At 64.4% G+C, this 230686-nt stretch carries 199 protein-coding genes and 1 pseudogene (2 of these 200 only partly in view); 100 read left to right on the forward strand and 100 right to left on the reverse strand.

Going from position 1 to position 230686, the window contains the following annotated elements; genetic code table 11:
* Positions 1-376: the 5' portion of a response regulator transcription factor gene (locus tag AC56LW_RS09550; RefSeq protein ID WP_499571953.1), read on the reverse strand. It extends 257 nt beyond the left edge of the window; the window shows 376 of its 633 coding nt (coding positions 1-376); the start codon lies at positions 374-376; the stop codon falls past the left edge of the window.
* Between the two features lie 54 nt (positions 377-430).
* The gene (locus AC56LW_RS09555) at positions 431-2122 is read right to left on the reverse strand and encodes a sensor histidine kinase (protein WP_499633788.1); all 1692 of its coding nucleotides are present in this window, start codon (positions 2120-2122) and stop codon (positions 431-433) included.
* A gap of 255 nt (positions 2123-2377) precedes the next feature.
* On the opposite strand from AC56LW_RS09555, the gene AC56LW_RS09560 reads away from it, so the two are divergent.
* From AC56LW_RS09560 to AC56LW_RS09580, 5 genes are all read left to right on the forward strand, one after another.
* Positions 2378-4180, forward strand: coding sequence for an amidohydrolase (locus AC56LW_RS09560; protein ID WP_499633790.1), 1803 nt, complete (start codon positions 2378-2380; stop codon positions 4178-4180).
* Positions 4181-4259: 79 nt separating this feature from the next.
* Positions 4260-4643, forward strand: coding sequence for an OsmC family protein (locus tag AC56LW_RS09565; RefSeq protein WP_499633792.1), 384 nt, complete (start codon positions 4260-4262; stop codon positions 4641-4643).
* Positions 4644-5108: 465 nt separating this feature from the next.
* Positions 5109-6392, forward strand: a complete 1284-nt coding sequence (locus AC56LW_RS09570; RefSeq protein ID WP_499634435.1) for an MFS transporter — start codon at positions 5109-5111, stop codon at positions 6390-6392.
* Positions 6393-6418: 26 nt separating this feature from the next.
* Positions 6419-7804: a NarK family nitrate/nitrite MFS transporter gene (locus tag AC56LW_RS09575; RefSeq protein WP_499633794.1), complete on the forward strand. Its 1386-nt coding sequence runs from the start codon at positions 6419-6421 to the stop codon at positions 7802-7804.
* Between the two features lie 186 nt (positions 7805-7990).
* A complete protein-coding gene (locus tag AC56LW_RS09580; RefSeq protein ID WP_499633796.1) occupies positions 7991-8713 on the forward strand; it encodes a carbonic anhydrase in 723 nt (240 codons plus the stop codon).
* A gap of 61 nt (positions 8714-8774) precedes the next feature.
* Here the strand turns inward: AC56LW_RS09580 and AC56LW_RS09585 are convergent, their stop codons facing one another.
* Complete coding sequence (locus AC56LW_RS09585) at positions 8775-9161, reverse strand: hypothetical protein (RefSeq protein WP_499633798.1); 387 nt, start codon at positions 9159-9161, stop codon at positions 8775-8777.
* Positions 9162-9461: 300 nt separating this feature from the next.
* Between AC56LW_RS09585 and AC56LW_RS09590 the strand changes: the two genes are divergently transcribed.
* From AC56LW_RS09590 to AC56LW_RS09630, 9 genes are all read left to right on the forward strand, one after another.
* Positions 9462-13157 carry a nitrate reductase subunit alpha gene (locus AC56LW_RS09590; protein ID WP_499633800.1) on the forward strand — a complete coding sequence of 1232 codons (3696 nt, stop codon included), beginning with the start codon at positions 9462-9464 and terminating at the stop codon, positions 13155-13157.
* 25 nt (positions 13158-13182) lie between these two features.
* Positions 13183-14742, forward strand: a complete 1560-nt coding sequence (gene narH, locus AC56LW_RS09595; RefSeq protein WP_499633801.1) for a nitrate reductase subunit beta — start codon at positions 13183-13185, stop codon at positions 14740-14742.
* Positions 14739-15389, forward strand: coding sequence for a nitrate reductase molybdenum cofactor assembly chaperone (gene narJ, locus AC56LW_RS09600; RefSeq protein WP_499633803.1), 651 nt, complete (start codon positions 14739-14741; stop codon positions 15387-15389). The genes narH and narJ overlap by 4 nt, the downstream gene beginning before the upstream one ends.
* A gap of 10 nt (positions 15390-15399) precedes the next feature.
* Positions 15400-16083, forward strand: a complete 684-nt coding sequence (gene narI / locus AC56LW_RS09605; protein WP_499633805.1) for a respiratory nitrate reductase subunit gamma — start codon at positions 15400-15402, stop codon at positions 16081-16083.
* Positions 16084-16114: 31 nt separating this feature from the next.
* The gene (locus AC56LW_RS09610) at positions 16115-16861 is read left to right on the forward strand and encodes a peptidylprolyl isomerase (RefSeq protein WP_499633807.1); all 747 of its coding nucleotides are present in this window, start codon (positions 16115-16117) and stop codon (positions 16859-16861) included.
* Between the two features lie 143 nt (positions 16862-17004).
* Complete coding sequence (locus tag AC56LW_RS09615; protein WP_499633809.1) at positions 17005-18945, forward strand: type IV pili methyl-accepting chemotaxis transducer N-terminal domain-containing protein; 1941 nt, start codon at positions 17005-17007, stop codon at positions 18943-18945.
* Between the two features lie 22 nt (positions 18946-18967).
* The gene (locus AC56LW_RS09620; RefSeq protein WP_499633811.1) at positions 18968-19648 is read left to right on the forward strand and encodes a response regulator; all 681 of its coding nucleotides are present in this window, start codon (positions 18968-18970) and stop codon (positions 19646-19648) included.
* A 72-nt stretch (positions 19649-19720) separates the two neighbouring features.
* Positions 19721-20650: a DnaJ C-terminal domain-containing protein gene (locus AC56LW_RS09625; protein WP_499633813.1), complete on the forward strand. Its 930-nt coding sequence runs from the start codon at positions 19721-19723 to the stop codon at positions 20648-20650.
* 12 nt (positions 20651-20662) lie between these two features.
* Positions 20663-21028, forward strand: coding sequence for a chaperone modulator CbpM (locus tag AC56LW_RS09630; RefSeq protein WP_499633815.1), 366 nt, complete (start codon positions 20663-20665; stop codon positions 21026-21028).
* Positions 21029-21170: 142 nt separating this feature from the next.
* Here the strand turns inward: AC56LW_RS09630 and AC56LW_RS09635 are convergent, their stop codons facing one another.
* Positions 21171-22037, reverse strand: coding sequence for a hypothetical protein (locus tag AC56LW_RS09635; protein ID WP_499633817.1), 867 nt, complete (start codon positions 22035-22037; stop codon positions 21171-21173).
* Positions 22038-22253: 216 nt separating this feature from the next.
* On the opposite strand from AC56LW_RS09635, the gene AC56LW_RS09640 reads away from it, so the two are divergent.
* The 3 genes from AC56LW_RS09640 to AC56LW_RS09650 all read left to right on the forward strand — a co-directional run bounded on the left by AC56LW_RS09640 (position 22254) and on the right by AC56LW_RS09650 (position 23987).
* Positions 22254-22721, forward strand: coding sequence for a hypothetical protein (locus AC56LW_RS09640; RefSeq protein ID WP_499633819.1), 468 nt, complete (start codon positions 22254-22256; stop codon positions 22719-22721).
* A 67-nt stretch (positions 22722-22788) separates the two neighbouring features.
* Positions 22789-23403: a 2-hydroxychromene-2-carboxylate isomerase gene (locus AC56LW_RS09645; RefSeq protein WP_499633821.1), complete on the forward strand. Its 615-nt coding sequence runs from the start codon at positions 22789-22791 to the stop codon at positions 23401-23403.
* A 305-nt stretch (positions 23404-23708) separates the two neighbouring features.
* Entirely contained in the window at positions 23709-23987 is a 279-nt protein-coding gene (locus AC56LW_RS09650; RefSeq protein WP_499633823.1) for a hypothetical protein, read from the forward strand.
* 209 nt (positions 23988-24196) lie between these two features.
* Here AC56LW_RS09650 and AC56LW_RS09655 read toward each other — a convergent pair whose 3' ends face one another.
* Positions 24197-25363 (reverse strand): tyrosine-type recombinase/integrase, encoded by a 1167-nt coding sequence (locus tag AC56LW_RS09655; RefSeq protein ID WP_499633825.1) that lies wholly within the window; start codon positions 25361-25363, stop codon positions 24197-24199.
* Between the two features lie 197 nt (positions 25364-25560).
* Between AC56LW_RS09655 and AC56LW_RS09660 the strand changes: the two genes are divergently transcribed.
* A complete protein-coding gene (locus AC56LW_RS09660; RefSeq protein ID WP_499633827.1) occupies positions 25561-25959 on the forward strand; it encodes a hypothetical protein in 399 nt (132 codons plus the stop codon).
* A 75-nt stretch (positions 25960-26034) separates the two neighbouring features.
* Here AC56LW_RS09660 and pnuC read toward each other — a convergent pair whose 3' ends face one another.
* Positions 26035-26649: a nicotinamide riboside transporter PnuC gene (pnuC, locus tag AC56LW_RS09665; RefSeq protein ID WP_499633829.1), complete on the reverse strand. Its 615-nt coding sequence runs from the start codon at positions 26647-26649 to the stop codon at positions 26035-26037.
* A 105-nt stretch (positions 26650-26754) separates the two neighbouring features.
* Positions 26755-27249 carry a pyridoxamine 5'-phosphate oxidase family protein gene (locus AC56LW_RS09670; RefSeq protein WP_332532058.1) on the reverse strand — a complete coding sequence of 165 codons (495 nt, stop codon included), beginning with the start codon at positions 27247-27249 and terminating at the stop codon, positions 26755-26757.
* 173 nt (positions 27250-27422) lie between these two features.
* Here AC56LW_RS09670 and nadB point away from each other — a divergent pair, with 173 nt between their 5' ends.
* Genes nadB through AC56LW_RS09685 form a run of 3 tightly spaced genes read left to right on the forward strand, consistent with a single transcriptional unit; the run spans position 27423 to position 30819 of the window.
* Entirely contained in the window at positions 27423-29033 is a 1611-nt protein-coding gene (nadB, locus tag AC56LW_RS09675) for an L-aspartate oxidase (RefSeq protein WP_499633832.1), read from the forward strand.
* Between the two features lies 1 nt (position 29034).
* Complete coding sequence (locus tag AC56LW_RS09680; protein WP_332532056.1) at positions 29035-29934, forward strand: DMT family transporter; 900 nt, start codon at positions 29035-29037, stop codon at positions 29932-29934.
* Positions 29935-29961: 27 nt separating this feature from the next.
* The gene (locus AC56LW_RS09685) at positions 29962-30819 is read left to right on the forward strand and encodes an NAD-dependent protein deacetylase (RefSeq protein WP_499633834.1); all 858 of its coding nucleotides are present in this window, start codon (positions 29962-29964) and stop codon (positions 30817-30819) included.
* Positions 30820-30822: 3 nt separating this feature from the next.
* Here AC56LW_RS09685 and AC56LW_RS09690 read toward each other — a convergent pair whose 3' ends face one another.
* From AC56LW_RS09690 to queE, 8 genes are all read right to left on the reverse strand, one after another.
* Positions 30823-31143: a hypothetical protein gene (locus AC56LW_RS09690; protein WP_183552409.1), complete on the reverse strand. Its 321-nt coding sequence runs from the start codon at positions 31141-31143 to the stop codon at positions 30823-30825.
* A gap of 28 nt (positions 31144-31171) precedes the next feature.
* The gene (gene nadC, locus AC56LW_RS09695; RefSeq protein ID WP_499633836.1) at positions 31172-32035 is read right to left on the reverse strand and encodes a carboxylating nicotinate-nucleotide diphosphorylase; all 864 of its coding nucleotides are present in this window, start codon (positions 32033-32035) and stop codon (positions 31172-31174) included.
* The gene (nadA, locus tag AC56LW_RS09700) at positions 32032-33165 is read right to left on the reverse strand and encodes a quinolinate synthase NadA (RefSeq protein WP_499633838.1); all 1134 of its coding nucleotides are present in this window, start codon (positions 33163-33165) and stop codon (positions 32032-32034) included. The genes nadC and nadA overlap by 4 nt, the downstream gene beginning before the upstream one ends.
* 60 nt (positions 33166-33225) lie before the next feature.
* Positions 33226-34827, reverse strand: coding sequence for an ABC-F family ATPase (locus tag AC56LW_RS09705; RefSeq protein WP_183552413.1), 1602 nt, complete (start codon positions 34825-34827; stop codon positions 33226-33228).
* A 116-nt stretch (positions 34828-34943) separates the two neighbouring features.
* A complete protein-coding gene (gene ldcA, locus AC56LW_RS09710) occupies positions 34944-35861 on the reverse strand; it encodes a muramoyltetrapeptide carboxypeptidase (RefSeq protein ID WP_499633840.1) in 918 nt (305 codons plus the stop codon).
* 89 nt (positions 35862-35950) lie between these two features.
* Positions 35951-36469 (reverse strand): tRNA adenosine(34) deaminase TadA, encoded by a 519-nt coding sequence (gene tadA / locus AC56LW_RS09715; protein ID WP_499633842.1) that lies wholly within the window; start codon positions 36467-36469, stop codon positions 35951-35953.
* Positions 36462-36908, reverse strand: coding sequence for a 6-carboxytetrahydropterin synthase QueD (gene queD / locus AC56LW_RS09720; protein WP_183552419.1), 447 nt, complete (start codon positions 36906-36908; stop codon positions 36462-36464). The genes tadA and queD overlap by 8 nt, the downstream gene beginning before the upstream one ends.
* Before the next feature lie 42 nt (positions 36909-36950).
* A complete protein-coding gene (queE, locus tag AC56LW_RS09725) occupies positions 36951-37586 on the reverse strand; it encodes a 7-carboxy-7-deazaguanine synthase (RefSeq protein WP_332532050.1) in 636 nt (211 codons plus the stop codon).
* Between the two features lie 172 nt (positions 37587-37758).
* On the opposite strand from queE, the gene AC56LW_RS09730 reads away from it, so the two are divergent.
* A complete protein-coding gene (locus AC56LW_RS09730) occupies positions 37759-38709 on the forward strand; it encodes a histidine kinase (RefSeq protein WP_499633844.1) in 951 nt (316 codons plus the stop codon).
* Positions 38710-38881: 172 nt separating this feature from the next.
* Positions 38882-39874 (forward strand): sensor domain-containing diguanylate cyclase, encoded by a 993-nt coding sequence (locus AC56LW_RS09735; protein ID WP_499633846.1) that lies wholly within the window; start codon positions 38882-38884, stop codon positions 39872-39874.
* Between the two features lie 93 nt (positions 39875-39967).
* Here the strand turns inward: AC56LW_RS09735 and AC56LW_RS09740 are convergent, their stop codons facing one another.
* From AC56LW_RS09740 to AC56LW_RS09750, 3 genes are all read right to left on the reverse strand, one after another.
* A complete protein-coding gene (locus AC56LW_RS09740) occupies positions 39968-41704 on the reverse strand; it encodes a hypothetical protein (protein ID WP_499633847.1) in 1737 nt (578 codons plus the stop codon).
* A gap of 142 nt (positions 41705-41846) precedes the next feature.
* Entirely contained in the window at positions 41847-42122 is a 276-nt protein-coding gene (locus AC56LW_RS09745) for a hypothetical protein (RefSeq protein ID WP_499633849.1), read from the reverse strand.
* Positions 42123-42134: 12 nt separating this feature from the next.
* Complete coding sequence (locus tag AC56LW_RS09750; protein ID WP_332532046.1) at positions 42135-42923, reverse strand: DNA/RNA non-specific endonuclease; 789 nt, start codon at positions 42921-42923, stop codon at positions 42135-42137.
* A gap of 195 nt (positions 42924-43118) precedes the next feature.
* On the opposite strand from AC56LW_RS09750, the gene AC56LW_RS09755 reads away from it, so the two are divergent.
* Positions 43119-43379 (forward strand): hypothetical protein, encoded by a 261-nt coding sequence (locus AC56LW_RS09755; protein WP_499633852.1) that lies wholly within the window; start codon positions 43119-43121, stop codon positions 43377-43379.
* Between the two features lie 122 nt (positions 43380-43501).
* Positions 43502-45847, forward strand: coding sequence for a PAS domain-containing hybrid sensor histidine kinase/response regulator (locus tag AC56LW_RS09760; protein ID WP_499633854.1), 2346 nt, complete (start codon positions 43502-43504; stop codon positions 45845-45847).
* Positions 45848-45924: 77 nt separating this feature from the next.
* On the opposite strand, the gene AC56LW_RS09765 is transcribed toward AC56LW_RS09760, so the two are convergent.
* On the reverse strand, positions 45925-47103 hold the full coding sequence (locus tag AC56LW_RS09765) for a glycosyltransferase (protein ID WP_499633856.1): 1179 nt from the start codon (positions 47101-47103) through the stop codon (positions 45925-45927).
* Positions 47104-47538: 435 nt separating this feature from the next.
* Positions 47539-48747, reverse strand: a complete 1209-nt coding sequence (locus tag AC56LW_RS09770; RefSeq protein WP_499633858.1) for a hypothetical protein — start codon at positions 48745-48747, stop codon at positions 47539-47541.
* A 142-nt stretch (positions 48748-48889) separates the two neighbouring features.
* Here AC56LW_RS09770 and AC56LW_RS09775 point away from each other — a divergent pair, with 142 nt between their 5' ends.
* The gene (locus AC56LW_RS09775) at positions 48890-50182 is read left to right on the forward strand and encodes an NCS2 family permease (RefSeq protein ID WP_499633860.1); all 1293 of its coding nucleotides are present in this window, start codon (positions 48890-48892) and stop codon (positions 50180-50182) included.
* A gap of 167 nt (positions 50183-50349) precedes the next feature.
* Positions 50350-51153 (forward strand): DUF481 domain-containing protein, encoded by an 804-nt coding sequence (locus AC56LW_RS09780; RefSeq protein WP_499633862.1) that lies wholly within the window; start codon positions 50350-50352, stop codon positions 51151-51153.
* A gap of 4 nt (positions 51154-51157) precedes the next feature.
* On the opposite strand, the gene AC56LW_RS09785 is transcribed toward AC56LW_RS09780, so the two are convergent.
* From AC56LW_RS09785 to AC56LW_RS09795, 3 genes are read right to left on the reverse strand one after another with little or no spacing between them, the layout of a single operon-like run.
* Positions 51158-51634 (reverse strand): GNAT family N-acetyltransferase, encoded by a 477-nt coding sequence (locus AC56LW_RS09785; protein WP_499633864.1) that lies wholly within the window; start codon positions 51632-51634, stop codon positions 51158-51160.
* A complete protein-coding gene (locus tag AC56LW_RS09790; protein WP_332532038.1) occupies positions 51631-52911 on the reverse strand; it encodes an MFS transporter in 1281 nt (426 codons plus the stop codon). Before AC56LW_RS09790 ends, AC56LW_RS09785 begins: the two co-directional genes overlap by 4 nt.
* Positions 52908-53228 (reverse strand): thioredoxin family protein, encoded by a 321-nt coding sequence (locus tag AC56LW_RS09795; protein ID WP_499633866.1) that lies wholly within the window; start codon positions 53226-53228, stop codon positions 52908-52910. Before AC56LW_RS09795 ends, AC56LW_RS09790 begins: the two co-directional genes overlap by 4 nt.
* A gap of 230 nt (positions 53229-53458) precedes the next feature.
* Here AC56LW_RS09795 and AC56LW_RS09800 point away from each other — a divergent pair, with 230 nt between their 5' ends.
* Both AC56LW_RS09800 and AC56LW_RS09805 read left to right on the forward strand, forming a co-directional pair.
* Positions 53459-54298 (forward strand): glucose 1-dehydrogenase, encoded by an 840-nt coding sequence (locus AC56LW_RS09800; RefSeq protein WP_499633868.1) that lies wholly within the window; start codon positions 53459-53461, stop codon positions 54296-54298.
* A gap of 166 nt (positions 54299-54464) precedes the next feature.
* On the forward strand, positions 54465-56255 hold the full coding sequence (locus AC56LW_RS09805) for an ATP-binding protein (protein ID WP_499633870.1): 1791 nt from the start codon (positions 54465-54467) through the stop codon (positions 56253-56255).
* Here the strand turns inward: AC56LW_RS09805 and AC56LW_RS09810 are convergent.
* Positions 56245-56730 (reverse strand): META domain-containing protein, encoded by a 486-nt coding sequence (locus tag AC56LW_RS09810; protein ID WP_499633872.1) that lies wholly within the window; start codon positions 56728-56730, stop codon positions 56245-56247. The genes AC56LW_RS09805 and AC56LW_RS09810 overlap by 11 nt on opposite strands.
* Positions 56731-56858: 128 nt before the next feature.
* On the opposite strand from AC56LW_RS09810, the gene AC56LW_RS09815 reads away from it, so the two are divergent.
* A complete protein-coding gene (locus tag AC56LW_RS09815) occupies positions 56859-57428 on the forward strand; it encodes a M23 family metallopeptidase (RefSeq protein ID WP_499633874.1) in 570 nt (189 codons plus the stop codon).
* Here AC56LW_RS09815 and AC56LW_RS09820 read toward each other — a convergent pair.
* Complete coding sequence (locus tag AC56LW_RS09820) at positions 57394-59871, reverse strand: penicillin-binding protein 1A (protein WP_499633876.1); 2478 nt, start codon at positions 59869-59871, stop codon at positions 57394-57396. The genes AC56LW_RS09815 and AC56LW_RS09820 overlap by 35 nt on opposite strands.
* A gap of 167 nt (positions 59872-60038) precedes the next feature.
* On the opposite strand from AC56LW_RS09820, the gene AC56LW_RS09825 reads away from it, so the two are divergent.
* Positions 60039-61007 (forward strand): IS1595 family transposase, encoded by a 969-nt coding sequence (locus AC56LW_RS09825; protein ID WP_499633878.1) that lies wholly within the window; start codon positions 60039-60041, stop codon positions 61005-61007.
* 26 nt (positions 61008-61033) lie between these two features.
* Here AC56LW_RS09825 and AC56LW_RS09830 read toward each other — a convergent pair whose 3' ends face one another.
* On the reverse strand, positions 61034-63772 hold the full coding sequence (locus tag AC56LW_RS09830; protein WP_499633880.1) for a bifunctional diguanylate cyclase/phosphodiesterase: 2739 nt from the start codon (positions 63770-63772) through the stop codon (positions 61034-61036).
* Positions 63773-63973: 201 nt separating this feature from the next.
* On the opposite strand from AC56LW_RS09830, the gene AC56LW_RS09835 reads away from it, so the two are divergent.
* The 4 genes from AC56LW_RS09835 to AC56LW_RS09850 all read left to right on the forward strand — a co-directional run bounded on the left by AC56LW_RS09835 (position 63974) and on the right by AC56LW_RS09850 (position 67789).
* Complete coding sequence (locus tag AC56LW_RS09835) at positions 63974-64474, forward strand: MarR family winged helix-turn-helix transcriptional regulator (RefSeq protein WP_499633882.1); 501 nt, start codon at positions 63974-63976, stop codon at positions 64472-64474.
* A 216-nt stretch (positions 64475-64690) separates the two neighbouring features.
* Complete coding sequence (locus tag AC56LW_RS09840) at positions 64691-65452, forward strand: ZIP family metal transporter (RefSeq protein WP_332532028.1); 762 nt, start codon at positions 64691-64693, stop codon at positions 65450-65452.
* An 82-nt stretch (positions 65453-65534) separates the two neighbouring features.
* Positions 65535-67112 (forward strand): ATP-binding response regulator, encoded by a 1578-nt coding sequence (locus tag AC56LW_RS09845; RefSeq protein ID WP_499633884.1) that lies wholly within the window; start codon positions 65535-65537, stop codon positions 67110-67112.
* Between the two features lie 152 nt (positions 67113-67264).
* Entirely contained in the window at positions 67265-67789 is a 525-nt protein-coding gene (locus tag AC56LW_RS09850; RefSeq protein WP_499633886.1) for a PEP-CTERM sorting domain-containing protein, read from the forward strand.
* A gap of 39 nt (positions 67790-67828) precedes the next feature.
* Here AC56LW_RS09850 and AC56LW_RS09855 read toward each other — a convergent pair whose 3' ends face one another.
* The 8 genes from AC56LW_RS09855 to cyoA are packed head-to-tail and all read right to left on the reverse strand — an operon-like array spanning position 67829 to position 75047.
* Positions 67829-68254 (reverse strand): c-type cytochrome, encoded by a 426-nt coding sequence (locus tag AC56LW_RS09855; protein WP_499633887.1) that lies wholly within the window; start codon positions 68252-68254, stop codon positions 67829-67831.
* A 2-nt stretch (positions 68255-68256) separates the two neighbouring features.
* A complete protein-coding gene (locus AC56LW_RS09860) occupies positions 68257-68796 on the reverse strand; it encodes a response regulator transcription factor (protein WP_332532024.1) in 540 nt (179 codons plus the stop codon).
* Positions 68783-70132, reverse strand: a complete 1350-nt coding sequence (locus tag AC56LW_RS09865) for an ATP-binding protein (protein WP_332532023.1) — start codon at positions 70130-70132, stop codon at positions 68783-68785. The genes AC56LW_RS09860 and AC56LW_RS09865 overlap by 14 nt, the downstream gene beginning before the upstream one ends.
* A 51-nt stretch (positions 70133-70183) precedes the next feature.
* On the reverse strand, positions 70184-71011 hold the full coding sequence (locus tag AC56LW_RS09870; RefSeq protein WP_499633888.1) for an SURF1 family protein: 828 nt from the start codon (positions 71009-71011) through the stop codon (positions 70184-70186).
* 2 nt (positions 71012-71013) lie between these two features.
* On the reverse strand, positions 71014-71400 hold the full coding sequence (gene cyoD / locus AC56LW_RS09875) for a cytochrome o ubiquinol oxidase subunit IV (protein WP_332532021.1): 387 nt from the start codon (positions 71398-71400) through the stop codon (positions 71014-71016).
* Entirely contained in the window at positions 71397-72035 is a 639-nt protein-coding gene (gene cyoC, locus AC56LW_RS09880; RefSeq protein ID WP_332532020.1) for a cytochrome o ubiquinol oxidase subunit III, read from the reverse strand. Before cyoC ends, cyoD begins: the two co-directional genes overlap by 4 nt.
* Positions 72028-74037 carry a cytochrome o ubiquinol oxidase subunit I gene (cyoB, locus tag AC56LW_RS09885; protein WP_482898815.1) on the reverse strand — a complete coding sequence of 670 codons (2010 nt, stop codon included), beginning with the start codon at positions 74035-74037 and terminating at the stop codon, positions 72028-72030. The genes cyoC and cyoB overlap by 8 nt, the downstream gene beginning before the upstream one ends.
* A 2-nt stretch (positions 74038-74039) precedes the next feature.
* Complete coding sequence (cyoA, locus tag AC56LW_RS09890) at positions 74040-75047, reverse strand: ubiquinol oxidase subunit II (RefSeq protein WP_183552478.1); 1008 nt, start codon at positions 75045-75047, stop codon at positions 74040-74042.
* Positions 75048-75209: 162 nt separating this feature from the next.
* On the opposite strand from cyoA, the gene AC56LW_RS09895 reads away from it, so the two are divergent.
* The 3 genes from AC56LW_RS09895 (at position 75210) to AC56LW_RS09905 (ending at position 80640) form a co-directional block, all read left to right on the forward strand.
* Entirely contained in the window at positions 75210-76550 is a 1341-nt protein-coding gene (locus tag AC56LW_RS09895) for an MFS transporter (RefSeq protein ID WP_332532018.1), read from the forward strand.
* 344 nt (positions 76551-76894) lie between these two features.
* Positions 76895-77734: a phosphate/phosphite/phosphonate ABC transporter substrate-binding protein gene (locus AC56LW_RS09900; protein ID WP_499633889.1), complete on the forward strand. Its 840-nt coding sequence runs from the start codon at positions 76895-76897 to the stop codon at positions 77732-77734.
* 11 nt (positions 77735-77745) lie between these two features.
* Entirely contained in the window at positions 77746-80640 is a 2895-nt protein-coding gene (locus AC56LW_RS09905) for a sensor domain-containing protein (RefSeq protein ID WP_499633890.1), read from the forward strand.
* A gap of 24 nt (positions 80641-80664) precedes the next feature.
* Here the strand turns inward: AC56LW_RS09905 and AC56LW_RS09910 are convergent, their stop codons facing one another.
* Positions 80665-81573 (reverse strand): ZIP family metal transporter, encoded by a 909-nt coding sequence (locus AC56LW_RS09910; RefSeq protein WP_499633891.1) that lies wholly within the window; start codon positions 81571-81573, stop codon positions 80665-80667.
* Between the two features lie 76 nt (positions 81574-81649).
* Positions 81650-82654, reverse strand: coding sequence for a manganese catalase family protein (locus AC56LW_RS09915; protein WP_499633893.1), 1005 nt, complete (start codon positions 82652-82654; stop codon positions 81650-81652).
* A 345-nt stretch (positions 82655-82999) separates the two neighbouring features.
* On the opposite strand from AC56LW_RS09915, the gene AC56LW_RS09920 reads away from it, so the two are divergent.
* Entirely contained in the window at positions 83000-83563 is a 564-nt protein-coding gene (locus AC56LW_RS09920) for a hemerythrin domain-containing protein (protein WP_499633894.1), read from the forward strand.
* 71 nt (positions 83564-83634) lie between these two features.
* On the opposite strand, the gene AC56LW_RS09925 is transcribed toward AC56LW_RS09920, so the two are convergent.
* From AC56LW_RS09925 to AC56LW_RS09945, 5 genes are all read right to left on the reverse strand, one after another.
* Positions 83635-84663, reverse strand: coding sequence for a patatin-like phospholipase family protein (locus AC56LW_RS09925; RefSeq protein ID WP_499633895.1), 1029 nt, complete (start codon positions 84661-84663; stop codon positions 83635-83637).
* Positions 84664-84733: 70 nt separating this feature from the next.
* Positions 84734-85471 carry an LrgB family protein gene (locus AC56LW_RS09930; RefSeq protein ID WP_499633897.1) on the reverse strand — a complete coding sequence of 246 codons (738 nt, stop codon included), beginning with the start codon at positions 85469-85471 and terminating at the stop codon, positions 84734-84736.
* The gene (locus tag AC56LW_RS09935) at positions 85464-85820 is read right to left on the reverse strand and encodes a CidA/LrgA family protein (RefSeq protein WP_332532013.1); all 357 of its coding nucleotides are present in this window, start codon (positions 85818-85820) and stop codon (positions 85464-85466) included. The genes AC56LW_RS09930 and AC56LW_RS09935 overlap by 8 nt, the downstream gene beginning before the upstream one ends.
* A 66-nt stretch (positions 85821-85886) precedes the next feature.
* Positions 85887-86996 carry a 4-hydroxyphenylpyruvate dioxygenase gene (gene hppD, locus AC56LW_RS09940; RefSeq protein WP_332532012.1) on the reverse strand — a complete coding sequence of 370 codons (1110 nt, stop codon included), beginning with the start codon at positions 86994-86996 and terminating at the stop codon, positions 85887-85889.
* Between the two features lie 34 nt (positions 86997-87030).
* Positions 87031-87936, reverse strand: a complete 906-nt coding sequence (locus AC56LW_RS09945) for a LysR family transcriptional regulator (protein ID WP_499633899.1) — start codon at positions 87934-87936, stop codon at positions 87031-87033.
* 171 nt (positions 87937-88107) lie between these two features.
* On the opposite strand from AC56LW_RS09945, the gene hmgA reads away from it, so the two are divergent.
* On the forward strand, positions 88108-89403 hold the full coding sequence (gene hmgA, locus AC56LW_RS09950) for a homogentisate 1,2-dioxygenase (RefSeq protein WP_499633901.1): 1296 nt from the start codon (positions 88108-88110) through the stop codon (positions 89401-89403).
* A 17-nt stretch (positions 89404-89420) separates the two neighbouring features.
* On the opposite strand, the gene AC56LW_RS09955 is transcribed toward hmgA, so the two are convergent.
* Entirely contained in the window at positions 89421-89732 is a 312-nt protein-coding gene (locus AC56LW_RS09955; protein WP_332532009.1) for a hypothetical protein, read from the reverse strand.
* 39 nt (positions 89733-89771) lie between these two features.
* On the opposite strand from AC56LW_RS09955, the gene AC56LW_RS09960 reads away from it, so the two are divergent.
* Positions 89772-91175: an aminotransferase-like domain-containing protein gene (locus AC56LW_RS09960; RefSeq protein WP_499633903.1), complete on the forward strand. Its 1404-nt coding sequence runs from the start codon at positions 89772-89774 to the stop codon at positions 91173-91175.
* Here the strand turns inward: AC56LW_RS09960 and AC56LW_RS09965 are convergent.
* Entirely contained in the window at positions 91172-92914 is a 1743-nt protein-coding gene (locus tag AC56LW_RS09965; RefSeq protein WP_499633905.1) for a methyl-accepting chemotaxis protein, read from the reverse strand. The genes AC56LW_RS09960 and AC56LW_RS09965 overlap by 4 nt on opposite strands.
* Before the next feature lie 282 nt (positions 92915-93196).
* Between AC56LW_RS09965 and AC56LW_RS09970 the strand changes: the two genes are divergently transcribed.
* The 5 genes from AC56LW_RS09970 to AC56LW_RS09990 all read left to right on the forward strand — a co-directional run bounded on the left by AC56LW_RS09970 (position 93197) and on the right by AC56LW_RS09990 (position 98607).
* Positions 93197-94522, forward strand: coding sequence for a hemolysin family protein (locus AC56LW_RS09970; RefSeq protein ID WP_499633907.1), 1326 nt, complete (start codon positions 93197-93199; stop codon positions 94520-94522).
* Positions 94523-94541: 19 nt separating this feature from the next.
* The gene (locus tag AC56LW_RS09975) at positions 94542-95360 is read left to right on the forward strand and encodes a TlpA family protein disulfide reductase (protein ID WP_499633909.1); all 819 of its coding nucleotides are present in this window, start codon (positions 94542-94544) and stop codon (positions 95358-95360) included.
* Positions 95361-95403: 43 nt separating this feature from the next.
* Positions 95404-96105 carry an MBL fold metallo-hydrolase gene (locus tag AC56LW_RS09980; RefSeq protein ID WP_499633911.1) on the forward strand — a complete coding sequence of 234 codons (702 nt, stop codon included), beginning with the start codon at positions 95404-95406 and terminating at the stop codon, positions 96103-96105.
* Between the two features lie 322 nt (positions 96106-96427).
* Positions 96428-97783 carry an amino acid permease gene (locus tag AC56LW_RS09985; RefSeq protein WP_499633913.1) on the forward strand — a complete coding sequence of 452 codons (1356 nt, stop codon included), beginning with the start codon at positions 96428-96430 and terminating at the stop codon, positions 97781-97783.
* Between the two features lie 164 nt (positions 97784-97947).
* Positions 97948-98607, forward strand: a complete 660-nt coding sequence (locus AC56LW_RS09990; protein WP_499633915.1) for an OmpW family outer membrane protein — start codon at positions 97948-97950, stop codon at positions 98605-98607.
* 144 nt (positions 98608-98751) lie between these two features.
* Here the strand turns inward: AC56LW_RS09990 and AC56LW_RS09995 are convergent, their stop codons facing one another.
* The gene (locus tag AC56LW_RS09995; protein WP_499633917.1) at positions 98752-99309 is read right to left on the reverse strand and encodes a DinB family protein; all 558 of its coding nucleotides are present in this window, start codon (positions 99307-99309) and stop codon (positions 98752-98754) included.
* Between the two features lie 243 nt (positions 99310-99552).
* Between AC56LW_RS09995 and AC56LW_RS10000 the strand changes: the two genes are divergently transcribed.
* From AC56LW_RS10000 to lpdA, 4 genes are read left to right on the forward strand one after another with little or no spacing between them, the layout of a single operon-like run.
* Complete coding sequence (locus tag AC56LW_RS10000) at positions 99553-100785, forward strand: 3-methyl-2-oxobutanoate dehydrogenase (2-methylpropanoyl-transferring) subunit alpha (protein ID WP_332532000.1); 1233 nt, start codon at positions 99553-99555, stop codon at positions 100783-100785.
* A 2-nt stretch (positions 100786-100787) separates the two neighbouring features.
* On the forward strand, positions 100788-101834 hold the full coding sequence (locus tag AC56LW_RS10005) for an alpha-ketoacid dehydrogenase subunit beta (RefSeq protein ID WP_229424618.1): 1047 nt from the start codon (positions 100788-100790) through the stop codon (positions 101832-101834).
* A gap of 2 nt (positions 101835-101836) precedes the next feature.
* Entirely contained in the window at positions 101837-103186 is a 1350-nt protein-coding gene (locus tag AC56LW_RS10010; RefSeq protein ID WP_499633918.1) for a dihydrolipoamide acetyltransferase family protein, read from the forward strand.
* Positions 103187-104593 carry a dihydrolipoyl dehydrogenase gene (gene lpdA, locus AC56LW_RS10015; protein WP_499633920.1) on the forward strand — a complete coding sequence of 469 codons (1407 nt, stop codon included), beginning with the start codon at positions 103187-103189 and terminating at the stop codon, positions 104591-104593.
* 65 nt (positions 104594-104658) lie between these two features.
* Here lpdA and AC56LW_RS10020 read toward each other — a convergent pair whose 3' ends face one another.
* The 3 genes from AC56LW_RS10020 to AC56LW_RS10030 all read right to left on the reverse strand — a co-directional run bounded on the left by AC56LW_RS10020 (position 104659) and on the right by AC56LW_RS10030 (position 106329).
* Entirely contained in the window at positions 104659-105294 is a 636-nt protein-coding gene (locus AC56LW_RS10020; RefSeq protein WP_499633922.1) for a TetR/AcrR family transcriptional regulator, read from the reverse strand.
* A 382-nt stretch (positions 105295-105676) separates the two neighbouring features.
* Positions 105677-106027: a hypothetical protein gene (locus AC56LW_RS10025; RefSeq protein ID WP_499633923.1), complete on the reverse strand. Its 351-nt coding sequence runs from the start codon at positions 106025-106027 to the stop codon at positions 105677-105679.
* Positions 106028-106134: 107 nt separating this feature from the next.
* Entirely contained in the window at positions 106135-106329 is a 195-nt protein-coding gene (locus AC56LW_RS10030) for a hypothetical protein (protein ID WP_499633925.1), read from the reverse strand.
* Between AC56LW_RS10030 and AC56LW_RS10035 the strand changes: the two are divergent.
* Positions 106328-107749: pseudogene (locus tag AC56LW_RS10035) on the forward strand (methyl-accepting chemotaxis protein); the annotation flags it as partial. The gene AC56LW_RS10030 and the pseudogene AC56LW_RS10035 overlap by 2 nt on opposite strands.
* 123 nt (positions 107750-107872) lie before the next feature.
* Here AC56LW_RS10035 and AC56LW_RS10040 read toward each other — a convergent pair.
* Entirely contained in the window at positions 107873-108841 is a 969-nt protein-coding gene (locus AC56LW_RS10040) for an IS1595 family transposase (protein ID WP_499633926.1), read from the reverse strand.
* A 208-nt stretch (positions 108842-109049) separates the two neighbouring features.
* On the opposite strand from AC56LW_RS10040, the gene AC56LW_RS10045 reads away from it, so the two are divergent.
* The 6 genes from AC56LW_RS10045 (at position 109050) to AC56LW_RS10070 (ending at position 119324) form a co-directional block, all read left to right on the forward strand.
* Complete coding sequence (locus AC56LW_RS10045) at positions 109050-110003, forward strand: DMT family transporter (RefSeq protein WP_499633928.1); 954 nt, start codon at positions 109050-109052, stop codon at positions 110001-110003.
* A 203-nt stretch (positions 110004-110206) separates the two neighbouring features.
* Positions 110207-112465 (forward strand): TonB-dependent receptor, encoded by a 2259-nt coding sequence (locus tag AC56LW_RS10050; protein ID WP_499633930.1) that lies wholly within the window; start codon positions 110207-110209, stop codon positions 112463-112465.
* 45 nt (positions 112466-112510) lie between these two features.
* Positions 112511-113854 carry an oxygenase MpaB family protein gene (locus AC56LW_RS10055; protein WP_499633932.1) on the forward strand — a complete coding sequence of 448 codons (1344 nt, stop codon included), beginning with the start codon at positions 112511-112513 and terminating at the stop codon, positions 113852-113854.
* Between the two features lie 207 nt (positions 113855-114061).
* Positions 114062-114898, forward strand: coding sequence for a carotenoid biosynthesis protein (locus AC56LW_RS10060; RefSeq protein ID WP_499633933.1), 837 nt, complete (start codon positions 114062-114064; stop codon positions 114896-114898).
* On the forward strand, positions 114895-118395 hold the full coding sequence (locus AC56LW_RS10065; RefSeq protein WP_499633935.1) for a hybrid sensor histidine kinase/response regulator: 3501 nt from the start codon (positions 114895-114897) through the stop codon (positions 118393-118395). Before AC56LW_RS10060 ends, AC56LW_RS10065 begins: the two co-directional genes overlap by 4 nt.
* Positions 118392-119324, forward strand: a complete 933-nt coding sequence (locus tag AC56LW_RS10070) for a diguanylate cyclase domain-containing protein (RefSeq protein WP_499633937.1) — start codon at positions 118392-118394, stop codon at positions 119322-119324. Before AC56LW_RS10065 ends, AC56LW_RS10070 begins: the two co-directional genes overlap by 4 nt.
* Positions 119325-119369: 45 nt before the next feature.
* On the opposite strand, the gene AC56LW_RS10075 is transcribed toward AC56LW_RS10070, so the two are convergent.
* Positions 119370-119975 carry a DedA family protein gene (locus AC56LW_RS10075; RefSeq protein ID WP_332531988.1) on the reverse strand — a complete coding sequence of 202 codons (606 nt, stop codon included), beginning with the start codon at positions 119973-119975 and terminating at the stop codon, positions 119370-119372.
* A gap of 194 nt (positions 119976-120169) precedes the next feature.
* Between AC56LW_RS10075 and AC56LW_RS10080 the strand changes: the two genes are divergently transcribed.
* Complete coding sequence (locus AC56LW_RS10080; protein ID WP_499633939.1) at positions 120170-121093, forward strand: LysR substrate-binding domain-containing protein; 924 nt, start codon at positions 120170-120172, stop codon at positions 121091-121093.
* Between the two features lie 66 nt (positions 121094-121159).
* Here AC56LW_RS10080 and AC56LW_RS10085 read toward each other — a convergent pair whose 3' ends face one another.
* The 7 genes from AC56LW_RS10085 to AC56LW_RS10115 all read right to left on the reverse strand — a co-directional run bounded on the left by AC56LW_RS10085 (position 121160) and on the right by AC56LW_RS10115 (position 128698).
* Positions 121160-121861 carry a pirin family protein gene (locus tag AC56LW_RS10085; RefSeq protein ID WP_332532154.1) on the reverse strand — a complete coding sequence of 234 codons (702 nt, stop codon included), beginning with the start codon at positions 121859-121861 and terminating at the stop codon, positions 121160-121162.
* A gap of 264 nt (positions 121862-122125) precedes the next feature.
* Positions 122126-124603, reverse strand: a complete 2478-nt coding sequence (locus AC56LW_RS10090) for a TonB-dependent receptor plug domain-containing protein (protein ID WP_499633941.1) — start codon at positions 124601-124603, stop codon at positions 122126-122128.
* Between the two features lie 67 nt (positions 124604-124670).
* Positions 124671-125180: a RidA family protein gene (locus AC56LW_RS10095; RefSeq protein ID WP_499633942.1), complete on the reverse strand. Its 510-nt coding sequence runs from the start codon at positions 125178-125180 to the stop codon at positions 124671-124673.
* Between the two features lie 40 nt (positions 125181-125220).
* Complete coding sequence (locus AC56LW_RS10100; protein ID WP_499633944.1) at positions 125221-125625, reverse strand: c-type cytochrome; 405 nt, start codon at positions 125623-125625, stop codon at positions 125221-125223.
* Positions 125622-127208, reverse strand: a complete 1587-nt coding sequence (locus tag AC56LW_RS10105; protein ID WP_499633945.1) for a flavin monoamine oxidase family protein — start codon at positions 127206-127208, stop codon at positions 125622-125624. Before AC56LW_RS10105 ends, AC56LW_RS10100 begins: the two co-directional genes overlap by 4 nt.
* 355 nt (positions 127209-127563) lie before the next feature.
* Positions 127564-128295 (reverse strand): hypothetical protein, encoded by a 732-nt coding sequence (locus AC56LW_RS10110; protein ID WP_499633947.1) that lies wholly within the window; start codon positions 128293-128295, stop codon positions 127564-127566.
* An 88-nt stretch (positions 128296-128383) separates the two neighbouring features.
* Entirely contained in the window at positions 128384-128698 is a 315-nt protein-coding gene (locus tag AC56LW_RS10115; protein WP_332531982.1) for a c-type cytochrome, read from the reverse strand.
* Between the two features lie 249 nt (positions 128699-128947).
* On the opposite strand from AC56LW_RS10115, the gene AC56LW_RS10120 reads away from it, so the two are divergent.
* Entirely contained in the window at positions 128948-131110 is a 2163-nt protein-coding gene (locus tag AC56LW_RS10120) for a TonB-dependent receptor domain-containing protein (protein WP_499633949.1), read from the forward strand.
* A gap of 18 nt (positions 131111-131128) precedes the next feature.
* Here AC56LW_RS10120 and AC56LW_RS10125 read toward each other — a convergent pair whose 3' ends face one another.
* Positions 131129-132067 carry a LysR family transcriptional regulator gene (locus AC56LW_RS10125; protein WP_499633951.1) on the reverse strand — a complete coding sequence of 313 codons (939 nt, stop codon included), beginning with the start codon at positions 132065-132067 and terminating at the stop codon, positions 131129-131131.
* A gap of 108 nt (positions 132068-132175) precedes the next feature.
* Here AC56LW_RS10125 and AC56LW_RS10130 point away from each other — a divergent pair, with 108 nt between their 5' ends.
* Together AC56LW_RS10130 and AC56LW_RS10135 are read left to right on the forward strand one after the other, a co-directional pair.
* The gene (locus tag AC56LW_RS10130) at positions 132176-133384 is read left to right on the forward strand and encodes an MFS transporter (protein WP_499633953.1); all 1209 of its coding nucleotides are present in this window, start codon (positions 132176-132178) and stop codon (positions 133382-133384) included.
* A 58-nt stretch (positions 133385-133442) separates the two neighbouring features.
* Entirely contained in the window at positions 133443-133976 is a 534-nt protein-coding gene (locus tag AC56LW_RS10135) for an ankyrin repeat domain-containing protein (RefSeq protein ID WP_499633955.1), read from the forward strand.
* Positions 133977-133992: 16 nt separating this feature from the next.
* On the opposite strand, the gene AC56LW_RS10140 is transcribed toward AC56LW_RS10135, so the two are convergent.
* The gene (locus AC56LW_RS10140) at positions 133993-134631 is read right to left on the reverse strand and encodes a PEP-CTERM sorting domain-containing protein (protein WP_499633957.1); all 639 of its coding nucleotides are present in this window, start codon (positions 134629-134631) and stop codon (positions 133993-133995) included.
* Positions 134632-134904: 273 nt separating this feature from the next.
* Here AC56LW_RS10140 and AC56LW_RS10145 point away from each other — a divergent pair, with 273 nt between their 5' ends.
* Positions 134905-135363: a hypothetical protein gene (locus AC56LW_RS10145; protein WP_499633959.1), complete on the forward strand. Its 459-nt coding sequence runs from the start codon at positions 134905-134907 to the stop codon at positions 135361-135363.
* 3 nt (positions 135364-135366) lie between these two features.
* Here AC56LW_RS10145 and AC56LW_RS10150 read toward each other — a convergent pair whose 3' ends face one another.
* Entirely contained in the window at positions 135367-135858 is a 492-nt protein-coding gene (locus AC56LW_RS10150; protein ID WP_499633960.1) for a GNAT family N-acetyltransferase, read from the reverse strand.
* A 112-nt stretch (positions 135859-135970) separates the two neighbouring features.
* Between AC56LW_RS10150 and purU the strand changes: the two genes are divergently transcribed.
* The 7 genes from purU (at position 135971) to AC56LW_RS10185 (ending at position 144210) form a co-directional block, all read left to right on the forward strand.
* On the forward strand, positions 135971-136864 hold the full coding sequence (gene purU / locus AC56LW_RS10155; RefSeq protein ID WP_499633962.1) for a formyltetrahydrofolate deformylase: 894 nt from the start codon (positions 135971-135973) through the stop codon (positions 136862-136864).
* Positions 136865-136969: 105 nt separating this feature from the next.
* On the forward strand, positions 136970-137494 hold the full coding sequence (locus tag AC56LW_RS10160; RefSeq protein WP_499502429.1) for a (2Fe-2S)-binding protein: 525 nt from the start codon (positions 136970-136972) through the stop codon (positions 137492-137494).
* On the forward strand, positions 137491-138516 hold the full coding sequence (locus AC56LW_RS10165; RefSeq protein ID WP_258834277.1) for an FAD binding domain-containing protein: 1026 nt from the start codon (positions 137491-137493) through the stop codon (positions 138514-138516). The genes AC56LW_RS10160 and AC56LW_RS10165 overlap by 4 nt, the downstream gene beginning before the upstream one ends.
* Complete coding sequence (locus AC56LW_RS10170) at positions 138513-140825, forward strand: xanthine dehydrogenase family protein molybdopterin-binding subunit (protein ID WP_499633965.1); 2313 nt, start codon at positions 138513-138515, stop codon at positions 140823-140825. Before AC56LW_RS10165 ends, AC56LW_RS10170 begins: the two co-directional genes overlap by 4 nt.
* A gap of 250 nt (positions 140826-141075) precedes the next feature.
* Positions 141076-142050 (forward strand): tripartite tricarboxylate transporter substrate binding protein BugD, encoded by a 975-nt coding sequence (locus AC56LW_RS10175; protein WP_499556465.1) that lies wholly within the window; start codon positions 141076-141078, stop codon positions 142048-142050.
* A gap of 187 nt (positions 142051-142237) precedes the next feature.
* Positions 142238-142702, forward strand: a complete 465-nt coding sequence (locus AC56LW_RS10180; RefSeq protein ID WP_332531781.1) for a tripartite tricarboxylate transporter TctB family protein — start codon at positions 142238-142240, stop codon at positions 142700-142702.
* A gap of 5 nt (positions 142703-142707) precedes the next feature.
* Positions 142708-144210 carry a tripartite tricarboxylate transporter permease gene (locus AC56LW_RS10185; protein ID WP_332531780.1) on the forward strand — a complete coding sequence of 501 codons (1503 nt, stop codon included), beginning with the start codon at positions 142708-142710 and terminating at the stop codon, positions 144208-144210.
* Positions 144211-144543: 333 nt separating this feature from the next.
* On the opposite strand, the gene AC56LW_RS10190 is transcribed toward AC56LW_RS10185, so the two are convergent.
* The 3 genes from AC56LW_RS10190 to AC56LW_RS10200 form a co-directional block, all read right to left on the reverse strand.
* Positions 144544-145887, reverse strand: coding sequence for an ATP-binding protein (locus AC56LW_RS10190; RefSeq protein WP_499633966.1), 1344 nt, complete (start codon positions 145885-145887; stop codon positions 144544-144546).
* Positions 145888-146040: 153 nt separating this feature from the next.
* Positions 146041-147486, reverse strand: coding sequence for an NAD-dependent succinate-semialdehyde dehydrogenase (locus tag AC56LW_RS10195; protein WP_499633968.1), 1446 nt, complete (start codon positions 147484-147486; stop codon positions 146041-146043).
* A gap of 31 nt (positions 147487-147517) precedes the next feature.
* Positions 147518-150019, reverse strand: a complete 2502-nt coding sequence (locus AC56LW_RS10200; RefSeq protein ID WP_499633970.1) for a PAS domain-containing hybrid sensor histidine kinase/response regulator family protein — start codon at positions 150017-150019, stop codon at positions 147518-147520.
* A gap of 281 nt (positions 150020-150300) precedes the next feature.
* Here AC56LW_RS10200 and AC56LW_RS10205 point away from each other — a divergent pair, with 281 nt between their 5' ends.
* From AC56LW_RS10205 to AC56LW_RS10215, 3 genes are all read left to right on the forward strand, one after another.
* Positions 150301-151368 (forward strand): catalase family peroxidase, encoded by a 1068-nt coding sequence (locus AC56LW_RS10205; protein WP_499633972.1) that lies wholly within the window; start codon positions 150301-150303, stop codon positions 151366-151368.
* The gene (locus tag AC56LW_RS10210; RefSeq protein ID WP_499633974.1) at positions 151365-151895 is read left to right on the forward strand and encodes a cytochrome b; all 531 of its coding nucleotides are present in this window, start codon (positions 151365-151367) and stop codon (positions 151893-151895) included. The genes AC56LW_RS10205 and AC56LW_RS10210 overlap by 4 nt, the downstream gene beginning before the upstream one ends.
* A gap of 115 nt (positions 151896-152010) precedes the next feature.
* The gene (locus tag AC56LW_RS10215) at positions 152011-152475 is read left to right on the forward strand and encodes a hypothetical protein (protein ID WP_499453980.1); all 465 of its coding nucleotides are present in this window, start codon (positions 152011-152013) and stop codon (positions 152473-152475) included.
* Between the two features lie 31 nt (positions 152476-152506).
* Here the strand turns inward: AC56LW_RS10215 and AC56LW_RS10220 are convergent, their stop codons facing one another.
* The 5 genes from AC56LW_RS10220 to AC56LW_RS10240 form a co-directional block, all read right to left on the reverse strand.
* Entirely contained in the window at positions 152507-153973 is a 1467-nt protein-coding gene (locus AC56LW_RS10220; RefSeq protein ID WP_499633976.1) for an MFS transporter, read from the reverse strand.
* Positions 153970-155139 carry an HlyD family secretion protein gene (locus AC56LW_RS10225; protein WP_332531771.1) on the reverse strand — a complete coding sequence of 390 codons (1170 nt, stop codon included), beginning with the start codon at positions 155137-155139 and terminating at the stop codon, positions 153970-153972. The genes AC56LW_RS10220 and AC56LW_RS10225 overlap by 4 nt, the downstream gene beginning before the upstream one ends.
* Before the next feature lie 18 nt (positions 155140-155157).
* A complete protein-coding gene (locus tag AC56LW_RS10230) occupies positions 155158-156624 on the reverse strand; it encodes an efflux transporter outer membrane subunit (protein ID WP_499633978.1) in 1467 nt (488 codons plus the stop codon).
* 117 nt (positions 156625-156741) lie between these two features.
* Positions 156742-157680: a LysR family transcriptional regulator gene (locus AC56LW_RS10235; RefSeq protein ID WP_499633980.1), complete on the reverse strand. Its 939-nt coding sequence runs from the start codon at positions 157678-157680 to the stop codon at positions 156742-156744.
* Positions 157681-157729: 49 nt separating this feature from the next.
* Positions 157730-158689, reverse strand: a complete 960-nt coding sequence (locus AC56LW_RS10240; protein WP_332531768.1) for a chemotaxis protein — start codon at positions 158687-158689, stop codon at positions 157730-157732.
* Positions 158690-159077: 388 nt separating this feature from the next.
* On the opposite strand from AC56LW_RS10240, the gene AC56LW_RS10245 reads away from it, so the two are divergent.
* The 5 genes from AC56LW_RS10245 (at position 159078) to AC56LW_RS10265 (ending at position 163808) form a co-directional block, all read left to right on the forward strand.
* The gene (locus tag AC56LW_RS10245; protein ID WP_499633982.1) at positions 159078-159425 is read left to right on the forward strand and encodes a hypothetical protein; all 348 of its coding nucleotides are present in this window, start codon (positions 159078-159080) and stop codon (positions 159423-159425) included.
* A 20-nt stretch (positions 159426-159445) separates the two neighbouring features.
* Positions 159446-160174, forward strand: a complete 729-nt coding sequence (locus AC56LW_RS10250) for a hypothetical protein (RefSeq protein ID WP_499633984.1) — start codon at positions 159446-159448, stop codon at positions 160172-160174.
* A gap of 67 nt (positions 160175-160241) precedes the next feature.
* Positions 160242-162281 (forward strand): M13 family metallopeptidase, encoded by a 2040-nt coding sequence (locus AC56LW_RS10255; protein WP_499633985.1) that lies wholly within the window; start codon positions 160242-160244, stop codon positions 162279-162281.
* A gap of 67 nt (positions 162282-162348) precedes the next feature.
* Entirely contained in the window at positions 162349-163155 is an 807-nt protein-coding gene (locus AC56LW_RS10260) for a hypothetical protein (RefSeq protein ID WP_499633987.1), read from the forward strand.
* Positions 163156-163220: 65 nt separating this feature from the next.
* Positions 163221-163808, forward strand: a complete 588-nt coding sequence (locus AC56LW_RS10265; RefSeq protein ID WP_499633989.1) for a lysozyme inhibitor LprI family protein — start codon at positions 163221-163223, stop codon at positions 163806-163808.
* A gap of 36 nt (positions 163809-163844) precedes the next feature.
* Here AC56LW_RS10265 and AC56LW_RS10270 read toward each other — a convergent pair whose 3' ends face one another.
* Positions 163845-166268 carry a DNA polymerase II gene (locus AC56LW_RS10270; protein ID WP_499633991.1) on the reverse strand — a complete coding sequence of 808 codons (2424 nt, stop codon included), beginning with the start codon at positions 166266-166268 and terminating at the stop codon, positions 163845-163847.
* Between the two features lies 1 nt (position 166269).
* Positions 166270-167058 carry a ferritin-like domain-containing protein gene (locus AC56LW_RS10275; RefSeq protein ID WP_499633993.1) on the reverse strand — a complete coding sequence of 263 codons (789 nt, stop codon included), beginning with the start codon at positions 167056-167058 and terminating at the stop codon, positions 166270-166272.
* Positions 167059-167182: 124 nt separating this feature from the next.
* Here AC56LW_RS10275 and AC56LW_RS10280 point away from each other — a divergent pair, with 124 nt between their 5' ends.
* Positions 167183-167557: a hypothetical protein gene (locus AC56LW_RS10280; RefSeq protein WP_499633994.1), complete on the forward strand. Its 375-nt coding sequence runs from the start codon at positions 167183-167185 to the stop codon at positions 167555-167557.
* Positions 167558-167576: 19 nt separating this feature from the next.
* Here the strand turns inward: AC56LW_RS10280 and AC56LW_RS10285 are convergent, their stop codons facing one another.
* Positions 167577-168362, reverse strand: a complete 786-nt coding sequence (locus tag AC56LW_RS10285; protein WP_499633996.1) for a LytR/AlgR family response regulator transcription factor — start codon at positions 168360-168362, stop codon at positions 167577-167579.
* On the reverse strand, positions 168359-169456 hold the full coding sequence (locus tag AC56LW_RS10290) for a sensor histidine kinase (protein WP_499633998.1): 1098 nt from the start codon (positions 169454-169456) through the stop codon (positions 168359-168361). The genes AC56LW_RS10285 and AC56LW_RS10290 overlap by 4 nt, the downstream gene beginning before the upstream one ends.
* A 218-nt stretch (positions 169457-169674) precedes the next feature.
* Here AC56LW_RS10290 and AC56LW_RS10295 point away from each other — a divergent pair, with 218 nt between their 5' ends.
* Positions 169675-170808: an alkene reductase gene (locus tag AC56LW_RS10295; RefSeq protein ID WP_499634000.1), complete on the forward strand. Its 1134-nt coding sequence runs from the start codon at positions 169675-169677 to the stop codon at positions 170806-170808.
* Here the strand turns inward: AC56LW_RS10295 and AC56LW_RS10300 are convergent.
* The 6 genes from AC56LW_RS10300 to AC56LW_RS10325 are packed head-to-tail and all read right to left on the reverse strand — an operon-like array spanning position 170781 to position 178084.
* Positions 170781-171878 carry an AAA family ATPase gene (locus tag AC56LW_RS10300; protein WP_499634001.1) on the reverse strand — a complete coding sequence of 366 codons (1098 nt, stop codon included), beginning with the start codon at positions 171876-171878 and terminating at the stop codon, positions 170781-170783. The genes AC56LW_RS10295 and AC56LW_RS10300 overlap by 28 nt on opposite strands.
* Positions 171875-173221, reverse strand: coding sequence for an AMP-binding protein (locus AC56LW_RS10305; RefSeq protein ID WP_499634003.1), 1347 nt, complete (start codon positions 173219-173221; stop codon positions 171875-171877). The genes AC56LW_RS10300 and AC56LW_RS10305 overlap by 4 nt, the downstream gene beginning before the upstream one ends.
* Positions 173218-173802, reverse strand: a complete 585-nt coding sequence (locus AC56LW_RS10310) for a hypothetical protein (protein WP_499634005.1) — start codon at positions 173800-173802, stop codon at positions 173218-173220. Before AC56LW_RS10310 ends, AC56LW_RS10305 begins: the two co-directional genes overlap by 4 nt.
* A complete protein-coding gene (locus tag AC56LW_RS10315; RefSeq protein WP_499634007.1) occupies positions 173799-175571 on the reverse strand; it encodes a VWA domain-containing protein in 1773 nt (590 codons plus the stop codon). The genes AC56LW_RS10310 and AC56LW_RS10315 overlap by 4 nt, the downstream gene beginning before the upstream one ends.
* Positions 175568-176488 carry a hypothetical protein gene (locus tag AC56LW_RS10320; RefSeq protein WP_499634009.1) on the reverse strand — a complete coding sequence of 307 codons (921 nt, stop codon included), beginning with the start codon at positions 176486-176488 and terminating at the stop codon, positions 175568-175570. Before AC56LW_RS10320 ends, AC56LW_RS10315 begins: the two co-directional genes overlap by 4 nt.
* Positions 176489-176506: 18 nt before the next feature.
* Entirely contained in the window at positions 176507-178084 is a 1578-nt protein-coding gene (locus tag AC56LW_RS10325; RefSeq protein ID WP_499634011.1) for an AAA family ATPase, read from the reverse strand.
* Positions 178085-178293: 209 nt separating this feature from the next.
* Between AC56LW_RS10325 and AC56LW_RS10330 the strand changes: the two genes are divergently transcribed.
* Entirely contained in the window at positions 178294-179757 is a 1464-nt protein-coding gene (locus AC56LW_RS10330) for a M28 family peptidase (RefSeq protein WP_499634013.1), read from the forward strand.
* A 23-nt stretch (positions 179758-179780) separates the two neighbouring features.
* On the forward strand, positions 179781-180494 hold the full coding sequence (locus tag AC56LW_RS10335; protein WP_499634015.1) for an MOSC domain-containing protein: 714 nt from the start codon (positions 179781-179783) through the stop codon (positions 180492-180494).
* On the opposite strand, the gene AC56LW_RS10340 is transcribed toward AC56LW_RS10335, so the two are convergent.
* Positions 180439-181392 (reverse strand): DMT family transporter, encoded by a 954-nt coding sequence (locus AC56LW_RS10340; RefSeq protein WP_499634017.1) that lies wholly within the window; start codon positions 181390-181392, stop codon positions 180439-180441. The two genes, AC56LW_RS10335 and AC56LW_RS10340, sit on opposite strands and share 56 nt — an antisense overlap.
* A 109-nt stretch (positions 181393-181501) precedes the next feature.
* On the opposite strand from AC56LW_RS10340, the gene AC56LW_RS10345 reads away from it, so the two are divergent.
* Together AC56LW_RS10345 and AC56LW_RS10350 are read left to right on the forward strand one after the other, a co-directional pair.
* Complete coding sequence (locus AC56LW_RS10345; protein ID WP_332531754.1) at positions 181502-182389, forward strand: LysR family transcriptional regulator; 888 nt, start codon at positions 181502-181504, stop codon at positions 182387-182389.
* Between the two features lie 113 nt (positions 182390-182502).
* The gene (locus tag AC56LW_RS10350) at positions 182503-182922 is read left to right on the forward strand and encodes a hypothetical protein (RefSeq protein ID WP_332531753.1); all 420 of its coding nucleotides are present in this window, start codon (positions 182503-182505) and stop codon (positions 182920-182922) included.
* 88 nt (positions 182923-183010) lie between these two features.
* Here AC56LW_RS10350 and AC56LW_RS10355 read toward each other — a convergent pair whose 3' ends face one another.
* The 5 genes from AC56LW_RS10355 to AC56LW_RS10375 all read right to left on the reverse strand — a co-directional run bounded on the left by AC56LW_RS10355 (position 183011) and on the right by AC56LW_RS10375 (position 188696).
* Positions 183011-183907: an SMP-30/gluconolactonase/LRE family protein gene (locus AC56LW_RS10355; protein WP_499634019.1), complete on the reverse strand. Its 897-nt coding sequence runs from the start codon at positions 183905-183907 to the stop codon at positions 183011-183013.
* Between the two features lie 3 nt (positions 183908-183910).
* On the reverse strand, positions 183911-185299 hold the full coding sequence (locus AC56LW_RS10360) for an MFS transporter (RefSeq protein ID WP_332531751.1): 1389 nt from the start codon (positions 185297-185299) through the stop codon (positions 183911-183913).
* Between the two features lie 72 nt (positions 185300-185371).
* On the reverse strand, positions 185372-186958 hold the full coding sequence (locus AC56LW_RS10365) for an aldehyde dehydrogenase (NADP(+)) (protein WP_499634021.1): 1587 nt from the start codon (positions 186956-186958) through the stop codon (positions 185372-185374).
* A gap of 2 nt (positions 186959-186960) precedes the next feature.
* Positions 186961-187872, reverse strand: a complete 912-nt coding sequence (gene kdgD / locus AC56LW_RS10370) for a 5-dehydro-4-deoxyglucarate dehydratase (protein WP_332531749.1) — start codon at positions 187870-187872, stop codon at positions 186961-186963.
* Between the two features lie 95 nt (positions 187873-187967).
* Positions 187968-188696 (reverse strand): FadR/GntR family transcriptional regulator, encoded by a 729-nt coding sequence (locus AC56LW_RS10375; protein WP_499502464.1) that lies wholly within the window; start codon positions 188694-188696, stop codon positions 187968-187970.
* Between the two features lie 202 nt (positions 188697-188898).
* Between AC56LW_RS10375 and AC56LW_RS10380 the strand changes: the two genes are divergently transcribed.
* The 5 genes from AC56LW_RS10380 (at position 188899) to AC56LW_RS10400 (ending at position 195448) form a co-directional block, all read left to right on the forward strand.
* Positions 188899-189597: a FadR/GntR family transcriptional regulator gene (locus AC56LW_RS10380; RefSeq protein ID WP_499502465.1), complete on the forward strand. Its 699-nt coding sequence runs from the start codon at positions 188899-188901 to the stop codon at positions 189595-189597.
* A gap of 90 nt (positions 189598-189687) precedes the next feature.
* Positions 189688-190422 (forward strand): rhamnogalacturonan acetylesterase, encoded by a 735-nt coding sequence (locus AC56LW_RS10385; RefSeq protein WP_499634024.1) that lies wholly within the window; start codon positions 189688-189690, stop codon positions 190420-190422.
* Positions 190419-193577, forward strand: a complete 3159-nt coding sequence (locus tag AC56LW_RS10390) for a pectinesterase family protein (RefSeq protein ID WP_499634026.1) — start codon at positions 190419-190421, stop codon at positions 193575-193577. Before AC56LW_RS10385 ends, AC56LW_RS10390 begins: the two co-directional genes overlap by 4 nt.
* Before the next feature lie 297 nt (positions 193578-193874).
* The gene (locus AC56LW_RS10395; RefSeq protein ID WP_499634028.1) at positions 193875-194969 is read left to right on the forward strand and encodes a porin; all 1095 of its coding nucleotides are present in this window, start codon (positions 193875-193877) and stop codon (positions 194967-194969) included.
* Positions 194969-195448 (forward strand): PaaI family thioesterase, encoded by a 480-nt coding sequence (locus tag AC56LW_RS10400; protein ID WP_499634030.1) that lies wholly within the window; start codon positions 194969-194971, stop codon positions 195446-195448. Before AC56LW_RS10395 ends, AC56LW_RS10400 begins: the two co-directional genes overlap by 1 nt.
* An 11-nt stretch (positions 195449-195459) precedes the next feature.
* On the opposite strand, the gene AC56LW_RS10405 is transcribed toward AC56LW_RS10400, so the two are convergent.
* The 7 genes from AC56LW_RS10405 to AC56LW_RS10435 all read right to left on the reverse strand — a co-directional run bounded on the left by AC56LW_RS10405 (position 195460) and on the right by AC56LW_RS10435 (position 204172).
* Positions 195460-196281: an IclR family transcriptional regulator gene (locus AC56LW_RS10405; protein ID WP_499634032.1), complete on the reverse strand. Its 822-nt coding sequence runs from the start codon at positions 196279-196281 to the stop codon at positions 195460-195462.
* 97 nt (positions 196282-196378) lie between these two features.
* On the reverse strand, positions 196379-197584 hold the full coding sequence (locus tag AC56LW_RS10410; protein ID WP_499634034.1) for a CaiB/BaiF CoA transferase family protein: 1206 nt from the start codon (positions 197582-197584) through the stop codon (positions 196379-196381).
* Between the two features lie 43 nt (positions 197585-197627).
* Positions 197628-198449 carry an oxepin-CoA hydrolase, alternative type gene (locus AC56LW_RS10415; RefSeq protein WP_499634036.1) on the reverse strand — a complete coding sequence of 274 codons (822 nt, stop codon included), beginning with the start codon at positions 198447-198449 and terminating at the stop codon, positions 197628-197630.
* Positions 198446-199609, reverse strand: a complete 1164-nt coding sequence (locus tag AC56LW_RS10420; protein WP_499634038.1) for an acyl-CoA dehydrogenase family protein — start codon at positions 199607-199609, stop codon at positions 198446-198448. The genes AC56LW_RS10415 and AC56LW_RS10420 overlap by 4 nt, the downstream gene beginning before the upstream one ends.
* Before the next feature lie 11 nt (positions 199610-199620).
* Positions 199621-200829 carry an acyl-CoA dehydrogenase family protein gene (locus AC56LW_RS10425; RefSeq protein WP_499634039.1) on the reverse strand — a complete coding sequence of 403 codons (1209 nt, stop codon included), beginning with the start codon at positions 200827-200829 and terminating at the stop codon, positions 199621-199623.
* Positions 200830-200838: 9 nt separating this feature from the next.
* Positions 200839-202020 carry an acetyl-CoA C-acyltransferase gene (locus tag AC56LW_RS10430; protein ID WP_499634040.1) on the reverse strand — a complete coding sequence of 394 codons (1182 nt, stop codon included), beginning with the start codon at positions 202018-202020 and terminating at the stop codon, positions 200839-200841.
* Positions 202021-202054: 34 nt separating this feature from the next.
* Positions 202055-204172 carry a 3-hydroxyacyl-CoA dehydrogenase NAD-binding domain-containing protein gene (locus tag AC56LW_RS10435; protein WP_499634042.1) on the reverse strand — a complete coding sequence of 706 codons (2118 nt, stop codon included), beginning with the start codon at positions 204170-204172 and terminating at the stop codon, positions 202055-202057.
* Positions 204173-204483: 311 nt separating this feature from the next.
* Between AC56LW_RS10435 and AC56LW_RS10440 the strand changes: the two genes are divergently transcribed.
* The 8 genes from AC56LW_RS10440 to AC56LW_RS10475 all read left to right on the forward strand — a co-directional run bounded on the left by AC56LW_RS10440 (position 204484) and on the right by AC56LW_RS10475 (position 212820).
* Positions 204484-205368, forward strand: a complete 885-nt coding sequence (locus tag AC56LW_RS10440) for an IclR family transcriptional regulator (RefSeq protein WP_499634044.1) — start codon at positions 204484-204486, stop codon at positions 205366-205368.
* A 108-nt stretch (positions 205369-205476) separates the two neighbouring features.
* Positions 205477-206646, forward strand: coding sequence for an ABC transporter substrate-binding protein (locus AC56LW_RS10445; RefSeq protein WP_499634046.1), 1170 nt, complete (start codon positions 205477-205479; stop codon positions 206644-206646).
* A gap of 68 nt (positions 206647-206714) precedes the next feature.
* Positions 206715-207587: a branched-chain amino acid ABC transporter permease gene (locus tag AC56LW_RS10450; RefSeq protein WP_183552711.1), complete on the forward strand. Its 873-nt coding sequence runs from the start codon at positions 206715-206717 to the stop codon at positions 207585-207587.
* Complete coding sequence (locus tag AC56LW_RS10455) at positions 207584-208537, forward strand: branched-chain amino acid ABC transporter permease (protein ID WP_332531733.1); 954 nt, start codon at positions 207584-207586, stop codon at positions 208535-208537. Before AC56LW_RS10450 ends, AC56LW_RS10455 begins: the two co-directional genes overlap by 4 nt.
* Positions 208524-209243 carry an ABC transporter ATP-binding protein gene (locus AC56LW_RS10460; RefSeq protein WP_183552713.1) on the forward strand — a complete coding sequence of 240 codons (720 nt, stop codon included), beginning with the start codon at positions 208524-208526 and terminating at the stop codon, positions 209241-209243. The genes AC56LW_RS10455 and AC56LW_RS10460 overlap by 14 nt, the downstream gene beginning before the upstream one ends.
* Positions 209236-209955 (forward strand): ABC transporter ATP-binding protein, encoded by a 720-nt coding sequence (locus AC56LW_RS10465; protein ID WP_499634048.1) that lies wholly within the window; start codon positions 209236-209238, stop codon positions 209953-209955. The genes AC56LW_RS10460 and AC56LW_RS10465 overlap by 8 nt, the downstream gene beginning before the upstream one ends.
* Before the next feature lie 32 nt (positions 209956-209987).
* Positions 209988-211616, forward strand: coding sequence for an electron transfer flavoprotein-ubiquinone oxidoreductase (locus AC56LW_RS10470; protein WP_499634439.1), 1629 nt, complete (start codon positions 209988-209990; stop codon positions 211614-211616).
* A 25-nt stretch (positions 211617-211641) separates the two neighbouring features.
* A complete protein-coding gene (locus AC56LW_RS10475) occupies positions 211642-212820 on the forward strand; it encodes an acyl-CoA dehydrogenase (protein ID WP_499634050.1) in 1179 nt (392 codons plus the stop codon).
* Positions 212821-213014: 194 nt separating this feature from the next.
* Here AC56LW_RS10475 and AC56LW_RS10480 read toward each other — a convergent pair whose 3' ends face one another.
* The 4 genes from AC56LW_RS10480 to AC56LW_RS10495 all read right to left on the reverse strand — a co-directional run bounded on the left by AC56LW_RS10480 (position 213015) and on the right by AC56LW_RS10495 (position 218658).
* Positions 213015-214586: a methyl-accepting chemotaxis protein gene (locus tag AC56LW_RS10480; RefSeq protein WP_499634051.1), complete on the reverse strand. Its 1572-nt coding sequence runs from the start codon at positions 214584-214586 to the stop codon at positions 213015-213017.
* A gap of 57 nt (positions 214587-214643) precedes the next feature.
* Positions 214644-215051 (reverse strand): hypothetical protein, encoded by a 408-nt coding sequence (locus AC56LW_RS10485; protein ID WP_499634053.1) that lies wholly within the window; start codon positions 215049-215051, stop codon positions 214644-214646.
* Positions 215052-215074: 23 nt separating this feature from the next.
* Complete coding sequence (locus AC56LW_RS10490) at positions 215075-216298, reverse strand: hypothetical protein (protein ID WP_499634054.1); 1224 nt, start codon at positions 216296-216298, stop codon at positions 215075-215077.
* 371 nt (positions 216299-216669) lie between these two features.
* Positions 216670-218658, reverse strand: coding sequence for a TonB-dependent receptor (locus AC56LW_RS10495; RefSeq protein WP_499634056.1), 1989 nt, complete (start codon positions 218656-218658; stop codon positions 216670-216672).
* Between the two features lie 65 nt (positions 218659-218723).
* Here AC56LW_RS10495 and AC56LW_RS10500 point away from each other — a divergent pair, with 65 nt between their 5' ends.
* Positions 218724-219032 carry a hypothetical protein gene (locus AC56LW_RS10500; RefSeq protein ID WP_499634058.1) on the forward strand — a complete coding sequence of 103 codons (309 nt, stop codon included), beginning with the start codon at positions 218724-218726 and terminating at the stop codon, positions 219030-219032.
* A 142-nt stretch (positions 219033-219174) separates the two neighbouring features.
* On the opposite strand, the gene AC56LW_RS10505 is transcribed toward AC56LW_RS10500, so the two are convergent.
* The 6 genes from AC56LW_RS10505 to garD all read right to left on the reverse strand — a co-directional run bounded on the left by AC56LW_RS10505 (position 219175) and on the right by garD (position 227080).
* On the reverse strand, positions 219175-220710 hold the full coding sequence (locus tag AC56LW_RS10505; protein ID WP_499634059.1) for a serine hydrolase domain-containing protein: 1536 nt from the start codon (positions 220708-220710) through the stop codon (positions 219175-219177).
* Positions 220711-221326: 616 nt separating this feature from the next.
* Entirely contained in the window at positions 221327-222544 is a 1218-nt protein-coding gene (locus tag AC56LW_RS10510; RefSeq protein ID WP_499634061.1) for a hypothetical protein, read from the reverse strand.
* Positions 222545-222860: 316 nt separating this feature from the next.
* Positions 222861-223793 (reverse strand): alpha/beta hydrolase fold domain-containing protein, encoded by a 933-nt coding sequence (locus AC56LW_RS10515; RefSeq protein WP_499634063.1) that lies wholly within the window; start codon positions 223791-223793, stop codon positions 222861-222863.
* Positions 223790-224665, reverse strand: coding sequence for an aldose 1-epimerase (locus AC56LW_RS10520; protein ID WP_499634065.1), 876 nt, complete (start codon positions 224663-224665; stop codon positions 223790-223792). The genes AC56LW_RS10515 and AC56LW_RS10520 overlap by 4 nt, the downstream gene beginning before the upstream one ends.
* Before the next feature lie 17 nt (positions 224666-224682).
* The gene (locus tag AC56LW_RS10525; protein WP_499634067.1) at positions 224683-225507 is read right to left on the reverse strand and encodes an NAD-dependent epimerase/dehydratase family protein; all 825 of its coding nucleotides are present in this window, start codon (positions 225505-225507) and stop codon (positions 224683-224685) included.
* A gap of 31 nt (positions 225508-225538) precedes the next feature.
* Entirely contained in the window at positions 225539-227080 is a 1542-nt protein-coding gene (gene garD, locus AC56LW_RS10530; protein WP_499634069.1) for a galactarate dehydratase, read from the reverse strand.
* A 177-nt stretch (positions 227081-227257) separates the two neighbouring features.
* On the opposite strand from garD, the gene AC56LW_RS10535 reads away from it, so the two are divergent.
* The 3 genes in view from AC56LW_RS10535 to AC56LW_RS10545 are tightly spaced (at most 16 nt apart) and all read left to right on the forward strand, a layout consistent with a single transcriptional unit that may run on beyond the window.
* Positions 227258-228667 carry a glycoside hydrolase family 88/105 protein gene (locus AC56LW_RS10535; protein ID WP_499634071.1) on the forward strand — a complete coding sequence of 470 codons (1410 nt, stop codon included), beginning with the start codon at positions 227258-227260 and terminating at the stop codon, positions 228665-228667.
* Between the two features lie 16 nt (positions 228668-228683).
* A complete protein-coding gene (locus tag AC56LW_RS10540) occupies positions 228684-229904 on the forward strand; it encodes a BT3233 family polysaccharide utilization protein (RefSeq protein ID WP_499634073.1) in 1221 nt (406 codons plus the stop codon).
* A gap of 2 nt (positions 229905-229906) precedes the next feature.
* Positions 229907-230686 carry the 5' portion of a glycoside hydrolase family 28 protein gene (locus AC56LW_RS10545; RefSeq protein WP_499634074.1) on the forward strand. 1056 nt of this gene lie beyond the right edge of the window, so 780 of the gene's 1836 nt are visible here — the first part of the coding sequence; its start codon is at positions 229907-229909; the stop codon falls past the right edge of the window.

A 230686-nucleotide genomic window follows, 5' to 3' on the forward strand; every position in this document is an offset into this window, starting at 1 on the left:
GGTAGACGTGGCGTACCGTATGAGCGAGTTCGGCCGCGGTCACGTCCTTGAGCAGATAGCCGGTGGCACCCGCCTTCAGTGCGGCGATCACGCGCGCGTCACCGCTGAAGGTCGTCAGCACAATGATGCGTGCATCGGGATGCAAGGCGCGGATCGCCACAATCGCCTCGAGCCCATCCTTGACCGGCATTTGCAGGTCCATCAGCGTCACGTCCGGCCGATGGCGAGCGAACTGGGCGATGGCTTCGGCGCCATTGCTGGCCAGGCTGACGATGTCCATGCCGCCCTGGGCGCGCAGGGTGGCGGCAATCCCGTCACGCATCATGGGGTGGTCGTCGGCGATCATCACGCGGATCGGCTGGTCGGGATGGTTCATGTGTCCATGTCGATGTGGGCAAGCTGTAAAACGAATAACAGTCTGGCGCGGCTTTCAGCCCAGGTCAAGCCGGCCTGGGTGCATGGGAACAATGAAGTGGAAACAGGCACCCCGGGGCTGCCCCGGCTCGTAGGCGATCCGCCCCCCGTGTGCGCGCACGATGGCCAGGCAGATTGCCAGTCCCAGGCCGGTACTGCCGGGCTTGGTGGTGAACAGACTACCGAACACGCGCTCGCGGTGGTGCAAGGGGACGCCGGGGCCGTTGTCGCTAATGCGCACTTCCACCTCGTGGCTGCCATGCGGGCGCGTGGCGATACTGATTTGTTTCGGTCCGGTCGGTGCGCTGGAGCCGGTCAACGCCTCGATCGCATTCACGAGCAGGTTGGTCATGACCTGCTGCAGCTGGGTGGCATTGGCGTGAATCGTGGTCTCACCCAGGCCCAGCGCAACCTTCACGTCGATGCCTTCCTTGCGCATGCGGCGCTGCAGGAGCTGGAGAACGTCGCGCGCGGTCTGGTCGACCTTCACCTGCCCCATATCGTTATGTCGGTGCGCCGCGAGCCGCTGCATGCTGCGCACGATCTCGCCGGCGTGCCGCCCGGCGTCGCTGATCAGGGCGATCGATGAAAGGGCGCGGTCAATGTCCGGCTCAGCCTTGCGCAGCCATTTCCTTGCCGCCGCGGCGTGCAGCGAAATTGCCGCCAGCGGCTGGTTGACCTCGTGCGCGATCGACAAGCCGAGTTCACCGAGGCCGGCCGCTTGAACCGCATGCGCCTCCATCGGCAAACTGGGCGATTCGCCCGCGTGGCCGGACTCCACAAGGCCCCACCGTGACCGCAGGCAGGCACGCCGGCCGTGGGCCCCCCAGTGGCCGTGGCTGGTAAGCGCGGCCTGCCGGAAGTGGCTGGTGACCGAGGCCAGGCCGCAAGCATGGGTCAGGTGCGCCGCTTCTTCCCAGGCCAGGGCAGCCATCCAGTGCCGCCCCTGGCCGGTGGCCGCGTCGGCCGCCGCCTCATAACCGCGCAAGGCGGCCAGGACATCGCCGTTGTGCCGCGCGTGCGCCGCATCGGCCAGCAGGGAAAAGCTGGCGGCATTGGCCGGGTGCAGCCAGGCCATGCGGCGCAGCTCCGCACAATGGATGTCCGGCTTGCAGTCGGCGCCAGCATCCATGTTGCGCGACGTGGCCAGCGCAGCGAACAGGTGGAAACTCATGCGCTCTGCCGGAGGCTGCGGTGCAGCGGCGAGGGCGCGGGCGCGGGCGATGGCGTTCATGGCTTGGGTTTGCGCACCCGCATACCAGGCTGTTTGCAGGACGGTGAGCCAGTGGCCGAAGCGATGTTCAAGCATCGCGCCATCGGGTGCGGTAGATGCCACCGCCTCGTCGCCGACCAGCAGGATGTCCACCAGCGCGGCGCGGCCGGCCAGTTCCGCCCGGTCCTGCGCGCCCGCGGGCCGGCGCCTTGCCTGGGCCAGGCGGCCCGCCAGTTCCGGCAAGGGCATGCCTGCCGCAAACCCGGTACTCGCAAGGCAGAGCGCAGCGCAGGCCGGCGCTGCGTCATCTTCGCAGATGGATGCCAGTTCGCAGGCCGCCTGTTCTAGGCTGGCCATGACCGACGTGACCATTGCCGCCAGCTGCCAGGCCGCATCGGGCTTGCGGCTGACCGCGCTTGCGCTAGATGACGCCGCATGTGGGTGTGGATCACGCAGGGGCCGGACTGACAGGGCAGTGTGTGGAACCTGGTTCATGGGATGGGACGTGCTTTCATCGAGTGAACAATCTGGGGCGGGGCGCAGAAGGTCGCCGCCGATTGATTATGGCTGCTTGCGTTGACATATCATTCATACGATAGTTCTATGCGCGTGTGTTTTTGCAGGGCCCGGATGCCCGAAGAGCCGACTGCGCTGCCGTCCGCCCCCGCAAAATGACAGGGGCCGGCCAGGTGCTACGCTGCTATGGTAAGAAAAGCATGCATCTCGCTTGATACCAACGAAAGAAGCGCCATGAACCACACCATCCCATCCCGTCGTACCGGCGTCCATGCGGCGTTGCTGGCCTCCGGCCTGCTGGCCGCAGCGGCGGCCCAGGCCCAGGCCCAGGCCCAGGCCGATCTGATCCTCACCAACGGCAAGATTGCCACCATGGTCCGCGAGGGCGAGTTCGTCCAGGCCGTCGCGGTCAAGGACGGCAAGGTGCTGGCAACGGGAAGCAATGCCGCTGTGCTGAAGCACAAGACCGCCACGACCCGGGTAATCGACACCGGCGGGCGCACCGTGATTCCCGGCCTGAACGATTCCCACACCCATGTGATCCGCGAAGGCCTGAACTACAACATGGAGCTGCGCTGGGACGGCGTGACATCGCTCAAGCGCGCGCTCGACATGCTGAAGGAGCAAGCTGCGCGCACGCCGGAAGGCGAATGGGTGAAGGTGGTGGGTGGCTGGAACGAGTACCAGTTCGAGGAAAAGCGCTTGCCGACGCTGGAGGAGATCAATGCGGCCGTGCCCGATCGGCCGGTTTTCGTTCTCTACCTGTACGGCTTGGGCTTCCTGAACACGAAAGGCATCGAGACGCTCGGCTACACCAGCGAGACGAAGTACAAGGATGGCGTGGTGGAGCTGGACGCCAACGGCGATCCGACAGGGCGCCTGATCGCCAAGCCGAATGCGCTGATCCTGTACTCGACGCTGGCCAAGACCAACAAGCTCAGCCGCGAAGATCAGGTCAATTCCACGCTGCACTACTACCGCGAACTCAACAGGCTGGGCGTGACCAGCGTCATCGATGCTGGCGGCGGCTTCCAGAACTACCCGGACGACTATGGCGTGACGATCGGGCTGGCGCGCGAGGGCAAGCTCACCGTGCGCACCGCCTACTACCTGTTTGCCCAGCGTCCCGGCAAGGAACTGGAAGACTTCCAGCGCTGGATCGGCATGACCCACCCAAAGAAGAACGACCACATGTTCTATCCGAATGGCTTCTCGGCGGAAGGTGCGGGCGAGAACCTGGTCGCCAGCGCGGCCGACTTCGAAAACTTCCTGGAACCACGTCCCGACCTGCCAACCCACATGGAGGACGAGCTGGAGCAGGTGGTCAGCCTGCTGGTGCAGAAGCGCTGGCCGTTCCGGCTGCACGCCACCTACGGTGAAAGCATCGACCGCGACCTGGCGGTGATCGAGAAGGTCAACGCGACAACGCCGCTGAACGGGCTGCGCTTCATTGTCGACCACGCGGAGACCGTCACCGACGCCCAGCTGGCGCGCATTAAGAAGCTGGGTGGCGGCATCGCAGTCCAGGACCGCATGCACTTCCAGGGCGAGAGCTACTGGAAGCGCTATGGCGCGCAGACGCGCCAGATGCCGCCGATTCGCAAGATGCTGGACATGAGGATCCCGGTCGGCCTGGGTACCGATGGCACACGGGTGTCGAGCTATAACCCCTGGCCGTCGCTGTATTGGGCCGCCACTGGCAAGACTGCTGGCGGCATGTCGACCTGGCAGGCGAGGGATGTACCAAGCCGCTATCAGGCCCTGAGGTTGATGACCACGGGTTCGGCCTGGATGAGCGGCGAAGAGAAGCTCAAGGGAACGATTCGGCGTGGCCGGTATGCCGACTTCGTGGTCCTGCCCCAGGACTACTTCACGATGGAGGCGGAAGGCATCAAGCGCCTGGAGAGCCTGTTGACCGTGGTGAACGGCACGGTGGTCTACGGCGCCGGTCCTTATTCGCCGCTGAATCCGCAAATGCCGCCGGTGTCGCCGGCGTGGAGCCCGGTGGCTGTCTACGGCGGCTATCAGAACCGCTGAAGGCTGGCAGCCGCAGTTCTTGCGCGCATGGCGTCCTGCGCTCGCGACTGAAACGTCACAACGAACAGGGAGATATCAAATGGAGATCGTCACGCATCACGGCGAAGGCAAGCTGCAACAGATTATCGAGGTTGGATCGCATCGCCTCACTGCGGATGCGTCGGTTGAGGCGGGAGGCGAAGCGACCGGCCCCGAGCCTCACGACCTGCTGGCGGCAGCAATGGGCGCATGTACCGCGCTTACAGTGACAATGTATGCGCGACGCAAGGGTTACAAGCTTGACGATGTGAATGTGCATATCAGCCACGGTCAGCAGGACGGGTCCTATGCATTTACCCGGAGTATTCATTATGTCGGTGAATTGAGCAGCGAAGAAAGGGCGCGCCTTACCGACATTGCGAACAAATGTCCGGTGCATAAGACGCTCGCGGGAACGATACAAATCGTGACGAATGAGAGTTGAGCCTGCATGGCTTGTCGCATGTGTTTTCATCCGCATCCAGAGGTTCCAATTACACCTGTCTCATTACTTTCAGAAGGCTCACGCGATTCATTGACAAAACTGTCTAAGCCAACTGACAGAACAATCTGGTGCTTGGGGAAAGTAACAGCGAAGATCTCGGCCGCTCAGCTAAAACACTTGCGCCGTTGCGACCGAATTCCCCACTGGCTGCACCGGCGCGTATCAATGCGGAAATGATATTCCAGGCCGAATATTCGATCGGCTTTGTACCTGGTATAGACATATTGAGACCGATTGACGCCGGGCGCTGAAGTGATGTGCCGGCGGCTTGCAGGTGCGTCAGTTCCCGGGCAAGGCGCCAATTGCCGTGATGGCCTAGTCAGTTTGACGGATGCGGCTAGGCCGCTTGCCATTCGTATTCACCCTTCCTGCCAATTGGCGCGGGTACACGCGCCCACTAAGCTCATGCGATCCCCAAGGCGTCAGGAGAATCACGTGGCAAGCAAAAGCAAGGCAGGGCAGGTACTGGCCAGCAGCACGATATCGTTCACGATCTGTTTCGCAATCTGGATGATGTTCGCGGTGCTTGGCATTCCCATCAAAGCGATGCTGGGCCTGAACGAAACGCAGTTTGGCCTGTTGGCAGCGATGCCGGTACTGAGCGGGTCGCTGGTACGTGTACCGCTGGGCATCTGGTGCGACAAATATGGCGGACGGATCGTGTTCTTCCTGCTGATGCTGGTATCGGTGATCCCGATCTACCTGATCGGCAAGGCGACCGCATACTGGCAATTTTTGGTGCTGGGCCTGATCGTGGGTATCGTTGGCGGCTCGTTCTCGGTCGGCACGCCGTATGTGGCGCGCTGGTTCTCGAAAGAGCGCCGCGGACTTGCGATGGGTATCTTCGGGGCCGGCAACTCCGGTTCCGCGCTCACCAAATTCGTCGCACCGGCGATCATCGCTGCCTACGGATGGCAGATGCTGCCTACAGTGTATGCCGTGACGCTCCTCGTGACGGCAATCCTGTTCTGGCTATTCAGCGCGACCGATCCCGCGCACCAGAGCGGCGCCAGTGTGCCGTTCTCGGAACAGATGAAGGTGCTGAAGGACCCGCGCGTGTGGCGCTATTGCCAATACTACTCGGTGGTGTTCGGCGGCTATGTAGCGTTGGCGCTCTGGATGACCAAATACTACGTCGGCGAATACGGGTTCGATCTGCGTCTGGCGGCCTTGCTGGCTGCATGCTTTTCGCTGCCAGGCGGTGTGCTGCGTGCGCTGGGCGGCTGGATTTCGGACCGTTACGGCGCCTATAAGGTCACCTGGTGGGTGATGTGGGTGTGCTGGGTCTGTTTCTTCCTGCTGTCGTATCCGCCGACCAGCATGGCCATCAAGACGGTCAACGGCGAAATGAACCTGAGCCTGGCACTGACACCGTGGATGTTTACCGGCCTGCTGTTCATCGTCGGTACGGCGATGGCTATCGGCAAGGCGTCAGTCTTCAAATTCATCGGCGACGAATACAGCGACAACATCGGCGCCGTCTCCGGCGTAGTGGGTCTGGCCGGCGGACTGGGCGGCTTTGTCCTGCCCATCCTGTTCGGTGTGCTGCTGGACCTCACCGGTGTCCGGTCGAGCGCCTTCATGCTGCTCTACGGAACCGTCTGTGTATCGCTGATCTGGATGCACTTCTCATTCAAGCCAGATGCCGCTGTGGCGCCTGGTGCTGCAGCACTGCGCGCGGCTGCCTGACTTTCAATCGCAATCTGGAGATATTCATGAGCAAATATGTGATCAACGCCTGGGAACCGGAAAATCCAGCGTTCTGGCACGACGGGGGCAGTGCAACTGCCAATCGCAACCTGTGGCTGTCCATTCCGGCGCTGGCATTGGCCTTCGCCATCTGGATGGTGTGGAGTGTGGTGGTCGTCAACCTGCCCGCGATTGGTTTTCAATACAGTACCAATCAGCTGTTCTGGCTGACTGCCTTGCCCGGCCTGTCGGGTGCGACACTGCGCATTTTCTATTCGTTCATGGTGCCCATTTTTGGTGGCCGCAAGTGGACCACGATCTCGACAGCCTCGCTGTTGATCCCGGCCATCGGCATCGGTTTTGCCGTGCAGGATGTCACCACCGGGTACCCGACCATGCTCCTGCTGGCCTTGCTGTGCGGCTTTGGCGGAGGCAATTTTGCGTCGTCGATGGCGAATATCAGCTTTTTCTACCCGAAGGCGAAAAAGGGCTATGCACTCGGCATGAATGCCGGCCTGGGGAATCTGGGCGTATCGGTCGTGCAGTTCGTCGTGCCGATGGTCATTACCGCCGGCGTGTTCGGCGCTGTTGGCGGAGCGCCCCAGCAGGCAATCAAGGCCGGAACGACGAGCACGCTGTGGCTACAGAACGCCGGCTTCATCTGGGTGCCATTCATCGTCGCCAGTACCGTGCTGGCATGGTTCGGCATGAACGACCTGGCTTCGGCCAAGGCCTCGTTTGCCGAGCAGGCCGTCATCTTCAAGCGCAAGCACAACTGGCTCATGTGCTGGCTTTACACCGGGACATTCGGCTCGTTCATCGGCTATTCGGCTGGTTTTCCGCTGCTGATCAAAACCCAGTTCCCGGATGTCAATCCACTGCAATATGCCTTCCTGGGGCCGCTTGTCGGTGCGCTTGCGCGGGTACTGGGCGGCATCGTCGCTGACAAACTGGGTGGCGCGCGCGTGACCGTGTGGACGTTTGCCTGCATGATCGCGGCTGCCTACGGCGTGATCTGGTTCCTGCCAAACGCCGGCACGAACGGCGACTTCACCGGTTTCTTCTGGATGTTCATGCTGCTGTTCGCCGCCACCGGCGTGGGTAACGCATCGACGTTCCGCATGATTCCCGTAATCTTCCTGACCGAACACCAACGCGCGGCCAAGCGCAAGAACATCGCGCTCCAGCACCAGGCGGTCGCCGATGCAAACAAGGAAGGCGCTGCAGTGCTCGGCTTCACGTCGGCGGTGGCGGCTTATGGCGCGTTCTTCATTCCCAAGAGCTACGGCACCTCGATCGCACTGACCGGCAGCGCCGATGCAGCCCTGTGGTGCTTCATCGGCTTCTATGTCAGCTGCATCGTCATTACCTGGTGGTGTTACGCACGCAAGGACGCGGACATGCCATGTTGATGGCGCTATGGCAGGTTTCTTTGCTACCTCTGCAGCCACTGCCATTCGATGCGGAACTCGTGCGCAAGCCAACGCAATCAGGGCCGCGTTAAACGTCGTATCCGACCGCGACGACCCGGACTTTGCCAGGGGTGCATGACGACGCTATGCCGGCTGATGCAATTCACGCCACCAAGGAGAACATCGGTGCACGGTATTGAAAAGTTTGTACACGGTTTCACATGCTTCCAGCAGCAATACTTCAGTGAGCCGCAGAACGTGCCTGACAGTTTGCGGGCCGGGCAGCGTCCAGCCACGCTGGTCATCGGGTGCTGCGATGCACGCGTCGATCCCATGCTGCTGACCGGCAGCCTGCCGGGTGAACTGTTCGTGGTGCGCAATATCGCCAACCTGGTGCCGCCATGTACGCCGCAGGCGCCGCCTGGCGTCAGTTCGGCGATCGAATTTGCCATTTGCAATCTCGAGGTCGCGCGTGTCATCGTACTGGGTCATTCGCATTGCGGCGGAATCCGCGCCCTGATGGGCCCGCGCACGCCAGTGGCCGAGACGGATTTCGTCGGTCAGTGGATGCGCATTGCAGAGCCGGTAGCGCGCCAGGTGAGGCGCGACCTGGCGCACCGCAGCAGCGCCGAGCAGCACAAGGCTTGCGAGTTCGCCAGCATTCTGCAGTCGCTCGACAATCTGCTGACCTACCCGTGGTTGAAGCGCCGCGTCGAACAGGGACTGGTCAAGCTGCACGGGTGGTATTTCGATATCGAGGCAGGTGCGTTGATGGCCTATTCTGCGCGGCAGCAGCGATTCTTGCCGCTTGTGTGTCCACTGGTACCGCGCCGCGATGTGCAGCTTGGGCAGGTGGACAAGAGCGCTCTGCCGTGGACGGACAGCGTGGAGGCTGCGCGCGCAGCTTGAGCCCCCGGCGTGGCGCCGCGTTGCCAGCGCCGCTGCGGTCGGTTGCAGGGCGCGGCGGGCGTCAGGCGTAGCGCAGTACGGCGCCACCGCGGCCGAACGCGGCAAACCGGTCCATCTGACCGGCCCGGATGTAACTCACCATCTTCTCCAGTGCTGCGTCGGTGCGTCGTCTGTCCGGCAGCAGGCCACCAGCGCCACCGAGCGTGCTCACCAGCACGACATCCCAGTGCATGCCCAACTTGCTGGCCTCCGCTTCGAGGTTGGCGAATGTATCGAGCTCCCCGACCTGCTTGGCCACACACATGACCGGGACCAGAGTCTGGCGCGGGGCGGCCGCCGTGGGGCCCGGTTCGGCCTCTGACGCGGCAAAGGCCAGCAGCAACCGTTGTGGCTCGTCCTGCATTGCTGCTGCAACCAGCAGCCCTTCGAAACTGTCGATATTCATCATTGATTCCTGTTGATCTGCGGCGCGCGGCAAAGTGACGGCACCCTGACCCTTATAGTCTGCCCGCCCAGGCCTGCCAATCGGTGGCAGTAACTAGTGCGGGTAGTCCTTTTGGCACAGGCGGCGCACGGCTAGTCATTAAGGTGTACGCCGGACTAGTTCCTCTCGCATCCGGATGCGGGCTTCTTGCCGATACCGGGAAACGGTCGTGCTCCGTAGACTGATTTCATCGGCGGTCCATGCAGCGTGCGTGGGACCGAATTCATTTCCTGGCCCGGCACGCGGCGCCAGCGAGGAGGCAGCATGAGTCATTTTCTGGATCGACTGAAGTTTTTCAGCAAGACCACATCGACGTTCTCGGACGGCCACGGCGCTGTCGTGAACGAAGACCGCACCTGGGAGAACACCTACCGCCAGCGCTGGCAGCACGACAAGATCGTGCGCTCGACGCACGGCGTGAACTGCACCGGCTCGTGCAGCTGGAAGGTGTATGTCAAGAACGGCCTGATTACGTGGGAAACCCAGCAGACCGACTATCCCCGTACCCGGCCCGACCTGCCCAACCACGAACCGCGCGGTTGTCCGCGCGGCGCCAGCTATTCGTGGTACGTGTATTCGGCGCAGCGCGTCAAGTATCCGATGGTGCGCGGCCGCCTGATGGAGATGTGGCGCGAAGCACGCCTGACGATGGACCCGGTCACAGCCTGGGACTACATCAGCCAGGATCCGGAACGTTCGGCGCGGTACAAGTCTGTGCGCGGCCTGGGCGGTTTCGTGCGCGCCACCTGGGACGAGAGCAACGAGATCATCGCCGCCGCCAATGCGCTGACGATCAAGAAATACGGCCCCGACCGTATCGTCGGCTTTTCGCCGATCCCTGCGATGTCGATGGTCAGCTACGCGGCCGGCACACGCTACCTGTCGCTGATCGGCGGCGTGGCATTGAGTTTCTATGACTGGTACTGCGATTTGCCGCCGGCCAGCCCGCAAGTCTGGGGCGAGCAGACCGACGTGCCGGAATCGGCGGACTGGTACAACTCGACCTATCTGATGGTATGGGGATCGAACGTGCCGATGACGCGCACGCCGGACGCCCACTTCTATACCGAAGTGCGCTACAAGGGCACCAAGACCGTGGCCGTGTCGTCCGACTTCGGCGAGATGGCCAAGTTCGGCGACATCTGGCTGGCACCGAAGCAGGGCACCGACGCGGCGCTGGCCATGGCCATGGGCCACGTCATCCTCAAGGAGTTCCACGCCCAGAGCCAGTCGCAGTATTTCAAGGACTACGCCAAGCAGTTCACCGACTTCCCGATGCTGGTGTTGCTCACCGAGCAGAATGGCTACCTGGCGCCCGAGTATTTTCTGCGCGCCTCGCACCTGGCACACAATCTCGACGAGACCAACAACCCCGACTGGAAAACGCTCGTCATCGACGACGCCAGCGGCGACATCGTTGCACCGGCCGGCTCGATCGGTTTCCGCTGGGGCGAGTCGGGCAAGTGGAATCTGGAGATGAAACAGGGCGGCAACAACCAGCCCATCGATCCACGCCTGTCGCTCATCGACAGCAGCGACGCGGTGGTCTCGGTCGGCTTTCCGTACTTTGGCGGCCGCGATGCCAAGGACATGTTGCCGCGCAACGTCCCGGTCAAGCGGGTCACGCTGGCCGATGGCCGCAGCGTGCTCGTGGCCACCGTGTTCGACCTGACCCTGGCCAACTACGGCATCGACCGCGGCCTGGGTGGCGACAACGTCGCCACGAGCTTTGACGACGATGTGCCTTACACGCCGGCATGGCAGGTCAAGCACACCGGCGTGAAGGCGGCCGACGTGATCACCGTGGCCCGTCAGTTCGCGCAGAATGCCGACCAGACCCGCGGCAAGAGTATGGTCATCGTCGGCGCGGCGCTGAATCACTGGTACCACATGGACATGACGTACCGGGGCATCATCAATATGCTGATGATGTGCGGCTGCGTCGGCCAGTCGGGCGGCGGCTGGGCCCACTACGTCGGCCAGGAGAAACTGCGCCCGCAAACGGGCTGGACCCCGCTCGCCTTCGCGCTCGACTGGAACCGGCCGATGCGCCAGATGAACGGCACCTCGTTCTTCTATGCGCACACGAGCCAGTGGCGCCACGAAAAGCTGCACACCGAAGAAATCTCGTCGCCACTGGCGGGGGATGACGTGGCGCCGATGAGTCTGCTCGATTACAACGCCAAGGCCGAGCGCATGGGCTGGCTGCCGTCCGCGCCGCAGCTGCAAACAAACCCGCTGGATGTGGCGCGTGCCGCCCTTGCTGCGGGCAAGACGCCGGCCGACTACGCACTGGCCCAGATCAAGGCCGGCAAGCTCGAATTCTCGTGTGACGACCCCGACAATCCTGCGAACTTCCCGCGCAATATGTTCGTCTGGCGCTCGAACATCCTGGGCAGCTCCGGCAAGGGCCATGAATACTTTCTGAAATACCTGCTCGGCACGCAGAACGCGCTGATGAGCAACGAAGACGATTGCATCAAGCCGCGCGACGTCAAAGTACGTCCCGCCGCTGAAGGCAAGCTCGATTTGCTGGTGGTCCTGGACTTTCGCATGTCCACGACCTGCCTGTACGGCGACATCGTGCTGCCAACAGCCACCTGGTACGAAAAGGACGACCTGAACACGTCCGACATGCACCCGTTCATTCACCCGCTGTCCGAGGCCGTGCAGCCCTTGTGGCAGTCACGCTCGGACTGGGACATCTACAAGGGCATCGCCGAGAAATTCAGCGAGATCGGCGGTGCGCTGCTGGGCACCCAGCACGATCTGGTGCTCACGCCGCTGATGCACGATTCCCCGGGCGAACTGGGCCAGCCGTTCGATCCGAAAGACTGGCGTGCCGGCGAGTGCGAGCCGATTCCGGGCAAGACCATGCCGAACATGACGGTCGTGGAGCGCGACTATGCGCAGATCTACAAGAAGTTCACGTCGGTCGGGCCCTTGCTCGAATCGGTTGGCAACGGCGGCAAGGGCATCGCCTGGAAGACCGGCCACGAGGTCGAGGTGCTGCGCGGCGTGAACCGCGTCGTGACGGAAGAGGGCGTCTCGAAGGGCCAGCCGCGCCTGGACACGGCGATCGATGCCTGCGAAATGATCCTGTCGCTCGCGCCGGAAACCAACGGCCACGTGGCAGTCAAGGCCTGGGCCGCGCTGTCGGCCATGACGGGCCGCGACCATACCCATCTTGCGCTGCCGCGCGAGCACGACACGATCCGCTTCCGCGATGTGCAGGCGCAGCCACGCAAGATCATTTCGTCGCCGACCTGGTCGGGCCTGGAATCGGAAGAAGTCAGCTACAACGCCTGCTATACCAATGTGCATGAAATGATCCCGTGGCGCACGCTGACCGGCCGCCAGCAGTTCTACCAGGATCACCGCTGGATGCGCGACTTCGGCGAAGGCCTGTGTGTCTACAAGCCGGCGATCGACACCAAGACCACGGCGGCCATGCTGGGCAACAGCCCGAACGGCAACCGCGAGATCGCGCTCAACTTCATCACGCCGCACCAGAAGTGGGGAATTCACTCGACCTACTCGGACAATCTGCGCATGTTGACGCTCTCGCGCGGCGGGCCGCACGTATGGCTGTCCGAAACCGACGCCAAGGCCGCCGGCATCGTCGACAACGACTGGCTCGAGGTATTCAACGTGAATGGCACGCTGACGGCGCGCGCCGTCGTCAGCCAGCGCGTCCCAGAAGGCATGACGATGATGTACCACGCCCAGGAAAAGATCATCAATGTGCCGGGCGCGGAGATCTCGGGCAAACGGGGCGGCATCCACAACTCGGTCACGCGCACCGTGACCAAGCCGACCCACATGATCGGCGGCTATGCGCAGCTGTCATGGGGCTTCAATTATTACGGCACGGTCGGCTCGAACCGGGATGAATTCGTCCTGGTTCGCAAGATGAACAAGGTCGACTGGCTGGAAGGCCCGTTGGAGCAACCGGCATGAGCGCGTCACCTTCAAGGAGCACAGAATGAAAATCAGAGCGCAAATCGGCATGGTCCTGAACCTGGACAAGTGCATCGGCTGCCACACCTGTTCGGTCACCTGCAAGAACGTCTGGACCAGCCGCGATGGCGTCGAATACGCCTGGTTCAACAACGTCGAAACCAAGCCCGGCATCGGTTACCCGAAGCAGTGGGAAAACCAGGACAAATGGCAGGGCGGCTGGCGTCGCACCGCGGCCGGCAAGCTCGAGCCGCGCCAGGGCAGCCGCCTGAAAATCCTGGCCAACATCTTCGCCAATCCGAACCTGCCGCAGATCGACGAGTACTACGAGCCGTTCACCTACGACTACGAGCGCCTGCAGAATGCGCCGTTGTCCGAGACGCCGCCGACTGCGCGGCCCATCTCGGTGTTGACCGGCAAGACGATGGAAAAGATCGAGTGGGGCCCGAACTGGGAAGACGATCTGGGCGGCGAATTTGCCAAGCGCAGCCAGGATCAGCTGTTCAACAACATGCAGAAGGAGATGTACGGCACGTTCGAGAACACCTTCATGATGTACCTGCCACGCCTGTGCGAGCATTGCCTGAACCCGACCTGCGTGGCGTCGTGCCCGTCCGGCTCGGTCTATAAACGCGAGGACGATGGCATCGTGCTGATCGACCAGGACAAGTGCCGCGGCTGGCGCATGTGCATCTCGGGTTGCCCGTACAAGAAGATCTATTACAACTGGTCGTCGGGCAAGGCCGAGAAATGCACGTTCTGCTATCCGCGCATCGAAGCCGGCCAGCCGACCGTGTGCTCGGAAACCTGCGTCGGACGTATCCGCTATCTGGGCGTGCTGCTGTACGACGCGGACAAGATCGAAGAAGCCGCATCGGTGGCAGATCCCCGCGACCTGTATCCGTCGCAGCTGGGCCTGTTCCTCGATCCGCATGACCCGGCGATCATCGCCGAGGCGCGCCTGCAGGGCATTCCGGACAGCTGGCTGGACGCCGCCAAGCGCTCGCCCGTCTACAAGATGGCGGTGCAATGGAAAGTGGCATTCCCGCTGCATCCGGAATACCGCACGCTGCCGATGGTCTGGTATATCCCGCCACTCTCGCCGATCCAGGCGGCCGCCGAATCGGGCCGCATGGGCCGCAACGGCATCCTGCCCGATACGCAGAGCCTGCGCATTCCCGTGCAGTACCTGGCCAACCTGCTCACGGCCGGCGACGGGCCGCCAATCGTGCGGGCACTCGACCGCATGCTGGCGATGCGTGCCTACATGCGCAGCAAGACCGTCGAGAAAGTCGTCAACCTGGACGTGCTCGAACAGGTCGGGCTGGACCAGGCCACCGTCGAGGACATGTACCACATCATGGCGATTGCCAATTATGAAGACCGCTTCGTGATCCCGAGCAGCCACAAGGAGATGGCGGAAGACAGCTTCAACGAGAAGGGCAGTTGCGGCTTCAGCTTCGGCAACGGCTGCGCCGATGGCGTGAGCGAGCCGAGCCTGTTCGGCAAAAAGAAGCAGGGCTCGACCATCTTCATGGCGATGCCACGGTCGCGCAAGAAAGCTGTAACCCAGGAACCATCATGAAAACCTACCAAGTTCTGTCCGCACTGCTGCAATACCCCGAGCCCGCGCTGTGCGAGGCGCTGCCCGAACTGAGCGTAGCCCTGGCGCCGCACGAGGGCGCCCTGAGCCGGCTCGCCCCGTTGTTTGCGCACCTGGCGGCAACGCCGCTGATCGACCTGCAGCAGCAGTATGTGATGACGTTCGACCGCAATCCCTCGCACTCGCTGCACCTGTTCGAGCACATTCACGGCGAATCGCGCGACCGTGGCCAGGCGATGGTCGACCTGCTGGCCGAGTACAGCCGTCATGGTTTGCAGATGGTCGGCAATGACCTGCCCGATTTCGTGCCGCTGTTCCTCGAATTCATCGGCCAGCAAAGTGACGACGAAGCGGCCCGCCTGCTGGGCGATGCGATCCATGTGCTGGCCCACATCGGCGGCAAGCTCGCCGCGAATGCCAGCCCATATGCATGCGTGTTCGCGCTGCTCGAGACGATGAGCCCGGTTGCTGCGGAGGCGCTCACCGAGCCGCCCGTGCGCGACATGGACGAAGCGCTCGAAACCTTTGGCCCCGGCGCAGACGGGGTCGAGCCCCTGCTCAAGACGATGACAGGCGGGGCCCAACCGATCAATTTCTATCCGAAGGCCGCTGCCACGCAGCGCCCTTGAAGGAATCGCCATGAACTACCTGAATCAATTCCTGTTTGGGATTTATCCGTATATCGCGCTCGTCGTCTTCCTGCTCGGCAGCCTGATCCGCTTCGACCGCGAGCAGTACACGTGGAAATCCGAATCGAGCCAGACCCTGTACACGGGCTGGCTGCGGCTGGCCAGCCCGCTGTTCCACGTGGGCATCCTGGGCCTGTTCTTCGGCCACGTCGTCGGTTTGCTCACCCCCGTCGTGGTCTGGGACACGCTCGGCATCGACCACGGCACCAAGCAACTGGTGGCCATGGTGGCCGGCGGCGTCATGGGACTACTGACGCTGGTTGGCCTGCTGCTGTTACTGGCCCGCCGGTTCTCGAACGACCGCCTGCTGCGGGTGACCACGTTCCGGGACAAGATCGTGCTGTTCTGGATACTCGCGACGCTGTTGCTGGGGCTCTCGTCGATCTTCGCGTCGGCTTCGCACATGGATGGCCACATGATGGTCATGTTGATGACCTGGGCGCAGCACGTGCTGACCTTGCGCGGCGACGCGGCCTCGTTCGTCATCGACGCGCCGCTTGTCTTCAAGCTCCACCTGTTCATGGGTATGTCGCTGTTCGTGATTTTCCCGTTCACCCGCCTGGTGCATGTCTGGAGCGGCTTCGGCGCCCTGGGCTATCTGGGCCGCGCCTGGCAACTGGTTCGTGCACGCTGAGCCCGCACGCTGATTCGTCAAGGAGAACATCATGGGTATTGCTGTCAACGGCGTCGAATTGAGCGACGCCACCATCGCGCGCGAACTGGCGCACCACCAGAGCGCAGCCAACCCGTTGAAACAAACGGTGCACGAACTGGTGCTGCGCGAAGTCCTGTTGCAGGAAGCGGCGCGCCTCGGATTGGGCCAGTTGGAAGAGGACGACCGCATCGAGGCGCTGTTCGTGCGCGAAGTGCGGGTGCCGGAACCCGATGCACAGGCCTGCCTGCGCTATTACCAGAGCCAGGCCGCGCGCTTTTCCAGCGGTGCCATGGTCGAGGCGCGCCATATCCTGTTCCAGGTAACGGCGTCGGCGCCGCTGGACCTGGTGCGCCAGACTGCCGAACTGATCCTCGACGAGTTACGGTTACGCCCCGAGCGCTTCGCCGCGCTGGCTGGTGAATACTCGAACTGCCCGTCCGGCGCCGTTGGCGGCAGCCTGGGTCAGCTGGGACGGGGCCAGTGCGTTCCGGAATTCGAGGAGTTACTGTTTCGGCTCCGGCCGGGTGAGCTGTCGGGCCGCCTGCTGGAAACGCGCTTCGGGTTGCACATCGTGCAGGCTGAACGCCGCGTGGAGGGCAGGCAGGTACCGTTCGACGCGGTGCACGAACAGCTTGCCGACGAACTGCGGCGGCAATCGTGGCAGCGCGCACTGCACCAGTACCTGCATATCCTCGTGGGCCGTGCGGGCATCGAGGGCGTGGAACTGGAAGGGGCGGACAGCCCGCTGGTGCAGTAGCCACCGGTAGTGACCGAAGTTTCCATGCGTTCAGATACTGGGTATATACTCGGTCGCACATCCACTTGTTCTTCTACCGACGGAGCCGCCATGCGTCATGCTGTTCCAGGTCTAGCACATTCAGGCCCGCGCGCAGTTGCGCCGTGCTGACCCCGCTCGTCATCTCGACGTGGCAGAAGCTGTCCACGCGCATTGTCGTCATGCTCGTGAGTTTTTTGTGCCTGGGCTTGACAGTCATCGGCTCGACCTTGCTGCTGACCTGGCAGCTCGAAGGCAGCGGCGGGGCCATCAACGTCACCGGCAGCCTGCGCATGAACAGCTACCGGCTCGGGATGCTGCTGGCGACCGCGCCGGCGCCTGGCGACAGGCCGGTGCACCGGGCGAGGGTGCTGGCACAAGTCGCGCAGATGGACGAGACCCTGGCGTTGATCCGCAGGGGTGATCCGCAGCGGCCGTTGTTGCTGCCACCCGGGGCTGAGATCCAGGCCGGCTTTGGCCACGTCAACACGGAGTGGCACAACGCGCTGCGCCCGCAGATTCTGGCGCACCTGGACCGCTTGACCGCGTCACCGGCCGGGCAGGACGACCTGGAAGCCTGCATCGCCCGGTTCGTCAGTCGGGCCGACACGCTCGTACGCCTGATCGAGCGCGACAGTGAGGCCCGGGCGTTCTGGCTGCGCGCGTCGCAACTGGCCTTGCTTGCACTGGCACTGATCGGCACGATTGCCGTGATTTATCTGCTGTTCAACATGATCATTGCGCCGGTCGAGCGCCTGCAAGGGGGCATCGAGCGCATGCGCAAGCAGGATTTCAGCGTGCGGCTGCCGGTCGACAGCAACGACGAATTTGGCCGGCTGGCACAAGATTTCAATCTGATGGCCGATCGCCTGCACGCGCTGTATGGCAATCTGGAGCAGCTGGTCGAAACCAAGACCGTCGCGCTGGAAAGCCGGAATCTGGAGCTGTCGCTGCTGTTCGAAAGCGCGTCGTTCCTGCAGCACCCCCAATCGGCAGAAGCGCTGTGCGCCGGATTTCTGACCCGGATCCGCACCTTCTTCAACGCCGATGGCGGCTCGGTGCGCGTGCTCGATCCGACGCGCGGCATCCTGCACATGATGTGTCATCAGGGGATTTCAGACGAACTGATGGAGGCCGATCACTGCCTGAAAGTAGGCGATTGCCTGTGCGGCGACGCGGCCCTGAAAAAAATCTCGGTCGTGCACGATATGCGCCGCATGCCCGAATCCGTGCGCCTTGCATGTCATCGCCAGGGCTTTGCGACCGTGTCGGTGTTTCATATTTTTGCGCAGAGCCAGCATCTGGGCTTCTTCAACCTGCACTTTCGCGAAGCAACCACCTTCAATCCGCGCCAGCTGGCCCTGCTCGAAACGCTGGGGCAGCTGCTGGGCACGGCCATTGAAAACCAGCGCCTGGCCGAACGTGAGCGCGAGATGGCCATTTCCGAGGAGCGCAACCTGGTGGCGCAGGGGCTCCACGACAGCATCGCGCAAAGCCTGAATTTTCTGAATCTGCAGGTGCAGATGCTGGAACAGTCGCTCGCGCAGAACCACTACGAGGACGTGGCCATGATCGTGCCGGCGCTGCGCGCAGGCGTTGAAGAGAGTTATCAGGACGTGCGCGAGCTGCTGCAGAACTATCGGACCCGGCTGCAAGAAGGGAATTTTGTGCAGTCGCTCGAAGTGACCGTGGCCAAGTTTCGCCGGCAGACGGGCATCGAGATCGCGTTGCAGGCCGATACCGACGGGGCGCCTTTCCCGCGCGAACAGCAATTGCAGATGCTGTTCATCGTGCAGGAGGCGCTGTCGAATATCCGCAAACACGCGGGCGCCCGGCACGTGCAGGTCCGCCTGCATGACCGGCACGACTTCTCGCTCAGCATCGATGACGACGGCGCCGGATTCGATCCGGCGCTGGTCGGCGCCGAGGACGACGGCCATATCGGTATCCACATCATGGGCGAGCGCGCCCGCCGGATGCATGCGACGCTGGACATCACATCGGCGCCGGGAAACGGAACGCAGGTGCAGCTCAGTCTGGCAAGCGCGCAGCGACGCGCTGCCTAGCCATCACGGAACAAGAAAGAACATGGAACAACTTACCACCCCGGGCGCCGAAACGATCAGCGTGCTGTTGATCGACGATCACACGTTATTCCGTAGCGGCATTCGCTCGCTGCTGCAGCGCCATCCGGAATTCACGGTGGTCGGCGAAGCCGCCGACGGGGTCGACGGCATCAAGCGCGCGCTGCAGCTGCAACCCCAGGTCATTCTGCTCGACCTGCACATGCCCGGCATGTCCGGGCTCGAAACGCTCCACCTGCTGCTCCAGGATTGCCCGGACAGCGCAGTGGTGATGCTGACCGTGTCCGAAGATGCACTCGACCTGTCGGCCGCCTTGATTGCTGGCGCGGCCGGGTATCTGCTCAAGAATATCGATACCGATTTTTTGACCCGCGCGATCCGCCGCGCCGCCGCAGGTGAAACCGTCGTTGCCGAAGCCATGACGGCCAAGCTGGTCGCCCAGTTGCACGGTGGCGCGCTGCCCGTGGCCTCGGAGCTCGACAAACTGACCCCGCGCGAACGCGAAATCATCGGCTGCCTCGCCCGCGGAGAAAGCAACAAGGCGATTGCCCGCACGCTCGACCTGGCCGAAAGCACGGTCAAGATCCACGTCCAGAATGTTCTCAAGAAGCTGAAACTCACGAGCCGCGTGCAGGCGGCCGTCTTCGCCGTCGAACACGGCATTCTGAGCAGCAGTGCCCGATAGCGGGCGGAGCAGGGTGCTCGAACTGCATCACATCGCAACAGCTGACATCGCAGTTACTTTCCCGGGAACTCTGTGAAATATAAAGACTACTACCAGACCATGGGCGTTCCGCGCACCGCCAGTGCTGACGAGATCAAGCAGGCGTATCGCAAACTGGCACGCAAATTTCATCCTGATGTCTCGAAGGATGCATCGGCGAAAGAGAAATTCCAGGCAATCGGCGAGGCCTATGCGGTCTTGAAAGATCCTGAAAAGCGCCTTGCCTACGATGCGCTTGGCAAGGCGTCGGAAGGCGCCGACGTTGCGCCGCCGCCCGGATGGCAGAACAACTTCAGCACGGCTGGGGCCGGCTTCGACGACGCCGACCTTGCCGATCTTTTTGCCGCGTTTGGACGTGGCGGGAGAGGTGGTCAAGCACGCCGGCCAGTGCCCGTCCGGGGCCAGGACGTGGATATTTCCGCGGACGTCACGCTCGAGCAGATTCACGGCGGCGGCGAGATTGAAGTGCGTGCGAATCTGCCCGAGTCCGATGCCCGCGGCATGCAACATCTGGTCAGCCGGACGTTTCGCATCACGATCCCAGCCGGCGCGGCCAACGGCCAGCGGCTGCGCCTGGCAGGCAAGGGTGGCCCCGGCCACCATGGTGGTCAGCCCGGCGACCTGTACGTCGCGCTGGCATTGACGCCGCACCCGTTGTATCGCCTCAGCGGGCGCGATCTGTACATGGATCTGCCACTTGCTCCCTGGGAGGCCGTGCTGGGCGCAGCGGTTCGGATTCCGACACTGGACGGCCATGTAGAACTGACTGTAAAGGCAGGATCCACAGCGGGCCAGCAACTGCGCCTGGCCAAGCGTGGCTTGCGCGGGCCAGATGGTGTTGCCGGTGCGCTTTACGCGGTCATCGTCATCAAGGTTCCATCGCAAGTCAGCGATGCCGAGCGCGCGCTGTATCAGCAACTGGCAGAGGCGTCCAAGTTTCAGGCCCGTGCCAACTTCGGCTAAGGAGATTTACTCATGTCCATGCAAGTGACTCATGCGGTCTGGCTGAACGATACGGCGGTGTGTTCGATCGAGCATCTGGTTGAAGTATCTGGTTTGTCGCCCGATGACATCAGGAATCTGGTCGAGGATGGCGTGATGGCGCCAGCCGATGCATCCAACCCGGGTGCCGGCTTTCATTCGGTGCACGTGCTGACTGCGAGACAGGCGCGCCGGCTGCGCGATGACTTTGAACTGGACCGCAACGGTCTTGCGCTGGCACTGACGCTGCTGCGCCGTATCGAATCACTTGAACAGGCGTTACACATGGCGCAATTGGGTCATGGGTTTGTTTTGCCGGTGGCCGGGGATTTCGATGGAAAAGACTTGGGGCATGACTGAAATATGGCGCGGGTGTGGATCAAGATGCAGTCAGCCAAACGAAAATCCAAGCACCGCATAATCTATATTATGTTAAATGCGCTATGTGTGTTGATGGCTGATTGCAGGTAGAACCTCGGGCATGCCTCCCTCTCAGCGCAATCTATGATGTGGTCCAGATCGCTGCAGATGCATCATCTGACGCTTTCACCGCGCGTTCTGCTGTTCGTGCACTCGTAGCTTCGTAGTTCCGCAACTTGTCGAGTTGCGCCTTGAGCCCGTGGGCGATGCACGCCTCCACCAGCGCCGCGTCAGTGTACAGGCAGTAGAGATCGACCAGCCGATAGAAGCCATCGGTCATCACCAAAACGCTGGCGTCGTGCGCGAGGTCGACGCTGTGTCGACGCGCCTGGAACGGCCCATTCGGATGAAGACACAGGACACCGGGCGCGGGCGCCAGGTTTTGTGATTCGCGGCGGGCTCGCAGCATCGGGAGCATCTGTTCGCGTCGACTTGCCGGATCCCCGATACCGTCGGCCGTCAATCTGGCAATCACATCCTGCAGAACAGCTTCCTGTGGATTCACGAATGGATCCAGGTCGATACAAGGCCCGCTGGTCGTGTACAGCAGCGTCTTGCAGTCGCCAAGGCAGTACAGCGTAGCGCGTGCAGCCTCGTCATGATGCGAAATCCTCAACCAGGTCATTGCTGCAATTGGCCACGCATGCACTGGAACGTCGTGACCGGCTGTAAGATGCATAAACTGCGTTCGGACATCGGCGATCGCCATTCTGACGCAATCAGGCTGATCGCGCCCTGGTATCAGCATTTTTTGAAGTGAATCGGTAAACGCATGGACGAACCATGCGACATCGCCACGTACTTCGTCGATGTAATCCCGTTCCGCCACGGATGAGCCACCATCAATGACGACAATGTCGCTCACGCCGGCGCATGTGAACACTGCGATGTGGTCATCGTTGTGTTGCGAATTGGGGTTGGCACCAGCGGAAACATGTTCAATTTTCATTAAGCAACGTATATTTGATCATGCTGGGACTCTACCCCTATCAAACACAGGGGACAAGGAGATAAACCTGCATCGAAACCTAACTCGACAATATATTCCCTAATGTCGAGTGAGATTATTTCAGGCTGATTCACTCCGACGCCTCTTGATGTCTGACACGTCTTGGCTGCACCTTGCCACCACCATCATCTTCTCTCACCTCGCTGAAAGTCGCAGATGAAAAACCTGGCCATCCCACATGTCTATTTTGCTGGTATCACAAGCGCTATCGGCGCCCTCATCCACTTCGCTGCCATTGCCGGCGGAACCGGCTGGTTTATATTCTTCAATGCACCGCAGCAGGTCGTGGCATCATCGCGCGCCGGAACCTGGCTGGCACCAGTGAGCACCAGCATTATCGGACTACTCATGACGGTGTGCGCGGCTTACGCCTTCTCCGCATTGGGACGCTTGCCGCGCCTACCGCTACCCCGCCTCATGCTGGCCGGCATGGCCGGGGTCTGCCTGTTGCGTGCTGCGGTGATCGTGCCGCTGGCGATCAATCACCCGCAACTGCGCACTACTTTTGAACTCATCAGCGCCGTCATCTGGGCCCTGGCCGGCGCTGGCTTCCTGGTCGCCTGCCTGACACCCGTTCGCCAACCGCAGCCGCTGGCGCGCACGCCGCTCGGAACGATCACCTGAAGCTCCTGCCCGTAAGGGTATTGAGATCCGTTGCCTCCTCCTCATCGACTGACAAGATCCACGCTCAATGAACATCATCGAATTCTGGTTCGATTTCGGCAGCAACTACAGCTACCTGAGCATGATGCGGATACGGCGCGCAGTGGCCGCTGCCAACCTGCGTGTCGAGCTGAAGCCGTTCATGCTCGGCCCGATCTTCAAGTCGCTCGGGTGGGAGACGTCGCCATTTGTGCTGCAGACGCTGAAAGGCGATTACGTATGGCGTGACATGCGCCGCCAGTGCGTCAAATACGGCTTGCGCTGGCAACGCCCTTCCCTATTTCCCCGTAATGCGCTGCTTGCCGCGCGCATCGCACTTCAGGGCGAAGGCACGTCCTGGCTTGAAGATTTCTGTGAACAGGTCATGCTGGCCAATTTCGCAGACGACCGCGAAGTTGGCGACGAGGCGGTGCTGGCCGGGATTCTCGCCGGACTTGGCGCTGACAGTGCAGAGATCATTGCGGCAGCTAAAACGGATGCGTGCAATGCCGCGCTGCGTGCGCGCACAGCCGATGCCCAGGCCCGCGGTATCTTTGGCGCGCCCATGTTTTTCGTTGGCGACGAGATGTTCTGGGGGAATGACCGTCTCGAGGATGCCATCGCTTACGCTAAGACGATGGTAACGGCGGCACGAGCAGCATGATTGCGTGCCGTGCCGTCGAGTAGACAATCTATGTTCCGAGTTGTGTTGGGTTGTAGATCCGATAGATACAACGCCGCTCAGGAACCGGCTACTTGCAGCGGGCGCTGAACACGCAAGAAAATCCAACGACGACATGCTCCCCGGCCCTCGCTAATTGCCGTGTGCCCGGCTGCATCCACACATCCCACCCATTTCAGATTGCAGCAATCCGCGAGAGCCGCGCACGGCACGCATCCGGTGATTTGCACGTAACCGATGACTGCGTGACAATGCGATAACACTTACTGATCACTCAAAGGCACACCATGAACATCACCGTCCAGAATACTGTCCCCGCAACAACCCGCATCACGCTCGTCGGCGAAATGCACGATGGCACCTTCGCTGCCGAAGTCATGACCGAGACCGCCGTTCCCTACACGCCATATTGGGATAACCTGCTCGAACAGCGAATCGTCTATATCCAACCCGATGATGAACAGCTCGACGCCATCATCAAGGCCTTGAACGAACGTCGTCTGACACTCGACGAGTTACAGAATTACGGCAGCGCTGAAGGCGGCACGTCGTCCATCCCGGTATAAGCAATCGGTCATCGCACAGGGGAAGTGGCGACGCCTCCCCTGCCGATCTGCGGTGACCACCGCTGAATCAGAGCAAACCTCTTTTCTGTAGACTCGTTTGAGGTTTATTGTCGGTTCCTAAGTAGTTAGCTTTAGAATTTTCGGCTGGTATTATTTCATGTGTTGGTTAGTTACATTTCTGGATGGAAGATCTCGTCTTCTCTATCGTTTTAGTTGATGCCTCGGTCACCGTTCGAACGCAGAATCTCGTCATGCCGCTCATGGTCGGTCTTGTGCAGATAGGCCGCCGTCGTCGCGATGTTCGCGTGCCCTGCTGTATCTTGCAGCGTCTTGAGTTGCACGCCACTGTTCGCATGATTGGTCAGCATACTGTGGCGCAGCCAGTGTGGTGACGCCAGGCGCAGCGTCGACGCGCTGTCGCCATCCCCTTTCGCCGCCGCATCATCCGCTGCGAGCTGGAAGATCGCCTTGAGCGCTTCGGACGCGGCCTCGTCGGTGATTCCTACATACTCTTTTGTACGGCTCGACAGCACCAGAGGCATGCGATCTCCCCTGCTCGTCTGCTCCAGCAGACCGAACGCGCGCCGGTAGTCGCGATAGGCGCCGACCGTAGCCGGGGGCGCCGGCAGACGGCGCGGCTTGTTGCCCTTGCCCAGCACGTCGAGCCACCAGCGCCCGTCGCCCTCGCTGTAGACGGCGCCCATGTTCGCGCTGACGATTTCGTTCAGGCGCGCGCCGGTCTGCGCGAACGCGATCAGCAGGAAGCGGTCACGCGCGCGTTGACGCGCGGTCGCTTCAGTATCCCCAGGCCGTGCTTCGGCCGCGGCCAGCGCATAGGCAATCGCGGCCGGACTCAGATAGCGGGTGATGCGGCTCGCGTGTGCAGCGCGGACATTGCGCACGAGCCGTGCAGGATTGCGGCGCAGGTAGCCGGTCTGCTCGGCAAACGTCAGAACGCCCTTGATCGCAATCATCGCCTGGCGGCGGCTGGTATCGGACAGTGGACCCGTGAACGGCCGATAACGCGGGTCGTTGCGTGGCCATTTGGTGGTGCTGATCCACGCGGGCGGCGGCTGCCGGATGAATTCCTTGTACAGATTGAGGTCGCCGACGTTCAGTTGCTGGAATGTCTTGCCTGCTTCTTCGCGGCACCAGGTCAGGAAGCGGTACAGCTCTTTCTGCAGATTGGCGACCGACTTGGGACTGAGCTCCCCATGAGAGATGTATTCGCGCGCCAGTTCGGCATCGCTCGTCGCCGAAGTGACGGGCTCATCGTACATGCTGGAAAAGCTGCCCGCACCAAGCCGGCTTGCGGCCGCGCGATCAGGGTCGGCTGGTGGCAGTGGGTCGAGATTGATCGGTACGAACACAGGCATGAGCACGAATGAAGATAACTGTATGGATATACAGTATAGCATCGTGCCGCCGGGCTTCGTAAGGTCTGATGGCCCAAAGTTTCGCTAAATTACCCGTGAAGGGCGCTCTCGTCCTACAGCGCCATGCCCTGCGCGCCGATACGTGTCCGCCCTGCCCTGCACGACAATGGATCATCCATTTTACGAAGGGGACTACCATGAACAGCAACGCACCCGCATCGACGACTGCAACCCAGGACGCCACCACTGTCGGTATTGGTGGCCAGACCAGCGGCCAGCAAGGCGCGACATCATCGCATGAGTCGCAGACAGAAACTGGCGGCAATGGTGGCCCGGGGCTGACCCGTAATCAGTCCGGACCGTATGTGAACGCGCCCGACGGTACCGAAGGGAATGAGCCGCCGATTACTGACGGCAGCGCCGCACCGCAACCGGAAGCGCCAAGCACGGTACCGCTCGACACGGCAGCAACGCACACTAATCCAGGCGCGCAGGACACGCGGCCAGGCCAGGCTGGCCCGAAGGTGACCGGCATGGGCGCGCCGGAAACGGGCGGCAATCAAAACGCAGGTGATCTGCCGCCATTCACGCGCTGAGTAAGTTGTGCCCGCCACTAACGTTTCGATGTTCGTTTGGCCAGCTATCCACGCAGGCCAGGCAACCACAAAACTTCACGGCGGGCCGCCTGCAGCAGCATGCTCCCCCCTTGAGACCTGTGCCGCAACCTGCTCTTGCTTCGCCAATTTGCGCCACCAGATCCACGACACGATCGCGTTGACCCAGAAGCACATGTACAGGAACGCCGTCAGGTACAAGCTGCGGCTGAAGTACAGCGGAACCGCAATGGTATTGACCAGCAACCACACCGGCCAGCTCTCGATGCGCCGCCCCATCATCAGCAACTGCGCGATAACAGAAAACACAAGCACCGCTGAATCGATGAATGGTGCGTAAGCATTTGTATAGAAGTAAAGTGCAGCGCCATACGCGCCAGTGGCAATAAGTCCGACAGGCGCCATCCACGCCATCGTGCGCCAGCCCGCATGGGTAATCGGCAGCGGTGCGCCGCCTTTACCATGCAACCAGCGCCACCACCCCAGCACACCCGTCACGACAAAGAAGGATTGCAGTACGACGTCGGCATACAGCTGCGCCCCCATGAATAGCAAGCCAAACAAGGTGCAGCCAACAATCCCGGTCCACCAGGTGTGGACGTTGTTGCGGCCTGCCAGGAAGATTGCGGCAGCCGTGAAGAGGTTCGCGGCCAGTTCAAGCGGAGATATCATCGGATGCGGCGGAGCCAGGATGGGAACATAGTGAATGTCCTCTGAATGAGAGCGGCTACTCTACGCCACTCTCATGCCCCGCCGCAAGTTAGTGCAGAGGAATGCTTACAGCTTGATGGTGCCGTGCTCCGAATCCAGATCCGGCTGCTTGCCGGTCACGGCTGCCTTGGCGACCGCAAACAGGCGCACCATCTTGCTGTCGTTTGAATCCCAGTACTCGGCTGCGTGCGGGACCACGCGCACGAGCACTGCGTGCTGGTCTTCCGGGCCGGCCGGGAACCAGGCCTGGACCATCGGGTTCCACATGCTGCGAATCTTGTCGCGATCGACGATGCGCTCGGCGGTGCCACTGACCGAGACATAGGTGCTGTCGTCGATATCCGAGAAACTGATGTTCACTTCAGGCTGGTGCGCGATGCTGTCCCACAGGGCGGTGGCCGAATGCACGAAGAACCAGATGCCGCCTTCGGCATCGACGTCCTGCTTGGTCATTGGCTGGCTGGCCAGGTGGTCGTGCTGGTCACGGAACGTGAACATGGCAAAGCGCAGGGAGCCGATGCGGTCTTCGAGGGCTGCGACGTGGGTGCGGTCTGCGGTCATGGTGAATCCTTGATTGGGTGAGTAATAGCTCATCCTAGCGTGCCGGACGCCGTCGTTCGGTGCGCGGGCGTACATTTGCGACCCGCTGCGGATGACTTTGGCCTGGTCAGGCTGTCCCGCAGCCGGTGGCAAATCGCTTATAGTATTGCCTCTGTAAACATTTCAACCATCCCATGAAATTCGACGTCGCGATCGTCGGCAGCGGCCTGGCCGGCCTGTCGGTAGCCCTGCACCTGGCCCAGACCCGCAAGGTTGCCATCATCTCCAAGCGCACCCTGCTCGACGGCGCCAGCGCCTGGGCCCAGGGCGGTATCGCCGCCGTGCTCGATTCGGGCGACAGCCACGAGCAGCATGTGGCCGATACCCTGGTTGCCGGCGCCGGTCTGTGCGACGAAACCGCCACCCGTTACATCGTCGAACACGGGCGCGAAGCGATCGAATGGCTGATCGATCAGGGCGTGCCCTTCACGCGTGACGCTACCGCTGAAATGGGCTTTCATCTGACGCGCGAAGGCGGCCATGGCCAGCGACGGATTATTCATGCGGCCGACGCCACCGGGTACGCCGTGCAAGTCACGCTGGAACAGAAGGTCCGCGCGCACCCAAATATTTCGCTGTTCGAGCACCATGTCGCGATCGACGTCATCACGTCCGCCAAGCTGCGGCCCAAGGCGGCCCATGGCAGCCAGCCGCGCTGCTACGGCCTGCACGTGCAGGATGTGAACAGTGGCGACGTGCTGACCTTCGAGGCGGAGCACACGGTGCTGGCCACGGGCGGCGCCGGCAAGGTGTATCTGTACACGACGAACCCGGACACCGCCACCGGCGACGGCATTGCGATGGCATGGCGCGCTGGCTGCCGGGTGTCGAACATGGAGTTCATCCAGTTCCACCCCACCTGCCTGTACCACCCGTATGCGAAGTCGTTCCTGATCACCGAAGCGATCCGCGGCGAAGGCGGCCTGCTCAAGCTGCCGCCCGAAGCGGGCGCACAGGCCGGCGAGCGCTTCATGCCGGCGCATGACACGCGTGGCGAGCTGGCGCCACGCGACGTCGTGGCACGCGCGATCGACTTCGAGATGAAGAAACGGGGCCTCGATTACGTCAACCTCGACATCAGCCACCAACCGCCCGAATTCCTGATGGAGCACTTCCCGACCATCTATGCGCGCTGCCTCGAACTGGGCATCGACATCACGCAGCAACCGATCCCCGTCGTGCCGGCCGTGCACTTTACCTGCGGTGGCGTGGTCACCGACCTGGCCGGGCGCACCGATATCCCCGGCCTGTATGCGGTCGGCGAAGTCGCCTGCACGGGCCTGCATGGCGCCAACCGGCTGGCCAGCAATTCGCTGCTCGAATGCGTCGTCGTTGGCCGTGCCTGCGCGCAGCAGATCGCGGCGAGTCCGGCGATTGCCAACCCTGCGCTGCCGGACTGGGATGCCAGTCGCGTCACGAACGCCGATGAAGAAGTGGTCATCGCCCACAACTGGGACGAGCTGCGCCGCTTCATGTGGAACTACGTCGGCATCGTGCGCACGACCAAGCGCCTCGAACGCGCGCTGCACCGGATCAAGCTCCTCAAGGAAGAGATCGACGAGTACTACCGCAACTTCCGCATCACGCCCGATCTGCTCGAGCTGCGCAATCTGGTCGAAGTGGCGCACCTGATCGTGAAAAGCGCCATGTCGCGCCACGAAAGCCGCGGCCTGCACTATTCGCGCGATTTCCCGGACACCCTGCCCAAGGCACTCCCGAGCGTGCTCACGCCGCGCCGACGCTAGCATGGAACGGCAGCGGCTTTCGCTCACGACGGTCCTTCTGCTGAGCATCCCGCCCGTACTGTGGGCGGGCAATGCCATCATCGGCCGTCTCGTGCGCGACGCCATGCCGCCGATGACGCTCAACCTGCTGCGCTGGTCGATTGCGCTCGTGATCCTGCTGGTGCTGGGCCGCGCCGCACTCCGCCCTGGCAGCGGCGTGCTGCGCAACTGGCGTCGCTACGCCCTGCTCGGTCTGCTGGGAATCGGACTGTACAACTCGATGCAATACCTGGCGCTGACGACCTCGTCGCCGCTGAACGTGACGCTCGTGGCATCTGGCGTGCCGGTCTGGATGCTGCTGGTCGGCCGGCTGTTCTATAACGTGCCCGTCAAGGGCCGGCAGATCGGCGGCGCCGTGCTGTCGATTGCCGGCGTGCTGGTCGTCATGTGCCGGGGTAGCCTGGCCGAGCTGGCCGCGCTGCGCCTGGTAGCGGGTGACCTGATCATGATCGTGGCGACCATTGTCTGGTCGTTCTACAGCTGGTCACTGCTGCAAAAGAACGATGTGCCGGCCCTGCGTGCGGACTGGGCGGCCTTCCTGCTGGCCCAGGTTGCGTATGGCGTGATGTGGTCGGCCGCGCTCGCCGGCGGCGAGTGGGCGCTGGGCACGCCCCAGGTCGTATGGAGCTGGCCCCTCGCCGGCGCCCTGCTGTACCTGGCGATCGGGCCGGCGATCATCGCCATGCGCTGCTGGGGCGCGGGCGTCCAGCGCGCCGGGCCCGGGATCAGTGCGTTCTTCATCAATCTGACGCCGCTGTTTACCGCGCTGCTGTCGGCCGCCTTCCTGGGCGAACTGCCGCAGTTGTACCACGTGGCGGCGTTCGGCCTGATCGTCGGCGGAATTGTCGTGTCGGCGCGGTAAATGCGGAGCGGTGGTACGATTCCACCCATGAACGACGAACTCGGCAACCCACTTGGCGACCACCACGCGGCCACGCAGCTGGCGGCGTTTCTCGAACAATACCCCCGTGCGCTGGTGCTCACCGGCGCAGGCCTTTCGACCGCGTCCGGCATTCCTGACTACCGCGACCGGGATGGCGTGCGGCGCGGCCGGGTCCCGATCCAGGGTCCGGAATTCCGGCGCGACCCGGCAGTCCAGCGCCGCTATTGGGCGCGCAGCATGGTGGGCTGGCGGATGATGTCGGGCGCGGCGCCAAACGCAGGCCACCGCGCGCTCGCCGTGCTTGGCGCAGACAACCGCATCGGCTCGATCCTCACGCAAAACGTGGATGGCCTGCATACCCAGGCGGGCAGTCGCGATGTGCTGGAATTGCATGGCAATATCCACCACGTGACGTGCCTTGGCTGCGGGGCAAACTTCACGCGCGCTGCGCTGCAGGTGCAGCTGGAGGCGGACAATCCGGGCCTGGGCCAGGTGCTCGCGCAGCCGCTGCCCGATGGCGACGCCGAGATCGATCCGGATGCGGTGACGGAATTCACGGCGCCGGCATGCGTGCACTGTGGCGGCATGCTGATGCCTGACGTCGTGTTCTTTGGCGACAATGTGCCGGCGGCGCGCACGGCAGCCGCGCTGGCACGGATGGAAGCGGCCGACGCACTGCTCGTGGTCGGCTCGTCGCTGATGGTGTATTCGGGGTTTCGCTTCTGCCGGCTGGCCGAAGCAGCCGGCAAACCAATTGCGGCGCTGAACCTCGGGCGCACGCGCGCTGACGACATGCTCACGCTGAAGATTGAAGCGTCCGCCGAGCGGGTCTTGCCGCTCGTGGCGGGTTTGTTCGGGGCGTAGGGCTTAATTATTGCTGAACTTGATCACCAAACCGGTGATCAAAGCCGCCGCCATCGCGATCGACAGCACGCCATGCAACACGGGCGACCCAATCGACGCATCCGACGCTGCAGCATCGCGTTGCATCGCCATCGCCCGGCTCAGCACGACCGGGCGCAGAAAACCGCGAATACCGACCAGCAGCATGCCGATGCCGAAGAACAGTTCCCCCTTCATATTGTAGAGAATCCCGTCCATCAACTGGGGTACACCCAGCAGCAGGCCGAAGCCGAGCCAGAACAGGCGGAACACAAGCGAACGTTTCAGTTTGGTGGTGATCGACATAATGAAGTCTGAGAGTTGAGCGGTGCGATCAGACGATGCGCAGCGAGTAATCGGTGGCGTGCACGTCCTTGGTCAGGCTGCCGATGGAAATGCGGTCCACACCTGTTTCGGCGATCGCGCGTACGGTGTCCAGGTTGATGCCACCCGACGCTTCCAGCAGCGCACGGCCGGCATTCACCTGCACCGCCTCGCGCATCATGGCCAGGTCAAAGTTATCGAGCAGGACCGACTTGACGCCGGCAGCCAGCGCTTCTTCAAGCTGGGCGATGGTTTCGACTTCGATCTGCACCGGCGCGCCAGCGTTCAGGCTGGCGGCCGCCGTCAGCGCGGGCGTGACGCCCCCGGCAGCGGCAATGTGATTTTCCTTGATCAGGATGCCGTCATACAGCGCCATGCGCTGGTTCTTGCCACCACCGACCCGCACCGCGTACTTCTGCGCCTGGCGCAGGCCGGGCAATGTCTTGCGTGTATCGAGAATCGCCGCGCTGGTGCCAGCGATGACGTCGACGTAGCGCCGGGTGGCAGTGGCCACGCCCGACAGCAGCTGCAGGAAGTTCAGCGCGGCGCGCTCGGCCGTGAGCAGCGCGCGCGGGTTCGCCGTGATCGTGCAGACGGTGCTGTTGGCCGGCATCAGGTCGCCTTCGGCAAATTGCCATGCGATGTCGGTGTCCTGGTCGACCGCCAGCATGACGCCCTCGAACCACGGCGCACCGCACAGCACGGCCGCTTCGCGCACGATCACGCGCGCCGTAACGCGGGTGTCGTTCGGCACCAGCTTGCCGGTCAGGTCGCCGCTGCCGATGTCTTCCAGTAGCGCGGCCAGGATATTCTGTTCGAACGCCGCCTGCAGCTTGTCATCAAACTGGGCGTGGGGATTGTGCAGACTGGTCATGCGGGGCCGACTCCGGAAAACATGGGGGCATTCTGTTCGAGCGCGCCGATTGGCAACGCCTTGGCGCGTTTGGCCGCAGCAAAATCGAGCATGCGGTCGATCGCGCGTTTGGCTTGCAGGCCGACAGCGGGATCGACATGTACTTCGTTGCCGCCCGATTCGAGCACCTCCGCCAGATTGCGCAGGCCGTTCATTGCCATCCACGGGCAATGCGCGCAGCTCTTGCAGGTGGCGCTGTTGCCAGCGGTCGGCGCTTCGATGAAGGTCTTGCCAGGCGCGGCCATCTTCATCTTGTGCAGGATGCCGTTGTCGGTAGCGACGATGAAGTGGGTGGCGTCCAGCGTCTGCGCGGCGTTGATCAGCTGCGTGGTCGAGCCGACCACGTCGGCCTGGGCCACGACGTTCGCTGGCGACTCCGGGTGCACGAGCACCTTGGCCAGCGGGTACTCGGCCTTGAGCAGGTCGAGTTCGATGCCCTTGAATTCGTCGTGCACGAGGCAAGAGCCCTGCCACAGCAGCATGTCGGCGCCGGTCCTGGTCTGGATGTACGAGCCCAGGTGACGGTCGGGTGCCCACAGGATTTTCTTGCCCTGCGCGTGCAGCTCGGCCACGATATCCAGGCCGATCGACGACGTCACCATCCAGTCGGCCCGCGCTTTGACTGCGGCGCTGGTGTTGGCGTAGACGACGACGGTGCGGTCGGGATGCTGGTCGCAGAATGCGGCGAACTCGTCGGCCGGGCAGCCCAGGTCGAGCGAACAGGTCGCATCAAGATCGGGCATCAGGATGGTTTTTTCGGGGCTGAGGATCTTGGCCGTCTCGCCCATGAAACGCACGCCGGCGACAACAAGCGTTTGCGCGGCGTGGTCACGGCCGAAGCGCGCCATTTCCAGTGAGTCGGACACGCAGCCGCCCGTTTCTTCGGCCAGGTCCTGCAGGTCGGCGTCCACGTAATAGTGGGCGACAAGGACTGCGCCTTTTTCTTTGAGCAGGCGCCGGATCTTGTCCTTGAGCGCATTGCGTTCGGCCAGTTCGGGCGCGCTGGGGATGCGTGCCCAGGCTTCGGCGGTGCAGGCCAGACCGGCCTGGGGCCGGTCGTATTCATATGTCTTGATCGGTACGGTGTCCATACTCTTCTCGGTCTCCTTGGCAGGGGACGCGCCGAACGCGCCGCCCCTGCCACTACTACATTACGCGTCGATGCCCTGGCTCGCCAGGTATTCCTCGTAGTTGCCACGGAAGTCGACGATCTCGTTTTCACGGATTTCCAGCACGCGCGTGGCCAGCGACGAAACGAACTCGCGGTCGTGCGAGACGAAGATCAGGGTGCCGGCATACTTGTCCAGCGCGATGTTCAGCGACTCGATCGACTCCATGTCCATGTGGTTGGTCGGCTCGTCGAGCAACAGCACGTTGTGACGGCCCAGCATCAGCTTGCCGTACATCATGCGGCCCTTCTCACCACCCGACAGCACGTTGACCGACTTCTTGACTTCGTCGCCGCCAAACAGCAGGCGGCCCAGGATCGAGCGCACGGCCTGGTCGTCATCCCCCTCTTGCGTCCACTGGCCCATCCAGTCGGTCAGGTTGTCGCCCACCGCAAATTCTTCGGTCGGATCCTGCGGCATGTAGCCAGGATTGGCGTTCTCGGCCCACTTGACGCGACCGCCATCCGGCTGCAGACCGCACAGCTCGCCGCCAATCGTGCGCAGCAGCGTGGTCTTGCCAGCGCCGTTGGCGCCGATGATCGCGATGCGCTCGCCGGCCTCCACCATGATCGAGAAATTCTTGAACAGCTGACGGTCGTAGGCCTTCGAGATGTTCTCGGCTTCCACCGCCAGGCGGTGCAGCTTTTTCTCGCCTTCGAAGCGCACGAACGGATAGGCGCGCGAGGATGGCTTGAACTCTTCGATCTTGATCTTGTCGATCTGCTTGGCGCGCGACGTGGCCTGGCGTGCCTTCGACTTGTTGGCCGAGAAGCGGCGCACGAAGTCCTGCAGTTCCGCGACCTTCTCTTTGGCCTTGGCATTGTTCGACAGTTGCTGGTTGCGTGCCTGGGTCGAGGCCAGCATGTATTCGTCGTAGTTACCCGGATACACCTTCAGCGTGCCGTAGTCCATGTCGGCCACGTGCGTGCAGACCTGATTCAGGAAGTGACGATCGTGGGAAATGATGATCATCGTGGAGTTACGCTCGTTGAGCATGTCTTCCAGCCAGCGGATCGTGTTGATGTCCAGGTTGTTGGTCGGCTCGTCGAGCAGCAGAATGTCCGGATTCGAGAACAGCGCCTGCGCCAGCAGCACGCGCAGCTTCCAGCCCGGCGCCACGGCGCTCATCGGGCCCTGGTGCAGCTCGGTACCGATACCCAGGCCCAGCAGCAGTTCGCCGGCGCGCGCTTCGGCCGAGTAACCGTCGTACTCGGCGACCTTGCCTTCGAGCTCGGCAGCTTTCATGTAGTCGTCGTCGGTCGCTTCGAGGTTGGCGTAGATCGCATCGCGTTCGGCGATCGCGTTCCACAGCTCGGTGTGGCCCATCATGACGACGTCGAGCACGCGCGTGTCTTCGTAGGCGAACTGGTCCTGGCGCAGCTTGCCCAGGCGCTCGCCCGGATCGAGGCTGACGTTACCGGCGGACGGCTCGAGGTCGCCGCCCAGGATTTTCATGAACGTCGACTTGCCGCAGCCGTTGGCACCGATCAGGCCGTAGCGGTTGCCGTCGCCGAAGCGCACGGAGATGTTCTCGAAGAGCGGCTTGGCGCCGAATTGCATCGTGATGTTGGCTGTGGATAGCACTGTATGACCCCAAAAAGCGTATTTGATTAACCGGCTATTTTACCATCGCACGCCCTGCAGGGCGAATGGGCTGAATTGACGGGCGCCGTTGGCCGACGAGCTTTACCGGCGACCCTTCAGGCGCGGCGCACAGTCGGGTAGTCCGACAGCAGCAGGCTGAAACCATCGGCGTCCGACTGCAGGCGCCCTTGCGCGCCGAACGGGATTGTGACGCGCCGTGGGATGTGCCCGAAACTCAGCCCCGTCAGCACGGGCACCGGCAACGTGCGACGCACATACTCGAGCATGGCGTCGAAGTCGTAGCCATTGTCGAGCGGCCCCAGTCGGTAGCCGGAAAAGTCACCCAGCAGCACCGCTTGCTGGCGTTCCAGCACGCCCGCCTGCATCAGTTGCAGCAGCAAACGCTCGACGCGGTACGGGTGCTCGCTGATGTCTTCGAGCCACAGGATGCCGCCATCGATCTGCGGGAAATACGAGGTGCCGACGAGCGAGCCGATCATGGCGAGATTGCCGCCCCAGACCGTGCCGCGCACATCGAGCTGCGGGTTGCCGCTGACCGTCTCGCGGATCGTGTGCGTCGGGCCGGCCAGGCAGGCCCAGAAATCGTCGAGCGTGAACGGCACCGGCTCTTCGGCACCGAAGTCGCCGGCCACCATCGGCCCGGCGTAGCTGAGCGCGCCCGTTCTGGCCATGAGGCCCATGTGCAGCGCCGTGACATCGGAAAAGCCGACGATGATCTTGCCGCTGGCGGCAATCGCGTCGAAATCGATCGCCGGCAACAGGCGGCTGATACCGTAGCCGCCACGCAGTGCGATGATCAGGTGGATCTCGGGGTCGAGCACCGCCGCGTTGAGCTGCGCGAGGCGGGCGTCGTCGGTGCCGCCGAAGCGCTGATGGGTACAGCTGTGATCGTAGTAGTTGCGGACCAGGCAGCCCTGCGCTTCAAGGCGTGCGATGGCACGCTCGACGGCGAGCGGATCGTTGGTGCAGCCGGCGGGCGCCACGATGGCGATGCCGAGACGGGAAGTGATCACTGGTGGGCGGGAAGACGTGTGTGGAATCTGGAAACATCTTACCGCGCCCACCGGTGCCGATCAAGGTCAGTCAACTCGCCCACGAAGGGTCAAACTGCGCTGGCCTTCTTCGACAATGCACGCCGCTCGGCAAAAAAAGCGCGCAGCAGGCTGCTCGCCTGATCGGCCAGCACGCCACCGACCACGCCGGTGTGGTGATTCAACGCTGGCTCGTCGAACAGGTTCACGACCGAGCCGCAGGCGCCGGTCTTCGGGTCCGTTGCTGCGTAGATGACACGCGCGAGGCGCGCATGCATCATCGCGCCCGAGCACATGATGCACGGCTCGAGCGTCACGTACAGCTCGCAACCGGGCAGCCGGTAATTGCCCAGCTTGTCGGCGGCGGCGCGCAGCGCCACGATCTCGGCATGCGCCGTCGGGTCGTGGCCGCTGATCGGCTGGTTGAAACCGGTCGCGATGACTTCGCCGTCCTTGACCACGACAGCGCCGACCGGCACTTCGCCACGATCCCACGCCAGCTGTGCCTGGGCCAGGGCAAGCGCCATGAAACGCGCGTGCGCCGCATCCGCAGCATGGTCATGCACGACTGCGGACGATACCTCAGGCATCGGTGATCTCGGCCCAGCAGTTCGGGGTTTCGTGCAGCACGAGCTTGTGCAGGCGCAGCCCGGTACCGAAGCGGTCGATGAACACGGTCTTGAGGATCGTGAACGCCACTTGCGCGAGGTTTTCCACGGTCGGGATGCGGTCGATAACGACGGTCTTGTGATCCGGCAGCGACGACAGGAAGTCGAGCACCTTGTCATCCTTTTCGTACACGATGAAGGCATGGTCCCACACGTCGACCAGATGCTGCTTGGCCAGCGCCTTGACGTCGGAGAAATCCATGATCATGCCGTTGTCGGAATTTCCGTCAGCGTCGATGACTTCGCCGGTCAGCGTGATTTCGAGGGTGTAGCGATGCCCGTGCAGGTTGCGGCACTGGCTCTTGTGGTCGGGAATCCGGTGTCCGGCATCGAATTCAAGCTTGCGGGTAATGGTCAACATTGCTGCTTTACTAGGTAATGGAGTAATAATGGAGTGAATGAGTCAGGGAATCTGGAGCAGCTTGTGGGTCTGCAGGCTCAGCTTCCATTTCGGATTGGCGCGGCAGGTCTCGATGGCCAGGCGGATATTCTGCGCCGCCAGCGGCCCATCCATGGCCTGCACGAAGAAATGGTCGAAATCGAGCCGCTCGTACGCGGCCAGGTCTTGTCCGATTTGCGGGATGACCACCTTGATCTCGCTGCCTTTTTCCACGACCAGCGTCGAGCCCATCTTGGGACTGACGCAAATCCAGTCGACACCGTCGGGCACCGGCAGCGTGCCATTCGTTTCGATGGCGATGGTAAAGCCGCGCTCGTGCATGGCGTCGATCAGGGCGCGATCGAGCTGCAGCAGCGGTTCGCCACCTGTGAACACGACATATTTACTGGCAGGATAGGTAGCAGGCCACAGGCCGTCGATCTCGGCGGCGAGCAGCGCCGCTTCCTTGAACTTGCCGCCGCGCTCGCCGTCCGTGCCGACAAAATCGGTGTCGCAGAACTGGCAGATCGATGTGGCGCGGTCCTGCTCGCGGCCAGTCCACAGATTGCAGCCGGAAAAGCGGCAGAATACGGCCGGCCGGCCAGCGTGGGCACCCTCTCCCTGCAAGGTGTAGAAGATCTCTTTAATGCTGTAAGTCACGTTAAGCCTCTCGTCAACCTTCCATTATAGCGCGGCGCATTGACCTGCGCAGCGGAAGCGGCCGGTCGCTGAGACGGTGTCGGAAACGTCAGGTTTGAGACTGAACAATATTCCTACATGAGCGGAGCGGTAAGTTCTTACCGAAACTTCCGACACCTTCACGAGGGCAATCATGAACAAACCGAATTTTTTGCTGGTGACCCTGCCCTTCGTCGCCAGCAGCGCCAGCGCAGGTGACGCTTATTTCATGGTGCCGATGCTACTACGCAGCGCAGCGCCGGAACTGCTGGCCTGCATCCTGGTGACGATGGCGGCGCTGGTGCTGGCATGCCTGAGCCTGCGCCGCAGCATGGGCCTGGAGGAACGGGCCCGGGCCCTGCACGGGCAACTGGCGGCTGAACGGGAATCGCGCGCGCAGTCCGAGCAGGCATTGGCGGACAACCACGACGTCGTCTACCGGCTGGTGCGCCAGAACGAGGATGTCCGCGACAGCGAACGCACGCGCATTGCACGCGAACTGCAGAACGAACTGGGGCGCCGCCTGCTGACACTGCGCGCCGATCTCTCGAATCTGTACGACAGCGCCGCCACGGCCCAGGCGCCGGCCCTGGCCAGTCGCCTGGACAGCGCCATGGCGCACATCGACGGTGCGATCGGCGCCGTGCGCGCGGTAGCGAGCGGCTTGCGCGGCTTCGGTCCGGGCGACGGCCTGCGCCACGCGCTCGAACGTTGCCTGGCCGAGCACGCGCACCTGTACGGCATGCGCTATCGTTTCGAGGCCGGCGTCGACCCCAGTTCGCGCGCCAGCCAGGATCGCGCCGCGCGGCTGGCCGTGTTTCGTGTGCTGCAGGATGTGCTCGCCACTGCTGCGCGCGTCCAGCACGGCGAACTGCATGTGCGCCTGCTGGAAAACGCGAGCTCGCTGGGTCTGGAGATCGATGGCTGCGCCAGTGCCCCTGGCGCAGTCGCCTCGCTGCCGGCCGAGCTGATCGACCAGATCCGCGCCATGGGCGGCGTGCTGCGCGTCGTTGCCACCGCTGGGCATGCCGGGCGCTGGTCCCTGTCACTGCCGGTCAGGAATCCCGCTGCCGAACTTGCTGCGGAAATGGCCGTGGTTGCGTGATCAGCGTGTGATGAGCGGCGTGCGACCGCACAACCGTGTACGTTAAACACAACGCTGAATCCTCCTTGCTAAAGATCAATAGCATGTCTTGATGCGAGTAGCAGAATCGGTTCCTGACGGCAGCTACCCGGTTGCCGCAAACCGAAGCGCTACCACTCGCAGAGGACTGCTCATGATCAACACAAGCAGCAGCGCGGCATACCCGACAGCCCTGCTCCAGGACGTCGCCTTCGTCGGTCAGTTGATGGAAAGCCTGTCGGTACCGGTCTTCGTGCTCGATACCCATGCGCGCGTGACGATCTGGAACCGTGCCTGTGAGCAGCTGACGGGTGTGCCAGCGCCCGAAGTGCTTGGCACGGGCGACCATTGGCGCAGCTTCTACGACGTCCAGCGGCCCACCCTCGCCGATCTCGTCCTGCGCACCGGTTGCGATCCGGCACAGGCGGGCGAGGCACTCGCCGCCCCGGGCGATGCCGGGCGCGCCGCGCCGGGGCTGTCCATCGAGAGCTGGTGCGACATGCCACGGGCTGGCCGTCGGCGCTACCTGGCGGCAGACGCCAGTCCGATCTTCGGCGCCAACGGCCAGTTGTCGGCCGTGGTTGAAACCCTGCGCGACCTGACCGATGAAAAGATGGCCCAGGCGGCGCTGGAGCAACTGGCAACCCGCGACGGCCTGACAGGCCTGGCCAACCGGCGCTGCTTCGATGACACGCTGCAAGCGGAATGGGCGCGCGCACTGCGTCAGGTGCAGCCGCTCTCTCTGTTAATGGTCGACGTTGACAATTTCAAGGCCTATAACGACGCCCATGGTCACCTGGGTGGCGACGAATGCCTGAAGCGCGTTGCACGCGCCGTGGCCAGCGAAATGCGGGCCAATGACCTGGTGGCGCGCTACGGTGGCGAAGAATTCGCCGTGGTGCTGCCGAACCAGTCGCTCAAGGGCGCAGCCATCGTGGCCGAGCGGATCCGCAGCCGGGTCGAACAACTGCAGTTGCCGTGCCGCTTCGCCGCCGGCCACGTCACCGTGTCGATCGGCGCGGCCACGGCCATCGCCGGGCCCGACAACCATGCCAACCAGCTGGTCGCGATTGCCGATGCAGCCTTGTACCGGGCCAAGCACCTGGGGCGTAACCGGATCAGCCTGCCGATGACCGAGGCGGCGTGATCTGCTGGCACATGGCCCGATATTACGGGCTTGAGGCGTAAAAAAAACGGCGCCAACAGGCGCCGTTTTACTTCCGTCAGTTACCCGACAGGCTTAACGCATCATGCGTTCCCAGCCGTGACGAACCGCCGACTTCATCTTGTCCCAGGTCGATTGCTCGCCCGGATAACGGTTGTCCCAATCGCTGCGCAGATCGGCTTCGACTTCGGTCCATGGACGGTTGCGGTACTTTTCTTCACGCGCCATCTCGGTGCCGTAGTTATAGGCCGGACGGAATTCGTCGTAGGCGCCGCCGGTGCTGCCGTAGACCGAATTCCAGTGGTTGCGGTAGTAGATGTCGTCGTCATTGTCGTCGGTCATCTTGTCCCAGCCATGACGCACGGCGTTCTTGACGCGATCCCAGGCCGATGGCTCGCTGCTGTCGCTGCCGGTGGTGGAAAATTCGCGGGTGCCGTCGATGCGGCTATCCCAGCCAGTGCGCAGGTCGGTCTCGACATCGTCCCATGGACGGTTACGGTACATCTCGCTACGGCGCATTTCGGTGCCGTAGGAGTAGGCCGGCTTGAGGTCGTCATACTTTTCGCCGGTCGACGCGTAGGTGCTGTCGTAGTGGCTGCGGTACTGATCGTCGTCGTTGTCACCGGTCATGCGTTCCCAACCGTGACGAACGGCGGCCTTCATCTTTTCCCAGGTCGATGGCTCGCCACCGGTCGCGTAACGGCTGTCCCAGTCGTTGCGCAGGTCGGTTTCGATATCGTCCCAGGCGCCGTTGGTGTAACGGCCGCTGCGGGCAGCTTCGCTACCGTAGCTGTACGCAGGTGCGTACTCGTCGTACGATGCGCCAGTCGCGCCGTACGTGGTGTCGAAATGATTGCGGTAATACGTGTCGTCGCCGTTCAGGGAACCCATCGCGCTGCTGCCCGAACCCGAATCAAAACCCGGCGCCGTGCCCAGTGCGGCATCGGACTGGCCGCGCGAGAAGATGCGCACGCCATTGCGCTGCTTGTCGGTGAACCGGGTGCCGGTGCTGTTGGCGCCGCCCATCGTCGTATCGCGCTGGAGCGAGTCGCCACGATCAACAGCGGTCGAACCCTGGCGGATCGAACCATCCAGAGCCGAACCCTGGATTGCCGTGTCACGCAGGGTCGAACCTTGCAGCGACGTCCCGCCAGTCGCGGTCAGGCCGCTCTGGCCCAGTGGTTCCTGGTGCGTCGAGTTGGTCAGATCGGACGTGCCCAGCGATTCCTGATGCTGGAACAACTGACGCTCGCCTGGATTGTCCAGCGACGGGATCGCCGCGGCTTGCACCGAGCCTGCGCCAGTCGAGGTTGGGGTCGAGCTCGATTGCGCCGACATCGACGATGCCTGCTGCATGCCGATCGTGCTGCCGGCGTGCATTGCGCCGCTGCTGAAGCCGGTCGAAGCCAGATCTGGCGTGCCGCTCGAGGTTTCATCGATGTCGGTCGGACCGTAGCGTTCGACGATGTCGGCGCCGCGCTCGACTTCCGGCAGCGAGTTCGCCACCAGCGTCAGCACATGGCTACCGCGGTTGACCGCGCCTTCATAGCGGTTGGCGTGCTCGGCGTCATCCGAACCGAACAGGTCGCCGAAGAAATTCTTGATGCTGGCCGTGATGCCCGTGTCGCCATCGGCGCTGCGGGTCGTATCGAGATCGGACGATGCGTTCAGGCTATCGCTCTGACCAATCGTGTCTGCATCGGCGGTCGACAGTCGCACATCGGTGCTGGTAAAGCCCGACGACAGCAATTCGTTCATTGCGTTCTGTGCATCAGTGCGGTTATCGAACACCGCGACGAGGGTATGTTGCATGGTCGTTCCTCCGAAATAGTAGGTCTTGCGCGGGCGGCGACGCCGCCTCTTTCGTTCGCGCTATGTTGTCAACATTACTCTATTCTCGGTAGAACTCGCACACCATTGACGAGCGGAAATTTAGTTCCGGTCGACACACACGTCAGGCGAATGGATTGTCGATCGTCTTAATGTCGGGCGGCGGTAATCGCGCCGGCAACTCGCCAGAGGACTCGCGGGCTTCCAGCGCGGCGACGATGTCGCCCAGCACGGCGTGCAGGCGACGGGCATGCGCCAGACCGGGCACGTCAGCAGTCAGGTCGACATCGCCGGATATCGTGATGCGGTCGAGCCGGTTTTCCAGCATCAGGTCGCTGATGCCGATCACATCGGCTTCATTGGCGAACGGGACAAAGCTGACGGGTTTTTTCTTGCTCATGGATCCTCCGTGTTATGAACGTTTCTTGGATGGCTTGATCGTCGGCAGGCGCAGCATGCGTTCCTTCTGCTTCGTGCTCAGCGACGGCAACAGTTCGATGCCGACGATCCGCTCGAGCTCGGCCACGGGCACGACGTTGATCGGGGCATCGGCCCGGTTTTCGGTCAGCCAGGCCGCGCCCAGGCGCTGGCGCGGGCTGTAGACCACCTTGTACAGATGGGTCGGCACGATCACGTTGCCGACTTTTTTCAGGCTCGTGCCCAAAAACGCCGGCCCCGTGATCACGTACAGCTCGCCTTCTTTCTTTGCCATCGTGCGCACGGCGCCTTCGATCGGCGCCCAGATCTTGCGGTTATGGTCGCGATCTTGCGGGACCATATTGGCCAGCGAAAAGCTTTCGCGCTGGGTGCGGCGGTCGGGCATGTTCGCGTTCGGCGCCAGGTGGCCGCGGTCGAAGCCGCTGCGGGCGTAATCGGACAGCTCGGCGCGCTGGCCCCGCGGCAGACGCGACTCGGCGTGGAATTTATCGTCCCGATCGAGCCCTTGGGCACGCTTGAGATTATCGGCGCGCACATATTCGGCGGACCACAATGGCGTACGGGTCACACCGGAATGCACGATGCCAAACACGCCGTAACACAGTTCGCGCGTGGACACGGCCAGCTTCTGGTTCTGGATTTCCGGCGGACGGCCGTCGAGGTAATGGACAGGGCAACTCGCGGCCTGGGCGGCCGCGGAGGCCAGCAGCGCGCCAGCGAATGCAACCCGGGCGGCAATACTGGCAAAGGACAATCGGAACATGATGACGATACGGTGAGGGAAACAGCGGGCATTCTAGCTGAGCGACAATTTCCCGAGCATAAAATTCTCGTAGCGCATCCGCACCGGCAGGCCACCCACCGTCCGCGCAGTGTGACGCAGTCGGTGTTGACGTGCGCCCTGCCCCCGGTCGCTGCGACATAATTGGCGCATATCAAACCAACGCTGGAGATTATCATGACCGATCAAGAACAAGCAGACCGCAAGCCAGACGCGCCGGTACCGGCCGGTGGCCAGGAACAACGCTCCGAGAACCTGCTGCCGGGCGAGGAAGGTTTCGAGGACGGCCGCTTCGATGTCGCCGAGGAAGTCAGTCTGGATCAGCACTCCGACGAAGCGCGACGCATCGGCCAGGCGCCGGGTAACGGCATCGCCGACTCCCTGCCAGAAGCACTGAAAGCCCCGGTACCTTCGCAGCAGGTGCGTGAAAAACCGTAATACCGTGATTGCGCGGCCGGTGCCAGTGGTGCCAGCCGCCTTGTTTGCGAGCAAGTCTGTCATTGACACTTGCTCAGCAGCGCATTAGATTGTCAGAGTAAACACACTCGCAAGCCAGGCGCATGTTGAACACTCCGAACGACTGTCCCGACAGCCTCACCAGTAGTTGCATTCTGTTCATCTGCCCGCACGCCACCGTCGATCCTGTCGTGACGGAGGTCGCGCGCGAACTTGGCAGGGCGGTTGTGCATGCGACGTCCCTCGAAGACGGCCTGACGCAGGTACAGCGCCGGGATTTCGCCATGGTGCTGGTCGGCTATGCGGGTGACCCGGACGGCATGCTCGCCGTCGTGTCCGCCGTGAGCAGCAATGCACGGTCGAGCTTGACGCCCATCGTTGCAATGGGCTTGCCGCTGCCGCTGCCGATGTCGCACGAGTCGCTGTACGACGCCGGCGTCATTGCCGTACTTACCGAACCACTCTCGCCAACGATCCTGCGCGCCAAAGCGCGCTTCTACACCGCTGCCTTCGACACGCAGATCGAGCGCCGGCGCGCCGAGGTCGCGCTCGACGACACCAGCCGGCGCCTCGCGCGCATCATCGAAGCTGCCGAACTGGGCATCTGGTCGTGGGATATCCGCGCCGATTGCGTCGAGGCCGACGAGCGCGTGGCCGATCTGTTTGGCGTCCCTCGCCACGAACGCAGCAGCGTCCCGCTGGCCCGCTACCTGGCCGCCATCCACCCCGATGACGTCGAGTCGACGCGGGCCGAGATCAGCACGGCCATCGCGGCGTGCAGCGCGTATGGGGCCACCTACCGCATCCGTCTGCCGGGCGGCGGCTGGCGCTGGGTCATGGCGCGCGGCCATGTCGACACCAACCGCGACGGACTGCCCATGACGGTGCGTGGCGTGATCATCGACGCCACCCGCCAGCTCGAGGCAGAGCAGCAACTGCGCGCCAGCGAAGAGCGCTACCGCACCGTGTTCAACTCGATCGACGACGCCCTGTGCGTGATCGACATGCTGTTCGATGCCGACGGCGCACCATACGACTACCGCTTCGTCGAAACCAATCCCGCGTTCATCAAGCACACCGGTCTCGTCGACGCGATCGGCAAGACCGCGCGCGAACTGGTGCCAGGCCTCGAACAGCACTGGTTCGACATCTATGGCCGGGTTGCCGCCACTGGCGCGCCGGTACGTTTCGAGAACGAAGTCAAGGGCCTGTCGCGCTGGTACGACGTGTATGCCACACGATTGGGCGGGCCGTTCGCGTACCGCCTTGCAGTGCTGTTCACCGACGTGACCGAACGGCGCCGGTCGGACGCCGCGCTGCGCCAGATGGCGGCCGACCTGTCCGAGGCCAACCGGCTCAAGACCGAATTTCTCGCCACGCTGGCGCACGAGCTGCGCAACCCGCTGGCGCCGATCCGCAGCGGGCTGCAATTCATCCGGCGCGCGCCGGGCGACGCCGCTGCGGTCAGCCGCGTGCACGAGATCATGGGTCGGCAACTCGACCACCTGGTCCTGCTGGTCGACGATCTGCTCGACGTCGCCCGCATCCAGCGCGGCCAGGTCGAGCTGCGCTGTGAACCGGTGGACCTGGCCACGGTCGTGAATGCAGCCATCGAGACGAGCATGCCGCTGCTCCAGGCGGCGCGGCACACGTTCACCGTGAACCTGCCCGCCCTGCCCCTGCCGTTGCTGGCCGATCCCACACGTCTGACCCAGGTCATCAGCAACCTGCTGAACAACGCGGCGCGCTACACGCCCAAGGGCGGGCGCATCGCGCTGTGCGCCGAGCGGGATGGCAACGACGCCGTCATCACCGTGACTGACAACGGCATCGGCATCGCAACCGATGCGCTCGAAGTGGTATTCCGGATGTTCACGCAGGTTGGCCAGGCGCAGCAGCCAGGCTCCGGCGGCCTCGGCATCGGCCTGTCGCTCGTGCGCAGCCTGGTCGAACTGCATGGCGGCAGCGTGCGCGCCGATAGCGCCGGGACAAATGCGGGCAGCCGGTTCACGGTGCGCCTGCCCATCGGCAGCGAGCATGTCGGTGCAGCGCCGCCAGCATCCCAGGCGACCCCGGCAGGCGCGGTACCACCCTGCAGCGTGCTGGTGGTCGACGATAACCGTGACGCGGCTGAAACCCTGGCCGCACTGCTGTCGATGCTGGGCCACAGCGCCCTGGTCGCCAACGATGGCCATCAGGCGCTGCGGATGCTGCCAATGCTGATGCCGGATGTCGTGTTTCTGGACCTGGGGATGCCAGGCTTGTCCGGCTACGAGGTCGCGACTGCGATCCGCGCCGATGCCCGCTACGCGGCCGTGCGCCTGGTGGCACTGACCGGCTGGGGCGGCGCGGCCGACCGTGAACGCACCGCGCAGGCCGGCTTCGATGCGCACCTGACGAAGCCGGCAACCGTGGAAGCGATCGAGGACGTGCTGCGGCAGATGACATAGCCCGTATGAGGTGTCCACGCAAAAAAAAGGCCGGTGTCCTGCGACACCGGCCTTTTTATTACCGCTTGCTGCCGCGATTAACCCGCGTTGGCAACCGCGACCAGATCCGGCGTGCTTGGCACGGCTTCCTGGTTGCTGGCGAAGAAGCGCTCCACCTTGTTGCTGCGCACGGCGCTCTCGATCAGCTCATGCATGCTGCGCGCGGTCAGATCCCACGACGTGCCGGCCACGACCTCACGCATGCGCGCCGCCATCGTTGCACGGGCTTCGGGCGTCAGCGCCAGCTGGCGTTCACAGGCTGCGATGAAGTCAGCGTGCGATTCGGCGATCTCGACCACGTCACCGTATGGCACCTTGACGTCGGTGATCGGTGTGGACACCGATGGCAATTCAGCTGCCATGTATTCCAGCACCTTGGTTGGGCTGATGAACTTGGTCGAGTCGTTGATCGCGAATGGCAGCAGGCACACATCCCAGCCGGCCAGGAACTGTGGCAACTCATTGTAGGTGCGCTGACCCATGTAGTGCACGTTGGCCTGCTTTGGCAGCGTTGCCGGATCAATCTTGACGACCGGACCCACCAGGACGATTTGCCATTCCGGATGCGCATCGGCCATGCTCGAGACGAGGTCGACGTCGAAGCGCTCGTCGATCACGCCGTAGAAACCCAGGCGCGGATGGGCGATATGGTTCTGGTCAGGATGCGAAATCGCGGCATCCTGTGCCTGGCGGAAGTGGCCGGCGTCAACGCTGCTCGAGAAGCAGTGCGCGTTGGCGTGACGGTCGCGCTTGGACTGATACAGGCTCGGGCCGCCGGTGAACACCACGTCGGCGATGTTGAGCAAGGCGCTTTCGCGCTGCAGCAGCTGCTTCGGGGCGTTCTTGAACATTGCCAGCTCGTCCATGCAGTCGTAGATCACCTTCGAAGGCTTCAAGCCTTGCAGCAGTGGCAGTGCCATTGGGGTGTAGAACCAGACGATTGGCTCTTCGCCAGCTGGCACGAGGTCGGCCAGGAGAACTTGCAGCGTTGGCAGCTGGTCATCGTGGAAACCCCACTGATGAATCGGCGTGTGCGGACGGCAGACGGTGATGTTGTCGGCAACTTCCATCTTTTCCAGGCGCGCTTCGCCGTCCGTGTGCATCGGCTCTTCGACGAAGAGAATCTTGTAGTGTTGAGCCAGACGTGTCATCAGGTGCTGAGGGCGTTGAAACACGAAATCCCAGCGGAGATGGCAGAACACGATGAGGGTCGGCATGTGAGTTTTCCTTTTCGCCTTGGTGGCGCTATAGTTGTTGGTAATTGTGCAGCCGGACGGTTCTTCTCTCTCTACTCGGGACCACCGCTGCTTACGCGCGGGAACCTGGCCGGACGAGTGGATCGTAACATGCAATTTTCTTAATTTTTTGATTTGTGCATAGCAATATTTCAGGAAATGTAACAGGACAGTGGAAGATTTTTGTCGAGCTTCATAGGAGAAGCCGATTTTTGACATGATTTCCTGTCAGTGGCGTCCTACAGCGCGACAGGAAATTCCACTACGAATAGAAGTGAAAATCTTGACGAAACTCACCAAAAGTCACGCCGAAAAATTGGAAGTTTAGACGGGTTGCGCTGCACAACAGATCGGCAATTCCAGTACCGTCAACCCGTCCGGACGCGCCTGGCAATGCGCCCGAACAGGTTGCGCAGCTCAGCCTGGGTGGTACGGTTCGGCGCCTTCGGCATGCCCGTCGTCGCTGAAGCTCACGGCAATGGACACGCCTTCGAGGCCAAGCGACAGCAGCGCGTCGCACAGTTCGTCGACCTCAAGTACCAGATCGGCGGCCAGGTCGACCGGCTTCTCGACGCTGCCCCATGGCTGGCCACCATCCAGCGCATACAGGTTCGCGCGCAGCAGGATATGTTCGCCCATATCGATCGGCGCGACAGCCGCATGCACGGCATCCGGCGCCAGGTCCTTGGCCTGCAGCAGGCCCTTGATCTCGGCCAGCACGCCAAGCGTCGCCAGCTCGGCCACGCCCTGCTCCTTGGCGCCGTAGAACAGGTCCTGGTATAAAAAGTTCAGGTCGAGCCGTGCGGGGTCGGCCGCCAGGCAACGCGCTACCAGAGGCGCCGCCGCCACGGTCCAGTCACGGTAGCGGTCCATGCGGGCCGTGAAATAGGCGTCGCTGCCGGCCTCGTCCTTCGGAATCAGATAGAAGGCATCGTCGCTGCGCTTGAACGAAAAGCCGAGCAGGAAACGCAGTTCGAGCGCCGTTTCGTCGGGCGCGACCGGCTCGCCGGTCCAGCCGCGCATGCTTGCCGCGATGGTCGGGGCCGGTTGCAGCTTCTTTTCCATCAGCGAGGCGGCGGCTTCGCGCAGCATCTCGTGCAGCGTGCCGTAGGCGATATGGTCGATCTCGCCCAGGTCGAACGCGTGCTGGAGCAGGATCACGCGCGCATCCGGGCTGTCCAGGCCACCACTGCGGAAGCTGGCCACGAGCGCCTCGAAGGCCGCTTCGTCCTGGAACAATTCCTGCGCCACCAACCCGCCCTCGCTGCGCACGAACAGCGGCACCATGAAGGCGTCGATCTCGTGTTCCGGGCCGCCTTCGCGCCCGACGCGCAGCGTCGCTGCTTCTTCTTCGATGCACCCGCGCAGCACGCGGCAGGCGAGTGGATCGGTAAAGCGGGCCAGTTCGATGGCCTCGTACAGGACCTCGTCGCGCTTCTTGCGCACGGCCTTGCGCACCGCCAGCACGAGCTGGTCGCGGCGCACGGTGTCGGGCTCGCCCGTTTCCAGGTCTTCGCGCTCGGCAATCTCGAGCGCCAGATCGGCCATTTCCTGGGCCTGGGCATTGGTGTCCGGTTCGCGTGTGTTGTTCGAGGTGCGGGGCACCGGACGCTTGTTTTTTGGCATGTCTGAAGTCGAAGAATGAAAATGAAAAAAGAATCGTGCCGGCATGGTAACACCCTGGCATGGGCCCTGACAGTCGCCATCGGCCGCCGTGACGCCGACGCGCAATGATATGCTTCGCCCTACCGTATTCTGCAGGATCACCATGCTCGACCGTTTCTTCCAACTCAGCGCCAACAACACCACCGTCCGCACCGAACTTATGGCGGGCCTGACCACGTTCCTGACGATGGTTTACATCATTTTTGTCAATCCATCGATTCTGGGCGACGCCGGCATGCCGAAAGCGTCCGTCTTCGTCGCAACCTGCCTGATCGCCGCCGCCGGCACCGCGTTAATGGGCCTGTACGCCAACTACCCGATTGCGATGGCGCCCGGCATGGGCCTGAATGCCTACTTCGCCTACGCCGTCGTGCTCGGCATGGGCATCCCGTGGCAGGCGGCGCTGGGCGCCGTGTTCATCTCGGGGTGCCTGTTCATCCTCGTGACGATGGTCGGCCTGCGGGCAATGATCGTCGACGGCATTCCGCGCTCGATGCGGGTCGGCATCACGGTCGGACTGGGCATGTTCCTGGCCCTGATCGCCCTCAAGAACGCCGGTATCGTCGTCGCCAGCGACGCCACGCTCGTTAAGGCGGGCGACCTGCACCAGCCGGCAGCGATGATGGCCGTGCTGGGCTTCTTCGTGATCGTCGCGCTGGACCGCCTGCGGGTACGCGGCGCGATCCTGATCGGCATCGTGCTGGTGACCGTGCTCAGCTTTTTCTTCGGCGGCAATACCTACCAGGGCGTGTTCTCGCTGCCGCCACCCATTTCGCCAACGCTGTTTGCGCTGGATATCCCGGGCGCGCTGGCGGCTGGTATCCTGAATGTGGTGCTGGTGTTCTTCCTGGTCGAGCTGTTCGATGCGACGGGCACGCTGATGGGCGTGGCGCGCCGTGCCGGCCTTTTGGTCGAAGGCAAGATGGAGCGCCTGAACAAGGCGTTGCTGGTTGACAGCGGCGCCATTGTCGCCGGCAGCGTGCTCGGCACGTCGAGCACGACGGCCTACATCGAAAGCGCGGCCGGTGTGCAGGTGGGCGGGCGCACAGGCCTGACGGCGCTGACCGTCGCCGCGCTGTTCCTGGCGTGCCTGTTCATCGCGCCACTGGCGTCGGTGGTTCCGCCCTACGCGACCGCGCCGGCGCTACTCTTTGTCGCCTGCCTGATGCTGGCCGACCTGGGCGAAGTCGACTGGAGCGACACCACCGAAAGCATTCCGGCGGCCGTTACCGCGCTGGGCATGCCGTTCACGTATTCGATCGCTGAAGGCATTGCGTTCGGCTTCATCAGCTACGCCGTGCTCAAGCTATTGACGGGCCGCGCGCGCGATGTGAAACCGGTCGTCTGGGTGATCGCCGCGCTGTTCGCGTTCAAGATCGCCTACGTCGGGGCCTGAATGCCAGTGCGCGGCGCGATCCGGGTCTCCATGCACGCCGCATCGCGCAGGTGATGCGTTACAATATCGGCCAACTCGCGGCGACAATGCTGCCGCGCACGATTCACGAACGATGGGCCGGTTGCCCTGCGCAGGTCTGGTGCAGTGCGGTCCATGCTTTTCAACGGATGCTGATGAAACTATCCCCGATCCTGGCGCTGCTCGTTGTCAGCGTCCACGGCGCGGCCAACGCGGCCCCCGATCTTCCCCAGGTTGGCGACGTCCATGCGCCGCTCAAAGTCATGATGCCGGCGATTCCCGATGGTGGCTGGTTTACCTCGGCCGAACTCGGCGCGATCAATACCTCCGGCAACACGAGCGGCACGTCGGTAACGGGCAAGATCGACGCCCGCCACGAAACGTCGGACTGGAGCCATGAATTCATTGCCAGCGGCTACTTCAAGGAAGACGAGTACGAGAACGAAGAAGGTGAACTGCTGCGCGCGCGGTCGGCCGAGCGCTGGGCCACCTCGGCCAAGGCCTCGTTCAAGCTGCTGGGCGACGGCCGGCGCGCCTTCGTCCTCGGCTCGCACGTGAACGACAAGTTCGGCGCCTACGTGCGCTACTCGTCGCTGTCGGTCGGTTACGGCTCACGCTGGTACACGGCGCCGGACAAGACGCTCGACGTCGAGATCGGTCCGGGCTACTTCAACGGCAAGCGCGAGACGGACGAAGAAGAAGACGGCCTGACCGTGCGCGGCGCGGCGCAGTTCCGCTGGCAGGTCAGCCCGTCGGCGTTCTTTGCGCAGACGATCAGCGTCGAGAAAGGCACGTCCAATACCCACTCGGTGGCCGAGACGTCGCTGTCGACCAAGATCAACGGCAGCATGCAGATGAAGGCAGGTTTCAGCGTCCGCAACGACAGCAGCGTGCCCGAAGACAAGAAGAACACGGATACCCAGACCTCGCTGACGATGGTCTATTCGTTCTAGACGCTCAACCCCAGGCCAGTTCCAGCGTCGCGCCGTCGTCCCGCACGACGGCAAAGCCGCACGCCGCGTACAGCGCGCGTGCGGCGGCATTCTCAACGCGCACGCGCAGCGCGATCGTGCGCTGCCCCCGGCAGGCGTCCTGCAATGCCCCCAGCACCGTGCGCGCGACGCCGTGGCGGCGGGCGTGGGGCGCCACCGCCAGGTCGACCACGCGCAGCGTGTCGCTCGTCCAGTCCAGCACCACCCGTCCCAGCACTTCTTCGCCATCGGTCAGCAACCATGTCTCGGCGGCAGGATAACGCAGCGCATACGCCTCGACCTGCAGTTGCTGCTGGTGCCGCGCGATGCCCTCGATCACGCTGCGCGGTACCGGCAACGCGCCCAGGTCGGGCCGCGTCGCCAGATACAGCGCCGCCAGGAACGCCGAATCGGAGACGTGCGGCGCACGTCCCGTCAGCGCGCCGAAGCGGCGTTCGTTCACGCCTTCGCCGTGTGCGGTATCAGGCTGCGGGCCATGATCAGCGCCAGCAGGCTGATCAGCGCCGCGCCGCTCAGGTAGTAACCGACATACTCCAGCCCGTAGTTCGTGCCCAGCCACAGCGCGATATACGGCGCCACCGACGCGCCCAGGATGCTGGCAAAATTGAAGGTCAGCGACGCGCCCGTGTAGCGCACCTCGGCCGGGAACAGCTCGGCCAGCAGCGTGCCCAGCGGCCCGTACGTGAAGCCGACCAGGCACATGCCCAGCACCATGAAGGCGCCGACCGACCAGGCGCCGCCTGCCCCGAACAGCGGCCCGTACAGCAGGCCAAAGAGGGCGATCGCCCCGCTGACGAGCATCATCGCGGTGCGCCGGCCACGCTTGTCGGCCAGCAGCGCCGACAGTGGGATGGTCAGCGCAAAGAACAGCACCGCGAACAATTGCAGCAGCAGGAATTGCTGGCGTGTGTATCCGAGCTGCGCCGTGCCCCAGCTCAGCGCAAAGACCGTCATCAGGTAGAAGATGACGAAGGTGGCCAGCGCGATGAACGTGCCCAGTACCAGCGCGCGGCGATGGTCGCGCATGACGGTCACGACCGGCACCTTGACCCGCGCCTTGCTGTCCAACACCTTCTGGAAGTCCGGCGTCTCGGTGATCTTGAGGCGAATGTACAGGCCCACGCCCACCAGCACGGCGCTGGCCAGGAATGGAATGCGCCAGCCCCAGGCGAAGAAGTCGGCGTCGGTCATCAACTCGCCCAGCAGCAGGAACACGCCGCCCGACAGGAAGAAGCCGATCGGCGCGCCCAGCTGGGGGAACATCCCGTACCAGGCGCGCTTGCCCGGCGGCGCATTCTCGGTGGCGAGCAGCACCGCCCCACCCCATTCACCGCCCAGGCCCAGGCCCTGGCCGAAGCGGCACAGCGCCAGCAGCAGGGGCGCGGCCACGCCGATCTGGGCGTAGGTGGGCAACAGGCCGATCAGGATGGTCGACAGGCCCATCGTCAGGAGCGCGGCAACGAGCGTTGCTTTGCGGCCCACGCGGTCACCGAAGTGGCCAAACACGGCCGAGCCCACCGGACGCGCGAAGAAGGCGATGGCAAACGTTGCCAGCGACTGCAGCATCGCGGCGCCCGGGTCAGCGGTCGGGAAAAACAGCCGTGGAAATACCAGTACGGCGGCCGTGGCGTAGATATAGAAATCGTAGAATTCGATGGTCGTGCCGATCAGGCTGGCAAACAGGACGGTACGGGGCTTGTTGGCCGTGACGACGCTCATGCAGCCGCCTGCGCCAGCGCTTCAGTCACGGTATCAGCATCGGCCGGGCGCACCACGCGCGCGACTTCCTGGCCATCCTTGAGCACGACCACCGTCGGCCACAGCTTGACGCGAAACGACCGGCCCAGCGGCCGGCCGGGACCATCCTCGACCTTGACGTGCCTGGCGGCCGGTTGCCCTGCGACGGCCTGGGCGATCGCCGGCGCGGCCGCGCGGCAATAGCTGCACCAATCGGTGCCGAAGTCGAGGACGAGAATGCCTGGTGCCGAATCGATCTCGGCGCGCTCGGGCTGGCGGGTTGCGTAGGCTGTGGACATGCGGGTCTCCTGGTATGGCCTTGTCAATAGCATAAGCCTACCCGAAAACCTGGTTGCGGCCTATCGTGGTTGCTACTGAAACATGGTCGCCCCTGGGTGTGTCACCTAACCGACCGTCGCGGCTGGGACTGTCACTCTGGTATCTTATGCAGTCTGCTCTCGAGTCAGCTCTCAATAAAGTCAGCTCAAGTCGGCTCCCCCTCAGCTCTGAATTCTGAAAGGATCCACCGATGAACATGCCATCCCAACAGCAAACACCCCCGGGCAGCGAAGCCGCCCTGCATCCCAAGGCCGATCACGGCGAAACCTCATATCGCGGTTCCGGCCGCCTGCAGGACAAGGCCACCGTCATCACGGGCGGCGACAGCGGCATCGGTCGCGCCGTGGCGCTGGCGTACGCGCGCGAAGGCGCTGATGTCCTGATCTCGTACCTGAACGAACACGACGACGCCAGGGAAACAGCGCGCCTGGTCGAAGAAGCCGGCCGCCGCGCGATCCTGGTGCCGGGCGACCTGGCCGATCCGGCGCACTGCCGCGCGGTCATCGAACGCGCCGTGACCGAATTTGGCCGCATCGACGTGCTGGTCAACAACGCTGCCTTCCAGATGAGCCATGAGTCCATCGAAGACATCCCGGACACCGAATGGGACTACACGTTCCAGGTCAACATCACCGCGATGTTCCATCTGTGCAAAGCTGCGGTGAAGCACATGCCGCGTGGCTCGTCGATCATCAACACGACGTCGATCAACTCGGACAAACCCAAGCCAACACTGCTGGCCTACGCCACCACCAAGGGCGCGATCGCCAACTTCACGGGTGGCCTGTCGCAGCTGCTGGCCGACAAGGGCATCCGCGTCAACTCGGTCGCACCGGGTCCGATCTGGACGCCGCTGATCCCGTCGACCATGCCGGCGGATGAAGTGGAGAGCTTCGGTGACGAAACACCGATGAAACGCCCGGGCCAGCCAAAGGAAGTAGCGCCCGTGTTCGTGATGCTGGCCTCGGACGAAGCCAGCTATATCTCCGGCGCGCGGATCGCGGTCACCGGCGGCACGCCGATTCTCTGATCACATGCCGGTGTGCCCGTGCAGGCAGGGTTGACAAGCCCGGCCTGCAGGCGCACGTGAGATCGGCCCATCCCACTATTAACTTAAGTACAATACGCGCTTTCCCGGCACGGCGCGCAGCATCTGCTGCATCACGCCTTCTTGTCGCGCCCGCCGCCGACTATCGATGAAAACCCGCACTTACCTGTTCCTGATGGCAGGGGCGATCCTGCTACCCGTGGCAATCGCCTCATGGATCGGCCTGTCCATGCTGCTTGACTGGGAGCGTGACTCGCGCCTGCGCAGCGTGCGCGAGATGGCCCGCGCCACCGCTTTCCAGATCGACCGCGAGATCGCCGCTGCCGAAGCGTCGCTGCGGGCCGTCGCCTACTCGGAAGGCATGCGCCAGCAGGACTATGCGCGCCTGCATCGCTGGACCTCGAGTACGAACGCCAACAATGCCCAATCCTGGACCGTGCTGTATGACAGCAAAGGCCGTGAACTGTTCACCACACAGGCGCCGGTCGGCACCAAGTTGCTGTCAACAACCCGCGATTGGGCGAGTCAGGTCTCGCTTGCCGGCGGCACCCTCGTGTCGGGCTATTTCATCGACGAGTATTCGGGACTGCCGACCGTCGCGGTCAGCGTCCCGGCCCCGCTCGAAGATGGCCAGTACAACATCGTCAGCCAGATTTTCGACGTGCGCTTCTTCGAGCGCATCCTGCGCGATGACGCCATTGGCGAAGACTGGAAAGTCGGAATCTTCGATCGCAACGGGCTGGCCATCATGCGCAACCGCGGGTCGGACACACTGGGCCAGCCGATGGGCGCGGATTTCCTGGCCGCCACGCGCGCCGCGAACCACGGCGTGTTCCGCCACGTAACGCAGGATGGGCGTGACGTCTACGGCGTGTTCACCCGTTCGAAAAGCAGCGACTGGACCATCGTCATCGGCGTGCCGGTGGCGCAGATCGAGGCGGCTGCGCGTACTGCAACCTGGTACGCGGCGCTCGTGCTGCTGCTGCTGCTGGGCCTGGCGGTGGCCGTCGTCTTGTATCTCGGGCGTACCCTCGAGCGGGCGCTGAGCCAGGCAGCGGCGGCCGTCACGCTGCTGGCTGACGGCGCGATTGCCCTGCCCGCCCGCACCCGGGTCGAGGAAGTCGACGCCCTGGTCGAAGGTCTTGCCCGGACCAGCGAAGCGCTGTCCAGCGAAAGCCAGGTGCGCAAATCGCTCCAGGAAGAACGCGAACAGTTGCTGGTCAGCGAACAGCGCGCGCGCCGGCTGGCCGAGGCCCAGAGCCGGGCCAAGGACGATTTCCTTGCCATGCTGGGTCACGAACTGCGCAACCCGCTGGCAGCGATCTCGGGGGCGATGTCGGTGCTGGACATGCCCAACCTCAAGCCGCAGGTCGCGGCCAATGCGCGCGACATCAGCCGGCGCCAGATGCGCCACCTGACCTGCATCGTCGACGACCTGCTGGACGTACAGCGCATCCTGTCGGGCAAGATCGTGCTGCACCGCGCCCGCATCGATGTTGCGCAGGTGGTGCGCAGCAGCGCCGAAGCCAAGGCGCTGGTCGACGCCGGCGCGCACGCCTGGACCATCGAGACGATCCCGGATGCCTGGGTTGACGGCGACCGTACCCGCCTGGAACAGGTCGTCGACAACCTGCTGCACAACGCCATCAAGTACACGCCGAAAGGCGGCCGCATCGACGTGCGTGTCTGGCGCGACGGAGATCAGATAGCGGTCAGCGTCAGCGACACCGGCGTGGGCATCGCGCCCGAGTTGCATCCGCTGATCTTCGATGTACTGGTGCAGGGGCCGACGAGCATCGACCGTGGCCAGGGCGGCCTGGGCCTGGGCCTGGCGCTGGTCAAGCAACTCACCGCCCTGCACGGCGGCACCGTGGCCGTGCACAGCGACGGGCCCGGCAAAGGCAGTTGCTTTGTCGTGCGCGTGCCGGCTATGGCGTGATGCGTTCCCACACATAGACACCGGCGTCGGCCGGCAAACCCGTGTGCAGGCGATTGTCCTGCAGGCGCCAGGTGCGCAGCGCCAGCAGGTCCTGCGCCAGGCGCGAGCCCACTGCATCGGGCTGACACATCGCGCGGGTCGTCGCGACCGGCCCCAGGGTCAAGGTGCCGCCCGTCGCATCGGTGGCCACGGCCTGCCACGGACCGTTGCCTCGATTGCAATCGAGCTTGACGGCCAGGCGGCCATCCTGGCCGAACGACAGCGTGAAGCCATCCGGCGTGCCGGGCCGCAGTGGCTGGCTGCCATCGTCGTTCGCCTGGAACGACGCCAGGCGCCAGCTCGTGCCGGCCAGCGTCGGTGTTGCGACGGCCGTCGCGGGTCCGGTCGATGGCGAATCTGAAGGCGCAGTTGCAGGAATGCTGGAGCAGGCGCCCAGGGCGAGGCTGACGGACAGGAGACAAAGGCTTGCGCGCATGGTGTTTCTTTCCAGAGATTGTAGGCGCCCAGAATATCGCATCCGCGCCGGATGACCCGCGCTGCAGACTGGGAATCCGGCAAAGCGTCCCCACCTGATTGATATCACCTTGTCAATACGAGACCACCATGCGAATTTTCCTGCGCGCCCTCGTGGTTGCCGTCATCCTGATCCTGGGCTACGCCCTGCTGCAACCCACCATCGAACGGGCGCTGTACACGATGCGTCTGGCGTCGATGCCCAAGCCCACCGCGCTGCCGGTGCCCGTTGACGGCGTCAAGGTCCGCGCGCTGCGCGATACGTGGGGTGGCGCGCGCAGCGAAGGCCGCAAACACGAGGGCATCGATATCTTCGCCAAGCGCGGCACACCGGTGTTGTCGAGCACCGAAGGCATCGTGGCGCAGGTTGGCACCAACCGCCTCGGCGGCCTGGTGGTCTGGGTCACGGGCCCAGGCGGTCAGCGCCATTATTATGCGCACCTGGACCGTTATTCCGACGTCGAGGCCGGGATGCGCATCGAGGCTGGCCGCGTGCTTGGGTACGTCGGCAATACGGGCAATGCGAAAGGCACGCCACCGCACCTGCACTACGGCATCTACGAGACGGGTGGCGCCATCAACCCGTACCCGCTGCTGCGTGCCGAGCCGGCCGCGGACGCGGCGGCTAAGGAATCGGCACCGGCGGCAACTGGCCGCTAGATGCTGGCGGGGCCTGTTCCTGCTGCTGCTGCGGCTCGCTGACCTCGATCGCCTCTTCCTGCTGGATCGGTACCGGCTGCTGCAGGAAATCGAGCTGATCGGCGCGCGAGCCCGGCGCCAGTTCGATCGGGGCTTCCTCGAAGATCTCTTCCTCGGGCGCTTCTTCTTCGTAGCGGCGCGGCTCCGGGCGTTTGCCGCCAGGCAGCAAGGCCGCCGCATCGAGGCGCTTGGAGTCCAGCGCGCCGCGGAAGAAGTCACCCACCAGCAGCGCCGCATTGTGGCCGCCCTGCCCCCAATAGGTGCTGCGGATGGCCACGCGGTTGTCGTTGAACCCCACCCAGGCACCAGCCACGAGGTTCGGGTGCATCATGATGAACCAGCCATCGGTATTGTTCTGCGTGGTGCCGGTCTTGCCGGCAACGTCACCATAGATGCCGAAGCGGCTGCGCACGCCGGCGCCGGTGCCGCGCGTGACGACGCCGCGCAGCATGTCGATCAGGGTCAGGGCTGATTGCTGCGACATGGCGCGCTCGGGCGCGCTGCCGCCGAAATCGGCGATGACGTTGCCGTCGCGGTCTTCGATGCGGCGCACAAAGATCGGCTTGCGGTATTCACCCTGCGCGGCAATGGTCGCATAGCTGCTGACCATTTCCAGCAGCGTCACCGGACTGGTGCCCAGCGCCAGCGCCGGCACGGCTTCGAGCTTGCTCTGGCGAATACCCAGCCGCCGGGCCAGGTCGATGATCGGTTGCAGGCCTACTTCCTGGCTCACCTGCGCGGTGATCGTGTTTTTGGAATAGATCAGGCCCTCGCGCATCGACATCGCGCGGCCCGTGTTGCCGCTCATGTCGGTCGGTTTCCAGACGCTGCCATTCGCGCCACGGAAGGACTGCACCACGTCGCGGTACATCTGGTCTTGCGGGATGCCCCGTTCGAGCGCAGCACCATAGACGATCGGCTTGAAGGTCGAGCCCGGCTGGCGTGCGGCCTGGGCCACGTGGTCGAACTGGTCGCGCTCGAAGTCGCGGCTGCCGACCCAGGCTTTGACCTCGCCGGTGGCCGGATCGATCGCGACAAAGCCTGCTTCCAGGCGTGACTTGGCGCTTTTCAGGTCGTCCATGAAACTGCGGTCAGCCTTGATGCGCCTGAGCGCGTCCGCTGGCGCTTCGCCGCCTTCGACCGCGTTGCGGTACGCGCCCGTCTCGCGCACGAATGCATCGAGCTCGCGCCCGTGCGTGATCCAGTAGTACGAGAATGGATCGACATTGCGCCGCATCGACGTGTACATGCCGCCGGACGTCGAGCGCGGCACATTCGGGTTCGCCCATTCGACGTCGGCAATGGCCTGCAGCATGTCGGCCTGGCGCTTGACGGCGCGTTCGGCGTCGGCCTGCAGCGCGGTGTCGAGCGTGGTGCGCACGACCAGCCCGTCGAGTTGCAGATTCACATCGTTTTCGTCGGCCCAGTCGAGCAGCCACTTGCGCACGTAGGCGCTGAAGTGGTTGTCCTTGCCGCTGCGGTCCGGCAGGCGCGCAAAGCGCAGACGCAGCGGGCGCTTCACCAGCGCCGCATAGCGCCGCTCGTCGAACGCGCCGTGCTTGCGCATCTGCCCCAGCACGACATTGCGGCGCGCCAGCGAGCGCACCGGATTGGCCACCGGGTTGTAGTAGTGCGTGCCCTTGAGCATGCCCACCAGCGTGGCCGACTCCAGCACATCGAGTTTGGACGCCGGTTTGTTGAAATAGGTGCGCGCGGCCATTTCGATGCCGTAGGCGTTGTACAGGAACGGCACCGTGTTCAGGTACGCCTCGAGAATCTGCGTCTTGCTGTAGGTGTTCTCGATCTTGATCGCCGTGATCAGTTCCTTCATCTTGCGGTTGATGCTGCGCGCCCGGCCGATCTCTTGCGGGAACATATTGCGCGCCAGTTGCTGCGTGATCGTCGAGCCGCCCTGCGGCGTGCCCTTCACGCTCGACCACAGGGCGCCGCCCACGCGCCGGAAGTCGATGCCGTGGTGATCGTAGAAGCGGTGGTCTTCGGTCGAGATTAGCGCCTTGACAACATGGGGCGAGACCTGCGACAGCTTGACGCGCTCCTGCAGGCCCTGCTCAAAGGTGCCGAGCGACTTGCCGCCGGCATCCAGGATGACGGTCGGGCGCGCCTGGCTCGCCTGCTCCAGGTCGTCGATGCCGGGTGTGAGGGGTATCAGCACCAACAGCCAAGCCAGAATCGCCATCAGGCCGGCGGCCATCGTCCACAAGGCGATCAGCGCCAGCTTGACCGGCATCGGCTGCCCGTGCAGGCGCTGCTGCGCGCCGGACCTGAGCGCGCCGGCCCCTGTCCGGGCCCCGGAAAAACCACGCCGGGCGAGGCGTTGCAAGCGTTGCTGGAAGGTCGGCGCACGCGTGCTGTCCGTGTTGTCGTCGTTCTGCTGTTGGTCCACGCGCTATCCCTGCCTGCTCAATCTGTCAATTCGGCAAGTATAGCCGACCGGTGGCCTGCGCCCGGCGCGCCGTTGTACCGGGCGCAGTCAGCGTTAAATAGAGACTACTTTTGAACTGACGAGCAGTCCAGTGGTCCAACCCCTGTCCACAGCGTCAGGAGTCGATCATGAAAGCGCCTCGTTTCAAGGGCTGGTTTGCAAAACTGCCTTCGCTGAACCAGCCCCAGCGCCAGCAAGTGCTCGATGCCCTGCACCCTGCAGCCGGGCTCGATCAGGTAGTCGCACTCATCATTGAATCCAGAGCGCCAGGCCGCTGCTGTCCCAGATGCGGCAACGAGCTCTGCTACCGGCACGGGTTCGCCAACGACTTGCAGCGCTACCGCTGCTGCGCTTGCGGTCGCACCTTCAACGACCTGACCGGTACGCCGCTGGCTCGGCTGAGGCTCAAGGCCAAATGGCTCGCGTATTCCCATACGCTGCTCGATTCACTTCCCGTGCGCAAGGCAGCCAACCGGGTTGGCGTACACCGCACCACGGCCTTTCGCTGGCGCCACCGCTTCCTGCATTGGGTCAAGCTCGACCGCCCCCCAGCGCTTAACGGCATCGTCGAGGCCGACGAAACATTTCTGCTCGAATCACAAAAAGGTTCACGCACGCTTGATCGCCCACCGCGCTACCGCGGCGGGCGCGCTGCCAAACCGGCCATTTCCAGCGAACTGGACTGTATCCTGGTCGCGCGCGACCGTGAGGGGCGCACTGTCGATGCCGTCACTGGCCGCGGCGCACTTACGGCTGCACAACTCGACCGTAACTTGCTGCCAAAGCTTGATAAGCAGGCGTTGCTGGTCAGTGACAGCCATGCCGCCTACCGCGCCTTTGCACGCAAGCACGGGATCGCGCACGAGACGGTCAACCTGCGCGCTGGTGTGCGTGCGAGGCGACTGGGCAATCTTGCTATCCACGTGCAGAACGTCAACTCGTACCATCAGCGTTTCAAGGCCTGGCTACAGCGCTTTCGCGGCGTGGCGTCGCGCTACCTGCCCAATTACCTGGGCTGGCGCTGGGCGCTGGATGGAGAGCGAATTATTTTGGCAGGGCAATTGCTTCGCATTGCTATCAGCGTCATCAACAGATAACACTGACTGCGCCTTGTAACGCGGCGTCACGCGGTGCTGGTCTTTGGCTCGATGTGGCCGGCGCGCAGCAGTACCTCGATCCGTTCCCCCGTCTGCGGGCGGCTGTAGACGTGGCCCTGCACCGAGTCGCAGCCGGCGCCGCGCAGGAAGTCGAGCTGTGCGATCGTCTCGACGCCCTCGGCAATGACGTGCATGCGCAGGCCGTGGGCCAGCGAAATGATGGCGTCGACCAGCGCCGCGCCGTCGGCGCTGCCCACCATGTCCTGCACGAACGAGCGGTCGATCTTGAGCACGTCCACCGGGAGGCGCTTCAGGTACTGCAGGCTGGAGTAACCGGTGCCAAAGTCGTCGATCGACAGCTTCACACCCATGCGCTTGAAGCATTCCATCGTGTGGATGGCCGATTCGATGTCGCCCATCATCATGCTTTCGGTCAGTTCGATCTCGAGCGATGCGGGCGGCAGGCCGGTCTCGTGGAGCACGCGCTCGACGCTGTCCAGCAGACCGGGCTCGGCCAACTGGCGCGCCGACAGGTTCACGGCGATGCGCAGCGGACCCAGTCCGCTTCGTTGCCACTGCCGGTTCTGGCGGCATGCTGTCTGCATCACCCAGGCGCCAATCGGCACGATCAGGCCCGTTTCTTCGGCCAGCCCGATGAAACGCTCCGGTTGGATCGTGCCCAGCAGCGGGTGGCGCCAGCGGATCAGCGCCTCGGTGCCGACCACGCGACCGGTGGCCAGGTCGATCTGCGGCTGGAAATGCAGCGTGAACTGCTGCTCTTGCAGCGCGCGCCGCAGCGCGCTTTCCAGCGCCAGCCGGTCGAACGCCTGTGCATTCATGTGCGGCGCGTAGAACTGCACCGCATTGCGCCCGTCCGATTTGGCGCGGTACATGGCGATTTCGGCATGCTTGACCAGCGTATCGGCGTCGGCGCCATCGGCCGGCCAGGCCGCCACGCCGGCGCTGCAGCCGAGCACCACGTGCTGGCTGCCGAGTTGCAATGGTTCGGCCACCGCGTCGCGCAGCTGCTTGACGCGGGTGGCGGCCTGGCGTTCGTCGCTGCAGCCGCACAGCACCAGCACGAAGTCGTCGCCACCGACGCGCGCGGCCGTGTCGAGCGGGCGCAGCGTGCGCCTGATGCGCGTGGCCAGCAGGCGCAGCGCCTCGTCGCCGGCAGTGCGCCCCAGCGTATCGTTGATCAGCTTGAAATGATCGACGTCGAGCAGCACGACCCATACCAGTGCTCCGGTCGCGGCGGCTGCAGCAATCGCACGCTCGATGCGATCGGCCAGCAGCGCGCGGTTGGCCAGGCCCGTCAGCGTGTCGTAACGGGCGTGGCGTTCGAGTTCAGCCTCGTAGCGCTTGGCAGTGGTGACGTCGTAGACAGTCACGACGAAATGGCCGACCTTGCCGTCCGCGCGGCGCACTGGCGCGATGTAGACATCGCTGATCAGTTCGGCGCCGTCGCGCGTGTGCATCGTCACCAGCGCGTTTTCCTCGAACTGCTGGCGCAGCGACGTGCACAATGCGTGCACGGCCGGCTGGTCGGTGTCGGAACCGAGCAGGAGCGCGAGCGGCTGGCCGGCCAGTTCCTGCGGCGCGTAGCCGAAGGTGCGCTCGCAGGCCGGATTGGCGTAGCCGATCGGGTAACCCGGCGCACGCGCATTGACCAGCAGGATCGGATTGGCGCTCGATGCCATCGCCCGTTCGTAGACGCGCAGCGAACCGGTCGCCCGCTCGAGCGCGGCAGTGCGCTGCGCGACCAGCGTCTCGATGCGGCGCGTGCGCGCCACACGCTGCTGCACCAGCATGGCGGTCGCGGCGCTCAGGACCAGGCCCAGCGCCAGCGTCACCAGCTCGCCAGCGTGACGCCCGAATGCCAGGGACTGTTCCTCGACCACGACTTGCCAGTGGCTGCCCGCGATATCGACCGGTTCGACATGACGCAGGATATCGCCGTCGCCCACGCGGGAGAGCCAGCCGCCGGCGCGCGCACCGGGGCCATGGCGGTAGGCCGTCACGATCTGGCCATCGACATCCGGCCCGTGCAGCGACAACCCCACGGCCTCGTCATCCAGCAGGCGTACCGCATGCAGGGTGCCATCCACCAGCAGCGCGACATCGATCACGACTTCGGTGTGGCCGATAACGGCGGCGCGCCGCGCCAGCACGTCCACGGGGCGCTCGTTACCACGGTAAACCGGCACGCTGATCAGGATGCCCCGGCGCCCACCGCCGCCCTGCAGCAGGGTGACCAGGGGACTGGCGACCGGCTCACCGGCATCGATTGCCGTCTGGCTGACCTGTCGCTGCGGCGGATACGACCATGCGTCGTCGCCAAACGCGATGGCGTTGCCGAGGATGGGCGCAACGTAATCGTTGACCAGATAGAGGGGGCGCTCGCCGGCGCGCACCAGCCCCGTAGGACTGTCTGCCGCGCGCTCCCGGATCTGAAAGTTTGGCCAGAACGCGCGGCGCTCGGCTTCAAACGCTGGCCGTTCGGCGGCGCTGACGAAACGCTGGAACACGATCGCTTTCAAGTAACCGTGATTTGCCACCAGTGGCAGCGCAAACGCATCGAATTCCTCGCGCGAGATATGGTGCGACGCGCGGAAGAACAGATTGACGGCGCGCGCTGCATCGACGGCGTCGGCAAATGCCTGCTTGACGGCGGCCACGCGCACGCCGGCGCGCTGCGCGAATTCGGCGTCGGCCCGCTCGGTCTCCAGCGTACGCACGACGCCGCACAGCGCCGCTGTCAGCATGATTCCCAGCAAACAGGTCACCACCGCGGCCCTCGACAGGCCGCGTCCGGCACCCAATGCGCGGCGGGCAGAAACGCTGTACATACAGCAGATGCTAGCGCAGAACGGGGTATCCGGGCGCAGCGCTGACACGACGTCACCGGCAGAAGAATCTGCGGTGCGATGATGTGTTTTGACAACGCTTGCATTATCATCTCGCGCATGTCGTCCGAACCCCAAGCCCCTCACCAGCCCTTGCCGCCCGATGCGCCGCCCCAACGCGTACTGCGTCAGTTCCGTATCGTCTTCAATGCGGTCAAGACCCACTTTCGCCAGCTCGAACATGAATCCGGCCTGGGAGGCGCCCAAGTCTGGGCGCTGTCGGTGATCGACAGCCAGCCCGGGATCGGCGCAACGAGCCTGAGCCGCGCGCTCGATATTCACCAGTCCACTGCCAGCAACCTGGTGCGCGGCCTGGTCGAGCGTGGCTATGTCAGCGCCGCGCGCGAAGGCACGGACCGGCGCAGCGTCGCCTTGCGCGTACTGCCGGCCGGCCAGGAGGTGCTGCGTCGCGCCCCGGCGCCCCTTGCCGGCGTGTTGCCGAATGCATTGGCCACGCTCGACGAATCGACGCTGCTACGGCTCGAACAGGATCTGGGTAGATTGATTGCGCAACTCGATGCCGATGAGGCGGCGGGCAAGATTCCGCTCGGCCAGTCATAACGGGACCAAGCGAGAGACACCGAAAAAAAAAGCCCCCCGACGAATGCGGGGGACGAAAAGAAGCGGTGCTGAGCGCCTCTTCGCTGATCGGGGCAAGGTGACCGAACGACCCACTTGCCACGTCTCCATATTGCCCGAAAAGTATAATCAAGGCAACCTTATTTGTGCCAATGGACACGTGAGGATGCCGCATCCCCGAACACGACAGGAACAGGTATGGAAATAGCAGGCTGGTTGCAGGCAGGTGGATGGGGATTGTTGGCCGGCGGCGCCTTGCTGCTTGGCGCCGGGATCGGGGTACGCTATGCGGTGCCCAAACGTCTGGTTGCGGCGATCATGGCGTTTGGCAGCGGCGTGCTGATCTCGGCGCTGTCGTTCGAGTTGATGGATGAAGCACTCGAAACCGGCGGGCTCGCCTCGACGGCGGCCGGCTTCGTCGTTGGCGCCGGCATCTATACAGGCGCCAACTGGCTACTGGCGCGCAAGGGTGCCAAGCACCGCAAGCGCTCCACGCCGCAGGAGGGCGCCGATCCCAAGGCGAAAGCCAGCGGCACGGCCATTGCCATCGGCGCCCTGCTGGACGGGATTCCCGAGTCGATCGTCATCGGCCTGTCGCTGCTGGGTGGGCAGGGTGTCAGCATGGCCATGGTGGCGGCGGTGTTCCTGTCGAACCTGCCGGAAGGGTTGTCCAGCGCAGCCGGGATGAAGCGCGCCGGCCATTCGACCGGCTATATCATGGGCATCTGGGCAGCGATTGCCGTGGCGTCCAGCCTGGCGGCGACGGTGGGCTTCACGGTGTTTCACCAGTTCCCGCCTGAAATGCTGGCGGCAATCACCGCGGTGGCAGCCGGGGGCGTGCTGGCGATGGTGGTCGACACGATGATCCCCGAGGCCTTCGACGAAACCCATGATTTTGCCGGCCTGATCGTCGCAGCGGGGTTTCTCGCTGCATTTACACTCAGCAAGCTTTCTTCGTGAACTTGCCGTGCATTACTGTTTATAATCACTCGTTCAAGCGACGCCACCTCCCCGGCGTCGCAACCCTCTTCCCATCCTGACTATGCAACCCCAGTTTTCCGGCGGCACCTGGCGCGACGGCGCGGCGCCGCTCGCACTGCGCTATCTGTTCGCGCTGTTCCTGTTCGTCGTGGCGCTGGCGGCCCGCTTCATGCTGGTGGACATCTTGCCGGCGCGCGGCTTCCCGTTCCTGTCGTTCTTCCCTGCGGTTCTGCTGGCGGCCTATCTGGCCGGTCTCGGGCCGGGCCTGCTGACCGCATTCCTGAGCACCTGGGCGGCCTGGGCATTCTTCATGGGCCCGCGTCTGGCGCCAGCCGCCATGGCGCATAGCGACCTGATCGCGCTGGTCTTTTTCGCGTCGATCCTGGTCGTCGACTGCCTCGTCATCGAGCGCATGAACCTGGCCATGCGCAAGCTGCGCACGACCGGCACCCGCTTGCGCGAAAGCGAAGATGCGCTGGTGGCGCGCCAGGCCGAGCTGAGCGAAGCGAACCGGCAAAAAGACGTCTTCATCGCGATGCTAGCGCACGAACTGCGCAATCCGCTGGCGCCAATCCTGTCGGCGGCCCAGCTGATCGCCATGCGCGCGGGCAATGATGAACCCCTGGCACGCGCCGCGGCCATCATCACGCGCCAGGGGCTGCAACTGACACGACTGGTCGACGACCTGCTCGATGCATCGCGTATCCACTCGGCCAAGCTGACACTGCAGGTGGCGCCGGCCGACCTGCGTGACGTGATTGCCAGCGCGCTGGAAACGAGCGCGCCGATGATCGAACAATCGGCCGCCAACTTCCAGCTGACGCTGCCGCCGCAACGGATCCCTGTCGATGTCGACAGCACGCGCATCGCCCAGTGCGTGTCGAACCTGTTGCACAATGCCTTCAAGTTCTCGGCCAACCAGGGTGACATCCATCTGCACGTCAGCACCGGGAGCGACGGCATGGCGCGCATCCGGGTTTCCGATACGGGCCGCGGCATTTCGCCGGACATGCTGCCCCGCCTGTTCGACATGTTCACGCAGGAAGGCCGCAGCGGCAACGATGGCAACAGTGGCCTGGGCATCGGCCTGGCGCTGACGCGCGACCTGGTCCTGCGCCACGGCGGCACGCTCACCGCGCACAGCGACGGCCACGGCCGGGGCGCATCGTTCGAGATCGCCCTGCCCCTGAGCACCGACGTGCACACAACGGCCATCCCCGCGCCGGCGCCGGCCGCGCTCGAAGCACCCCGGCAGGCGCCGTCGGTGCTGGTCGTCGACGACAACGTCGATGCAGCCGAACTGTTGCAGGCGCTGCTCGCATTGCACGGCTTCGACGTGAACATTGCCCATACCGGCGCCGCCGCCCTGGCCGCGCTGGCGCACGATCGCTACCGTGTGTTGCTGCTCGATATTGGCTTACCCGATATGTCCGGCTACGAGGTCGCCATTGCGGCACGTGCGCAAGGCTTGCTGGACGACGCTACCCTTATTGTCGCGCTGACCGGCTGGAGTGACGCCGAGTCGCGCCAGCGCTCGGTCGATGCCGGCATTGACCATCATCTGAACAAGCCGGTGCAGATGGAAGCACTGCTGAACCTGTTCGATGCGCGGACATTGTCGACCAATCTTACAGTTTGATGATGTGACTCCCGGTAGCTTGACGTAAGTACCTGTTGGTATTAACGAATTTGAACAGGCACGTTCCGTGCTTATTGGATATCGCAACAGCCGTATCCGAAAGTCGATATCCCATGAATGTTCATCCAACCTTCACTACCACGGAGTGCTCTGTGAAACTGATCAAAAGCTTGAGGAATGTCGCCCTTGCCGCCATGCTGTTTTCTGCTGGCGTGGCCAATGCAGCGCTGTACCAGTTCCAGCTGACCGGTGACTACGCAGCCAGCTGGCAATTGAATTCGACGGTCTTGTCCGATCTCGCCGATGACGGCAAAAGCTTCGTCCTGTGGGACATTGCCGGCAATTTCCCCGACTCGTCTGAGGGCGTTGTGGACCTGGCCTTTTACAACGAGGCCATTGATGGCGGCATGGAGATCATTGACTTCCATGGCAACAACTTGTTGTTCAGTGCCCTGGGGTTCCAGCTCTACACAGGTTCGGAAGACAATCCGACTTTCCGCCTGGGCACGTTTGCGCTGACCGAGTACCTGGGCGCTGGCAGATACTCCCTGACGATCACGGATCTGGATGCACTGCCTGAACCACCGGTCGATGTACCGGAACCGGCCAGTGCTGCGCTGCTGCTCGGTGGCCTGGGCGTCCTGCTGGCAGCGCGCAAGTGGCGCCAGGCCAGGTAAGCATCGTACGACTGGCAAGGCTGCGCTGAACCAGCCTTGCTATCTTTTCGGCGCTGGCGACGCAGCCACCGCACCCTGCGTGCGCAGGTACGCCACGATCTCGGCGGCCTGCTTCTCGCTCATGAAGCTGAGAAAGCGCATCTTGTTACCCGGCACGACCTTTTCACTGTCGCGAATGAACGCGACCAGATTCTGCTCGTTCCAGACGAAGCCCGCCTTCTTCAACGCCGGCGAGTAGGCATACGCAGGCGCGCTGCCCGCCTTGCGGCCCACGATCCCGTTCAATTGCGGCCCGAAGCCATTGCGGGCGCCCGCGCCAACCTCGTGACAGTTGGTACAGCGCGCGAACAGCCGGCGGCCGGCATCCACCTGGGCCTGCGCGGGTGCCGATGCGGGTGCCGGTGCCGCCAGCGCCTCGGCCCCTGCTCCCAGCAACAGCGCGAAACCAATGATGAGCGCGCGCATGATCATTTCACCCGCTGCTTCTCGAGCTTGCGCGCCAGTGTGCGGCGATGCATGCCCAGCCGGCGCGCGGCCTCGGAGATATTGAAATCGGTCTCGGCCAGCACCGCGTGGATGCGTTCCCATTCCAGCGTCTTGATCGACGTCGAGCGGTTGGTGACCTCGATCTCGGCGCTGCCGGCCACGTGCCCGAACGCCGCTTCGATATCGTCGGCGTCCGATGGCTTGGCCAGGTACTGGACAGCGCCGAGCTTGATCGCTTCGACCGCAGTGGCGATGCTGGCAAAGCCCGTCAGCACCACGATGAGCATGTCGGGATCGTGGTCATGCAGCAGTTGCACGCAGGCCAGACCCGAGGTCTGGCCCTTGAGCTTCAGGTCGACCACGGCGTAGCCGGGATTGTGCTGGGCCAGGATGGCGGCCGCTTCGTCATGGCCGGTGGCGCCCAGCACGCGGTAACCGCGCCGCTCGAACGAACGGCTCAGGGTACGTGCGAAGGCTTCGTCGTCTTCAATGATGAGCAGCAGCGGCTCAGGGTTCGGCATCGTTCAGCTCCTCTTCCAGTTCAATGGCCGACATCGGCAATCGCAGCATGACCACGGCGCCGCCTTCCGGCCGGTTGGTCGCCGTCACCGTGCCGCCGAGTTTGCGTACGACGTTCACGGCCAGGAACAGTCCCAGGCCACCACCGGGTTTGCCCTTGGTGGACTGGTAGGGTTTGCCGAATTGCGCCAGCATGCTGGGCGCAAAGCCGGGACCACGGTCGAGCACGGACAGCACCAGCGTACGCTCGTCGATGTGCGCATCGAAGCAGACCCAATCGGGAGAGGCTTCCAGCGCATTGTCGAGCAGGTTGTCGACCGTCTGGCGCAGCGCCGAGTCGCTCGCCACCGGCCAGTCGTCGGCGATGCGGTTATTGTACGTGAAAGCGCGCACCGGGCGGCTGGCCTGCCAGCGTTCAACCAGGCCATCGAGAAAGCCCCGCACCGTCGTGCGTTCTGCCGATTCGCCGCGCGCTTCGCCGGCCGAGAGCAGGATGCCGCTGACGATCGACTTGCAGCGCTTGAGCTGCGTCTGCATCTCGGTCAGTTCGCCCAGCAGCTCGGCGTCGTCACGAAACGCGGGCATGCGCTTCCAGTCGCCCAGGATTACCGAGACGGTCGACAGCGGCGTGCCCAGTTCATGCGCGGCGCCGCTGGCAAGCAGGCCCATGCGCACGATGTGTTCTTCCTCGGCCGCGCTCTGGCGCAGCGCGGCCAGCTGTGTCGCCTTGTCGCGCACATTGTCCGAAATGCGCGAGACGAACATCACCAGCAGCCCGGCATTGAGCGCGAAGCAGACAAGCAAGCCCTGGACATACAGGCTACCGATCCCGCGCTCGTGGTCAAACGGCAGCGCGAGCGGTTCGGCGAACGCCGCCAGCCCCGCCATGCACGTGATCGTGATGACGACGATGCTCCAGGTCCACAGCACGTCGAGCAACACGGCCGAGACGATCACCTGCAGCAGGTACAGGAATGCAAAGGGATTGGTGGTGCCGCCGGACAGGTACAGCAGCACGGTCAGGCTCGAGACGTCGACCAGGATGGCCATGAACATCTCGCCGTTCGAGACTGGCCGGCGTTCGTGCCAGCGCAGGTGGCTGGCGATATTGAAGGCAATCAGGCATGAGAGCACCTGCAGCATGTGCACCAGCGGCAGCGCGATCCCGAACAGCAGGATCGCGGCGGCGATGGTGGTGACCTGGCCGATGACGGCGATCCAGCGCAGCTCGATCAGCTGCAGCATGTTCTTGTGGCCGGCGGCGAATTCCACGTTCGCGGCCGCCGCCGACGGCGACGTGCGCGCCGCCCGGGCGAAGAAATCCAGCGGAGATTGCATCGAAACCCGTCCGTTCAATGCCCCGTGCGCGGCAATGCGGCCGGAGCGTCTTTAGTCGTTGGCGTCGCGGGAGCGCTTCGCCTCGTAACGGGCCACCCACCACCAGGCTGCGGCCACCATGAGGGCGAGAGCATACCAAGTCAGCGCGTACACGAGGTGATTATTTGGGAACGAGATGACGGTCAGGCCGCCCACGGCGCGCTCGGGCGCCGACGCAGGATCCTGGTTCTTGCCGGCATCGACGAAAAACGGTGCCGTGCGGGCCGGGTCGAAGCCGCGCGCGGCGGTCAAGGCGATGATGTCGCGCGAATACCAGCGGTTGCCGGCCGGGTCGTTATCGCGCAGGAAGCCACCTTTGGGCTCGCTGATGCGCAGCAGACCGGTCAACCGGACAGGCTCGCCCGGGGCGGCGCAGGCGTCCGGCACGGCGGTGCGCGCCGGGAAGCGCGTGGCGATATCGCCCGATGACGGGATGAAGCCGCGGTTGACAAACACGATGTGGCCCTGGTCCGTGCAGAACGGCGTGAGCAGCCAGAAGCCCGCGCCCAGCTCGGACAGCGCCTGGACGGGTGCGGTGTATTGGTAGAGATAGTGACCCGACAGGGCAACGGCCCGGTATTCGTCGGATTCCTTGGAAATCTGCGGCCACTGCGCCACCGGAGGAAGCGCAGCAGGCGCCGCATGAACGCGTGCATCGACGCGTTCAATCAGGTCCAGTTTCCATTGCAGGCGAAACACCTGCCAGGTCCCCAGAACTGCAAACAGCACGAGCAGCAGCAAGGCCAGCACCGCCACCAGGCGTCGCACGAAAGGCGAGCGCCGTGGCGGGGGCTGATCTTGCGCCGACAGGGTCGGCGGTTGCTGCGCGTGCGTCACCACGGTCAGGTCATGTCGGAGGTGTTTTCAGCACCCATGCCCGGCATCATGTTGGTGTTCATGTGGTGCATGACCCAGATCGAGCCCGACATCACGATGACCAGCAGAACCAGCGTCAGGACCAGCGCCATCATGTTCCAGCCGCCTTCAGCCTTCGAATTCAAGTGAAGGAAGTAGACCATCTGGACCACCAGCTGGACCGCGGCGAAGCCGAGGATGACCCAGCGGGTCATGTCCGGGGCCAGCACATTGCCCATCACCAGCCAGAACGGAATCGCGGTGAGGATCAGCGACAGGACGAAGCCGATCGCATAATCCTTGCCACTGTAGTGGATCTGGTAGCTGTCATGACCATGATGACCATGGTCGTGCTCGTTATGATGATCGCTCATGGCAGCACTCCCATCAGGTAGACAAAGGTAAACACGAAGATCCAGACCAGATCCAGGAAGTGCCAGAACAGCGACAGGCAAGCCAGGCGACGGAAGTTTTCCGGGGTCAGGCCGTGCTTGGACAGCTGCACGAACAGGGTCACCAGCCACACGATGCCGAACAGCACGTGCAGACCGTGGGTACCGACCAGCGAGAAGAACGCGGTCAGGAAGCCCGAACGCTGTGGGCCGGCGCCCAAGTGGATCAGGTGCTGGAATTCATAGATTTCCAGCGACAGGAACGCCACGCCCAGGAGGCCCGTGGCAATCAGCCACAGCTTGGTCTTGCCCACGTTCTTGGCTTGCGCCGCGATCATGGCCATGCCGAAGGTAATCGACGACACCAGCAGGAACGCGGTATTGAGCGCGATCAGCGGCAACTCGAACAGCTCGGCGCCGGTCGGGCCGCCCGCATAGTTGCGGCCCAGCACGGCGTAGCTGGCGAAGAGCGATGCGAACAGCAGGCAGTCGCTCATCAGGTAGAGCCAGAAGCCGAGCAACGTGCCCTGCTCCGGGTGGTGCTCCCGCGCCATGTAGCGCGCGGTCACTTCGGCGGGTGTCATCCCGCCTGTCATGGTTGCTTTAATTTCAGACATGGCTTTCCAGCATACGAGTACGTGCGGTTTCGGTCTTCAGGACTTCTTCAGCCGGAATGTAGAAATCGCGTTTGTAGTTGAAGGTATGGGCAATGATCGTACCGAGCAGGACGATGAACGCCCCGATCACCAGAGCCCACATATGCCAGATGATGGCAAAGCCGACCGCGCACGCCAGTGCCGAGATCACGAAACCGGCCCAGGTGTTCTTGGGCATGTGGATCGCGACGAAATCGGCGAGCGGACGCTGGTAACCGTTCTTCTTCATGTCGGCGAAGGTGTCGTTGTCGTGCACCACCGGCGTGAACGCGAAGTTGTAGTCAGGTGGTGGCGACGAGGTCGACCACTCCAGCGTACGGCCATCCCACGGATCGCCCGTGAAATCGCGCAGACGTGCGGTGTTGCGGTCACGGAAGCTGACATACAGTTGCATCAGCAGCGCGCCGATACCACCAGCGATCATCAGGGTGCCCAGGAACGAGATCTGGAACAGCCACTGGACCGACATGTCATCGAAGTGACTCACGCGGCGGGTGTAGCCCATGAAGCCCAGGATGTACGGCGGCGTGAACGCGACCCAGAAACCGATCGACCAGAGCCAGAACGACACGGTGCCCCAGAATTTGTCGAGCTTGTAGCCGAACGCTTTCGGGAACCAGTAGTTCAGGCCCGCGAAGATACCGAACACCACGCCACCGATAATCACGTTGTGGAAGTGGGCGATCAGGAACAGCGAGTTGTGCAGCACGAAGTCGGCCGCAGGAATCGCCAGCATCACGCCGGTCATGCCGCCGATGGTGAAGGTCAGCATGAACGAAATCGTCCACATCATCGGCAGTTCGAAGCGAATCTGGCCGCGGTACATGGTGAACAGCCAGTTGAACAGCTTCGCGCCGGTCGGGATCGAGATGATCATCGTCGTGATGCCGAAGAACGCATTGACGCTTGCGCCCGAACCCATCGTGAAGAAGTGGTGCAGCCAGACCAGGTACGACAGCACCATGATGACGCAGGTCGCGTAGACCATCGAGGTGTAGCCGAACAGGCGCTTGCCGCAGAAGGTCGAGACCACTTCGGAGAAGATACCGAACGCTGGCAGGATCAGGATGTAGACCTCAGGGTGCCCCCAGATCCAGATCAGGTTCACGTACATCATCGCGTTGCCGCCACGGTCGTTCGTGAAGAACGCGGTGTCGAACAGGCGGTCCATGCCCAGCATGGCGAGCACAGCGGTCAGGATCGGGAAGGTCACGACGATCAGGATGTTGGTGCACAGCGAGGTCCAGACGAAGACTGGCATTTTCATCAGGCCCATGCCCGGTGCGCGCATCTTGATGATGGTGACGATCAGGTTCACGCCGGACAGCAAGGTACCCACACCCGCGATCTGCAATGACCAGATATAGTAGTCGACGCCCACCCCCGGACTGGCCAGGATGCCCGACAGCGGCGGATACGCGAGCCAGCCGGTACGTGCGAATTCACCGACGAACAGCGACGCCATGATCAGCACGGCGCCCATCGTGGTCATCCAGAACGAGAAGTTGTTCAGGAACGGGAAGGCCACGTCGCGCGCACCGATCTGCAGTGGCACCACGTAGTTCATCAGACCCGTCACGAACGGCATCGCCACGAAGAAGATCATGATCACGCCGTGGGCGGTGAAGACCTGGTCGTAGTGGTGTGGCGGCAGGAAGCCGGCGTTGTCGCCAAAGGCGAGCGCCTGCTGGGCACGCATCATCAGGGCGTCGGCAAAGCCGCGCAGCAGCATGACCAGACCGAGGATCATGTACATGATGCCGATTTTCTTGTGGTCGATACTGGTGATCCAGTCTTTCCACAACGAGCCCCACAGGCGGAAGTAGGTCAGGATGCCCACGAGGGCAACACCGCCTACGATCACACCTGCGAAGGTAGCAAGCAGGATCGGCTCATGGAAGGGAATCGCGTCCCAGCCAAGCCGACCGAAGATAAACTTCGTCAAGTCGAAAGTGTCTTGCATGGTTACTTCTTCACAGTGTTAAAAGGGGCGACGCACATTTCCAGTGCCTCGGCCAGCATGGACTTGCCATCCTTCGGCAGCTGGCGGATGGCCGCGGCCATTTCGTTGCGCTTGTGATCCTCGTGCATTTGCTGGTTCATGCACATGGTGCCTTCAGCAACGCAGCGGTTCAGGATGCGGTTGAACAGCGCCGGCTCGACCTGTGCGTAATGGCGCACCGGCTCCTTGGCGGTCGGTTTTTCGAGCACCATGTAGTCAGCGCGGTCGAGCACTTCGGTACCGGTCTTCATTTCCTTGACCCAGGTGTCGAAATCGGCCTGCGTCACGCCCTTGTAGGCAAACTTCATGTGCGAGAAACCATCGCCGCTGAAGTTGGCCGACAGGCCGCGATAATCGCCGGTCTTGTTCAGCACCGCGTTCAGTTCCGTCTCCATGCCCGGCATCGCGTAAATCATGCCAGCCAGGGTCGGGATGTAGAACGTGTTCATCACGGTCGACGACGTGATCTTGAAGCGCACTGGCACGTCGATCGGGGTCACCAGGTGATTGACCGATGCAATGCCCTGCTCTGGATAAATGAACAGCCATTTCCAGTCCAGCGCCACCACTTGCACTTCCAGTGGCTTGACGGACGCGGCGAGCGGCCGGTTGGCATCGATGCGGTCGAGCGGACGGTACGGATCGAGCTTGTGGGTACTGACCCAGGTAATCAGGCCCAGCACGATGATGATCAGAAGCGGTGCGCCCCAGATAATCAGCTCGAGCTTGGTCGAGTGGTCCCAGTCAGGTTCGTAGGCCGCGTTGGCGCCCTTGCGGTAGCGCCAGGCGAACCAGACGACCAGCAACATCACCGGAATGATGATGATCAACATTAATAGAACCGATATGACGATCAGATCGGCCTGCTGCTTTGCTATATCGCCGGTGGGATTCATTACAACGGTATTGCAGCCAGCAAGCGCTGCAAGAAGAAGTAATGGCAGTCCGCGGCGGACAATTTGTGGAATCATGCTAGGTATCTAACGTTACATGGAGGGAGAGCATGCTACTGTACTGCCAACGGTCGTCAAAGAACATTGGACAGTTTGTCCCACCCTTTGCCATAATGCAATTTTAACAATAGTGTTACCCACAATAGTGGCGACCGCGACACGACTTTTGGAGAATTAACCATGCACAGCACTACCCACGGCAGCGACGACGCCGCTCCAATCACGAGCCCGAACAGCGGCGCACGCAATATCAACGCCCGCGACGAACACATCTCCCCCGGCGACATCGCCGTCGGCGTCATTGTCGGTCGTTCAGCGGAGTACTTCGAATTCTTCGTGTATGCCATCGCTTCGGTGCTGGTGTTCCCGTCGATCTTTTTCCCGTTTGCCGATCGCCTCGAAGGCACACTGTACGCCTTTGTCATTTTCGCGTTCGCATTCATCGCGCGTCCGTTCGGCACGTTGCTGTTCATGTGGATCCAGAAACGCTGGAGCCTCGACATGAAACTGCTGATCGCGCTGTTCATGATGGGCACCTGCACCGTCGTCATCGCCCTGCTCCCGAGCTACAGCGAAATCGGCGGCGCCGCCATCGTGATGCTGGCACTGCTGCGCATCGGCCAGGGCCTGGCCCAGGGCGGTTCGTGGGATGGTCTGCCATCGCTGCTGGCCCTGTCCGCACCTGAAGGCAAGCGTGGCTGGTACGCGATGCTGGGTCAGCTGAGCGCACCGCTCGGCTTCGTCATCGCCGCCGGCGTGTTCGCTTACCTGATCGGCAACCTGTCGCAGGAAGACTTCCTGACCTGGGGCTGGCGCTTCCCATTCTTCGTCGCCTTCGCCATCAACGTCGTCGGCCTGTTCGCCCGCCTGCGTCTGGTCTCGACCACGGAGTATGCACGCCTGCTGGACACCAATCACATGACGCCTGCCCCGGTCGGCGAACTGATGCGCAATCAGGGTACCAACATCATCATCGGTGCCATGACCGCACTGGCCAGCTACGCACTGTTCCACCTGGTGACCGTGTTCCCGCTGTCGTGGATCCAGTTGTATGATACGCGCCCTGTCGAATCGTTCCTGCTGGTCCAGATGGGCGGCGCTGTCCTGGCTGCGCTGGGTATCCTGGCCTCGGGCTATATCGCTGACAAGGTCGGTCGTCGCACCACGCTCGGTACGCTGGCGGCACTGATCGCGCTGTTCTCGGTCTTCGTGCCATCGCTGATCGACGGCGGTACCGCTGGCCAGAACACCTTCATCCTGGTCGGCTTCACCCTGCTGGGCCTGTCGTATGGCCAGGCCGCGGGCGCCACGACGTCGAACTTCCAGAAGCACTTCCGCTACACCGGTGCGGCGCTGACGTCGGATCTGGCATGGCTGGTCGGCGCAGCATTCGCGCCGCTGGTTGCGCTGGGTCTGTCGGCCAACTTCGGCCTCGGCTACGTCAGCCTGTACCTGCTGTCGGCAGCAGTGGCCACGCTGGCCGCGCTGAGCCTCAACCGCAAACTGGAAATCCGTGACTGATCTGCCTTGCTCTTTTTCGCAGTAACGACAACGGCCCTTCGGGGCCGTTGTTGTTTTTGGCTGCACGCACAGGACATGAACCGATTAAGTTATTGAATGCAACATTGCATTACAGCCAGCAATGTTGGCTGATGGTATGATCTTCATAGCTGGAACGCATGTGCCTCAACGGCCCGCGCTACAGTGACCCGTTCGCGCATCCATCGACGGATGGCGACGCTGGCGCACTGTGCCTCACCGCTACCGCGCGCCCGGCTTGTCTGCCGCATGGCACGACATCACGGAGCCCAGCCCGGTACCCGGGACGTGGCCGTATTTCATCTTGTCCTCACGATCGCACAATCATGAATCTGCATCTGTCACTGTTGGCTGGCGCCTTTTTCGTCACGCAATCGGCTGTCGCCGCTCCACCGGCCTGCTACAATTTTTCACCGGTCAATCAGTTCAATGTCCAGGTATCGGCCAGCTTCTGGAATCCGATCATCAACTACGTATCGACCCGCAGCAAGGTCTGCATGAAGCTCAAGCTGGGTCGCACCTCCGCCGACACGACCAGTTTCGTGCTGGCGCGCGAAGTCGACTTCGCCTTTACCAACCACCTGTTCAGTCCCGACCGGGAAAAGATGGGTTGGACCGTGTTCGGGCGCCGCAACTCGCCGCCGGTGCACGCGCAGATCGTGGTGCCGGTCGATTCGCCGATCAGGGATATCAAGGAACTGGCCGGCGCCGCCGTGAGTTTTCCGGGCCCGGAAGCGCTGGTGGCCTACAAGGTCAATTATGCGCAGCTGCTGCGAGCCGACATCCCGATTAACGTCGTGTTCGCCGGCAACCAGGACGCTGCGTTCACGCAGCTGTTCGCCGGCATGGTCAAGGCCGTCGGCGCAAATTCGCAGCTGGTGGCCAACTGGCGCGGCCGCGAAGGCAGCGCATTCCGCGTGCTGTGGACGTCGGCGCCATTCAATGATCTGGCGTTGATGGCCTCGCCACGGGTGCCGGCGGAGCAGGTGCGCGCCGTCGCCAATGCCTTCCTCACGATGCACAACGATCCGGAAGGCAAGCGCGTGCTCGCCGAATCGGGCGCGCTGATCCACGCTCCGGTACCGCTGTCGTTCGTGGCCGCCAGCCAGGCCGACTATGCCAGCTACCGCACGTTCTATGCCGACGCGCCGGCCAGCCTGCGGTGACACCTTTTGCCATGACATTTGCTCCGCTGCGCCTGCTCAAGCGCGTCTTCCTGCCGCGCTCCCTGATGGGCCGCGTATTCGGCGTGTTCGCGGCCACGATGCTGCTCCTGATGCTGGCGGGCCTTGGCATGTTCTACCGCTACCAGTACCTGCAGCACATCGAAGAGACGCAGGACAATGCGCTGATGCTGCTCGAGGCGGTGATCCAGCCGATCGAAGAAAGCGTCGTCATTGGCGATTACGACACGGTCAAGCGCACGCTGGGCAAGATGCTTGTCAAGTCACCGTTCCAGCGCGCCCAGTTCCTTGAAGTCGGTGGTGGCGCGATCAGCCTGGAGGCGCAGGCAAGCCAGTACGCAGCGCCGCCCGACTGGTTCACGGCGCTGATCGTCGAGCGGTTCTACGATGTCAACCGGGTCATCACGGTCGGTGGCAAGGACTATGGCGTCATGCGCCTGTCGTTCGACGTGACCAGACTGGCAGCGCAGCTCTGGCAGCTCATCATCGAAACGGCCGCGGTGGCCCTGGTGCTGGCCTCGGCCAGCCTGTTGATGATGCGCGTGCTGCTGCGCCGCTGGCTGGACCGTCTCGGTGGCCTGCGCGCTTTTGAGCATGATGTCGCCGCGGGCCTGGTCACTGCCGAGGCGCCACTGCACGACGATGCGCCGCTCGAGATCCAGGAAGCGATCCTGGCCGTCAACCGCGGCACTGCCAGCCTGCGGGTGCAGTATGGCGAGCGCATCGAGCTCCTGATGAATTCGCTCGTGCAGCACAAGAGTGCGATGGACCAGGCCGCGATCGTGTCCGAGATCGATGTCGACGGCCGCATCGCCGTCGTCAACGACCAGTTCATCGCCAACAGTGGCCTGTCCCGCGACGAGGTCGTCGGCCAGCCGCTGGCGCACCTGACCATCCCCGGCCCGGCGCCGGCCTGGACACCTGGACCGACTGTCTGGAAAGGCGACGTGACGATCGCCGGGCGCGACCGTACGCTGCAATGGCACCGCACGATCGTGCCGATGTTCGATGCGGGCGGCACAGTGCGCTATATCTGTATCGATATCGACATCACCGAGCGCAAGGCCTTCGAGCGCACGATCCTGGCCACGGCGCGGCGCGAAAACCTGATCGCCGAGCTGGGCCGCGTGGCCCTGACGGCCACCGACCTGCACCACGTGTTCCGGGAGGCCATTCAGGCTGCGGCGGGCGGCCTGGACGCGCCGAGCGCAGCGCTGTTTTCACTGGAACCGGCGCCGATCGGACGCTCACTGGTGATTCAGGCGGGTAGCGGCGCCCTGGCCTCGGCCACCGGCTTTGCCCTTGACTGCCCGCTGGGTCCCATGCCACAACAAGAGCCGGCCGACCTGCTGCGGCCGCTGTTCGCGACCGTCGGGGCTGTCTACCAGGTCCGCAGCAGCGTCGATGCCTGCGTGATTTGCACGGAAAGTCCGTTCGGCGTGCTGGGTGTGTTCACCGACGACAACCGCCAGTTCGGCCCGGACGACCGCAACTTCTTGCGCAGCATCGCGCACATCCTGGCCACCACGATCGAGCGCCACACGGCCCAGCAGCGCCTGACCTATCTGGCGCAATACGATGCGTTGACCGACCTGCCGAACCGGCGCTACCTGTCCGAATCGCTCGACCTGGCCATCGGCGCGGCCGCCGCACAGGAACGCCGCGCCGGCGTCATGTTCATCGACCTCGACCATTTCAAGAAAGTCAACGACATGCTGGGACATGGCGTCGGCGACCAGTTGCTGGTACTGGCCACCAAGCGCCTGCAAGCCTGTGCCCGGCCCGGCGATCTGGTCGCGCGGCTCGGTGGCGACGAATTCGCCCTGATTCTTCCCGATGTCGTGGAAGACGGCGACATCGCCACACTGTGCACTGGCATCATCGATGCGCTGGCGGCGCCCTTCCTGCTGCAGGGCCAGCAATTGTTCGTCTCGGCCAGCGTCGGCATCGCACGCTACCCGGAAGACGGCGCCAATGCGGAGGCGCTGCTCAAGAGCGCCGATACGGCCATGTATGCGGCCAAACACAATGGCCGTGGCAATTTCCAGTTCTTCAGCGCGGCCATGCACGATGCAACCACCCAGCGCATCAAGCTCGAAGCCGAGCTGCACCAGGCGCTGGCGCGTGGCGAATTCCTGCTCCACTATCAGCCGAAGCTGGACCTTGCCACCGGCAGGACGAGCGGCTTCGAGGCGTTGCTGCGCTGGAACCACCCGCAGCGCGGCCTCGTGCCGCCGCTCGAATTCATCTCGGTCCTCGAAGACACGGGGCTGATCATCGCGGTTGGCGAGTGGGTCGTGACGGAAGTCTGCCGCCAGCTTGGCGCCTGGCGCGCCGACGGCTTCCCCGTCGTGCCAGTCGCCATCAATCTGTCGGCGCGCCAGCTCGAGCAGGACGACCTGGCAGCAACGATCGAGCACATCGTGACCGCCAGCGGCATCGCGCCGGCACTGCTCGAGTTCGAGCTCACCGAATCGATGCTGATGGTGAACCCGGACGCCGCAGTGGCGATCCTGGGACGGATCAAGGCACTGGGCATGCGCCTGTCCATTGACGATTTCGGCACCGGCTATTCGAGCCTCGCGTATCTGAAGCGCTTCCCGCTCGATGCGCTGAAGATCGACCGCACCTTCGTGCGCGACCTGCCGCATGACAGCGACGACGCCGCGATCACCCGCGCCGTCATCAACCTGGCGCACAGCCTGAATCTGAAGGTGGTGGCAGAAGGCGTGGAAAATCTCGAGCAGTTGTGCGAGCTCAAGCGCTTTGGCTGCAACGAAATCCAGGGCTATTATGTCGATCGGCCACTGGTGCCGGCCCACTGTTTCATTCGTGCTGACAGTGCGCCACCGATGGGAACGCAGCGCAACGCCGCACTGGTGATGTGACGCGGGCTGGTGGGCGCCAGCCGATCAGGCCAGCGCCGTATCGAGCACCGTCATCACGATGAATCCGATGACCAGCGCAATGCTGGCCTGGGTACCATTGCCCGACTGGCGCGATTCGGGAATCACGTCGTTGACGATGACGAGCAGCATGGCACCGGCAGCGGCAGCCAGCGCATACGGCAGCAGCCCGGCAGCGATACCGATGAGCGCGACGCCGAACACGGCAGCGATTGGCTCGATCAGCCCCGACACGATGCCCATGCCGACGGCGGCAAGGCGGCTGTAACCAACGGAATGCAGTGCCAGCGCCACGACCAGGCCCTCGGGCACGTCCTGGATCGATACACCGGTGGCCAGTGACGTGGCTTTTTCCAGGTCGATGCCAGCAAAGGCGACGCCAATGGCCAGGCCTTCCGGCAGGTTATGCAGCGCGACCGCCCACACGAACAGCCATGCGCGCCGCAGCGAGACCTGGTCGGGATCGGTGGAAAGGATGCCGTCGGTATGGACCGCGCGGCTCATCAGCAGGATCGCGCCAGCACCGGCCAGGATGCCCGCGCCGACCATCAGGCTGGATTCCCAGCTGCCCGCCCCGGCGGACGAGGCTGCGTTCAAGGCTGGAATCACGAGCGAAAACGCGGTGGCGCCCAGCATGACGCCGGCGCCGAAACCGAGGAATGAATCGTAGGTACGACGAGAAAAATTCTGTGCAAACAAGACGGGCAGCGTGCCAAGCGCGGTGGCTGCTGCCGCCGCGCTACCACCCAGCAAGGCGGCCAGCATCTTCGGATTGGCATTCATGAACTGCTCGATCATGCTGCCGATCAGGACAAACAGGACAACCGTGCAGATACCAGCAATAATGACGCGACGTGTGGTGAGCCAGCTCGGCATGCCGCGGTGTGGTGGGGCTTTCTCGACTTGACTATCCATGCGGCTTCCTGATAACTGAATGCCGCCTGTCACAGATCATGTGGCAGGCGGCGTGGGCAGATGCAGTGCGTTTTGCTTATGTCGTTTTTTTGACGCTGGCCTTCTTTTTCTTGGCAATGCCGGTGTCGTCGAGCGGACCGCCGCGCGAGGCCACGGTGGGCTCACCCATTGCATTGCCGCTACTGCCACCTATCGTACCACCGGATGCAGATTGCATCATGCCCAGTTCGGAACCGGTGCGCGGCATGGCCATCGGGTCCGACAGCGTCCGCGCCGCCATCATTTCCAGCACGTCGATATCGTCGGTCGGCAGCGCCACTTCGGCATCGCCCGCGCCGCCATCGACGGCCATCTGCTTGTCGCGGTCGCTGATGAAGTCCCAGTCGGCGCCCTGGTTCCACGCGCCACGCACCTCGCCGTCGCCCTGCGACATATTGTAGTAGACGCTGGCAAACGCCGGCACCACGGGCATTTTCCCGGGTGGGAAGTTCGGCTCCATCGCGTACAGCGCTTTCTCGAACGACTTCATGTGCGCTACTTCACGCGTCATCAGAAAGCCCAGTGCCTCCTTGACGCCCGGGTCGTCGGTCAATGAAATCAGCCGCTCGTAGACGATCTTGGCGCGTGCTTCGGCGGCGATGTTCGAGCGCAGATCGGCGCTTGGCTCGGTGATCGAGTCGATGTAGGCGGCCGTCCAGGGCACCCCGGCTGAATTCGTCAGCGGCACACCGGCGCCATACAGGACCTGCGTGATATGACTGTCGTTACCGGCGCCGGTGATACTGCGGTAGGTGTCGGCTTCCATGTCGACCCCTTCGGCCAGACGGCCTTTGGCACCCTTGTTGAGGATCGCAACGATGTTGCCGATGACTTCGAGGTGGCTGAGTTCTTCGGTGGCGATATCGAACAGCAGGTCCTTGCGGCCTGGATCGTCCTCGGCGACCGCTTGGGTAAAGTAGCGCATGGCGGCGGCGAGCTCGCCCTGCGGGCCGCCAAACTGTTCGAGCATCAGGTTCGCCAGGCCGGGGTTGGGCCCGCTGACGCGGACGGTGTACTGCAAACGCTTATTGTGAGCAAACATGGAAGTATCCTCATATGGTATTCATCCTTGCGGCACGCGTCATGCGTGACCGTCCAGGAAGGGCCGTCGTCAGATTGGCAGCCCAGTGAATCCATAATCGCATGACAACTATTGGTCATCCATCAGGTGTAATCCCGAGTCTGTGTAGGATTAATTTGACAAGATGTTATTTCAAATCAACATTTGCACCGGGCCAGCCCAGGCAATCTGGAACATTACTGACAAGGCACCGGCGTGCGCGCCTACAGTCGTCTCGACCGACATACCCCACGATAGCGGACAAACAATCACATCGGGGGTACTACCATGTTCAATCTCAAGCAACTCAGCCCAACCATCACTGACATGATCCGTTTCGATCATTCGCACGTCATGGTGACATTCCACCAGTATTCCAGCGACAAGAGCCCGACCGTCAAGAAGGCGCTGGCCGACACCATCTGCGATGCACTGGAAATTCACGCAACGCTGGAAGAAGAGATTTTCTATCCCGTGATGCGGCGCGAAGATGCGAAGCAGCAATTCATCCACGAGGCCGAACCGGAACATGACGAGATGCGCCGCCTGATCGCCCAGCTGCGCCGCACCAGCGGCGCCGATCCGCGCCACGACGACCTGGTCATGGAATTGATGCGCGACGTGATCCATCACGTGGCCGATGAAGAGACGCGCCTGCTGCCCGATGCCGAGAACATCCTGGGCAAGGCGCGCCTGTCGGAGCTGGGCGCCGCGATGACGCGTCGCCGCCTTCAGCTCGTCGGTCCAAAGGCGGGCAAGCTGGCCAAGGAACATCTGGTTGGCTTCTCCGGCAGCAGCACTGCGCTTGCTGTCGGCGTAATTGGCGCCCTGATTGCTGCCTTCGCACTGACGCCGAAGAAGACCTGGCAGGAAAAATCGACGGACGCGTAACGCTTCGCCGACGTAGCACGACGCCGCTGTCAAGCACTGTCCCCGGCAACGGCGACGGTGTTTGTTACGTTTTACAGGTCGGGATAAAAGACGGGAATCGGGTGAAGTGTCGATTTCGCGCCGAGATGGACCCCATTTTCCTTTAACCAGGTATCGGCCGAGGCCACGCCAAGATCGTGCAAATGCTGCAGGAAAGGCATCTCGGCACTGAATTTGGCGGAAATGCCATGCGCCGCCAGGTGCTCGTTACCGCTGATCAGGTGCAAAAACTTGACGGCAGGCGTCGCCCCCGCACCGCGCATTTCATCCGTCGCGCTTCCGAGAAACTGCACTGCGCTGACTTCACGGACGAAACTGATGTTGAACGCGATCTCGTTGGCGCGATTGGCGATGTCGGCCACCGTGCGTGGCATGTCGGGACGGGCGATGGGATTGTTCTGGATGATCACCACATCTGTTCCATCGCCGTGCGCCATCAGCGGCGCCAGCGGTGGATTGGCTACGTAACTGCCATCCCAGTACATCTCGCCATCGACCTCGACCGCAGCAAAGACGGTTGGCAGGCAGGCCGAGGCCAGCAGTCGCTGGACATCCATCTCGTCGCGCCTGAACAGCTTGCCCGTGCCGGTGCGCACATTGGTCGCGGCAATGAACAGCTGCAGCTCTTCGCAGGCGCGTACCCGCTCGAAGTCGATGGTGGCTGCGAGAAAGTGGCGCAGCGGATTGAGCGTCAACGGCCCTTCCAGCGTGGGCCCCGCCATGGCACCCGCCATTTCCAGCAAGTGGTACACCGGTGAAAACGCCATCGTGAAGTGCGGCGCCATGCGGTCGAGCGGCGTGCGCTGCAACGGGCTCATGGATGCGGCCGTGCCGATTGCACGCCAGAATTTGTCGAGTGCCCGACGCGCACCTTCGCGGCCGCCGCCGCATGCGTAGCCGTCTGCGACCACGACCGCATTGACCGCGCCGGCACTAGACCCGCTGAGCGCGTCGATCTGCAACCCTGGCTCCTGCAACAGGCGGTCGAGCACACCCCACCCATAGGCGCCATAACTGCCGCCGCCCTGGATGGCCAGACTGATTGTTGTATGGTCGGTCACGATCTGCCCCGTCGGTTGGTCAAAACGTCAGCGTAATCGGTGCGCCGATTGCGCGGCGCAGCGCAGACCCTCAACCCATCCAGCGTGTCACGAGCGGTACCAGCCACGGAGCAAGCAGCGCTGTCAATGCGCCATTCAGCCCCATTGCCAGCCCGGCGAACGCCCCCATTTCAGGACTGAGCTGGAACGCACGCGCCGTGCCGATCCCGTGCGCGGCCAGCCCCAGCGCGAACCCGCGCGCCGCGTCCGAGCGCACGCGCAGTCCATGAAACAGCCAGGTGGAAAATATCGCACCAAAGATGCCCGTGCCAATCACCAGCGCGGCGGTCAGGGAAGGCAGGCCGCCCAGCCGCTCGGCCACGGCCATCGCAATTGGCGACGTGACCGACTTGGGTGCGAGCGTCGCGATCAGCGCAGGCGTGGCGCCCAGCAACTGCGCAACGACGACCACCGAGACGATGGCCGTCACGCAGCCAGCGAGCAGCGCCGCCGTCAGTGGCAGCCAGTGCTGGCGCAGTCGCGGCAGCTGGCGCACCAGCGGCACGGCCAGCGCCACAGTCGCCGGGCCGAGCAGGAAGTGGACGAACTGCGCGCCAGCGAAATACCGCTCGTACGACATGCCGGACAAGCTCAGGATGCCCACGACGATGGCAATCGCGATGGCGACCGGGTTGGCGATCGGCGCGCCTTTGCACCAGGCGCCGATGCGCTGTGCGGCCAGATAGGCGCACAGTGTCATGGTCAGGCCCAGCAAAGGTGAGGCTGCCAGGTAGACCCAGAATTGGTGCAAGCCGGCGAAATCAGGCATCGCGATCTTTCGCCCGTTCGCCTTTCATGCCACGCAGCAGCAGGCCCGTGACGGCCAGCGCCAGCAGCGTGCTGACGACAACCGACGCGACAATCGCCAGCCAGTGACCGCTGCCGCTGGCGGCAGCGACCACGATGCCCACGCCGGCCGGCACGAACAGCAGCGACAGGTGGGCCAGCAGCGCATTGGCGGCCTGTTCGACCAGCAACTGCAATTTGGGGAACACGATCAGCGCAGCCACCAGCAGCAGCATGCCTGCCACGGGGCCGGGCAGTGGGAGGCGCAGCACGAAAACGACGCCCTCCCCCAGGCACTGAAATAACAACAACACCGCAAACGCCGCCAGCATGCTTTCTCCTTTACGCAAGACGGCGGCCAGGGGCCGCCGCAAACACGCAGGATAGCAAATTACGGATCAGGCGGCGGTCGTCGCCTCGCTGGCGGCGCCGAGAGCGCCGCGCTTGACCTGGTCGCGCTCGATCGACTCGAACAGCGCTTTGAAATTGCCTTCGCCGAAGCCGTCGTCACCCTTGCGCTGGATGAATTCGAAGAACACCGGGCCCAGCTGCGCCACGCCGAAGATCTGCACCAGCAGGCGCGCCTTGCCGTCCGTGACCGTGCCATCGAGCAGCAGGCCGCGCATCTTGAGCTGCTCGGCGTCTTCGCCGTGGCCCGGAATGCGCTCGTCGAGCATTTCGTAGTACGTTTCAGGCGGCGCCGTCATCAAAGGCACGCCGGCCGCGCGCAGGCTGTCGACCGTGGCGATCAGGTCGTCGCTCAGCAGCGCGATGTGCTGGATGCCTTCGCCGTTGAACTGCATCAGGAATTCCTCGATCTGGCCACCGCCCGCCTTGCCTTCTTCGTTCAGCGGGATGCGGATCATGCCGTCCGGCGCCGTCATCGCCTTCGAGGTCAGGCCCGTGTACTCGCCCTTGATGTCGAAGTAGCGGATCTCGCGGAAGTTGAACAGCTTCTCGTAGAAGCCGGCCCAATACGACATGCGGCCGCGGTACACATTGTGCGTCAGGTGATCGATGATCTTCAGGCCGTGACCCTCGGGGTTGCGCGGCGCGCCGTCGATGAACTTGAAGTCGATGTCATAGATCGATTTGCCGATGGTGTCGCCTTCGTCGAAACGGTCGATCAGGTACAGCGGCGCACCGCCAATGCCGCGGATTGCCGGCAGGCGCAGCTCCATCGGGCCGGTCGGGATCTCGACCGCCTGCGCGCCCAGTTCCAGCGCCCTGGCATAGGCCTTGTGCGCATCGCGCACGCGAAACGCCATGCCGCAGGCCGACGGGCCATGCTCGGCCGCGAAGTAGGCAGCGTAGCTTTTCGGCTCGTTGTTGATGATGAAGTTGATGCCGCCCTGGCGATACAGCGCGACGTCCTTCGAGCGGTGCACGGCCACCTTGGTAAAGCCCAGCGCCTCGAACACGGGTTCGAGCACGCCCGGGGTTGGCGAAGCGAACTCGACGAATTCGAAGCCCATCAGGCCCATGGGATTGTCAAACAGATCTGCCATTGTCTCTTCCTTTTTATTCGTCCTACGTTGACGGTCATTCCGCGAACACGTCGGCCAGCAAACCGCGCAACCACACATTGCCCGGATCCTGATTGAAGCGGCGGTGCCAAAAAATATTCGTTTGCAGCGGCGGCAGATCCAGCGGCGGCGTTGCCCATTCGAGAGCGAACGGCAGGCCGGCCCGTTCGGCCAGTTTTTGCGGCACCGTCACCACCAGATCGCTCGAGCTGACGATGTACGGCACCGCCGTGAAATGCGGCACCCGAAAGCGCGTCGACGGCGCGATCCCGGCCCGGGCCAGCACCGCGTTGACCCGGTCGTACGGGCTGTCGGCCGCGTCCACCAGCAAGTGCTCGGCCGCCGCAAAGCGCGCCAGCGTCAGCGCGCCCTTGCCCAGTGGATGGCCCTTGCGGAACATCGTCACGAACGGCTGTCGGAACAAATGCCGCTGGTACAGCGCATCCGACACATCGTCGAACGGGCCCACCGCCAGGTCGACCCGCCCGCCTTCCATTTCTTCCTTCAGCGTCGCCGCGCCCACGCGCACCGAACTGAGTTCAACGTGCGGCGCCACCTGCCGGCAGCGCTCGATCAGTGTCGGCATGAAGTACACCTCGCCGACATCGGTCATCGCCAGCACGAAGCGGCGGCTGCTCGTGCCCGGCTCGAACCGGCTGCGCTGGTTCAGCGCCAGCGCTACCTGCGCCATCGCCGCCCCAATCGGTTCGGCCATCTGCGTCGCCAGCGGCGTCGGCTGCATGCCGCTCGCCGTGCGCACGAACAGCTCGTCGCCAAAAGCTCGCCGCAATCGTGCCAGCGCATTGCTCACCGCCGACTGGCTCAGGCCAAGGCGGCGGGCGGCACTGGAAATCTGGCGTTCCCGATAGACTTCCTGGAACACGGATAGCAGATTAAGGTCGATGGTGCGCGGTTCGATCATGGGTTTTCAGGGTTGCCGGCGCATTGTCCACGCGTGATGGTGGTAGAGGCCAGCAGTATTCATGGAATCAATAGTCTACATTTTTCTATTCATCTCGTAAAACTGGCCGGATTATTCTAGAGTGACGCCATCGACCAATCGCACCACACCACCCGTTCGAGGAGACATCGCATGGCCCACCCGTCAGGTTATCTGTCCGGCTTCGGCAACGAATTTGCCACCGAAGCCCTGCCAGGTGCGCTGCCGCAGCATCGCAACTCGCCGCAGGAGGTGGCGTATGGCCTGTATGCGGAGCAATTGTCCGGCACCGCCTTCACTGCCCCGCGCAGCCATAACCGGCGCTCGTGGCTGTACCGGATTCGCCCGGCCGCCGTGCATGGCAGCTTCGTGCCGCTGGATGCGCCGCGCCTGGTCAGCCGTTTCGACAATGCCGCGCCACCGAATCAGTTGCGCTGGAGTCCGCTGCCAATGCCGACGACCCCGACCGATTTTATCGATGGCTGGGTGACGATGGCGGGCAACGGCTCGGCCGAGGCGATGACGGGCTGCGCCGTGCACCTGTACGCGGCCAACCAGTCGATGGCCGGCCGTTACTTCTACAATGCGGACGCCGAACTGCTGATCGTGCCCCAGCTGGGGCGTTTGCACATCGCCACCGAACTGGGCGTGCTGGATGTGGAGCCGCAGGAAATCGCCGTGATTCCACGCGGCGTGCGTTTCCAGGTGACGCTGCCCGATGGCGAGGCGCGCGGCTACCTGTGCGAAAACTTCGGCGCGCTGCTGCAACTGCCCGACATGGGCCCGATCGGCTCGAACGGCTTGGCCAACCCGCGCGACTTTCTGACGCCGGTGGCCCAGTACGAAGATGTCGAAGGCGATTTCGAGCTGGTCACCAAATTCGGCGGGCGGCTCTGGCGCGCGCCGATCGGCCACTCGCCGCTGGACGTGGTGGCGTGGCACGGCAACTACGCGCCCTATAAGTATGACCTGCGGCACTTCAATGCCATCGGCTCGATCAGCTACGACCACCCGGACCCGTCGATCTTCCTCGTGCTGCAAGCGCCATCGGATACGCCGGGCGTCGATACGCTCGACTTCGTGATCTTCCCGCCACGCTGGCTGGTAGCCGAGGACACGTTCCGGCCGCCCTGGTTCCACCGCAATGTGGCGAGCGAGTTCATGGGCTTGATTCACGGCGCCTACGACGCCAAGGCGGACGGCTTCGTTCCAGGAGGCTCGAGCGTGCACAACTGCATGAGCGGGCACGGCCCGGATGCCGCGACCTTCGACAAGGCCAGCAGCGCGGACACACGTCAGCCGCACAAGGTGAGTGACACGATGGCGTTCATGTTCGAAACGCGCAATGTGCTGGTGCCGACCGAGCAGGCGCTGGCGTCACCGCAATTGCAGGGGGATTATCAGCAGTGCTGGGCCGGCATCACCAGGCGCTTTCGCACGACGCCTTGACGGGCGCATGCCTGCTTTTAAGGAATGGTCCAGTCCAGGCCAAGCTTGCGGACCAATAACAGCGTCAGGTAGCCCAGCACCGCGAGCAGGACCACGAAGATGAGGACGACCTTGGCGACGCCCAGCACCAGCGTGCGCCGGTCCATGCCGTTCTTTTTCTTGCCCTGGTCGTAGTGCCACTTGATGGCGAAGAACATGCCCGTGCCGAGCACGAGCGCTTTGAACGTAAAGAAGACGATCGGGAACCATTCCATTGTTGTGCGTATTTCCAGGCTGTTGCCGCACACGGTCGATGAAGTAACGACCGCGCCGGCGGGGAGAGTTTTCAAGCATACTACTTGAAAGCAATTTCCATACATCGAGACAAAATGTCCCAGGCAAGGCCCGTACCCGCCCCGCAGGTTTCCGTCTGGCTGCCGCAACTGACCACGAATGGCGGCCCCCGTTTTTTGCAGATTGCGGATGCGTTGCAAGCGGCCATCGTGGCCGGATCGCTGGCGCCGGGTGACCGCCTGCCCCCGCAGCGCCAGCTCGCGGCGCGGCTGGACGTCGACCTGACGACCGTCACGCGCGCCTACGATGAAGCCAGGCGCCGCAACCTGCTGGAGGGGCGCGGCGCGCACGGCACGTATGTTGCGCCCCCAAAAGTCGGCTTTGCCCCGGTGATCGACCTGAGCATGAACACGCCGCCACCGCCTGCAGGCGTGGACGTCGACGACATGCTGAAACAGGGCTTGTCCCAAGTGCTGCTGAGCGCAGACAGTCAATTACTGATGACCTACCATCTGGGCGGCGGCAGCGATGCCGACCGCCAGGCCGGCGCCACCTGGCTCGAGCCGATCTGCGGACGGTTGGATCCCGCGCACATCGTGGTCTGTCCCGGCGCGCAGGCCGCGATTGCCGCCGCCATCCTCGCCATGACGACGCCAGGCGACACGATTCTGACTGAACCGATGAGCTACCCCGGCCTGCGCGACGCTGCGACCCATCTGGGCCGGCGCCTCGTCACCGTGGAAGCCGACGAACACGGCATGGTCCCCGAGCGGCTCGAAGAAGCCTGCCGCCGCGACAAGCCCGGACTCGTCTACCTGAATCCCACCTTGCAGAACCCGACTGCCGTCACGATGCCCGAGAGCCGGCGCCAGGCGCTTGCCGGCATCGCGCAGCGCGACGATGTGCGTATTCTCGAGGACGATCCCTACTGGCTGCTGGCCGACGCCCCACCGGCGCCGATCGTGACGCTCGCCCCACATCACGTGATGTATGTCTCGACCTTGTCGAAATGCCTGGCCCCCGGTTTGCGTGTCGCGTTCGTCGTCCTGCCCGACCCGGAACAGCGCGCCCGCTTCCTTGGCGCGCTGCGCTCGCTTGCACTGATGGCCACGCCATTGTCGGTCGCGCTGGCCACCCAGTGGATCGTCGACGGGTCGGCCGCCAGGCTGATGCAGGGCATACGCGATGAAGCGCGCCTGCGCCAGCGGATGGCGCGTTCTGCCCTGGCCGGGCAGTACAGCGGCATTGGCGATGGCCTGCATGGTTGGCTGACGTTGCCGGCCTGCTGGAACCGCGCGCAGTTGGCGGCTGCGGCCGCGACCGAAGGCATCGTGGTCACGCCGGCCGATGCATTCGCGGCAGGGAGCGAGTCAGTCAATGCGATCCGGCTCTCTCTGGGCAACATCAAGGACCGTCAACAGTTGCAGGCCGGGCTTCAACGGCTGTCGGATCTGATCGCCCGGCGGCCCGCTTCGTTCGGCGCCGGGCTGACTCGCTAGAACTGTTCCCATGCGAGCTCTGCCGTTGATGCCGGTGCGCGTCTGGTGGGTTGTGCGCGCGCCGTCGACACGGCAGCGTTTGCAACCTGCTTCTGGGGGCGATCCGGTACGCGCGCTGCAGCGCTTGCGGCATCCGTGTCTGCGAGCTGGAAGATGCTGACAACCCGGGCCAGTTGCGCCGCCTGCTCCTGCAGTGACGTGCTGGCAGCCGCCGCCTGCTCGACCAGCGCAGCGTTCTGTTGCGTGACCGCGTCCATTTCAGTCACCGCCTGGTTGATCTGCTCGATGCCGGCATCCTGCTCTTGTCCGGCAGCCGAGATATCGCCCATGATCGTGGTGACGCGCTCGATGCTGCCGACCACTTGCGTCATGGTTGCACCCGCCCTGGAAACCAGCTCGTTGCCGATATTGACTTTGTCCAGCGAGTCGCTGATCAGGATTTTGATTTCCTTGGCCGCTGCCGCCGAACGTTGGGCCAGGTTACGCACTTCCGAGGCCACCACGGCAAACCCGCGCCCCTGTTCGCCCGCGCGCGCCGCTTCCACGGCCGCATTCAATGCCAGGATATTGGTCTGGAAGGCGATGCCGTCGATCACGCCGATGATATCGACGATCTTGTTTGACGTGGCGCTGATCACCATCGTCGTGACGACTTCGGCAACCACCGCGCCGCCCTCGCGGGCAATCTCCGACGCCGACCGTGCCAGAGCATTTGCCTGATGCACATTCTCGCTGTTCTGTTTGACGGTCGAGTTCAACTCTTCCATCGACGATGCGGTTTCTTCCAGCGCGCTGGCCTGCTGTTCAGTCCGCACAGACAAATCGTTGTTACCGACCGAAATTTCCTTGCTGGCCGTGGCAATCTCGTTGGCGCCTGAACGGACCTGCCCGACGATGTCCAGCAGATTCGCATTCATGTTCTTTAACGCCGTCAGCAGCGTGCCGATTTCATCGGTACCGGTCTGGTCGATTTGTTGACGCAGATCGCCGCTGGCCACTGCCTGGGCGAGCGTGAGCGCGCGATTGACAGGCACGGTAATCGAGCGGGTTGTCAGTACGGCGACGATCGTCGCGGCAATCAGGGCGCCGATGGTGAGCGCAATCGCGATCCAGACTGCCGATTGCGCGTCGGCCCGCACCTTCGCTCCTTCACTTTCCATCAGCGACGCCTGGAAGCTCGACATGGCATCCAGCGCGGCCGAGAATTCTGCCTGTGGTGACGTGACCTCCTTCAGCAAATACGCACCCGCCTCGGTGGTTTTCCCTTCTCGCAACAATGCCATCGTCGCTGTCAGTGCCACGCCGTACTTCCCGCGAGCGTCGCTCAACGATTGGAACAGGGCCTCGCCTTTCGGCGTATTGATCATGCTTTTCAGTTTGGTCATGAAGCCATCGGTCCTGTGCACGGACTCGGCGATCCTGTCGACGATCGCCGCGATCTGCGCTGTTTCGCCCGCGCCGAGGATGATGGCATTGCGCAAGTCACGCGCCTGCACATTGATCTCGGTTTCGATGGATTGTGTCAGCACGACCTTGACGTAACGGTCTTCCAGGATGAAGCCGATGGCCTGATTCGACGCGTTGATGCGCGTAATCGTCACAGCGGCCAGTATGATCAGGAAGACCATCAGCAGGCCAAATCCCATTCCTAAACGCGTGGCGAGTTTCCAGTTAGTCAGTCTCACAATCTTCCTTCCAAATCTGAATTGATCAATCGTCCGATGCGATCGGGCGTACATGAGGCCAGGAGGTGAAAGATAATTTCTCCTAAGAATCAAATTTGATCTCAGTATTTGTTTTAATCAATATCTTTGAGCTCATATCAGCCGGAATTTTTTGTTGTTTTTCTTTTTATTTGATTTTTAACTTTTCGGTTAACAGGCCTGAGCCACGGCGTCGGCGTGATGGAGCGGTCGAGCGGTATTCCACGTTTTTGTCATTTATGCCATGATTCCTCCGTACGCCATGGTGGCGGACCCGGCCACGGCCCGGTATGCCCGGCCATAGGCCTTCTGCTTGTCATGTCAGATATATTGATCATCCTCGTTCTGATCCTCTTGAACGGGGTGTTCGCGATGAGCGAACTCGCTCTCGTTTCCGCAAAACGCATGCGCCTCGAACGGCGCGCGCAGGAAGGCAGCCGCGGGGCGCGCAGCGCCATCGCACTGGCCGACAACCCGAGTCATTTTCTTTCCACCGTCCAAGTCGGCATCACGCTGATCGGCATCTTTACCGGTGCCTTCGGTGAAGCCTCGCTTGTTACGCGCCTGCAGCCGCAGATCGAAATGGTGGGCTTCCTGGCCCCCTACGCTTACGAAATCTCACTGTTCATCGTGGTGCTGGCCATCACGTTCGTGTCGATCGTGCTGGGCGAACTGGTCCCGAAACGCATCGCGATGCGCCATCCCGAGACGATGGCAACCCTGATTGCCCCGCCGCTATCTGCCCTGTCGCTGATCATGTCGCCGTTCGTCAAGGTGCTGTCACTGACGACCGAAGCGATCGTGCGCCTGTTCGGCATCCATGACGCCAAAGAGGAAGCGCCGACCGAAGAAGACATCGCCGGCATGTTCAAGGAAGGCACCGACGCCGGCCTGTTCGAAAAGACCGAATACGATATCGTCTCGCGCGCGCTGCGCCTGGATGACCGGCACCTGAAGGCGCTGATGACGCCGCGCGTCGACCTGATCATGATCGACCTGGACGCCGAACGCCGCGACACGCTCGAACTAATCGCCTGCCACACCTACAGCCGCTTCCCGGTCTACCGTGGCGACCGCGCCCAGATCCTGGGTTTCGTGAAGGTGCGCGACCTGCTGGCCCAGTCGGTACGCCACGGCTCGCTCGAGGCGGTCAATATCGAGCATGCCGTGCAGGACGTGCTGTTCGTGCCGGAGACCGTCGGCGCAATGGTGCTGCTCGAGCTGTTCAAGAAAAACCGGGCTGAACTGGCACTGATCGTCGATGAGTACGGCGACATCCAGGGCATGGTCACGCTGTCGGACGTCATGAGCGCGCTGGTGGGCGACGTCACCGTGAATGGCGAAGAAACCGATCCCGATGCCGTCCAGCGCCAGGATGGCAGCTGGCTGCTCGATGGCGGCGTGGATCTCGACCGCTTCCGCGACGTGTTCAATACCACCGAACGCTTCCCGGACGAAGAACTGGGCGCGTACCACACGCTGGCCGGCTTCGTGCTGTACCAGTTCGGGTATATCCCGAAAGCGTCCGAGTCGTTCGACTGGAATGGCTATCGGATCGAAGTGGTCGACATGGACGGCAACCGCATCGACAAGCTCCTGATCGAACAGCTGGCGCTGCCCGACCCGGCGCCGGTCGAAGAATGAGCCGGGTGCACTAGGGCAGATGGACGCCATCCGGCTGGGGCCGCTGTACCTTCCGATTGCGGTCGCCCTGTCGCTGGCCGCGGTGCTGGCGGCCACGCTGGTCGCCGAATGGTTCCGGCGCCGACGCGCCATCGATCCGGGCGGAGCGCTATGGAACATGATCGTGGCCGGCTTCGTCTCGGCCCGTCTCGTGTTCGTCCTGAAGCACCATGCAATCTACCTGGCCGCGCCGCTGAGCGTGTTCGACATCCGTGATGGCGGCTTTGAGACGGTCGCCGGCCTGATCGCGGCCTGCGTGGTCGGGGCCGAGCTGACGCGCCGCCAGGCAGCGCTGCGCCGCCCCGTGCTGGCCTGCATGCTGGCCGGCTGCGCGGTCTGGTTCGGCGGCACCCTGCTGAATCAGGCACTGACGCCGGCCCACACGCCCATGCCGGACGTGATGGTGCGCCAGCTCGACGGCCGCGAAGTCGCGCTACGCAGCTTCGCCGACCGCCCAGTCGTGCTGAACCTGTGGGCCACCTGGTGTCCACCCTGCCGGCGCGAGATGCCGGCCCTGATGGCGGCGCAGGCGGCCCACCCGGAGATCGCGTTCGTGCTGGTCAACCAGGGCGAATCCGCCGCCACTGTTGCCGCTTATGTCGAGCGCGAGCGTCTGCCATTGCAGGCGCAGTCCACCACGATCGTGCTGGACCCGGGCAGTCAGGTCGCTGCGCGCCTTGGCGCGGCCGGCATGCCGACGACGCTGTTCTACGATGCGGCGGGCCGCCTGCGCACGCGCCATGTGGGCGAACTCTCGCCGGCCACACTGGCCGACAAGCTGGCGGCGATCCAGCACTGAGCCACGTTTGTGGTACAACATGGGCGCTACCGAGGAACCCACCATGCAACTGAACCCGATCCAGCTGTTCGACGCCGAGTCGTCCACCTTCACCTATTTCCTGGCCGCGCCCGGCGCTGTCGACGCCGCCATCATCGACCCGGTCGACCGCCACTTCGACCGCGACCTCGCGCATCTCGAACGGCTTGGCCTGCGCCTGACGCACGTGTTCGAAACGCACGCGCATGCCGACCACGTCACGTCCGCCGGGCGCCTGCGCGCGCACACGGGCGCAAAGGCGTGCGCGCCGGGCGGCTGCGGCATCGTGCCGGCGGAAATCCAGCTGCAGGACGGCGACCGCGTCGGGTTTGCCGATGGCGAAGAGATTGCCGTGATCCATACGCCAGGCCACACGGCCGGGAGCATGTGCTACCTGTGGCGCGGCAACCTGTTCAGCGGGGACACGCTGCTGATCGGCGGTTGTGGCCGCACCGACTTCCAGGGCGGCAGCGCGGGCGACCTGTATGACAGCGTCACCCGCAAGCTGTTCACGCTCGATCCCGCCACGCGGGTCTGGCCCGGCCACGATTACAAGGGCCAGTCGGTCTCGACCATCGGCTGGGAACGCGCGCACAATGCGCGTCTTGCCGGCCGCTCCCGCCCTGACTTCATCGCGCTGATGGCCGCGCTCGACCTGCCACGGCCCGGCCTGATGGATGTCGCGGTACCGGCCAACCGCAACCTGGGACTGACGCACGGCGTGTAGTTGCCATGGGCGAAAAAAAAGCGCGGCCGAAGCCGCGCCTGTCGAACGGTCACCGAATGCGTGACGGTTCTCGGTGTGTTGCTTAGTAACGCCAGGTCTTCTTTTGCGCGACCGGACGCTTCATGACCTTGGTCTGAAACTGTTTCCACAGCAGGCCCGCCAGGGCCATCATGATCATCTTGCGCATGCTTGTCTCCAGTGAGTGTCGGCGAATTGCCATCACCATCAGCATAGCGTGACAAGCAAAACCGTGGCGCGAGTTTGCCGCACCCCGCCAATGCAGTAGAATCCCTGTCTTTATAGCAAGATCAAGAAACCGACGATGGACGACGGGCACCACCAACTCAAGCGCGGGCTCAAGAACCGCCACATCCAGCTGATCGCCCTGGGCGGCGCCATCGGCACCGGCCTGTTCCTCGGCATTGCCTCGACCATTCAGATGGCCGGCCCCTCGGTGCTGCTCGGGTATGCTATCGCCGGCGCGGTCGCCTTCCTGATCATGCGCCAGCTGGGCGAGATGATCGTCGACGAACCGGTGGCCGGCTCGTTCAGCCACTTCGCCGACAAATATTGCGGGCGCTGGGCCGGCTTCGTGTCGGGCTGGAATTACTGGGTCATGTACATCCTGGTCAGCCTCGCGGAACTGACGGCGCTGGGCATCTATATGCAGTACTGGTTCCCGGAACTGCCGACGTGGGTCTCGGCACTGGGCTTCTTCGTCCTCGTCAACCTGCTCAGCCTGTTGAACGTGAAGGCGTTCGGCGAGATGGAATTCTGGTTTGCCGTCATCAAGGTGGCGGCCGTGGTCGGCATGATCGTGTTCGGCCTGTACCTGTTGATCGGCGGCGGGGCCGGCCCCGAGGCGGGCGTGTCCAATCTGTGGCGCCACGGCGGCTTCTTCCCCAACGGCGTGGCCGGCCTGGCCATGGCCATGGCGGTGATCATGTTTTCGTTCGGCGGGCTGGAACTGATCGGCATCACCGCCGCCGAGGCGGACGACCCGTCGCGCACGATTCCGCGCGCGACCAATAACGCGCTGTACCGCATCCTGATCTTCTACATCGGCGCGCTGGCCGTGCTCCTGATGCTGTTCCCGTGGCAGAAAGTCGTCTCCGGCGGCAGCCCGTTCGTGCTGATCTTCGCCGCGCTCGACAACGGCTGGGTCGCCAACGTCCTGAACCTGGTCGTGCTGACGGCTGCGCTGTCGGTCTACAACGGCTGTGTGTATGCCAACAGCCGCATGCTGTTCGGCCTGGCCGCGCAAGGCAATGCGCCGCAAGTGCTGATGCGCACCAATGCACGCGGCGTGCCGCTCAATGCGCTGGCCGTGTCGGCCGTGGCCACCGGCTCGGCAATCCTGATCAATTACTTCCTGCCAGAAGAAGCGCTGGGCATGGTGATGAGCCTGGCCGTCGCCGCACTGGTCATCAACTGGGCAATGATTTCGTGGAGCCACCTGCGCTTCCGGCGCAGCAAGGACAACGCAGGCGCGTTGACATTGTTCCGCAGTCCATGGTTCCCGCTGTCGAATTACGTGTGCCTGGCGTTCGTCGCCATCCTGCTCGTGATCATGGCGATCACGCCGGGGCTGCGCATCTCGGTGATCCTGATCCCGATCTGGCTGGCGCTGCTGGGTCTGGGGTTCTGGCTGCGCGAACGGCGCGCCGCTGTGCAGTAAGCATGGGTTCGCTGTGCTCTGGAGGGCGCAGCAAGGCCTGTTGTGGGGGCGCAGCACGCGATTCGGATGACCGGGTCTGTGGCGAAACTGGTATTTACAGCGCGCAGAAAAACTGTACAGTGATTGGCTGTTCTCTCCAGTAGTTCCATCGCCAAAGGACTGCCATGAACCAGCCTTTCAAGACGCGCTACGTCACGTATCTCACCGCACTCCTGCTGCTGATCCCGTTATCAGCTGCCGCCCAGGACGAAGCAGGCTTCTACGCCAGCGCTTACGGGGGCGTCCCCGCAGCGCCATCGACCAGCTTTTCCGAGTTCCGCCCTACCGGTCCCGGTGTGGGAGGCACGGCCAAATTTGGTGGGGGTCTCGGTTTTGGCGCCGCCGTGGGCCGTCGCTTCGGCAACGGGTGGGCTGTCGAGCTGGCCTTGGACGAGCGCGGCAATTATCTCAGGCGCGTCGGCGGTGTCGAAGTCGATGGCAACATCTTTTCCGAACTGGTCCTCTTGAACGTGTACTACCGCTTCCCGGCTCGCGGCGCGTTACGTCCGTTCGTCGGCGCCGGCCTGGGCTACGTGATCGCGCTCGATATCGACGTTGACCGCAACGGATCAGAGCAAGAATATTCACGTGAAGGCGGCGTGGGTGTACAAGCCATCGTGGGCGTCGAGTACAGCCTGGCACCCCGCTGGCGCCTCACTGGCGATGCGCGCTGGACTAGTGTCGAGAGTGGCACATTCAAGGCATCCAATGCCGGCAATATGCTGATCGGCAAGCCGAAATATCGACCAGCCTCGCTCAATTTCGGCGTCACCTATCTGTTCTAAGCGGCACGAGGCACATCCAACTGCCTTTCAGCGGCCTGCTTCGCTCGATGAATTTGCTGCGTAGTATTCAAGCACCACCTTCCCGCTTCAGCAGGTTGGCGTTGCTGGGCCCGGGGTTCTGGCTGCGCGAGCGGCGCGCCAGCGTCACGCTGGCGGCTGGTCCCCGATAAGCACCAGCAGGTCGGTCACGCCGATGTCGGCGCCGGCCTGCGTCAGCAAGGTGCTGGCCTGGCCGCGATGATGGGTCTGGTGATTGAAGAAGTGCAGCAGCAGGCTGCCGAACGGCTTGCAGAACGAGGCGCCACGCGTGTTGCGGTAAGCCAGCACGTGGTCCAGATCGGCGGATGTTACCTCGGCCGCCAGCGCCATGACGATCCCGTCGATCCGCTCACGCTGCACGCGCAGCAACGCCAGGCTGTCCCCGTACGACTGGCGCAAGTCGCTGGAGATCGCCACGCCGCGCAGCGTCTCGAGCGCGCGAAACATCGTCACATGGCCAGCAAAGCGTGACAGCCAGATGCTGTCGCCTGCGACCAGATGGTTGAGCGTTCCCAGCAATGATCCAAAGAAGGCACCCCGCTCGGCAGTGACTGCCTCCTGCGGCAAGGTCGCGGCCGCATCGTACAGCTGGCGGTTCATCGTCGCGTTGTAGCGTGCCAGCAGATGGATGTCGTCGCAGGTCGGCATGATGCCTCCGGTCATGGGGAAGCTCGATTCTCTCACCCGCGCGTCTTTCCTTCGAAAATTAAATTGCTGCATCGCGTTGCGAGCACAACCTGGCCCTAAACACAGCATGACGCTGCACGAGCCCGCCGTTTCGTCTGCGGCCGCCGCTCCCGTATGGTGCATAGCAATATGAAAATAGTTCGTCGCAGTTGACGTAAACGTCAATCAGCACGCTATGATCTTCATGCTGCACACCACCTCACAAGGGAAAGCACATATATGAGCCAGAGCAATCCTCTGTCGCTGCACGTACCGGAGCCTACCGGCCGTCCGGGCTGCAAGACCGATTTTACGTACCTTCAGTTGACCCCTGCCGGCGCTGTCCGGCGCCCGCCCATCGATGTGGCCCCGCTCGAGACGAGCGACATGGCCCAGCAGCTCATACGCGTGCTCGACGAGCACGGCAACGCCGTCGGCCCGTGGGCCGAAGCGCCCGACCGCGACCTGTTGCGCTTCGGCCTGCGCACGATGATGAAGACCCGCATTTTTGATGCGCGCATGGTCATCGCCCAGCGCCAGAAGAAAATGTCGTTCTACATGATCAGCCTCGGCGAAGAAGCGATCGGCACCGCCCACGCGCTCGCGCTGCAGGACGGCGACATGAATTTCCCGACCTACCGCCAGCAAAGCCTGTTGATGGCGCGTGAAGTGCCGCTGGTCGACATGATCTGCCAGCTGCTGTCGAACGAGCGCGATCCCCTCAAGGGCCGCCAGTTGCCGGTGATGTACTCGGTGCGCAGCGCCGGCTTCTTCACGATTTCCGGCAACCTCGCCACGCAATACCCGCAAGCGGTCGGCTGGGCCATGGCCTCGGCCATCAAGGGCGACACCAAGATCGCATCGGCCTGGATCGGCGACGGCGCCACCGCCGAATCCGACTTCTCCACCGCCCTTACCTTCGCCCACGTGTACCGCGCGCCGGTCATCCTCAACGTCGTCAACAACCAGTGGGCAATCTCGAGCTTCCAGGCGATTGCCGGCGGCGAGAGCGTGACCTTCGCGACCCGTGGCGTGGGCAGCGGCATCGCGTCGCTGCGCGTCGATGGCAACGATTTTCTGGCCGTGCTGGCCGCCTCGCGCTGGGCCGCCGAACGGGCGCGCAGCAACCTCGGTCCGACGCTGATCGAATGGGTGACCTACCGCGCCGGCCCTCACTCGACGTCGGACGATCCGGCGCGCTATCGCCCGGCCGATGATTACGCCCGCTTCCCGCTGGGCGACCCGATTGCCCGCCTGCGCCAGTACCTGACCAATCTGGGCTGGTGGTCAGACGAGGAGCACGACGCGACGCACACGGCGCTCGAAGCCGAGATCCTGGCCGCGCAAAAAGAAGCCGAGAGTTTCGGCATCCTGGGCGACGAGCGCGCACCGAGCGCTGCGACGATGTTCGAGGACGTTTATAAAGACATGCCGGAGCACTTGCGCCGTCAGCGTCAACAGCTGGGGGTATGAGCATGGCACGCGACGATTTACCAAAAGATGCGGCCACCGTGCCGATGACCATGATCCAGGCGCTGCGCTCGGCCATGGACGTGATGATGGAACGCGACGACAACGTCGTCGTCTACGGCCAGGACGTCGGCTACTTCGGCGGCGTGTTCCGTGTGACTGACGGCTTGCAGGCGAAATATGGCAAATCGCGTGCATTCGACGCGCCGATTTCCGAAGGCGGCATTGTCGGCACCGCGGTCGGCATGGCCGCGTATGGCCTGCGTCCGGTGGTCGAGATCCAGTTTGCCGATTATTTCTATCCGGCGACCGACCAGATCGTGTCCGAGGCGGCGCGCCTGCGCTACCGCTCGGCTGGTGAGTTCACGGCCTCGATGGTGATCCGCATGCCTTGCGGCGGCGGCATCTACGGCGGCCAGACCCACAGCCAGAGCCCGGAAGCATTCTTCACCCACGTGTGCGGCCTGCGCACCGTGATGCCGTCGAACCCGTACGACGCCAAAGGCCTGCTGATCGCATCGATCGAGAACGACGATCCGGTGATCTTCCTGGAACCCAAGCGCCTGTACAACGGCCCGTTCGACGGCCACCACGACCGGCCTGTCGTGCCATGGTCGGGCCACCCGAAAGGCGATGTCCCGACCGGCTACTACACGGTGGAACTGGACAAGGCGGCCATCGTCCGCCCCGGCAACGACGTCACCGTCATCGCCTACGGCACCATGGTCTGGGTCGCTGAAGCCGCCGCCCGTGAATCGGGCGTCGATGCCGAGGTGATTGACCTGCGCAGCATCTGGCCACTCGACCTGGACACGCTCGTCAAGTCGGTGCAAAAGACCGGCCGCTGCGTGATCGTGCACGAGGCCACGCAAACGAGCGGCTTCGGCGCCGAACTGGCCGCGCTGATTCAAGAGCACTGTTTCTACCAGCTGGAAGCGCCGATCGGGCGCGTGGCCGGCTGGGACACCCCGTATCCGCATGCGCAGGAATGGGCTTACTTTCCGGGGCCCGACCGTGTCGGCGCGGCCCTGAAACGCGTGATGGAGGGTTGATCATGGGGATTCATGTCATCAAGATGCCGGACCTCGGTGAAGGCATCGCTGAAGTGGAAGTCGTGGCCTGGCACGTCCAGCCGGGCGACACGGTGCGCGAAGACCAGGTACTGGCCGACGTCATGACCGACAAGGCGACGGTGGAAATTCCGTCGCCCGTCGCCGGCACAATCACGAGCCTGGGCGGCGCCATCGGCCAGTCGCTGGCCGTCGGCGCGGAGCTGATCCGCCTCGAAGTCGCCGGCGCCGGCAACGTCAGCGCCGACAAGGCGCGCCGTGAACCCGTGCAGTCCGGTGCGGCCACCGCGCCGGCCGAAGAAGTGGCCGAACCGCAGCTCGAGGCCGTGGCGGCGCATGCGTCAGCCGCGCCAGCGCCGGCCGCTGCACCAGCCAAGCCGGCACCTGCTCCGGCAGCCAAGCCAGCGCCAGCCAGGGCGGGGTCCGGGGCCGGTGGACCGCTGCGCGCCGACGGTGAAAAACCGCTGGCCCCGCCGGCCGTGCGCCAGCGCGCCTGGGATCTGGGCGTCGAGCTGCAGTTCGTGCCCGGCAGCGGGCCCGCAGGCCGCATCACGCATGCCGACCTGGATGCGCACGTGGCCGGCCGCCGCGGCGGCGCGACCAATGGCGCGATGGACGAACGCTATGCCGAACAGCACGGCGAACACGCCACGCAGATCATTGGCCTGCGCCGCAAGATCGCCGAGAAGATGCAGGAAGCCAAGCGCAACATCCCGCACTTCACCTACGTCGAAGAAGTCGACGTGACCGAACTCGAAGCGCTGCGCCTGCAACTCAACGCCCGCTACGGCCAGGAGCGCGGCAAGCTCACACTGCTGCCGCTGCTGATGCGCGCCGTGGTACTGGCGCTGCGCAGCTATCCGATGATGAACGCGCGCTACGACGACGAGGCCAACACACTGACGACGTACGACGCGGCCCACATCGGCATTGCGGCGCAGACCGAATCGGGACTAATGGTGCCGGTCGTGCGCCACGCCGAATCGCGCGACCCATGGTCGAGCGCCGCCGAAATTGCACGCCTGGCCGAAGCCGCCCGCAGCGGCAAGGCCACGCGCGACGAGCTGACCGGCTCGACCATCACGATCACGAGCCTGGGCGCGCTGGGCGGCATCGTCACGACGCCTGTCATCAACCGGCCCGAGGTCGCCATCGTCGGCGTGAACCGTATCGTCGACCGCCCAGTCATTCGTGACGGCGCGATGGTGGCGCGCAAGATGATGAACCTGTCATCCTCGTTCGACCACCGCGTCATCGACGGCATGGTGGCCGCCCAGTTCGTGCAGTCGATCCGAGGCTACCTCGAATTTCCTGCCACCCTGTTCGTGGAGTAAGTGATGGAGACAATCAATACGACGCTCCTGATCATCGGTGGCGGCCCGGCCGGTTACGTGGCGGGCATCCGCGCCGGCCAGTTGGGCATCCCCACCGTTCTCGTCGAAGGCGCGCAACCGGGCGGCACCTGCCTGAACATCGGCTGCATTCCGTCCAAGGCGCTGATCCATGCGGCCGACGAATACGCCAAGACCGTGCATTACGCGGCGCAAACGTCGCCGTTGGGGATCAGGGTCGAGGCCCCCAGCATCGATCTCGACAAGACGGTGGCCTGGAAGGACGGCATCGTCAAGCGCCTGACAGGCGGCGTGGGCGCGCTGCTGAAGAAACAGGGTGTGCGCGTGGTACGCGGCTGGGCCCGTGTCCTCGACGGCAAGACCGTCGAAGTGCAGCCGCATGAGGGCAGCGGGCAAGAGCCGGTGCGCATCCGCTGCGAACACATGCTGCTGGCGAGCGGCTCGCACGCGGTCGAACTGCCGTTCATGCCGTTTGGCGGTCCGGTCATTTCGTCGACCGAGGCGCTGTCATTGAGTGAGGTACCGCGCCGTATGGTGGTGGTTGGCGCCGGTTATATTGGGCTGGAACTGGGTACGGCGTTTCGCAAGCTGGGCAGCCAGGTCACGGTCGTCGAAGCAGCCGAACGCATCCTGCCTGCCTACGATGCGGATCTGGTCAAACCGGTTGCCAGTTCACTCGAGCGCCTCGGTGTCGAGGTCCGTCTGGCGACATCGGTGCTGGGCATGGAGGGCGAGCGGGTCAAGGTGCGCGACGCGTCCGGCGTGGAAGCCTATCTCGAGGCTGACCGCGTGCTGGTGGCCGTGGGCCGCAAGCCGGCAACCACCGGCTGGGGCCTCGAACACCTGATGCTCGACATGAACGGGCGCGCCGTCAAAGTCGACGAGCAATGCCGCACGTCGATGCGCAATGTCTGGGCGATTGGCGACCTGACCGGTGAACCGATGCTGGCGCACCGCGCGATGGCGCAGGGCGAGATGGTGGCCGAGATCATCGCCGGCAAGCGGCGCTGGTTCCATCCGGCGGCCATTCCGGCTGTCTGCTACACCGATCCCGAAATCGTGGTGGCCGGCATGTCTCCTGGCGAGGCCGCAGCGGCCGGCATCGACGCCATCAGCGCGAGCTTCCCGTTCAGCGCCAACGGGCGGGCGATGACGATCGAGAGCACCGACGGTTTTGTCCGCGTCGTTGCGCGCAAGGACAATCACCTGATCCTGGGCTGGCAGGCGGTGGGCGTCGGCGTGGCCGAACTGGCGGCTGGCTTCACGCAGTCGATCGAACTGGGGGCACAACTGGAAGATGTGGCACGCACGATCCACGCGCATCCAACGCTCGGTGAAGCGGTGCAGGAAGCAGCGCTGCGCGCGCTGGGGCACGCACTGCATATCTGATGCAGGCGCCATCCCGCACAGGGATGGCGCTTCTGCCCGGCTTTCCTTTTATTGACCGTGACTGATTACGCGCTGCCGGCTGGCGCGACGCGGGGCCGCTTGGACAGTGCTGTACCAAGGCGCAGCGCCGCCGCGACTGCCTCGTCGATCGGCGGCTTGTAGTCGCACGCGATCCAGCGCATGGCAATATGGATCACGCCGCCAATGACGCCTGCCTGCAATAACTCATCGTCCAGCAAATCGGGCGCGACGAGCCGCGTGACAGCCAATCCGAATTCATGGAGCGATTCATCGAAGGTGCGGTCCACGGCAGCACTCACACCACGGATTTCGACGAGGAATACACGTGCTGAACGGGGATCGCGCTGGATCGAAGAGAAATAAGCGTAGAGCATGGCTCGCGACCGGGCAATCCTGCCGCCGCGTGCCGATTCCCCGGCGAGCAACACTCTTTCACGCACCAGATCGGTGATGAAAGTGTAGCTGGCGATCAAGAGCATTTCGCTGTTTGCGAACGATTCGTAGAAGTAGCGCTCGGTGAGACCCGCGGCATCGCAGACCGCCTTGACGGTCGCATTATGATAGCCGCGCTCACCATACACACTGATGGCGCCGGCAATGAGGCGGTTACGCCGGTCGGCGCGACGCTGCTCCGGCGTCTGTCCGCGATAGGAGCGAGTGTTTGAAAGCTCTTGAGTCATTGCAACATTCTGACACATTATCACTAATAATGATGACAATCTGCCATGTCAGTCATTGCAACTGGGTCAAGGGCGTGACACTTCCACGGGCATCCGATGTTCACCCGCAGACAGCAGGTAATTGACGCACCTGCTGTTCAATTTCTCTATGCAAACAGGGTGATGGCACCGCACCCGATGTGCAAATCTGAGCCGGATCGAATCGAAGGCGCCAGCAGTTGGCATCATGCTCTCGGTTGTGGCCAAACACCGTTATCTGGCAGACAAGGTGACCAGGTCCATTCTAGTCCACTCGCGCCACGCCGGCGAGCCTTAATGGAGATCTCGCGTGGCGCCGGCGAACGCTGCAACGCGATTCGCCAGCCCAGCAGCAGGTCAGTGCTTATTTGTTGTCCGCCCCTTTGCCAGCGCGGTCGCTGGTACCGGCAGCGGCGGCCTGACTGCCTTGCGTGCCATTCTCGTCAGTCTTGCCCTGGAAACCTTCATCGGTCTGCTCTTCGGTCGATCCACCCGCCAGCAGATCATCGGTGCGGCCGAGCTGTTGCAACCCGCCACCAGCCGTTTCGTTCTCACTCTCGGTATTCGTCCCCGGCGCCGCCTGCTTGCTGCCGCTACCTGCGACGTCGCCAGTCGAGCCGGCACCCATCGTTGCCACGCTCGTCGTGCCGGTGGTGAGCTGGTCCCAGTTACGGCCCTTGACGTCCTGATCCTTGTTGTCGTTATCGATTGGCATGCTGTACTCCTGATGTGTGATGGATGCAGTCATCTTATGCCGATCGCGCACTGCCGCCATAGGCGTTTGCGCCCGTTCCCTGTAGGACTGGGAGCGCACGACATGCATCATCGAGGCCATAAGACAATCAGCACCACTACCGAGTTGCAGTTTTGCCTCAATGCAACATTTTTCGAGCCTGCAGCGTTATACTGCCGACGAACTGCCTGCCCGGCGTCGCTCGTGCAGGCGTGGTTTGCGCATTCCATCATCAGCAGTCCGGTATCCGGCACTGCACCACCGATTTTCAGGATCATCCCCATGAAGAACATACCTTTAGGCGCTCGCCTCGGGCTGGGCTTTGCCATTGTGCTGGCGCTGCTCGTTGCACTGAGCGCGACCGCCCTCACCCGCATGGACGAAGCAGGCAGCAAGACCCATCGACTCGTCAACACCAGCATGAAGAACCAGCGCAATATCGCCGAATGGCGTCGCAATATCGAAGTCAACACCGCGATCAACGAAACCGTCTACCACGCGCCCGATGCGGCGATCCTGGACGTCATTGCCGCCCGCCGTGCTGCCATCACGGCGCGCTCGAACGAACTGCAGCAGGAGATCGACGCGGCACTTGCCAACCCGGGCGTGCGCGAGCAGTTCAAGACCGTCAAGGCAGAGCGCCTGGCGTACATGGCCGCGCGCGATGCGCTGTTTGCGGCCAAGCGCGCGGGCGACCAGGCCCGGGTTGACGACGTCTATCGCACCCGCGTGACACCGCAGACGGACTCGTATCTGGCAACGGTACGCAAGTTCGCCGACATGCAAAGCGCGGCCACGGGCGTCATTGCAACGACCATCCTCGATTCGTACGCCAGAACCAGGGTCATCCTGTTCACGCTCGCCGGTGCTGCCCTGCTGCTGGGCATTGGCTGCGCCTGGTGGATCACCCGCTCGATCACCCAGCCGCTGCGCAGCGCGGTCGCGGTGGCCGAGCGCGTTGCAGCGGGCGACCTGACCAGCCGCATCGAGACAGGCCGGCGCGACGAAGTCGGCCAGTTGCTCGATGCGCTGGGCCGCATGAACGGCAACCTCGCCGGTATCGTCGGGCAGGTACGCGACGGCACCGCGACGATCGCGCACGTCTCGGGCGACATCGCCAGCGGCAACCAGGACCTGTCGGCCCGCACCGAGCAGCAAGCCGGCTCGCTCGAAGAAACGGCTGCCTCGATGGAAGAACTGACGTCGACCGTCCGCCAGAATACCGAGCACGCTCACCGCGCCAACAGCCTGGCCGCCACTGCTGCCGGCGTGGCCGGGGAAGGCGGGCGCATCGTGGGCGATGTGATTGGCACGATGGGGCGGATCGACGCCTCGTCGCAGCGCATCGTCGACATCATCGGCGTGATCGACGGCATTGCATTCCAGACGAATATCCTGGCGCTCAATGCGGCCGTCGAAGCAGCCCGCGCCGGCGAGCAGGGTCGCGGCTTCGCCGTCGTTGCCGGCGAAGTGCGTACGCTGGCCCAGCGTTCGGCGGCCGCAGCCCGGGAAATCAAGGGGCTGATCGACGATTCGGTTACGCAGGTACGCGAAGGCACGCGCCAGGTCGACCTGGCCGGGACAACCATGCAGCAGATCGTGCACAGCATCGGCCAGGTCACGGTGATCGTGAGCGAGATCGCCGCCGCCAGCGAAGAGCAGAGCGCCGGCATCGAGCAGGTCAATACCGCGCTGGTCGAGATGGACCGCGTCACGCAGCAAAACGCTGCGCTCGTCGAAGAAGCCGCTGCGGCGGCCGACGCGATGCGCGAGCAGGCCAGCCAGCTCGCGTCGGTCGTGGCCACGTTCCGCCTGGCGCAGTCAGTGTTATCTGTTGATGACGCTGATAGCAATGCGAAGCAATTGGCCTGGCAAAATAATTCGCTCTCCATCCAGCGCCCAGCGCCAGCCCAGGTAATTGGGCAGGTAGCGCGACGCCACGCCGCGAAAGCGCTGTAGCCAGGCCTTGAAACGCTGATGGTAAGCGTTAACGTTCTGCACGTGGACAGCAAGATTGCCCAGTCGTCTCGCACGCTCACCGGCGCGCAGGTTGACCGTCTCGTGCGCGATCCTGTGCTTGCGTGCAAATGCGCGGTAGGCGGTGTGGCTGTCACTGACCAGCAAGGACTGCTGATCGAGCCTGGGCAGCAAGTTACGCTCGAGCTGCGCAGCCGTCAGTGCGCCGCGGCCAGTGACGGCATCGACCGTGCGGCCCTCACGGTCGCGCGCGACCAGGATACAGTCCAGTTCGCTGGAAATGCCCGGTTTGGCAGCGTGGCCGCCGCGGTGGCGCGGCGGCCGATCAAGCGTGCGTGAACCTTTTTGTGATTCGAGCAGAAATGTTTCATCGGCCTCGACGATGCCATTGAGGATTGCGGGCCGGTCGAGCTTGACCCAATGCAGGAAGCGATGGCGCCAGCGAAAGGCAGTGTCGCGGTGTACGCTAACCCGGTTTGCTGCCTTGCGCACGGGGAGTGAATCGAGCAGCGTCTGAGAATACGCAAGCCATTTGGCCTTGAGCCTCAGCCGAGCCAGCGGCGTACCGGTCAGGTCGTTGAAGGTGCGACCGCAAGCGCAGCAGCGGTAACGCTGCAAGTCGTTGGCGAACCCGTGCCGGTAGCAACGCTCATTGCCGCATCTGGGGCAGCAGCGGCCTGGCGCCCTGGCCTCACTGATGAGTGCGACTACCTGATCCAGCCCGGCTGCAGGGTGCAGGGCATCGAGCACTTGCCGACGCTGGGGCTGGTTCAGCGAAGGCAGTTTTGCAAACCAGCCCTTGAAACGCGGCGCTTTCATGATCGACTCCTGACGCTGTGGACAGGGGTTGGACCACTGGACTGCTCGTCAGTTCAAAAGTAGTCTCTATTTAACGCTGACTGCGCCTTCCGCCTCGAACCGGCCACGGCGCGCGGCGTACGCCTGGCGCCGCCGGCGTCCGTTCTTGCATTGGCGGCCTGAGCCGCTGCTAGAATGCCCGGCTGACGGCGTCACGGAAGGAACAGGCATGGGTATCGGTGTGTTGTGCGGCTTGCTGGCTGGCGCCATGTGGGGCATCGTGTTCGTTGCGCCGGCGTATCTGGCCGCGTTCACGCCGCTGCAACTGACCGTCGGGCGCTATCTGGCCTACGGCGCCATCGCCCTCGCGCTCCTGGGCCCGCGCCTGCGCACCCTGCTCGCCAGCCTGTCCCGGACCGATCTGTACGCTCTGGCGCGTCATGCGCTGGCCGGCAACCTCGTGTATTACGTGCTGCTGGCGTACGGCGTGCAGTATGCGGGCGTCGCGCCCACCTCGCTGATCGTCGGCATGGTGCCGCTGGTCGTCACGCTGCTCGGTCGCCATGACCATGGCGCCGTGCCGCTGCGGCGCATGCTGGCCCCGCTGCTGCTGGTCGCAGTTGGCATCGCCTGCATCAACATCGACACCTTCATGCATGCGCCGCCCGACGCATCCGGCATCGCCATCGCCGGCGGCGTGCTGTGCGCCACCGGCGCCTTGCTGTGCTGGAGCTGGTACGCGCTCGACAATGCACGCTACCTGAAGAGCAACCCGCGCTTTGGCAGCGGCGAATGGTCGGCGCTGTACGGCCTGGCCACGGGCGTGCTGTCCCTGGCGCTCGCCCCGTTCGCGTTCTGGGATGCCGGCGGGCCAGTGGCTGGCGAGCGCGACTGGACCGTGTTCTGGGCCTGCAACGCTTTGCTGGCGCTGGGCGCATCGGTCATCGGCAACCATTTCTGGAACGTGGCGAGCCGCCGCGTGCCCGTCACGCTGACAGGCCAGCTGATCCTGTTCGAAACCCTGTTCGCGCTGCTGTACGGCTGCATTTATCGCGGCGCCGGACCACGGCCGCTCGAACTGGCGGCAATCGCGCTGCTGATCGCCGGCGTGGCCTGGTCGGTCAGGCTGCACGGCGCCGTTGGGAATGACAAAATCATCAGTCCTGGTGCCGAGCTTCATTGACAGATTACTCAGTCAACACGCTGACCGTTGCGTACAGGTGTCATTTTTGTTCAATTAACTTCCCCGGACTATTTCGCCTCGGGATGTACTGCTAGACTCTCGGGCGTGGAATTGCTCAGCGCAATTAAATTTGCCACAAAGAACAACATTGGACATGCGTTGCCCAGGACGGGCACGCAGTTGTCCCACCGGGAGTGGTATCAATGAAAGCAACACCAGTCCGCCCAGCGCACACGCTGCTGGCCGCGGCCGTATCCATTATCGTCTGCAGTATCGCCAGCGCGCAAACTGCGCCCATGCTGCACAGTGGCCAGGACAGCGGCCAGGCCGTGCCGGAAGTCGTCGTCACCGCCCAGCGCACCGAATCCCTGGCGTCCCGTACGCCGCTTGCGATCAGCGTCCTGTCCGGCGAGCAGTTGCGCGAGCTGGGCGCCGACAGCGCTGCCACCATTGGCCCGCGCCTGCCGAATGTCTACATCGACCAGGCGTTCTCGGGCCTGCGCCTGACGATCCGTGGCATCAGCAACAGCGACACCACCGACAAGGGCGACCCGTCGGCCGCCTTCATGCTCGACAGCGTGTACATCGCACGGCCAGCCGGCCAGAGCGGCAATTTCCTCGACGTCGACCGCATCGAAGTGCTGCGTGGCCCGCAGGGCACGCTGTATGGCCGCAACACGACTGCCGGCCTGGTCAATGTGATCTCGAACCTGCCAACTGACCGCTTCGAGGGCGCCATCGGGTTCGAAGCGGGCACCTACGACCGGCGCAAGGTCGACGGCGTGATCAACGTGCCGGTGAACGACATGCTGGTGCTGCGCGCCGCCGTGAGCACGTTGCAGCATGACCCCTACCTGAACAACGGCCAGGGCACGCTGCTGCGCCCCGGCATGGACCAGGACGACCGTGACGCGCGCCTGAGTGCCAAGCTGGCACTGGGCCGCGACGCCGCGCTGGTGCTGCGCTACGATCATGGCCAGGCCAAAGGCAATAACGATCGCTTCGTGCCGGACACGAATTTCTATACCGGCGTGGCCAGCGGCAAACCCGTGTACCGCGACAGCACGACCGACGAACGCCTGACCAACAGCTTCCGCCCGCCGAACATGACGCCCGTGCAGGGCTGGCAAGACCGCGTGGCCCGGGGCTGGTCCGCCGACCTGCGCTGGGATCTCGGTCCCGCCACGCTGTATTACCTGGGCGCGCGCCGCAAGCTGGACCAGGAACTCCGCCAGAACTACTACTACCGCGTGGCCCCGCAGCTCGCCCTTGGCGTGATCAACAACTACGACGGCCACAACGAGCAGGATTCGCATGAGCTGCGCCTGGCCACCAATGGCGCCGGCCCGCTCAGCGCCCAGGGCGGCTTGTACTACTTCAGCGAAACGTCCGACACGTCGTACGCGTTCCAGGGACTGCAAGCGGTCGGCTTGCCGCCGTATTACGCGTTTCCGCTCGTGACCGAAGCGCGCAGCCGCGCCGTGTTCGGCCAGCTGACCTGGCGCGTGGTCGACGGCCTGCGCCTGACCGCCGGCGCGCGCCGCACCGAGGACGACAAGGACCGCGTCGGCTCGACCGATTTCCGGCAAGGGCCCGTGTTCAACGCCGCGACCGACCGGCGCCTGCTCAATGCGGCCGAATTGAATACCGCGCGCACGACCTGGCGCCTGGGACTTGACTACGACCTGCTGCCCACGACGCTGCTGTATGGCAGCCTGGCCACCGGCTACAAGGCGGGCGGCTTCAACGACGGCTGCATCGCCGGCAGCACCGCGCTGGGCATCGCTTGCCCGGCGGAAGTGGCCGTATCGGAAAGCGCGCTGTACTACCAGCCGGAAGAACTGCGCGCTTGGGAAGCCGGCGTCAAGTCGCGCCTGTGGGGTGGCCGCGTCACCGTCAACGCCGCTGCCTTCGTATACGACTACACGAATCTGCAACTGAGCGGCACCGCCATCGTCTCGGGCGCCCCGCGCATCCTGACGGGCAATGCCGGCGTCGCCCGCTCGCGCGGCCTGGAACTGGACGGCGACATCCGCGTCGGCAGCAACGGGCGCCTCAGCTACAGTGCCACCGCGCTCGACGCACACTATGTGTCGTACAACCCGACCCCCACCGCGTCATGGGCCGGCCGCAAGCTCGATCGGGCGCCAAGCCACGTCTACACGCTCGGCTACGAGCACCGCTTCGGCGTGTTTGGCGGGCAGCTGCATGCGGGGGTGTTCTCGCGCCGCAGCGCCGAGTATGTGATCACGATTCCGAGCCAGCTGCTCGAATACCGGATTCCCGCGCACACGACCACCGACGCCACACTGCGCTACGCCCCGGCCGGCGGCGCCTGGAGCCTGCTGGCGCGCGTGCGCAACCTGGAAAATTCGGTGCGCCCGTCGCTGATCGACAGCTTCGGCATGACCACGCCGACGGCGCCGCGTACGGCCGACGTGCGCCTCGATCTGCGCTTCTGATCCACAGCTGGAACCCTGCCTCCCCTTACCTCACAAGGAACGCCGATGGATCGCATTGCCCCCGAGTTGCTCTGTCCAACGCTGCGCGCCGACCCGCCCGCCGATGACACCGTCGCGCGGATGCTGGCCGGCGCCAGCGGGCCGGGCGAGCTGTCGGCGCGCATCGCGCAGATCAACGGCGAACTGGCGCGCTGGCAGACCAATGGCGCGCTGGCGGCCTGGCAGCCCGGGCCCGGTCTCGATCCCCGCGCGGCCGAGGCGTTGACCGACTACCTGGCTGCCTGCCAGCACTTGCCGGCGTGGACCGACCGGGCGGCCATCGCGCGCGCCGAGACGCTGTTCATGGACATGAGCATGCTCTCGTGCACGCTGCTGTTCTGCGCCAGCCTGCCCGAATGCTATGTGCTGCCCGACCTGTCGGCGGTGCTGCACGCGGCCGGCCAGCTTGAGGCGCACACCGATTACCGCGTGCGCTCCACCGCCGCCATGATCTTCCCGGTCATGCTGGCCGGCGGCCTGACCACGCCCGAAGGGGGCGGCGTGGCCCAGGCGCTCAAGGTGCGCCTGATTCACGCCACCATTCGTTATCTGATCCTGCGCGGCACGCCGAATGACGCAGTAGACGCCCCACCGGTGCCGTCGCTGGCGCCGGCGGGCGGCGGCATCTATCACACGCTGTACGCGCACGGCTGGGACACGTCGGTCAACGGCCTGCCATGCAATCAGGAAGAACTGGCCTATACCCTGCTCACGTTCAGCTACGTGTTCGTGCGGGGCCTGCGCACGCTGCGCCTTGCGCTGCCCGCGCAGGATGAAGAAGCCTACCTGCACACCTGGAACGTACTGGGCCACGTGCTGGGCATCGAACAGGGCCTGATGGCGACCACGATGGCACAGGCGCAGCACGATTTCGAGGCCATCCAGGCGCGCGCCCGCCTGCTGGTGCGCAGGCCCGATCCGCGCCCGCTGCTGGCGGCGGACCTGATGAAGGCGATGGAAAACGAGATCCCGATCCGGCTGCTGAAACCCGTGCCGACCCTGCTCACGCGCCTGCTGTGCAAGGGCGACGCCAGGCGCGCCCTGGATCTGGACGCGCGCGTGCCACTGCTGGCGCGGGCCGTGTTCGCGCTCGCACTGGCAGCCGTGCGCTGTATCGACGCCGTGGCGCGCGTGTTCGTGCCCGGTTTTTCGCTCAGCCGCATGCTGACGCGCGCGCTGGGCCAGCGCCTGGTGACGCACTTCCTGCTTGACCTGACCCGGCCGCTGCGCCTGCCCGACGCGCTGCTGAACGACGTGCATGCGGCCGCCAGCACCTGGCGCACGGACCCGAAGGCATCGCACTGGATACGTCGCCTGGAAGCGCGCCTGGCCGGGAGGCCGCCGGCCTGATCGGCGCTGTAGACCGGCAGTGGGCGTCCAGGGAACACCACAGCCGTGCGAAAATGTTACATTCAAGAATCACAATGCTGTTGCTCGCAGGGATGACCTGCTAGACTGTCAATATAGACTGTCATTATCGCAACATCCCCTGTCAACACTCGGGCGCAGACGTCATTTCGACCAAACAGTTCGCGCCTCGCACCGATGAATCCGAAGATGATGCCCTCGCCAACTGTCCTGTCCCGTCTTGCTGCAGCGTTCGGCGGCGCCGCCCTGCTGGCGCTGCTGCTGCGCGGCTGGCATGCCGGGACCCAGTTGCTGGTCGCCAGTTCAGTACTGATGTTCCTGGCGTGCCTGGCCAGCGCAGCGCGCGTGCTCGGCCAGCGTGCGGCCATCTCCCTCGTGCTGATCGCGCTGCCGGTCGGCTGGCTCGCCGAAGAGATGGGCGCCAGCTACGGCTGGTTCTTCGGCAGCTACCACTACACGCCGGTCCTCGGCCCGCAACTGGGCAGCGTGCCCGTGGTCATTCCGCTCATGTGGTTCGCGCTATCGTATATCGGCTATGTGATGGCCAACCTGATCGTCTGGCAAATCCCGGCCGATGGCGCCACGTCGATCCGCCGCAGCATCGTCATGGCCCTGCTTGCCGCGCTGATCGTGACCGCCTACGACCTGGGTGTCGATCCGTACATGGTCTACAAGCTCAAGGCCTGGATCATGGTGAAGGACGATGGCTGGTGGTTCGGCGAGACGCTGCAGGGCTTTGCCGGCTGGATGCTGGTGGCCTGCAGCATCGTCTTCGTGTTCCGCCTGCTGTTGCGCCGGACCGGGGCGCGCCCGGCGCCGGCCGCGCGCACGCGCGATGTCCTGGTCCCGCTCGGTCTGTACGGCGCATTGATGCTGTTCGAAGCCACCCAGGGCGTGCCGGTCGAAACGCGCACCATCGCCCTGTTCGTGATGGGCATGCCGCTGTTGTGCGCCGCATGCGGGCTGTATCGCTGGCAGCCAGTACCTGCCGTTTCAGCAAGGGCTGCGGCCAGGGGTACAGCATGACGTACTGGATGAAGCGCGCCACGTGCGCGCGCATGGCTGCCTTTGCATGCCTGGCAATACTACTCGTGCTGGGCATGATGGCTGCGACGCCGGCCATGGCCCAGACGTTGCAGTTGACGCGCGACGCCGGCGTCGTCGATGCCTGGCCGGCCGTGACGACGCTGGCCGATCCCGCCAACGCACTCGACGCCCCTGCCGCACTGGCCGCAGAGGCGCGCTTTGCGCGGCCAGCGACCGCCGACGCCAGCCTGGGCATGCAACCGGGGACGACCTGGGTCCGGATCCCCGTTGCAGTGGCGCGCGATGCCACCAACGGCTGGGTGATGCAGATCGATTTCGCACTGCTCGACGAGGTCGACGTCTGGGTACGCTTCCCAGGCGGCCTGCGCAAGGTCGCCAGCGTCGGGCGCATGCAGCAGCAGTCGGGCGATGCACTCAAGGGCCGCGTGCCCGGCGCCGTGCTGCGCCTGACGCCGGGCACGGCCTACACCGTGCTGCTGCGCGTGAAGACGGTCGGCCCCAAGATCCTGCCGATCAGCTTCATGCAGCCCGACGCGGTCCTGCCGGCCGAACTGGGCGAGCAGCTGATGCAGGGCGTCCTGCTGGGCCTGCGCGTGACGCTGATCCTGTACGCGCTGGGCCAGTGGTATGCGCTGCGCGAGCCGCTGTTCGGCAAGTACGCGCTGCAGGCCACCGGCGTCACGCTGTATTCGGCCGCCTGGTTCGGCATCGCCGGCCAGTACCTCTACCCGGGCAATGCCTGGCTGCTCGAACACGGTGCGGGCCTGGCCTCGATCATGGCCTCGTGCGGCGCCTACCTGTTCGTCGAGCAATCGCTCGCGCGGCCCGGCCGCGACCGCATCTTCAGCCGCATGATGAAGACGCTGGCCGCGCTGTGCCTGGTCACCGCGATCGGCTTCGCCGCCGGCGTCATCAATCACAAATACCTGGTCCTGATCGTCGGCACGCTGGGCATCATGCCGATGCTGCTCGGCCTGCCCGGCGCCTACCGGCGCGCGCGGACGGGCGACGCGGTCGGCATTTACTTTCTGGCCGGCTGGGCGGTGGCATTTGCGGCCGCATTCGTCACCGCGCAGCTCATCAATGGCAAGCTCCCGGCGAACTTCTGGACCATGCACGCGCTGGTCTTCGGCAGCACCTTCGACATGCTGGTGTTCATGCGCATCCTGGCCCTGCGCACCGAGGCGATGCAACAGGCGATGCTGCGCGCCGAAGCCAGCACCCGCATGAAGTCGGAATTTCTGGCCAATATGAGTCATGAAATCCGCACGCCGATGAACGCCATCATCGGCATGAGCCGGCTGGCCCTGATGAGCGAGCCAGCGCCGCAGCTGCGCAATTACCTGAGCAAGATCCTGGGCGCCAGCGAGCACCTGATGGGGATCATCAACGACATCCTCGACTTTTCCCGCATCGAGGCGGGCAAGCTGCAGGTGGAAGCGGTGCCGTTCGACCTCGACGAGATGCTCGATCATCTGGCGAGCCTGACCGGCGTGAAGACCGACGCCAAGGGCATCGAGCTAATCTTCCGGGTTGGCCCCGGTGTGCCGCAGCGCCTGATCGGCGACCCGCTGCGTCTCGGCCAGATCCTGATCAACCTGACCGGCAATGCCGTCAAGTTCACCGAGCGCGGTGAAATCGTGGTGGCCGTCGAGGCGCAGCAGGTCGACGGCAACAGGATCGTGCTGGCCTTCACGGTCAGCGACACCGGCATCGGCATGACGCCCGAGCAGCTGGCGCGCCTGTTCGTCTCGTTCAGCCAGGCCGACAGCTCGACCACGCGCAAGTACGGCGGCACGGGCCTAGGCCTGTCGATCTCGCGCCAGCTGGTCGAATTAATGGGCGGCGAGATCGCGGCGCGCAGCACGCCGCACGTCGGCAGCAGCTTTACCTTCACCGTGCAGCTGGGGATCGCCGAAGGCCATGCGGCCGCCAGTGCGGTACGCAAGGCGCTCTTGCTCGACGTGCGCGCGCTGGTCGTTGACGACAGCGCCACCGCGCGTGGCGCGCTGGCCGAAATGCTCGCCGGCCTGGGCGTGCACGCCGATATGGCCGCTTCGGGCGAAGAATGCCTCGCGCTGCTGGCGCAGGCCGCGCGCGACCGGAACCCCTACCAGATCGTACTGATGGACTACCTGATGCCGGGCCTGGACGGCATGCAGACCATCCACCGCATTCACCGGCACGCCGAAAACCAGGGCGACGTGACGCCGCCGCCGGCGATCCTGATGATCTCGGCCTGCACGCGCGAGACCGTGATGCAGGAGCAAGGGGAAAGTGAGCTGCCGATCGACGCGTTTCTGCACAAGCCGGTCGGCCCGGCGCTCCTGTACCACAGCCTGCTGCAAGTATTGCACCCGCAGCTGGGCGCCGTCGACACGGTCGACAACTACCTGCCGGCCCTGGCCGACCTGCCGCGCCTGGATGGCGCGCGTATCCTGCTGGCCGAGGACAACGACAACAACCGCGAAGTCGCCCTCGACTTCATGGCCGCCGCGCGCATGCAGGTCGATGTCGCGTTCAATGGCGTGGACGCGGTGCGCATGGCGCTGGCCGGGGACTATGACCTGGTCCTGATGGACATCCAGATGCCCGAGATGGATGGCTTGACGGCCACACGCGAGATCCGGCTCGACCCGCGCCTGCGCGCGTTGCCGATCGTGGCCATGACGGCGCACGCGCTGCCCAGCGACCGCGCGCTGAGCCGCCTGGCCGGCATGAACGACCATGTGACCAAGCCGATCGACCCCGACCTGCTGTTTTGCACGCTGCTCAAATGGATCGATCCGGCACGCCTGGCAGGCCGCGTGGCGCCGCCCGCCATGCGGCCCGCCCCGTCCACGCTGCAGCAATCGTCCAGCCGGCCGCTGCCGGCAGTGCCGGGCATCGACTGGCGCATGGCGCTGGAGAATGTGAATGGTCAGCGCAGCCGCCTGGAAAAGCGCGCCGGCAGCTTCATCCGCGAATACGCCAGTGCCCCGCGCATCCTGCGCGAAGCGCTGCAGGCGGGCGACCACCCGCGCCTGCAAGCACTGGCGCACAACCTGAAGTCGAGCGCCGCCTACGTGGGTGCGTTCGAACTGAGCAGCGCCGCTGCGCGTCTCGAGCAGGATCTGCGCGCCGGCCAGTTCGACCGCGTCGGCATCCAGGTGCCGGCCCTCGTGAACGCGGCCGACACGGTACTGTCCGGCCTGGCCCAGATGGCGGCGCTGGCACTGCCGACAGCGGGCGATCCGGAAGCGCTGTCGCTGGTGATCGCGCGCCTGGACAGCTACCTGCGTACCGACGATGCGCGCGCCGAAGACGCCCTGGCACAGCTCGAGTCGCTGCTTGGCACGCAGACCCACGCCGATCCCGTCGAACAGGCGCTGGGCGCCGTGCGGCGTGCTGTGGCCGAGATCGAGTATGCGGCGGCGCTGGCGCCGCTGGCGGCCCTGGGCGCGCAACTCGATCTCAGCCTGGAAGGCAGCCAATGAATATCGATCAGTCGCAAAAAGTGCTGGTGGCCGACGACGACGCCATCAACCGCGAAGTGCTGGGCGAACTGCTCAAGCCCGACTATACGGTGCTGCTGGCCCGCAATGGCGCGCAGACCCTGGAACGCGCCGGGCGCCACCTGCCCGACCTGATCCTGCTCGACGTGATGATGCCGGACATGGACGGTTACGAGGTGTTGCGCCGGCTGCGCGGCGATCCGCAGACGGCGCACATCGCCATCATCTTCATCTCCGGCCTGGACCGGCCCGAAGACGAAGCCAATGGCCTCAAGATGGGCGCGTCGGACTACATCGTCAAGCCGTTCAACCAGACCGTCGTGATGGCGCGCGTGGCGCTGCACCTGCAGGTCGTGCGCCAGCGCCGGATGCTCGAACGCCTCGCCAATATCGACGGCCTGACCGAACTGGCCAACCGGCGCCGCTTCGACGAAGTGTATGAGCAGGAATGGCAGCGCGCCTGCCAGAGCGGGCTGCCACTGTCGCTGGCCCTGCTCGACATCGACGCCTTCAAGCAGTTCAACGACCGGTATGGCCACCCGGCGGGCGACCGCGCGCTGCGCTCGGTGGCGCGCACCGCTGGCGCAGCCATGCACCGGCCGGGCGACCTGGCGGCGCGCTATGGCGGCGAAGAACTGCTGCTGTTGATGCCCGAGACCGATGCCCAGTCCGCGCATGCGATCGCCGAAGCGCTGCGCGCGGCCATTGCCGGCCTGGCGATCCCGCACGAAGCATCGAGCGTTGCGCCGGTGCTGACCGTCAGCATCGGCGGCGCCACATTCGATCCGGCCGGCACCGAACAACCGTTCGAACTGTTCGAAGCGGCCGACGCCCAGCTCTATCGCGCCAAGCAGGCCGGGCGCGATCAGGTGTGGTGGCGCGCGCTGGCGCTGGCGGCGGCGTCCGCTTAGCCGGCAAGCCGGCCTGGCATGGCCTGGCCAGCAGCCATGAACGGTTCAGGTCTTGCTACGCGACTTGAATGTCACCACGCGGTACAGATACCAGCCGAGCAGGCCGATCAGGACTGCCTTCGACACCGGATCGACATACTCGGCCACGCGCTCGTACTGGCTCTCGAGTGCATAGCCGGCGCCGGTCAGGATACCGGTCCAGATCAGCGAACCGATCGTCGAGAACAACAGAAACTGGCCCATCGACATGTTGGCCAGACCGGCCGGCACCGAAATCAGCGTGCGGATCGCCGGAATCAACCGCCCCAGCAGGACCACTTTCTTGCCGTGCTTTTCGAAGGCGTCCATCGCATGCTCGATGTCGCCGTGGGTGACGGTCATCCAGCGCGCGTGCTTGTCGGCGAAGGCTTCGAGCCGCTCCTTGCCATACACCTTGCCGGCGTAATACCACGGCAAAGCGCCTGCTACCGATCCGGCGGTGCCGGCAAGCAGCACGCCGATCACGTTCAGGTCACCGCGCGCAGCGACAAATCCGGCAAACGGCATGATCAGCTCGGATGGAATCGGAGGAAAAATGTTTTCCAGCGCCATCAGCGCGAAGACGCCGAGATAGCCGCTCTTTTGCATGAACTCGGTGATGAACTCGAACACGGGACGTACTCCATATGATTGGGCAGCCCGTACGATACCAATTTTCAAAACCAGGCATCTGTTCTGCTGCGCACGCATGGCGAGCGCGCCGGCCAACCATGGCGACAGAATCAGACTGCTATTTTCGCCCCGGGGGCTTGGTGGCGCCCGCGCTTGCCGCTACCATGGCTGGATACCGATTCCAGGATGCCTACTTGCTCAAGCTCAGCCTCGACGCCCTTCAGATCATCGACACCATCGCCCGCCGAGGCTCGTTCGCGGGCGCGGCCAAGGAATTGTTTCGCGTGCCGTCCACCATCTCGTACACGGTGTCCAAGCTCGAGGACGACCTGGGCGTGCGCCTGTTCGACCGCTTCGGGCCGAAGGTCACGCTGACGCCGGCGGGCCAGGCGTTGCTCAAGGACGGCCGCTACCTGCTGCGTGCTGCCGGCGACCTGGAGTCGCGCGTGCGGCGCGTGGCCTCGGGCTGGGAAACGGACTTTGCGATCGGGATGGATTCGGTGCTGGGCGCGGGTGGCCTGCAGCCGGACATCGAAGACTTTTACCAGGTCGCCGACCACACGCGCCTGCGCATCGTGCGCGAGTCGCTGGGTGGTACCTGGGACGCCCTGCTCGACCGCCGCGTCGACCTGCTCGTGGGCGCTGCCGGCGACGGGCCGTCGGGCGGCGGCTACACGGCCGAACCGATCGGCACGAGCAGCTTCGTGTTCGCGGTCGCCCCGCACCATCCGCTGGCAGCGCTTGACCATCCGCTCGACAAGGCCGATCTGCTGCCGTACCGGGCGATCACGGTGTCGGATTCAGCGCGCGTGCTGGGCGCGCGCACCGTGGGCATCCTGTTCGGACAGGCCACGCTGGCCGTGCCCGACATGCGCACCAAGTACGAGTTCCAGGTGCAGGGGCTGGGCTTCGGCTTCCTGCCCGAGGCCTGGGCCAGGCCGGCGATCGCGCGTGGCCAGCTCATTGAAAAGCAGGTGGTGGAACCCAAGCCCGACGAAACCTTTTATCTGGCCTGGCGCAGCACCGAGGACGGCGCGGCGCTCACCTGGTGGATCGACCGGATGCGCACGAGTTCACCGTTCGCGCGCATGGCCGTCGATCCGTGTGCGGCTGCATAAAACGACACGCACACGACACGCCGCCCCGGGATCGGGGCGGCATTGCTGCCATGCTGCCTGCGCGTGTTACTGCGGCAGATCGAACACCAGCACTTCGGCCGCTTCGGCCTGGCCCAGCGTCACCGCAGGTTCACCGGTGATCTTGAGCGCGTCACCACCGCTCAGCGCCACGCCGTTGACCGTGATCTGGCCACGAATCACGTGGACATAGGCCTGGCGGCCATCGGCCAGCGCATGGGTCGCCCCATCGGCGCCGTTGAAGATGCCGGCATGGATCGATGCATCCTGACGGATCGAGACCGAGCCATCGCGGCCGTCGTTCGACGCCACCACGCGCAGCTTGCCGGTCTTCGAGGCCGTGTCGAAGTGCTTTTCTTCGTAGCGCGGTTCGGCGCCAATTTCATTCGGCTCGATCCAGATCTGCAGGAAGTGCACGCCTTCTGTTTTCGAACCATTGAACTCACTGTGCACGACGCCAGTACCGGCGCTCATGACCTGCACGTCGCCGTAGCGCAGCACCGAGCCGTTGCCCATGCTGTCCTTGTGCGCCAGGGCGCCTTCGAGCACATACGAGATGATTTCCATATTACGGTGACCATGCGAATCGAAGCCGCGGCCTGCCTCTACATGGTCATCATTGATGACGCGCAGCGGGCCAAAACCCATGTGTTTCGGATCGTGGTAGTGACCGAACGAAAACGAGTGCTGCGAGTTCAGCCAGCCGAAACTGGCGCCACCACGTTCATTGCTTTTACGGACGTTCAACATCATGTGCTCCTTTCGTGATTGGATCATCGAGCTGCTCGAATCTCGATGCCGTTACCGGCACTCGCTGATTCGCGCCTTGTTCCCGATGCGATGACGCTATTATGCGCGTCACCGGCCATGATGAAAAACGAGTTATCTGCCGCCCTATGATCGATATTTTCGATTATGGAATCTGTGTCGCGGGCTGGATCGACCCTGTAGCGGCAATCAAGCGGCTGGCCCGCCACGGACAGCTGCTTGATGCCCGACGCCCGACGCCGTGGATCAGAATTTTACGGCCGCGCGCGCATAGTAGTAACCACCGTTGATGCCATATGGCGAGAAGCCTGGATAGATCGTCACCGCACCGTTGTCCAGGTTGGCGCGCTGCTCGGCCAGCGTCAGTGCGTTGACCTTGTCCGGGTACTCGTTGAACAGGTTGTTCGCACCCAGCGACAGGCTCCAGGCCTTGCTGATCTGGTAGCTCACTTCCAGGTCGGTCAACAGGCTGGCCTTGATCCGGTTTTCGCGATACACCGCGCCGTCGGTCGAGAACTGTTCGGACGATTTGCCAAAGTAGTTCTCGCGCAGGTTCACGGTCCAGTCACCCATGCGCCACAAGCCGCCCAGATTCACCCGCACCTTGGGCGAGGCCGTTTCCAGATGCGAGATCGCGGTGGCGTCGAGCAGCGTCTGCGCGCCCAGTTGCGTTGGCGCCTGGTTGATCTTGATGACCTCGACCTTGTTGTAATTGGCCGCGGCCGACCAGTCCACGCGCCCGTATGCGCCGTAGTTGCTGCTCAGGGTGGCCACGATTTCGGCGCCGCGGCTGCGGGTGTTGACGGCATTGGTGAAGATGTTGATACCGGTTTGCACGACGGTCGGATCCAGAACATTGCCATTGGCCAGGATCGCTGCCGTAACGGCAGGCGAATTGATCGCGCCGCCCGAACCGTACAGCGAGCCGCTGCCGACGATGCGGTCGCGGATCGTGATCTGGTAGGCGTCCAGCGTGACGGCCATGCCGGCCACCGGATTGAGCACCAGGCCAGCACTGATATTGGTCGATGCTTCGGGTTTCAGGCCGTCGATGCCCACCAGGCGCGCGCCCGGCGAGTTCGGCGCCAGTTGCACGAACGCGCTGCGTGGCGAAACGTTGGTGGCCGAATAGAACGATTCGGCCAGCGTCGGCGCGCGAAAGCCGTTGCTGTAAGTCGCGCGCACGGCCACGTCCGGCGTGAAGTCGTAGCGGCTGGTGAGTTTGCCGACCTTGGCGTTGCCGAAGTCGCTGAAATCCTCGAAGCGCCCGGCGATGTCGACCGTCCAGCCGGTCACGGGCTGCACGGCGATATTCGCGTAGACCGCCTTGTTGTTGCGGCTGTGTTTTCCGGCGTCGGTCAGCGAGAAGCCCGGGAACGACTGCGCGCCTTCCTTGTAGCGCGATGCGGCGTCGCCCGCGACAATCGCGTAGGTATCGCGGCGGTGCTCGAGGCCCAGCGCCAGCGTCAGTGGCGTAGCCATGCCAACATCGAACTCGCGGCGCAGGTCAAGGTTGTTGGTCCACTGGCTGGCCTGGAATTCCCCGGCCGCGAAATCAAGCGGCGTCGCGCCGGTGTCGGTAAACAGCGAGATATTGGCCGAATTGGCCACGCCCAGCTTGGCCACGTCCTTGCCGTAGGTACTCGACAGATCCCAGTTCCAGTTGCCGAACACCTTGCCCTTGATGCCGAACGTGAACGCATAGTCTTCTTCGTCGAACGTCTCCTGCGGGCTGAAACCCAGTGGGTAGATCGTCGGCAGGCGGTTGGGCATGCGGTAGTTCTCGAAGGCCCGCGCTTCCTTCTTGCCATAGGTGGCAAAGCTGTACAACTCGGTGTCGCCGCCCAGGTCCACGCCGAAGTTGGCGGCGAAGATGTGCTGGCGGTACTGGGCGTCGCCCTGGATCTTGTTCAGGTACGGGTAGCCTGGCGCATTGACGAGCGACGGCATCGCCGCCATCGTGGCCGGATCGACGACGCGCGGATCGATCCCGCCGCGCTGCGAAAAGCCGTGGTACTTCGTTTCCGCTGTCAGCGACAGCCAGGCATCGGTGAACGGGGTCAGGCCGATATTGGCCATGCCGTCGCCCGTGTGCCCGCCGCCGTCCATATAGCCACCGCCACTGACGTTGGCGCTGCCGCCACGGTAATTGGACTTGAGGATGATGTTGATGACGCCGGCGATGGCGTCGGTGCCGTACTGCGCGGCCGCGCCATCCTGCAGCACTTCGACGCGTTCGATCGCCGCCACCGGAATGAAATTCAGGTCGGCTGCGGCGCCGCCCTGGAAGGCGCCGGCCAGCACGGCCAGGTTGGCGGTGCCGTGGCGGCGCTTGCCATTGACCAGCACCAGCGTGTTGTTCGGGGACAGGCCGCGCAGGCGCGCCGACAGCGTCATCGCCGCCATGTCGCTGCCAAAGGCCTGGGCATTGAGTGACGGCAGGTTCTGGGCCAGGGCCTGGATCAGGTCGGGCTGGCCGGTGCGGGCCAGCGACGATGCGTCGAGCACCTGGATCGGCGATGCGCTGTCCTCGACCGTCAGGCCGGCGGCGCGCGTGCCCGTGACGATCACGACGCCGGTACTGGCGATCGCGGGGGCATCGGGCGCGACGGCGGCAGTCGTGGTCTCGACGGCCGGCTTGGCCGCCTTGTCGGCAGCATGGGCCGCCACGCCCCACGACAGCAAGGCAGCGGCAACACTGGTATGAATGATGGTCTTGTACATGGTGGTTCCCTGGTTGGCGTGATCTGTTATAGGTATGGTTGGCGTGGCCCGGCATGGGCCGCGCCGCTTACTTCTTTGCTGCCACGACTTCGATTTCCACGAGCCAGCCGGGATTGCTCAGGCCCGCCACCTGCATCACCGCGCGCGCCGGCAGGTTGGGCTGCGCACCGCCGAAGAACTGGGTGTAGCCGGCCATGAAGCCGGTGACGTCGGCGCGCCCTTTCTGCGCCGGATCGCCCACCAGGAACACCTGCATCTTGACGACGTCGCCCATGCCCAATCCCATGCCGGCGAGGATCTCCTTGATCTTCTGCAGCACGCCGACCGTCTGCGTCTTGGTGTCACCAAAGGCCGCGATGGTATCGGGGCCGGCGGCCTTCTCAACGATGGGCGGCACCTGGCCGCTGATGAAGTGGATCGTCGCGCCGGGCGGCACCGACACGGCCAGGGCAATGGGAAAGTCCGAGTTCGGGATCTTGTGGCGCACGATATCGGTGGCTGCGGCGCTGGCAATGGCGGGCGCCAGCAGCAGCGCGGCGGCCAGGCATGAGGTGGAGCGGAGAGCGGCAAATGTCATTGGATCGTCTTTCATGGGCATGGGAAGGAAAGGGAAAACATCAGTGCTTGTTGCCGAAGCGGCTGTCGCCCGCCGGTGCGACCTGCAGCGCGGCGCGCCGCATGGCAACCTCGGCGCCGGCGATCGGCGGCGCGCGATTGCCCCAGCTGCTGCGCGCATAGGTCAGGACGGCGGCGATATCGGCATCATCCAGGCTGGTGCTGAAATCGGGCATGCCCCCGCGCCCCTTGAGCAGCACCTCGGCCACGGCGTCGGCCGGCCCGATGGCGACCGGGCTGGCGACGAGCGCCGGGAACGCGCCGGGAATGCCGCGTCCATTGGCCTGGTGGCAGGCCGCGCAGTTCCTGGCAAACAGGGTCTTGCCGTCTGCCGGTGCGGGAGCCTGGGCCTGGACTGCGCCGGCCCACAGAACAGTGCTTGCCAGTGCAAGGATCGGGGTCTTCATGCGCTGGCCCTCCGGTGCAGTGCCTCGACCTGCTGCCATGCCGATTCGATGGCGCCGGCTTGCCAGCCGGTCAGGTAGCTCAGGTGTTCGCCCGCGAGCAGCACCCGGCGCTCGCCATCGAGCAGGATCGGGTAGGCGCTCTTGCGCGCGGCGTCGGTCCATTCGGCCCAGCCGCCCAGGCTGTACTGCACGCGGTGCCAGGCAACCGAGAAGCTGCTCTCGTAGCTTGCACGGTAGGCAGGAAAGATCTTTTCGCCGGCCGCGAGTGCGAACTCGGTCCGTTCGCTAGGTGCCATCCCGCTCACTTCAATGGCGTCGAGCGCGTAGTGGTAGTAGCCCAGCACGACACCCTTTTTCTGCTGCCAGCCACCGGACGGCAGCGAGATCGTGTTGATCCCTTTCAGGTCGGTCAGCACGTGGCCACCGTAGATATGGTCGTCTTCCTCCCAGAAGCGGCGCTTCATCTGCAGGCCGATCTTGCCGACCGGCGCGTAGGGGACGGCCTTGATCGCGGCCTTGAACCCGTCGGAAAAATCGGTGTCGATCATGCGCAGCACCGACAGCGGCACCGTGCACAGGCAATAGTCGGCCGTGACGCGCGAGAGCGCGCCGCTGGCCGTGTCACGCACGTCGATCGTGACCTTGTCGTCGCCCTGGCGGATGCGCTGGACTTCGGCGTGGTAGCGGATGCGGCCGCCCAGCCGGCTGGCGAAGGCGCGTGGGATCGCGTCCATGCCGCCGACCGGCTGGAACATCGTGGCGTGCATCGGGAACTCCTGCACGGCGCTGTAGACCTTGCCGACCCGGGCGGCCAGCAGATCGTGAAACGCCAGCGGATCGGACGGCGTGCCGGCGCCCGGCACCAGCCCCGCGCCGGGGTTGGTGGCAAAACCACGGCCGCTGCGGCCCTTGTAGGCCAGGTCGCCGGCGTCCAGCGCTCCTTCGTGCTTGAGGTAATCGAGCAGCAGGCGCTGGTCGTCGCCGGTCAGTTGCGTGTCGAGCGCGTGGCCGGTCACCGATTTGGCCAGCAGTTCGGCGACGTGGCCGCGCATGTCGGCCTTGATCTGGGCGCCGCGCAGGCGCTGCTTCGACAGCGGCCCGCCATCCTCGAGGTACACATACGCATGGTCATTCTCGTTGACCATCACTTCAAGCGGTACCTTGAACTCGCGCGCGTAGTAGAGCGTGGACTGGTGGTCCAGCGGGATGCGCCACGGGCCGTGGTTGATGTACTGGCCCGCGTCGAAGCGGCACTGCTGGGCCTCGCCGCCCAGTTCGTGCAGCTTGAAGTCCTTGCGCGCGGTCTGGCAGCGCCCGCCCGCATAGGGCCGCGCCTCGAGCACCTGGACTTCGTAGCCCAGCTTGCCCAATTCGTACGCCGCCGTCAGGCCGGCCAAGCCGGCGCCCAGCACGACGACTTTTTTACCTTTGCCAGAGCCAGCGAGCACGGGCGGCGTCGTGGTCCGGGAGGCGATCCCCATGCCCCAGGCATTCATCGAACCCATCAACAGCGCCGAACCGCCAACGGCGGCGGCGCGGTACAAGAACTCACGTCGGGTCAGCGACGGTGTCAAACGTTTCATTTCTACCTCCACTTGGCGTTACTGAAAGACCTTGCAACTAGTGGTCTATCAGCAATACCTGTGCCAAGTGGGTGGTGCGATCGTCAATACGAAACTTATTAAAATAAAGTGCAGAGGTAGTTTGACCGAACGTAAGCCTGACGTAAGCGCATTTATTCAAACAAGATTCAGAACTACTGCTTCTTCATTCGTATTGACAAACGTGACACACTTCGCGCGATGCCTGGCGCATGCTGCGTCGAGACTTTATTTTTCCTGACCCGTTCGGGATCGTCCACGGACAGCGTAGCGACGCCGCGCACGCGCCGCGAGCATGCCAAATCGACATTGCACCGTTGTGGCGTAAAGACGCACTTCAATGGGTTTGGTCAGCGCCGTCGCGTTCCAGCCAGTAGTTGAATTGGCCATAGCTGGGAATGGTGCCGGGCGGACAATTGGCGAAGTGGTCGTTCAACATCTGGCGATACGCGGCCGGGCGCGAAAAGCGCGGATGGGTAGCGGCAAACTGCGTAGCAGCCGCCAGGAACAGCGCCCGCAGTGCGGCGTCGGTATTGGTGCCCGCGTTGGCGCTGCTCGTCGCACCATTGCGCGGACGGCCGCGCTTGACGCCGGCGCTGGCCGCCCGCGTCTTGCCACGCGCACCGGAGTTGGCGTAATCGGGCAGCAGCGCATCGATCGTCTGGCCCCGCTCCCAGTAGCGGCGCAGGTAACGCATGAGGCTGGCGACGGAGATCCCGTGGGCGCGACTGTAGGCGTTGAGCAGAACCCCGCGCGGGCGCGGCAGATAGAGTTGCGGCAGGTCGCGATGCAGCGCGCTCACCGCATCCCACGCCTTCATCTGCAGCAGGTGGTGCTTGCCGGATGGGGCGTCGACGCGCGGTGCTCGGCAAGGGTCAGTGAGCAGTAACCGGGCACGCCGGATCGAGACGTCCGCTACCAGCACGTGCAGCGGTGTCCTGCACGGTGTGGCGCCCGGACGGCGCAGCGCAAAGGTATAAGCCACGGAATCTGCCACGTCGATCCAGAGAATCCGCACCAGTTGGCCGGGAGGATCGAGGTATTCGATGACATCGTTGTGCAAGAACATCGGCCGCTCCTGGCGTTGAGTTCATTGCTTATATGCAAAGAACGCGCCAGGTACGGTCATGGCGGCCCGGGCTGGGGCCGCCAATGGGTCATTTCTGCGCCAGGATCCATTTCGCCAGGACCTTGGCATCGGCTTCGGTCACCTGTGGGTTGGCCGGCATCGGGATCGGGCCCCAGGTACCGCTGCTGCCTTTCTGGATCTTCTGGATGAGGCGCGCTTCGGCGCCGGCATCTTTCGCATACTTGGCCGCGACATCCTTGTAGGCCGGACCGACCAGCTTGGTGCCGACGGCGTGGCAAGCCATGCAGGCCTTGGCCTTGGCCAGGTCGGCGTTTGCGTGGGCGGCGGGAATGGCGGCGACGGCAACGGTCGCTGCCAGGGTCAGGGTCAGGTACTTCTTCATGATGCTCCAGTGGCTGGGTTGATCGTAAGGCGCAGGCGCCCTGGGCGGGCACCGCCTGACATCATAGCGGGAAACCCCGGTGGCATGGGCAGCACGGCGTTGCATGACCAGCATCCGACACGCCCGTCATGAAATTTGAATGGGAATGATTCGCATTAACGATTAGAATGGCGCCATTCTGCGATCTTTGCCTCGTTTGACGTCTTTACGCAGAGCTTTGCTTCAAATTATAAAAAGGATGCCTGAACAATGATTGACCGTTTGCCTGCCCTCCCATTTGCCCGTACTGTGTTGAGCCTGGCCATGGGCGCGATGCCGCTTGCCGCTGTTGCCGCTGTTGCCACCGATGCGATTGCTGACGATTTGCCGGCGACCATGCCGACCGTGGTCGTGACCGCGGCCGGCTTCGAGCAGACGATCCGTGAAGCGCCCGCCTCGATCACGGTGCTGACCCGTGAACAACTTGAGAAAGAGCGCTTCGGCAACCTGGCGCAGGCGCTCGAGAGCGTGGAAGGCATCGACGTGGGCGCGGCCGGCGACAAGACCGGCGGCATGAACATCAGCATCCGGGGCATGCCGAGCGACTACACGCTGATCCTGATCGACGGCCGGCGCCAGAACGCGGCCGGCAACGTCACGCCAAATGGCTTCGGCGGTACGTCGACCAGCTTCATGCCACCGGTGGGTGCGATCGAGCGCATCGAAGTCATCCGGGGTCCGATGTCGACGCTGTATGGCTCGGACGCCATGGGCGGCGTGATCAACATCATCACGCGCAAGGTCGGCAAGCGCTGGGTCGGTTCGGTGGCAGCCGACTACACGCTGCAGGAAGACAGCCAGTTCGGCGACGTCAAGGGCGCCAAGTTCTACCTGAGCGGCCCGCTCAAGACCGATGTGCTGGGACTCTCGCTGCGCGGCAGCACCCTGCGCCGCGACGAAGCCAGCATTGCGTATGACGAGATCAACCCGGCACGGCCACTCACGCAGAACGCCAACCCCGTCAAGCAGAAGATCGACAACGTCGGCGCGCGGCTGGCGTTCGCCCCGCACCGCAACCACGAACTGGTGCTCGACGCCGACAAGACGCGCCAGACCTATGACAACACGCGCGGCCAGCTCGGCACGCTGGGCACGGGCGGCTATGGGCCTGAACAGAAATACAACCGCGAGCAGACCACGCTGTCGTACAAGGCGCGCCTGCCGTTCGGCACCTGGGAGAGCAGCTATATGGTGAACAACACGGAAACCATCGGTCGCACGATTCCGCCGGGGACGCCAGGCGCAGTGCCCGGCACGCCCCGCACGCTGGAAGTCGAGAGCAAGGTGTTCGACACGAAGCTCCTGCTGCCATGGGGCACGCACCTGACCACGATCGGCGCCCAGCACTGGGATGCGGAAATGATCGACGGCGTCGCGCCGCAAGCGTTCGCGTTCACGCAAAAAGCCCTGTTCGTGGAAGACGAGTGGCGCCTGCACGAGCGGGTGTCGCTGACGATCGGTGCGCGCTACGACGACCACAGCATCTTCGGCGGCCAGACGAGCCCGCGCGGCTACCTGGTCTGGAGCGCCTCGCCCCGCTGGACTGTCAAGGGCGGCGTGAGCAAGGGCTACAAGACCCCGCGCGTCGAGCAGCTCACCCCCGGCATCAACGGCTTCGGTGGCCAGGGCACGATCCCGCTCGTGGGCAGCCCGAACCTGCAACCCGAAACCAGCGTCACCACCGAACTGGGTGCCTACTTCGACAATGGCGCCGGCTGGACCGCGAACGCCACGGTCTTCAACAACGATTTCAAGGACAAGATCACCAGCGGTACTGGCCTCCTCAACTGCACCTACCGCCCGGCGCTCAACCGGCCGGGCTGCGTCAGCTTCGGCAACTGGCCGAACGTCGACGCCTTCGGCCAGTCGATCAACGTCGACGAGGCCGCCACGCGTGGTGTCGAACTCGCCAGCCGCTTCCCGCTCGCCGCCGGCTGGGCCGCCAGCGCCAACTACACGTACACCGACAGCGAACAGGAAAGCGGCGCGAATGCCGGCAAGCCACTGTCCGACACGCCGAAGCACGCGTTCAATGCGCGCCTGACCTGGGACGTGTCGCCAGACTGGAACACGTGGCTGCGTGCCGAATACCGCAGCGAGCGCTTCCGCGATTCGGGGACGTCGGCTGCCACCCGCGCAGCGCGGGACGCGCTGGGCGACTTCAAGGGTTATACGATGCTGCACCTTGGCACCAGCTACCAGGTCACGCCGGCCATTACGCTCAATGCTGCGATCTACAATCTGCTGGACAAGGACTTCATCGACTACCGGCCGTATCGCGCGACGCCGGCGGCAGCGCCGACCTACAGCAGCGTCTACGTCAACAACCTCGACGGGCGCCGCCTGTGGCTGTCGATGAACGTGGACTTCTGAGCGGCGGGTGAACCGGCATCAGGCGTCCGCCAGGCGCAGGTCGGGGTCGGCCTCGAACACCCCGGCCAGCCAGCTGGCAAACGCCTGCAGGCGCGGATTGGCGATGCGCCCGCGCGGGTACAGCAGTGAGACCGGCATCGGCGTCGGGCACATGGCGGGCAGCACGATGGCCAGCGTGCCCTGCGCCACGTGCGTGCGCACCTGGTAGCGGGCCAGTTGCGCCAGTCCCAGCCCCTGCAGCGCGCACAGCAGGTTGGCCTCGGCATCGTTGACGGCGATGCCACCATCGATGGCCACCCGGACTACGCTACCCGTGCCCCCTTCTTTCTCTTCACCCGCGAGCGTCCACTCGAACGCGCGGCCGGTCTTGCCCGAGAAATGCACGATCGCATCATGCTGGCCCAATGCGTCGACCGTTTCAGGCGTGCCCCGTTTCGCCAGGTAGCCGGGCGTGGCAGCAATGACAAAGCGCATCAAACCGATCCGGCGCGCGACCAGGCTCGAATCGGGTAAGTCGCCCACGCGCAATGCGCAATCGATGCCTTCGGCGGTCAGGTCGACCAGGCGGTCGCCCAGGCTGATCGTGAGATCGAGCGCCGGAAACGCCTGGCGAAATTCACCGATGCGTGGCAGCACGATGGCGCGCCCGAGCGCGCCCGGCAAGTCGATGCGCAGGCGGCCCTGCATGCGCCCGGCCTGCTCGCCCAGAAAGTCGGCTTCGGCGTCGTCGATGGCGGCCAGGATGGTGTTGCAGTGGGCGTAGTAACGCTCGCCCTCGGGCGTCAGCGACAGCCGGCGCGTCGTGCGCTGCAGCAGTTGCGCGCCCAGATAACGTTCGAGGTTCTGCAGCGTCGCCGTCAGTGAGGCGCGTGGCAGATCCAGCGACTCGGCCGCGCGCGTGAAACTGTTCGCTTCGACGATGCGCACGAACGTCTGCATCGCTTTCACCTTGTCCATGATTGTTCATATAAAGTGAATGGTATAAGCGCATTATGCCCTGGTTATCTTCGCAGGCGAACTGGCTACCATGGGGTCATTCCCTCATTCACTCCCATGGAGTTCGTCATGAACACCCCCAGGTCATCCTCCATCTCATCCGGCATGGTCATGCTGCTGGCCGCTGCGGCCGGCATCATCGTCGCCAATCTTTATTATGCGCAGCCGCTTGTCGGCCCGATCGGCGCCACGCTGGGCCTGCCGCCCGCAGCGGCGGGGCTGATCGTCACGCTGACCCAGATCGGCTACACGCTGGGCCTCCTGTTCATCGTGCCGCTGGGCGACCTGGTGGAAAACCGGCGCCTGATCGTTACCGGCCTGTTCATCACGAGCGCTGCCTTGCTGGTCGCGGCCACCGCCACCACGGCGTGGGCATTCCTGCTGGCCGCGCTGACCATCGGCCTGGGCGCCGTGGTGGCCCAGGTGCTGGTGCCATTTGCCGCGCACCTGGCGCCGGAAGCCACGCGCGGCCAGATTGTCGGCAAGGTCGTCAGTGGCCTGCTGCTGGGGATCATGGTGGCGCGGCCGGTGGCGAGCGTGCTGGCTGGCCTGGGCAGCTGGCACACCGTGTTCGGGATCGCCGCCGCGCTGGTGGCACTACTGGCCGTGGTGTTGCGGTTGAAGCTGCCTCTGCGCCAGCCAACGGCGACACAACCGTACCGGCGCCTGATCGGCTCGCTATGGCCGTTGCTGGCCACGACCGTGGTGCTGCGCCGGCGCGCGCTGTATCACGCCGGCCTGTTCGGCGCCTTCAGCCTGTTCTGGACCGTGGCGCCGCAGGCGCTGGCCGGCCCGGCCTTCGGCCTCACGCAAAATGGCATCGCACTGTTTGCCCTGGTCGGCATGGCCGGTGCGGTGGCCTCGCCTGTCGCCGGGCGCCTGGCCGATGCCGGTCACACGCTGAAAGCCACTGCCGTCGCCCTGGTCGTCGGCGCGCTGAGCTTTTTGCTGCCCCTGTTTGCGCCCGCGTCAAAACCGGTCGCGCTCGGCTTGCTGGCCGTGGCCGCCATCGCGCTGGATGCTGCGGTGGCCGCCAACCTGGTGCTGGGCCAGCGCGCTCTGTTCGCGCTGGGCGCGGACATGCGCAGCCGTCTGAACGGCCTGTACTTCGCGCTGTTCTTTGCCGGTGGTGCGGTCGGTTCCGCGCTGGGTGGGTGGGTATATGCCGCACATGGCTGGCACGCGGCGCTGCTGGTTGGCATGCTGCTGCCGGCGCTGGCGCTGCCGGTCTGGCTCCGCGAAGCCACCGGGCATGCGGCCGCACGCCAGAGCGCATAGACCACGCGCCGGATTAAGATGTGTTTTAATCAACCTTTATCCTGATCCGGAGCACGCAATGCACACGAACGACCAAGCGGCGACGCCAACCAAAGCCGAACTGGACGAAGCCGCGCTCAACATGGCGCGCAATATGTTCCAGTATGCGCGCTCGGGCGACGCCGAGCATCTCGCCGCCTTCCTGTCGCGCGGCCTGCCGCCAAACCTGCGCAATGAAAAAGGCGACAGCCTCTTGATGCTCGCCAGCTACCACTGCCACCTGGACGCGACGCGGGTCTTGCTCGAGCACGGCGCTGATCCGCACCTGATCAACGATGCGGGGCAAACGCCGTTGCACGGCGCCGCATTCAAGGGTGACCTGGCAGTCATGACGCTGTTGCTCGACAAGGGCGCACTGCCGGACTTTGCCGGCCCGTCGGGCCGCACGGCGCTGATGTTCGCCGCGATGTTCAACCGGGTCGCCATCGCCCAGCTGCTGATGGAACGCGGCGCCGACCCGGCGGCGCGCGACGCGTCAGGCGTGACCGCGTACGACGCGGCCCTGAAGATGGGCGCCACCGACACTGCCGCCCTGTTGGCGCCGGCAAACTGACGGCGCCACCTGCGCTTCAGGCGATGACGCGCGCCGGCCGCTGACGGCGGCGCGCGAACCAGGCTGCCACCAGGCCAAGGCCGACGATGGCGCCCGTGGCCGGCTCCGGCACCTCGATCGTTTCCTGCGCAGCAGCCACCAGCATGCCGCTGGCGCCGCTGCAGTCGGGATACTGCCAACCACAGCCAAACGGTTCGTCACTATGGGCGGCCACCACGCTGAACAGCGCGCCCTCGCTTACCATCTGAAAATCGGAGTTGCCGTCCGAGGCGAAGATGCTGCCGCCGAGAAGCCCACCTGCCAGGAATGTCAGGTCCATCACGATGTAGTCATAATAATTGCGCGGCTCGGTGCGGTAGCCGTAGTCGATCAGGTTGTGCTGGCCACCGATGTACGGGTCGTCGAACCAGTAGCGCAGAGACAGCAAACTCGACTGCGGATCGAGGCATGGCGGACCGATGTCGCATTCGTTGTGGATATCCAGTGACAACCGGCCGGCGGCGACAGCCTCATCGGAGAATGCCAGTTCCAGGTTGAGGCCGGTCGGCATCGAGCTGGAGGCACTCACTTGCTGCCAGCTGTAGGTAACTGCGGCTTGCGCCGGCAGCGCCAGGGCGGCGGCCAGCAGTAAGACGACGGGGGCGATGCGCGTCATAGGTGATCTCCTCGGAAAGTTCCTACAATACGTCAGCAAGAATTACGCCCGTGGATGTAAAGCCTGCATCCCGTTGATTCTAAACAACATTCCCGATCGGTGGTTCGCCGGCGCAGACGAGGTGTCAAGTTCGTCGACACGGCATGTCACCGTTGCGATGCTCTGCACGGTTGCTGCAGTGACCTGACGTGCCAGCCCCTGCGCCCGGTACTTCCCCTATAATCGTGAGCGCCCTGACGCCAGGGCGCAATTTTCAACTACCCGAAAGTCCCGATGAAAGCCCTGTCCCTGCCCGTCCTCATGGTTGCCCTGCTGACTGCCAGCGGCACTGCCCTTGCCGATGATGCCGCGCTGCTCAAATGCCGTACCCTGAGCGACATCCCGGTGCGCGTGGCCTGCTACGACGCGATTCCGGTCGGCGCCGCCGGTCCCGCCGCCGCGCCTGCGCCAGCACGCACGCCTGAGCAGAATTTCGGCCTTGAAGCGGTCAAGCAGCGCGAAGCGCAGCCGGCATCGATCCGCAGCACGGTCGTGGGCGACTTCGATGGCTGGGGCCCTGGCTCGCAGATCCGCCTGGCCAATGGCCAGGTCTGGCGCGTCATCGACGGCAGCGACGCCGTCCTGCCGCGCACGAAGGACGCGGCGGTGACCATCGAGCGCAACGTGTTCGGCACGCTGTTCCTGAAAATCGATGGCGGCAACAGCTCGGCCAAGGTGCGCCGGGTGCAATAAAGGTCAGGCAGGCGTACGCACCATGTACAGCGCGCCAGGCGGATAAGTGTGCAGGCCGGCGTCGTGGGTTGATGAAGCGCGCCAGCCCAGCGCGTGCCAGAAGCGCTCGCTGTCCTGCACCGACACCAGAGCCGCATGCGCCAGTCCCAGCGTCCGTGCCATGCGCAATGCGTCGTCGACCAGCGCGCGCGCCAGGCCACGCCCCAGTGCACACGGCGCGATTGCCAGGTCGTGCAGGTACAGCGTGTCCGGCTGGCGCGCTACCGTAAACGGTGCGTTCAGGTCCGTCACCAGCCCGAGGCGCGACGGATAGGCGAACAGGTAACCGCGCACGATGCCCTCATGAGTGCCGACCAGGCAGGTGCCGCGCGCCGCCGCCATCCGGGCTGCGACGACCGCTGCCGGCTCCTGCATCGCGGCCGGATAGCAGGCCGCCTGGATCCGCAGCACGGCATCGAGATCGGCAGGCAGCATCGGGCGCAGGACGGTGGACATGGCGATGGACAGTCGAAAAAAACGCGCATCGTAGCATGCGCTTGACGCCCGTCGTGGCATCGCGCATTCTAGCTGTCTTGACAACATCGCCTCATCACCGACAGGAACAAGCATGCGCAGCACCAGCGACGTCACGCCACCAACCCGCCCCGAATACATCCTCCACGCCAGTTGCCCGGCAGGCATCGGCATCGTCGCCGCCGTCGCGACCTTCCTGGCCGAGCGCGATTGCTATATCTGCGCGCTCGAGCAGTTCGACGACGATTCGACCGCCCGTTTCTTCATGCGCGCCGTGTTTCGCCAGCAAGACAAGTCGCCGGCCATCGACACGATCCGCGCAGAATTCGACAGCACGGTCGCCACGCGCCTGGACATGGGCTGGAAAATCTACGATCCGCTCGACCCGGTGCGCACCGTGATCATGGTGTCCAAGACCGATCACTGCCTGGATGACCTGCTGTACCGCCGCCGCACGGGCGAACTCAATCTGTCGATCACGGCGGTCGTGTCGAATCACCTCGACCTGCGCCCGATGGTCGAGCGCGAAGGCATCCGCTTCATCTTCTTGCCGGTGAACAAGGACAACAAGGCGCAGCAAGAGGCGCGCCTGCTGGAAATCGTCGACGAGACCGACTCCGAACTCGTGGTCCTGGCGCGCTACATGCAGATTTTGTCGGATGGCCTGGCGCGCCGCCTGGCCGGCAAGTGCATCAATATCCACCACTCGTTTTTGCCCGGCTTCAAGGGCGCCAAGCCGTACCAGCAGGCGTTCGACCGGGGCGTCAAGCTGATCGGCGCAACGGCCCACTACGCCACGCCCGACCTGGACGAAGGCCCGATCATCGAACAGGTGCTCACGCGCGTGGACCACAACTATCGGGTCGACCAGCTCACCCGCGTGGGGCGCGACAACGAGTGCCTGGCACTGGCCACGGCGGTCAAGTTTCATATCGAGCGCCGTGTGTTCGTCGACGGCAACAAGACGGTGGTGTTCCGCGGGCCGTAATGACACTGATAACAACGTTGACTTATACCTAACGTAGGTGCGTTATTTAACCGTCGCAAATGTAACAGGACGTTATGTTCATACCTTCTCACAGAGGGGAAGAACATGGAACATCAACAGCAGCATCCGGTGCGCCTGCGCATCAACGGCCAGGACCGCGAATTCAACGTCGAATCGTGGGTAACGCTGCTTGACCTGCTGCGCGAGCGCGCAGGCATGACCGGCACCAAGAAGGGTTGCGATCAGGGCCAGTGCGGCGCCTGCACCGTGCTGGTGGACGGCAAGCGGATCAACTCGTGCCTGACGCTGGCCGTCATGCAGGACGGTCGCGAGATCACCACCGTCGAAGGCCTGGCCACCGGCGAAGACCTGCATCCGCTGCAGCAGGCGTTCATCGATTGCGACGCGTTCCAGTGCGGCTACTGTACGCCGGGCCAGCTGTGTTCGGCCGTGGGCCTGATCAACGAAGGCCAGGCCACCTCGCGCGACGACGTGCGTGAACTCATGAGCGGCAACCTGTGCCGCTGCGGGGCGTACCCGCAGATCGCCGACGCGGTCGTGAAGGTTCTCGACATGCGCGACACGAAAAAAACCACCGAAGGCTTCACGACCGGGGCGGTGCTGTCATGAACCCGTTCGCCTTTACCCAAGCCACGGACGTCGACGCGGCGCTGGCTGCCCTGCTCGACCCTGACACCCGCCCGATCGCCGGCGGCACCAATCTGCTCGACCTGATGAAGGAAAGCGTGATGAAGCCGTCACGCCTGGTCGACATCAACAACCTCGGCCTCGACCAGGTCGAAGAAAAAGACGGCGGCCTGCTGCTTGGCGCCCTCGCCCGCAACGCGGACACGGCCTATCACCCGGTCGTGCGCGAGCGCTACCCGCTGCTGTCGACGGCAATCCTGGCCGGCGCCTCGCCGCAACTGCGCAATATGGCGTCCAACGGCGGCAATCTGATGCAGCGCACCCGCTGCGTCTACTTCTATGACGTCGGCACGGCCTGCAACAAGCGCGAACCCGGCACCGGCTGCCCGGCACGCGAAGGCCTGAACCGCCAGCTGGCAATCCTGGGCACCAGCGAAAGCTGCATCGCCACCCACCCGTCGGACATGTGCGTGGCCCTGCGCGCGCTCGACGCGACGGTGCACGTGCGCTCGATGAGTGGCGCGCGCGAGATCCCGTTCGCCGACTTCCACCGGCTGCCGGGCGACACGCCCCAGATCGACAACACGCTGCAGCCAGGCGAGATGATCACCCACATCACGGTGCCCGAAGCTGACCGCTTCATCGACCACAGCGCCTACATCAAGGTGCGCGACCGCCTGTCGTACGCGTTTGCGCTGGTGTCCGTCGCTGCAGCGCTCGACCTCGACGCCGACGGCACGATCCGCGCTGCGCGCATCGCGCTTGGCGGCGTGGCCCACAAGCCATGGCGCGTCGAAGCGGCCGAAGAAGCGCTGGTCGGCCAGGCCGTTGGCGAAGCGGCCTTCCTGCAGGCCGCCGAGACCATCCTGCAAGGCGCCCAGGGCTTCGGCCAAAATGACTTCAAGCTGCCGCTGGCGCGCAACGCCATCGTGCAAGCCTTGACCACCGCCGCGCGTGGCACTGACCACGCGCGCGGACTCGATGCACAAGGAGAACAAGCATGACCGACCTGATTCCAGAACTGCGCGCGCCGAGCGCGCCGGCCGGCACCGGCCGCGTGAAGAGCGGCATGGCGGTCTCGCGCATCGATGGCCGCGCCAAGGTCACCGGCGAGGCGCAATACGCCGCCGAATACTTTGCTCCCGACCTGGCTTATGGCGTGGTCGTCAGCGGCACCGTGGCCAAGGGGCGCATCACCGGCATCGACACGGCCGAGGCGCTGGCCGTCGCGGGCGTGCTGTCCGTGATGACGCACGAGAACCGCCCCAAGATGCGCTCGTTCGACCTGGCGTGGAAAGACATGACGGCCCCGGCCGGCTCGCCATTCCGCCCCCTGTTCTCGGACGAGATTTTCTACAGCGGCCAGCCGGTGGCGCTGGTGCTGGCCGAGACCTTTGAAGCCGCACGTTACGCTGCGACGCTGGTGCGCGTGCATTACGATGTCGATGCGCACGAAACCAATCTGCTCGAAAGCCTCGACCAGGCTTACGAGCCACGCAAGATGAAGGCCGGCTTCGTCCCGCCAAGCTCGATCGGCGACGGTGAAAAGGCGTTCGAGGCAGCCGAAGTACGGGTCGACTCGCAGTACTACAACGGCGTCGAGCACCACAATCCGATGGAGATGTTCGCCTCGACCGTGATTCGCGGCGAAAACGGCCACCTGACCATCTACGACAAGACGCAAAGCTCGCAGAACAGCCGCTGGTATGTCTCGCACGGCTTCGGCTTGTCGAGCGACGAAGTCACGGTACGTAACCCGTACGTGGGCGGCGCCTTCGGCTCCGGCCTGCGCCCGCAATACCAGCTGCCGCTGGCCGTGATGGGCGCGCTGCTGCTCGAGCGCTCGGTGCGCGTCGTGCTGACGCGCCAGCAGATGTTCAGCTTCGGCCACCGTCCGGAAACCTGGCACCGCATCCGTCTGGGCGCTGCGCCGGACGGCACGCTCAAGGCGATCTGGCACGAAGCGATCCAGGAGACCTCACGTCTCGAAGACTACGTCGAAGTGATCGTCAACTGGTCGGGCCAGCTGTACGCGTGCACCGACATCAAGCTCGGCTATCAGGTGGTCGCGAACGACCGCTTCACGCCACTGGACATGCGTGCGCCGGGCGCGGCCCACGGCGTGCACGCCATGGAAGTGGCGATGGACGAGCTGGCCTACGAACTGAAGATGGATCCGCTGGCACTGCGCCTCAAAAACTATACCGACACCTCGCCCATCGAGGACAAGCCGTTCTCGAGCAAGGAACTGCGCGAGTGCTACCGCCAGGGCGCCGAGCGTTTTGGTTGGGACAAGCGCCCGCTCGAGCCACGCTCGATGCAGGACGGCGACGAGCTGGTGGGCTGGGGCATGGCAACCGGCATCTGGGATGCGATGGTGATGGTCGCCCGCGTCAGCGCCGTGTTGCACAGCAACGGCCGCCTGGTCGTGAGCAGTGCAGCGACCGATATCGGCACCGGTACCTATACCGTGATGTCGATGATTGCGGCCGAGGCCATGGGCTTGCCGATGGAACTGGTGACGTTCCAGCTGGGTGACTCGACGCTGCCGATGGCGCCGATCGAGGGCGGCTCGTCGCACGTGACCACGGTGGGCTCGGGCGTGTTCGGCGCCTGCGAAAAGCTCAAGAAGTCGGTGCTCAAGATGGCAACGAAGATGGCCGATTCGCCGCTGGCCAAGGCGCGCCTGCGCGACGTCGAATTTGGCGACGGCGCGATCTTCCTTAAAACGGACCCCTCGCGACGCGTGGAACTCACGCAGGTGCTGGCCAATGCGGGCGTCGATCAGGTCGAAGAGAAATACTTCATGACGCCGCAGATGCTCAAGCAGCGCAAGTACGCACGCGCCGTGCACTCGGCCGTGTTCTGCGAAGTGCGCGTCAATGAAAAGCTCGGCATGGTGCGCGTCACGCGCGTCGTCAGCGCGATTGCAGCCGGGCGCATCATCAGCGCCAAGACGGCGGCCAGCCAGATCAGCGGCGCGGTCGTCTGGGGCATCAGCCAGGCACTGCATGAAGAAACCCATACCGATCACAAGTACGGGCGCTTCATGAACCACAACTTCGCCGAGTACCACGTGGCGGCCAATGCCGACATCCACGATATCGACGTGATCTTCGTGGAAGAAGACGACCGCATCGTGAGCAAGCAGCTGGGCGCCAAGGGTGTGGGCGAGATCGGCATCGTGGGCGTGGCGGCGGCGGTCTCGAACGCCATCTTCCATGCCACCGGTACGCGCTTGCGCACGACACCGATGACACCAGCGAAGTTGCTGCTCGGCGACCGGGAACTCCCAGTGCAACCGCCGGTCTGACAATACGGCGCTGCAGCGACCAAAAACGCCATCTTCGGATGGCGTTTTTTGTTTTCGGATTTGCGTTTTTCGCCCATTCGTTTTTGCCGAAAAAAGCGTCATGCACACCACATACGTGTTTCCACGTAGTTGCACAACAATATGTTTGCTGGTAAAACATCTGGTGCGTAAGACAACGCAGCAAGGGAGCACGGCACAGAAATAGTGCCGGTTGCCAAACTAAACCAAAAAGAGATACGAGGACGACACCATGAAGCTCAAGATGCTGTGCGCAGCCGCCTGCCTGACCGCTTTCGGCACGGGCCTGGCCCATGCCCAGGCCTACCCGACCAAGACCATCACCATGATCGTGCCGTTCGCGGCCGGCGGCCCGACCGACACCGTCGCGCGTCTCGTGGCGCAGTCGATGGGCAACACGCTCAAACAGCAGATCATCGTCGAAAACGTCGGCGGTGCCGGTGGCACGATCGGCGCCGCGCGCGCTGCCAAGGCCGCGCCTGACGGCTACACGCTGTTCCTGCACCACATCGGTCAATCGACCGCGCCGGCGCTGTACCGCAAGCTGCCGTACGACGCGATCACCAGCTTCGAACCGATCGGCCTGATCACCGACGTGCCAATGACCGTCGTCGCCAAAGCGAACTTCCCGGCCAAGGACATGAAAGAGCTGATCACGTACGTGAAAGCCAACAAGGACAAGGTCACCTACGCGCACGCCGGCCTGGGTTCGGCTTCGCACCTGTGCGGCATGCTGCTGCAGACCGCGATGGGCGTCGAACTGACCACGGTGCCGTACAAGGGCACCGGCCCGGCGATGAACGACCTGCTGGGCGGTCAGGTGGACTTCATGTGCGACCAGACCACCAACACCACCAGCCAGATCAAGGGCGGCAAGATCAAGGCCTACGGCGTGACGACCAAGACCCCGGTCGCCTCGCTGCCGAACCTGCCGACGCTGGACAAGGCTGGCCTGCCAGGCTTCGAAGTCGGTGTCTGGCACGGCCTGTACGCGCCAAAAGGCACGCCGAAGCCAACCGTCGACGCGCTGTCGAACGCCCTGCGCACCGCACTGCGTGATCCGAACGTGGTCAAGCGCTTTGCCGACCTGGGCACCGAGCCGGTCCCAACCAATCAAGCCACGCCGGAAGCGCTGCGCACGCACCTGAAGCAGCAGATCGACCTGTGGGGCCCGATCATCAAGAAAGCCGGCGCCTTCGCCGACTGATGCCCTGTTGACGACCTCGCGCCGCGCCGGCCTGTCCGGCTGCGGTGCGGCGTTGTCGCATCTGGAGCCCGCACGGCGTCGTTGTCATCGTCGTTGCGCGGGGCTGCATCAGTGATCTGCATTCACGCTTTTCGAACCACTGCATCTGCATCACCGCATCTGCCACACCATAAAGGGGACCACCACCGTGCCAGCATTTATCCGCCATCCGAAAGACTTTTGGAGCGGCATTGTCTTTCTATTCTTCGGTCTGAGCGCCGTGTACATCGGCCAGGAGTACGAAATGGGCAGTGCCGGCCGCATGGGTCCGGCCTACTTCCCGATCGTGCTGGGCGCCCTGCTCTCGCTGATCGGCGTTGCCTCGTTCGTGCGCTCGTTCTTCCGTCCCGGTGAGGCGATCGGCCGCATCTATTATCGCGAACTGATCATCGTGCTGGCCGCCGTGCTGCTGTTCGGCTTCCTGGTGCGCAATGCGGGCCTGGTGCCTGCGGGCTTCCTGCTGATCCTGATCAGCTCGTACGCCAGCGATAAATTCGAATTGAAGAAGTCACTCGCGCTGGCCGTGGGCATGACGTTGTTTGCAGTTGGTCTGTTCGTCAAGCTGCTTGGCTTGCCGATGCCGATCATTGGCCCTTGGCTCGGTGGGAATTAAATCATATGGAAATTTTCAGTAACCTCGCACTGGGCCTCGAGACGGCCCTGTCCATGCAAAACCTGTTCTACTGCCTGGTCGGCGTGTTTGTCGGCACCGCAGTGGGCGTTCTGCCGGGCCTTGGCCCGATCGCCACCATCGCGATGCTGCTGCCGGCCACGTTCGGCCTGCCACCAGAATCGGCGCTGATCATGCTGGCCGGTATCTACTACGGCGCGCAATACGGTGGCTCGACCACCGCCATCCTGGTCAATCTGCCTGGCGAATCCTCGTCGGTGGTGACGGCACTGGACGGCTACCAGATGGCCCGCAACGGCCAGGCCGGCAAGGCGCTGGCCACTGCGGCGATCTCGTCGTTCTTCGCCGGTACCGTTGCCACGGTCCTGCTGGCCCTGGCCGCGCCGCCACTGGCCGATCTGGCTCTCGAATTCGGCCCGGCCGAATACTTCTCGCTGATGGTGCTGGGCCTGGTCGCGTCGGTCGTGCTGGCCAGCGGCTCGCTGCTCAAGGCCATCGGCATGGTGCTGCTCGGCCTGCTGCTGGGCGTGGTCGGTACCGACGTCAACTCGGGTTCGGCGCGCTACACCTTCGACATGCCGGAGCTGGCTGACGGCATCAACTTCGTCATTGTCGCGATGGGCATGTTCGGTATCGGCGAAATCATCCGCAATCTCGAGCACAACGAAGACCGTAATCTGGTGATGAAGAAAGTCACCGGACTGATGCTCAACAAGGAAGACTTCAAGCGCATCATGTGGCCGGTCATCCGCGGCACGGGCCTGGGCTCGCTGCTGGGTATCCTGCCGGGCGGCGGCGCAATGCTGGCCTCGTTCGCGTCCTACTCGCTCGAGAAGAAAGTGTCGAAGAACTCGGCCAACTTCGGCAAGGGCGCCATCGAAGGTGTTGCGGCGCCGGAAGCGGCCAACAATGCCGGCGCGCAGACCTCGTTCATCCCGATGCTGACGCTGGGCATTCCGTCGAACCCAGTGATGGCGCTGATGATCGGCGCGATGATCATCCAGGGTATTCAGCCTGGTCCAGCCGTCATGACTGAGCAGCCGGGCCTGTTCTGGGGCCTGATCGTCTCGATGTGGGTCGGTAACCTGTTCCTCGTCGTGCTGAACCTGCCGATGATCGGTATCTGGGTGCGCATGATCATGGTGCCTTACCAGATGCTGTATCCGGCCATCCTGATGTTCTGCGCGATCGGCGTGTTCAGCTTGAACAACAGCACCTTCGACGTCTATCTGATGGCGCTGTTCGGTCTGCTCGGCTACCTGTGCGCCAAGCTCGAACTGGAGCCCGCGCCGATGCTGCTCGGCTTCATCATCGGCCCGATGATGGAAGAATACCTGCGCCGCGCCCTGCTGCTCTCGCGCGCCGATCCGATGGTATTCATCGAGCGTCCGATCTCGGGCGTCATGCTGGGCCTGGCCGCCGCCGCAATGATCGTCGTGCTGCTGCCATCGCTGCGCAAGAAACGCGAAGAGGCCTTCCAGGAAGACTAAGGCCCCAGGCCAACGTCAACCCGCACCACCCGCGCCGCCCGGCGCCGGCCCCAGGCCGGCGCCGGGCGGTTGCCGTTTACGCGCGAGAGCACGCTTCACCCCCGCCCCCGCCCCCCGTCACCAGATACTGAACAATTAGGGTCAGAGTCGACTTATTGGGCAATTCCTCAATGTTGTCAAACAATTCGACTCTGACCCCAATTGGAAAGCAATGGCTGCGCGGAATGCTGCCTGACGGCATTGCAAACGGACCATGGAGGGAAGTTTATTGCTCAATAATTCGACTCTGACCCTAATTGAGTCTTCGTGCTGAGCTGTGGCGATGCGGTACGGTTATTCGCGGCGTTCGGTGTGCAGGGGGAGGAGGACGGTGAAGGTGCTGCCCTGGCCGTCGCCGGGGCTGTGGGCGGTGACGGTGCCGTCGTGGGCTTCGACCAGGTTCTTGACGAGGGCGAGGCCAAGGCCCAGGCCGCCGCCCGTGCGGTCGGCTGAACGTTCGGCCTGGACGTAGAGGTCGAACAGGCGCGGCATCAGGTCGGGCGCGATGCCCATGCCGTTGTCGGTGACCCGCAGCGCTGCCATCCTGCCCTGTTTTTCGAGAGCGACGTGGATGATGCCGCCGCTGTCCGTGTAGCGGATCGCGTTGGTCAGCAGATTGCTCACCACCTGGATCAGGCGGGTGCGGTCGCCCAGCACCAGCAGGCTGGGTACGCCCGCTGCCTGCTCGATGCAGTGCCGTTTCTGGTTTGCGGCCGACTGCACCTGCTCGAGCGCGGCGGCGATCACGTCCGCCAGCTCCACCGGCGTCTTTTCCAGTTGCACCAGGCCGCGGCTCACGCGCGAAACGTCCAGCAGATCCTCGACGAGCCGGCTCATGTGCGTGACCTGGCGCCGGATCAGTTCACCCATCTGGTTGGCGCGCTGCGACGTGACGCCCTCGGGCAGAAGCATGCTTGCCGCCATGGCGGCGGCCGACAGCGGCCCGCGCAATTCGTGGCTCAGCGTGGCGAGAAATTCGTCCTTGCTGCGATCGGCTTTCTGAAGCGCGGCAGCCTTGTCGTCCAGCAGGTCATTCAAGGCTTCGATATTGCGATTGCGCTCTTCGAGGCGGGTCGAGACGAGTTGCAGTTCTTCCTGCCGCGCCTGCAGCGCGCCGAGCGCGTCGGCCAATTCACGGTTCTGGTGCCGCGCTTCCGACAAGGCCGCGTGATTGGGCAGCGTCTCGAATTGCGCGACCAGCGGGCCGAACCCGCCAGCGCTAATGAAGCCGGCGTTGGCCGGAAAGCGCTTGCCGACCGTGATGCGGGTGCCCGCCGGTCCGCTGGCGATGTCGAACTGGTCCATCAACCGGCGCGCCGACAGGATGCCGACGCCCATGCCCGACGTCGAGCGGTACGCGCCGGACAGGACGTGCCCGACATCGGCAATTCCCGGCCCGCGATCGGCGAACGTGATGGAAAGATGCTGCGGCGCCACCGCGCCTTCGGCCACGAACGAGACCGAACCGGCGCCGGCATAGTTGAAGATATTGCGCGCCAGCTCGGACACGACCGTGCCGATACGGGCCTGATCGACGGAACCGAACCCGCAGGCGCCCGCGATCTGGCGCGCACGCTGGCGCGCGGCGATCACGTCGAATTCTGTATCGACATTGAGCGTCAGGATGGCCTGCGTCATGCGCGCTGGGGAAAGATCATGGTGTCACTCTACAGAGATAAGTGGCATCTGAAGAGTGCAGAGGCCGGTGGCGGGCAGAATTATACCCCGCCACGACGGCGCATTATCCTACAAATTGTTACACCCGATCCCGCCGCAGCGCGACACTGCCAATTACACGCCCACCATCGAGACGGCCTTCGTATTGAGATACGATTCCAGCGCTTCCGGTCCGCCTTCCGAGCCGTAGCCCGAATCCTTGATGCCGCCAAATGGCAGCTCGGCGCTTGGCGTGGCGGGCTGGTTGATCCACAACATGCCCACTTCGACGCGGTTCATCAGCAACTGCGCGTTCTTGATCGAGCGCGTGAATGCGTAACCCGCCAGGCCGTACGGCAGGCGATTGGCTTCCGCGATCATGTCTTCCAGGCTGTCGAAACCGCGGATGCCGGCGATCGGGCCGAATGGCTCGTCGTTGAACATGCTGGCGTCGAGTGGCACGTCGGCCAGGATCGTCGGTGCAAAGAAGTTGCCGCTGCTGCCCACGCGTTCACCACCCGTTGCCACGGTGGCACCGCGGGCCCGCGCATCGTCGACCACCTTGGCCATCGCATCCAGGCGGCGCGCGTTGGCCAGGGGCCCGAGCGTCGTGCCATCGGCCATGCCGTCGCCGAGCTTCAGGCTCTCGGCGTGCTGCACGAGCGCGCGCGTAAACTCGGCCTTGACCGCGTTGTGCACGAGGAAGCGGGTCGGCGAAATGCAGACCTGACCGGCATTGCGGAACTTGGCTGCGCCCGCCGCCTTGACGGCCAGCGCCACGTCGGCATCCTCGGCGATGATGACCGGCGCATGGCCACCCAGCTCCATCGTCGCGCGCTTCATGTGCGCGCCGGCCAGCGCGGCCAGCTGCTTGCCCACTGGCGTCGAGCCGGTGAACGTCACCTTGCGGATGATCGGGCTCGGAATCAGGTAACCCGAAATCTCGGCAGGGTCGCCAAACACCAGCCCGACGACGCCCGGCGGCAGGCCGGCATCGACGAAGCATTGCAGCAGCGCCGCTGGCGAAGCCGGGGTTTCTTCCGGCGCCTTGCACAGGAACGAGCAGCCGGTCGTGAGCGCTGCAGCGAGCTTGCGCACGATCTGGTTGATCGGGAAGTTCCAGGGTGTGAACGCGGCGACCGGGCCGACCGGCTCTTTCAGCACGAGCTGCTGCGCGGCCGGATTGCGCGACGGGACGATGCGGCCATACACGCGCATGCCCTCGGCGGCGAACCAGTCGATGATCTCGGCGCCGGCCAGGGCCTCGCCCTTGGCTTCGGCCAGCGGTTTACCCTGCTCCTGCGTCAGCAGGCGCGCGATGTCGCCGGCGCGCTCGCGCAGCAGCGTCGCGGCGCGGCGCATGATCGCGGCGCGTTCGGCAGCGGGCACGGCGCGCCAGGTCTCGAAGCCTTTCTGGGCAGCGGCCAGCGCGCGATCGAGGTCGGCGATGCTGGCATGGGCGACCTTGCCGATCGGCTGGCCGGTGGCCGGATTGATCACGGGGATGGTCTTGCCGCCGCTGGCGTCGTGCCATTCGTTGGCGATGAGGAGACGGGTATCGGGGTAGCTGGAAGTCGTCATGGTAAGTGGTCCTGTGGTAAGGACGACAATCTTACCGTGGATGGCGACTCCCTGCAGAGGACCCCACCGCTTCGACGGCGCCCGCCTCGGCCATCGAACGGATGCGCGCGGCCATCGCTTCCATCGAAAACGGCTTGGTGAGCACCGCCATCCCCGGATCGAGGTAGCCGTTGTTCAGCACCGCATTTTCCGCGTAGCCGGTGATGAACAAGACCTGCAGCCCGGGCCGCACCGAGCGTCCCGCATCGGCCATCTGGCGTCCGTTCATGCCGCCAGGTAGCCCAACGTCCGTGACCAGCAGGTCGATCCGCGCATCCGATTGCAGCATCTTGAGACCCGTCGCGCTGTCGGCCGCTTCGATCCAGCCAAAACCGAGATCCTGCAGGATGTCGATGACCAGCATGCGCACGGTCGGTTCATCGTCGACGACCAGCACCGTGGCCACCTGCTCCGACTGCGTCAGCGCGGTGGGCGCCGCGACATCTGGTTCCAAATCAGCAGCGCCAGCGCCGTAGTGCCGCGGCAGATAGATGCTCACGGTCGTGCCCTGCCCCACTTCGGAATAGATGCGAACCTGGCCGCCCGACTGCTGGGCGAACCCATAGATCATCGACAGCCCGAGGCCCGTGCCCTGGCCGATCGGCTTGGTCGTGAAGAAAGGCTCGAACGCGCGCGCCACCACGTCCGGCGCCATGCCGACACCGGTATCGCTGACCGACAAGGCCAGGTACTGGCCCTGCGCCATGTTCTGCTGGCGCGCGACGCGCTCGTCGATCCACTTGTTGGCCGTTTCGACCGTGATGGCGCCGCCATCGGGCATGGCGTCGCGCGCATTGATGCACAGGTTCAGCAGCGCGTTCTCGAGCTGCGACGCATCGACCAGCGCCGGCCAGGCATCGGCAACGCACACCACCTCGATCCGCACGGCAGGGCCCACCGTGCGCTGGACCAGCTCCTGCATATCGGTGACGAGCCGGTTCACGTTCGTCGGCTTGGGCATCAAGGTTTGCTGGCGCGAGAACGCCAGCAGGCGATGGGTCAGGGCCGCAGCCCGCTTGGACGCGCCCAGCGCCGTCGCAATATAGCGGTCGAACTCGTTGTAGCGCCCCTGCTGCATGCGCATCTGCATCAGCTGCAGCGCGCCGGAAATACCGGCCAGCAGATTGTTGAAATCGTGCGCCAGGCCGCCGGTCAGCTGGCCCACCGCTTCCATTTTCTGGCTCTGGCGCAGGGCGTTCTGCATCGCTTCCAGTTCGGCCAGCTGCTCCTGGTCGCGCGTGATGTCGCGGCCCACCGCGTTGATCATCGCGTCATGTGCACGCGTCGACCACGAGATCCAGCGATAACTTCCATCCCGATGGCGGTAGCGGTTGTCGAACCGTTGATGGCCGATCCCTTCCGACAATTCCCGCGCACCGGCAATCGTATGCGCGATATCGTCCGGATGAATCAGGTCGAACAGATTCGAGCCGACCAACTCGTGCTCGCGCCAGCCCAGCACGGACGACCAGGCCGGATTGGACGCCGTGATCACCCCGTCGAACGTACAGCGCAGCATGATGTCCGACGACAGCGTCCACAGCGCATTGCGATCCTGCGCCCGCTCCGCCACCTGGCGCTCGAGATCGAGCAGTATCCGCTTGCGCTGGTCGATGTCGTCGAATACCAGGATGATGCCGGCCTGCGCGCCGGCGCTGTCGATCAGCGGCACGGCGCTGACGGCGACCCAGGTTTCCGTGCCGTCCGCTGCACGCCGCAGAAATTCGTCGCCCGGCGTGACGAGTTCGCCCCGCAATGCGCGCGCACTCGGATAGTCGTCGGGCGCCAGCAAGCGGCCCTGCGCGTCGAACCCGCGCCAGTGTTCCCAGGCGCGCTGCAGGCCATGCGCTGGCGAGAAATCGGGGACAAAAGTGCGGAACACGGGGTTGTTCAGGATAGCTTGCCCATCCATGTCGAACAGGCAGATACCCACTGGCAGGTGCTCGATGACGGTGGCAAGCCGGCTGGCCGCTTCCCTGCGCGCCACAATCTCCTGCTCCAGCGCGATATTGCGTTTGATGAGCTGGGTCTGCGCAGCATCGCGCTCTCTGGCGGCAATGACGCCGGCCGTCGTTTCGGTCGCGATATTGAGAAGGCCAGCGATGTGGCCTTCGCTGCGTAGCGGGCTGTACGCAAACGACCACCAGGTTTCTTCCTCGTAGCCGCTGCGCGTCATGACCAGCGGCAAATCGGTAAAACTCACCGCTTCACCAGCCATCACGCGCGCCACCAGCGGACCGATGTCGTCCCATATTTCCGACCAGACCTCGGGCAGTGGTCGCCCCAGGGCGTCCGGATGGCGTTTGCCGAGAAACGGCACGTACGCCGCGTTGTACAGCAACGTCTGCTCGGGGCCCCAAGTGGCGCACATCGCCACCGGCGTTGCCAGCATCAAGCCGAAGACGGCTTCAAGTTCCGCGGGCCACGCTGCGCGTGCACCCAGTGGGGTCCCGCTCCAGTCGAATGCCGCAAGGTCGGCATGCGCCGCGCTCACGCCCCTTCCTCAGTGACACGTGACACGATGACGGGGATCGGACGACGGTTGACAAGCGTGTGATTACGTTGGCGCATGTAAATATGTAGTGTGAAGCGACATCAAAGACCTCCAGAATTCTTGCACAATTTAGCCGTGCGCGTTGGACAGTTACTCTCAGCAGTATCGCCGACGCAACGACGCCGCAAGGGACGGCACGCATCAATTTGTTAATCATGCGACAATTCGCCACCGAATTTTCCGGCTGTATGTACCAAGACCCTTTCAAGAGAGTGCCGCCCATGTCACCGCCCAAGCCACGCCACGGTTCCCCGCTGTTATTGCTCCCGATCGCGCTCATCATCATCGCGCTGGCCGTTCTCTTCGCCTGGATTGGCGGCTGGTTCGGCAACAAGAACGTCACGCCCCAAACGATGGTCAATACCGCCGAAGCCTCCGGCAAGCAGCAACCGGGCGTGCGCCGTGCGCATGCCAAGGGCATCTGCATCGTCGGCACCTTTGCACCAACGCCTGCCGCCGCGCAGCTGTCCACGGCGCGCGTGTTTTCGCAGCCGTCGACACCCGTCCTCGGCCGCTTTTCCAGCCCTGGCAACGATCCGCATTCGCCCGACAACAAGGCGGCCGTGCGCGGCATGGCGCTGCAGCTGAAAACAGACGACGGCCAGGAATGGCGCATGGCGATGAACAGCTTCCCGTTTTTTGCCGCGTCCACCCCGGAAGCCTTCCAGGCCCTGAACGCCGCCCGCCTGCCCGATCCGGCGACCGGCAAACCGGATCCGGCCAGGATGGACGCCGTACTGGCCGCCCATCCGGAAATCAAGAAGTTCATGGCATGGTCCAAGAGTGCGCCGACGCCCGACAGCCTGGCCAACACGCGCTTTAACGGCGTCAACGCGTTTCGCCTGACCAATGCTGCCGGCGCGACGCGCGCCGTGCGCTGGTCGATGCGCCCGCACACGCCGTTCGTGGCGGCCGACCCCGAGCAACTGAAGACCGCCGACCGCGATTTCCTGGCGGCGGACCTTGATCGCCGCCTGGCGACCGGCCCGCTGAAGTGGGACATGGTGATGCAGTTTGCCGAACCGGGCGATCCGATCGAAGACCCATCCAAAGCCTGGCCCGATACGCGGCCCGAGACCATCGCCGGCACGCTGACGCTGGTGCGCGCCGAACCGCAAGTCGCCGGCCCATGCCTCGATCTGAACTTCGATCCGCTGATCCTGCCGAAGGGGATTGCAGGCACTGACGATCCGGTGCTGCACGCACGTTCCTCGGTCTATTCCGTTTCGTTCAACCGCCGCGAGCGTGAAATCAGCTCGGGCAACGTTCACACCGGGAGCGTACGATGAACCGTCCACGCCACTTCAACCTGCTCGCCCGCGTACTCCATTGGTCGATGGCCGTCGCCATCCTGGCGATGCTGTTCGTCGGCGCCGCCATGGTGGTGTCGCTGCGCCACCGTGAATTTTTGCTCGACCTGCACCGGCCCCTCGGCCTGGCAATCCTGCTGCTGGCCATCGTGCGCCTCGTGAATCGCCTGCTGAACGCACCACCGCCGTTGCCGGCCGATCTGCCGCGTATCCAGGTGTGGGCGGCCACCGCGTCGCACTGGGCGCTGTACGCGCTGATGCTGGCCATGCCGCTGATCGGCTGGGCCATGCTGTCGGCCGGCGGCTATCCGACCGTGCTGTTCGACGGCGTGAACCTGCCGGCAATCCTGCCGCATAGCCCCGCGATGTATGGCTTCCTGCGGCCGCTGCACGGCGTGCTGGCGTACGTGCTGTTCTTCACGATCCTGGCGCACCTGGGCGCGGCGCTCTACCACGCGTGGGTCCGGCGTGACGAAGTGTTCGGGCAGATGGCCAAGGGCGACTGAGTTATCGGTGCAGCACCGCACCGAGCCAGCGCATCCGGCCACGTATCGTATTGACTCCATCTGCAGCAGGCGCACGGGCGCCCCGCTGCGGATTCACTTTTCAAGCGAGACGTTCATGCAAAAATACACAGCAGCCATCGTGGGTGGCTTGATCGCAGGCGTGGTCACGACGGCCGTCATGGTCGCAGGCCGCAAGTCCGGTGTGCTTACCAAAACGCTCGACCGGGATGCGGTCGACTGGATCGATGATGTGACGGGCTCGCGCGCCGTCATCGGCGACGCCGGCACCAGCGCCGTGGAATTCGTCAACCACCTGGGCGCGTCGGCCGCATTTGCCGCCGCCGTCCCGAAGCTGCGCGAACTGGCACCAAGCCTGTCGCCGGCCGCCATCGGCACGCTGTACGGCACGGCGCTGTATGCCGTGAACATCGGCGCCATCGCGCCGGTCCTGGGCATCACGGAAGGTGAAGTGGCGGCCGGTCCGCGCAAGGCCGGTGAGCGCTGGGCGATCCACGTGCTGCAAGCCGTCGTCACCGCCGTCCTGGCCGACCGTTTGACCGGTCCTTCGCGCCGCCGTTGATCCGACTGGACGCAGAATACGTCCTGCGTCTTCAGTCGAAGCGGCGCTGCAACACCAGCAGCGCCGCGCCACCCAACCCAACCCACATCACGATCCAGAACAGGTCCTGACCTGCCAGCAGGCCGGCTTGCCGTGCCAGCTCGGCCCCGCCGTCGGACAGCCTTGATGATTTCTCGGCCAGGCGCGACGCATGCAGCGCCGTGCGCTCCTGCAGCCCGATATTGGTCATGCCCACGCCCAGCGCAAGGCCTGCCTGCCCCAGCATGTTCTTCAGTTGCTGGGCATTCGAAAACACCACATTGTCCGCCTGCAGCTCCTTGAACGCGTGGATCGCCGTCGTCGCCATCCCCAGCGTCAGAAAGCCACCGAACAGGCCGAGCCAGAAGATCACCGCGTCCCACGCATAGGCGCGCGGGTCGAGCGTCGCGAAGCGCCAGCCGAGCAAGGCCAGCATCAGAAAGCCGGTAACGAAAAACTTGGTCGGATGCGGGCGCCGCTTGACCAGTTCGAGCATCACGAAGAACGCGATGACCGTGGCCAGCAACCCCGTCCCCTGCAGTTCGCCGGCCTGCTCCAGTCCGACACCAAGGCCTTTTTGCACCACCTGCGGCAGCAACGTATTGACCATGCCGAGCATCGCGTAACAGACGCTGAAGATGACGAGGCCCAGCCGATAGCGCGGGCTGCGCAGCACGGCCAGGTGCAGGAACGGCGCACTGCGGCGCGCATGCAGCAACCCGAACGCGGCCAGCAGCGCGAGCCCCAGCACCAGGTGCGCCAGCAGGGATCCGCGTTCGCCATGCCAGTCATACGTCAGGTGCTGCAACGCGTACAGCGTGATGGCCGCGCCGGCCGCCAGCAGCATCGCGTCGATGGCATGCATGCGCGACGGCGACCCGCCTGAGGCGCGATCGAGCGTCACGGCGTCCTGCGGTATCCAGCGCGCGGCGATCAGCGCGCCGAGCGTCGCCAGCGCGGCCAGCACCAGGAACATCCCGCCCCACGCCTCGTGGCCCAGCATCTTCGCGGCCACCCAGGGCCCGAGCGCCAGCCCGCCCGACAACGCGGCGCCATACGCGGCAATGCCCTGCAGGCGCTGTGGCGATGGCGGGATCAGGTTGACCATCATGCGCGAGACCGTCATGAACACGCCGCCGCCCAGCGCCATCAGCAGGCGGCCGCCGGCAAAGCCGGCCACGCTGGCGCCCGTGGCGCACACCCACGCGCCGAGCAGGTAGAACAGCACGGCGCCCAGCAGGTAAGTGCGCCAGCCGAGGCGCTGCAGCAGCACGGTCATCTGAGAAATCGCCAGCACCGCCACCGCGGCGTACAGCGCCGAGATGGTTGCGTACTCTTCGGGCGAGGCGCCGATGTGGCCCATGATCGCGGGCGCAGCCAGCACCGTCATCCCCGTCGACAGAAATTCGATCAGGTTGAACACGAAGATGGCGCCCAGCAGCGCCGGGCGCGGCGTCGGGCTGCCGGCGATTGCGTTCAACGCGCCACCACGGCCGCTGGTGCGCCAAGCGCGCGGCGGATCGCTGCGTCGGCGCCGTGCGATTCTGTCTCGAACACGACCGTCTCGTACGAATGACGCACCGCACCGGCCTGCATCAGGCTCGGACCATCGGCGCGGCTGGTATCGATTGCGACCTTCATCGACAGGCCGAGGCGCAGCGGATGGCGTGCCAGCTCCTGCGCATCGAGCGCGATGCGCACCGGCACGCGCTGCACGACCTTGATCCAGTTGCCGGTCGCGTTCTGCGCCGGCACCGCGGCAAACGCACTGCCGGTCCCGGCTTCCTGACCGGCCACGCGGCCGTGAAAGACGACGTCGGCGCCGTACACGTCCGACGTCACGGCCACCGGCTGGCCAATGCGCACGTCCTTCAGCTGCGTCTCTTTCAGGTTGGCCGTGACCCACATCTGGTCGAGCGGGACGATCGCCATCAGCGGCGCGCCTTGCGCCACGCGCTGGCCGATCTGCACATTGCGCCGGGCGACGATGCCGCCCACCGGCGCGGCCAGCGTCGTGCGGGCCAGGCCCAGTGACGCATCGCGCACGCCGGCAATCGACGACAGCACATCCGGGTGCTGCTCGAGCGTCGTGCCATCCACCAGCGCCCGCGCCGCATCCACCTGCTGGCGCGCCGCGTTCAATGCAGCGCGGGCGGCGCCCACGGCATCGTCGGCATGACGGATGTCTTCGCCCGAGACGGCGCCCGTATCGGCCAGCTGACGGCGGCGCGCCAGATCGCTCTCTGCCCTGGCCAGGTCGGACTCACGCTGCACGACAGTTGAACGCAATTGCCCGACGCCGGCCAGTTGCGAACGTACCTGACGGGCCGATCTGGCCAGCGCCGCTTCGGCGCGGTCCAGCGCCAGCCGGGCGTCGACGTCATTGAGCTGGACCAGCACCTCGCCCGGCCGCACGAAATCCGTGTTGTCCGCCGCGATGCGCGTGACGGTGCCCGCGACCTGCGGCGTGACGTGCACCAGGTTGCCCTCGACGTAGGCATCTTCGGTCTGCTGGCTGTTCCAGCCGATGCCCAGCACCCCGGGCGAGGACCAGGCAATGCCGGCGGCAGCGGCCAGCACGGCGGCGCAAAGGCCAAGCGCCAGCTTGCGCCGGCTTTGCGGCGCGTGATTCGTTTGTTCAGTCATGTGATGATTCCAGCGTTCTCAATGGATGGCGGCCTGAAAGCCCCCACCCAGGGCGCGCACGAGATGCACGTCCAGCGTGTAGGCACGGGCCGCGAGGTCGGCCTGGCGACGGCGCTGCGCGACGACCTGGGTTTCGGCAATCAAGACCTGCACGAAGTTGCCCAGGCCCGCGCGGTAGCGCTGCTCGGCCAGCGCATAGGCTTCTTCGGCTGCGCCCAGCGCCGCGTCCTGCTCGCGCCGGCGTTCGCCCAGCCAGCGCAGCGACGTCAGTTGCGCACTCACGTCACGCAGCGCTTCGAGCACGGCGCCGTTGTACTGCGCGACGGCGAGATCGTAGTCGGCGTTACGCGCCGCCAGATTGCTCCGCAGGCGCCCCCCGTCGAGTAGCGGCAACGTCACGAGCGGGCCGGCGGCAACCGTGCGGCTGCCACCCTGCACCAGCCGGTCGAAGCCCAGGCTGGCCAGGCCACCCGAGACACTCAGGTTCACGGTTGGATAAAACTGCGCCCGGGCGACGTCGATGTCGCCGCTGGCCGCTTCGACCTGCCAGCGCAGCGCCACCAGCTCCGGCCTGCGCCCGAGCAGCGCGGCGGGTATATCCGCCGGTACGCCTGGTGGCCGGGCCGGCGCCAGGCGTGGCCGCGCGATCGTCGCACCGGCATCCTGTCCCTGCCCGCTCAGGGCCGCGAGCTGGCCGCGCGTCAAGGCCAGCGCTTCGTCGAGCGCCGCGATTTCGCCGCGCGCCGACGGCACGCCGATCTCGGCCTGCCGGAGTTCTGCCTGGCTGTCCAGTTGCGCCGCCACGCGCTGGCGTACCAGGTCGGCGATGCGGGTGCGCTGGCGCAGTTCCTGTTCGGCCAGGTCGCGCCGCGTGTACAGGTGGTCCAGCTGCAGATAGGCTTGCACGACGGCGCCGGCCACGGCCAGGCGCGCTGCCTGCGCTTCGGCCTGGCGTGCATTCACACGCCCGGCAGCGGCGGCCACGCCGGCCGCGTTCTTGCCCCAGAAATCCAGTTCGTAGCCGAGGTTGACCCCGAGGTCGTTCGCCCACTGCCAGCTGCCTGCGAGCGGTTTCGGTACGCTGCCGTTGTCGCTGTAGCGCTGGCGCACTGGATGCGCCGTGGCGCTGGCCTGCGGCGCCAGTGCTGCGGCCGCCAGGCCTTCAAGGGCGGCCGCCTGGCGCACGCGCGCCAGTGCGGCAGCAATCGTGGGGCTGGCGTCGCGCGCGCCGTCGACCAGGCGGTCGAGCTGCGGGTCGCCGTAGACGCGCCACCAGTCCTGCGCGGGCCAGGGTGCAGATGCAGGTGCAGATGTCGACAGCGCCTGTGCAGAGAGCGTGCGCGTGGAATGCGCCGCCGCATCGACATTCAGGCGCGCCGGCGTGGGCTGCGGCCCCATTGACACGCAGCCAGTCAGTAACAGGATCGCAGCGCCCAGGGCCAGGCGGCATGCGCCCCGGCACGGCGTGCGTGTGGGTTGAAGCATGGTGTGCCTCGGCTTTTTCGGGAAGGCCGAAGCTTACGCGGGGGCGCCCGTGCCGGCCATGCCGCCAGGTGCATGCAGGTCATGCAGATTCTGCATGACCTGCATGCACCTGCTGCCTCAGGCGTCTGCGGATGCCGGGTCCGACGCCGTCAGCGTGGAGCGCACGAACGCGCGCAGCCACACATTGGCAGGATCGCGATGACTGCGCTCGTGCCAGTACAGCGCCAGATGCACGGGTGGCAGATCGATCGGCAGGCGCGCGAGCACGAGGCCCAGGTCGCGCGCCAGCGGGCGGGCCAGGCGCAGCGGAATGGTGGCGATGGCGTCGGTATGCAGCGCGATGTGGGCCGCCGATGTGTAACTGGGCACGTGACACAGGATGCGCGACGGCGCGAGCAGCGCTTCGAGCTTGCGCGTGACGGCCCCGTTGTGCTGGCTCGTCTGCTCCATCTCGATCAGCACGTGCCGGTGCGTCAGGTAGGCATCGCGATCGAGCTTGCCGGCGCACGGATGCCCGGCCCGCATCACGCACGCGTACTCGTCGGTCCAGAGCTTGCGCCGGCGAATATTGTTGACCAGTTGCGGGAAGCGGCCGATGGCCAGGTCGATGTGACCGCGTTCGAGCTGCGCCTCGATCGCACCGGGATCGATGTGCACGCTGCGCAGTTGCAGGCCGCTGGCGCCATCTTCCAGGCCCGCCAGCCCGGCCAGCCCGGCCAGCAACTGCGGCAGGATGTTCACGACGGCGCCGTCGACCATGTACAGCCCGAATGAGCGGTGCGCGGTGAGCGGATCGAAGACAGCGGGACCGCTGCCCAGCTCGCGTGCGGCGTCGAGCACGGCCACGATCGGACCAGCCAGTTCCAGCGCGCGCGTCGTCGCGACCATGCGCTGGCCGGTGCGCACGAACAGCGGGTCGTCGAAGTGGGACCGCAAGCGGGCCAGCGCGCGGCTGACCGTGGGCTGGCTCATGCCGAGCAGTTCGGCGGTGCGGGTAAGGCTGCCTTCGCGCAGCAGGCTGTCGAGGATCAGTAACTGGGACAGGTCGGGAATCACGGCCGCATCATAGCACCGGGCCTGCGCGGCGTGATTCCCCGTGGCTGGCTTAACCGCCCAGCACCTTGCGCAGCGTGCGCGACAGGTCTTCGGCCGAGAACTTGGCGACGTAGGCGTCGGCGCGCACGTTCTTGACGTGTTCCTCGTTGGTGGTGCCCGACAGCGATGAATGGATCACCACCGGCAGGTTGCCGAAGCGCTGGCTCGACTTGATGTTACGGGTCAGCGTGAAGCCATCCATCTCCGGCATCTCGAGGTCGGTCAGCACCATCGCGACGCGGTCGTAGACCGTACGGCCTTCGGCTTCGGCGGCGGTGGCAATCGCCCCCAGCTGATCCCAGGCTTCCTTGCCGCTCTTGGTCATGATGAATGGCAGACCCATCGCATCCAGACCCTGCTCGATCAGTGCGCGGGCGACGACCGAATCGTCGGCCGCCAGGATGACGCTGCCCGGCTTGATCGAGATCTTGTTGCCGACGGCTTGCGACAGGTCCTGGCGGTCCTGTTCCGGATTCAGACGGCGCAGGATGGTTTCCACGTCCAGCACCTGGGCCAGGCGTGCCGGCTGGCCTTCGGCTTCCGGCAGGCGGGCAATGCTCGTGACCATGCCGGTGCCGGCGGTATTCTCGGCCGTCATGACCTGGCTCCAGTCGAGACGCACGATTTCTTCGACACTCTCGACGGCAAACGCCTGCGTGGTGCGCGCAAATTCGGTCACCAGCATGATGTTCAGACCCGTCTTGGGCGTGACACCGGTGATGCCCGGCAGGTCGAGCACCTGGATGATGTGGCCACGCAGGTTGACCACGCCCAGCACGTGCTGCGGGGCGCCGGCGACGGCAGTGATTTCAGGCATCGCCACGATCTCGCGGATCTTGAAGACGTTGATCCCGAACAGTTCGTTATGATTGCCCTCTGCATCGCCACCGAGGCGAAACAGCAGTAATTCGAATTTGTTCGTCCCCGTCAGGTTGCTGCGCTCATCGACTTCTTGTTGTACCGATTTCATGGCTGATCCTGTCAAAAAATAGTGCTGTCCGGAAATCATTGTAGACGGGCTGCAGGTCCTTGGGTCATTACAGACCGAAAGCGTCGCAGATTTAGCATCGGTCGGTGCAAAAAAACCACGAATTGTCACACCCACCATTCCGGACCGCCATACAGTCGCCAGGCGCCGGGTGGCCATCTGGCGAAGAATACACCCGAACCAGTGCCAATGCGCCCCCGGTCAGCGCAGCGCCGATCACGCGCAACAGGAAGCAAGTTGCGGTCGGCGCGCACGGGAGAACACTGTGTTGACAAAAAGCTTAGAACTGCGCGAGTATCGTTCAACAGCAGCTCACGGATTGCGACAGCAGCTTGCCATTAGCGAACTCGTTGGTGGAAGGAAATGACGCATGCATCGACAAGGCATCTTCATGGTGGCAGCACTTGGCGCAGTGCTCTCGCTGTGCTCATGCGTCCAGCCGCCGGCAGCCACTGAGGCGCCGCCAGCCGATCCGGCATTGGCAGCTGCGGCCAGCGGCGCGGCGTGGCCGCATTCGCTGACGCTCGTCGGCGACGGGTTTCCAGCGTCTGGTGCGCCGTGTCGGCGCGTCGGCGAAAGCGCTGCCACCATCGATTTTCTCGATCACACCGCGATTCTTGTCGGATGCCCGACGCACGGCGACGCCATGCAGCTTGGCGGCAGACTGGTCGCGACCGTCGACGGCATCACGCTGGTGTCGGTACCGCTGCGTCCATGACAAACCGATCTGGAGTCCCCATGCACCATGCCCTTTTCGCCGTACTGTATGCCAGCACCTTGCTGCTGGCAGCATCCGCCGCTGCGCAGCAACAGACCAATGTCGTGTTTCCCCATGACCGCCCTACCGTCACACTGACCGGGCAGATCAAGGGGAATGCCGACCATGACTATCTGGTAAATGCGCGCGCAGGGCAGTTGCTGACGGTGGACTTCAAGCCGACCAATGCATCGGCGTATGTCAACGTCATTGCGCCGGGAAGCAATGGTGAAGCAATGTTCGTGGGCTCCTCAAGCGGCAACCACTTCGCCGGCCCGGTGCCGGCCGATGGATCGTATCGTGTGCTGGTCTATCTGATGCGCAACGCCGCGCGCCGCAACGAGGTCGCCCGCTACACGCTGCGCATCGATCTTCGCGACGCGCCAGCCACCAGTGCGCGGCCCATCGGCGACGCACTGGTTCCCGGCACCCGCTTCCACGCGACGGCAGATATCGTCTGCACGACATCGGACGGCGGCAAAACCGGCCCCTGCAAGGCAGGTGTCATTCGCCGTACGGGCGGTACCGCGACCATCGAGCTCGCCACGCCCGACGGCGGCCACCGCCGCATCTTCTTCACGAACGGCCAGGCAACGGGCAGCGATGCCGGGGCCAGCCTGGACGTGCGACGCCAGGGCGATCTGCAGATCATCCGGATTGGCGCCATCGAAGTCTACCGGGTCCCCGACGCCTTCGTCGTCGGCGGCTGAGCGCGCCGGCCGTCGGATCGCGCTTCGGTGGATATTGCGAACAACCGCAAACAGCTGGGGGATAACAATGAACGACCTGCTCCAAACGATCTCTGCGCTGACACTGACCTTGTGTCTGGCGCCATGGGCGCAGGCCGCCCCTGCCAGTGCCGCCATCGGTCGATGGGGCGTCGATACGGCCGGCCTGTCGACAACGACCCGGCCAGGCGACGACTTCTACCGCTATGTGAATGCCGGGTGGCTCAGGACCGCCGCGCCGCCGCCAGGTCTGCCCGCGATCGATTCCTTCGTCGAAGTGTATTTGTCGACCGAAAAACGGGTCGCCGGCATCGTCGCACAGGCACGCGAAACAGCCGGGCCGCCGGGCAGCCCCGAGCAGATGATCAGCGACTTCCACCGCTCGCATGCGAACCGGGAGCGCCGCGACGCGCTGGGCATCACGCCGATTGCCAGCACGCTCGCGATCATCGCAGGCACCACCGACAAACGGGAACTGGCCAGGATCATGGCCTATCCCTGGATCGAAGGCTTTTTCCCCACCGGCCCGATGAGCGACGCGGCCGTCCCGACCCGGCAGATTGCAGCACTCGGCGTCGGTGGCCTGACCATGCCGTCGCGCGACTACTATCTCACTGAAGCCGAGCCCTACATCGGCCACCGCAAGGCATTGCTCGATTACATCGCTGCGAGCTTTCGCCGCGCCGGGTTCGCCGATGCCGATGCCCGCGCCAGCAAGGTGCTGGCGCTGGAAACCGCGATCGCCAGGCGCCACTGGACCGTGGCGCAGCGCCGCGACGTGGTCCGCATGAATCATGTCATGACCCCGGGCGAACTGAAGAAGTACGCACCCGGCTTTCCCTGGGATGCGTTTCTGGCAGAACTGAAGTACGACAAGCAGCCCAAGTTCAAGGTCACGACCGATACGGCGGTGCGCGACCTGGCCCGGCTGTTTGCCACGACGCCGGCCGCCGACCTGCAGACCTTCCTTGTCTTCAAGACGCTCGATGCATGGGCCGATTCGCTGTCGGAACCGTGGGTCCAGGCACATTTCGATTTCCATGGCAAGCGCCTGCAAGATACGCCGCAACGACGGCCGCCCGAACTCGAAAGCATCATGGCGGTAAGTTCGGTGCTGGGCGAAGAGATCGGCCGCATCTATGTCGCCCGGTATTTCGGGGCCACGGAACGCGCGCAGGTCGAAGAGATGGTGAATTATCTGCGCGCCACCTACCGTGACCGTATCAGCAAGCTCGACTGGATGGATGCGCCAACCCGGGCTGAGGCGCTGAAGAAACTCGACAAGGTCACACGCTACATCGGTTATCCGGAGCGCTGGCATGACCGGTCGACGGTCCGCATTGCAGCCGACGACCTCGTCGGAAACTATCGCCGGCTGTTCGACTGGATGCGCGCCGACGATCTGCAAAAGCTGAAGGAACCCACGCGAAAATGGGAGTTCCCCTACAGCCCGCAAGAAATCAATGCGGGTTATTCGCCATCGGCCAATTCGATCACGTTTCCAGCCGGGATACTCCAGCCGCCCTTCTTCGACCCGAACGCCGACGCTGCGGTGAACTTCGGCGCAATTGCAGCGGTCATCGGCCATGAATTCGGCCACGGTTTCGACGACCAGGGCAGCCGCGCCGACGGCGACGGCAAACTGCGTGAATGGTGGTCCAGGGCCTCGCGCCGCGAGTTCGAGAAACGCACCCAAGGTCTCGTCGTGCAATTTGACGGGTACGAACCGCTTCCCGGCCTGCATATCAATGGCCGCCAGAATCTCGGCGAAAACATCGGCGACCTGGGCGGCCTGTCGGTCGCCTACGCGGCCTACCGCAGCTTCGTGCAGGAGAAACAGGGCGGGAACGCGCCGATTCTCGATGGCTACAGCGGCGACCAGCGCTTTTTCCTCGCCTGGGCACAGCTCTGGCGCAACATCACGAGCGAAGGCGAAACACGCCGCCGCACGCTGGCCGATCCGCACAGTCCCGGCGAGTTTCGGGTCAATGGCGTCGTCCGTAATGTCGACGCCTGGTACAAGGCATTCGATGTCAAACCAACCGACAAGCTGTATCTGGCCCCCGAAAAACGGGTAAAAATCTGGTAGCCCGGGTGTGCTGTACCGGACCTGATGCGCCGGCTTTGTTTTGCCAATAATTAAAAGGAGATCGCACATGAAGAAAACAATGCGGCAGTTTGTCGTGGCATGCACGGCACTGGCCACTGCCCTGAGCCCGACGGTATCCATTGCGGCCAGCGCCGACGACCTGCGCGACCTGGTGGGCGCCCGCGCCGCCGGTGGCGAGAACACACTCGAATCCAGGGGCTGGGTATCGATTACCGGCCACCATGCCGGCAACGCTTCATACACCTATTGGTGGAATGCCTCGCGCAAGAGCTGCGTGATGGTCAGGACCAGCGATGGCCGGTTCGCGGCGATCTCCGACGTGGGCAAGGGCGACTGCAACCAGAAGAGTGACAACAACGATGCGGCCATCGCCATCGGCACCGTCGGTGCCATCGCGCTCATCGCGGCGCTGGCATCGCACAAATCGGGGCACCACGACGATGGCAAGCACTATGCCGACCGGGAGCAAGAGGCCGATTATGAACGCGGTTACAACGATGGCATGTACAACCAGCCCTACCACAATTATTCACGCAGGGATGCCTACAGCGCCGGCTACGAAAGCGGCGTCCGGCAACGCGGCCAGAATACGGCCTACCGGGACGATCACCGCTGGGGCGGCGGTTATGCCCCGTCGGTGGATGTGTCCGACCTGACCGGCGCGCGCGCATCGGGCGCCGAGAACAGTCTGGAGTCGCGTGGATTCAGCCGCGTCGATGGCTTCCAGTCGGGCGGTGACGGCAAGGGCACGATCTGGTGGAATGGCCGTACCCGGCAATGCCTTCAGGCCATCACCGTGGATGGCCGTATCGACAGCCTGTCCGATATCGGTAGCCAGCGACGTTGTCGTTGAACGCGCCCTTGCAGCAGCATCGGGCCGGTGGCAGCGACGTCCGCGGTTGTTCGTGGCGTGCTGTTATGCGCAAGGCATCGATCCTGGCAACCGGGTGGATGGTCCTCGCCGGTCCATCGGCCGTTGCGCAGCCGGTGCCCCCGCCCCCGGCACAGATTGGCGCAAACTGTGCCAGGCCCGTCTATGCGTCCGACCAGCTCGTGTGCAGCGACCCCCTGCTACGAGCACTCGACGCCCTCAATGTGCAGCGATCGACGCAGATCGACGCCGCGGCGCTGGGCAATGCCGGTCTCATCGAATCGCCGGCGGACTGGTTCGGCCGCCGCGCCCGGTGCGCTTTCGACAACAGCCACCGCGCGTGTCTCATCGACGCCTATCGCGATCGTCTGCTGGTCTTGTCCAGCTTGACCGGTACGGGGTCGATTGAGCGGAAACTGGCCTGTCGTGACACCTGGGCAGACCGGGATTTGCGCGTCGCCATCGCCGCGACGGGCGCCATGCGCGTGACCGATGCTGGCCGTGCGTTCGCCGTCGCGACCCCGCCTGTGCGCGCCTCGGCATGGAAGCCCGCGGTTGCCGGCCGTCCCGATGGGCACGCCATCACGTTCGAACTGCCCGATGCGTCGGTCATTCATTGCGTAACGACCGACTGACATGCTACCCGCATCCGCCATGAATGGCGCCAGCGCCTAGAACAACGCGCCCTGCCCACTGGTCAGATGGCGCGTAAGGTTCGCAAAACTGTCTCCCAAAAACGGCAGGATCGCGTCCGCGACGGGTTCGAGCTGGCGCGTCAGGTAATGCTCGTAATCGATCGGCGAGCGGCGCAGTTCCAGCGGCTCGGGGCCATCGTGTGTCATCACGTATCGGATCCAGCCGCCCTTGCGATACAGCGCGTGGCGGCCGTTGCGCAGGTGGTGTTCGTCAGCCATGCGTGCGGCGCGAACGTGCGGCGGCACGTTGCGCTCGTAGTCGTCCAGCGCCCGGCGCAGGCGTTTGCGGTAAACAAGATCGTCATCGCACTCGCCGCGCAGCATCCGCGCCACCAGTTCGCGCACGAAGTCCTCGTACGGCTCGCCCTTGAAGATCCGCTCGTACAGGCCTTGCTGGAACTGCTGGGCCAGCGGTGTCCAGTCGCTGCGCACCGTTTCCAGCCCCTTGTAGACCATCTCGTCGTCGCCATCGAGCGTCGTGGCCAGCCCGGCGTAGCGCTTCTTGCTGCCCTCGTCCGAACCGCGCACGGTCGGCATCAAGAAGCGCCGGAAGTGCACGTCGTATTCCAGTTCGAGCGCGCTCTCGATGCCCAGCTCATCTGCCAGATGCGTCTTCCACCAGCCGTTCACATGATTGACCAATATGTTCCCGATGCGGCGCGCATCGTCGTCGGTATGCGGGGCGCCGAGCCAGACGAAGGTCGAATCGGTGTCGCCGTAGATGACCTGGTAGCCCTGCTCTTCGATGAGCGCGCGCGTGCGGTGCATGATGTCGTGCCCGCGCATCGTGATCGACGACGCCAGACGCGGGTCGAAAAAGCGGCAGCCGGTCGTACCGAGCACGCCGTAGAAGGCATTCATGATGATCTTGAGCGCCTGCGACAGCGGCGCATTCTGCGCCTTCTTGGCCGCTTCCCTGCCCGCCCACACCTGCGTGACGATGTTCGGCAGGCAGTGCCGGGTGCGCGAAAAGCGGCCACCCCGGTAGCCCGGCACCGTGGTGTCCTCGGGCTCGCGCAGGCCCTCGATCAGGCCCATCGGGTCGATCAGGAAAGTGCGGATGATCGACGGGTACAGGCTTTTGTAGTCCAGCACCAGCACCGAGTCGTACAGGCCCGAGCGTGAATCCATCACGAAGCCGCCCGGGCTGTCGGCGCCCTCGACGTCGCCGATATTCGGCGCCACCCGGCCCTGGCGGTGCAGCAGCGGCATGTACAGGTGCTCGAACGCGGCCACCGAGCCGCCGCTGCGATCGGCCGCCAGCCCCGTCACGCTGGCCCGCTCGAGCAGGAAGTCGAGCAGCCGGGTCTTGTCGAAGATGCGGGTGACCAGCTCGCAATCCATGACGTTGTAATAGGCCAGCGCCGGCTTGTCCTCGTTGAACATGCGGTCGATTTCGGCCATGCGGTCATGCGGATTGTCGATCGCCTTGCCCACGCCCAGCAGCGTGCGCGAGACGTTTTCGAGACTGAACGACGGGAAGGTCCAGGTGGCCGAGTGCAGCGCGTCGATGCCGTCGATGACGAGGCGCCCGGCGATGCAGATGAAGTAGTGTTCCTGGCCGCCGCGGTTGCCGCCACCTTTGCCACCGCCTTTGCCACCTGCTTCGCGCCACTCGATCGCGCTGCCGTCGCGGCCCAGCCGCAGCGGACGCTTCATGCCCTCGGCATGGCGCTGCAGCACGCGCATGTCGAACTGGATCACGTTCCAGCCGATGATCGCGTCCGGGTCGTGCTGCATGAACCACGCCTCCATCCGGTCGAGCAGCTCGCGCCGTGTGGCACAGTAGTCGAGTTCATAATCGCGCGGGCCATCGATGCCATTGGGTGGTCCCAGCATGTACACCTGGCGCTGCCCGCAGCCTTCGAGCGCAATCGAACGCAGTTCGCCCTGGAACGTGGTTTCGATATCGAGCGACACGGTGCGGATGGTCGGCCGGTAGCCGGGCGCTGGCTTCAGCACGCCATCGACCAGCAGCTGCGGATTGCCCTCGACCGGCTGTCCTGCAAACACGACAGGCGCCGTGATGAAACGCTCCATCAGGTAGCGCTCGGGCGGGCGCACGTCGGCCTCGAACACGTCCAGGCCATGCTGGCGCAGGCGCCGTTCGATCTGCATCAGCTGACGGAATTTGCGGCAGTACAGGCCCGCGACGGGCCGGTGCTGGAAGTCGAGCAGCTCGAGCGGGCGCAATTCCCAGCCCCGTTCGTCCTGCAGCAGTTGCTCGACCGTGCCGCGCTGCGCTTCGGGAATGAACGCGACCGGGGTCTGCACCGGGATGCGCACGCAGCGCGGGCCGGCATCGGTGGCGAGCCAGAACTCGACTTCGCAGCCGGCAGGCGTGTCGCGCCAGTGGCGCGTCAGCAGAAAGCCGGTGCTGTCCGACGCCGCATCGTCCATGTCAGCGATAGCGTTCCAGCTCGGCCTCGGAAAAGCCGGCCGCGCGGCGCCCTTCGATATTGAATGGGCCCTTGAGCACAGACGCCTTGTAGCGCACCGTGAGTTCATCGTAGGTAGCGATCGGCTCAAGCCCGCGCGCCAGGCACAGTTCGAGGTACCAGCGATTGCCGATTTCGACGTGCCCCACTTCGTCGACCAGCAGGCGGTCGAGGATCAGCGCCGCAGCCAGGTCGCCCGCCTGCGCGATCTTCTTGCGCAGCGGCGGGATCGCGTCCAGGCCGCGCGCTTCGAGCGTGCGCGGCACCAGCGCCATGCGCGCCAGCACGTCGTCGCTGGTCTTGGCGACCATCTCCCACAGGCTGTCGTGGCCCGGGAAGTCGCCGTACGCATACCCAAGTGTGCCCAGATGATCGCTCAGCATCGTGAAGTGCAGCGCCTCTTCATCGGCAACCAGCAACCAGTCGAGATAGTATTGCTCGGGCATCCCATCGAAACGCCACAGGGCATCGAGCGCCAGATTGACGGCATTGAACTCGATGTGCGCCAGCGCGTGGACCAGCATCGCGCGCCCTTCCGGCGTGCCCATCGAGCGGCGGCCCACCTGCAGCGGCGGCACCAGTTCAGGGCGCATCGGACGGCCAGGGATGCCAGGCGGCGCCGTCATGACGGCCTGGGTGTCGATGGCGACCTGACCTGCCTTGCACGCAGCAGAGAGCGCGGCGACCGCCCTGGCTTTGGCGGCGGGGTCGGCGTCTAGCAGTGCGTGCAGCGCGGCGGCGCGGAGTTCCATGGTGTGGCCTAGCAAATCGAGAGCAGCATTTTACTCAATCTACCGTCGTTGATGGTTCCCAATTCATCCGCAATGATGGCTTGGGATACTCGACATCGAGAAACTGCCGGGACATCTACAACCTATGCGCTTCTGTCTCTACATTGTCCTGATCGCAGCCTTGCTCGCCGGCTGTCGCGATTCTGTCGAAGACCAGGCAAACAAGCTCGGTGACCGTGAGTTTACAACGGATGTCTGGGCCAAGGCGTCAGACTTGCAGCGAGGACAGATGACGGCATCGCTGCTAAAGAAACATGATTTGAAACAGTCGAACGGCAGTGACATCGTAGCGCTGCTTGGCCGCCCTACCGGCTATTATGACTATGACACCAACCCTGCATACGTCGTCGGGCCAGCAACCGTCGAAAGCGTTTATACAAAAGGCTATTTGCTCGTGTTTGAAACCGACAAGGACAACGGCAACGTAGAGCGCATATTCTTCGTGCCCGACGTCGAGTGATGTTGCAGCGCCAATCCCGCTACATCTGCCTGAACAAATGCGCATACACGGGACTGACACGCGGCTTTTCCGGCCGGCCACGCAGTGTCAGCATCACCTTGCCCAGATCATCCCGCACCGCGCTGGTCACACATCCCATATTGACCACCGTGCTGCGGCTTACCTGGCGAAACTGCGCGCTGTCGAGCTGCGGCAGCAATTCCTTCAGCGGCACCCGGATCAGCGCTTCGGCGTCTGCGGTGACCACATTGACGTACTTGTCGATCGCCTGGAAGTACACGACGTCCGGCACCGGAATCATGCGCACCGCGTTACCGACCGCCGCCCGGATTGTCGTCAAGCGCTCGCCTGGTGCGGTGCGTGGCACCAGCGCCTGCAATTGCCCGAGCAGCTGGCCCAGTGCATCCGGCGCCAGTGCCGTACGCGTTTCCAGCGCCCCACGCAGGCGCTCGACGGTCTTGCCCAGCCGCGCGCTGCTGACCGGCTTGAGCACATAGTCGAACGCCGCGTGCTCGAAGGCCTGCACCGCGTAGTCATCAAACGCGGTAACGAACACGATGTGCGGAAACGGGGCCGGCCCGTCCCAGCGCTCGGCCAGTTCTTCGGCCACTTCCAGGCCGCTCTGCCCCGGCATGCGGATGTCAAGGAACAGCACGTCCGGTCGCAGCGCCAGCGCCTGCTCCACCGCGACCACGCCGTTGGGTGCGGTCGCGACGATGTCGAGGCCGGGCCACAGGCCTTGCAGTGTTCTGGCTAGCGTGGCGGCCAGGATCGGTTCGTCTTCGGCAATCAATGCACGGGTCATTGTTCGAACTCCAGAGGCAGGGTCAATCGGGCCAGCGTACCTTGTGGCTGCGCCGGACTCAAGGTCATCGACGCGCGCTCACCATACAGGGCGTCGAGTCGTTCACGCGACGTGGCCACGCCGACGCCACCACCACGCCGCGCAGGCGCCTGACCCAGCCCCAGGCCCAGGCCGGTATCCCGGACGTCGAGCACCAGGCTGTCGCCCTCGATCGCCGCGCTGATGGTGATCTCGCCACCGTCGATCTTCGGCTCCACACCGTGCACGATCGCGTTCTCGACCAGCGGTTGCAACAGCATGGTGGGCAGGCGCGCGCTGCGCAGCGCGGGCGGCAGGTCGAGCTGGTAACGCAGCCGTTCACCCATGCGCACGCCCATCAGGCCCAGGTACGCCCCCATGGCGGCAAATTCCTGCTCCAGCGTCGTGGTCTCGCTGCGCGATACGCTCAGCGTGGCGCGCAGATACTGGATCAGCTGGTCGAGCATGTCGCTGGCGCGCACCGGATCGAGCGCGATCAGTCCCTGCAGATTGGCCAGCGTATTGAACAGCATGTGCGGTTCGATCTGGGCCTGCAGCAGGCGCAGCTGCGCCTGCAATGCCTGGCGCTCGATGATCTGTGCGCGCAGGTGCGCCTCGGCCTGCTCTTCCTGGGCGCGCCGCATGCGTTCGCGGTTCATGATCAGCACAACCATCAGTGTCGTGCCCAGAAACGTGAAGACGATCATGCTGATGCGGTCGGCAGACGGGTACTCCGCCAGCGTCGGCGTACGAATACCGAGCAACAGCCCGGCCGTGTACAGGCCGGTGAAGTGGGCAACCGGCGCCGCCAGCACCGCCAGCGCAGCAAACATGGCCCATTCGCGCAGGCGCCAGACCGGCCGCTTGATGAACAGCAGGCGCCCGCCGTACACGATCGTGAAGGCCACAATGCCGATCAGGACCGACACCAGCATGTTTTCGAGAAAGCGTCCCGTGACCAGGCTGATGAAACACGCCAGCAGCACGCTGATGCCGATCGACAGCGGCAGGTCGGTCAGCACCCGCCGCAGGCGCGCACGTCGTTGCTGTTGTATCGGCGGGAAGATGCTGGCCATGCTGACTCACTTCAGAAAATAACGATAATAAAAACAGGGACGATCCATTGTGCCCAGCAGGCGCGCCATCGGCAAGAGGCGGTGCGACGAATTGGCGAAAGGCGGGAGTGAACCCGGCCTCGCAGAGCGCGATGGCCGGATTCGCTAGCGTACCCATCATTCAATTCTCCGAATTCATTTATGCTGGCCGCATCCATCCACAACGCTACAAGGACGCCATGCACCAGTTATTCTCGCCATGCAAGCTCGCTTCTCTTTCCCTCGTCAATCGCGTCGTGATGGCGCCCCTGACCCGGGCGCGTGCGCCAGACGACGTCGCCACTGAAACCGTCGCGCTGTATTACACCCAGCGCGCCACCGCTGGCCTGATCGTCAGCGAAGGCACGCCGATTTCGCGCGAAGGCCAGGGCTACCTGTTCAATCCCGGCATCTACACGCCGGCGCAGATCGCCGGCTGGCGCCTGACCACCCAATCCGTGCACGCCGTCGGCGCAAAAATGTTCGCGCAGCTCTGGCACGTGGGCCGCGTGTCGCACCCGAGCATCCAGACCGATGGCATCGATCCGGTCAGCGCCAGCTCGAAAACCGCGCAAGGCGCCATGGCCTACGGTGTCAAGGATGACGGCACGCCTGGCATGGTGGCAACAACCCAACCGCGCCAGCTTGCCACCGACGAGGTAGCGCGCGTGGTGCAGGATTTCGCCAATGCCGCCGCCAACGCCATCGAGGCCGGTTTCGACGGGGTCGAGATCCACGGCGCCAATGGCTATCTGCTGGAGCAGTTCCTCAACCCGCTGGTCAATGACCGCGATGACGAGTACGGCGCGACCACGATGGACAACCGCCTGCGTTTCGCTTTGGCCGTCGTCGATGCCGTCGTCGCCCGCATCGGCCGCGAGCGCGTGGGCATTCGCCTGTCGCCCTACGGCCGCCTGTTCGACATGCCTCTGTACGACGACATCGACGCGACCTACACGGCGCTGGTCGCCGCACTGGGCGAACGCCGCATCGCCTATGTCCACATCATGGACCAATCAGGCTACGGCATGGGCGACAAGGCGTCCGGCCCCACCGTGTCCGACAAGATTCAGGACTTGCTGCGCGCCTTCCGCCCCACGCTGCCCGAGACTGCACTGATCCTGGCTGGCGGCATGACGCGCGAACGCGCCGACAAGATGATCGAAGATGGCGTGATCGACCTGGCCGCATTCGGCCAGATGTTCATTTCCAACCCCGACCTGGTGGCGCGCCTGCGCAACGGCTGGCCATTGGCAGAGCCGGACCGCAGCACCTACTACGGGGGTGACGCCAGGGGCTATATCGATTACCCGCCGTACGCTGTGCAGACCTGATCTTCACGGGCCCCGGCCGTCAACACCGCGTACGCCGTGGCGAGACGCTGTTCCAGGGTCCCTTCGAGCAGCACATACGGCATGCCCAGCCGCGCCAAAGCCGCACGATACCAGCGGTGCTGGTGCGCGCGAAACGCCGCGTCACGCCGGGTGCCGTCCTGAGTGAACGGGATGTCCGGCGCGCACACGAAAGTCACAGCATACGGACGGCGCGCCAGCGCCTCGAGCGCGGCGGCGGCGCGCCCGAAACCATCGAGACTGTAGAACAGTGACGTCAGCGCACTGCCATCGCAGATCAACCACCGCTTCGCCTGGCGCGCCAGCAGGTCTTCGCGCGCCACCTGGCCCTGGCCGATGCTGAGCATATCCTCGTAACCAAGCTTGCCGCCCTGCGAATCCCAGCGTTCACGTCCGACCTCCGGGGCCCAGCATGTACCGAGGCGCGCCGCCAGGCTGGCAGCGAGCGTCGTCTTGCCGCTCGACTCCCCGCCCAGCAGGCACACGCGTTCGATGAAATGGGCGCGCACCGCAGGATGCAGGTACGCATACGCCAGATGCGGCTGCGTGCGCACTGCCGTTCCCGATACCGGCACCGCCAGACGCTGCCGGTCGACGCAGACATGCTGCACGGGCGCCGGCGCGCCCAGCCGCGCGCCATACCAGGCGCCCAGGTCGGCCGCAAAGCCGTCGCCATACGCTTCGCTGGTGAAGACCGCGTCGGCCCTGGTATCGCACAATGCCCAGCTGACCCATGCGGTGAATTCGCGCTGGACGGCGGGATCGGCATCATTGTGTGGCAACCGGCGCTGCGGCAGGCCGCGTTCACGGCACAGCCGCGCCAGGATCGCGTCGTCGAGCACCAGGCTGCGCACCTGCGGAAACAGCTCGTCCAGCCAGGCTTGCCGCGCATCCGGCCCGCAGCGGTCGAACCCGGGATTGGTATAGCTGATCACCAGCAGTGCGTCGCATTGGGCCAGCGCGGTCTGGATCAGAAACATGTGGCCCCGATGCAGCGGGCAGAATTTGCCGACCACGAGGCCTTGCCGGAAGCGGGTCGCGGGAATCGTCATGTTTGCGACCCTTCCAGGCTGGAGGTGTACTGCAGCGTCTTGTCGGCGGCGTGCAGCACCTCGACCACCACCGTCCCCGCGCCGAACAGGCGTTCGAGTGCAGCCCGGGCCGGCGCGGCGTCGTGCATTGCATTGGGCGCCACTTGCAGCGACACATTGCCGTCCGCGCCCTGGTGCAGGTGAAAATGCGACAGCGGAAACGGCTCGAGCGCATGGGTGATGTCGATATTGTTGATCCAGCCGGCCAGCGCGCGGTAGCGCACGGGCTGGCGGCCGCACAGCCCCACCAGCACCGGGCCGTGCACGCTCGAACGCAGCGACGCGTAGTCGCCGGTGCGGTAGCGCAGCAGGGGCAGGCAGTCGTTGAAGCCACCCGTCACCGTGATTTCGCCCGCGGTGCCGGGACTGACAGGCCGGCCGCCGCGGTCCAGGATCTCGACGTAGAGCTGCGGCTGCAGCAGCAAGTGGCCTTCGAGCGCGGCATCGTATACGCCCACCGGCCCGACTTCGCCCAGTGAATAGATGTCCAGTACCGGGCAGCCAAAGCGCTGTTCGAGCTGCGCGCGCAAGGCCGGCATCAGCTGCATCGAGACCGAGATCAGCGCGCGCGGGGCATGCGTCAACGGTAACGTCAGATATTCGGTGAACGAGATCGGATCGCCGGCCACGATCTCGGGCGCCAGCGCGTCGAGATAGCGAGCGCGATCCAGCGGATCGCGCCAGTCGTTCGGGTGCAGGTTCAGCTTGGCCAAGCCTGACTCGCCCATCGTCGGCGTGACCGAGACATAGGTGAAACACCGCTCCTGAAAGCCGAGCAACACCACACCGACCTGGCCGGCGCCATGCTGCGCTTCGATGCCGAGCCGGCGCAGCGCGCGCTTGTGAAAAGCAGCATAGCGCGCGGCGACCACCGGGTGCGACGGGATCAGCAGCGGATGGCCGGTCGTCCCGGTCGTGCGGAACTGGATCATGCGCTCGAGCGGGACGTCGTCGGGCACAAACTGCGCGATGTCGGCCGACAAGTCGGCGCGCGAGACCGGCGCCACCTGGTCGAATGCCCGCGGGGGTGAGCCGCGCTGTCGGTAATGCGGCACGGTCGCATGCATCCTGGCGATCAGCGGGTCCACCCACGGCGGCGGTGTGCCCGGCGTCGCGTCAATTGGCGCATCGACGATCTCGCGCTCGAATGCCTGCTGGGCCTCGACCTCGTGCGCCTGCAGGCGGTTGCCGCTGGCGTTGCGAAACACGGGTGCGTTCGGATGCCCGCGCAGGAAGTCCAGCATGCGCTGGCCCTCGGTGGTCAAGGTCGGGAAGCGCTCGCGATCGGCAAGGTCGTTCATCATTCACGCGTCCACTTGTCGGCCGACTCTGCGGCCAGCTTGCGCGCCAGGGCTTCGCGCACTTCGCGCGCCCGCTTTTCGGCCTGTCGGCTTGCCGCCAGCAACGCGCGCCGCTGGATGGCGCTGATGGCGGACAGCCGGTCCTGCGCCTGCGCCGGGGTCTCGCCCAGCGGCCGCATGCCAAGCCGGGCAAGCAGCGCGCGCACCAGCTCTTCGCGCCGCTCGGCGTCATGCACGAACGCGTGCGCCGGCGTGATCGCCGCCATTTCCGCCACCAGCGCGCCCACGACGTCTTCGAGCGCGGGGTGCGGCAGGTTCGCGCCGATCAGAGCCTCGTCGGCCAGCAGCCAGCTGGCGACTGCTGCCAGCGCCAGCCGGTTGCGGTCGGTGTGCACGCTGCGGCCCTGAAAGCCGGCCAGCAGTTCATCCGATGCATGTAGCCCATGCATGCGCAGCACATCGCCGACGATGGCCGCGACGGCCATCTCGCCGTGCCCGGCCACCGATGGTTCACCGAGAAAATCCGCAGGAATGTCCGCCAGCCGGCGGGTCAGCGCAGCCAGGTCGGCATAGTCCGTGTTCATCGCTGCGCACCGTAGTGACGGGCGCTGAACGCGCGGGCGAAATCGACCAGCTGGCCCATGTCGGTCACGGCGTGGATCGCCCAGCCTTCGCGGTCGCGGGCGCGCTTCAGCTGGCCCCATGGATTGTCACCCGACGCCCCGGCCCAATCCTCCCAACAGGCCGGCATATCGAGCGCCATTGTGCCGCCACCGCCAGCCGTGCGCAACGCGGCCGCTGCCACGTCCCAGCCGCTGTTGCCCCGCTCGTCCCGGTCGAACATCGTCGTGATGCCGCTGTCCGAAATCATCAGGATGTGGGCCACGCGCCGGCGCTGTCCATGCGCCGGATAGGTGTCGCGCAGGCGGTGAATCGGAAAGCAGGTACTCCCGCCGAAAAAGCCGGTCAGCACACGCAGGATCTGGTCGGCGTCGCGCACGAAGCCTGCCGTGCCCATGACGTCGCGCTTGCCGCTCCACAGCGTGACCTGCACCGACGCGCCGGCACGCAGCGCCGACAGGGCAACAATGGCGCCGGCCAGTGCCGGAAATGACGTGCTCACTTGCGGGTTGGGCATCGAGCCGGAACTGTCGACATACAGGTCCAGGTCAACCGGAACGGGCCGCTTCTCGAACGCCGGCTCTTCGGTCATGCGGCGCTGCATGATGGTAAAGCCGGGGATCGGGGTCGGCGACAGCGCCAGGCTGTGCAGCCAGTCGACGCGCTCGATCGAGTCCCCCAGTTCCCAGGGTTCGAGCCCTTCCATCTCGGGTTCAGGTGCGCGCGGGCTGGGGTGGCGCGGGAAGTCGACCAGATGCGGCAGTGCGCGTTCGCGGTAATAGCGCATTGCAATGGCATGCGGACTCAGTACCACGCCGCCCGCGCGCAGGATCTCGCCGTACTCGAATGGTTCGCGCGCCTGGCCGGTGGAGCGTGTGGCAACTGGTTTGGGCCCGGGCGTGCTCACGTCGTCACCACTGACCGCCGGATCGTCGAGCGGGTGCACGATGTCGTCTGCTTCTTCGGGATCGGACGCATGCATCCCGTCAGGCAGGCAGCCCTCGGCGGCGCCGCCAGTGTCATGCCAGGCCTGCAGCTTTTTTTTGGTTGCCTTATCGTTCATCAGATACGGCAGTACCAGCGAAGCGAAGCGCCCGGCGCCGCGCATCCAGTCGGCGCCGTACACGCGAATCACGCGCGCGCCCAGCCAGGCGTCAGTATCGAGCGAGTCAGGAAAGCCACTGCCGGCCAACTGACCGGGCGCCAGCTGCCACAGGTGTTCGTAGATGCGCATGTAGAGCGTCCACAAACTGCTGGCCGGCCCTGCCGGCGCCTGCGCCAGCTTCCGGTAAATCGTCTCCATGCGAAGGCCGGCCTGGCGCTGCAAGCGGTCGTTGATGCACAGGTCCGTGTACAGGTTGGCGACCATCGCCGCATGCTGTTCGAGCGTCGGCAAGGCCCGCCGCATCCGGGCGATCAGGCGAAAATGGTCGAGCGCCGTGGCCGGGGCCAGCACGTGGTGCCCGATTTCGTGGGCCAGGATTTCGACGCCGAAGTCGTCCAGCGCGTGCTGGCGCACCGCCTGCAGGTCGATCACGACGCTCTGGTCGAGCAGGCGGATCATCGCGAAGCTGCCGCTCAATCCTTCCCTTGCGGCGCTGACCGTGGTGCTGCACAGGCGCGGATCGCGCAGGCGTGTGTAGCGGCTCCAGACGGCCAGTGCGGCGGGCCAGGCGGCGCGCCAGCGCGCGATCAGCGCGTCGTCGGCCGGCGGGGTGCGTTGCCGGCTCATGGCCGCGCCTCCAGTCGGATCGCATGGGTAAAGGGCGACGTGATCGCGATTGTCGTGGCGTTCGCACACGCCTGCGCATGGGCAAGCGTGGTCGGCACACGGCCAGGATCGGCGCGCTCGAACTCGGCCAGCGTTGCCGCTTGCAGCGACGCGCCGTAGGCATCGGCGAGCAGGAAAAATGCGCGCCCGCCCGCGTGCACCAGGAAGCCGTCGCCATCCGGCTTCACCGTGGGCGGCGCATCAAACGGGCCGCCAAAGCCGGTGAACGCGCCGAAGGTGCGGGTCCGGGACGCGTGCGGATCGGCTCCCTGCCACCACGGGTCGCCGGGCAGTTGCCGTAACAGTGCATCAATCTGCATGCCATCCGGCGCGTGCAAAGCGGCCAGCGCCAGCGGTGCGGGCAGCCCTGCCGCCGCGGCGAGCGCACCGGCGCGGAAATGCGCGGCGCCGGCGCGCCAGGCCGCGATCTGTCCTACGGCCCGCAAGGCATCGACCGAGCCAACCTGTGCGGCAAGCATGCCCATGTCATCCATCCACTGCGTCAGCCGCGTACCCGGAATCGCCTCCAGGTACACCACCGCGTTGCTCAGCATACCGAGCACCTGCGCCGGTTCGCGCGCGATCAGGGTGGCAAAGCGGGGAAACAGCGCGCTCCACGCGTGCTGCAGTCCGGGTGAGCGCGCCGCTGGCCCAATCAGTGTGCGGCCGGTCAATGCCAGCCCGAGATCGTAGATGCTGTCGACGACCGGCTGCACATGCCCGGGCGCTACTGCGTCGACGATGACGCCGGCGTCTTCGAGAAACGCGCGAAACACGTCGTGCGACAGCATTGGATAGCGCCGCCGCGCCTCGCGCATGCGTGCGTTGTACTGGTCGCGCCCTGCTGCCAGGACGCTGGCGTAGGCCGGCTTGAGCATCAGGCAGGTTTGAACATATTACTGCGCGCGCAGCCACGCCAGATAATTGGTATAACGCTGGTGCAGGTACTTCAGCTTGAGCAGGTCGTCGTACAGATGACCATACAGCTTCTTGCCCTTGGTCTGGCTGGCGATGAGCTTTTCGATTTTGACCAGGCGCGTTCGCGTCTCGGGTTCGGACACGCCATCGAGGCCCTGTGCGAACAATGACGCCATCTCGCCGACCGGGTCGTCATGTTCCAGGTCCAGGCGCAGGAACTCGGCGTTGGAGAGGTCGAACAGGTGCCGCAGCCAGCTGACACGATCGGTGCGATATGGCGCGTGCTCGGGCACCGCGAAAAATGGCGCATCCAGGTCGGGATGCAGCTTGTCGCGCAGGACGAACGGCAAGACCTGGCGCAGGTCTTCCAGCTCGACCGCCGGATTGCCCCGGAAATACGCCAGCGCCTTGGCATACACCAGCAGCGTCATGAGATTGCGCACCGAGACGCCGTTGCGGGTCTGGCAGCCCAGATCCTTCAATCGGTCGCGCCCCGTGTCGGCTGCCGTCACATCGCGCCAGTCGACGCCCGACAGGCGCGCCGTGTCCTTGGTCATGTACTCGAACTGCCCACCAGCCGCATCGAGCAGCTCGAACTGGCTGGCAAAGAATTCGAGGCGCCGCCGCACATCCTCGGGCACCGCGATCGCACGCACCTCCCGGCCCATCGTGTCGACGTCAAGCTCGGAAAAAATCAGTTCGGGTGGCATCAGTTCTTCGGGCCGCACGTCTTCTTCGATGCGCACCAGGAGGTCGTCCAGGAAGCGGGGATTGAACGCGAGGGCCTGGACGATCACGTCGATGCGGTCGCGCAGCGCCTCGATCACCTGATAGGTGCCGCCACCCTGGTCATCGTTGGCAGTCAGGAACCAGCTCGACTCAGGACACTCGAACACCTGGTCGAGCACTTCGGCGTAGTTGTCGCCCATGACGGTCAGCAGCGCACTCTGGGTGCGGGTCGGAATGCGGTTGTATTCGTCGATGATCTTCACCCGCATCGACAGCCAGGCGCGCCATGAGATGCGGATCGCGTCCATGCTTTGCGCATTGACCATATCGGACGGCAGCGGGTTGCCGAGCAGGTCGGCAATCGTCATCTGCGGGTGGCCATGCTGCATCGCGCGTCGCACGTCGCGCACCGGCACACCGGCCAGCACGCCCATCAGGATCGCGCTGGCCGTCTTGCCGCGCCCGGGCCCACCCACGAACAGGCACTTGCGGCGCGTGGCAAAGGTCAGCAGCGGCAGCAGCACGTAACTGGAATAGCTTTGCCCCGACGGCAGGGTCAGGACGCGCTTGCTGTCGCCCACCGTGAACGTCTGTGCCGGACCGTCGTTGTATTCGATGTCGTAGTGCGGGCTGATGATCGCCTTGTTGACGATCCAGAAGTACGCCTGGCGCAGCTTTTCGTCCAGGCCGGGCGCCGCGCCTTGCACCGGCTGACCTGCATCGACCGGGCCGCGGTACAGGTCGGCCACGTCGAACTCACGCGTGGCAGGCTTGGCATGCGGATTGGTTGGCGCGCGCGATATTTTCTGAAAGAAGTCGAAGGCCAAGGCACATTCTCCGGTACGTCACGATGACCGGCGGCGCAGCGTGACCTGTCCATGCTACCTCGTCGCCACGGCGGGATCAATGCGCCATCGCGCCCGCATTGCGCCCAATTGCGGGCGCGCGCAAGTTGATTCGGCGTGCATATCCCGGTTGACCCGATTCCCCCCACCATGTCATATTGCCATCCTCATCAATCCACGGAAGTCCTCGCATGCGTCACCTTGCCTCCGCGCTGTCCATTTCCATCGCCCTCGCCCTGACCGGGTGCGCCATCTCGGCCCAGGGGCCGCAGACTTCAGGGCGCGATGCGCTGACCTCCAGCATCTCGGCCGACTCGCTGCGCGGCCACCTGTCGTTCCTGTCGTCCGACCTGCTCGAAGGGCGCGGCACGCCGTCGCGTGGCGTTGACCTGGCGGCCGAATACATCGCGGCGCAGTTCCGCCGCGCGGGGCTCGAGGCGGCGGGCGACGACGGCTACTTCCAGACCGCGAACTGGCAATACGCCAGGCGCAGCCCGCAGGACATCGCCTTGACGGTGACGGCTGGCGGCAAGACCATGACCCTTAACGGCACGGGCGCATCGGCCAACTTCGTCGATCCGGTCACGCTGGCGCGCACGCCTGCCGTTTTCATGACCTGGCAGGCGGCGCTCGACGATCCGGATAAAGCCAACGGCAAGGTGCTGGTCGTGCCGGCCGCTGCAATTCCCGGCGCAGGGGCGGCGCTGCAAGCCAAGCTGAAAAGCAAGCCGGCGCTGATCATGCTGATCGACCGCGAACGCCGTCAGGCGCGCACGCAGGGTGGCTGGCTGATCGATCCGGGCGTGGCAGTGGCAAAAGGCGGCGCGCCGGTCGTGCTGGTGCATGCAGCCGATGCCGCGACCGCACTCGAACAGGGCGGCGCCACCGTCGCCGCGAAGATCGTCGCACCCGAGATCACGCCGACCAAGCTGCGCAACGTGATCGGCGTGCTGCGCGGTTCGGACCCGGCCCTGAAAAGCACCTACGTGATGCTCAGCGCGCACTACGATCACCTGGGCATCCGCGATGGCGAGATCTTCAACGGCGCCAACGACGATGGCAGCGGCACCGTCTCGGTCATCGAAATCGCCGCCAGCATGGCGGCGCAAAAGGAACGTCCACGCCGCAGCATCGTGTTCGTCGCGCTGTTCGGCGAAGAACTGGGCCTGCTCGGCTCGCGCTACTACGCGAAGCATCCCGTGTTCCCGCTGAAGGACACCGTGATGAACCTGAACCTCGAGCAGCTTGGCCGCACCGACGACAGCGAAGGCCCGCAGTTGCGCTCCGCCACGATGACCGGCTTTGACTATTCGACGGTGGGCACGACGCTGCAACGCGCAGGCGAACAGACCGGCATCCGCTTCTGGAAGCACCCGACCAACAGCGACCGCTATTTTGCGCGCAGCGACAACCAGGCGCTGGCCGATGCCGGCGTGCCGGCCCACACGCTGTGCGTAGCGTTCGGCTTCCCCGATTACCACGGCAAGGACGACACCTGGGACAAGGTCGACTACGACAACCTGGCCAGCGTGAACCGCATGATCGCCGTGGCGTTGCAGGACATCGCCAACGATCCGGTCAAGCCGGCGTGGACGGACGTGCCCAATGCCGCCAAGTACCGCGCTGCGGCGGCGGCGTTGCAGGCGCCGAAGTAACGCTGACCGATGATGGTGACCGGGTGAAACTGGCCAGCCTGTCGCTCCGTCCGACTGGCAGCGCCGCGCCGCAGACGGTCGAGCGGCTCATGCTCATGGCCGGTGCGGGGATCGATGGCGACCGCCACCGCGACCCGGCATCGCCCCGCCAGCTGCTGCTGGCGAGCAGCGCGACCTATGCTGATTTGAATCTCGCTCCCCACGCGCTGCGCGAGAACCTGCTGCTCGATACGCCCATCGACGCCCTGCCCTCCGGCACCGTGCTGCAGATCGGGGACCAGGCGCAGGTGCGCCTGATGTTCGCATGCGAAGCGTGCGGCCGGCTCGACTTGCATGGCGCGCACGTCGCCGCCAGGATTGGCGCCCGACGTGGCGTGCTGGCGCGCGTCGTGCAGGGCGGCGCAATTTGTACCGGCGACACCGTACGCGACCTGGGCCCATTGCTGTCCGCGTGGTCAGATGACTGGCACGAACGCGTGGCACAGGTGATCGACGCCATGCCGCGCGACACCGTGATCGACTACGCGCTACTGGCGCGCCTGGCCGGCATCCAGTCGACCTACTGCCGCGCGTTCCCACGCTTTTTGGCGTCGCTTGGGCCGGCATATGCGGCCCGGGCTGTTCCGGCGCGGACCATCTCGCACTTGCCGCGCTGGGATGGCCGCGGCCTGTTCGACGCTGTCATGCCGACGCCCGTTTCGGTGCAACCGTCGCCGCTGGTGGCGCCTTCGGCTTGAGCCGCGCCACACCCAGGATCACCAGCGCCAACCCGCCCAACTGGAATACGGACAACGGCTCTCCCAGCAGCAGCCACGAAGCGAACACCGTCAGTACCGGGCCGAGATTGCCGATCGCCGCCGTCCGGGATGCGCCGAGGCGGGCAATCGCCAGCGACAGCCAATAGATCGGCACCACGGTCGATACCACGGCCATCAGACTGCTATTGAGCCAGACCGCTGGCGGCAGCGTCGTGAGGGCGGCGCGATCACCGGCCAGCGTAAAATGCAGCAGCACGAACAAGCACGATGCGCTGCCTGCCAGGCCTGCCAGGCGCATCGCGCCGATGCGCTTGACGACCGCGCCGGTGCCGACGAAGTACAGCGCGTACGCCACGGCGCTGGCAAATACCCATGCAGCACCAGTCAGGAGCTCGCTGCTCATGCCGGTCACGTGCAGGTCGTGGATGAAGCCGACGCCGAGGCCCAGGTAACAGATGCCCAGCGCCTGCAAGGTACGGCTCGACGGGTACTGTTTGGTGAGACAGACCTGGAACAACAGCACCAGCGTCGGGTACAGGTACAGGATCAGCCGTTCAAGCCCGGCCGTGATGGTTTCGAGGCCATAGAAATCGAACAGGCTCGCCAGGTAATAGCCGAAGAAGCCCAGGGTTGCGATGTGCAGCCAGTCCTTCGGCGTCAACCTGGCTGCCTGCGGATCGCGCGCCATCCAGGCCAGGCCCAGGAACAGCGGCAGCGCAAAACCCATGCGCAGCGCCAGCATGGTCAATGCATCCACTGGCGCGGCCGCGTAGCCCAGCTTGACGAACACCGCCTTCATGCTCATTCCCGTGGCGGCCAGAATCGCATACAGCCGTCCATCCTGCGCCCAGCGGCCCACCCATGTCAAATCGCTCATCTTCGTCTCAGCCGTTATCACGTCATCGTCAAGGCCTTATTTTGCCGCGAAACAAGACGGGCTAGAATGCGCCAATACTGAACCACGCCTTCGCCGAGCGAGAAACCCCATGCACATCGACCTGACCGATCTTCGCCTGTTACTGGCCATCGAGGCCGCTGGCAGCCTGAGCAAGGCCGCCGAACGCTTCCCCATCGCCCTGTCCGCGGCCAGCAACCGCCTGCGCGGGTTCGAGCAGGACACCGGCATAGTCGTATTTACCCGCTCGGCGGCCGGCATGACGCCAACGCCCTCAGGACGCTTCATCCTCGAGCGGGCCGCGCGCATTGTCAATGAAACGGAGCAGTTGCGCGAGACTGTGCGCGACCTGCGCGGCGGACGCCGCATGTCGGTGCACCTGGCCGGCACTACGGTGGCGATCAGCACCTTCCTGCCAGCGGCCCTTGGCGAATTTTTGGCGGACCACCCTCAAGTCGACCTGCAACTGGACGAACGCGCCAGCCGCGATATCGTGGCGGCGGTACGCGCCGGCGAGATCGAGCTGGGCATTTTCGATGGGAACGTGGCGACCGGCGAGATGATCTCGCTGCCATTTCGCAGCGATCGCCTGGTGATGCTGGTGCCGGCCGGCCATGCGCTGGCGCAGCGCGCGACGATGAAGCTACGGGACGCCTTTGAATACGCGTTCGTGTGTCTGCCGCCGGAACGGCCGATGCAGCATTTCATTGAAGCGAGGGCGATCCACAACGGCCGGCCGTTGAAGGTGCGCGTACGGGCGCCGAGCTTCGACGCCATCGCGCAGCTGGTGGCGCAGGATGTCGGCATCGCCATGCTGCCCGAGGTGGCCGCCATCCGCTTTGCCCGCGAGCTGTCCGTCGCCATCGTCGCGCTGGACGACGCGTGGGCAAACCGGGAACTTCGCGTCTGCGTTGCCGATCCCGCATTGTTGTCGCCACACGCTGAATTGTTGTTAAGTTATCTAGCGCACAGCCGATGAGTTTTGGAAATGTTTTAATACATCTGTCGCGCACGATTGCGGTCGGGGCGTGAGTCAAAGAATTAGCAGCTGGTGTAAGCTAAACGACAACATTTAATTTTAAGGAGCACCCCATGAAAACCACGATTACCATTTCCGCCCTGATGCTGAGCGTCGCGATGCTGGCCGGTTGCAACAAAAACGACAATATGGGCCCTGCACAAGAAGCCGGCGCTGCCGTCGACAACGCAGGCGCAACCGTCGCTCAGGAATCGAAAGAAGCCGTCGCTGCTGCTGATGCAGCTGCTGAACGCGCTGGCGACAAGATGGAAGTTGCAGCTGACAAAGCTGAAGCCAATCTGGACGCTGCTGGTCAGCGTATCGACGCCGCTACCGACCGTGCCGGTGCACGTATCGAAGCTGCTGGCGCCGAAGTGCGTCAGGAAAGCCGCGAAGCAGCTGCTGCCGCTAAAGAAGCCACCAGCGACGCAACCGCTGCTGCTGGCCGCAGCGTCGAGCGCGCTGGCGAAAAAATGCAGGACGCTTCGAAGTAATTCATCTGAATTAGTTCGATCAGCAGTCGTGTAATGCGCAAGCCGCGACCCGGGCAACCGGTGTCGCGGCTTGTTCACATGTGGCCGTTCAAACGGCGAATGGCGTCTCTGCGATACCCTGCACGCGCGGCCGCAGGATGACGACCGAACCGGCGTCGCCACCAGGATTGGCCGCCCCTGCCGGATCAATCGACGTCAAGAGCAGCAGGTCGAGCGCCGGGCCGCCAAATGCGCACATCGACGGCTTGGCCATCGGCAGCGCAATTTCACGATCAAGCTTGCCTTGCGGCGTGAAGCGCTGCACCACACCGCCATCGTTGGCGCAGCTCCAGTAGCAGCCATCGACGTCGACCGCCGCCCCGTCGGGCCGCCCCCGTTGCCCCGTCAGGTCGAGAAATATCCGCTCATTGCTCGGCAGGCCGGCATCGGGATCGTAATCGTAGGCCCACACGAGCCGCCGCTGCGGGTGCGAATCGGACAGGTACATCGTGCGGCCATCCGGCGAGAAGGCCAGGCCGTTCTGCGTCAGCAAGTTCCGAACGACAGGCCCATGCAGGCCTGCAGCGGTGCTGTAGCGATACAGCCCGCCCACCGCGCGTGCGGCGCCCATGTCCATGAACATGGTGCCGCTCCAGAAGCGGCCCTGCCGGTCGCAGCGCCCGTCGTTGAAACGCATGCCTTCGCCCAGTTCCGGGTCAGGCGGCGCGGCAAGGCGGCGTGCATCGACCGTCCCATCGGTGCCCAGCGTCAGGCGAAACACGCCCGTTTCCATGCCGGCGATCAGGCCGCCATCGCTGTCCGCTGCAATGCAAGCCACCATTTCAGGTGCCGTCCAATGCTGCAAAGCGCCGCTGGCATGGTCGCTGCGCCAGATGCGGCGCGCAGGGATGTCGACCCAGTACCAGGCAGCCTGCCCCGCATGCCACAGCGGGCTTTCACCGGTGGCGCAATGCACGCCCCCAACGCGTTCTACTTCAGCAGACATCGATTACAACCCCTTGATTTCACGGTGCTGCGGCACCAGCATTTTCATGACTGTCCACGCCACCAGGTAGGCCACGGCGCAGATCGAGAACATGATCATATACCCGGTCTGCAACTGGCCGAGCGCGCCATAATGGTCGAACAGCCAGCCCCCGAGCTTGGTGAGCAGCACGCCGCCCAGGCCACCGGCCATGCCACCGATGCCGACAACCGAGCCGACGCTGTGTTTCGGGAACATGTCCGAAACGGTCGTGAACAGGTTGGCCGACCAGGCCTGGTGCGCCGAGGCGCCAACGCCGATCAGGATCACCGGCACCCAGAAGCCCAGGTAGCCGAGCGGTTGCGCGAGCAGCACGACCAGCGGGCACAGGGCGATGATCAGCATGGCCTTCATGCGGCCATGATAGATGTCTGCGCCCCGGTTCAGGAACCAGGTCGGCAACCAGCCGCCACCGATGCTGCCCACCATCGTCATGCTGTACAGGACCGCAAGCGGGATGATCATGTCGGTGGCCGACATGCCGTATTGCGCCGACATGTATTTGGGGAGCCAGAACAGGAAGAACCACCAGACGCCGTCGGTCATGAATTTGCCGAAGGCGAAGGCCCAGGTCTGGCGGTAGCCCAGCAGCTTGAACCACGAACCCTTGACGGGCTTGCCGGTGGGCGCCGCCACCACGCCGGCGTCGCTGTTGATGTAGGCCAGTTCGGCCGCCTTCAGGCGCGGCTGGCGTTCCGGCGCATCGTACAGCCAGATCCAGAGGCCCATCCACAAGAAGCCGATGCCGCCAATGACGATGAACGCCGACTGCCAGCCCCAGTGCGCAGCGATCAGCGGCACGGTCAGTGGCGCCAGGATCGCGCCGACATTGGCGCCCGAATTGAAGATGCCGGTGGCGAACGAGCGCTCGCGTTTCGGGAAGTATTCGGCGGTGGCCTTGATCGCGGCCGGGAAGTTACCGGCTTCGCCGATGGCCAGCACCGCGCGGCCGATCATGAAGCCGGCTACCGACACGGGCACCACGGCCAGGCCGATGCTGGTGAATACCGTGTTGACCGCTTCGCCGATGCCGATTGCGTACGCATGACCGATGGCGCCCAGCGACCAGACGACGATCGCCAGCACGTAGGCGCGCTTGGTGCCCATGCGGTCGATCACGCGGCCCGCAAACAGCATCGAGATCGCGTACACGAACTGGAAGGTCGCCGTGATGTTGGCGTAGTCGGTGTTCGTCCAGTTGAACTGCTCGGTGAGCACCGGTGCGAGCAGGCTCAGGACCTGGCGGTCCAGGTAATTGATGGTGGTGGCGAAGAACAGCAGCGCGCAGATCGTCCAGCGATATCTGCCCACCACCGACTGCGCCGGTGTTACGTCGATGACTTGCTGATTCATGGTGATCAGTTCTTTTCAAGTTGGGTGACAGCCGGCGTCTCCTCCGGCTGGTGCTGCATCAAGGCTGGTGCGTTACTTCACCCCGGCTGCCTGCAATGCGCCGTCCTGCAGACGTGCCAGGCCCAGCGGATTGTCGTCGCGCAGCGCCTCGGGCAGCAGGCTGCCCGGCACGTTCTGGTAGCACACCGGGCGCAGGAAGCGATCGATCGCGCTGGCGCCAACCGACGTCGTGCGGCTGTCGCTCGTGGCCGGGAACGGGCCGCCGTGCACCATCGCGTGCGCCACTTCGACGCCGGTCGGGAAGCCATTGAACAGCACGCGGCCTGCCTTGCGCTCCACGATCGGCAGCAGCGCAGCAGCCAGATCGAGGTCGCCTTCGCGTGCATGGACCGTGACGGTCAGCTGCCCGTGCAGGTGTTCTGCTGCCTGCAACATTTGGGCGGCGTCGGTAAAGCGCACCAGCACCGCGCACGGACCGAACACTTCATCCTCTAACGCCGGGTTGCCCATGTACGTGACGGCATCGCACACATACAGCGCAGCCTGCGCAGCGCAGCCGCTTCCTTCAGTCGTGCCTTGCGCGACCAGTTGCAGGCCATCGACCGCGCCGAAGGCGGTCACGCCTTTCGTGTAGGCGTCATGGATGCCGGCGGTAAGCATCGTGCCGGCGCCCTTGGCGCCCAGCGCCGCAGCGCTCGCATCGACGAAGGCATCCAGTTCGGCGCCGGCCAGGGCGAACACGAGGCCCGGGTTGGTGCAGAACTGGCCGACGCCGAGCGTCAGCGAATCGACGAAGCCCTGGGCCAGCGTCGCGCCGCCGGCCTGCAATGCAGCGGGCAGCAGGAACACGGGATTCACGCTGCTCATTTCGGCGTACACGGGAATCGGTTCGGCGCGCGCGGCGGCGGTGCGCAGCAGTGCCAGGCCACCCTGACGCGAGCCGGTGAAGCCCACGGCCTTGATCGCCGGATGGGCCACAAGCTGCTGGCCGACCGTGCGGCCATCGCCGAACAGCATCGAGAACACGCCTTCCGGCAAGCCACTGGCCTTGACGGCGCGCTGCACGGCGCGCCCGACCAGCTCGGACGTGCCGGGGTGGGCGCCGTGCGCCTTGACCACGACCGGGCAACCGGCGGCCAGCGCCGACGCCGTATCGCCGCCCGCGACCGAGAACGCCAGTGGGAAGTTACTGGCGCCGAACACGACAACCGGACCGAGGCCGATCTTGCGCAGGCGCAGATCGGGCCGCGGCGGCGTGCGCTCTGGCATCGCGCTGTCGATGGTCGCGTCCATGAAATACCCGTCGCGCACGACTTTGGCAAACAGGCGCAGCTGGGTGACGGTGCGCATGCGCTCACCTTCCAGGCGAGCCTGCGGCAGGCCCGTTTCCAGTTGCGCGCGCTCGATCAGCTCGGGGCCGATCGCCAGGATTTCTTCGGCCACCATCTCGAGGAACGCAGCGCGCGCCTCGAGCGGCAGCGCGCGGTACGGGTCGAACGCTTGCGCGGCCAGCGTGCAGGCGCGCTCGACATCATCAGGCGTCGCCTGGCCAAAGGCCGGCTCGAGATTCGTGCGGGTGGCCGGGTTGAAGCCGAACACCTCGCCGCCCGTGCCGCGCAGGCACGACTGGCCAATGATCATTTCACCGAGGATGGTCATGATCAGATGGCTCCCTGCTTCTGGATCAGCGCCAGCAGCATCGCGTCTTCTTCGGCCGTCAGATCGGTCAGCGGTGGCCGCACGGGGCCCGCGCCATGGCCGACCAGGCGTGCACCGGCCTTGATGATCGAGACAGCATAGCCGGCCTTGCGGTTGCGGATCTCCAGGTACGGCAGGAAGAATTCGTCGATCAGGCGGTTGGTGGTGGCGGTGTCGCCGGCAGCGGTGGCGTGATAGAAGTCCATCGCCAGTTGCGGCACGAAGTTGAACACGGCCGACGAATACACCGGGGTGCCCAGCGCCTTGTAGGCGCCGGCATAGACTTCGGCGGTTGGCAGGCCGCCCAGATAGCTGAAGCGGTCGCCCATGCGGCGCCAGATCGAAACCATCAGTTCGATGTCGCCGATGCCGTCCTTGAAGCCAATGAGGTTCGGGCAACGGTCGGCCAGCTTGGCCAGCGAATCCGGGGTCAAGCGGCAGGCTGCGCGGTTGTAGACGACGACGCCGATCTGCACGGAGCGGCACACCGCTTCGACGTGCGCGACCAGGCCGTCCTGGCTGGCTTCGGTCAGGTAGTGTGGCAGCAGCAGCAGGCCCTTGGCGCCCTGGCGCTCGGCTTCCTGTGCGTGGGCGATGGCGGTGCGGGTCGGACCACCGCAGCCGGCCAGGATCGGCACCACGCCGGCGCAGGTGTCGACCGCCGTCTTGATGATCTGGCCGTATTCTTCACCGTTGAGCGAAAAGTATTCGCCGGTACCGCCGGCAGCAAACAGCGCGGTCGCGCCGAACGGGGCAAGCCATTCGAGGCGCGCGGCGTAGCCGGCTGGGTTGAAATCGCCTTGGGCGTCGAAGTCGGTGATCGGGAAGGAAAGCAGGCCGTGCGACAGGGTTTGCTTGAGTTCCAGGGGATGCATGCGAAAGTCTCCGTTCAGTGTGTTTGTGTTGACGACTAAGTTGTAAGTCATCGTACAACTGAAATGGTTTAACCCGCAAGCAAAATATGATGGCTTCAGCCGATTGCGTTTTCCAGACGGCGCTGCGCCTGCACCAGACGTTCACGGCTGTTGGACAAATGGGTGCGCATCGCGGCGCGCGCGGCTTCCGGGTCGCGCCGCTCGATCGCGCGGAAGATATCGTCGTGTTCGCGGCTGACGCGCTCGAGGAAATCGGCGGGCTTGTCCTGCTCGAGCCCGGGTGTGTTCAGGCGCGCGCGCGGGATGATGGCGTTGCCCAACTGGGCCAGGATATCGACGAAATACCGGTTGCCGGTGGCCTGGGCAATGAGCAGGTGGAAGCGTTTGTCGGCCTCCACCGCCGAGATGCCTTCGGCCATCGCCTGCTGCATTTCATCCAGCGCGCCAGCCAGTTCGCGCACCTGCTCTTCACTGCGGCGGCTGGCCGCCAGCCCTGCCGTTTCAGTCTCGACGCCGATGCGCAATTCGAGGATCGCCAGCACGTCGCGCAGCGTCAGGATGTGTTCGGCGTCGAGCCCCAGGCCCGTCTGCGGGCGCTCCAGCACGAAGGTCCCGATGCCGTGCCGGGTCTGCACCAGGCCGGATGCCTGCAGGTGTGAAATCGCCTCGCGCACGACGGTGCGGCTGACGCCATGCTGCGCCATCAGTGAGGATTCGGTCGGCAGCTTGTCGCCGGGCTTGAGGATGCCCTGCTTGACCGCTGCGCCGACCTGTTCGATGACGCCCTGGGCGAGATTGCGCTGCCTGCGCTGCGTGGGGACCATGGCTGCTCGCTTCACATTGGGACTGGATGGGCGCGATTATACCAACAACACGATACGGCAAGCGCAGATGTCAGACATCCTATGACCAGTCATCCTTTCTTTTTGGTATTGGTAGGTCCGCCTTGCGGGATTGGTCTGGCCAAATTAGAATCACGGGACGATTCCCTCCACCCGGCAACGCTGCCGGGAGCGCCTGCCCCCGATGAAAAAATTACCCGCGTCCACCGAGCCAAACCAGCCCGAACCACGACTGTATCGCGTGGTCGCCGCCCGCATCCAGGAGCTGATCCGCGACGACAAGATCCAGCCCGGTACGCGCCTGCCTGCCGAGCGTGAACTGGCTGCCAAGCTGGAAGTGAGCCGCGCATCGCTGCGCGAAGCGCTGATCGTGCTCGAACTGTCGGGCATCGTCGAGGTGCGCGGCGGCTCCGGCGTGTATGTCAGCGAAAAGGCGGTGGCGCCTGCCGAGGTGCCGGAAGAAGGCCCGGGACCATTCGAGGTGCTCGCTGCGCGCCGCATGATCGAATCCGAGATCGCTGCCCTCGCCGCCAAGAATGCCACCGACCGCGACATCGACGCGATCCTCAAGGCCGTCGAAGAGATGGAGCGCCAGCACGACGACCGCGCCAGCAACGAACATGCCGACCGCAACTTCCACCTGGCGCTGGCCCGTGCCACCGGCAACACGGCAATGGTGGGCGTGATCGAATACCTGTGGGCCCAGCGCGGCAGCCTGTGGCACAAGCTGAAAGAACACTTCCAGACCGAAGAGCTGCGCAAGCAGACACTGCTCGACCACCGCAACATCCTGGCGGCGATCGCGTCGCATGACGCCAGCGGCGCCCGCGCCGCCATGCGCGCGCACCTCGAACGCGTGACGCGCACGTTCTCGCGCGGCTAGTCTTCAGCGAACTTGCGAGATCAAATGGCCTGACCGCTTGCTTAATTGGTCAGGCCAAAATAGAATCGGCAAACTTTGTGGAGTTTGCCCATGCTGCTTGATCGCGCCCTTCCCTGTCTGCTCATCTGCGCCGCTGCCAGCGCGCACGCCACGTCTGCAGCGCCTGCATCTACATCTGCGCCGCCAGTGCGGATCATCCTCGTCGGCGACTCCACCATGGCCAGCAGCACGGGCTATGGCGACGCGCTGTGCGCCCGCTTCTCGCCCGAGACCGCGTGCATCAATCTGGCGCGGGGCGGACGCAGTTCCGGCAGCTTTCGCGCCGAAGGCCGGTGGGATGAGGTCGAGGCGCTGCTGCGCGCGCCGGCCGGCTTTAACGCCACGTATGTCCTGATCCAGTTCGGTCACAACGACCAGCCGGGCAAGCCGGGACGATCGACCGATCTCGTGCACGAATTTCCCGCGAACCTGGCACGTTATGTGAACGAGGCGCGTGCGCTTGGCGCCGTGCCCGTGCTGGTGACGCCGCTGACGCGCCGCAGTTTCCGCGGCGCCTGGGTGCAGGATGACCTGGCGCCGTGGTCGGCGGCCGTGCGCCGCGTCGCCACCGCCACGGAGACACCACTGGTCGACCTGAACCGGCTGTCGATGGCCGATGTGCAGGCCATCGGACCGGCACGCGCGGACGCACTGGCCAGGACTGGCGCCAACTTCGACCATACGCATCTGGGGCCAGCGGGCGCTGCGCGTGTCGCGGCCGCGATGACGGGCGCGCTGCTGCGGGCGGCACCACACCTGGCGCGCGCACTCGGGAGCGCACGATGAGCGCCGCGGTTGCCGCACTCGCGCTCGCGCTGGCCGGCGCCGGCACCATGACTGAGCGGCAGCATGCGCCGGACGACGGCTGGGCGGCGCAGGAAGGCGGCACACGCGGCGGCGCGCTGGCTGCGCCCGCCAACGTCTACACCGTGCGCACCGCAGCGCAACTGCGCGACGCGCTTCGCGATATAACGTCGACTCCGGCGCCAGCGCGTATCGTGCGCGTGGCCGCAGCGATCGACATGAGCGAAGGCCGGCCATTCGCCGACAGCCAGGACCAGGCGCGCCGCAGCGTCGTTCGCATCCCGGCCAATACCACGCTGCTTGGCGTCGTTCCGGGCGCCGGCTTCGTCAATGCGAGCCTGGTCGTATCCGGCGTGTCGCAGGTCATCGTGCGCAACCTGGCGCTGCGCAATCCGTGCGATATTGCGCCGCGCTGGGACCCACAGGATGGCGCCAGGGGCAACTGGAATTCGCAGTACGACGCCATCAGCGTGACCAATGCGCACCACGTCTGGATCGACCATAACCGCTTCACCGATGCACCGGTCACGGACGACACGCAACCGGTTGAAAACGGCATGCCGAAGCAGTGCCACGACGGCGCGCTCGATATCACGAGCGCATCGGACTTCGTCAGCGTCACCTACAACCACTTCGCCCTGCACGAAAAGAACACGCTGGTGGGCGGCGCCGATCGCGCGACGGGCGACCGCAGCCACTTGCGCGTGACGTTCAAGGGCAATCTGTTCGAGAACGTCAGCGAGCGCGCGCCGCGTGTGCGCTATGGCCAGGTCCACCTGCTGAACAACTACCACGTGGGCGACCGCGCCCATCCGGCCTACCCGCATGGTTACAGTGTCGGTATTGCACACGAAGCGCACGTCATCTCGCATGCGAATGCGTACGCGATTGCAGGCGCCGCCCAGTGCGGGCACGTGGTGCGCGATCCCGGCGGCAGCCTGGCCAGCAGTCGCGGCGTGTATGCCGATACTGGCTCGCTGCTGAATGGGCAGCCGCTCGCTGACTGCGGCTTTGGGGGCGACGTCGGCTGGCGCGTGCCCTACTCGTTTGCGCCACTGCCTGCGGCCGACGTCGCGCAGCATGTACTGGCGCACGCCGGCCCGCGCGTACCCGATGCGGGCGACGGCGTGGTCGACGTCAAGCTGGTCGTAGAGGACGGCGCGGCGCCTTTCACGCTCAAGGCACGCCAGGATGCCAGCGGTCGCTGGCAGGGTGCCAGCATCGCGCTGGCCGACGGCGGGGCGGCGCTGCAGATCGCGCTGCTCGAAGGGACTGGTGTAACCACGGTACGCCTGAAACAGGTGCGGCGTCGGGCGCCGCTGGCGGGCCAGCCGGTCGTGCTGCGCTTTGCCAGCCAGGCCGGCGAGGTGTCGCTGTGGCTCGATGGCGAACGGGTGACGTCGGCGCGGATCGCGCCAGTGCCAGCCGAGCAAGGGGCAGCATGGGACGCCGCGCAGCACACGGTGCTCGACGTGCGTGACGGGCCCGCGACGCTGCCAGCGGCGGGCGTCCGGCTGAAGCTCGCAACGACCTCGCTGGCGCTGCAGGCCGGTGACCCGGCGCAACCCATCGCGATCACTGGAGCCGACTTGCGCGCAGCGTCGTCCGATCCGCAGGTCGCCACGGTCGAACTGCGGGATGGCGCCGCGTACGTGACGCCGCGGCAGCCTGGCCGCTCAACCATCACCGTAACCGGCGGACCGTGGCAGCAAGCGGCGTTCGAGGCAACCGTTGGCGCCCCATCGCGCGCACCGGCACGCACGCTGCTGCCGCAAGCGACGCTGCAGCCTGCCCACGCCGAACGCGGCGTGCCACCAGACACGCCCATCCGGCTGACATTCAGGCACGCGCCGGTATTGAGCGGTGCCGGCAGCGTGCGCGTCGTGCGCCGCCACGATGGTGCACTCGTTGCATTGGTCCGGCCTGGCGAGACTGTGCTGACGCTTGGCCCCGCCGCTCGCCAGCGCGTCGTGCGCCATCACGCGATCGACATCGAGGGCAACACGCTGCGCGTCCGTCTGCCGCAGCAGCTCGCCACCGATACCGACTACGACGTGCTGGTCGATGCGGCGCTGCTGCGCGACCGCCGCTTCAAGGGCGCACGCTGGACCTTTCGCACGACGCCCTATCGCCCGGTGGGCGACAGCGTGACCGTCGACGACGATGGCCGCGCCGATTTTCGCACCGTCCAGGGCGCGCTGGACCACGTGATGGCGCTGCCGCGTGCAAAACCGGTGACGGTCAATGTACGCGATGGCGTATATCCCGAGCTGCTCCACCTGCAGGGGAAGGACAACGTGATGCTGCGCGGGCAAAGCCGCGAGGCGACCATCATCCGCGCGGCGAACAGCGAGGCGCGCAATCCCGGCTCTGGCGCCGGCCAGGACGCGGGCAGCGCCGGCATCAGTGGCGGACGCGCCCTGTTCCTGGTCCAGGACAGCGACCTGCTCGAGATCCGCGACATCGCGCTGCACAACACGACGCGGCGCAGCGCGGACCCGTCAGCGCAGGCCGAAGCCCTCTTCTTCAGCAACGACAAGGGCCGGCTGGTCGTGCGCAACGCCCATTTGACGAGCGAGCAGGATACGATCCAGCTGACCGGCTATGCCTGGATCTACCGCTCGCTCATCGAAGGCAACGTCGACTTCATCTGGGGGTACAACCGGGCTGCGCTGTTCGAAGAAAGCGAACTGCGCAGCGTCGGCGACAGCGCGGACCCGGCGAATGGCGGCTATCTGGTCCAGGCGCGCACCGTCGCCCGTGACGATCCCGGCTTCGTGTTCTTGCGCTCGCGCCTGACCTCAGGCAGCGGACCGGCCGGCAACCTGCCGCCGCCGGGCGGCACGTACCTCGCCCGTTCGCCCGGCACCGCGCACACCTGGGACAACGTCGCCTTCATCGGCTGCACGATCGGCGCCCACGTCGCCCGCAGCGCGTGGCTGCGCGAACCGCAGCCGAATCCGGTGCAAGGGACGGCGCGTGCCGGCTGGCGCGAAGCGGGCAATACGTTCGCCAACGGCGAGGTGGCGGAACTTGGCGGATACAAGATGGACGAACACGAAGCGCGGCCACTGGCCAATCGCGGTGCCGTGTTCTCGGGATTCAATGAGAGCGAAGGATGGGATCCGAAGCCCTGAGCGGACGGGTGCATTTCACCGACAACTGGCGGCACCGCGAGCGCTTTCATTTCGCCAAGCAGAATGGTTGGTTCGCCTCTCAAAACCCTGTGTACCGGTTTCGACACGTTTCGCGCCAGAGTGCGGCAAGACTTGGCTCGGGCGCGAATACCTGTTGACACTGCCAAACGGAAAAACCTACAGTTTCATTATTGAAGATCTGGTTCCGCAAAGAGAAACCCGCTTCATGGATCTGTCGTCGGCCATCGTCATGGCTGGCGACGGGCCGGCACCATCACAATAATGGAGACAGACCGAGTGAAGAAACACATCATCGCAACGGCGGCGCTATGCGCCTGCGTATCAGCCGCACCGACCGCGTCCGCGCAATCGGCCATTACCCTGTACGGCATCATCGATGCCGGCCTGACCCGCCTGACCAACGACGGCCCGCAAGGCGACCAGACCAAGGTCGATACCGGCCAGATGCAGGTATCGCGCTGGGGCATCAAGGGTCAGGAAGACCTGGGCGGCGGCATGAAGGCGCGCTTCGGGCTGGAAGGCACGCTGCTCAATGACACGGGCGGCGCCGGCGTCCCGTTCGGCACCCCGTCGGGCACCAGCCTGTTCGACCGCGAAGCCACGGTCGGCATCGTCACCAACTACGGCGCCATCGACATCGGCCGCCAGAATATCGTCGGCATCATGTCGGTCGGCATGGCCGATCCACTGGGCCTGGGCTTTGCGTCCAGCAGCCCGAACGTGCTGTTCTCGGCGATGAACAACGCGGCCGTGTATGCGCCCTACGGCGCCAACAACGGCGGCACGGCCCTGCGCCAAAACAACTCGATCAAGTACACGTCCCCCGTGTTCAAGGGCCTGAGTTTTGCCTTGATGCGCGCCTTCGGCGAGCAGGCAGGCAACGCGCAGAAAAGTTCGTACCAGGGCGGCGCGCTGCTGTACAACACCGGCAAGCTGGCCGTTGCCGGCGCCTATGCGCGCATGAAGAACATCACCGACACCGACCTGCTCACGTCGCACGCGTATGGCATCAAGTACGCGTTCCCGGCGGTGACGCTCAAGTCGACCTATTCGTGGAATGAACTGCGCAGCACTGGCCGCAAGATCGCGGTGCTCGGCGTCGGCGCCGATGTGCCGGTGGCGCCGGCCTTCCTGGTCACGGCCGCGGCCTACCAGGTCAAGCGCTCGGGCGACCTGAAGGACGATGCGCAGCAATTCATCCTGATCGGCCGCTACCTGATGAGCAAGCGTACGACCGGCTACGTCTCGGTGGGCCACGCCGCAACCGACAGCATCGTCAAAACTGACCAGATCAACCTGGCCCAGAACTTCGTGGCGGTCGGCAGCGACTCGGCCAACCGGTTCACGATGGGCATCATGCACATGTTCTGATGACGACACACGACGACGCGCATTCCGTATCACCTTCCGCGCCACCCTCCGCCCCGCCCGGCTTCGAACGCCTCAACCGCGGTGGGCCGTACATGGCCAATCTGGGCGAGCTGTATTGCCGCCGGGGCGAGGGTGAGATCGTGTTCGCGATGCGCATCGAGGACAAGCACACCAATATGCGCGGCATCGCCCATGGCGGAATGCTGGCCAGTCTGGCCGATTCCGCACTTGGTCTCGGCTTGACGCTGTATTGCGAAGGACGCCAGTCGTTCGTGACCGTCAACCTGAGCACCGATTTCATCGACGCGGCCAGGCCCGGCGACTGGGTCGAAGCGCATGTCGAGGTACAGAAAATGGGCAAGCGGATGGCGTTTGCCAACTGCTTCCTGCAGGTCGGCGCGCGCCGCATCCTGCGCGCCAGCGGCGTGTTTGCGGTGATGAGCGCCTTGCGCCCCGACCAGCTGGAGGCCGGGTATTGAGGGTCGCCTGATTACGACTCGAGGCGCCGGGCGACCTCGATCAGGCGCGGGCGCACCTCATCGAGCAGGAAGGCGGTCGACACGCTCGACGAGGGGCCGCCGCAATTGATCGACATGATCTGGCTGCCACCGATCGGCATGAAGCCGACCGCGATGCCATTGACGTCCTTCTGCCAGTCGCCGAACGAGGTCGTGCAGCCATACGTCTCGTAGTCGCTCAAGCCCTTGGCCAGACCCGTGCGCATGGCCTCGAACGCTGTTTCGTCCAGCTCCATCGATCGGCTCAGGATATCCCTGCGTTCATTCTCGGCCGCCCGCGCGAGGTAGGCGCGGCCGATCGCCGAAGTCGCCAGCGGCATGCGCGAGCCGACCTGCAGCGCCAGCGCCAGTGCCGCGCTGCTGCGGCACACCTCCACATAGATCATCGACAGCCGGTCCCGCATCGCGATCGACACGGTGGTGCCGGAGAATTCGGCCAGCTCCTGCATCATCGGGCGCGCCAGCTGGCGGATATCGAGCCGGGCCAGCATGGCGCTGCCCAGGCCGAGCGTGGCGCTGCCGAGCGTGTAACGCCCGCCGGGTTCCTGCGCCAGGTAGCCGAGCGTGGTCAGCGTATAGGTAATGCGGGTGACGGTGGACTTGGGCAAGCCGCAGCGCTCGGCGATCTGCTGGTTGCTCAGCCCCTTGTCGGCTGAACGAAAGCAGGCCAGGACCTCGAGGCCACGCGCCAGCGCCGTGATGAAGTAGCGCTCTTCGGCGCCGCGCGGCGCATCGGCCGTATCGCTCGCATCAGGTGCCTGGACATCATCAGGAAGGGTGTCGCTTACTGGCATGGGAAGGCCCTGGATAAGAATGGTGGTCAAATTCCATTCTAATCCAGTTCATTTCGCCATGCAAAACCGGCAAGCATCAAAGATCGTACTGACGTTGTTAAACCACACCGCGCTCCCGCAAGCCGGCCAGCGTCTCAGTCGACAGGCCAAGCAACTCGTGCAGCACGTCGTCCGTCCCCTCGCCGAGGCACGGCGGCGCGCTGCGTACGGGCAGGCGTTCGCCATCGAAGCGATAGGGGGAGGCCAACACAGGAACACTGCCCACAACGGGATGCGGCATGTCCTTGACCAACCCGCCCTGCTGCGCACGGGTCGACGTCAATGCCTCATGCAGCCCGGCGACCTCGCCACACGGAATACCCACCCGGCTCATGCACGCCAACAGATCGCTGCGCGTGCGCAGCGCCAGTTCGCGTTTGATCTCGGGCATCAACGCGTCACGATGCTGGGTGCGCGCCAGGTTGGTCTTGAAACGCTCATCCAGTGCGATGTCTGGCCGCTCGATCACGTCGTTGCAGAAGCGTACGAACTGGCTGTTATTACCTACCGCAACGACCAGTGGACCATCCTTTGCCTCATACACGCCATACGGCATGATCGATGGATGCGCATTGCCGTAACGCGGCGGGTCGTTACCGCGCAGCAGCGCTTCCAGGCCGTAGTACGCGGTGATCATCAGGCCGCAGTCGAACAGCGCCATGCCGATGTGGCGGCCCTTGCCCGTCTTTTCGCGCTCGTACAGCGCCGCCAGCACGCCCTGCGCGGCGTACATCCCGGTCATCATGTCGACCGCGGCCACGCCAAATTTCAGCGGCGGCTGGGTTGGTTCGCCGTTGAGCGCCATCAGGCCCGATTCACCCTGGATCACCAGGTCGTAGCCGGGCCGCGCGGCTTCCGGGCCGGTACGGTCGTAACCCGTGATCGAGCAGTAGATCAGGCCCGGCTGCTCGTCCTTCAGGGCGTCGTAGCCCAGGCCAAGGCGTTCGATGTCGCCGAACTTGAAGTTCTGGATCACGATGTCGCTCTTGCGGATCAGATCCCGCGCGATGGTTTGGCCCTCGGGTGTTTTCAGGTCGAGGCACACCGAACGCTTGTTGCGGTTGACGCTGTTGAAGTACGCCGTTTCGGTGGCGCCGATGCGCATGCCCCAGTCGCGCGTGTCGTCGCCGCGCTCGGGGTGCTCCACCTTGATCACTTCGGCGCCCAGATCGCCCAGCACCATCGCGCACCACGGGCCGGCCAGCACGCGCGAGAAGTCCAGCACGCGCACGCCGGACAGAGGCAAAGCAGATTTGTCAGTCATAACACTCCAGATACCCGGCTCCTTTACAGGGAGCCGGCAAACGTCATTCTTGTGGCCGACCCGTGGCTGCGGCGCCCCGCAGCGCCGCGAAAGCGGGCGTGCGCTTGTCAAAAAAGGCCGCAATGCCTTCCTGTGCTTCGTCGTCGCCCTGCGACTGCACCATCAGCGCGGCTTCCAGGTCGAGCTGCCCGGCCAGGCTTGCGGCCCCGGCATTCTCGCACAGCACCTTGATGCGCCCGTTGGCATTGACTGGCCCGGCGGCCACGCGCGCTGCCAGCGCGATCGCCTCTACCAGTGCCTGGCCCGGCGCGGCCAGGCGGTTGACCGCGCCCAGTGCATGGAGGCGCGCGGCCGGCAGGCGCTCGCCCAGCAGGCAGAGCTCGGTCAGCAACTGGCGCGACATGCAGCGCGACAGAAACGCCGTCGCGCCACCATCCGGACTCAGGCCGACCTTGACATACGCCATCGAAAAGAAGGCATCGTCGGCCGCGACCACCATGTCGCACGCCAGCGCCAGGGACAGGCCGGCGCCGGCCGCCCCACCCTCGACCGCGGCAATCACCGGCTTGGGGCAGGCGCGCAGCGCGCGCACCAGGTCGTGCAAGCGTTCGACCTTGGCGCGTCGTTCGTCCGGCGCCAGCGCGCGGCGCGTGGCCAGCTGGCGCAAGTCGCCACCGGCGCAGAAAAAGTCGCCGTCGCCGACCAGCACGATGGCGCCGATGGCCGGGTCCTGCGCCGCCTGTTCGAGCGCGGCCGGCAGCGCGTCGTACAGCGCCGGGGTGATCGCATTCTTCGCCGCCGGATTGCTGTTGACGAGAATGCGCACCGCGCCATCGGTGCGCATCATGAGGCCGGGGGCGTTCATGCCGGGGTGGCCTCACTGGTCTGGGTTGACTCATGAGCCAGGGCAATATAGCGCGCCAGGTGATGGTCTTCGTCGCCCAGCTGATGGTCGATCATCACCAGGCGCTTGGCGTAGTGCGCCAGCGGCAGCTCCCACGTCATGCCGATACCGCCGTGCAGCTGGATGCATTCTTCCGCCACCAGCGTGCCGATCCGGCCAATGCTGGCTTTGGCAGCCGACAGGCTGCGCTCACGCGTGATGCGGTCGGCGTCCAGGGCAGACGCGGCATTGATCACCGCCGAACGGGCCTGCTCGATCTCGAGCAGCAGGTCGGCCATGCGATGCTGCAGCGCCTGGAAGCTGCCGATCACGACCCCGAACTGCTTGCGCGTGCGCAGGTAGTCGAGGGTCGCTTCCTTGGCCGCTTCCATCGCGCCCAGGGCTTCTGCGCACAGGGCCAGCACGCCGCGGCCGATGGCGCGCTCGAGCGCCGCAAAACCCTGCCCCGGCTCACCGAGCAGCGCATCAGCGCCGACCTTCACGCCGCTGAGGGTCAGCTCGGCCACACGGCCGCCGTCCATCGTCGGTGTGCCCACCATCGACAGGCCGGCCGCATCGCCAGGGACCAGGAACAGCGAAATACCCGCTTCGTCATCGACTGCGCCCGCGGTGCGCGCCGACACGACGATCCACTGTGCGTGTTCGGCGTTGGCCACGACGGCCTTGGCACCGTCGATCACCCAGCCGTCGCCTTCGCGGCGCGCGCTCGTCGCCACGCGCGCCAGTTCGTAATGCGCGCCCGGTTCGTCGTGGGCAAACGCGGCGATGACTGACGCATCGGCGATACTGGCCAACACCTCTTTTTGCGCATCGCTGCCGGCTGCCGCGATGGCTTCGGCCGCCAGCACGGCGCTACCCAGCAGTGGCTCGAGCACGAGGCCACGGCCCAGCGCCTCGAACACGACCGCGATGTCAAAACCGGCCCCGCCGAAGCCGCCGTCTTCTTCACGCAGCAGCATGCCCACCACACCCAGTTCGGCGAACTGCTGCCACATGGCATTGGAAAAGCCTTCTGGCGAGGCGGCGATCTTGTGCCGCGCGTCGATGTGGTATTGCTGGGCGATGAAGCGGTTCAGGCTATCGGCCAGCATGCGCCGTTCTTCTGTATGTTCGAAGTTCATGTCGCTTGCCCTTACAGTCCGAGGATCATCTTGGAGATGATGTTTTTCTGGATCTCGTTGGAGCCGCCGAAGATCGACAGCTTGCGGTTGTTGAAGTATTGCGCCGAGGCGGCGGCCGCAAAATCCGGCCCGAAGCTTGGGCCATCATTGGCCGCATCGAGCATGTCCTGCGTGAACGGGCGCGCATACACGCCCATCGCGCGCCGCGTCAGCGCATTGATCTCCTGGCGGATCTCGGTGCCCCGAATCTTGAGCATCGAACTCTCCGCGCCCGGCACGCCGCCGCCAGCCACTGCCGCGATCACGCGCAGATTGGTGGTCTTCATGTTTTCCAGGTCGATCTCGACAAGCGCCAGGCGGCGCGCAAAGCCCGGATCGTCCGCCAGCGGCTTGCCGCCGCGCGTCTGCTCCTGCGCGATGCGTTTCAAACGCGCCAGCGCCGCCATCGAGAAGCCGACGCCGGCGATGTTGGTGCGTTCATACGTCAGCAGATATTTGGCGCAGGTCCAGCCGCGATGCTCTTCACCGACCAGGTTCTGCACCGGCACGCGCACATCGGTGAAAAATACTTCGTTCACTTCGCGCTCGCCGTCGAGCAGCGTGATGGGGCGCACGTCCACGCCCTGTGACTGCATGTCGATCAGCAGGAAGCTGATCCCCTCCTGCTTCTTGGCGCCCGCATCGGTGCGCACCAGGCAGAAGATCATGTTGGCGTGCTGGCCGAGCGTGGTCCAGGTCTTCTGGCCATTGACGATGTAATGCTCGCCCTCGGCGTCCACACCGCGCACGGCGCTGCACTTGACCGCCGCGAGGTCGGAGCCCGCGCCCGGCTCCGAATATCCCTGGCACCACCAGTCCGAGCCATCCAGGATGCGGGGCAGCCAGTAGTCCTTTTGCGCCTGGTTGCCGTACTTGATCAGGACTGGGCCCAGCATGTTGACGCCGAACGGCACGATGCGCGGCGTATTGGCCAGCGCGCACTCGGTCTCGAAGATAAATTTTTCAATCGCGTCCCAGCCCGGGCCGCCGTATGCTTCCGGCCAGTGGTTTGCCAGCCAGCCGCGCTCGTTCAGGATCGCGTGCCAGCGCTCCATGTCGGCCTTCGACAGGTGCTTGCCATTGGCGACCTTGTCCGACAGATCCTGCGGCAGCTTCTCGGCCAGGAATGCCCGTACCTCGTCGCGAAAGCGCTCTTGTTCAGGGGTAAAATGTAAATCCATGATAATCCTTTAGAAAATCTCGAACAGGCCCGCAGCGCCCATGCCGCCGGCGATGCACATCGTGACCACGGCGTACTTCGCGCCGCGGCGCCGGCCTTCAATCAGAATGTGGCCGGCCAGGCGCGCCCCCGTCATGCCGAACGGGTGGCCGATCGAAATCGCGCCACCGTCGACGTTCAGGCGCTCGTCGGGAATGCCGAGTTGCTGCTGGCAGTAGATCGCCTGCGAGGCAAACGCTTCATTCAGTTCCCACAGGTCGATGTCGTCCACCGTCAGGCCGAAGCGCTTCAAGAGCTTGGGTACCGCGAACACCGGGCCGATGCCCATTTCATCCGGCTCGCAGCCGGCCACCGCCATGCCGCGGAACGCGCCGAGCGGATTCAAACCGAGGCGCTCGGCTTCTTTTGCTTCCATCATCACGCAGGCCGACGCGCCATCGGACAGCTGCGACGCATTGCCGGCGGTGACGAATTTGCCCTCGCCCATGACCGGCGCCAGCTTGGCCAGGCCTTCATAGGTCGTGCCGCGCCGGTTGCAGGTGTCTTCGGCGATCGTGACTTCACGGTGGCTGACTTCTTTCGTCTCCTTGTCGGTGACGGCCATGGTCGTGGTGCAGGCGACGATTTCTTCGCTGTAGCGGCCGGCCAGCTGCGCCGCCTCGGTCTTGCGCTGGGATTCGAACGAGAAGCGGTCCTGCGCTTCGCGGCTGATGTTGTAGCGCGCGGCAACGATGTCGGCAGTGTCGATCATCGGCAGATACAGGTCCGGCTTGTGTTCCAGGATCCACGGGTCGATGCCCGAATCGCCGCTGTCGCGGCTGCGGATGTGCGAGATGCTCTCCACACCGCCGGCGATGATGGCCGGCGCGCCGTCGACGATGATGCGGCCGGCGCCGATGGCGATTGCCTGCAGGCCCGAGGCGCAGAAACGGTTGACGGTGGTGCCGGCGATCGTGATCGGCAGGCCGGCGCGGATCACGCTCTGGCGCGCGACGTTGCGACCGGTGGTGCCTTCCGGGTAGCCGCAGCCGAGAATCGCATCCTCGATCATGGCCGGATCGATGCCGGCGCGCTCGACGGCGGCGCGCACGGCAAAGGCGGCCAGCTGGGCGCCAGGGGTGATATTGAATTCGCCGCGGTGCGCCTTGGTCAGCGGGGTGCGGGCGGTTGAAACGATGACAGCTTCGCGCATGGCGAGTCTCCTGACTGATTGAGAACGATGGGTTCTACGCGGATTGATTCAGGCTGGCGAAATTGGCGCCCTTCTCGACCAGCTCGACCAACAGCGGCGATGGCTGCCAGAACAGCGGATCTTCTTGGGCAAACTCGCGAATGTCGGCCAGGATTGACGGCAGGCCGACCGTGTCGGCATAGTGCATCGGGCCGCCGCGGTAGCGCGGGAAGCCGTAGCCGTGCACGAACGTTACATCCACATCGAGTGGACGCAGGGCGATCTTCTGGTGCACGACATTGGCGCCCTCGTTGATCATCGCGGCCAGGTAGCGGCGCACGATCTCGGCGTCGCTGAAGCTGCGTGGTGATTTCCCAGCGCGTTCACGTTCGGCATCGATGATGGCCTCGACTTCCGGGTCCGGCGTACCGACGCGGGCGCCGTCGGGATACAGGTAGTAGCCGCGCCCCGTCTTCTGGCCGAACCAGCCCCGTTCGCACAGGCGGTCGGCGATCTGCACGTAACGTGCGCGCGGGTCACGCGTGGGGGCGCGCCGCTTGCGCGTGGCCCAGCCGATGTCGCCACCGGCCAGGTCGGAGACCTGGAACGGGCCCATCGGGTAGCCGAAGTCACGCAGCGCCTTGTCGATCTGGTAGGGTGAAGCCCCGTCTTCCATCATCGCGTGCGCAGCCTGGCCATACACGGCGAGAATGCGGTTGCCGATGAAACCGTCGCACACGCCGGCACGCACCGGCACCTTGCGCAGCTTCTTTGCCAGGTCGAAGGCGGTGGCGACCACGTCGTCGGCCACCTTCGCCGGCACGACAATCTCGAGCAGCTTCATGATGTTCGCCGGCGAGAAGAAATGCAGGCCGACGACATCCTGCGGGCGCGAGATGGCCGCCGCGATGGCGTCGATGTCGAGGTAGGACGTATTGGTGGCCAGCACCGCACCGGGTTTGCCGACGTGATCGAGTTCGGCAAACACGGCGTGTTTCACGGCCATGTCCTCGAACACGGCTTCGATCACCAGATCGGCCTGGGCCAGCGCGTCATACGACGTGCTGCCATTGAAGCGCGCCATGGTGGCGTCTTTTGCGTCCGGCGTGATGCGGCCCTTGGCGATCAGGCCGTCATACACCTTCTCGACATGCTTGCGGCCACGCGCCAGCGCCTCGTCGTCGCGCTCGATCATCGTGACCGGCAAGCCGGCATCGAGGACGGCAACGGCGATGCCGGCGCCCATGGTGCCGCCACCGACGACACCGATGCTATTGATCGGGCGTGGCTTGGCACTGCGCGTCTCCGGCGCCCGGGCCGTTTCGCGCTCGGCGAAGAAGGCATGCACCAGCCCGGCGCGCTGCGGACTGTCGAGGCATTCGAGGAACAGCTTGCGCTCCAGCGCCTGGCCTTCGTCGAACGGCAGCTCAAGCGCGCCCTGCACCGCGTCCACGATTTTCAGGGGCGAGAACAGACCGCGTGATTTTTTGGCCGTCTCGGCGCGTGCGCTGTCGATCGCGGCGCGCTGCGCCGCCGTGTCGGCAAGCTGCGTGGCGTCACGGGTACGCCGTACCGGCGCCCCACCCTGCACCAGCTCCTGCGCATACGCCAGGCCGGCTGCGAGCGGGTCGGCCCCATCCACCACCCGGTCGACCAGGCCCAGTTTTGCCGCTTCGGCCGCGCCTGCGTGGCGGCCGCTCAGCATCAGGTCGAGCGCTGCGGCGGCGCCGATCAGGCGCGGCGTGCGCTGGGTGCCGCCGGCGCCCGGCAGCAGGCCAAGCGCCACTTCGGGTAAACCCAGTTTCGCTGCGGGCAGCGCCAAACGGTAGTGCGCCGCCAGCGCGATCTCGAGTCCACCGCCGAGCGCAGCGCCATGGATCACGGCAATCACCGGTTTGCTGCAGGCTTCGATACCGTTGCAGACGTCGGGCAGGAACGGCGCCATCGGCGGCTTGCCGAATTCGCGGATATCGGCGCCGCCGATGAAGGTCTTGCCGCTGCCGACGATCAGCACAGCCTTGACGGCAGCGTCGGCCCCGGCTGCGTCGATCGCCGCGGCGAGGCCGCGACGGACGTCGACGCCAAGCGCATTGACGGGAGGATTGTCGATGGTGACGACGAGAATGTCGCCGTGCATGGCACGAGCGACCGGGCCAGTTGCGCCGGTGTGCATGAGCTGTCTCCTTGATTTATGTTCGATGCTAAGTCGGTTCGCTGTGCGAAACCGCGTTTTGCATTTCTTGTTGCGATCAACGATAACCGATTTTTCGCGAAAATGTAAACGACTTCGCGGTGCCGCTTTTGCGGGAAAAACCGGCAGATCCAGTGATTCGCTGTGCGAAAATCGTCGAATAAGCGTAATTACCTATACTAGGTGTTTCGCTCTGCGAACGACCATTTCACAAAAACTGTTGACACTCACGTTTTCGGTATGTGAATATCCGACTCAAGCCCAGCCGGAGATGCCGGGCATAGGAGACAAGAATGGACTCGATCCAGTCACTGGAAGACCCTTTGCTGGCGGCACCCGCCACCTCGCAAGAGCTACAGCAAGAGTTACCACAAGCGCCCCAGGATGACGCGCCCGACGAAGACAACGGCAAGGACCGCCAGTTCGTCACGGCTCTGGCGCGCGGCCTGGAAATCCTGCGCTGCTTCCGCCCGGGCGAGGCGTATCTCACCAATAGCGAGATGGCCAAGCGCACCGGCATGCCCAAGCCGACGATTTCACGCCTGACCTACACGCTGACCAAACTCGGCTACCTCACGTATTCGGCCGACCAGGGTCGCTACCAGCTCGGCGCGCCCGTGCTGGCGCTCGGCTACACCCTGCTCGCCAACCTCGACGTGCGCAAACTGGCCCGGCCGGCCATGCAGGAACTGGCTGAATACGCCCAGTGCAGCGTGGCGATCGGCATCCGCGACCGCCTGCACATGGTGTATGTCGAAGCCTGCCGCGGCAGCGCTGCGGTCACGCTGCGGCGCGATGCCGGTTCGCGCATCCCGCTGGCCACCACCGCCATGGGCAAGGCCTATCTGTGCGGCCTGCCGCAAACCGACCGCGATTTTTTGATGGACCATATCCGCCTGACGGCCGACACCAACTGGCCCAAGATCAAGACCGACATCGAACAGGGCTTCAAGGATTACCAGGACCGCGGCTTCGTCCTGTCGTCCGGCCTGTGGGACGCGAACATCAGCGCAGTCGGCGTGCCGCTGCTCGACCAGGACATCGCCCGGACGATGGCATTCAATTGCGGTGGCCCGGCCTTTTTGCTGCCCTACGAAAAGCTGGTCGAGGACCTTGGTCCTCGCCTGGTGCAACTGGTGCGCAACGTCGAAATCAGCATGGGCCGGCATATCGGCTAGCGGTGCCGTGGTACCGGCAATCAAGGAGCGACGCCGCTGCACGCGGTGAGGCCCCCGGCTTGCCGTCGTTTTTGACTATTCCTACATTCACTAAAAAATAACGGAGACATGATGAAGGCAAACAAGATCGTCCTCGCCATCCTGGCACTGGGCACCGTCGGCAGCATCAACCTGGCAAGTGCCGAAGAATTTCTGGTCGGCGTGCAGATTCCGCTGACCGGACCGCTGGCCCGCGTCGGCCTGGGCACCCAGGAAGGCATCCGCGTCGCGGCCGAGGTCTTCAACAAGACCAACGGCAAGCACACGATCAAACTGATCACCGTCGACGACGAATCGGCGCCGGCCAAGGCCGTGGCTGCGGTGGAGAAGCTGGCAAGCCAGAACGTGGTCGCCATCACGGGCGGCTACGCGTCCAACAATATCTCCCCTGCCTCGGATGCTGCCGGCAAACTGGGCCTGGCCTATGTGACGTCGGGTGGCGTTGACGATGGCCTGGTCAATGCCGGGCGCAAGAATTTCTTCCGCATCAATAACACCCAGGGTTACCAGAAGGCCCTCGTCGGCCTGCTCACCGACCTCAACGTCAAGTCGGTGTCGATCATCTATTCGACCAAGGATGCGACCCACGGTCTGGCCTCGGACGTCGAAAAAACCCTGGCAGCCAAGGGCGTCAAAGTCGTCACGCACGCGTTCGACCCGTTGATCACCGACTTCAAGCCGATCATCAACAAGGTGAAACTGCGCGACCGCTCCGAATTCATCGTCATGGTCGGCTACGAAAACGACTACGTCGGCATCCTGCGCGCCGCGCGGGTCCTCAAGCCAAGCATCAAGGGCGTCGCCGGCGTGTGGTCGCTGGCAACGCCGAAGATGGCGGCCGATTTCCCGGACCTGATGCCGAACGTGTACGGCACCGCCGTGCTCCCATACCCGGTGCAGTTCTCGACTGAAGAAGGCAAGCGCTTTGCCGACGGCTACAAGGCGCTGCTGAACAAGGACCCGGATTACCTGGGCCAGTTCGGCTACGTCCAGTCGATGCTGCTGTTCGAAGCGATCGCACGCGCCGCCGACAAGGGCACGCTGAAAAAAGGCGGCGTGGTCGAAGAAATGCGCAAGACCGATCGCCAGACCCTGATCGGCCGGGTGCAGTTCGATGCCCGGGGCGACAACCCGAACTTCACGCAGCGCATGGGCCAGCACCAGGGCAAGAAGGTCGAACTGGTATGGCCGAAAGAATCGGCGACCGCCAAGCCGGTCTATCCGGGCCTGCCCTGGTAACGCTGTAAGCGCATGAGCGAGACGGGCAGGATCCCCCTGCCCGCGTGAATAATCGATTGGATGCAGAAATGACGGACTTGATTCTACAAGCCGTGTATTCCGGGTTGTTGCAGGGCGGCTCCTACGCCCTGATTGCACTGGGACTGGCGCTCGTGTTCGGCGCCATGAACGTGATCAACCTGGCGCACGGCGAACTGGTATTGCTGGCGGCCTACATCGCCTACACGGTCGAATCGCAACTCGGCTGGAATCCGCTGGCCGCGATTCCCGCCGCCGTGATCATCGTGACCATCACCTCGAGCCTGCTGTACTTCCTGGTCAGCCGGGTGACGGTGCACCGCGAAATCAATTCACTGACGCTGACCTTCGGCGTCGGCGTGATCCTCACCAACCTGGTCCTGATGATCTGGAGCGCCGACGTGCGCACCACGAGCTCGACCTGGATGCAGGAAGCCTTCATCGTTGGCGAGCTCTACAGCATGCGCAGCGAAGTGCTGTTCTTCGGCGTGAGCCTCGTTTTGATCGTGGCGCTGTGGTGGTGGCTGTCGCGCAGCTGGTATGGCCGCGCCGTGCGCGCCGTGTCGAGCAACCGCGACGCCGCCAAGCTGATGGGGATCAACCCTGGCCGCACGGAGCTGGTGTCGTTCATCGTGGCCGGCATCCTGGCCGCCTTTGCCGGTGTCGCCCTGTTCAGTTATGGCGTCGTCACGCCGGGCTATGGCAGCGTACTGACCGTGAAAGCCTTCATCATTACCGTGCTGGCGGGCCTCGGCTCGATCCCCGGCGTCCTGATCGGGGCAATCCTGCTGGGCGTGGCCGAATCGCTGACGATCACGCTGGCCAGTTCGGCGCTGCAGGAACTGGCCGGGATGGGCCTGTTCCTGGTGGTGTTGTTCGTGATGCCCAATGGCCTGTTTGGTGTGGCACGGAGGCGCGGATGAAACTCAACAAACTCCTGATCGCCACGCTGGTGGCGACGTACCTCGTGGTGCCATTCGCGCTGGGCGGCAACAGCTATGTGATGAGCCTGGTCATCGCCTCGCTGATCATTGGCGGCGTCGCGCTGTCGTGGGCGCTGCTGGGCAACCTGGGTGGCATGGTCAGCTTCGGCCATGCGGCGTTCTTTGGCGTGGGCGCCTATACGTCGGCCGTGCTGACGATGCAGTACAACGTGCCGGTCTTCATCGGCCTGGTGCTGGGCGGCGTCGGTGCGGTGCTGTCGGCGGTCCTGATGCTGCCCGTCCTGCGCCTGCGGGGGCCCTACTTTGCGCTGGCAATCCTGGCGTATGCGCATATCTTCCGCATCGTTGCCACTGAATGGACCTCGGTCACGAACGGTGCCGGCGGCATTGCCAGGATCCCGACCCTGCCGACCGTGTTCGACTACAATTTCGGCACCCACACCGGCAATTACCTCGTCATCCTGACGATGGTGCTGCTGTTTGCCTGGGCCTATGACGTCATCCGCCGCAGCCCGCACGGCCTGGCCCTGCGCGCCATGCACGACAGCGAGGATGCCACGCGCGTGGTGGGCGTGAACAACACGCTGCTCAAGGGCCTGATGCTGCTGGTGTCGGCCTTCATGTGCGGCGCCGTGGGCGCCTTCAATGCGCACTACATCAACTTCCTCGAACCGGATTACGCCTTCAGTGCGGTGTGGGTGACGATCCCGATCGTCGCGGCGATCTTCGGCGGCTACCGTACCATCACGGGCCCGCTGATTGGCGCCGTCGTGGTGTACCTGGTCGATCAGTTATTCATCAAGAACTTCATGCCGACCGGACACCAGCTGGTTCTCGGCGTGGTGCTGGTCGTGATGATCATTGCCAGCCCGGATGGCCTGCTGGGCATGATCCGCCGGGCGCTAAGGAAAAAACATGCTGCAACTTGAAAACGTCACCGTCCGCTTCGGCGGCCTCACGGCGGTCAACGATGTCACGCTGGCGGTCGGCACGGGAGACCTGGTGGGCCTGGTCGGCGCCAACGGCGCTGGCAAGACCACGCTGTTCAATGCGATTTCGGGACTGGTGCGCCCGACCACGGGCCGCATCCTGTTCAATGGCGCGGATGTGCTCAAGGCGCCGATGTACCAGCGCGCGCGCATGGGCATCGGGCGTACCTTCCAGATTCCGCAGCCGATGCACGAGCTGACCGTGCGCCAGAACCTGGAGGTGGCGCAGCGCTTTGGCACCGGTTCGGTCGACAAGCGCCGCATCGACGAAATCCTGGACTTCACCAATCTGGCCGCCAAGGCCGGGCGTGATGCATCGAGTGGCCTGGCGCTGACCGAACTGAAGGCGCTCGAAGTGGCCAAGGCACTCTCGACCAACCCGAAACTGCTGCTGCTCGACGAAGTACTGGCGGGCCTGGAAACGAGCGGCAAGCGCAACTTCATGAACATGCTCAAGGACCTGCACGCCAAGTTCTCGGTCGGCATCCTGATCATCGAGCATGACATCGAAACCATCAGCAATCTGTGCCAGCGGGTGGCGGTGCTGAACTTCGGCGGCATGATTGCCGAAGGCACGCCGGCCGAGGTCTTCAACAACCCGGCTGTCATCAAGAGCTATACCGGAGGCGAGGTCGACCATGCTTGAAATCCAGAACGTGCGCGCTGGTTATGGCGCGATCAATGTGCTGTGGGATTTGTCGCTCAGCATCGCACCGGGCAAACTGACCACCATCATCGGCCAGAATGGCGCCGGCAAGACCACGCTGCTGCGCGCCATGATGGGGCTGATCCCCGTGTCGCAAGGCACCATCACGCTCGACGGCAAGCCGCTCAACGGCACGCCGACCTGGGACATGCACAAGGTGTCGATGGCGATGATTCCCGAAGGCCGCATGGTGTTTCGCGACATGACGGTCGAGGAAAACCTGATGATGGGCGCTTTTGCGCCGCAGCACCGCGCGCACGCGGCGCGCAACCTGGAGCGCTCGTTCGAGATGTTCCCGCGCCTGCGCGAGCGGCGCCGCCAGATGGCCGGTTCGCTGTCGGGTGGCGAGGCGCAGATGCTGGCCATGGCGCGCGGCCTGATGAGCGACCCGAAGGTCCTGATCATCGATGAGCCGTCGCTGGGCCTGGCGCCGGTGATGGTCAACGAGCTGTTCGCGATCCTCAAGCGACTCAAGGAAGATGGCCGCACGATGATCCTGGTCGAGCAGAACACGCACCGTGCGGTGGGCGTGGCCGACCACGTCTACCTGATGCAGAGCGGTAAAGTGGTGCTGTCGCAGGCGGCGAGCGAAGTGAGCCTCGAGCACCTGCACGGGCTGTATTTTTCGCGCGAGACCGGGGCCACGGCATGAATCTGACTGAACAATACGGCCCACGCGAGGCGATGGAATACGACGTCGTGGTCGTCGGCGGCGGCCCGGCCGGCCTGTCGGCGGCGATCCGCCTGAAACAGCTGGCCCTTAATAAAGGCCAGGAAGTCACGGTCTGCGTGCTGGAAAAAGGCGGTGAGCTGGGTGCGCATATCCTGTCCGGCGCCGTGATGGATCCGCGCGCGATGGATGAGCTGATCCCTGACTGGAAGGAACAAGGCGCACCGCTCAATACCGCCGTGACCGAAGACCGCGTCCTGTTCCTGAGCGAAACCAAATCGTATGCCACGCCGGCGTTTGCCATCCCGCCGGCACTGGCCAATCACGGCAACTACGTGATCTCGCTGGCCAATGTCGTGCGCTGGCTGGGCCAGCAAGCCGAAGCGCTGGGCGTGGAAATCTTTCCGGGCTTTCCGGCTGCTGAAATCCTGTACAACGAAGACGGCTCGGTCAAGGGCGTCGCAACCGGCAATATGGGGATGAAACGTGACGGCGAGCCGGGCCCCGAATTCCAGCTTGGCATGGAACTGCATGCCAAATACGCGTTCTTTGCCGAAGGCTCGCGCGGCCATCTGGGCCGCCAGCTGATGGCCAAGTACGAACTGAACAAGGGCAAAGATCCGCAGACCTACGGCATCGGCATCAAGGAACTGTGGGAAATCGATCCGGCCAGGCACCAGCCGGGCCTGGTGATCCACACGGCCGGCTGGCCGCTGCCAAACGACACGTATGGCGGCTCGTTCCTGTACCACCTGGAGAACAACCAGGTTGCAGTCGGCTATGTGGTCGGGTTGTCGTACCAGAATCCGTACCTGTCGCCGTATGAAGAATTCCAGCGCTATAAAACGCACCCGGCGATTCGCGGTTTCTTCGAAGGCGGCAAGCGCATCTCGTACGGCGCGCGTTCGATTACCGCAGGCGGCCTGCAATCACTGCCGAAAACCGTATTCCCGGGCGGCGCGCTGATCGGCTGCGATGCGGGCTTTTTGAACACCAGCCGCATCAAGGGCAGCCACGCAGCGATCAAGACCGGCATGCTGGCGGCCGAGGCGGCGTTTGCCGCGCTGGGCGAAGGCCGCAAGAGCGACGAGCTCACGAGCTTCCCGGCTGCGTTTGAACAATCGTGGCTGCACGAAGAGCTGCACGTGGCACGCAACTTCAAACCCTGGATGAGCAAGGGCCTGGTGCTGGGCACGATCATGACGGGCATCGACCAGATCGTCTTCCGCGGCAAGGCGCCATGGACGCTGCACCACAAGCACGCCGACCATGAATGCCTGAAGCCGGCGGCGCAGTTCAAGCCGATCGTCTATCCGAAGCCGGATGGCAAGCTGACGTTTGATAAATTGTCGTCGGTGTTCATCTCGAACACCAATCACCGTGAAGACGAACCAATTCACCTGACGCTGAAGGATCCGAGCGTGCCCGTGGAAGTGAATCTGGCGAAATACGCGGGCCCCGAGCAGCGTTACTGTCCGGCCGGCGTCTACGAATACGTGAAGCGCGAAGACGGCGGCGATCGCCTGCAGATCAATGCCCAGAACTGCGTGCACTGCAAGACCTGCGACATCAAGGACCCGACCCAGAACATCGTCTGGGTGACGCCCGAAGGCGGCGGCGGCCCGAACTATCCGAATATGTAACGACCATTTTAGAGAAGAGACCATCATGACAACCAAAGCCGCTTTCCACTGGGATGACCCACTGCTGATCAACAGCCAGCTCACGGACGAAGAGCGCATGGTGCGCGACGCCAGCGCTGCCTATTGCCAGGACAAGCTGCGCCCGCGCGTGCTCGAAGCATTCCGTAATGAGTCGATGGATGTATCGATCTTCCGCGAGATGGGCGAACTGGGCCTGCTCGGCCCGACCATTCCCGAGCAATATGGTGGCCCGGCGCTGAACTACGTCGCCTACGGCCTGATCGCGCGTGAAGTCGAGCGCGTCGATTCGGGCTACCGCTCGATGATGAGCGTGCAGTCGTCGCTCGTCATGGTGCCGATCTTCGAATTCGGCAATGAAGCGACCAAGCAGAAATACCTGCCCAAATTGGCCACCGGCGAATGGATCGGCTGCTTCGGCTTGACCGAGCCGAACCACGGCTCGGATCCAGGCTCGATGATTTCGCGCGCCCGCAAGGTCGAGGGTGGCTACAGCCTCTCTGGCGCGAAAATGTGGATTACCAATTCGCCTGTGGCCGACGTGTTCGTCGTGTGGGCGAAGGATGACGAAGGCGCGATCCGTGGCTTCGTGCTGGAAAAAGGCTGGAAAGGTTTGTCGGCCCCGGCGATCCACGGCAAGTTCGGCCTGCGCGCGTCGGTCACCGGCGAAATCGTCATGGACAATGTGTTCTGCCCGGAAGAAAACGCATTCCCCGACGTGCGCGGCCTGAAAGGCCCGTTCACCTGCCTGAACTCGGCCCGCTACGGCATCGCCTGGGGCGCACTGGGTGCGGCGGAAGATTGCTGGCACACGGCGCGCCAGTACACGATGGACCGCCAGCAGTTCGGCAAACCGCTGGCGGCAAACCAGCTGGTGCAAAAGAAGCTGGCCGACATGCAGACCGAAATCACGCTCGGCCTGCAGGGCTGCCTGCGCCTGGGCCGGATGAAGGACGAAGGCACGGCGGCGCCGGAAATCACGTCGATCATGAAACGCAACTCGTGCGGCAAGTCGCTCGATATCGCCCGCGTGGCACGCGACATGCTGGGTGGGAATGGGATCTCGGATGAATTCGGCATCATCCGCCACATGGTCAATCTGGAAGTGGTCAACACCTACGAGGGCACGCATGACATCCATGCGCTGATCCTCGGCCGTGCACAGACCGGCATTGCGGCGTTCTGACCGGCGCAGTCTTCAGGCCGCCTGTACAACGTTCACATGGGCCTGGCCGTAGGGTGGACGGCTGCGCCGTCCACGCGTTTACCAATCCTTGGTGCGCCACAAAATCACATGATGCTGGACGCGTGGACGGCATAGCCGTCCACCCTACAGTGGATTGTTTGGACGCATCAATGCCCGCCCCATGGACCTCAGTCCTATGCCAGCGCCAGCGGCGCCGCGCGGCCACCTTTGACTGCCAGCGGCCCGGCAGCGTGATCCAGCTTGAACACCGCCAGCGCCTCCGACAACTGCGCTGTCTGATCCGTCAGCGACGTCGCAGCTGCCGAGGCTTCCTCGACCAGCGCCGAGTTCTGCTGCGTCATCTGGTCCATGTCGCTGATCGCCAGGCCAATCTGCTCGATGCCTTCGCTCTGGCGCTGACCGGCGTCGCTGATGTCGCCCATGATCGTCTGCACGCGGCGCACCGCAGCGACGATCTGTTCCATCGTGCTACCCGCCTGATCGACCAGCGCGCTGCCCGCATCGACCTTGGACACTGAGTCGCCGATCAATTCCTTGATTTCCTTGGCGGCAGTTGCGCTGCGCTGCGCCAGGTTGCGCACTTCGGACGCCACGACCGCGAAGCCACGGCCCTGTTCGCCTGCTCGGGCTGCCTCGACTGCGGCGTTCAGCGCCAGGATATTGGTCTGGAACGCGATGCCGTCGATCACCGAAATAATCTCGACGATCTTGGTGGCTGACGTGTTAATGGCGCTCATGGTCAACACCACATTGCCCACCACTTCGCCGCCGCGCGTGGCGATGTCGCTGGCCGAGACCACCAGGTCTTTGGCCTGATTGGCATTGGCGGCATTGGCGCGCACGGTATCGGTCAAGGCTTCCATCGCACGCGTCGTGTTCTCGAGGCGACCGGCCTGGAGTTCGGTGCGGCTGGCCAGGTCGGCATTGCCGCTGGCGATATCGCCACTGGCCGACGCGATCGTGTCGGCCGACGTCTTGATGCCGGCGACCATATTGGCCAGGCGATCGCGCATGTCGGACAGCGCAGCCAGCAAGCTGCTGTTGTCGCCCGGCTCGATGCGGATTGCCATCGACAGATTGCCGTCGGCGACCATGCGGGCAATGTCGCGCGCATATTCGGGTTCGCCGCCCAGTTGCTGCCAGATCGTGCGCACCATGAACCAGGACACCGCAATCAGCACGGCAATCACGATCAGGCCGGTGACGATGGTAACCGTCAGGACATTCGTCACGCTGGTTTCGCTGCGCGTGATGCCAGCCTTGAATTGCTGCTGCGCTTGTTCATTGACCTTGGCGACGTCGGTATTGAGTGTCGCAAGCGTCGACTGCATGCGCGTCACGACCGCCTGCGGATCGCCCTGCTCCATGTCGAGCATGATCCTGGCCGCCGAAACCGCCGGTGCATAATACTGTTCGAATTCTTTGCTGAGGCGCTCGCCGGTTGGCCCCATCCCGTCGATCTTGCCGAAGCTGGCCAGCTTGGCCCGCACCTTGTTGGCCTGTTCGCCAACCTGCGTCAGGCGCGCCTTGTCGCCTTCGCTGACGGCGTCGCGCAAGCCGTTGGTGACCGACTCGATGTCGCCCGCCAGTTCCTTGCTGATGTCGAGCGCCGGGTAATCCACGCTTTCAGTCGTGTGGATCGACGTGAGTGCCTTGTTGGCGATGCCGGCACTGACGGCGACCCCGAGGGTAAAAATGATGGCCGAGATGATCGGCAGTGCCCAGATCCTGCGTTTGATACTCATGCTGCCTGCTCCTGAAGTCAAAACCCGCCGCACGCGCGGCGGGGTACCGATAAATGATCAGGAACCGGAATAGACCACTTTGACCGACGCGTCGACCGCGCTCTTGTCGATATAGCCAATCGCTTTCGGGTCGGCGGCAACGGCTTTCTTGACGCCGGCGTTGTCGCCGACTTCCTTCGGCATCGTGGCCTTGCCGGTGAAGACCAGCTTCGACCAGAGTGCCTTGATCTGCGATGGATCCTTGTCCGTGACCTTCTTGTAGAACTCGGCGCGCGCCGGCGCGTTTTCCGCCTGGTCGACCGGGGTCATGGCGGTCGATTTACCCAGAAAGAACTGGGACACCTGGTCCTTGGTCAGCGACGACTCGGCGGCTTTCGCATTGACGACGACGACGACTTCGGCAGTGGCTGGCAGCGCGAGCAACAGTGCGCTCAGGATCACGCTTGCTTTAAACAATTGATTCATTGGGAAATCCTTAGAACACGAAGTCAAGCGCCGGCGCCGACGGTCACCGGGCCCTTGAAGCCGGGCTGGACGTTGATGAACTGGCCGTTGCCTTGCGGCTTGATGCGATCGACCTGGACCTTGAGCGCGGCCGAGGTCGTGAAGTCCCAGCGCACACCGATGCTGTCGGTGGTCTGGCTCGTGCCATCGATGGCCGTGGTCAGCGTGTTCATCAGGCCCGACAGCGCCGCCAGCGTTGGCGCGCATGCGAACGAGGCACCAGCTGGGCAGTTCGCAGGAATGGTGTTGGTCACACCCTTCGACATGATCTTGGCATGGGTGTAGTACGGCAGGAACTTGCCGAAGCGGTAACCGCCCATCACGTAGAACGACTTGGACGAACCCAGGAACGAATCCGGCATCTTGCGCTTGGCGTATTCGGTCAGGACAACGATATTCTTCCAGTCCATGGAAAGACCAGCGGACGTGAACGTGTACTTGCGGTCCTTGGTGTTGAGCAGCACGCCCATGTCGGCCACTTGCGGGACATTGAACGCGGCAGCAGTGTTGTTGAACGTGATCACGGCGGCGTCCAGTTGCGCGCTTTCCGACGATAGCTTGGTGCCGCTACGGCCCACGCGCACGATGAACGGGCCATGTTCGGCCGTCAGGTTCAGCGCGTACTGGTTGCGGGATTCGGCGGTAGGGCCGCCCGAGGTCTTGAACTCGCTGCGGCCGTAAGCGGCGGTTGCCGTGACGGTGGTGTCGGCGTACTGCTGCTGCCAGGTGATGTCGGCGCCGTCGATGTTATTGAGCGGCATCTGCGAATACAGTTCCTGCGGCGGACGCAGGAAGGTGTTGGCGTAGCCAACGTTGCGGTATTCCGAAATCATGAAGGCTGGCATGGCCATGCGGCCGACGCGGATGCTCAGGTCGTCCGACAGCTTGGCCTTGACGAAAGCCCACGACAGTTCGGCGCCGAAGCTGTCTTCGCCATCCTTGCGCACCAGACCCTGGCCGGTGACTGACAACCAGCTGTTGACGGTATAGTCGGCCTGCAAACCGAGATTCGAATCGACGCCGGTGCGTGGATCCTTTTTGACACCCGACGACTGGTTCGAACGGGCGAACTCGGCCTGGTCGGTGTCGGAAAACGTGAGAGCGCCGGTACCGAAACCGCTGATACGAACGGCGTTACTATCTTGAGCAAAGGCAGATGCGACGGCGAATGGCAAAGCGAGTGCCACCACGATGTTACGTGTTTTCATAAATTCCTGGGGATTACAATTGAAGTGGTTTGTTGAATGCAAAAAGCGGCGACAAGGCCTGCGCCGAATCGCATTTTCTGAGGCAATTGCATCCATCAGGAAACTGTTGCAGCAATGAAAATTCACAGAAAGTCACTTTTTGTGTTCAATATCTGTGATTCTGTTGTGAACTTCTAACGCATTATTGCAATTACCTTACGTCGGGCGTTGCACCCGGTAAGAGCTCAGGACCATGTGCGGCCCGAACAGGCCGCAATGCTTGTCCTGGCGTGCAGGCCGCCAATCAGGGCACCTGTGTAGCGGTCGAACGAAGGTGGCGCCGGACCGCGACGGATCGCGCGCAGCCGGCACCGCCATGTACTGACAGTCTGTCAGAACTTCGTTCTGACACCCACGACGAGACGCCTGCCAGGCAGGGGCGCGATATCCTTGAGCACCGAAGTCGACAAACGGATATCGTCATCCAGCAGATTCTTCGCCAGTGCGAACCAGGTCAGGTCAACGCCCTGCACGCGCTGCGTGTAGGACAGGTTGGCGTCGAGCTGGTTATAAGCCGGGGTGTCCTGCAGCTCGTTGGCGGCCAGGCGATCCTGCCCGCGCGCATGGACCAGCGACAGGCCGCCGCGCCACGCGCCCTCGCGGTAGCCGACGCTGGCGCCGATACGGTCTGCCGGCTGCAGCGGCAGGTTGCCACCGCCGTCGCCAAGCTCGCCGCGTGAAGTATCGCCAAACAGCCGGCCCGACCAGCCGGCGCCGGTCTGGTTATAGGTCAGCTCGGCTTCCGCACCATGAATGCGGGCACGGCGCTGCTCGAAGGTCCGGGTGCGCAATGCATCACCGGGATTGCCTTCCTCGTCGACCAAGTCGGTGCCGATGCGGCCAAAGATGTAATTGTCGATATTGTTGCGGAACAGGTTGGTTTTCCAGCGCACGAGGCCCGTGTTCTTTTGCAGCGTCAGTTCGACGTTGCGCGAGGTTTCCTTGTCGAAGTCGGGATTGCCGATGTCGAAAGTGGCAGTCGCGTCGTGCGGTCCGGCCGAGTACAGCTCTTCGATGGCAGGTGCACGCTGCGCATACGACAGCGTCGCCCCCACGCTGTAGCCCGGCATGAACGGCCAGGCCGCGCCCACCGAACCGGAACCGAGGTCAAAGGTGCGCTGCCTGCCGCTCACCGGCTCGCGCTTGACGTTTTCATAGCGCGCGCCGGCGCTCAGGCGCAGCGGACCGGCATCGCCCTCTTCCACCATGAACAATGCCGTGGTCTTCGAATGGGTCAGCGGCACGGTGTCCGGCCCGCCTTCGGCACTGAGCGCCGAGAAGTGGGTGTTCTCGGTCTGGGCGCCGACCGTGCCGCGCAGGCCGGCAATGGCCTCGTGCGTGAGTTCCAGCCGCGTTTCCAATGAGCGGTTATTGAAGATCACCTCGGGGCCATCCTCGCCCAGCTCGGCGTGCTCATAGTCGGTATAGCCGGCCTTGAAGCGCAGCGATTCGATGCCGCGCAACGGCTGTCTGAGCATGCTGTCGAAGTCGTAGCGGTCCTGCTTCTGGTCGATGCGCGAACCTTCGTCACTTGGAATGCCGTACAGGTTGGTCAGGTGCGACGCCGACACGCCGGCGTAGCCCCAGCCATCGACCCACGAGGCGCCGGCGCCGAGATTTTTTTCGCGCGTGTCCGAGTGCGGCAGGCGGCGCATCGCCGAGTCGGGGTCCTGCAGGACCCGGCGATCCGGAATGCGGTAATCGTCGGTGTCGCGCCAGTTGCCATCGACGTGCAGCGCGATCCTGCCGCTGGCGGCGTCCGCGCTGCCAGAGACATTCTTGCCATTGTCGACCGTGCTGTAGCGGGTCTCGACCTGGCCTGTCGGCGCGGCTTCGAGCCGGGTCGGGATGCGCTCGTTGACGACATTGACCAGGCCGCCAATCGCGCCGGAGCCGTACAACAGCGCCGCCGGGCCGCGCAGGATCTCGATCTGGCGCGCGACCGCGCCTTCGGCCGATACCGCATGGTCGTTCGACAGGCCCGACACGTCCGACACTGACATACCGTTTTCCAGCATTTTTACCCGCGAACCTTCCAGGCCGCGAATGATGGGGCGCGATGCGCCGGCGCCGAACGCCGACGCGGAGACACCGAGTTCCTGGGACAGCGTCTCGCCGAGCGAACTGCCCGCCTTGTCGCGCAGCTCGTCCCCGGCCAGCACCTTCGCCGGCGTCAGGATCTGGTCGTTTTCACTGTTGCGAAATGGCGAGGCAGTGACGATCACCTGCGGGGTGTCGTCCCCGGGTGCGGATTGGGCGTGGGCGGGCAGATTCCAGGCGAGCAGGATGGCGCTGGCGAGCAGCGTACGTTGAATATTCATGGATACAACCTCGAGCAAAATGGGTGCGAACGGCAATGCCACGGCGGCGCCACGGCAATGCATCGATGACAGCGGATCGAATCAGTTCGCCCGAGGGGGCCGCGCGGCAGGCACGCGCGGACGGGCTGCGCCCGCACAAGATCGGCGCCAAGCGCCAGTGGACCGGCAACGGCCGTTTGCGGTACGTGGCCCAGGTATTGCGGCAGCGGCAATCCGACATCCAACTGGGCATCGGCCGCGCATTCGGCGCAGAACTCCTGCAGCGCAGGTGCGTCCGGCTGACCGCCCGCTTGCTGCATGACATGGCGCTGCTGCGCGCTATGCCAGTGCGACAGCCCATGCGCCAGCGCCATCTGCTGCGAGACGAGCAATAACAGCGATAGCAGGCAATGAAGGATGGAACGGGGCATGCGCGGGGAATGGCAGTTGACCGGCGCATTCTACGTGATGCAGGTCGATTGCGACAGCAATCGTCCAAGACACGACCACATGCCCCTGATAACCAAGGGAAGGCCCTTAGGGCTTCTGCGCCGTGAGGGTGATCTCCTGCACCTTCGGCTCGCGCTCGGGTGTCAATGTAAAGCCGACGTTCACAACACCGCGCTCGCCAACCAGCGCAAACGTACCGCGCAAGGCATTTTCAGCGGCGATTGGCCCGACCGAGGTTATCTTGCCAATCGCGCTCAGCGTGGTACGCGCGTGGGCCATCCACTCGTCGCGCGAGCGGTCCAGGAAAAGGTTGTCGGCGGCGATCGCGTTGCCCAAACCGTCGTCCCACGACTGCACCAGTTGCGCCACCTGCCGGTGGCGCGTGGCCAGGATGGCCGACACGGGCACCGGCTGTGGGCCAAGACCGCCCCGCTCGATCAGCATCGCGAGCGCCTTGCCGGTGCGGCCATACACCGGACCGTAACGCAGGTTGGTGAAGGCAAAGACACCGACGCCATGCGCGGGCGCAAAATAGAACTGGCTGCCAAACCCCGGCAAGCCGCCCGAGTGACCGGTGATCACCACATCGCGGCTATCACGCTGCGTGTCAAGGCCATAGCCGTAGAAGCTCACGTCGGGATTGCGTGTTTTTCCATCTAGCATGGTTGCGTTGGCGGACAATCCGGTGAAGACATGCGGCTGTTGCATTTCGCGCACCGACGCCCGGCGCAGCGGCCCGCGCTCCGGTCCGCTGCGGGCTGGCCACGCATCGAGGTGGAATGCCACGTAACGCGCGAAGTCGTCGGCAGTGGTGATCAAGCCGCCCATGGCGGCGCCATCGCCGTCAGGCAGGATCGGTTCGGGCTCCCAGCGATCGCGATCCCAGCGGTATCCCAACGCAAGCTTGCCCGGCGCCGCCCGTGTGTATTCCCAGCGTGTGCTGGTCATGCCCAGCGGCTGCAGGATCTCGCGCGTGACGTAATCCTGGAAGCGCATGCCGGACACCTTGCTGACCACCTTGCCCAGCATGATGTAGCCGAGGTTGCTGTATTCGAAGCCTTGACCGGGCGTGGTGGAAAACGACAACCCGCCGGCAATCAGCTGTTCGAGCCTGCTACTGGACAACGCCATCTGGCGGTCGCCCCAGGGGTTGTCTTCGGGCAGCCCGGTGGTCATGGTCATCAGGTGCCGAATCGTCACTGCCGGCGAGTCGGAGGTCGGCAGCGTGACGTCGCGCAGTTCGGGCAGATAATCGGCAACCGGATCGTCCAGGCGCAGCTTGCCGCTGTCACGCAGCTTCAGCACCGCCATCGCCACGAAGCTCTTGGTCATGGAGGCGATACGAAATTCAGTGGCGCTGCTCGCAGCGATCTTGCGCTCGACGTCAGCCAGGCCAAGCGCCCGCACATGCACGAGCTTGCCGTCCAGGACCACGCCGTAGACCAGGCCCGGGAGATGCTCTCGGACAGCGAGCGCCGCGTACATGCGGTCGATCTCGGGAAGCAGCGCGGTGACGCGTTCAGGCCGGCCGGTTGCCGGCGTCTGCGCCTGACAGTTGGCGGCGGTAACGGTGAAAAACGTGAACACCACGACGGACAAGATACGGCAGTAACAGCGTTGCATGCCTGGTTCCTCTGGAAAGCGATAGCTGGTGAAAAGGTCGATTAGTCCGATTGCGGCGCGCCATTTGTCCGCGCCCGTGATTGGCGGGTCTGTTCGATCCGTGCACGTACGGCATCCGCCGTTATTTCTCGCTCGTAGCAGATCGGTGCGTAACCGCCCTGCCGGCTCCAGGCGCTTCGTCCACCGCAGGCACTGCCATTTCGCGTCACATTGTATGGACAAGGGCAGCGGCCAGGATACGACGCGATGGACTCTTCGATGATCTGGCGCTTGACCGTCTGCTCGCGCGCTGCGGCCGCCTCCTCACCATGCGCCGGCACACCGAGCGCCAAAGCGACGCTGATTACAGCGCAGCAGAGCCTGAATGTCATGAACCTTACCCCACAATGTTTGCCGCACAATGGCGCCCGCTGTCACTATAGCGACGATTCCTGCGAGAAAAAACGCGCTTTGTAACGATGCACGCCGCTCCCATTGCGACATCACCCGTCAGGCGACCCACCAAACACGCGCTCCATAAAATCGGTCATCGCGGCAATACTAAGAATGGCGCAATACTAATTGCAGTACTTATGTTGAAATTTTTCACCCGCTTGTCAGCTCACCGCGCTGTTTATTAATCTTGTTCAGATACGACCATCCTCGACTCCTGCCTAATTTTACGGAGAAAATCTGCAATAAAAGACTGAATCTTTTCACCCCAAATTCCGTTATGCCCATCAATAATTGATGAGTTAGTTCTGGCAACTAAAAACGGGGATGCTGCTCGGTCATCGGCCCTCGTCCGCTCCAGGCAAACATTATTGCTGCAAAAATGACTATACCAACTATCCTCGTATCCGGATGAAAATTCGACCTCCGAAGATATTTTTATTTCGTGGGTTGTGTAGTTTGTATAATTTCCTAAGGTAATTTTTTCTCGCTCGTGCCATCGGGTACCTATCAGCTGTCCGAGAGGAAAGGCGAAGCGCGTTGCATAGTCGTTTTCAGTGGCTATGGATAATAAAATCGGCTGCTGGCGCTGATGAAACTTTTCTTGCCAGCGTCGCGTTGAGTCGAATGCAGTATATCTAGCTGCATCAAAGGCCGGATTGAGCAAGATAGTGAAGTCAAGAACACCTTTAAAAGGCTTATAAATTCCGAAACGTTCACCAGGATGATGGGTCTGAAGTTCATGAAGTATTATAGGCGATGCAGCACTAAATAGAATTCGTGCTCCAAAGCTGTGACCAATGCCTACTATAAAGTCATCATCATTTTTTCGCTGACGTCGGACATTTTCAACTGCGCTAAGAAACTTTGAGAAGTTACCTCCTATGCTAACTCGGTCGGCAGCGCCTTTTCTTCCCCAGAAAGTCAGATTATCAAGTATTGGGAGCGAAAGGGATTGACCCGGCCAGGATACATAAATTCCTACAACATCAGTGTTTTCGGCCCCTTTATCGGAAATATTCTTAATCCAAGAGGTGAAATTATTAAGGTCGCTATCGCCCTCTTCAGCATTATGTTTCCACCCATGTACATAAATCACAACGAACTTCGACTTTTTTTCCTTAGCTATCCGTTGATTTCCACCACGAATTTCGAAAATCGCATCGCTCCATTGACAACGATCATGGAGCTCTCCCGCTTCAGTAAATTCAATAACCTTCACAATCGGACTTTTTGAGGGGCGGGGTGCAGATTCTGGATCGAAGTGTTCTCGCGAAGCTCGATCGATAGCACCGTTATATGGACACTCCCTTCTATCATCGGCGGTTAACTTTCCATGTTGGCATCCGCTCAAAGCAAGCAGAATCAGTACGCCAATTATCAGACGAAAAGAGATTTTCATTCTAGTTAATCCTATCCGATGGCAACGGGTGCGGAATTACGACTACACTATAATTCCGAAATGTATTTACATTCGATCATGTAAGAAATCTACCATACGGCAATTAAAATTAAAAGAACTTTCTTTGAAATAAAATAAGATGGACAAGTATCCAACGTCGCACTGAAAAAATAGGGTGCATCGAACTTGCGTATGAAATTTGGTATCTCACGTTGACATCTACGCGCTCACTGGCATTTGCACGGATGCAGCACTGGCAGACAGGAAGATTCATCTAAAATCTCCTGACAGACGACATCACAGGACGCATACGACATCACCCGCGAGGCGACCCACCAAACACGCGCTCCATAAACTCGGTCATCGCATCGACCGTTGGCGTGACCCAAGGATCAAACAACCAGAATGAATGCGGCGTACCAGGCAACGCAACCGTCTCGGCAACGACACCGTGCTCGTGCAGCTCTGCCGTCATCGCCTCGCGACCGACCGAAAAACGCGGGACGCTGCTCACGATGAACAATACCGGCGGACTCGCCCTGCTCACATGGTTGATCGGCGAGGCCTGCTGCCAGCGCGCCGGCTGCTCGGCATAGCGCCCGCCAAACCAGGCGCCGGCGGCGGACGGGCTCTTGGCCGGATCGTCCTCGTGGCGCCGTGCTTCTTCGCTCGTGAAATCCGACAGCCCGTCGATATTGATGACCGCCTGCACGGCGCCCTGGCTCGTCATGCCGACCAATGCAGCAATCTGCCCGCCAGCGGAACCGCCCGCGATCACCATCCGGTCGACGTCGGCGCCGTGGACCTCGGGATGCGCGTGCAGCCAGCGCAGCGCCTCCTTGACGTCATCAATCGCCGCCGGATAGCGCGCCTGACCCGACAGCCGATAGCTGACCGTGGCCGCCGCATAGCCGCGCGCGGCCAGCCTTGCTGCCAGCGGCGCCATCTCACTACGGTCGCCACTGCGCCAGCCGCCGCCATGCACCAGCACGACGATTGGCGCCGCTTGGTCTCGCGGCCCCGGCGAATACAGGTCGAGCGCCAGCGACAATTCACCCCGGCGCGCGTAGACGATGTCCTTGCGTACCCGGACCGGCGCCGGCGCCGTGCTGCTGGCGATGCGGATGTCGGGATAGGTGGCGACGAGTTTGCGGTACGTGGTCTCGGCGTTGTATGGCTGGGCGGTAGCGCTGTTCACGGCGCCGGCGATTGGCAACATCAGCCCGATCGCCAGCGGCCAGCGTGTCACAGCGACTCGCCCCGGAAGATGACCGAGCGGCTCACACTGGCGCCGGGCGCCAGCACGGTCAGGCCGGGGTAGCCCGGCATATTGTGGGCGTTGATCGGATGGTCGACCGGCTCGAAGCAGAAGAAATCGCGGCCCGGTGGTGCGTAAAGGATGAAGTAATCCATTGCCGCCTCGATCGAGAGGCCCACGCCCCGCCCCGGCCAGCGCACGCGCGCGACACCGTCCCAGCCGGCGAACGCGTTGTCGACGGCCTCTTTTGGCAGCGGCGCGAACGTGCGATAGTCCCAGGCCGGCGGTACGGCGCGCCGGCTCGACGGCAGCTTGTCGGCGCCCGACAGCCAGACCGCATCGGCGCGCGCCTGCAGCTGCGCGCCGCCCGGGTCGGGCAGCCACGGATGCAGACCCAGTCCGAATGGCAGCGCCACGGCGCCGGCATTGCGCACGGTGAGTTCGACGATCAGTGCGTCGTCATCGAGCGTGTAGCGCAGCGTGGCGTCATACGCGAGCGGCGCGAATTCGTGGCGCGTCAGGCGCAGCAGGATCGAATCGAAGGTCAGCGATTGCACGTCCCACGCCTGCTGCCAGCCATCGCCATGAATGGCGACTTTCTCGCCCGGGCGGTTCGGCGTTGGCACATACCGCTGGCCGGCGTATTCGAAGCCGGATGGCGCGATCCGGTTCGACCATGGCACCAGCGGGAAGCAGGCCAGTTGGCCCGGCTGCGGCATGCCCGAAAAATCCGGCGGCAGGCCGCGCAGCAGCGGCACCGGTTGCGCGCCGCGCAGCCAGTCCAGGCGCGCGAGGCCGCCGCCGATCTGCGGCACGATCTCGGCCGCCAGGCTGTGGTTGCGCAGGACGAGGCGTTGCAGCATGGGTCGCGCCGCGGGCATCAGTATTGCGGGCCGTCGAGCAGGAATTTACCGCCCTGGTAGATCGTCGTCACATCGTCCGGGGCCGGGAATTCGGCCGAATCCGGGAACAGGTGCGCAAAGGTGCGCGAACTGTCCTTGGGCTTGAAGCCCAGGTGCGCGACCAGCCGGTTGTCCCACCAGACGCTGTCGTTGTCCGACATGCCATAGACGATCGTGTGCCCGACGCGCGGCGCAAACAGCGCGCAGCGCAGCAGTTCGGTCAGGTCGTCATACGACAGATAGGTACTCATCATGCGCTTGTTGGCCGGCTCCGGGAAGCTCGAGCCGATCCGCACGCACACCGTCTCGATGCCGAAGCGGTCGTAGTAATAGCGCGACATCTGCTCGCCGAATACCTTCGACAGACCGTAGTAGCTGTCCGGGCGGGTCGGCGAATTCGCGTCGAGCATCTCGGTCGTGCGGTGGTAGCCGATCGCATGGTTCGAGCTGGCAAAGATCACGCGCTTCGTGCCGGCCTTGTGCAGCGCCTCGTACAGGTTGGCCACGCCCAGGATATTGGCCTGCATGATCGGCTCGAACGGCTTTTCAGTAGAGACGCCGCCAAAGTGCAGCACGGCGTCCACGCCCTCCAGCAGCTTGATCACCGCGTCACGGTCGGCCAGATCGCACCGGACGATCTCTTCGCCTTCCCGGGCTGCGCCCATGTCGACGACATCCGACAGTCGCACCACGTCGGCCCACGGCTTGATGCGATCGCGCAGCACCTTGCCCAGGCCGCCGGCCGCGCCGGTCAGCAGGATGCGTTTGAATGGCTTGCCCACTTTGTTCTCAACTTCGGTCATGCACGGTCTCCTGAATGTGTCTATTTGTAGATTACGTCACCGGCGCCGGATTGAACAGCGCCAGCGAATTGTGCAGCTTCCACTGTTCGGCCCAGGTCTGGCGCCCGCTGGCGACGTCGAGAATCAGGCGGAAGAGTTCCCAGCCCACGTCCTCGATACTCGCTTCGCCGGTGGCAATGCGGCCGGCGTCGACGTCCATCAGGTCGTGCCAGCGGCGTGCCAGCTCGGAGCGCGTCGCCATCTTGATCACGGGGACCGCAGCCAGGCCGTACGGCGTGCCGCGCCCCGTGGTAAACACGTGGACGTTCATGCCGGCGGCCATCTGCAGCGTACCGCAAATGAAGTCGCTGGCCGGCGTGGCCGCGTAGATCAGGCCTTTCTGCTTCAGTTTGTCGCCGGGCGAGAGCACGCCGGTAATCGCCGTGCTGCCCGACTTGACGATCGAGCCCATCGCCTTTTCGACGATGTTCGACAGGCCGCCCTTCTTGTTGCCGGGCGTGGTGTTCGCGCTGCGATCGACACCGCCGCGCACCAGGTAATCGTCATACCACTGCATCTCGCGCACCATCGCCGCGGCCACTTCGGGCGTGGCGGCGCGCGCCGTCAACTGGTCGATCCCGTCGCGCACTTCGGTCACTTCCGAGAACATCACGGCCGCGCCGGCGCGCACCAGCAGGTCGGTCGCAAAGCCGACGGCCGGATTGGCCGTCACGCCGGAGAACGCGTCGCTGCCGCCGCACTGCACGCCCACCACCAGTTCGGACGCCGGACAGGTGGTGCGCTGGCGGGCATTGAGCGCTTCCAGGTGGCGCTGCGCGGTGGCCATCAAGTTGTCGATCATCGACATGAACCCGACGTGCTGCGCATCCTGCAGGCACACGACCGATGGTTCGGCGGTGCCGATCGGGATCGAGCCGGCCGGGAACAGGCGCGTTGGCGGCAGCTTCTCGCAGCCAAGGCTCACGACCATCACGTTGTCGCCGAAATTCGGGTTCTTCGACAGGTTGCGCAGCGTGCGGATCGGGATCTCTGCGCCCGGCGCATCGATCGCCACGCCGCAGCCGTAATTGTGTTCGAGCGAGACGACGTCGTCGACGTTCGGATAGCGCGGCAGCAGTTCGGCCCGGATGCGCTTGACCGCATGTTCGATCACGCCCGACACGCACTGCACGGTGCTGGTCACGGCCAGCACGTTGCGGGTGCCGACCGACCCGTCACGATTGCGAAAGCCCTCGAAGGTGTAACCCTCGAGCGGCGGGAAGGCGGCAACCGCGTGCGTCCCCACCGGCAGGTCGTCGAGCGAGCGGGCGGCCGGCATGTGCAGCACCTTTTCCGAGATCCAGCTGCCGCGCGGGATCGCGCCATTGGCGTAGCCGATCGTCACGCCGTAGCGGATCACCGCGTCGCCGTCGAGCAGGTCGACCAGCGCGACCTTGTGCCCCTGCGGGACGCCCTCCACCAGCACCAGCCCGTCCGCAAGGACGGTGCCGGCCGGCAGGCCACCGTCGTTGGCGACGATCGCCACATTGTCGCTGGCTTGCATGCGGATAGTACGAGGGACGAGCTGGTTCATTGGTCTGCCTTATCTGGAAGTTCCGAGAAAGTATGCCATACAAAATCGAAAAGTGGCTAGTCCACCTTGCGATTTTGGTCTGACCAAATTAGAATGGCCTGACCAAAAGAGCGCTACCTGCACGACCAAGACACAGGTAAATACATAAGTGAAAATCACGATGCCGATTGGAGACAAATGAAACTGCATCTGCAACGCCCATTGCTTGCTGCCCTGCTGGGCTGCGCGTTGATATCCTCGTCCGCGCTGGCGCAGGGTCCGTACCGCAATCCCGACAACACGAATCTGGGCGACGCCGGCGAAGGCACCTACCCGATCCCCTATAAAAAGCCGGTGGTGGCGGAAGTCACCGCGCAGTTGCAGGCCATCCGCGCCTTCATGGACCGCGCGACGCCAACCCGCATCGTCAGCAAGCGCACCGGCCAGCCGATCACGGACCTGAAAAAGCCGAGCGCCGACGCGGTCTTTGAAAAGAGCGCCGGCGACTATGGGATCCAGGTCTACGAGATGGGCGTGGTGCATTCGGGCCTGCTCAAGGCTGCCGAGGTCACCAAGGACCAGGGCTTTACCGCCATGACCAAGCGCCACTTCGCCTTCTTTGCCGAGACACTGCCGTACTTTCGCGCACAGGAACAGCAGTTCAAGCTCGAACGGGCCAACAGCTTTTCGCGCTTTCTCGATCCCCGCTCGCTTGACGACGCCGGCTCGATGTGCGCCGCCCTGATCCGCGCGCGCGCCGCCAGGGTCGGGCCGGACCTCAAGCCCATGATCGACACCTGCAGCGACTGGGTCGCCAAGCGCCAGTTCCGGCTGGACGACGGCACGATGGCCCGCAAGCGCCCGCAGGAAGTCTCGCTGTGGGCCGACGACATGTACATGAGCATCCCGGCGCTGGCCGAGATGGGCCGGCTGACGGGCGAGCGCGCGTATTTCGACGACGCCGTCAACAATGTGATGGGCATGTCGAGCCGCATGTTCAATCCCCAGCTTGGCCTGTACACGCACGGCTGGCATGCGAACCACCCGGACGCGCCGCGCTTTTACTGGGCGCGCGCCAATGGCTGGGCGGTGCTGGCGATGTCCGACCTGCTCGACGTGCTGCCGAAAGACCATCCCGGCTACCCGAAAGTGCTGGCACAGCTGCGCGCGTCGCTCAAGGGCATCGCCGAACTGCAAAGCGGCAGCGGCCTGTGGCACCAGATGATCGACCGCAATGACTCGTATCTGGAAACATCGGCCAGCGCGATCTTCACCTATGTGTTCGCGCATGCGGTCAACCAGGGCTGGGTCAGCCCGACAACCTACGGCTCGATCGCGCAAGCCGGCTGGAATGCACTGTCCACCCGCATCACGGCGCTGGGTCAGGTGGAAGGCACGTGCGTGGGCACGACGCTGGCCGGCGACATGGTCTATTACTACCACCGCCCGACGAGCGTGGATGCGCTGCATGGCTACGGCCCGATGCTGCTGGCCGGCGCCGAGATCATCCGCCTGGTGACGAACCCCGCGTTCGAGGTGCAGCACAAGGTGCGCACGTACCACTACATGCCCAAAGGCGGGCAGACCGACTACCGCGAACACCACTGACCTCGGAGTGACTGACATGAACCGACTCGTACTCGCCGCGCTGCTCATCCCCGCAGTGGCCGCGCCGCTGGCGCACGCCCATGCGGACAGCATCCGCGTGACCGTCGAACAAGACCTGGCGATCGCCCGCCCTTCCGAGACCATCTCGATCCCGTGGAAGGACGTCAACGCCGCCCTGCCCGGCGCGATGGTGCAGAAAATCGCGGTGAAGGATGCGCGTGGCCGCGTGCTGCCGCACCAGGTGACGAATATCGCGCCACAGGCGAAAGACCCGAAGAACGAAGGCGTCGCTTACGGTGAGCTGCTGTTCCAGCACAGCTTTGCCGCCGGCGAAAAGAGCGTGGGCTTTACCATCGAGCGCATCGACGGCGTCGCCCCGCCGTTCCCGATCAAGACCTTCGCGCGCCAGGTGCCCGAGCGGCTGGATGACTTCGCGTGGGAAAACGACAAGATCGCCCACCGCACCTACGGGCCAGCGCTGGCGGCGCCCGCCCCGCCTGGCGTCGTCAAGGAAGTCCTGGTCACGAGCGGCCTGGATATCTGGTTCAAGCGCGTCGATTATCCGATCGTCGACCGCTGGTACAACAAGGGCCACGACCACTATCACAAGGACCAGGGCGAAGGCATGGACATGTACAACGTCGGCAAGTCGCGCGGCGCCGGCGGCACCGGCGTCTGGAGCGGCGCGACCTTGTACCCGGGCGTGAACTACGCGAACTTCAAGATCCTGGCCAATGGCCCGATCCGCACGGTGTTCGAGCTGCACTACGCGCCGTGGGATGCAAGCGGGCGCCAGGTCAGCGAAGTCAAACGCTTCACGGTCGACGCCGGCCACTGGTTCGACCGCATCGACAGCACCTTCACCGCCAGCGGCGACCGCCCGTTGATGGTCGCCGTGGGCCTGAACAAGACGCCGGGCGACAAGGGCCAGTCCCCGAAAATCGCCACCACGCGCGATGGCAAGGTGCTGCTGCAGTGGGTCGAGCAGACCACCAACGATGCCTTCGGTACCGCGATTGTGCTGCCAACCGCCGAAGGCTTCGCCCAGGACGCGCTCAATGAGCTGATCGTGGCCAACGCCATGCCGGGCCAGCCGCTGCGCTACTACGCAGGTGCCGCCTGGCGCCGCGCCGGCGAGATCACCAGCCGCGAACAATGGCAAGACCAGGCAGCGGCCGTCGCCGCGCGCGACGCCAGCCCGGTGCGCGTGACGGTCGCGCCCGCCAAAGGAGACTGACGATGGCATTTCATCCCACACGCCGCGCGCTGCTGCGCACCGTACCGGCGGCCTCGCTTCTGCTCTCCGGCGTCAAGCCAGCCCTCGCCGCCGCTACCGTCGCTGCCCCCGCGCCGTCCGACCCGTGGCAGCGCGCCAACGACATCATCGCCCGCTTCGCCACGCCCTTGGCGTTTCGCAAGGAAGACTTCGACGTCACCGCCTATGGCGCCAAGCCTGCCGCGCTGATGGAGGTGCCGGGCCAGGTCGCCTCGCTCGTCGAAGGCATGCTCGATACGCCGGCGCCCGGCTCGCCCGACTGCTATCCGGCCATCGCGGCTGCGATTGCCGCTTGCCATGCCAAAGGCGGTGGGCGCGTCGTGATCCCGAAAGGCGAGTGGTATTGCGCCGGGCCGATCGTGCTGCGCTCGAATGTCCACGTGCACCTGGCCGCCGGCGCGCGCGTGCATTTCTCGGCCAACCCCGAGCACTACGCGCGTCACGGCGCGCATGACTGCGGCGCCAACGGCAAGCTGGTGCTGTCGCGCTGGCAGGGCAACGACTGCCTGAATTATTCGCCGATGGTGTACGCGATCGACCAGCAGAACATCGCCCTCACCGGCGAAGACTGGACCAGCATCCTCAATGGCCAGGGCGGCGTGCCGTTCGAACCGGGCTTCGCGCAGCAGCCCGAATGCTGGTGGGACTGGAAGGGGCGCGGCAAACCGGTACGGACCCGCACCGAAGTGGCCGCGAATCCGGCCAACGCCCCGCTCGACCGCGTCGTTCCCGGTATCGACGCG

Source organism: Telluria sp. LT2P80 (assembly GCF_059685955.1).

Excerpts from the sequence above, each read along its gene's own strand:
- AC56LW_RS09845 (WP_499633884.1), top strand. The coding sequence starts at position 65,535 with ATGCAACCCCAGTTTTCCGGCGGCACCTGGCGCGACGGCGCGGCGCCG.
- AC56LW_RS10455 (WP_332531733.1), top strand. The coding sequence starts at position 207,584 with ATGAAACTCAACAAACTCCTGATCGCCACGCTGGTGGCGACGTACCTC.
- purU (WP_499633962.1), top strand. The coding sequence starts at position 135,971 with ATGCGCAGCACCAGCGACGTCACGCCACCAACCCGCCCCGAATACATC.
- AC56LW_RS10445 (WP_499634046.1), top strand. The coding sequence starts at position 205,477 with ATGATGAAGGCAAACAAGATCGTCCTCGCCATCCTGGCACTGGGCACC.
- AC56LW_RS10090 (WP_499633941.1), bottom strand. The coding sequence starts at position 124,603 with ATGTACAAGACCATCATTCATACCAGTGTTGCCGCTGCCTTGCTGTCG.
- AC56LW_RS10340 (WP_499634017.1), bottom strand. The coding sequence starts at position 181,392 with ATGAGCGATTTGACATGGGTGGGCCGCTGGGCGCAGGATGGACGGCTG.
- hmgA (WP_499633901.1), top strand. The coding sequence starts at position 88,108 with ATGGCCCACCCGTCAGGTTATCTGTCCGGCTTCGGCAACGAATTTGCC.
- AC56LW_RS10105 (WP_499633945.1), bottom strand. The coding sequence starts at position 127,208 with ATGAAACGTTTGACACCGTCGCTGACCCGACGTGAGTTCTTGTACCGC.
- AC56LW_RS10045 (WP_499633928.1), top strand. The coding sequence starts at position 109,050 with ATGGGTATCGGTGTGTTGTGCGGCTTGCTGGCTGGCGCCATGTGGGGC.
- AC56LW_RS09640 (WP_499633819.1), top strand. The coding sequence starts at position 22,254 with ATGAAAAACCTGGCCATCCCACATGTCTATTTTGCTGGTATCACAAGC.
- AC56LW_RS10210 (WP_499633974.1), top strand. The coding sequence starts at position 151,365 with ATGAACCGTCCACGCCACTTCAACCTGCTCGCCCGCGTACTCCATTGG.
- AC56LW_RS10240 (WP_332531768.1), bottom strand. The coding sequence starts at position 158,689 with ATGAAATCGGTACAACAAGAAGTCGATGAGCGCAGCAACCTGACGGGG.
- AC56LW_RS10525 (WP_499634067.1), bottom strand. The coding sequence starts at position 225,507 with ATGACCGAAGTTGAGAACAAAGTGGGCAAGCCATTCAAACGCATCCTG.
- AC56LW_RS09910 (WP_499633891.1), bottom strand. The coding sequence starts at position 81,573 with ATGGATAGTCAAGTCGAGAAAGCCCCACCACACCGCGGCATGCCGAGC.
- AC56LW_RS10020 (WP_499633922.1), bottom strand. The coding sequence starts at position 105,294 with ATGACTCAAGAGCTTTCAAACACTCGCTCCTATCGCGGACAGACGCCG.
- garD (WP_499634069.1), bottom strand. The coding sequence starts at position 227,080 with ATGAACCAGCTCGTCCCTCGTACTATCCGCATGCAAGCCAGCGACAAT.
- AC56LW_RS10175 (WP_499556465.1), top strand. The coding sequence starts at position 141,076 with ATGAAGCTCAAGATGCTGTGCGCAGCCGCCTGCCTGACCGCTTTCGGC.
- AC56LW_RS10495 (WP_499634056.1), bottom strand. The coding sequence starts at position 218,658 with ATGAATATTCAACGTACGCTGCTCGCCAGCGCCATCCTGCTCGCCTGG.
- AC56LW_RS09760 (WP_499633854.1), top strand. The coding sequence starts at position 43,502 with ATGTTGAACACTCCGAACGACTGTCCCGACAGCCTCACCAGTAGTTGC.
- narJ (WP_499633803.1), top strand. The coding sequence starts at position 14,739 with ATGAAAACCTACCAAGTTCTGTCCGCACTGCTGCAATACCCCGAGCCC.
- narH (WP_499633801.1), top strand. The coding sequence starts at position 13,183 with ATGAAAATCAGAGCGCAAATCGGCATGGTCCTGAACCTGGACAAGTGC.
- AC56LW_RS10470 (WP_499634439.1), top strand. The coding sequence starts at position 209,988 with ATGGAATACGACGTCGTGGTCGTCGGCGGCGGCCCGGCCGGCCTGTCG.
- AC56LW_RS09985 (WP_499633913.1), top strand. The coding sequence starts at position 96,428 with ATGGACGACGGGCACCACCAACTCAAGCGCGGGCTCAAGAACCGCCAC.
- AC56LW_RS09915 (WP_499633893.1), bottom strand. The coding sequence starts at position 82,654 with ATGTTTGCTCACAATAAGCGTTTGCAGTACACCGTCCGCGTCAGCGGG.
- AC56LW_RS10330 (WP_499634013.1), top strand. The coding sequence starts at position 178,294 with ATGCGTCACCTTGCCTCCGCGCTGTCCATTTCCATCGCCCTCGCCCTG.
- AC56LW_RS10350 (WP_332531753.1), top strand. The coding sequence starts at position 182,503 with ATGAAAACCACGATTACCATTTCCGCCCTGATGCTGAGCGTCGCGATG.
- AC56LW_RS10355 (WP_499634019.1), bottom strand. The coding sequence starts at position 183,907 with ATGTCTGCTGAAGTAGAACGCGTTGGGGGCGTGCATTGCGCCACCGGT.
- AC56LW_RS09670 (WP_332532058.1), bottom strand. The coding sequence starts at position 27,249 with ATGACCGCAGACCGCACCCACGTCGCAGCCCTCGAAGACCGCATCGGC.
- AC56LW_RS10360 (WP_332531751.1), bottom strand. The coding sequence starts at position 185,299 with ATGAATCAGCAAGTCATCGACGTAACACCGGCGCAGTCGGTGGTGGGC.
- nadA (WP_499633838.1), bottom strand. The coding sequence starts at position 33,165 with ATGGACACCGTACCGATCAAGACATATGAATACGACCGGCCCCAGGCC.
- AC56LW_RS09590 (WP_499633800.1), top strand. The coding sequence starts at position 9,462 with ATGAGTCATTTTCTGGATCGACTGAAGTTTTTCAGCAAGACCACATCG.
- AC56LW_RS10030 (WP_499633925.1), bottom strand. The coding sequence starts at position 106,329 with ATGGGGATGATCCTGAAAATCGGTGGTGCAGTGCCGGATACCGGACTG.
- AC56LW_RS10165 (WP_258834277.1), top strand. The coding sequence starts at position 137,491 with ATGAACCCGTTCGCCTTTACCCAAGCCACGGACGTCGACGCGGCGCTG.
- AC56LW_RS10010 (WP_499633918.1), top strand. The coding sequence starts at position 101,837 with ATGGGGATTCATGTCATCAAGATGCCGGACCTCGGTGAAGGCATCGCT.
- AC56LW_RS10305 (WP_499634003.1), bottom strand. The coding sequence starts at position 173,221 with ATGATGAACGACCTTGCCGATCGCGAGCGCTTCCCGACCTTGACCACC.
- AC56LW_RS09990 (WP_499633915.1), top strand. The coding sequence starts at position 97,948 with ATGAACCAGCCTTTCAAGACGCGCTACGTCACGTATCTCACCGCACTC.
- AC56LW_RS10390 (WP_499634026.1), top strand. The coding sequence starts at position 190,419 with ATGAGCGCCGCGGTTGCCGCACTCGCGCTCGCGCTGGCCGGCGCCGGC.
- AC56LW_RS09930 (WP_499633897.1), bottom strand. The coding sequence starts at position 85,471 with ATGCCTGATTTCGCCGGCTTGCACCAATTCTGGGTCTACCTGGCAGCC.
- AC56LW_RS09650 (WP_499633823.1), top strand. The coding sequence starts at position 23,709 with ATGAACATCACCGTCCAGAATACTGTCCCCGCAACAACCCGCATCACG.
- AC56LW_RS10000 (WP_332532000.1), top strand. The coding sequence starts at position 99,553 with ATGAGCCAGAGCAATCCTCTGTCGCTGCACGTACCGGAGCCTACCGGC.
- narI (WP_499633805.1), top strand. The coding sequence starts at position 15,400 with ATGAACTACCTGAATCAATTCCTGTTTGGGATTTATCCGTATATCGCG.
- AC56LW_RS10485 (WP_499634053.1), bottom strand. The coding sequence starts at position 215,051 with ATGAATCAATTGTTTAAAGCAAGCGTGATCCTGAGCGCACTGTTGCTC.
- AC56LW_RS09815 (WP_499633874.1), top strand. The coding sequence starts at position 56,859 with ATGCGAATTTTCCTGCGCGCCCTCGTGGTTGCCGTCATCCTGATCCTG.
- AC56LW_RS10190 (WP_499633966.1), bottom strand. The coding sequence starts at position 145,887 with ATGACGCAGGCCATCCTGACGCTCAATGTCGATACAGAATTCGACGTG.
- cyoD (WP_332532021.1), bottom strand. The coding sequence starts at position 71,400 with ATGAGCGATCATCATAACGAGCACGACCATGGTCATCATGGTCATGAC.
- AC56LW_RS10025 (WP_499633923.1), bottom strand. The coding sequence starts at position 106,027 with ATGCCAATCGATAACGACAACAAGGATCAGGACGTCAAGGGCCGTAAC.
- AC56LW_RS10490 (WP_499634054.1), bottom strand. The coding sequence starts at position 216,298 with ATGAAAACACGTAACATCGTGGTGGCACTCGCTTTGCCATTCGCCGTC.
- AC56LW_RS09795 (WP_499633866.1), bottom strand. The coding sequence starts at position 53,228 with ATGTCCACAGCCTACGCAACCCGCCAGCCCGAGCGCGCCGAGATCGAT.
- AC56LW_RS10310 (WP_499634005.1), bottom strand. The coding sequence starts at position 173,802 with ATGAACACGGACTATGCCGACCTGGCTGCGCTGACCCGCCGGCTGGCG.
- AC56LW_RS09980 (WP_499633911.1), top strand. The coding sequence starts at position 95,404 with ATGCAACTGAACCCGATCCAGCTGTTCGACGCCGAGTCGTCCACCTTC.
- AC56LW_RS09905 (WP_499633890.1), top strand. The coding sequence starts at position 77,746 with ATGACATTTGCTCCGCTGCGCCTGCTCAAGCGCGTCTTCCTGCCGCGC.
- AC56LW_RS09745 (WP_499633849.1), bottom strand. The coding sequence starts at position 42,122 with ATGAGCAAGAAAAAACCCGTCAGCTTTGTCCCGTTCGCCAATGAAGCC.
- AC56LW_RS09900 (WP_499633889.1), top strand. The coding sequence starts at position 76,895 with ATGAATCTGCATCTGTCACTGTTGGCTGGCGCCTTTTTCGTCACGCAA.
- AC56LW_RS10380 (WP_499502465.1), top strand. The coding sequence starts at position 188,899 with ATGAAAAAATTACCCGCGTCCACCGAGCCAAACCAGCCCGAACCACGA.
- AC56LW_RS09780 (WP_499633862.1), top strand. The coding sequence starts at position 50,350 with ATGCTGATGAAACTATCCCCGATCCTGGCGCTGCTCGTTGTCAGCGTC.
- AC56LW_RS10465 (WP_499634048.1), top strand. The coding sequence starts at position 209,236 with ATGCTTGAAATCCAGAACGTGCGCGCTGGTTATGGCGCGATCAATGTG.
- AC56LW_RS10320 (WP_499634009.1), bottom strand. The coding sequence starts at position 176,488 with ATGCTCAAGCCGGCCTACGCCAGCGTCCTGGCAGCAGGGCGCGACCAG.
- AC56LW_RS10285 (WP_499633996.1), bottom strand. The coding sequence starts at position 168,362 with ATGACCCGTGCATTGATTGCCGAAGACGAACCGATCCTGGCCGCCACG.
- AC56LW_RS09680 (WP_332532056.1), top strand. The coding sequence starts at position 29,035 with ATGGAACGGCAGCGGCTTTCGCTCACGACGGTCCTTCTGCTGAGCATC.
- AC56LW_RS10405 (WP_499634032.1), bottom strand. The coding sequence starts at position 196,281 with ATGCCAGTAAGCGACACCCTTCCTGATGATGTCCAGGCACCTGATGCG.
- AC56LW_RS10085 (WP_332532154.1), bottom strand. The coding sequence starts at position 121,861 with ATGTTGAACGTCCGTAAAAGCAATGAACGTGGTGGCGCCAGTTTCGGC.
- AC56LW_RS10300 (WP_499634001.1), bottom strand. The coding sequence starts at position 171,878 with ATGACGATTCCCGCGACCCGCTTCCGGCAAGGCCTCGTGGTCGGCAAA.
- AC56LW_RS09975 (WP_499633909.1), top strand. The coding sequence starts at position 94,542 with ATGGACGCCATCCGGCTGGGGCCGCTGTACCTTCCGATTGCGGTCGCC.
- AC56LW_RS09685 (WP_499633834.1), top strand. The coding sequence starts at position 29,962 with ATGAACGACGAACTCGGCAACCCACTTGGCGACCACCACGCGGCCACG.
- AC56LW_RS10145 (WP_499633959.1), top strand. The coding sequence starts at position 134,905 with ATGAAAGCCCTGTCCCTGCCCGTCCTCATGGTTGCCCTGCTGACTGCC.
- AC56LW_RS10375 (WP_499502464.1), bottom strand. The coding sequence starts at position 188,696 with ATGGTCCCCACGCAGCGCAGGCAGCGCAATCTCGCCCAGGGCGTCATC.
- AC56LW_RS10540 (WP_499634073.1), top strand. The coding sequence starts at position 228,684 with ATGAACCGACTCGTACTCGCCGCGCTGCTCATCCCCGCAGTGGCCGCG.
- AC56LW_RS10480 (WP_499634051.1), bottom strand. The coding sequence starts at position 214,586 with ATGAGTATCAAACGCAGGATCTGGGCACTGCCGATCATCTCGGCCATC.
- nadB (WP_499633832.1), top strand. The coding sequence starts at position 27,423 with ATGAAATTCGACGTCGCGATCGTCGGCAGCGGCCTGGCCGGCCTGTCG.
- AC56LW_RS09555 (WP_499633788.1), bottom strand. The coding sequence starts at position 2,122 with ATGAACCAGGTTCCACACACTGCCCTGTCAGTCCGGCCCCTGCGTGAT.
- AC56LW_RS10135 (WP_499633955.1), top strand. The coding sequence starts at position 133,443 with ATGCACACGAACGACCAAGCGGCGACGCCAACCAAAGCCGAACTGGAC.
- AC56LW_RS09960 (WP_499633903.1), top strand. The coding sequence starts at position 89,772 with ATGTCCCAGGCAAGGCCCGTACCCGCCCCGCAGGTTTCCGTCTGGCTG.
- hppD (WP_332532012.1), bottom strand. The coding sequence starts at position 86,996 with ATGGCAGATCTGTTTGACAATCCCATGGGCCTGATGGGCTTCGAATTC.
- AC56LW_RS09865 (WP_332532023.1), bottom strand. The coding sequence starts at position 70,132 with ATGCAATCTCCGCTGGATTTCTTCGCCCGGGCGGCGCGCACGTCGCCG.
- kdgD (WP_332531749.1), bottom strand. The coding sequence starts at position 187,872 with ATGCATCCCCTGGAACTCAAGCAAACCCTGTCGCACGGCCTGCTTTCC.
- queD (WP_183552419.1), bottom strand. The coding sequence starts at position 36,908 with ATGTTGACCATTACCCGCAAGCTTGAATTCGATGCCGGACACCGGATT.
- AC56LW_RS09740 (WP_499633847.1), bottom strand. The coding sequence starts at position 41,704 with ATGCAACATACCCTCGTCGCGGTGTTCGATAACCGCACTGATGCACAG.
- AC56LW_RS09730 (WP_499633844.1), top strand. The coding sequence starts at position 37,759 with ATGAACAAACCGAATTTTTTGCTGGTGACCCTGCCCTTCGTCGCCAGC.
- AC56LW_RS09945 (WP_499633899.1), bottom strand. The coding sequence starts at position 87,936 with ATGATCGAACCGCGCACCATCGACCTTAATCTGCTATCCGTGTTCCAG.
- AC56LW_RS10420 (WP_499634038.1), bottom strand. The coding sequence starts at position 199,609 with ATGAACTTCGAACATACAGAAGAACGGCGCATGCTGGCCGATAGCCTG.
- AC56LW_RS09835 (WP_499633882.1), top strand. The coding sequence starts at position 63,974 with ATGTCGTCCGAACCCCAAGCCCCTCACCAGCCCTTGCCGCCCGATGCG.
- AC56LW_RS09935 (WP_332532013.1), bottom strand. The coding sequence starts at position 85,820 with ATGCTGGCGGCGTTTGCGGTGTTGTTGTTATTTCAGTGCCTGGGGGAG.
- AC56LW_RS09755 (WP_499633852.1), top strand. The coding sequence starts at position 43,119 with ATGACCGATCAAGAACAAGCAGACCGCAAGCCAGACGCGCCGGTACCG.
- AC56LW_RS10065 (WP_499633935.1), top strand. The coding sequence starts at position 114,895 with ATGACGTACTGGATGAAGCGCGCCACGTGCGCGCGCATGGCTGCCTTT.
- AC56LW_RS10270 (WP_499633991.1), bottom strand. The coding sequence starts at position 166,268 with ATGGACGATGCGGCGTCGGACAGCACCGGCTTTCTGCTGACGCGCCAC.
- AC56LW_RS09765 (WP_499633856.1), bottom strand. The coding sequence starts at position 47,103 with ATGCCGACCCTCATCGTGTTCTGCCATCTCCGCTGGGATTTCGTGTTT.
- AC56LW_RS10095 (WP_499633942.1), bottom strand. The coding sequence starts at position 125,180 with ATGACATTTGCCGCTCTCCGCTCCACCTCATGCCTGGCCGCCGCGCTG.
- AC56LW_RS10125 (WP_499633951.1), bottom strand. The coding sequence starts at position 132,067 with ATGGACAAGGTGAAAGCGATGCAGACGTTCGTGCGCATCGTCGAAGCG.
- AC56LW_RS10265 (WP_499633989.1), top strand. The coding sequence starts at position 163,221 with ATGCGCAAGGCATCGATCCTGGCAACCGGGTGGATGGTCCTCGCCGGT.
- AC56LW_RS10435 (WP_499634042.1), bottom strand. The coding sequence starts at position 204,172 with ATGCACACCGGCGCAACTGGCCCGGTCGCTCGTGCCATGCACGGCGAC.
- AC56LW_RS09800 (WP_499633868.1), top strand. The coding sequence starts at position 53,459 with ATGAACATGCCATCCCAACAGCAAACACCCCCGGGCAGCGAAGCCGCC.
- AC56LW_RS09560 (WP_499633790.1), top strand. The coding sequence starts at position 2,378 with ATGAACCACACCATCCCATCCCGTCGTACCGGCGTCCATGCGGCGTTG.
- AC56LW_RS10460 (WP_183552713.1), top strand. The coding sequence starts at position 208,524 with ATGCTGCAACTTGAAAACGTCACCGTCCGCTTCGGCGGCCTCACGGCG.
- AC56LW_RS09920 (WP_499633894.1), top strand. The coding sequence starts at position 83,000 with ATGATCCGTTTCGATCATTCGCACGTCATGGTGACATTCCACCAGTAT.
- AC56LW_RS09735 (WP_499633846.1), top strand. The coding sequence starts at position 38,882 with ATGATCAACACAAGCAGCAGCGCGGCATACCCGACAGCCCTGCTCCAG.
- AC56LW_RS10450 (WP_183552711.1), top strand. The coding sequence starts at position 206,715 with ATGACGGACTTGATTCTACAAGCCGTGTATTCCGGGTTGTTGCAGGGC.
- AC56LW_RS09610 (WP_499633807.1), top strand. The coding sequence starts at position 16,115 with ATGGGTATTGCTGTCAACGGCGTCGAATTGAGCGACGCCACCATCGCG.
- AC56LW_RS10260 (WP_499633987.1), top strand. The coding sequence starts at position 162,349 with ATGAAGAAAACAATGCGGCAGTTTGTCGTGGCATGCACGGCACTGGCC.
- tadA (WP_499633842.1), bottom strand. The coding sequence starts at position 36,469 with ATGCCTGAGGTATCGTCCGCAGTCGTGCATGACCATGCTGCGGATGCG.
- AC56LW_RS09995 (WP_499633917.1), bottom strand. The coding sequence starts at position 99,309 with ATGACCGGAGGCATCATGCCGACCTGCGACGACATCCATCTGCTGGCA.
- AC56LW_RS10195 (WP_499633968.1), bottom strand. The coding sequence starts at position 147,486 with ATGACGACTTCCAGCTACCCCGATACCCGTCTCCTCATCGCCAACGAA.
- AC56LW_RS09770 (WP_499633858.1), bottom strand. The coding sequence starts at position 48,747 with ATGCCAAAAAACAAGCGTCCGGTGCCCCGCACCTCGAACAACACACGC.
- AC56LW_RS10410 (WP_499634034.1), bottom strand. The coding sequence starts at position 197,584 with ATGACTGACAAATCTGCTTTGCCTCTGTCCGGCGTGCGCGTGCTGGAC.
- AC56LW_RS10185 (WP_332531780.1), top strand. The coding sequence starts at position 142,708 with ATGGAAATTTTCAGTAACCTCGCACTGGGCCTCGAGACGGCCCTGTCC.
- AC56LW_RS10295 (WP_499634000.1), top strand. The coding sequence starts at position 169,675 with ATGCACCAGTTATTCTCGCCATGCAAGCTCGCTTCTCTTTCCCTCGTC.
- AC56LW_RS10230 (WP_499633978.1), bottom strand. The coding sequence starts at position 156,624 with ATGCTTCAACCCACACGCACGCCGTGCCGGGGCGCATGCCGCCTGGCC.
- AC56LW_RS09645 (WP_499633821.1), top strand. The coding sequence starts at position 22,789 with ATGAACATCATCGAATTCTGGTTCGATTTCGGCAGCAACTACAGCTAC.
- AC56LW_RS10500 (WP_499634058.1), top strand. The coding sequence starts at position 218,724 with ATGACAGCGGATCGAATCAGTTCGCCCGAGGGGGCCGCGCGGCAGGCA.
- AC56LW_RS10070 (WP_499633937.1), top strand. The coding sequence starts at position 118,392 with ATGAATATCGATCAGTCGCAAAAAGTGCTGGTGGCCGACGACGACGCC.
- AC56LW_RS10275 (WP_499633993.1), bottom strand. The coding sequence starts at position 167,058 with ATGGAACTCCGCGCCGCCGCGCTGCACGCACTGCTAGACGCCGACCCC.
- AC56LW_RS10150 (WP_499633960.1), bottom strand. The coding sequence starts at position 135,858 with ATGTCCACCGTCCTGCGCCCGATGCTGCCTGCCGATCTCGATGCCGTG.
- AC56LW_RS10505 (WP_499634059.1), bottom strand. The coding sequence starts at position 220,710 with ATGCAACGCTGTTACTGCCGTATCTTGTCCGTCGTGGTGTTCACGTTT.
- AC56LW_RS10440 (WP_499634044.1), top strand. The coding sequence starts at position 204,484 with ATGGACTCGATCCAGTCACTGGAAGACCCTTTGCTGGCGGCACCCGCC.
- AC56LW_RS10425 (WP_499634039.1), bottom strand. The coding sequence starts at position 200,829 with ATGGATTTACATTTTACCCCTGAACAAGAGCGCTTTCGCGACGAGGTA.
- AC56LW_RS10120 (WP_499633949.1), top strand. The coding sequence starts at position 128,948 with ATGATTGACCGTTTGCCTGCCCTCCCATTTGCCCGTACTGTGTTGAGC.
- AC56LW_RS10415 (WP_499634036.1), bottom strand. The coding sequence starts at position 198,449 with ATGAACGCCCCCGGCCTCATGATGCGCACCGATGGCGCGGTGCGCATT.
- AC56LW_RS09830 (WP_499633880.1), bottom strand. The coding sequence starts at position 63,772 with ATGCTGACAGCGGCGCTGTGCGGCGTCGTGCGTACGCTGGAGACCGAG.
- AC56LW_RS10100 (WP_499633944.1), bottom strand. The coding sequence starts at position 125,625 with ATGAAGACCCCGATCCTTGCACTGGCAAGCACTGTTCTGTGGGCCGGC.
- AC56LW_RS09810 (WP_499633872.1), bottom strand. The coding sequence starts at position 56,730 with ATGCGCGCAAGCCTTTGTCTCCTGTCCGTCAGCCTCGCCCTGGGCGCC.
- AC56LW_RS10255 (WP_499633985.1), top strand. The coding sequence starts at position 160,242 with ATGAACGACCTGCTCCAAACGATCTCTGCGCTGACACTGACCTTGTGT.
- AC56LW_RS10115 (WP_332531982.1), bottom strand. The coding sequence starts at position 128,698 with ATGAAGAAGTACCTGACCCTGACCCTGGCAGCGACCGTTGCCGTCGCC.
- AC56LW_RS09790 (WP_332532038.1), bottom strand. The coding sequence starts at position 52,911 with ATGAGCGTCGTCACGGCCAACAAGCCCCGTACCGTCCTGTTTGCCAGC.
- AC56LW_RS10280 (WP_499633994.1), top strand. The coding sequence starts at position 167,183 with ATGCGCTTCTGTCTCTACATTGTCCTGATCGCAGCCTTGCTCGCCGGC.
- AC56LW_RS10400 (WP_499634030.1), top strand. The coding sequence starts at position 194,969 with ATGACGACACACGACGACGCGCATTCCGTATCACCTTCCGCGCCACCC.
- AC56LW_RS09635 (WP_499633817.1), bottom strand. The coding sequence starts at position 22,037 with ATGAAAATTGAACATGTTTCCGCTGGTGCCAACCCCAATTCGCAACAC.
- AC56LW_RS10250 (WP_499633984.1), top strand. The coding sequence starts at position 159,446 with ATGCACCATGCCCTTTTCGCCGTACTGTATGCCAGCACCTTGCTGCTG.
- AC56LW_RS09575 (WP_499633794.1), top strand. The coding sequence starts at position 6,419 with ATGAGCAAATATGTGATCAACGCCTGGGAACCGGAAAATCCAGCGTTC.
- AC56LW_RS09855 (WP_499633887.1), bottom strand. The coding sequence starts at position 68,254 with ATGCGCGCGCTCATCATTGGTTTCGCGCTGTTGCTGGGAGCAGGGGCC.
- AC56LW_RS09630 (WP_499633815.1), top strand. The coding sequence starts at position 20,663 with ATGTCCATGCAAGTGACTCATGCGGTCTGGCTGAACGATACGGCGGTG.
- AC56LW_RS10430 (WP_499634040.1), bottom strand. The coding sequence starts at position 202,020 with ATGCGCGAAGCTGTCATCGTTTCAACCGCCCGCACCCCGCTGACCAAG.
- nadC (WP_499633836.1), bottom strand. The coding sequence starts at position 32,035 with ATGACCAGTCTGCACAATCCCCACGCCCAGTTTGATGACAAGCTGCAG.
- AC56LW_RS09775 (WP_499633860.1), top strand. The coding sequence starts at position 48,890 with ATGCTCGACCGTTTCTTCCAACTCAGCGCCAACAACACCACCGTCCGC.
- AC56LW_RS10315 (WP_499634007.1), bottom strand. The coding sequence starts at position 175,571 with ATGAGCCGGCAACGCACCCCGCCGGCCGACGACGCGCTGATCGCGCGC.
- AC56LW_RS10345 (WP_332531754.1), top strand. The coding sequence starts at position 181,502 with ATGCACATCGACCTGACCGATCTTCGCCTGTTACTGGCCATCGAGGCC.
- pnuC (WP_499633829.1), bottom strand. The coding sequence starts at position 26,649 with ATGATATCTCCGCTTGAACTGGCCGCGAACCTCTTCACGGCTGCCGCA.
- AC56LW_RS09860 (WP_332532024.1), bottom strand. The coding sequence starts at position 68,796 with ATGCCGAACCCTGAGCCGCTGCTGCTCATCATTGAAGACGACGAAGCC.
- AC56LW_RS09620 (WP_499633811.1), top strand. The coding sequence starts at position 18,968 with ATGGAACAACTTACCACCCCGGGCGCCGAAACGATCAGCGTGCTGTTG.
- AC56LW_RS09570 (WP_499634435.1), top strand. The coding sequence starts at position 5,109 with ATGCGATCCCCAAGGCGTCAGGAGAATCACGTGGCAAGCAAAAGCAAG.
- AC56LW_RS10005 (WP_229424618.1), top strand. The coding sequence starts at position 100,788 with ATGGCACGCGACGATTTACCAAAAGATGCGGCCACCGTGCCGATGACC.
- AC56LW_RS10510 (WP_499634061.1), bottom strand. The coding sequence starts at position 222,544 with ATGAAAATCTCTTTTCGTCTGATAATTGGCGTACTGATTCTGCTTGCT.
- AC56LW_RS10215 (WP_499453980.1), top strand. The coding sequence starts at position 152,011 with ATGCAAAAATACACAGCAGCCATCGTGGGTGGCTTGATCGCAGGCGTG.
- AC56LW_RS10385 (WP_499634024.1), top strand. The coding sequence starts at position 189,688 with ATGCTGCTTGATCGCGCCCTTCCCTGTCTGCTCATCTGCGCCGCTGCC.
- cyoA (WP_183552478.1), bottom strand. The coding sequence starts at position 75,047 with ATGATTCCACAAATTGTCCGCCGCGGACTGCCATTACTTCTTCTTGCA.
- AC56LW_RS09825 (WP_499633878.1), top strand. The coding sequence starts at position 60,039 with ATGAAAGCGCCTCGTTTCAAGGGCTGGTTTGCAAAACTGCCTTCGCTG.
- AC56LW_RS10055 (WP_499633932.1), top strand. The coding sequence starts at position 112,511 with ATGGATCGCATTGCCCCCGAGTTGCTCTGTCCAACGCTGCGCGCCGAC.
- AC56LW_RS10060 (WP_499633933.1), top strand. The coding sequence starts at position 114,062 with ATGATGCCCTCGCCAACTGTCCTGTCCCGTCTTGCTGCAGCGTTCGGC.
- cyoB (WP_482898815.1), bottom strand. The coding sequence starts at position 74,037 with ATGCAAGACACTTTCGACTTGACGAAGTTTATCTTCGGTCGGCTTGGC.
- AC56LW_RS10140 (WP_499633957.1), bottom strand. The coding sequence starts at position 134,631 with ATGACGCGCATCGCCCCCGTCGTCTTACTGCTGGCCGCCGCCCTGGCG.
- AC56LW_RS10160 (WP_499502429.1), top strand. The coding sequence starts at position 136,970 with ATGGAACATCAACAGCAGCATCCGGTGCGCCTGCGCATCAACGGCCAG.
- AC56LW_RS09655 (WP_499633825.1), bottom strand. The coding sequence starts at position 25,363 with ATGCCTGTGTTCGTACCGATCAATCTCGACCCACTGCCACCAGCCGAC.
- AC56LW_RS10040 (WP_499633926.1), bottom strand. The coding sequence starts at position 108,841 with ATGAAAGCGCCGCGTTTCAAGGGCTGGTTTGCAAAACTGCCTTCGCTG.
- AC56LW_RS09750 (WP_332532046.1), bottom strand. The coding sequence starts at position 42,923 with ATGTTCCGATTGTCCTTTGCCAGTATTGCCGCCCGGGTTGCATTCGCT.
- AC56LW_RS10520 (WP_499634065.1), bottom strand. The coding sequence starts at position 224,665 with ATGCTGCAACGCCTCGTCCTGCGCAACCACAGCCTGGCGGCCGAGATC.
- AC56LW_RS10130 (WP_499633953.1), top strand. The coding sequence starts at position 132,176 with ATGAACACCCCCAGGTCATCCTCCATCTCATCCGGCATGGTCATGCTG.
- AC56LW_RS09660 (WP_499633827.1), top strand. The coding sequence starts at position 25,561 with ATGAACAGCAACGCACCCGCATCGACGACTGCAACCCAGGACGCCACC.
- AC56LW_RS09585 (WP_499633798.1), bottom strand. The coding sequence starts at position 9,161 with ATGATGAATATCGACAGTTTCGAAGGGCTGCTGGTTGCAGCAGCAATG.
- AC56LW_RS09895 (WP_332532018.1), top strand. The coding sequence starts at position 75,210 with ATGCACAGCACTACCCACGGCAGCGACGACGCCGCTCCAATCACGAGC.
- AC56LW_RS09565 (WP_499633792.1), top strand. The coding sequence starts at position 4,260 with ATGGAGATCGTCACGCATCACGGCGAAGGCAAGCTGCAACAGATTATC.
- AC56LW_RS10225 (WP_332531771.1), bottom strand. The coding sequence starts at position 155,139 with ATGACTGAACAAACGAATCACGCGCCGCAAAGCCGGCGCAAGCTGGCG.
- AC56LW_RS10535 (WP_499634071.1), top strand. The coding sequence starts at position 227,258 with ATGAAACTGCATCTGCAACGCCCATTGCTTGCTGCCCTGCTGGGCTGC.
- AC56LW_RS10110 (WP_499633947.1), bottom strand. The coding sequence starts at position 128,295 with ATGTTCTTGCACAACGATGTCATCGAATACCTCGATCCTCCCGGCCAA.
- AC56LW_RS10365 (WP_499634021.1), bottom strand. The coding sequence starts at position 186,958 with ATGACCATCCTCGGTGAAATGATCATTGGCCAGTCGTGCCTGCGCGGC.
- AC56LW_RS09970 (WP_499633907.1), top strand. The coding sequence starts at position 93,197 with ATGTCAGATATATTGATCATCCTCGTTCTGATCCTCTTGAACGGGGTG.
- AC56LW_RS09805 (WP_499633870.1), top strand. The coding sequence starts at position 54,465 with ATGAAAACCCGCACTTACCTGTTCCTGATGGCAGGGGCGATCCTGCTA.
- AC56LW_RS10245 (WP_499633982.1), top strand. The coding sequence starts at position 159,078 with ATGCATCGACAAGGCATCTTCATGGTGGCAGCACTTGGCGCAGTGCTC.
- AC56LW_RS10170 (WP_499633965.1), top strand. The coding sequence starts at position 138,513 with ATGACCGACCTGATTCCAGAACTGCGCGCGCCGAGCGCGCCGGCCGGC.
- AC56LW_RS10050 (WP_499633930.1), top strand. The coding sequence starts at position 110,207 with ATGAAAGCAACACCAGTCCGCCCAGCGCACACGCTGCTGGCCGCGGCC.
- cyoC (WP_332532020.1), bottom strand. The coding sequence starts at position 72,035 with ATGTCTGAAATTAAAGCAACCATGACAGGCGGGATGACACCCGCCGAA.
- AC56LW_RS10475 (WP_499634050.1), top strand. The coding sequence starts at position 211,642 with ATGACAACCAAAGCCGCTTTCCACTGGGATGACCCACTGCTGATCAAC.
- AC56LW_RS10290 (WP_499633998.1), bottom strand. The coding sequence starts at position 169,456 with ATGGCCAGCATCTTCCCGCCGATACAACAGCAACGACGTGCGCGCCTG.
- AC56LW_RS09965 (WP_499633905.1), bottom strand. The coding sequence starts at position 92,914 with ATGTACGCCCGATCGCATCGGACGATTGATCAATTCAGATTTGGAAGG.
- AC56LW_RS09840 (WP_332532028.1), top strand. The coding sequence starts at position 64,691 with ATGGAAATAGCAGGCTGGTTGCAGGCAGGTGGATGGGGATTGTTGGCC.
- AC56LW_RS10205 (WP_499633972.1), top strand. The coding sequence starts at position 150,301 with ATGTCACCGCCCAAGCCACGCCACGGTTCCCCGCTGTTATTGCTCCCG.
- AC56LW_RS09690 (WP_183552409.1), bottom strand. The coding sequence starts at position 31,143 with ATGTCGATCACCACCAAACTGAAACGTTCGCTTGTGTTCCGCCTGTTC.